The sequence below is a fragment of the Arthrobacter echini genome (assembly GCF_008107445.1).
Lineage (GTDB): Bacteria > Actinomycetota > Actinomycetes > Actinomycetales > Micrococcaceae > Arthrobacter_D > Arthrobacter_D echini_A.
Genome location: NZ_VSLD01000003.1, coordinates 1 through 230,686, shown reverse-complemented (window position 1 = coordinate 230,686; position 230,686 = coordinate 1). Strand labels below are relative to the sequence as shown.

Genomic DNA, 230,686 nt, shown 5'->3' with positions numbered 1-230,686 from the left:
GTCGCGGTCTTCGCCGCCCTCGCCGCCGCCGTCGACCCCGGGTCCGAGGCACACGGCTTCCTCGACTCCGTGGCAGCGCGGCTCGTCATGGGTGGGAAGGACGCCCTGCAATCGGCGTTCGCGCAGGCGCTGCACGCACCACGCGGCGTGGTGGACGCCGTCGTCGACGCCGTGGAGGGCATGGCGGCCAGCGGCCCGGACAGCACCCCACCGCCTGCGGGGGTGCTCCCCGGGGAGGGGGACGACGTCGCGCGTGATCTGGCGACCATCAGGGAGCTCGCGGCCCAATACCCGGGCGACCCGGGAGTGCTCGTGGCGCTGCTGCTGAACCGCGTCTCGCTGCGGGCGGGTGAGGCTCTCTACCTCCCCGCAGGGAACATCCATGCCTATCTCAGCGGTCTGGGGATCGAGGTCATGGCGTCGTCGGACAATGTACTGCGCGGGGGCCTGACCCCCAAGCACGTGGACCCCGATGCACTGCTCGCCACGGTGGTCTTCGAGGCCGTGCCGCCGCCGACGCTGGCACCCGAGTACACGCTCTTCGACCAGGAGCTCTACCGTCCGCCGTTCGACGAGTTCCAGCTCCAGCGGATCGTGCTCGAGGACACGTCGGGTGAATCCGCCGCAGGCCCTCGGGCGGACGGCGACTCCCACGTCCCCGTGATGCAGAACGGGCCGGTGGTGATCCTCGCCGTCAGCGGACCGATCCTGCTCGACACCCCGCGCTCAACGCTCCTCGTGCCGCGGGGCGGGAGTGCGTTCGTCGGAGCCTCGGAAGCGCCGTTGATCGTCCGCGCGGCGAAGGACCAGCACGCCGCGGAAGGGCCCGTTCTCGCCTTCGCGGTGACCGTCGGGGAGGAACCGCAGCGCGCAGGCGCATGACAGACGCTAGACGCCACGCCTCCGAAGTCCGCGGAGTGCCGGTACGGCCCGTGCCGCCTGCCGGCGGGCCTGCTGCATGCCGCGCCTGGCAAGGGGCAGCAGGCGGCTGAAGAGCGGGTAGATGGAACTCAAGGGCCTGTCCCACGTGCCTGCCAGCAGATCCTCGTGATCCGCCCAGCCCATCTTGAAGCGGGAGACGCCGTCGTTGAGCAGACCGTTGAAGTCGTAGCGGGTGACTCCGCGCGCCTTCATCTCGCCGATGGCCAGCCACTTCAGGGCGTAGTTGGCGCGTAGCCGCTCGCCCTGGTCGGTCATGCCGCCGTAGAGCTCGAAGCAGGTGGCACGGCTGGTCGAGAGCCACAGGAAGGCGACGACGTCGGCTCCCTGGAACGCCGCGTACACCGGCGAGGCGTCCCCGAGATTGTCGAAGATGTCCAGGTAGTAGGTGTCCTCGTGGATGCCGAAGCCCGCACGCTCCGCCGTCACACGGTAGACATCCAGGCAGGCGGGGAGTTCGCTGCGCTCCACGCGGCGGATGTCGAGCTCCTCCCGCCCCGATTTCCGGATGTACTGGCGGTGCTTCTTCGACATGCCGGCCAGCAGCTGGTCGTCGGAGCGGCGCAGATCCAGGATGAGCGTCCGCGGGATGAGGATGGTGCTGGTGCTCGCCCTCCACCCGCTGCCCGGCAGTGCGCGGGCCTCGTCGCTCGCGGCGTCCCAGTCCGGTTCGATGCTCAGCGCGACCGAATGATGCGTGGTCCGCACGTACTCCGCGACGGCATCGAGGACCTCGGTCGCCCGACCCTGGATCACCTGCGGTCCACGCGGGATGTAGGCCAGACTGCGCATGGGCCACGGCAGGGACTTGAGCACCACCTGTGCGGCCCCGACCACCTCGCCGTCCTCGGTGACGAGCACCCGGTCGGCGCTCCAGCCGTGGTCCGCCTTGGTCTCCCCCCAGCCCCACAGCTGCTGGGGGTGGCCCGCCAGTTCGTCGACGGTGGCATCCCAGAGGGCGCGGTCCAGGCAGGGGGAAACGGAAAGACTCATCACGCCAGCCTATAGGTGCCGGATAGCCCGGCCGGGCGGTCCCTACTGGTTCACGCGGGCGTAGCTCTCCCACTTGTGGGCCTGGTGCTCGCCGTCGACCACGCGGATGGTCCCGGACTTGGAGCGCATCACCATGGACTGCGTGAGCACCTTGTCCTTGCTGTAGCGCACGCCGCGCAGCAGATCGCCGTCGGTGATACCCGTCGCCGCGAAGTAGCAGTTGTCACTCGTGACCAGGTCGTCGGTGGACAGGACGCGATCGAGATCGTGGCCGGCGTCGATCGCCTTCTGCTTCTCCTCGTCGCTCGTGGGCCAGAGCCTGCCCTGGATGACTCCGCCGAGCGACTTGATCGCGCACGCCGCCACGATGCCCTCCGGTGTGCCGCCGATACCCATCAGGGCATCGACGTCGGTCCCCTCGCGGGACGCGGCGATGGCTCCGGCGACATCGCCGTCCATGATGAACTTCGTCCGGGCGCCGGCCTCGCGGATCTCCTCCACGAGGGGCCGGTGCCGGTCGCGGTCCAGGATCATGACATTGAGCTGACTGACCTTCTTGTTGTTCGCCTTGGCGATCAGGTGCAGATTCTGCTTGACCGGCAGGCGCAGATCCACCATGTCGGCGGCCTCCGGACCCGTGACGAGCTTCTCCATGTAGAACACGGCCGAGGGATCGAACATCGATCCGCGCTCGGCCACGGCGAGCACCGCGAGCGCGTTGTTGATACCCAGTGCCGTCAGTCGCGTGCCGTCGATCGGGTCGACGGCGACGTCGCACTCCGGACCGCTGCCGTCACCCACGCGCTCACCGTTGAAAAGCATGGGGGCCTCGTCCTTCTCGCCCTCCCCGATGACCACGATGCCGTTGAAGTGGACGGTCTGCAGCAGCGAGCGCATGGCGTCGACGGCGGCGCCGTCGGCCAGGTTCTTGTCGCCGAAACCCACCCAGTGCCCGCCCGCGATGGCTGCCGCCTCGGTGACCCGGACGAGTTCGAGGGCGAGATTCCGGTCCGGCTCGTCGTCACCCACCGCCAGTGCCGGCGAGAGCGTCGAGTACTGGGCATTCGCTGAGTTCTTGGCCACGTCTATCCTCATCGTCGAAGGTAAGCAGGCGGTACGCGCACGTACCGGTTCCCTGGTTGTCATCATAGGCGGGTGAGCGGCGCGGCGCTCCGGAGCGGCCCCCGCAGGGGCGGGCGCCCTCCCGCCTCCGGTTAGGTGACCCGGCGCGGATCAGCGAAAATGGAGCTGTGAATGATCAGGACGATGGACGGGGAACACCCGGGACCGGTGCGCGGCCCGCGGACGGGCAAGACGCCGCGCAGCGGGCCCCGCTACCGGACGCGCGGGGGCAGGAGGAGCGGGACGACGACGCTCCCCCGATCACCCTCACCTCCAGCCAGGCCAAGCGAGCCAGTTCGACGGCGCGCGGCATGCTCATCGCGACCGGGGCCACCATCGCCGTCGTCCTGCCGGTCTACTTCCTGAACCCCACCTACACGGCCGATACGTATCGGCGCGACATCGACGTCGGGACCGTGGCCCGCCAGGCCGCGGGCGACGCCGGGTATCTTCCCGCGGCTCCCGAGCTCCAGGACTGGTACTCCAACTACGCACGCTGGGTCACGGGGCGCAGCGACGGCGTCGACTACTGGGAGGTGGGCTTCCTGACCCCGGACTCCGGCTTCATCCAGCTCACGCAGACCGACGATGCGAATCCCACCTGGGTGGCCCAGCGGATCGGCGACGCCCAAATCTCGGGCACACGCACCATCGACGACCTCGAGTGGGAGCTGCTCGACGCCCCTGACGGCGACACGGTGCTGCGGACCGACGTCGACGGTTCCACCGTGATCCTCAACGGCGAGGCGGAGCTCTCGGAGTTCGACAGCCTCGGCGCGGCGACGGTCGAGGACATCCGGCAGAACGAGATCGAGGAAGCCGAACGTCTGTCATCTTCCAACCCGGCGGGGTAGGTACTGCCCGTCGGAGCTGATCGTCGCAGTACAGTTGCGATCGTGACCCATGAATTGACGCCCGCCGCAGCCTGGCTCAGGCTCCAGGAGGGCAACGCCAGATTCGTCGCCGCCGATGCCTCCCATCCCAATCAGGACGCCTCCCGCCGCACCTCCCTCGTCAACACCCAGCATCCGTTCGCGGTGATCTTCGGCTGCTCGGACTCGCGGCTCGCGGCGGAGATCATCTTCGATCTCGGGCTGGGCGACGTGTTCGTGGTGCGGACGGCGGGCCAGGTGATCGACGACGCCGTCCTCGGCTCGCTCGAGTACAGCGTGGCGGTCCTCGGCGTACCGCTGATCGTGGTGCTCGGCCACGACAGCTGCGGCGCCGTGACGGCCACCATCGACACTGTCGAGACCGGAACCATGCCCCCCGGCTTCATCCGCGATCTCGTGGAACGGATCACCCCGTCGGTCCTCACAGCGCGGCGGGCCGGTGTCACCGACGTGAATGCCACGGTGATCGAGCACACCCGGCAGACCACGCAGCGACTCGTGGACAGCTCACGGATCATCTCGAACGCGGTGGAGGACGGCTCGGCCGCCGTCGTCGGGGTCTCCTACCGCCTCGACGAGGGCAAGACGGTGCTGATCTCCGGATTTGGCGCAGTGGAGAACTGAGCGCCAGAATTGCCGCATGACTCCCACGCCTGCAGCCAGCCCCGACCCCACCTCCACCAGCGGCGCGACGCCCGGCCCTGAGGATGCGCAGTACCGCGTAGAACACGACACCATGGGCGAGGTCCGCGTGCCGGTCCACGCCCTCTACCGCGCGCAGACGCAGCGTGCCGTCGAGAACTTCCCGATCTCCGGCACCAGGCTCGAGCGCGCCCACATCGAGGCGCTGGCGCGGATCAAGAAGGCGGCCGCCACGGCGAACGCCGAACTCGGGGTGCTCGACGCCGAGCGTGCACGTGCCATCGAGGCAGCAGCGGACGACGTCGCGGCCGGGCAGTACGACGGCGATTTCCCGGTGGACATCTACCAGACCGGTTCGGGCACGTCGTCGAACATGAACGCCAACGAGGTCATCGCCACCCTGGCCTCCCGCTCCCTCGAGGCCGCCGGCAGTGCAACGACAGTCCATCCCAACGACCACGTCAACGCTTCGCAGTCCTCGAACGACGTCTTCCCCACCTCCGTGCACGTCGCCGCGACCTCGGCCCTCGTGAAGGATCTCGTCCCGGCCCTGACGCATCTCGCCGAGGCGCTCGAGCGCAAGGCCGTGGAGTTCAGCGAGGTGGTGAAGTCCGGCCGCACCCACCTCATGGACGCGACACCCGTCACGCTCGGCCAGGAGTTCGGCGGCTACGCGGCTCAGGTCCGCTACGGTATCGAGCGCATCCATGCCTCCCTCGCACGGGTTGCCGAGGTACCCCTCGGGGGAACCGCGGTCGGTACCGGGATCAACACCCCTGCCGGCTTCTCGGCCCGCGTGATCGAACTCCTCGCCGAGGACACGGGCCTGCCCCTCACCGAGGCGCGTGACCACTTCGAGGCACAGGCCAATCGCGACGGGCTCGTGGAGATTTCCGGCATGCTGCGCACCATCGCGGTCTCGCTCACCAAGATCCACAACGATCTGCGCTGGCTCGGCTCCGGGCCCAACACGGGCCTCGGGGAGATCTCCCTGCCCGATCTGCAGCCCGGTTCGTCCATCATGCCCGGCAAGGTGAACCCGGTGATCGCCGAGGCCGTCATCATGGTGTGCGCCCAGGTGGTCGGTAACGACGCCACCGTCGCCTGGTCCGGGACGAACGGCGCGTTCGAGCTGAACGTGGGCATCCCGGTGATCGCCCGCAACGTGCTCGAGTCCATCCGCCTCCTCAGCAATTCCACGCGGGTCTCCGCCGACCGCATGATCGACGGGATCACCGCGAACGTGGAGCGCGCCCGCTTCCTCGCGGAGGCGTCCCCCTCGATCGTGACGCCGCTGAACAAGTACATCGGGTACGAGAACGCGGCGAAGATCGCCAAGAAGGCCGTTGCCGAGGGGCTCACGGTCCGCGAGGCCGTCGTCGCCCTCGGGTTCGTGGAGCGCGGCGAACTCTCCGAGGAGCAGCTGGACACGGCCCTCGACGTGCTCTCGATGACGCGCCCGCCGCAGGGTTGAGCGCGCGCAGACGTCCCGTCCTCACAGCAGGGATCAGGAGACGAAACGCGTCACGCCGTCGAAGCCGCCGGCACCGAGGACGAGTGAGCGGTGCCGCTCATTGAGCTCCGGCAGCTGATCGAGGGCGAACCAGCGGACATCGAGTGACTCGTCGTCGTTCACCCGCGCCGTCCCGCTCACCCAGCGGCACCGGAAGTCGAGAGTCAGGAAGGTGCACACGTCCCCATTGGGGAAGGTGATGGGGCCCACGACGCCGGTTTTCAGCAGATACTCCACCTCGACGATCACACCGGTCTCCTCCTCGCACTCCCGCTGCAGGGCGACGGCGGGTTCCTCCCCGGGTTCGACCATGCCGGTGATAATGGTCCACCGGCCGTTGTCGGCCCGTCGACCGAGGAGCACCCGGCCCCCGTCGTCGAAGACCACTCCACCCACCCCCGGGAGCCACAGGGGATCGTTGCCGATCTTGCGCCGCAGCGCGGTGACGAAGTCCGGTGTGGGCATGCCCTTCACCGTAGTACAGCGAGCGCCAGGGCCGCTCCGGCGATGAGGAACGGCCCGAAGGCGATGGACGAGCGCAGACCAGCCCTCCGGGTGACGATGAGTGCCATGCTCCAGAGGCCGCCCAGGACCACGCCGAAGAAAGGCCCCCACCACAGGGCTCCCCAGCCGACGAACCCTAGGTACAGGCCGAGCAGACCGGCGAGTTTCACGTCCCCGAAGCCCAGACCGCGGCGGTTCAGCACGTGCAGAATCGCGAAGCCGGTCCAGAGGACGGCGCCTCCCGCGAGCACTCCGACCATCCGGTGCCACTCACCGGCGACGGCCGCTGCGCCGCCGAGCAGGAGGATCGCCGCCGGGTAACTCGGCAGCACGAGCCGGTCCGGGAGGCGGTGGGTGCGCCAGTCGATCACGCTGAGCCGTGTCCCCACCACGAGGAAGGCCAGCAGCGCGACGCCGAGGAGGACGAGGGCCACGGGTTCCGCCCGGTACACACCCAGTGCAGCGATCACGATTCCACGCTACGTGACACCGGGACCCCGGCACAGGGGCGCCCGGCCACTGTGGATCCCGGCACGGCAGTGGTGCAGGAGGGAAGGCGTGCCCTCAACCGGGACGGGGCACGGCAGCCGTCGGCATCTGTCCCAGCAGGACCGGCAGACGATGTGCCAGCTCGGAGGTCCCCGTCAGGGTGATGAGCTCCCCCCGCAGCGTCTGCTGCCAGGAGCGGTCCCCACGCCACAGTTCCACCATGGTGCGCAGACCGATGCGCACAGTCAGGTCGACGTCGAAGCCCGGATCGACGTCACACACATCGACCTGATTCCCACTGATGCACAACCACCAGCGTGCAGCCCCACGCGGTACGTCGTCGAATTCGAAGGCGACCACCGTGCGCCCGCGCGGCCACGCCTGAAGGGGCAGTGTGCGCCGCATGTCCCAGAGCAGCAGGTGCGGATCCAGATCCTCCTCCCCGAGTTCCCCTATCCACCGAATGCCCCATGCCGCCAGGGCCTCGACGGCAGGGCGCAGCTCCTCCCCGGAGGGTGTGAGGACGTAGCTGACATGTGTTCCCTCGACGCGTCGCTGCACGACGCCCGAGCGTTCCAGTCGTCTCAGCCGCTTGGAGAGCAAAGCCGGTGACATCTTCGGATTGCCGCGCCGAAGATCGTTGAAGTGTGTGGAACCGGCCAGTAGTTCTCGACACCAGGAAGGCGCCTTACCGGGGAGGACATCAGCATCATGCAGACCATCACACCCGACATCAAGGCCAGGCACCGGCAGATCTGGGCGTTGGGTGACTACCCCTCGGTTGCCGAGGACGTCATCCCCACCTTGGGCGCGGAGCTCGTCGACGCCACCGGCATCACGACCGGTGACCACGTCCTCGACGTGGCCGCGGGCTCCGGCAACGCCTCCTTCCCTGCAGCCCGGCGAGGCGCCCACGTGATCGGCTCCGATCTGACACCGGAGTTGCTCGAGAGCGGCCACCCGCGCTCGGAGGATCTGGGCGTCGACATCGAGTGGCGCGAAGCGGACTGCGAGGCGCTGCCCTTCGACGACGGCGCTTTCGACGCCGTGATCAGCTGCGTGGGTCTCATGTTCGCGCCGTCGCACCAGAAAAGTGCCGACGAACTGGTGCGCGTGTGCCGGCGGGGTGGCCGGATAGGCCTGCTCAACTGGACCCCGTCCGGCTTCGTCGGACAGAGGTTCGCCGCCATGAAGCCGTATTCCCCACCGCCCCCACCCGGAGCGGACCCACCGTCGCTGTCTATCAAGCACTGGCGACCGATGCGGGCAAGGTGAGCAGTCTCGACGACGCGCTCATCGACCTCGCACGGCGACAGGATCGTGGCGCGGGTGCAATGGACTGGGAGTACCTGCTGCTCACCGCTCGCCGACAGTGACGGCGATGTGAGGTCATGCGCCGGCTTCCTCAGGAGCCACGGACGGGAAGGGCCCCGGGACGAGACGTCCCGGAGCCCTTCTCCACTTCTACGACCAGCTGTCGGCCATCAGACGCGCGTGGCGGCCCGATCGTGTCGGCGGGGCAGCACGAGCGCCAGGGCGATCATGCCGACGCCGAGGCCCAGGTGGAGCCAGTTGTCAGCGTCGTTGAGCGGAACGAAGTTGCTGGCGGCCATCGGATCGACGACCAGGCCGTAGATCCACAGCACGAGGTAGATGATGCCCCCGACGAGGAGGAACGAACGGGAGCCGCCTGCCGAGCGTGCCGCGGCGATACCCGCGATGCCGAAGAGCAGGTGCACGATGTTGTGCAGGATGGAGACCTGGAAGACACCGAGCAGCAGTGCACCCGACTCGTGGCCCGCGAACTGCAGTTCGTCGTAGTTGGTGGTGATGCCCGGAACGAAGCCGAGTACCCCGACGAGCAGGAAGACGGCGCCGACGACGAGTGCCGCCAGCTGCACCAGTGTCCGAGCACCGGAACGGGATGTGTCCGCAGTAGTCATGTGAAGAGTTCCTCTCATAGAGAAGCCGCGCGGTCTCGTGGACCCGCGGCGTCGTGATCCTGATCAGCCTCTCACGCGGACACCGGTGCCGGAGTTCACGCCACGCACCGTCCGGAACGTGCCGGGTCAGGACCCGAAGCGGCGCTGCCTGCGACCGAAGTCCCGCAGTGCCCGCAGGAAGTCGACGCGACGGAAGTCCGGCCACAGGGCCTCGCAGAAGTAGAACTCGCTGTACGCGCTCTGCCACATGAGGAACCCCGAGAGCCGCTGCTCGCCCGAGGTACGGATCACCAGATCCGGGTCCTGCTGCCCGCGGGTGTAGAGGAAGGAGGAGATGTGCTGGTCGGTGAGCTCCTCCGCCAGGGCATCGAGCGACATCCCCTTCCCCGCGGCATCGTGCATCAGTTCCTTGACGGCGTCGACGATCTCACGCCGTCCGCCGTATCCCACGGCCACGTTCACATGGAGACCGTCGATCTTCTCCGTGGAGGCGGAGAGCGCCTCGAGCTTCCGGCTCAGGTCATCGGGGAGCAGATCCAGGGCCCCCACGGGCTGCACCCGCACCCGGTTGCTCTCCCCGAGCCGGTCCAGGGTGTCGGCGATGATGCCCATGAGCTGATCGATCTCGGTTTGATCCCGACCCATATTGTCGGTGGAGAGCATGTAGAGGGTGACGACGTCGACCCCCAGCTCCTCGCACCAGCCCAGGAACTCGTGGATCTTGTCGGCTCCGGCTCGGTGTCCGTGACTCGTCGGGGCACCCGCGAGTCTGGCCCACCGCCTGTTGCCGTCCACCATCACACCGATGTGGTGCGGGATCCGCCCCGGGGCGAGCTGGCGCTGGAGTCTGCGCTCGTAGAAGCTGTAACCGAGGGCGGGGAACTTCCACGTCACGCTCGTGAGCCCTCCCCTGGTCGATGGTCCGGTGGTACCTCGCTGAGCGACGCTGCTGCACCACGCCCGCGAAGCCGATAACGCCCCAGCTTTTCACACCGTACCGGCACTTGTCCGACAGGACACCGGACGCCACTCCCGGCGGGGTGTCCATCCCCCTCTCCCGACCGCTGCCGGGCATCACCGTGGGCTAGGATTTTCGCATGACCCCGCGCCGCTCGGCCCCTGCTCCGCGCCCTTCGGAACCCGCCGGATCCGGGGGGACGGGCCTCGACGGTGCGGTCAACGCCGTCGCCGGCCCCCTGGCCGACGCGATCGCCACCAAACCGCTGTGGCGCGGCTGGATCCATGCGGTCGCGACGCCGCTGGCCATCGCCGCCGGCGTGGTGCTCATCGTCCTCGCGCCCACCCCGGGGCTCAAGCTCGCGTCCGCGGTCTACGCCCTCACCGGCGTCCTGCTGTTCGGCGTCAGTGCCGTGTACCACCGGGGCAACTGGAGTCCGCGCCCGAAGGCGGTCCTCAAGCGACTCGACCACACGAACATCATGCTCGTCATCGCAGGGTCCTACACTCCCCTGGCCTGGGCGCTCCTGGAGCGCGACAAGGCCGAGACACTGCTCTGGGTGATCTGGGGCGGAGCACTGGCGGGAGTCCTGTTCCGCAACTTCTGGGTCGACGCCCCAAGGTGGCTGTACGTGCCCGTCTACGTGGCACTCGGCCTCGCCTCGCTGTTCTACCTGCCCGAGTTCTTCGGTGCGAACATCCCGGCAGCGGTGCTGATCTGCGTGGGCGGCGTCCTGTACATCACGGGAGCCGTGTTCTACGGCGTCAAGGCTCCGAACTTCTCGCTGCGGCTCTTCGGCTTCCACGAGCTCTTCCACGCCCTGACGGTCGCGGCCTTCGCGGCACATTTCATCGCCATCATGCTGGCGGTCCTGAATCCGCTGACCTAGACCGCGGTGGTCACCGACGCCCGGGACCGTGCTTGCCGCCGGGCCCCGAGCCGGTTTCGTCCGTCCGCGTGCCATTCGGCTCTGGCGCAGGTGCGTCCGACGTGCCGGACTGCTGCTGGGCGCGCGTCTGCTCCACCTCACCGGCGTACCGCACGCGCCGGATGCGCTTGACCATGTCCCGGATCAGGAAGATGACGAGCACGACGACGAAAAGTGTAGCCAGGAAGCCCTCAAGCCCGGGGGTCACCGACGAAGGATCGATCTCCGGGCGAAGCGTCGCCTCCCCGGACGGCGTCGTCGTCGTTGCGGACATCATCAGCTCAAGGACCACGCAGGCACCACTTTCCGGACTCGCAGCGATTCACCGTGGACCGCGTCCAAGAATTCTACGCCGGATAGAAATGTTGCGAGCACCGGGTGTCAGGCCGTCACGTCGGCGAAGAAGTCCACCTCGGGCAGCGTGGAGTCCACCCGGGTCCTGATGAGCGAGTAGTCCTCGTAGGGCCAGACCTGACGCTGCATGTCGACGGAGACGGCGAAGAAGAAGCCCTCGGGATCCACCTGGGTGCGGTGGGCGAGGAGCGCCCGCTCACGGCGGTCGAAGAAGTCACCGCACTCGATCTGCGTGGTGGTCGGGTGGGTGGGCGGCGGTGGCTGATGGCCTTCGGCGTCGTCCTCGAGCCATTGAGCGAGGCGTTCCGCGTAGGGCGACTCGAGCCCCGCAGCTTCCAAAGCGTCGTGGAGTGCCCGGAAACGCTCCGGGTTGAAGGCGCGGTCGTAGTACAGCTTCGAGACCGCCCACGGCTCCCCCGTCCCCGGATAGCGCGCGGGGTCGGACGCCGCCTCGAACGCCTCGACGGTGATGCGGTGCGCCATGATGTGGTCCGGGTGGGGGTATCCGCCGTTCTCGTCATACCCGACGATCACGTGCGGGCGGAACTCGCGGACGAGCTTCACGAGGGGTGCCGCAGCGCGCTCGAGGGGCTGCAGTGCGAAACATCCGAAGGGCAGGTCCGGCAGTGGGTCCCCCTCGGGCAGACCCGAGTCGGTGAAGCCCAGCCAGCGGTGCTGCACGCCGAGCTCCGCGACGGCGCGTGCCATCTCGAGCCGTCGCAGACCGGGAAGATCACGCCTGCCGTGCGGATCGGCTTCCATCGCCGCATTCAGGACGTCGCCGCGCTCGCCGCCGGTGCAGGTCGCCACCATGACCTCTGCTCCCGCTGCCGCGTAGCCGGCCATGGTGGCGGCACCCTTGCTCGACTCGTCGTCGGGATGCGCGTGGACCGCGAGGAGGCGGAAGCCTGCTCCGGACACCTGGGGTCGATCATGGGTAGGCACTGCGTGCTCCTGGGTCTGCTGGACTGGGCGGCATCCGGACCGTGCCGTCGCCGATGGGCGGTAAAATGCATGTGTGAGTTCTGCATCCACGCCACCACCAAGAATAGCCACTCGCTACGGGACGCCAAAGCCGCGGCGGCATCCGCGGCGTGCCAGGGTTCTGACGCTCGCGGCACTGTCCGGCGCGGTCCTCGCGGCCGGAGTCTTCGCGAGCACTACCGGCAGCCCCCCGGTGGATTCGAAGGACGTCGGTTTCTCCCTCGGCGCCGAGGGCCGGGCCAGCGTGGACTTCGAGGTGACGAAGGACCGCTCGGCATCGGCCCAGTGCGCGGTGCAGGCACTGAGCGAGAACTACGCGGTGGTGGGCTGGGATATCGTCACGATCGGCCCCACCGACCCCGGTGAGGGGGTCAACGACGGCAGGACCACGTCGCAGCGCACTGATCTGCGCATCGACTCACCGGCCGTCTCGGGCGGAGTCAACGCCTGCTGGATCGTCGAGGACTGAACTCCGCACAGGATGGCTGCTTGGGTTATGCACGTGCCCGCACTAGAATAGAGCCTGACGTATCACCCCGCTTCACCGGCAGACCTGCCCCCTGACGCGGGGTGTTTGCTTGCCGGTGACGACCCGTCGTCGCCCGGTGGAGTGATCAGGAGCCGCGCCGCACCCGGCGGAGGCCGTACCTAAGGAGTTAGTCCGTGTCCACCAACAGCGCCTCCGTCGCCTGGCTCACGCAGGAATCCTACGATCGGCTCAAGAGCGAGCTGGACCATCTCTCCGGCCCCGGCCGTACCGAGATCGTGGCGCGCATCGAGCAGGCCCGCTCGGAGGGTGATCTGAAGGAGAACGGCGGGTACCACGCCGCCAAGGAGGAGCAGGGCAAGGCCGAGGGCCGCATCCGGCAGCTCACCCAGTTGCTCAGGGATGCCCACGTGGGCGAGTCCCCGGCGGACGACGGCGTCGTCGAGCCGGGCATGATGGTCTCCGCGAAGATCGCGGGCGACGTCGAGAACTTCCTGCTCGGCAGCCGGGAGGTGGCCGGCGACACGGATATCGACGTCTACAGCGAGAGGTCGCCGCTCGGGGCTGCCATCCAGGGCACGAAGGCTGGCGACACCGTCAGCTACACCGCACCCAACGGCAAGCAGATCACGGTCGAGATCATCTCGGCCACGCCCTACAAGGGCTGAACCGCTAGGGAGTGGGAGCTCGGCGGTCCATCCCCGGCGGGGCGGGCCGCCTGCGTCTGAGGGCGGAGGCTGCAGCGACACCGCCGAGCGCACCGAAGAGGTGCGCCTGCCAGGAGACATTCGATCCCGCCGTCGGGAGGATGCCCCAGAGGATGGACCCGTAGGCCGCGAACAGGATTCCGGCCAGGAGGATCTGTCGGAGGTCCCGGTTGTAGAAGCCGCGCGCGACCAGATAGGCGAAGAGACCGAACACCACCCCGGATGCACCGATGGTGAGCCCGCCTCCGAAGATCCAGGTGCCGAGCCCCGAGGCGAGCCAGGTGATGGCGATCGTCAGGACGAAGCGCCTGGCGCCCTCCAGGAAGGACAGGAAGCCGAGGACGAGCAGGGGCAGCGTGTTGCTCACCAGGTGGTCGATGCCGCCGTGCAGCAGGGGCGCGAAGAGGATCCCGTCGAGACCGTCGATACGACGCGGTGCGATCCCGAGAGTCTGCACGAGCAGTCCGCCGAGCAGCAGGTTCACGAGGAACACCATCCACATGGCGCCGACCAGGCCTGCGACAGCCAGCAGGCCCGTCTGGGCCCTGCGCGCGAGTGGTCCCATCCCTCAGCCCCGGATGACCACCGGCTGGAAGCCCTCGGCGCGCAGGTTGCCGAGGACCTGCTCGCAGTGCTCCTCGCCCTTGGTCTCCATGTTGATGGTGATCGCCACGTCGCCCATGCTGATCGATCCGCCCACCCGCGTGTGGTCGACACCGGTCACGTTGGCGTCCGACTCGGCGATGATCCGCGAAATCGTGGCAAGGGATCCGGGCCGGTCGTCGAGCAGCATGCGCACCACCAGATACCGTCCGGCTGCCGCCAGTCCCCGCTGGATCACCTTGAGCATCAGCATCGGGTCGATATTGCCACCCGAGAGCACCACGACGGTGTTCCCGGGGTCCCTACCGCCCTCCGTCAGCTTTCCGTCCAGCAGTGCCGCGACGCCCACGGCACCGGCCGGCTCCACGACCATCTTCGAGCGTTCCAAGAGGAAGATGAGCGCCCGCGCGAGGGAGTCCTCGCTGACGGTCATGACGTCGTCGACGAGTTCACGGATGATCGAGAACGGCAACTGGCCCGGACTGCCGACAGCGATGCCGTCCGCGATCGTGGACACCTTGGTCAGCGGCACGAGTGCGTCTGCGGCCAGCGAGGGCGGATAGGCCGCTGCGTTCTCGGCCTGCACCCCGATGATACGGATCTCCCGCCCGAGTTCCCTGGCTCGAGCCTTGACCGCGACGGCGACCCCGGCGAGGAGTCCGCCACCCCCGACGCCCATCAGGATCGTGTCGACCTCGGGGACCTGCTCCAGGATCTCCAGCCCGATGGTGCCCTGCCCGGCGACGACGTCCACGTTGTCGAACGGGTGGACGAAGACGGCACCCTTGGCATCGGCGTATCTCTTCGCCTCGGCGAGCGCCTCGTCCACCGTGTGCCCGTGCAGCACCACCTCTGCGCCATGTCCGCGCGTTGCCGCCAGCTTGGGCAGCGCCACGCCGAGCGGCATGTAGATGCGGGCGGAGATACCGAGTTTCGCGGCGGCGACGGCCACACCCTGCGCGTGGTTGCCGGCGGATGCCGCGACGACGCCGAGGGAGCGCTCGGCCTCGGTCAGCTTCGCCATCCGGTTGTAGGCGCCGCGGACCTTGAAGGAACCGGCTCGCTGGAGATTCTCGCACTTGAGCGAGACGCTCGAGCCGGTCAGTCGGCCGAGGGCTCGCGACTGTTCGACGGGGGTCAGGGCGATCACGCCCTGCAGGGTCCGCTGCGCGGCCTCGACGTCGGCCAGGCGGACCGGGAGGCCGGTACGGCCGTCGCCGTCGGGCCGGGCTGCGGGCGGGTGTTCCGGGGTGTGTGATGTAGTGCGGGAGGTGAGGGCCTGCTCGGTCACGGGGGTGTCTCTTCCTGGAGTATCGGCGCCGACGGTGCGGCGTGAGGTCCGGGGGTGCTGGCCGGTGACGGGAGCGCTTCACGCTCCACCGCCGCCGGCCGACGAATACCCGGGACCGACCCCTCGACACCCGGGCGTCGCGCAGCGCGCGGCATTGCCCACTGTGGTGTCGCTCCGGCCAGGCGCATGGAGCGATTCTTCCACAGAAGGACCGCTCGGCCGCTATCCGAGACCGGGGACAATGCCCCATGCGGCGGAGAACGAGGAACCCGGTTCGAGCCAGCGCAGTCCCTCCCCCGAGTTGAACGCGTCGGCCGGAGCCGTCATGGGTTCGATCGCCACGGCCTTGCCGACGCCGGGGTAGATGGTGCTGACGTAGACGTGGGCGTAGGCGAACGAGGCGTCGGCCCACAGCGTGACGCGCCGACCGTCCGGCGCCGACAGCACGTGCTCGTACCGGCCGTCCACCGCGTGCAGCCCGGTGAAGGCGGTGTCGAACTCGATGTCACCGATGCGCCGGCCCTCCCGGAGATCGTGCTGCCCGGAGACCTTTCTCCTGCCGGTGGGAATCGCGCGGTCGTCGGTCTCGAACATCTCGTCCGCGAGCACCGTGAGCGTGAGGTCCTCGGTCGGGACGGCGGAGATCTTGAGATAGGGATGGGCGCCGAGCGCGAAGGGGGCAGGTGCCGCGGACAGATTGGAGAGCTGCTGCGTGACCGTGAGCCCCTCCACTGCCAGCTCGTAGGTTGCCCGGTGCAGCAGGTGGAAGGGATAACCGTGCTGCGGGAAGATCTCGGCCTCCAGCACCACGTGCGCCGACCCCACGTCCACCGGCCGGTAACCGGTGTTGCGGAGCAGTCCGTGGATGGCGTTGCCCTTCGAGGGCTCCGTGATGTCCAGGCGCTGCTCCGCGCCGTGGAGCGTCCAGCGTCCGGCGGCGACGCGATTGGGCCACGGAGCCAGGAGGATCCCGCCGCCACCTGCCGGGATGTCGTCGTCACCCCAGGTCTCGGTGAGCGCCACGCCGTCGTGCTCGTAGGATCTCAGGGCGGCTGCCAGGCTCGCGACGACGACGGTCGAGGACCCGGCTACGAGTTCGTAGTTGGTGCCGCTGGCCAGGGGGCGGATGTCCGGGATCATCCAGCGATGCTACAGCGGCCGGGGCGGCCGTGCAGAGCCCGTCCTGATCCCTCGACTGGTAGTTTCGGAAGCCCATGACGTTCATCACCCCCACCCTGCTGTCCGACGGCCGCGAGCTCATCTACTTCGATGCCGGCCGAGCGGCTTCCGGGCTGCATCGTGCGCCCGAGGAGGACCAGCGTGGTCTTCCCCCGCGCGGCCCGTCCGGGAGCGCGCGCTACGACGCCCTCACCGGCGAGTGGATCGCCGTCGCCGCTCACCGCCAGTCACGTACCCACCTGCCCCAGGCGGACCAGTGCCCGCTGTGCCCCTCGACCTCGGACAATCACTCCGAGGTCCCCGCCGCCGACTACGAGGTGGTGGTCTTCGAGAACCGGTTCCCGTCCTTCGGCCCCGACCTCGGCGACCTGCCGGCCCACCCGGGCTGGGGCACCACGGCAACGGCCTCCGGGCGGTGCGAGGTCATCGCCTTCGACCCGGCCCATGAGGGGTCGTTCGGCTCCCTCGCCCCGGAGCGCGCCAGGACGGTGATCGACGCGTGGGCGCACCGCACCGAAGCGCTCTCCGCCCTCCCCGGGATCAAGCAGGTCTTCTGCTTCGAGAACCGCGGCGCCGACATCGGCGTCACCCTGCTGCACCCGCACGGGCAGATCTATGCCTACCCGTTCGTCCCGCCCCGGGCTGCGGCACTCGCAGCGAAGGCCGCCCAGTTCTTGGAGGCGGCAGGAGGACGGCAGACCCTCATGGGGCAGGTGCTGGCCTCGGAGCGGGATGCGGGCGATCGCATGGTCGTCGAGGGCACCCACTTCAGCGCCTTCGTCCCCTTCGCCGCACGCTGGCCGCTCGAGGTGCACCTGGTGCCTCATCGCCAGGTCGCCGACATCGCCGGGCTGTCAGGGACTGAACGCGACGAACTCACCGAGGTCTACCTCGATCTCCTGGGCCGCGTCGACGCCCTCTACCCGACACCCACCCCGTACATCGCGGCCTGGCAGCAGGCCCCGGTCGACGACGCCCTGCGACGCTCCGGCTACCTGCACCTGCAGCTCACCTCCCCGCGGCGTGCGGTGGACAAGCTGAAGTTCCTGGCTGGTTCGGAAGCTGCCATGGGCGCCTTCATCAACGACACGATGCCGGAGCAGGTCGCGGCAGCACTGCGCGCTGCGACCCCGGCCGCTCCCGCCGCTGCCGGCAGCCCCCCGAAGGACCCCGCGTGAGACGGACACCGCTCGAGCTCTCCCACCTGTTCACCGAACGGACGGGCCGTGAACCCGACGGCCTCTGGTCGGCCCCCGGCCGCGTCAACCTCATCGGCGAGCACACCGACTACAACGGCGGTTTCGTCCTGCCCTTCGCGATCGAACAGTCCACGACCGTCGCGGCGGCGGTCCGGAAGGACCGGCTCGTCCGTGTGGCATCCACCCTCGCGCCCGACGACGCACTCGTCACGGTCGACCTGGACAGCCTCGAGGAGGGGGCTGTGCAGGGTTGGGCGGCGTATCCGATCGGGGTGCTGTGGGCCATGGGGCAGAGGGGATACCGCTGCCCCGGCCTGGACCTCCTCGTCGATTCCACCGTGCCGATCGGGGCCGGACTCTCCTCTTCGGCCGCTCTCGAGTGCGCGGTCGCGCTTGCGGCCAATGATCTCTCCGGCGCCGGGATCCCGCGCCGGGAGCTCGTCATCATCGGGCAGCTCGCCGAGAACCTGATGGTCGGCGCTCCCACGGGCATCATGGACCAGGCTGCCTCCCTCCTCGGTGACGCGGGACACGCCGTCTTCCTCGACTGCCGCTCGGGGGACGCACGCCTGGTGCCGCTCGAGCTCGACGCCGCGGGGCTCGTCCTGCTGGTCATCGACACGCGCGTCACCCATGAGCACGCCACGAGCGGCTATGCCGCGCGTCGTCGCTCCTGCGAACTCGGCGCCGAACTGATGTCCGTCCCGTCCCTGCGCGAGCTCGCCGTCGGCGATCTCGCGGAAGCGGCGGGCCTGCTCGACGAGGAGATCTTCCGCCGGGTCCGGCACGTGGTGACGGAGAACGCGCGGGTGCAGGATGCGGTGGACGTCCTCGACCGCGGGCGACCGGCGGACCTCGGGCCGCTCCTGGTCGCCAGCCACGCCTCCATGCGGGACGACTTCGGGATCTCCACCGCCGAACTGGACCTGGCGGTCGACACGGCACTCGAGGCCGGGGCGCTCGGCGCGCGGCTGACCGGCGGGGGCTTCGGCGGGGCTGCGATCGCCCTGGCACGCGTCGACGACGCCCCCACGATCCGCGCGGCCGTGGAGCAGGCCTTCGCCACCGCCGCTCTCGCTGCGCCGGTGGTCTTCGGCGTCCTGCCGGGAGCCGGTGCCGCCCGCGTCGCGTGAGCGACGGCGCCGACGCCATCGCCGGTCCGTGTCACACCGGGGACGACGGAGGGACCCGCACCCCGATGGGTGCGGGTCCCTCTCGATCCTGTGTCTTCCGTGCGGTCGACCGCACGGGCCGGATCAGTCGCTGCCGCGGATGATCGCGATCAGGCGCAGGATCTCCACGTAGAGCCAGATCAGGGTGACGGTCAGGCCGAAGGCCGCGGTCCAGGAATACCGCTGGGGAGCGCCGTGGCGCACGCCGTCGCTGATCGAGGTGAAGTCGATGATCAGGGAGAACGCAGCCAGACCGATGGCGAGCAGGCCGATCACGAGGCCGAACGGGATGCCGTTGTCGAACCCGAGCATCCCGTCGGTCCCCGGAATGCCCGCGCTACGCAGACCGAACATGCCCTCGGTGACGCCGAAGAGCATGAGGCCCAGATTGACCAGTGAGAACGCGGCGTAGCTGATGAGCGCGATCATGAAGAACTTCATGGCCTTCGGGGTGGCGCGGACCTTCCCGCTCTTGAACAGCGCGAGTGTCACACCGAACACCACGAGGGTGCCGAGGACGGCCTGCAGGGCGATCCCGGGGAACCGAGCCTCGAGGAACATCGTGATACCACCGACGAAGAGTCCCTCGAGACCCGCGTAGGCGAGGATCAGAGCCGGCGAGGGCTCGCGCTTGAACGCATTCACGAGTCCGAGCACGAAGCCGCCGAGCGCTCCGACTACCATGAGCGGCAGTGCCAGGCCCGGCAGCAGGAACGCGGGGACCGCCGCGCCGACCAGGACCACGCCGATGCACAGCAGGGTCTTCACGATGACGTCGTCGAAGGTCATGCGCCCGGTGTCGGCGGGGCCGGCCGACGGCTGGTTGTACAGGTGCTCGAGCTGCTGCTGGTCGGCGGCCCGACCCGCGTAGAGCGTGGTGCCCGGACCCGAGGACTGGGTGCCCCGGGTAGCTGAGCGGAAGGTCTTCCCGTTGAATACCGGATTGCCGCCAAGTGCCATGTGTACTGGTCCTCCAAATAGGGGGCTGAGTGTTCGTGCAACCCTACCAAGACCAACGGTTCCCCCCGATTTTTGTTCCCCTCCCCCGCGCACCGACAACGAGGACGACAGACGGAAGACAACACCGTGAGGGCGTGATTCCCTGATCGTTACCGAATCTCTACCCCTGCCCGCGGTATTTGCGCTCGGGCCCACGAGCCCCCGAGTAGCATGATCACGATGTCAGTGACACGCGTCACAGCTGCGAGCCCGTCGCTCATGCGCCGGGCCTGCCCCACTGCGGAGGTTCCCATCTTGCTCACCCCATCGACGCCTGCACGGATCAGGAGGTCGCTGCTGCTGGTCATCGGCTTCCTGGCGATCGTGCTGCTCGGCGCCCCTGCGGCCCAGGCATCGCCTGGACCGCCCGCTCCGGCCACCCACTACGGGAGCTTCGCGCTCCGGGGCACCACCGCTGTCCAGGCACAGGAGTTCGACAACAGCATCGGCGGGGTGCTCCGCGGCGCCGACGGCCCGATCGTCGACGTCACCGTGACAGCCAGCGGCAACGGCTTCGAGGGCGAGGCCACCTCCGGGGCGAACGGAGCCTGGAGGATCGGAGTGCCCGAGCAGGGTACCTATGAGGTGGCGATCGACGAGGAGACCCTCCCCGAGGGCATCGTGCTCGCCGAGGACCAGGAGAACCCCCGCGAGGTCACCTTCACGAACACCTCGAGCGCCACCACCCTGTTCCTGTTCGGTGAGGGCATCACCACCCAGCAGACGCCCTTCCTCGAGACCCTCGCGGAGCGCGCGCTCGCGGGCTTCAGTTTCGGCCTCCTCCTGGCCCTGAGCGCCGTCGGGCTCTCCCTGATCTTCGGGACCACCGGGCTCACGAACTTCGCCCACGGCGAGATGGTGACCTTCGGCGCCGTCGTCGCGTTCGCCTTCGCTGCCATCGGCCTCCCGATCGCCGTCGCCATCGTGCTCGCGGTCATCGCCGGAGGCCTCCTCGGCTACGTGCAGGACGCCGGGCTGTGGAAGCCGCTCCGGCGTCGCGGGACCGGCCTCGTCCCCATGATGATCGTCAGCATCGGCCTGGCGCTCGCCCTGCGGTACATCATCCAGCTGTTCTTCGGCGGCGCCACGCAGCAGCTGCCCGGATCGCAGAGCGAGATCATCGATCTCGGCTCGGTCTCCATCTCACGCAACAATCTCACCTCGCTCACCGTGAGCCTGGTGATCATCCTGATCGTCGCGTTCCTGCTCCTGCGCACCCGGATCGGCAAGGCGACCCGCGCCGTCGCCGACAACCCCGCCCTGGCCGCCGCGTCCGGGATCGACGTCGATCGCGTCATCCGGATCGTCTGGGTGGTCGGTGGCATGCTGGCAGCCCTCGGCGGGATCCTCTGGGCGTACTACCGTCCCGGCGTGTCCTACAACATGGGCCAGCAGATCCTCCTGCTCATCTTCGCCGGAGTGACCCTCGGCGGGCTCGGTACCGTCTTCGGGGCGCTCCTCGGATCCATCATCGTGGGCCTCTTCGTGGAGATCTCCACCATCTGGCTCGAAGCGGACCTCAAGTACGTGGGGGCCCTGCTGATTCTGATTCTCGTGCTCCTCTTCCGGCCGCAGGGCATCCTCGGCCGCCGCGAGCGTATAGGTTAGGGGCTCCTCATGGACATCGGAAACATCCTCATCAACGCCTTCGGCGAGCTGATCAGCCCCACGACGGCGGCCTACGCGCTGGCGGCCCTCGGCCTCGCCGTGCACTTCGGCTACTCCGGCCTGCTGAACTTCGGCCAGGCCGGCTTCATGGCCGTCGGGGCCTACGGCTACGCCATCTCGACGCTGACCTTCAACGCTCCCCTGCCGGTCGCGGTCCTCGTCGCGGTCCTCGCCTCGGTCGTCTTCGCGATCGTCCTCGGCATACCCACCCTCCGCCTCCGCGCGGACTACCTGGCGATCGTGACCATCGCCGCCGCGGAGATCATCCGCTACATCGTCACGACCAACGGCCTGACGGACGTCACCGGATCCGCCAACGGGCTCGCTGCCTTCGAGGGGGGCTTCTTCGGACTCAATCCGTTCCCGCCCGGCGCGTACCAGGTGGGCCCAATCTCCATGAACGAACGTGATCTGTGGATCAGGATCGTCGGCTGGAGCGTCGTCATCATCGCCTGCCTGCTCATCTGGCTCCTCATGCGCAGCCCCTGGGGCCGCGTCCTCAAGGGAATCCGCGAGGACGAGAATGCGGTGCGCTCGCTCGGCAAGAACGTCTATGCGTACAAGATGCAGGCCCTCATCATCGGCGGGATCCTCGGCTCGCTGGCGGGCATCATCTTCACCCTGCCCCGCGGAGCCGTCCAACCCGCCAACTACGCGACGGAGCTGACCTTCTTCCTCTATACCTGCCTCCTGCTCGGAGGCATGGCGACCGTCCTCGGACCGGTGATCGGCGCCATGATCTTCTGGGTGGTGCTGTCCCTGACACAGGGTCTCCTGTACGGCGCCATCGAGATCGGGGCGATCACGTTCCTGACCAATCCGCAGGCGGGCCAGCTGCGCTACATCCTGGTGGGTGTGGCTTTGATGCTGCTCATGGTCTTCAGGCCGCAGGGCGTCCTGGGCAACAAGAAGGAGTTGGCTTTCGCATGAGTGTGGACCACACCGGCAGCACCCCGGAACCGCACACAGGCAGCGCCGGCGCCCACGCCGCGGACGCTGCTGCGGCGGCCACTGGATCTCCCATCACCACCGGGGAGCCCGGGCCGGGGTGCCGGAAGACCGATCCCATCGTCGTGGCACGCAACGTGACGCGCAGCTTCGGGGGCGTCAACGCCGTCGACGTGGAGCACCTGGAGATCCCCCGCCACAGGATCACGGCGCTGATCGGTCCCAACGGAGCCGGCAAGACCACGCTCTTCAATCTGCTGACGGGCTTCGACACACCCAACAGCGGGGACTGGGAGTTCGACGGCAAGCCGCTGGCGAAGGTGGCCTCCCACAGGGTGGCACGCATGGGGATGGTCCGCACCTTCCAGCTCACCAAGGTCATGGGCAAGCTCACGGTCATGGAGAACATGCGGCTCGGGGCGGCGGACCAGCCCGGCGAGTCGCTCGCGCGCGCCCTGTTCAAGGGCCTGTGGGGCGGACGGGAACGGGAGATCACGGCGCAGGCCGAGGTGCTGCTCGCCAAGTTCAAGCTGGACACCAAGCGCGACGACTACGCGGCATCCCTCTCGGGCGGGCAGCGCAAGCTCCTGGAGATGGCGCGGGCGCTGATGGTCCGGCCCAGACTCGTGATGCTCGACGAGCCGATGGCCGGCGTGAACCCGGCCCTGACGCAGTCGTTGCTCGACCACATCAAGAATCTCAAGCAGGAGGGCATGACCGTCCTCTTCGTGGAGCACGACATGCACATGGTCCGCCATATCGCCGACTGGGTGATCGTCATGGCGGAGGGCAAGGTGGTGGCCGAGGGCCCCCCGGAGGTCGTCATGAAGGATCAGGCCGTCATCGACGCCTATCTGGGAGCCCACCACGACGTGGACCTCGGGGACTCCACGGGCATCGAACGCCTCGAGGATGAACTCGCCCACGACGCCGAATCAGCCGTGGGGACCCGGGACGAAGGCATCCTCGGGGCAGGAGTCATGGAGGTCGGAGGCGCTCACGCGGTGGACCCGACGCACACGGAGGAGGAGACGAAGTGATGGAGGAATTCGAGGGCGACTCGGTGGTCAAGGTGACCGATCTGGTGGCCGGCTATCTTCCCGGCGTCAACATCCTGAACGGCTGCAGCATCGAGGCACGCCGCGGTGAGCTCATCGGCATCATCGGACCGAACGGCGCCGGCAAGTCGACGCTCCTGAAGGCCATGTTCGGGCTCGTGAAGGTGCACTCCGGCACCGTGATCGTCCGCGGCCAGAATCTCACCGGACTCAAGGCCAACCGGCTCGTGAGCCAGGGGGTGGGATTCGTGCCGCAGAACAACAACGTCTTCAGCACGCTGACCATCGAGGAGAATCTCCAGATGGGCATGTACCAGCGGCCCAGGGACTTCAAGCAGCGCTTCGAGTTCGTCACGAGCCTGTTCCCCGAGCTCGGCAGGAGACGGGCACAGCGTGCGGGCTCGCTCTCCGGCGGTGAACGGCAGATGGTCGCCATGGGGCGGGCCCTCATGATGGACCCGGCCGTGCTGCTGCTCGACGAACCCTCCGCCGGGCTGTCCCCCGTCAAGCAGGACGAGACGTTCCTGCGGGTGCACGAGATCAACCGGGCCGGTGTCTCGGTCATCATGGTGGAGCAGAATGCGCGCCGCTGCCTCCAGATCTGCGATCGCGCCTACGTGCTGGACCAGGGCAAGGACGCCTATACGGGCACCGGACGGGAACTGATGAAGGACCCCAAAGTGATCCAGCTCTACCTCGGGACGCTCGCCGACACGGCCTGACCGGTCCGCACCCGACGCCTCGCGCACCCGCGGCCGCTCGACACCGCCACCAGGACGCGGACGACAGAGCCCCGGTACTCCTTCCCTCGAAGGAGTACCGGGGCTCTTCCGGTCGGATGACCCGGGCAGGACCAGCTGCGGTTTTAGAGCTGTCCCACCTCGGACCGGTAGGGCTGGGGTACGTTGTCGGCGTCGTAGCGGTAGATGCCGATGGCGGCTTCCGTGGGATCACCGTTCTCGTCGAACGCCACCGGGCCGGAGATGCCGTCGTAGTCGATGTCCTCGCCGTCGCGCAGGAGGGTCACGCATCCGGCGAAGTCGAAGCACTTGGTGCCGTCCTTCGAGACGGCCTCGAGTTCCGTGGCGATGTCCGTGCCCTCGACGCTGCCGGCCGCCTCGGCCGCGAGTGCGATGAGGTTCACGGCGTCATAGGCCTCACCGGCGTAGGCGAGGCTGTTCAGGTCGGGGTCGATCGTGGCCAGGCCGTCCTGGAAGCCCGACCCGGTGAATGGACCGGGGATGGTGCCCTGGGCGCCCTCGAGGGTGCCGGGATCGAGGTCCGCACTGTAGTCGGAGGTGTTGCCGTCCACCATGAACAGTGTGCTCGGATCGACTCCCTTGGCGACGAGCAGCGGGACGATGCTCTTGGCCTCGTCGAAGCTGATCAGCACGACGGCGTCCGGCTTCGCGGCCGCGATCGCGTCCACCTGGCTCGAGAACTGCGAGTCACCCGTGTTGAACATCTCGTTGGCGACGACCTGCCCGCCTGCTGACTCGATGCTCTCCTGGATGTTGGTCTGCAGCCCGGTCCCGTAGGAGTCGTTCAGCGTGATCATGCCGACCGTCTGGGCTCCACAGGTGGTGATGTAGGTGCCGAGTGTACGGCCCTGGAGCACGTCCGAGGGGGCGGTGCGCCAGTAGAGGCCCTTGTCGTCCCAGTCGGTGAATTCCGGTGAGGTGTTGGCTGGCGAGAACTGCACCACGCCGGCACCGGTGATCTGGTTGATGACGGTCTTGGAGACGCCCGAGGACGCTGCTCCGACGATCGCGTTGACATCCTGTGACAGGAGATCCGTCACGGACTGGGTGGCGATGTCCGTGGTCGTGTCTCCGGAGTCGCGCTGGGTGATCGAGACGTCCTGACCGAGGACACCGCCGGCCTCGTTGATCTCGTTGACTGCCAGGTTGGTGCCCGCGATCTCGGGAGGGCCGAGGAACGCCAGTGTTCCCGTGGTGGGCAGGAGGGATCCGAGCTTGAGCGGCTCGGGACTCGTGGTCTCGCTCGCGGGGACGGCGGCCGGGTCGCCCTTCTCGCCCTGCTCCTCCCCCTCGCCACCCTCTCCCTCGGGGCAGGCCAGCATCGAGGCGCCCGCCGCGCTGGTGGTTTCCGTGCCGCTGCTCTCGGTGCTGCCCCCGGCGTCGGATTCGCCGGAGTCGCCCCCGCACCCGGAGGCGAACAGTGCTATGCCCAGTCCGAGCGCGGCGATCTTCGCTGCGCGTGGCGCGTGCTCCCCGATGCCGAACAACGCGGAGTTGCGTGGTGCAGTCATGAATCAGTCTCCTCGACCAAAAGGCCCTGACGGCCCTCGATGCTTCATGCCAGGTCTTCCTGGCCTGTAGAAAAGCTAATCCATAAACCGTGGCGGCTGAAGGGAATCCGGTTACATCCTTGTAACGCTCGTCACACCGGCGGCATCACGGTCTTGACATGGGCTGGTCTACAGAGCATGTGCCCCAGCAGGGACTCGAACCCTGACTGAACAGATTTTAAGTCTGCTGCCTCTGCCATTGGGCTACTGGGGCCGGACCATCGGCCCAGCCTATCGTGGCCGGGACGTGCGCCGCGGGCGCGGAGCGGTGACCGGCGGGGCCACGACGACGAACGACGGCGACCCCGCCGGGCCGCCGTCGTCCAGATGCTTCAGCTACCGGAGCTGTCCGGTGTCACCAGCCCTCGTGTCAGGAGGGCGCCTTGCCTGCGCCGGCCGTGGCTCTCTTGGCAGGAGGCGTCGCAGCCTCGCGGAACTGGCGGGTGGGCTCCTGCAGATAGGTCAGCGGCACCAGATCGCGCCCGAACAGGAACCCCATGGTCCAGTCGGCGAGGACCCGCGCCTTGCGCTCGTACATCGGCATGGCGAGGCCGTGGTAGCCGCGGTGCGCGAGCCACGCGGGCAGGCCCTTCAGGCCGAAGCCCATGATGTTCGCAACGCCCTTGTACTGTCCCAGACCGGCGACGGCGCCCAGGTTGTTGTGCCGGTACTCCTTGACCTCACCCTCACCGAAGGCGGCGGCGAGGACGTTCGCGGCGAGCAGCTTCGCCTGGCGGACGGCGTGCTGGGCGTTGGGGACGCAGAACCCGCCCACTCCCCCGCCCGTGAGATCCGGGACGGCCGCGACGTCGCCGGCGGTCCAGGCGTGACCGACGGGTCCGTCGTCGCCCGCGATCTGCAGCTCGGCGGTGGCGCGGAGTCGGCCACGATCATCGATGGGGAAATCCGTGGAGCGGTTCACCGGGTTCGCCTGCACACCGGCGGTCCAGATGAGCGTGTCGGTCTCGAACTCGTCGGCCGGCGTCTTGTCCGGCATGTTGATCAGCTTCACCCTGCCGCCCGCGGCGCTGTCCAGGGAGGTGTTGAGCAGCAGTTCGATGTCGCGGTCCGCGAGGTGCTTCTCCACCCACTTGGCCTGGTCCTCCGTGAGCTCGGGCATGATCCGGCCCATGGCCTCGACGACGACGAACCGCAGCTCGGAGCGGGTCAGCCGCGGATTGGCGGCGACGGCGTCGCGCGCCGCATCCTCGAGCTCCGTGATGGTCTCGATGCCGGCGTAGCCGCCACCGACGAGGACGAAGGTGAGGGCACGATCCCGCTCGGGCCCCTTCTCCATGGCCGACGCGGTCTCGATGCGCTCGAGCATCCCGTCACGGACGGCAACCGCTTCCTCGATCGACTTCATGCCGATGCCCTCGTCCTTGAGGCCGTCGATCGGGAAGGTGCGCGTGATGGAACCGGCCGTCATGACGATCTCGGTGTACGCGAGATCGAAGGCAGCACCCCCGTCCACGGGCTCGATCGTGGCCGTCCGCCCGGCGTGGTCGACCTGCGTCACCCGTCCGCTGATCAGTTCCGTCTTCCGCAGGTGCCTGCGGTGCGAGACGATCGCGTGACGTGGCTCGATGCTGCCCGCCGCCACCTCGGGAAGGAAGGGCTGGTAGGTCATGTAGGGAACCGGATCGACGAGGGTGACGATCCCCCCGTGGTCCCTGATCTTCTTCTGCAGCCTGTGCGCCACGTACAGGCCGGCGTACCCGCCGCCGACGACAAGAACGCGCGGACGATCGGAGAAATGTTGTGTCGTTGCCATTCCTCGATGCTACCGGACTTTGTGAAAATCTTCACTAAGTCGGCGGGGAGGGTGGCGGCGTCCCTGCCCGGGCCATCCGGCGGCGGACGCGCAGCACGTGCAGTGTTCCGCCCAGCAACGCCGTGAGCAGGAGTCCCCCGGCACCGAGCACGATGACGCCGGGCAGCGGGTCCGGAGCGGGATCCGGGTCCACGGCGGCCGGCGCGGCCGGCGCGGGAAGAGCCGCCGTCGGGCCCGGCTGCTGCTCCGATCGCTCCGGAGCGGCTTCCGCGGACGGCTCGCCCCTCCTGTAGAGGTGGATCCATTCGGCCATGCTGCCCAGCCGATTCTCGGCGGGCACCGTGATGTCCTCGCCGACCGCAGCGGCAGCATCCAGCACACCGTAGCCGTAGAGCGTGTCGAAACCCGGCGGGCCGGCGTCCCTCGCAGTGTCCACGATCCGGTTGACCACCTCCGCGGCGGAGAGTTCCGGGTGTTCGGAGCGGATCAGGGCCGCGACACCGGCCACCAGGGGCGCGGAGCCGCTCGTCCCGGACCAGTCCGCGTAGAGGCCCCCCGGCATCCCGCCGATGAGATCCTCCGAGGGCGCTGCGACGCCGACGCTGATGCCCTCCGAGGACGCTTCGGAGCTCGCGCTCCCGGAACGGTCGAGGCCGGCGACGGCGAGGACGCCCGGGATCGTCGCAGGCGCACCCACCTGCATCAGGCCCCCGGCCCGGTTGCCGGCGGCGGCGACGATCACGACGTCGTTCTCCTCGGCGTGGAGGAATGCGTCGTCCCAGCTCGCCGGCCAGACGGGGTCGGTGCTGCCGAGTGACATGTTGATGACGTCGGCCCCATGGTCCACGGCCCACATCACGGCCTCGGGCACCTGGTCCTCCACCGGGACACCGGCCGGATTGGGACCGCCGGACGGGCCGTCGACCCAGATCGACACGGCGAGCAGATCGGCCTTCGGCGCCACCCCCACGATGCCGTCCGGCCCGTGCCCGAATCTGTCGGCAGCTCCGGGCCCGGTGGCGGCAGCATGTCCGCGGCCGGCCAGGAGAGTGCTCACGAGGGTGCCGTGGCTCGGTACCTCGCCGATACCGAGCTGACCCGTGGGACCTCCCGCGCCCGACACGTCGGTCCCGTCGATCACCGCGCCCAGCAGATCCGGGTGGCTGCCGTCAACGCCGCTGTCGATCACGGCCACCGTGACACCTTCGCCCTGCGAGGCGGCCCAGGCCTCGGTGACCCCGTACTCGTCGAGCCAGTACTGGTCGAAGCGGATGTCGTCCGCCGCCGCCGGGACGGCCCCGGGGAGCACGAGTGCCAGGCACCCCGCGAGCACGGCACCGCCCCGCAGGACCAGCGATCCAGATCGGCGCATCAGCTCACCCGTCCCGCTCCACGATGCTCAGCGCCAGACCGTCCAGGATGTCGTGCTCACTGGTGACGGCGGAGCGGACGCGGCCCTTGGTCGCGGTCCCGACGCGCTCCAGGATCGAGGACCAGATCAGCGCGCCCGCTCCGATCACATCGACGCGACCCGGGTGCATGTACGGCAGTGCGGCGCGATCGTCGCGCGGGAGGTGCAGCAGCTCGGTCGACGCCGTGGTGATCTCCTCGACGGTCAGCTCGGCACCGTGGATCAGCTCCGGCTGGTAGGCCGGCAGCCCCAGCGCGTGGGCGGTCACCGTCGTGACGCTTCCCGCCACGCCGATGATCCTCGTGACCCGGTCGAGGGGCACCCCGGCAGCTGCCTCGTCCATGAGCCTATCCACCTCTGACCGCATCTCCCCGATCTCGTCGTCGCCGGGTGGATCGCTCTTCAGGAACCGCTCCGTGAAGCGCACGCAGCCCATGTCGGTGCTCCGTGCAGCCAGCAGGCCCTCCTTCGTCCCGGCGACGAACTCCGTGCTCCCGCCGCCGAGGTCGATGACCAGGACCGTCTCGTCCCCGGTGGTCGCCAGGACGCTGGAGGCACCCTCGAAGGACAGGCGGGCCTCCTCGTCACCGCTGATGACCTCCGGTTCCACGCCCAGGCGCTCCCGGATCCCGTCGACGAAATCCTGCCGGTTCTCCGCGTCACGCGTCGCCGAGGTCGCCACGAATCGCAGGGTCGGGTCGCCGTGGTCCCTGAGCAGGCCCGCGTACTCCTCCGCAGCGGCGAACGTGCGCTGCAGCGCCGCCTCCGAGAGGCGTCCGGTCGCATCCACTCCCTCGCCGAGCCGGACCACGCGCATGAGGCGCACGACGTCGCTCAGGACGCCGTCCTCGATGTCGGCGATCAGCAGGCGGATGGAATTGGTCCCGCAGTCGATGGCAGCCGTGCGCATCAGTCCTCCTCCTCGTCGGATCCGCCGTCGGTCCCGGGTGCGCTGCGCCGCCGGGCCGCGCGCTTCGTCTCGAGCTCCTCGACGGTCAGTCCCTGCGTACGGGTGTGCCGGCTGAGATCCACTGCGGGCACCTGGCCCGCAGTGTCCCACGCGCCGGCGCAGGAGCACCGGTCGGCCGTCCACCAGGGCGCGATCCCGGCGATCGCCTCGTCCCCGAGCGGGTTCACCCCGGGTCCTGCGGAGAGCGCATGTGCCACGAGCACGTGCAGGCACTTCACCCGGGTGGGCATACCCCCGGCCGACACACCGTCGATCTCCGGCACCGGTCCTGTGCCGGCACGCTCTCCCACGGCGGCACGCGCCACGAGAAACGCCTCATGGGCCCGCCGGTGCTGCTCGGCGAGCTCGTCGTCCTCACCCAGGCGAGCACTCATCTCGGTCATGACGCCGTCGGCCTCGAGGCGGGAGACGGCGGCGCTGATCACCGGATGGCTGAGGTAGAAGGTGGTGGGGAAGGGGATCCCGTTCGACAGCCGGGGAGCCGTGACCGCGACGAGCGGGTTGCCGCAGACGCACCGGGCGCCGATCCCGACCACATCGCGCACGGGACGGCCCAGCTGACGGCTGAGCACGTCGAGGTCGTCCCCCCTGGCCCTCGTCCCGTCCGCGGGACGGAGATCCTGCGGGTCGTCGTGCAGATGTTCGGTGGTCATTCGGTGCCTTCCTGGCCGCTGCTCGGAGTGCTGGATCGGCGGTCCGGCCCACGGGGCGCCAGCCGGTCGATCGTGTCAGTCCGTCGCGGCACGCGTGATGGAGTCCCACAGGGAGTCGGCCCAGGGCAGATCGGCCGGTTCGTCCGCCGACCCCTCACCGGTGCCGTCCTCGATCCCCGCACCACCCTTGACGAGATAGCGTGTCTCACCCGGCATGACGAGGAAGATGCGCTCCCTCGCCTGCTGTTTGACGAACGCCGGATCGTCCCACCGGGCCAGCTCGGACCGGTGCTCCGCCTGTGCCTGCTCCTGGACGGCGATATCGGCCCGGAGGGCGTCCAGTTCCGCCTGCTGCTGGACGTAGCGGCTCACGGACGGTGCCAGGAGGACGATGACCGCGACCAGGACGACGGCGAGGGCGAGCAGCCGCCCGGAGAAGGCCTTCGCCGGGATGGGGGTCGCCTCCTCCGCCGGCTGGATGGGCGACTCCACCCGACGGGAACCCAGTCTGCCGCGGCGGATGCTTCCTGCCAGCTGCGCCCGTTCCGCCGCTCGTTCCTCCGGAGCGGAGACCTGGCGCGGGCTGCGCGGGGATGCGCCATCCGGCGTCCCGCCCGCCGCGTGCCCGGGATCAGGAGTCCACCCGCCGGTGCGGGGGTCCTTGGTGGCCGACGGGCCGGGCGAACGCGGCGTGGAGGGCTTGCGCGGGGACGGGGCGTGCTGGTTCTTCGCCGCCGAGGGTCCGGCTCCACGCCCCGGCGCGGAGGCGTGGGGTACCGGATCCGGTGACCGGGGTGCGGTCCGGTGCCCCCCGTCGGCTGCCTGGTCGGCGCCGGGGGGCTGGCCGGGCCCGTGTCCCGGCCGTCCGGCCCGCGGCACATTGGGGCGCCGTGCAGTCATGAAGCTCCTCGTCGATGATGCGTCGCGACGGGCTCCGTCCGAAGCCCGTCCACCGAGGGTATCCGGACGGCAGGGCGCCCGCCGAACCCTAGGCCGTGAAACGCGGGAAGGCGCCCCGACCTGCGTAGCGGGCGGCGTCGTCGAGCTCCTCCTCGATGCGCAGCAGCTGGTTGTACTTGGCGACGCGCTCGCTGCGGGCGGGTGCGCCGGTCTTGATCTGGCCCGCGTTGGTCGCCACGCAGATGTCAGCGATGGTGGTGTCCTCGGTCTCGCCGGAGCGGTGCGAGGTGATCGTCGTGTAGCCGGCGCGCTGCGCCAGCGAGATCGCGTCGAGCGTCTCCGTCAGGGTGCCGATCTGGTTCACCTTCACCAGCAGTGAGTTCGCGGTACCGCTCGAGATGCCCCTCGACAGGCGTGTCGGATTGGTGACGAAGAGATCGTCACCGACGATCTGCACCTTGTCGCCGATCGCGTCCGTGAGGAGCTTCCAACCCTCCCAGTCGTCCTCGTCGAGGGGGTCCTCGATGGAGACCAGGGGGTAGTCGCGGACGAGCTCCTCGTAGTAGGCGCTCATCTGCTCGGTGCTGAGGGACTTGCCCTCGAACTGGTAGGTGCCGTTCTCGAAGAACTCGGACGCCGCGACATCCAGGGCGAAGGCGATGTCCTTGCCGGGGGTGTAGCCGGCACGCTCGACGGCGGACGTGATGAGATCAAGGGCCTCCCGATTCGAGGACAGATTGGGAGCGAAGCCGCCCTCGTCCCCCAGCCCCGTGGCCAGGCCCTTCTCCTTCAGCACCGATTTGAGCTCGTGGTAGACCTCCACGCCCCAGCGCAGCCCCTCCGAGTAGGTCTGCGCGCCGAGGGGCACGATCATGAATTCCTGGATGTCGACGTCGGAGTCGGCGTGCGAGCCACCATTGAGGATGTTCATCAGGGGTACCGGCAGGACGTGGGCGTTCGGTCCGCCCAGATAGCGGTAGAGCGGCAGCGCCGAGGACTCGGCGGCGGCGCGGGCGATCGCGAGCGACACGCCCAGCATGGCATTGGCGCCGAGATTCGACTTGTTCTCGGACCCGTCGAGATCGATCATCGCCTGGTCGATGGCTCGCTGGTCAGCCGCGTCGAAGCCGAGGAGGGCCGGCTGGATCTGCTCGATGACGGCTTCGACGGCCTGCAGGACACCCTTGCCGAGATAGCGGCTCTTCTCCCCGTCGCGGCGCTCATTGGCCTCGAACCTGCCGGTGGACGCGCCGGAGGGAACGGCCGCGCGGCCGAAGGTGTCGTCGTCGAGCAGTACTTCGACCTCGACGGTCGGGTTACCTCGGGAGTCGAGGATTTCCCTCGCGTGGATGGCGTCGATGATGGCCATGGAAGTGCTCCTTGTCGGGGACGGGTGTGCACATCTGGTGGTGCCAGCTGTCACAGGGCGGCGGAGGTTGAGATTCCAGCCTAGTTCACACCGGTCGGCGACGCTGCGGAGTGCGCTGCCGCAGCCGGATCGGCCGAGTTCGCGGATCCGCCGGATCCAACGGTCCGCTCGTGCTCGCGCTGGTAATCCAGGACCGCCCTGCGCAGGGCACGCTCGGGGTCCACGCCCGCCGCCACCGCACCGCGGATCATCGCGAGCAGCTCCCTGCCGACTGCCTCCTCGGCGGCCCCGGACGTCCCGGGCCCTGCGGTCTCCCCGGCACGCCGGAGCGTCTTGGCGGCGAAGGCAAGGGCCGGCAGCTGGTGCGGGATGCCGTCGAAGGGCGAGGTGCGCTGAGGGCGCTCCTGCTGCTTGACGTCCTGCCACGTGGTGACGATCTGCTCCACCGACGCCGGAAACGAATCCCGCAGCCGCCCGTCGGAGGAGAACACGTGAGGGTTCCGGCGCACCAGTTTCGCCGTCAGCGTCTCCACCACCTCCGAGAGGCCGAAGGCGCCCTGCTCGGCCTGGAGCTGCGCATGCAGCACCACCTGGAACAGGACGTCGCCGAGCTCCCCGCGCAACTCGTCGAGGAGGTGCCCGCGGGGCCCGGTCCTGTCCCGGGAGCGCTCGACGTCGTCGACGGCCTCATAGAGCTCGTAGGTCTCCTCCACGAGGTACTCGAGCAGCGCCGCGTGGTCGAGGGCCGCCGTCCACGGGCAGTTCTCGCGCAGCAACCCGATCACCTCCATGAGACGCTCCACCGCCGCACCCGCGCCTGGTCGCTGCGTCCTGTCGGCCCGCGCGTCCCCGGAGCCCGTCATCGCTCCCCCGTCAGGATCCGGCGCCGGGCGCCCCGCCCGACGCGCCGGCTGCCGCCGCGTCGAAGCTGGACGCGATGTGCGCTGCCAGCGCCTCGCGGTCCTCGAGCGGGAGGAACGCGGCATCGACGGCATTGAGCGTGAGCTCGAGCAGATCACCGAGATCGTAGTCGAACGTGTCGACGAGCAGTTCGAACTCCCCGGTCAGCGTCACCCCGCTCATCAGGCGGTTGTCGGTGTTCACCGTCACCTTGAAGCCGAGCTGGTAGAGCAGGTCGAACGGATGCGCGTCGATGGTGGAACCGAAGGCCTCGATGGCCCCGGTCTGCAGATTCGACGACGGGCACAGCTCGAGCGGGATACCGCGGTCGCGGACCCAGGCCGCGAGACGCCCGAGATTGGCGATCCCCACCTCCTGCCCGTCGGTCTGCTCCTCGTCCGCGGACTCCTCGATCTCGATGTCCTCCGCGATCCGCACCCCGTGGCCGAGGCGCAGCGCGCGACCGGCGACGAGCGCGTCCTGGATGCTCTCGAGGCCGGCCGCCTCACCCGCATGGATGGTCACGGGGAACTGCTCGGAGGCGAGGAACGTGAAGGCCTCGGCGAAGCGGGACGGGAGGAAACCGTTCTCGGCTCCGGCGATGTCGAAGCCCACGGCGCCCCGGTCGCGATGCCGGACGGCGAGCTCGGCGATCTCCTGGCCACGGTCGGCGTGGCGCATGGCCGTGATGAGCTGGCCCACCTGGATGATGCGCCCGGCGGCGATCGCCGCCGCGGCGCCTGCGTCCAGGCCCTCCTGGACGGCCTCGACGGCCTCGTCGAGCGAGAGGCCCTGCGCGGTGTGCTGCTCGGGTGCCCAGCGCACCTCGCCGTAGACGACGCCGTCGAGTGCGAGGTCCTCGACGAACTCCCGGGCCACCCGGATGAGCCCCTCGCGGGTCTGCATGACGGCGATCGTGTGGTCGAAGGTCTCGAGGTAGCGCTCGAGCGAACCGGAGTCCGCGGATTCACGGAACCAGGCGCCGAGCGCCTCGGCATCGCCGGCCGGGAGATCGTGGCCGATCCCGGCAGCGAGGTCCAGGATGGTGGCCGGCCTCAGCCCGCCGTCGAGGTGGTCGTGGAGCGAGATCTTGGGCAGGGTGCGGATGTCGATGGCAACGCCGGAGGCGGCCTCGTGCTGGGTCTGGGTCACCCTGCCAACCCTACGCCTACGCGATGCGGTCGATGATGAGCTGCTGCGCCGGACCCATGGCCCCGGGCGCGATCACGACGGCGTCCGCGAGGGCCTCCCGCGCGCGGTCGAACTTCTCCGGGGTGTCGGTGAGAAGCGTCATGAGCGGCTCGCCGGCGCGGACCCGGGCTCCGGGCTTCGCGTGCATCCGCACACCGGCCCCGGCCTGCACCTGGTCCTCCTTGCGGGCGCGCCCGGCGCCCAGGCGCCAGGCGGCCACACCCACGGCGAGGGCGTCGAGCTCCACGAGGACGCCGTCCGCAGGTGCGAGGATCACCTCGGACTCCCGCGCCACCGGCAGGGCCGCCCGCGGATCGCCGCCCTGCGCCTCGATCATCGCGTTCCACACGTCCATGGCGCGGCCGTCCTGCAGGGCTGCCGCGGGATCGGCGTCCCGCACACCGGCGGCGGCCAGCATCTCCTCGGCGAGGCGCACGGTGAGCTCGACGACGTCGGCCGGGCCGCCACCGGCGAGGACCTCCACGGACTCCTCCACCTCGATGGCGTTCCCCGCGGTGAGACCGAGCGGGGTGCTCATGCCGGTCAGCAGCGCCACGGTGTTGACACCGGCGTCCTTCCCGAGGGCCACCATGGTCTCCGCGAGCTCGCGCGCCTGGCCCACGTCCTTCATGAACGCGCCGCTGCCCACCTTGACGTCGAGGACGAGCGAACCGGTCCCCTCGGCGATCTTCTTGCTCATGATCGAGGAGGCGATCAACGGGATGGCCTCCACCGTGCCCGTGACGTCACGCAGCGCGTAGAGCTTCTTGTCGGCCGGCGCCAGGCCGGTCCCGGCGGCGCAGATGACGGCGCCCACCTCTGAGAGCTGGCGCAGCATGTCCTCGTTGCTCAGGTGGGCCTGCCAGCCCGGGATCGACTCCAGCTTGTCCAGCGTGCCGCCCGTGTGGCCGAGGCCGCGCCCCGAGAGCTGTGGCACGGCCACGCCGAACACCGCCACGAGCGGCGCCAGCGGCAGGGTGATCTTGTCACCGACGCCACCGGTGGAGTGCTTGTCGCTCGTGGGGCGGTCCAGGGAGGAGAAGTCCATCCGCTCCCCGGAGGCGATCATGGCGGCCGTCCAGCGGGAGATCTCCGCGCGGTTCATCCCGTTGAGCAGGATCGCCATGTTCAGGGCTGCCATCTGCTCGTCGGCGATCTCGCCGCGCGTGTAGGCGTCGATGGTCCAGTCGATCTGCTCCGGCGAGAGCACGCCGTGGTCACGCTTGGTACGGATGATGTCGACGGCGTCGAAGGCTTCAGTCATGGGAGGTCCTTGGCTTGGTGGGTCTGTGGTGGGTCGGTTCCCCGAGGGGAGCCGGAGATGGGGAGGGTTACGGCTCAGCCGAGATGCTGCGGACCGAAGGCGTCGGGGAGCACCTCGTCCATGGTGCGGACACCGCTGACGGTCATGAGCACCATGTCCGGGGCCCTGAATTCGTACAGCAGCTGGCGGCAGCGCCCGCAGGGCATGAGGGTGTTGCCCTCGCCGTCCACGCAGCTGAAGGCGGTGATGCGTCCGCCGCCGCTCATCGCCAGCGCACTGACGAGGGCGCATTCGGCGCAGAGGGTGAGCCCGTAGGAGGCGTTCTCCACGTTGCAGCCGGAGATGATGCGGCCGTCCTCGAGCAGTGCTGCTGCTCCCACGGGGAACTTCGAATAGGGCACGTACGCGTTGGTCATCGCGTCCCGCGCAGTGGCGGCGAGGCGGTCCCAGGGAATGTCCTGCTCCGTCAAGACAGCTCCTAGCCCTTGATGTAGGGGATGCCGCTGGCCCCCGGTGCCCGCGAGCGTCCCACCAGCCCGGCGACGGCGAAGACGGTCACCACGTACGGCAGCATGCGCAGGAACTGGTCCGGCACAGGGGTCCCGAGCAGACTCAGCACGTTGGAAAGATTCGTCGCGAACCCGAAGAGCAGTGCCGCGAAGAACGCGCCGATCGGGTTCCAGCGGCCGAAGATGAGAGCTGCGAGGGCGATGTAGCCCTGGCCCGCGGTCATGTCCTTGCCGAAGCCGGAGACGGCCACCAGCGTGAAGAAGGAGCCGCCGACCCCCGCGACCACGCCGGCGAGGAGCACGTTCACGAAGCGCCTCCGGTTGACGTTGACACCGAGCGTGTCGGCAGCCTTGGGGTGTTCGCCCACCGCGCGGGTGCGCAGACCCCACCTCGAGTGGTACAGGGCCACGTACACCACCGCGACGGCGACGTACATGAGGTAGCCCACGATGGTCTGCTCGAAGAGGATGGGGCCGATGATCGGGATGTCCGCGAGGAAGGGGATCCTGATCACCGGCAGGCGCGGCGGCGAGTTCCATCGCTGGGAGTCCTCGCTGAGCACGGCCGAGAAGAGGAAGCCCGTGAGCCCCGAGACCAGGACGTTCAGCACGACGCCGACGATCACCTGGTTCACCACGTACCGGATGCTGAAGACGGCCAGGACGAGGGAGACGAGCACGCCCGCCGCGGCCGCGGCGACGAGTCCGACGAAGGCGCTGCCCGAGAGCGAGGCGGCGACCGCGGCCGCGAACGCACCGAACAACAGCTGCCCCTCGATCGCGATGTTGACGACGCCGGAGCGCTCGCAGAGCACGCCCGAGAGCGAGCCGAAGATCAGCGGGACCGCCAGGGTCACGGATCCTGCGAGAAGCCCGTAGAGGGCCACGTTCGGGGTGCGCGCGCTGCCCACCACCCAGGTCAGGAAGGCGATGAAGAAGAGGACCGCGAAGACCGCCGGCACCCAGGTGGGCGTCCTGACCCCAGCCCGGGTGCGCACGACGGCGAGAACGGCGAGCGCGAGCATGACGAGCGTGCAGACCCACCCGATGATCGGCGCGGAGACCACGAGCGACGGGAGGACGATCGCGTCGTCCGCCTCGGAGAGCCTGAAGGTCACGCTATTGCCCGGCGCTCCGAGCGCGAAGACGACGAGGCAGAACAGGGCGACCACGGAGAGGATGATCGGGTTCTTCCAGCTGCGCACGCCCGAGGTGCCGGTGCCGGTGCCGGTCGCTGTGGTGGTGGTTGCTGTGCTCATGCTGCTGCTCCGGTCGAGGCTGGCGTGCGGGGGGTGGTGCTGCCCTTGCCCACGGCACCGGGCACCGGGAGGCGGAAGAGGGCGCGGACGAGTGGCGGTGCCGCGATGAACAGGACGATCAGCGACTGCACCACGAGGACGATGTCGATGCTCGTCCCGGTGGAGGCCTGCATGGTGACACCACCGGCACGGAAGGCCCCGAACAGGATGCCTGCCGCGAAGGTGCCCCAGGGCGAGGAGCGCCCGAGGAGCGCGACGGTGATCGCGTCGAAGCCGAAGCTCGCGGCCACACCGGAGGTCAGGACCTTCTCCGTCCCGGACACCTGTGCCACTCCTGCCAGGCCTGCGAGGGCCCCGGCGATCGCCATCGCGAGGATGTAGCCCTTGCTCACGCTGATGCCGGCCGTGCGCGCTGCGCTGGCATTGGCGCCGACGGCCCGGAGTTCGAAGCCGATCGTGGAGCGGTTCAGCAGCCACCACACGAAGACGGTGGCCACCACGGCGACCACGAATCCCCAGTGCAGGCGGAAGGCCGGGCCGAGGAGCAGCGGGTAGACGGCCGTCCCGTCCAGCTGCGGACTGATCGGATTCGTGGAGCCGGGGCGCTGGAAGGCCGAGGTGCTCAGGAAATACAGCACGAGGTTCGTGGCGATGTAGTTGAACATGATGGTCAGGATGACCTCGTGGGCGCCGGTCCGGGCCTTGAGGAGACCCACGAGACCGGCCCAGATGGCCCCTCCGACCATGCCCGCGAGAACGACGAGCAGCAGGTGGAGCCCGGCGGGGAGGTGCAGGGTGAAGCCCACCCACGCCGCGAAGGTGGCCCCGATGAGGATCTGGCCCTGAGCACCGATGTTGAACAGGCCGGCCCGGAAGGCCAGGGCCACACCCAGGCCCGCGCAGATCAACGGTGTCGCCACGGTCAGGGTCTGGGTGAGCGGATAGATCACGCTCGTGAAGGAGGTGCCCCTGACATTGATGACGGAGCCCTGGAACAGCGCGATGTAGGCGTTGGACGCCGCTGACCACGCGGCTCCCAGGGTGTCCTGGGGGCGGGTGAAGAAGTAGGACGACGCGCGCCCCACCGCGGGGTCGGTCACCGCGATCAGCAGGCCGCCCAGGATCAGTGACAGCACCACGGACAGGAATGCGACGAGCGCGTTCCCGGTCATGATGCGCTGCAGGAGGGTTTGCGAAGCGGTCTCCGGTTCGGGTGCTGCAGCGGCGGGTGGTGGGAGCGCTCCGTCGGCCGTCTCGGCCGCCTTCTCGGTGCGGACCTCGTCCTTCCGGTCGCTCTGCCGCGCCTGGCGCCGGGTCGGCGGGGTCGTGGCTCCGGTACCCGGGGGCACCCGGTTATCCTCCTGCGGACTCACAGGTCTCCTCCTTGAACGTCGTGGGCCTGCGCGAGTGCCTCGTCGGCGGGCATGCCGGCCATCATGAGGCCGAGGACATCGCGCGAGACCGTGCCGGGCACGATCCCCATGAAGCGGCCGCGGTAGAGCACGGCGATGCGGTCGGCGAGCTCCAGGACCTCGTCGAGCTCCGTGGAGACGATGATGACGGGGGTTCCGCCGTCCCGCTCCGCGACGATGCGCCGGTGCAGGAACTCGATGGACCCCACGTCGACGCCGCGCGTGGGCTGCGAGGCGATGAAGAGCTTGAGGGGGCGCGAGAGTTCCCGCGCCATGACGACCTTCTGCTGGTTGCCGCCCGAGAGTGTGCCGGCGGCGGAGGACGCCGACTGGGTACGGATGTCGAACTCCTCGATCTTCTCCTCGGCGTTCTTCCTGATCGCGGCCGGGGACATGGACAGACCCCGGGCGAACGCGGCGTCGTCGTACCGGTTCAGCACGAGGTTCTCCGCGACCGTGAAGCTGCCCACGAGTCCCTCGACGCTGCGGTCCTCGGGAACGAAGCCCACACCGGCGCGGATGATGTCCTTGACGCTGCGTCCCACGAGCTCCACGCCGTCGAGGGTGATCGATCCGCTCACGTGATCCTGCAGACCGAGGATCGCCTCGGTGAGCTCCGTCTGGCCGTTGCCCTGGACACCGGCGACGGCGAGGATCTCACCCTGCGACACGTCGAAGCTGAGCCCGTCCACCACGCGCTGGCCGTTCGCTGCCTGGACCACCAGGTCGCGGACGCGGAAGCTCGCCTCTCCGGGGGTGGCCGGCGCCTTGTCGAGGGTCAGGCTCACGGAGCGCCCCACCATGAGGGAGGCGAGTTCCGTGGTGGAGGCGCTGGGCTCCGCAGTCCCCACCACCTTGCCGCGACGGATCACGGTGATGACGTCGGAGACGGCCTTGACCTCACGCAGCTTGTGGGAGATGAAGACGATCGACTTCCCGTCGGCCGTGAGCTGTCCCATGATGCCGAGGAGTTCGTCGGTCTCCCTGGGTGTCAGCACGGCAGTCGGTTCGTCGAGGATCAGCACCTCGGCGTCGCGAACCAGCGCCTTGATGATCTCGACGCGCTGCTGCACGCCCACGGGCAGGTCCTCCACGACCGCGTCGGGGTCGACGGCGAAGCCGTACTGGTCGGAGATCTCCCGGATGCGCTCCCGCGTCCGCGCAAGATTCAGTAGGCCCCCGGCCTTGGTGGTCTCGTTCCCCAGGGCCACGTTCTCCGCGACGGTGAACACCGGCACGAGCATGAAGTGCTGGTGCACCATGCCGATACCGGCTGCCATGGCGTCCGCCGGGCCCTTGAAGACCACGGGCTCGTCATCGACGCGGATCTCGCCCTCGCTCGGGTCGTAGAGACCGTAGAGCACATTCATGAGGGTGGACTTCCCCGCCCCGTTCTCCCCGAGGAGGCTGTGGACCTGCCCCGGCTCCACGACGAGATCGATGTGATCGTTGGCGACGAGCGAGCCGAAGCGCTTCGTGATGCCGATCAGTTCGAGTTTCACAACTCAACCAGCCTGTTCTGTTGTCTGCGATGGTTCTCCGCTGGCACGCGCACTGCAGTTCTCGCACGCGCGCAGGACGGACGCAGAACCGCCCTCGTCCCTGCGGGACCCCGCGGGGAGGAAGGCGGTTCTGCGTCGGGTACCGACTACTCCGGGCTGGCGTCCGAGCCGACCGTGATCTCGCCGGAGATGATCTTCTCCTGCAGATCGTCGAGCGTCGACTGCAGATCGTCCGGGACGTTGGCCTCCTGGTCGTGGAACGGGGCCAGAGCCACACCACCGTTCTCCAGGGTGCCCACGTAGGGCGTGTTGTCGAACTCGCCGTCGACGTCGGTGCTGATGACGTCCTCGACGGCGTCGCCCATGAGCTTCATGACGGAGGTGAGGATGAACTCCTCGCCCTTGCCGGCCGTCTCGTAGCCGTCCGAGTCGACCCAGACCGCCTTGACGTCCTTGCCGCCGGAATTGGCCTCGATGACCGCATCGAGCGTGCCGGAGCCCACCGGACCGGCGACCGGCATGATGATATCGGCACCCTCGTTGATGAAGTTCTGGGTGTTGGTCTTACCCGCGGCAGCGTCCGAGAAGTTACCCACGAAGGTGCCGTTCTGGCTTTCCTTGTTCCAGCCGAGGAGCTGCACGTCCTCGCCCGTCTCCTCGTTGTAGTAGGCCACACCCTCGGCGAAGCCGTCCATGAAGATGGTCACGGTGGGGATGTTGATACCGCCGTAGGTGGCCACCTTGCCCGTCTCACTCGTCGCGGCGGAGGCGTAGCCGGCCAGGAACGCGGCCTGGGCCGTGTCGTAGATGATCGGCTTGACGTTGGGCAGCTCGATCGAGTTGTCGTCGACGATAGCGAAGTTGGTCTCGGTGTTCGCCTCCGCGGTGGACTTCGTGGTGTCAGCAAGGTTGTACCCGACGGTAACAATCAGATCGCACCCGCCCTGCACCATGGAGTCGACGTTCGGAATGAAGTCGGTCGAAGCTTGGGACTCCGCCTCGTTGGTCTCGATACCGAGATCTGTCTTGGCCTTCTGCAGGCCCTCGTAGCTCGACTGGTTGAACGAACGGTCGTCGAATCCGCCCTCGTCCGACACGATGCAGCCGAGGTAGTCGGAGTTCGCCCCCGCGTTCGAGCCGCCGGAGGACTCCTCGGCGGGCGGCGCGCCGCACCCGGACAGGACGAGGGCCGATGCGCCGAGGACGGCGGCTGACAGGCCGGTTCCGCGCGAGAACCTGCGCAGTGAGTTCTTCAAAATGCCTCCAGGAAAAAGAAGTACGCCACGGGGACGAATACCAGTGAGTGTCCATCACGGGTCGCTATTGATCCGAGGCTCTGTTTTCACTGAGAGACCGTGGCGCCGCGACAGCGTCGATGCAGCACGTATGCGATCATCCTAAGGCTCTGGTGACGTGGAACACGACACGGGCACTGCCGGGCCCCCCGATCGTTCAGGATTCGTTATGCGTCCGCGCGCCTCAGCGGCCGTTGCCGAGGACAGCCTGCAGCGCCGCCGCCGCCATGACGCGGATCCCGCACCCGATGGAGCGCTCGTCGGGCGCGTAGTCGCCGCGGTGTAGATCGAACGTCTCCCCGCCGGGTGTGCGCGTGCCGAGCCGCATCATGGCGCCGGGTACCTCCTGGGTCATCCAGGCGAAGTCCTCCCCGCCCATCGACTGCGGGGTCAGCACCACGGCCCGCGCACCCAGCTCGGCACGCGCGGCGGCTTCCAGGAGACCGGTCTCGGCTTCCTGGTTCACCACCGGCGGCACACCGCGGATGTGCTCCAGTCTCACATCCACGCCGAACGGGGCCGCGACCTCCCGTACCGCCCGGTCCAGCAGCTCCCCGGCGGACTCCCACGCCTCGCCGTCGAGGCACCGCAGCGTGCCGGACATGAAACCGTGGGCGGGGATCGCGTTGGGGGCGGATCCGGCATGGATCTGCCCCCACACCACCGAGACGGCACTGCGCACGTCGATCCGGCGGGACAGGATCGCCGGCACGTTGACGGCGATCGATGCGAGCGCGAAGACCAGGTCCTCGGTCAGGTGCGGCCGCGAGGTGTGCCCGCCGCGCCCGCTGAGTTCCACGCGGATGGTGTCCGAGGCCGAGGTGATGGCACCGATGCGCGTGCCGACGAGTCCGACGTCGATCCGCGGGTCGCAGTGCAGGGCCAGGATCCGTGGCAGCCCGACCAGGACACCCTGGGAGATCACGTCGAGGGCACCGCCGGGCATCATCTCCTCGGCGGGCTGGAAGATGATCCGCACCGTACCGGGCAGCGGGTCGGCGGCGTCGAGCTCGGCGAGCACGGCGGCGACGCCGAGCATCACGGTCGTGTGGATGTCATGGCCGCAGGAATGGGCTATCCCCTGGTTCTCCGAGGAGTAGGCGAGGCCGGTCTCCTCGGAGATGGGCAGGGCGTCGATGTCCGCGCGCAACCCGAGGACCAGCGCCCCCCGACCGATGTCCACGAACACCCCGGTTCCCGTGAGTCGCTGCGGAGCCAGGCCCGCCCGCTCGAGCCGGGCGACGATGAGCTCCGTGGTCAGCTGCTCCCTGAAGGACAGTTCCGGGTGGCGGTGGAACTCTCGCCGGAGTTCCGTCAGGCCGCCGAGCAGGGGCTCGAGGGCTACGCCCACGCGCGAGGTCGAGGCACTCTGGGCGTTGTACGTTTCCACGTCCTCAGCCTACCGACCGGGGCGCGGCGCCGACGCACGCGGGCCGCGTCACGAGCACCCGGGCGGTCGTGACCGACCGTGTGCGGTCTAGAGCACGTCCGTGTCTCCGCTGGCACGCAGGCGTTCCACGGCCTTCTTGACCTCTTGCGCGTGCTCCTTGGTGGTCACGAGCAGGGCGTCCGGGGTATCCACGATGACGACGTCGTCGATCCCGATCAGCGCGATCACGCGCTTGGTGTCGGAGACCACGATGCCCGAGGCGTTCTCGGAGAACACCCTGGCTCCCTCGCCCATCACCGTCAATTCGCTGTTCTCCTCGGCCGGGTTGAGGCGGCCGATGGCGGCGAAGTCCCCGACGTCGTCCCACGTGAACTCACCGGGAATCATGGCGACGTCGCCGGCGGCTGCCGCCGGTTCCGCCACTGCGTAGTCGATCGCGATCTTCGGCAGGGTGGGCCAGACGCGGCGCGCCACCTCCACGCGCTGCGGGGTGTCCCAGGCTGCGGCGATCTCCAGCAGACCGGCGTGCAACTCGGGTTCGTTCGCAGCGAGGTGCCGGAGCATGAGGTCCACGGGTGCCACGAACATCCCGGCGTTCCAGGAGTAGTTGCCGCTGTCGATGTACCCGTCCGCGACGGCCTGCGAGGGTTTCTCCACGAACTCGATGACCGCACGCGCCGTGGGCGCCCCGGCGACGGACAGGGGCTCGCCCGCACGGATGTAGCCGAAGCCGGTGGACGGGTGGGTCGGCTTGATCCCGATCGTGACGATATAACCCTGGGCCGCCGTGTGGATTGCCTCCCGCACCGCGTCCTGGAAGACCTCGACGGGGGCGATCACCTGGTCCGCCGCGAAGGACCCCATGATGATGTCCGGGTCCCGGCGGTGCAGGATCGCAGCGGCGAGGCCGATGGCGGCCGCGGAGTCCTTCGGCTCGGCCTCGAGGACCAGGTCCGTGTCCTGAATCTCGGGAAGCTGCGCGAGCACCGCACGCCGGTGCACGATCCCGGTCACCACCATGATCCGGCCGCCGCTGAGCGGCAGGAGCCTGTCGTAGGTGGCACGGATCAGCGTGCTGCCGGAGCCGGTGAGATCGTGCAGGAACTTCGGCGCCGCCGCACGCGAGAGCGGCCACAGGCGTGTCCCGGTGCCTCCCGCGGGAATGACGCCGTGGAAGCGGTCCAGCACACTGTCGGGGTTCCGGGCAGCCGCCCTCTCTGTACTCATCAGTCCCACGGTAACCGACGCCCGCCCGAGCCGGACCCGACGCCGGCGGGCCGGGACGGCAGTACGGGCCGGTGTCTACAACGTCACAGGTCAGGCGCACCTACCTTGAACGGTAAATGTCGGCGGCCTAGATTATCGTTGTCCACAAGAGTGCTGTCGCACCGGCGTAATCATTGCGTACAACGCGCTAACGCCCTGGCGATGCAGGGAGGTCATTTCGATGTCGAAGACACTGGTACCAGCAGGCACCCTCTACCGTGGCCGGGAGGGCCAGTGGTCCTGGGTGGCCCACCGCATCACGGGAGTGGTGATCTTCTTCTTCCTCCTCGTGCACGTCCTCGACACGTCGCTCGTGCGCGTCTCACCCGAGGCGTACGACGCCGTGATCGCCTCCTACAAGAATCCGATCATGGGCCTGGGTGAACTCGGGCTCGTCGCAGCCATCGTGTTCCACGCCTTCAACGGGATCCGTGTCATCCTCGTGGACTTCTGGAAGAAGGGCCCGAGGTACCACCGGCAGATGCTCTGGAGCGTCGTCGGACTCTGGGCCGTCGTCATGATCGCCTTCTCGATCCGCCATCTCATGCACGTCTTCGGAGGTTAGGACCCATGGCCACGCCAACAATCGAAAGCCCGCGCTCCGGCCGCGTCTCGCCGGGATATTCCCGCTCATCGGCCTCCCGGGGCAACTTCGAGATGATCGCCTGGCTCTTCATGCGGTTGTCCGGAGCCCTGCTGGTGGTGCTCATCTTCGTCCACCTCTACGTCAATCTGGTGACCGGCGACGGCATCAGTGCCATCGACTTCGGCTTCGTCGCCGGCAAGTGGGCCGATCCACTGTGGCAGATCTGGGATCTGACCATGCTGTGGCTCGCCATGCTGCACGGCACCAACGGCATCCGCGTGATCATCAACGACTACGCCGAGAAGAACAGCACCCGGATGTGGCTCAAGGGAGTGCTGTACACCTCCACCGTCGTGATCGTGGTCCTCGGAACCCTCGTGATCTTCACCTTCGACCCCTGCCCCGTGATCGACGGCGTCGCCCACGTGGCCGACTACTGCTCCGCCACCTAGGCACCTGCTGCACCTCGGCAGATCCGCAGGACGGATGCGACGCAGCGCCCGTCCCGCACCACCACCGGTTCCAACAGAAAGAGCGACCAGCATGCAGGTCCACAAGTACGACGTCGTCATCGTCGGCGCGGGTGGCGCGGGAATGCGCGCTGCCATCGAGTCCGGGCAGCGCGCCCACACCGCCGTCCTGACGAAGCTCTACCCCACGCGATCCCACACGGGTGCCGCACAGGGCGGGATGTGCGCGGCCCTGGCCAATGTCGAGGAGGACAACTGGGAGTGGCACACGTTCGACACGGTCAAGGGGGGGGACTACCTCGTGGACCAGGACGCCGCCGAGGTCATGGCGAAGGAAGCCATCGAGGCCGTGCTCGATCTCGAGAAGATGGGCCTGCCCTTCAACCGGACGCCCGAGGGCCGCATCGACCAGCGGCGTTTCGGCGGCCACACGCGTGACCACGGGAAGGCGCCGGTGCGCCGTTCCTGCTACGCGGCCGACCGCACGGGGCACATGATCCTGCAGACCCTGTACCAGAACTGCGTCAAGCACAACGTGGAGTTCTACAACGAGTACTACGTGCTCGATCTGCTGATGGTGGACCAGGAGGTCACCGTGGACGGTGAGACCCGCCTCGAGAAGCGGGTGGCCGGCGTCGTGTCCTACGATCTGGCCTCGGGCGAGCTGCACATCTTCCAGGCCAAGTCGATCGTCATCGCCTCGGGGGGCGTCGGCAAGGTCTACAAGACGACCTCGAACGCGCATACCCTGACCGGAGACGGTATGGGCATCGCCTTCCGCCGTGGCATCCCGCTGGAGGATATGGAGTTCTTCCAGTTCCACCCGACCGGACTCGCGGGCCTCGGGATCCTGCTCTCGGAGGCCGCCCGCGGCGAAGGCGCCATCCTGCGCAACTCCGAGGGTGAGCGCTTCATGGAACGCTACGCGCCGACCATCAAGGATCTCGCCCCGCGCGACATCGTTGCCCGGTCCATGGCCAACGAGGTGCGGGAGGGGCGCGGAGCCGGGCCGAACAAGGACTACGTCCTGCTCGACCTGACGCACCTCGAGCCGGCGCACATCGATGCGAAGCTCCCGGACATCACCGAGTTCGCCCGCACGTATCTCGGTGTGGAGCCGTACACCGAGCCCGTCCCGGTCTTCCCCACCGCGCACTACGCCATGGGCGGGATTCCCACGAACATCTCGGCCGAGGTGCTGGCGGACAACGACACCGTGGTTCCCGGGCTCTACGCCGCCGGCGAGGTGGCCTGTGTCTCCGTGCATGGCTCCAACCGGCTCGGGACCAACTCGCTCCTGGACATCAACGTCTTCGGCAAGCGCGCCGGCATCGCGGCGGCAGCCTACGCGCTGACCGCGGATTTCGTCGAGATCCCGGAGAATCCCACGGTGGAGACCGAGGAGCTGCTCAACCGGGCCCGCAGCTCGGAGGGCGGCGAGCGGGTGGCCCTCATCCGCAAGGAACTGCAGGACATCATGGACGCCAATGTCCAGGTGTTCCGCACCGAGGAGACACTGCTCGAGGCCCTGAGTGTCATCGAGAGCCTCGAGGAGCGGTACACGCGCATCACCGTCCAGGACAAGGGCAAGCGGTTCAATCTCGATCTGCTGGAGGCTGTGGAACTCGGCTTCCTGCTCGACATGGCCAAGGTGATGACGGCGGCCGCGCTGCATCGGCAGGAATCCCGCGGGGGCCACTTCCGTGAGGACTTCCCCGAGCGCGACGACGAGAACTTCATGACGCACTCCATGGCCTACAGGGACCCCAGTGCCACGAGGACCAGCGGCGTCCGCCTCGAGACCAAGCCCGTGATCTTCACCCGTTACCAGCCGATGGAGCGTAAGTACTGATGAGCACCGAAACGATGGAAAAGGAGCCGGCCTCCAAGGTCGAGCTCGCACCCGGCGTCGGAGGCGGCGGGGAGATCCCGACCTTCGACATCACTCTCAAGGTGCGTCGCTACAATCCCGAGATCTCGGACGAGGCGCACTGGGACGAGTGGAAGCTGACCATGTATGGCACGGACCGCGTGCTCGACGCCCTCCACCGGGTCAAGTGGGAGCACGACGGCTCGGTGTCCTTCCGGCGGTCCTGCGCCCACGGTGTCTGCGGTTCGGACGCCATGCGCATCAACGGGCGCAACCGCCTGGCCTGCAAGACGCTGCTGAAGGATCTCGACACGTCCAAGCCGATCCTGGTGGAACCCATCAAGGGCCTGCCGGTGGAGAAGGACCTCATCGTGGACATGGAGCCGTTCTTCCAGTCGTACCGCGAGATCATGCCCTTCCTCGTCAGCAAGGGGCACTCCCCCACCAAGGAGCGCCTGCAGTCCTCCGAGGAGCGTGAGCGGTACGACGACACCACCAAGTGCATCCTGTGCGCGGCGTGCACCTCGTCCTGCCCCGTCTTCTGGACCGATGGCCAGTACTTCGGGCCGGCAGCCATCGTCAACGCGCACCGCTTCATCTTCGACTCGCGCGACGACGCCGGGGACATGCGGCTGGAGATCCTGAACGACAAGGAGGGTGTCTGGCGCTGCCGGACCACCTTCAACTGCACCGAGGCGTGCCCCCGTGGCATCCAGGTGACCAAGGCCATCTCGGAGGTCAAGCAGGCCATCCTGACCCGGAAGGTCTGATCAGTCCCTGAGGCGGCGGCGGCTCCGCTGCCTCAGGGACCCCGCCTTCGCATGATGCTCACGCTCGGCTGCGCCCTGGGCGTCGGCCGAGGCGATCGCGCACCACGCCGTCGCGAGCAGATACACCTGGCTGAGGAGAAAGAACCAGACGAAGAGCGCGAGGATCACGGCAAAGGAGAACAGGAGTGGGTTGTTTCCCACACTGCCGAGGATCTGCGCCGAGAAGGTCCTCAGCACCGTGCTGCCGAAGCCTGCGAGGATCGCCCCCCGGCGGAGGATCGGCTTGGGCATCTCGATCGCAGAGGCGGACCCGAGCAGGATCGCGGCCATGAGGGTATCCAGCAGGATCATCAGCAGGAAGCCTGCTCCCTGCGTGAGGATCTGGGTCACCGCACTGAGCCGGAGGACCAGGAGCAGTGCGTCGAGAGTATTGTTGGCGATGACCCCGAGGGCTGTGGTCACGAGCATCACGGCGCCGAGCAGGGCGAGGGTGCCCAGATCCCTGACCCTGAGCAGGAACGGGTTCATGGCCACGGGGCGCAGGGCGAAGAGGCCGCGCATGGCCTGACGCATCCCGGCGATCCAGCCGAGCGAGGTCACCAGCATCACGATGGTGAAGACCACAATTGCCCATCCCAGTCCGCTCGTCGCGTCGAACAGGGCCTGCGGCTTCAGCAGCCCGCCGTCACCCTGCCCGCGGTCTATCAGCCCCGGCACGGACTGGTCGAGGGCGTTGACGGAAATGGTCCGCAGTGCCTCGTTGCCTGCGATCACGATGCCGACCGTCGCGAAGCCCACCACGAGGAGTGCGGCGATGGCGAAGAAGAGCCGGTAGGCGAGCCCGGCGGCCATCAACGGGCCACGTCGCTCCACGTACAGGAGCAGGACGCGCACCGGCTGGGTCGTGGAGATGCGGAACAGGACCACGTTCATCCGGGCGAGGAGAAGTTCCGAACCACCGATGCCGGAACGGTTGAGCCGGCCGAGCCTGACCTGGGCGTCGATCACCCTGCGCCGGAGATCGGGCAGATTCGTGGGGTACGGCTGATCAACCGGGGGCGGTTTGGGAACGGTCAGTGTCCTCGCCAAGGATCAGCTCCTCCCTCAACGTCCACAAACCTGTGGGAACGTGCTCATAGAGTCCCATGGTCCGCACCTCGAAGGCAGACTCGAAGCCGGCCAGTTCCCGCATCGCGTGGTCCATGGCGGCATCCGAGACGTCGTGCGCCACGGTGACGTGCGGATGGAAGTCGAACGCGAGGTCACGCTCGAGCGGACCGGTCTGCAACCTGGAGTGCAGACCGACGCACTCCTCGAAGCCCGCTTCGAGCCGGAGGAACACCACCGGGGAGATCGGCCTGAAGGAGCCCGTACCGTGCAGGCGCACCAGGAAGGGCTCCTGCCGCCGGGCGACGCCGCGGACATGCCGGATCGTGGCGTCCCAGTCGGAGGCGGGCGTGGTGGTGATGAGGGTGATGTGGGGCGGCACGAGTGCGGCCATCGGGTCTCCGAAGGAGGCCCGCAACGCCTCGAGGGTTCCCGCGAGTGGCTCGGGGACGGGGATCGTGATGCCCACGCAGCTCTCGCCGGATGGTGTACGGGACACGGCTGACCCCTCTGCTCGGTTCCGCGGACTCACGTCACCCATCGATCAGGGGACGACCGTGGCGGGCAGGAAACCGACGCGGGCGTAGACCTCGGCGAGCGTCGGAGCGGCCATGCTCCGGGCCTTGGCCGCTCCCTTGGCGAGCAGGCGGTCGAGTTCGGCTGGATCCGCCAGGAGCTCCTCGGCACGACGGCGGACCGGCGTCAGCGCCTCGACCACCACCTCGGCGAGATCCACCTTCAGATGCCCGTACATCCGGCCCGCGTAGTCGGCCTCCAGCTCGGTGATGCTCCGACCCGAGAGCACCGAGTACACGGTGAGCAGATTCGAGACACCCGGCTTGCCCTCGCGGTCGAAGCGGATCTCGGTCCCCGTGTCGGTGACCGCGGACTTGATGCGCTTGGTGATGACGGCCGGGTCGTCGAGGAGATTCACGAGACCACCGCTCGACGACGCCGACTTCGACATCTTCGCTGTGGGGTTCTGCAGATCGTAGATCTTCGCCGACTCCTTCTGGATGAAGGGGCGGGGAAGCACGAAGGTCTCGCCGAACCGGGAGTTGAAGCGCTGGGCGAGATCGCGGCTCAGCTCCACGTGCTGGCGCTGGTCCTCCCCCACGGGCACGCCGTCCGGCTGGTAGAGCAGGATGTCCGCCGCCTGCAGGACCGGGTACGTGAACAGTCCCACGCTCGCGGAGTCGGCCCCCTGCTTCGAGGCCTTGTCCTTGAACTGCGTCATCCTCGATGCCTCTCCGAAGCCCGTCAGGCAATTCAGCACCCAGGCGAGCTGGGCGTGTTCGGGGACCTGGGACTGCACGAAGAGGGTGGCCCTGTCCGGGTCCACCCCACCGGCGATGTACTGCGCCGCGGTGGTCCGGGTGCGGTGGGCGAGCTCCGTCGGGTCCTGTGGGACGGTGATCGCATGCAGATCGGGGATGAAGAAGACGGCGTCGTACGCCTCCTGCAACTGCACCCACTGCACGAGGGCGCCGATGTAGTTGCCCAGGTGCAGGGAGCCTGCGGAGGGCTGCATCCCCGAGAGGACGCGCTGCCGGCGTCGGGGTGCGGTGGCCTGTTCGGTGTAGGTCATTGGTGTGGTCCTGGTGCTAGATCCGGTAGTCGACGACGAGGGGCGCGTGGTCCGAGAATCTCGTGTCCCAGCTCGGAGCCCTGTCGACGTCGGCACTGACGGCGCGCGCAGCGAGGTCCTGCGTGGCGAGCTGGTAGTCGATACGCCACCCGGTGTCGTTGTCGAACGCCTGGCCGCGCCACGACCACCAGGTGTAGGGGCCGTCGACGTCGCCCGCCAGCGAGCGGGCCACGTCCACGAACCCGGACCCGTCGGAGAGGAACCGGTCGAAGTAGGCGCGTTCCTCGGGGAGGAACCCGGCCTTCTTCACGTTGCCCTTCCAGTTCCTGATGTCGCGCTGGGTGTGGCCCACGTTGAGATCTCCGAGGACCACGGCGTGCCCGGCGCCGTCCCGGAGCGCGGCGAGGCGCTCCCCCAGGGCGTCGAGGAAGCGGTACTTGTCATCCTGCTTCTGGGTGCCCACCTCGCCGGAGTGGACGTACGCACTGACCACCGTCAGTGCAGAGCCCCTGATCTCGAGGTCCATCTCGACCCAGCGGCCCGCGGTGTCGAAGTAGCTGTCGCCGATGCCGGTCCGTACGGCCACCGGTTCCTGGCGCGAGGCGATCAGCACCCCGGCGCGACCCTTGGCCTCCGCCTCGGCGTGGTGGATGTGCCAGTTCTCCCCCAGCAGGCTCCGGACCACGGCGTCGGGGGCGCGCACCTCCTGGAGGCACAGGATGTCCACGCCACGCCCGTCCAGCCACTGCTGCATGCCCCGCTTGTAGGCCGCGCGGATCCCGTTGACGTTCACCGAGGCGATACGCACGGCTTCTTCTGGACTCGATGCCGCATTCACCCGCTCAACCCTACCCGCGACTGTGCGCCGTCGTCCCTGCGGCACTCCCGGTCAGTCGACAACCGTGCCCTCCACGGGTCCCTCACCGGAATCCTTCATCATGGAGCGTGCGTTGTGGGAGGTGATCTCGATCGTCTCGAGCGCCCGCTCCACCATCTCCTGGTCCTTGCCGAGGTACTCCCGCACCACACCCACCTGGACCTGCACGATCTTGAAGCTGTGCTCGAGCTTGAGGTCCCTGGACCTGTCCACCGCGACCGGGGAATCGCCGCCCTTCCCGCCCGGGCCCGCATGACCCTGCAGCCGCGCGGCCGCCTTGCGGGCTGCGGAGCGGAGACTGAACACCACGAAGCTGAAGACGAGGAGCCAGCCGAGGGAGATGATCACCACCAGCCAGCCGACGACGTCGTTCTGGTTGGCAGCGAAGACCACGGCGACGAGGAAGACGACCAGCATGACGGCCACCCCCGCACTGCCCATGCGCATGCTCGGACCCCGACCCGCAGGCCGCCCATTGCTCCCTAGTGACTGCATCCGCCCATTCTCCCGCATCCGATCACTGTGTCCCCGTGCTTCCACCGCGGGCGAACTGCCAGGTGATCCCAACTTTTTTTCCAGCTTCCCAATCCGTGACGGGACTCACCCCGAACTACTCCCGTGCGTGCCCCACGGTGCGCAGCATTCGCACTATGGAGGACATCATCATGAACAAGAAAATGCGTTTCCTCGCTGTACCGGCACTCGCCCTCGGCGCTGTCGCCATGGCCGGCTCGCCCGCCCTGGCGGCCGACGGCTCCTACTCCTCGACCCTGGGCCAGCTCAACGGCACCACCGGCACCGGCACCGTCACCGTCGATGTGACCGGCGACCAGGCGAAGGTCAACCTGCAGGTCTCCGGCCTGGCCGAGACCTTCATGGACGGACCGTACCCCCACGTGCAGCACGTCCACGGCAACGCCATGGGCACCTGCCCCACGCCGGCCGATGACGCCGACGGCAACGGGATCGTCAGCACCACCGAGGCTGCCAGCCGTTACGGCGACATCCTCACCACGCTGACCACCTCCGGCGACACCACCCCGGCCGCCGCCCTGAACCTCGAGCTGGGTGGACAGGGTGGTTCGTACAGCATCGAGCGCACCATCACCATCGACGAGGCCCAGCAGAAGTCACTGGAGGCCGGCAACTCGGTCGTCGTCGTGCACGGCCTGGATCCGGCAACCGCGGGCGTCTCCGAGGAGGTCTTCGGCTCGCCCAGCGACCTGGATCCCAAGCTTCCCCTCGGCGCCACCTCGCCCGCACTGTGTGGCACGCTCGTGAAGGGCCAGATGGCCGCCATGCCCGAGGGTGGCGCCGACACCGGTGTCGCTACCGAGAACTCCTCCTCCACGGGCATGATCGCCCTCGGTGGCGGTCTCGTGCTGGCTGCAGCAGCAGGCGGAACCTACATGGTTCGTCGTCGCGCGGCGCACAACGCATAATCCTGATCCCTATGATCAGTAGGAAAAACGGCCATCGCTGGGGCTTCACCGCCCCGGCGGTGGCCGCCCTCTTTCTCCTCGCCGGCTGCGGGTCCGCAGCCGAGCCGGGGACCGCCCCGCAGCCCACCTCCACTGCGGCGTCGGCCGCGTCTGCCAGCGCGTCCCCCTCGACGCCTGCGACGCCGGTACCCACCGCGTCCTCCACGGCGACACCGTCCCCGAAACCGTCCGCGGCCCCCTCCCTTCCGGCAGTGCTGCCCGCGTCGGCTCCGACCACGCTCGACATCCCGTCCATCGGCGCGCGCTCCGAGTTGCTGAGCCTCGGACTGCGCGAGAACAAGAGTCTCGACGTCCCAACAGGTGAGCCCGGATCGCCCGCGAGCTGGTACAACCAGTCGCCCACACCGGGGGAACGCGGCCCCGCCGTGATGCTGGGACACGTCAACGCGACGGACGGCGGCGCAGGAGTGTTCGCCCGGCTGCGCGAACTGAAGACCGGGGACGTCATCAACGTGGTCCGCGAGGACGGCACGACGGCGGTCTTCCAGTTCCAGCACGGTGAGCAGTACATGAAGGACGAGTTCCCCACGCTCACGGTCTACGGGAACACGGCGGGCTCCGAACTGCGCCTCATCACCTGCGACGGCTACAACCCGGATACCGGGGAGTTCGACGACAACTACGTGGTCTACGCGACCCTCAAGACCTGACGCGGGGGCGCTGCCCCGGGCTCCCTACTTCAGGAACAGCTTCCGCAGGCGCAGCGTGGTCAGCAGCATTCCGACGGCGATCATGATCACGAAGTAGCCGAGGTGGATCAGCGTGGCCGGGCCGAACGAGGCCACGCTGATCTGCCGGAGCAGCTCCACGCCGTGCCAGAGGGGTAGCGCCTGGATGAACCACTGGATGCCCTGCGGGTAGACGCTCAGCGGGTAGAACGTGGCCGAGAACAGGAACATCGGCAGCATCACGAAGTTCACCCACTCCATCTGCTGGAATGTCTTCATGAAGCTCGTGATGGCCATGCCGAAGGACGCGAACCCGAAGGCGATGACCACCGACACCGGGATCATCAGCAGTGCCACCGGCGTGGTGAGCAGACCCATCAGCGCCATCACGGTGGTGAACCCCGTGGCGTACAGGGCACCGCGGAGCAGCGCCAGGAAGATCTCCCCGATCGCTACGTCGAGGGGTCCGAGCGAGGTGTACAGCATGCCCTGGTAGAGCTTGGCGAAGTTCATCTTGAAGAAGACGTTCCACGTGCTGTCGTAGACCGCACCGTTCATCGCGGATACCGCGAGCAGTGCCGGTGCGATGTAGGCGGCGTAGCTGATGGGGCGGCCGTCGGGTCCGTCCAGCTCGCCCACCAGCGCGCCGAGTCCTATCCCCATGGACAGCAGATAGAGCACCGGCTCGAAGAAGCCCGACACCAGGACCAGCCCGTTGCTGCTCCTGGTGGCCAGCAATCCCCGGGCGATGACGGCCTTCGCGTTGCGGGAGTACAGAGCTGCCAACGGCCGCGTGGAGCCTTCCAGCCGCAGCTCCCGCCCCGGGAATCCCGTGGTCATCGACCCAGCCTCCGCGCGAAGACCGAGCGGGCCAGGTACAGGCCGACGACGGCGAGGACCACGAGGACGATGCCGTGGACGAGCGCCAGCCAGCCCGGAAGTTCGTACCCGTAGGTCAGTGCCCGGCCCAGTTCCGTCCCGTGCCAGAGGGGCGAGATCCAGCCGATCCAGCGCAGGAACAGGGGCAGGGTCTCCAGCGGGAAGAATGTGCCGGAGAACAGGAACAGCGGCGTGACGACGAAGCGCATGACGAGCGGGAACTGCCCCCGGTCATCCTCCACCCCTGCCGCGTAGGCCAGCAGCGGCAGACCGAAAGCGAGCCCCGTGAGGACCGCCACCGGGACGACCAGCACCCCGGCGGGCGAGGGTGAGGCACCGAAGGCCGCGATGATCAGGAAATAGATGACAGTGCTCGCCAGGAGCCGGAGCGTGATCGCCAGGACGTGGCCGTTCACGATCTGCTCCGTCCCCAGGGGTGAGGCGTGGGGTCCGTAGTAGACCCTGCGCCACTTGAAGCCGTCCATCACCGGGTAGGTGAACTCGGTGGCCGCCGTCATGATGGCCGCCGACGCCAGCAGCGCCGGGGCGATGAAGGCGAGATAGCTGACCCCGCCGAAGGCTTCGGCGGACTTCTGGTCCACGAGCGTCGCCAACCCCACGCCCAGGGCGAAGAGATACACCACGGGTGTCCCCACGCTGGAGGCGAGCAGCGTCCAGCGGTAGCTCCTCATGGACCGCAGCACGTGCTCGGCGTAGTACCAGGTGCCGAACCGGCGTGCTCGGGACGCCGACACCTCGGGTGCATGGGCATGGAGACGGTAGGGCCGGAGTGCCAGCTCGTCGCCCGGCACGGTGGTCCGTGGCTCAGTCAACGAGGCTCCTTCCGGTCAGGCGCAGGAAGACGTCCTCGAGCGAGGACCGGCGCACCAGTGACGTGAGGGGCTTCAGCCCCCGCGCGCTGACCTCCTCCAGTGCAGCCTCGCCGTCGCGCGCGTAGATCAGCACGCGGTCCGGTAGCGGCTCGAGGCGTTCGCCGATGCCCTGCAGTTCCGCGGCCACGGTGGTGTTCCGCTCCGAACCGAAGCGCAGTTCGAGGACCTCCCGCGTGGAGTGGTCGCGGATGAGCTGGGCAGGTGAACCCTCCGCCATGATCTGCCCCTTGTCGACGACGACGAGGCGGTCGCAGAGCTGCTCGGCCTCGTCCATGTAGTGGGTGGTCAGGATGAGGGTGACGCCGGCTTCCTTCAACCGGAACAGCCGGTCCCACAGGATGTGCCGGGCCTGCGGGTCCAGGCCGGTGGTGGGCTCGTCGAGCAGGAGGATCCTGGGCTCGTTGATGAGCGAGCGCGCGATGGTCAGGCGTCGCTTCATGCCGCCGGAGAGAGCGTCGACCTTCGCCGAGGCCTTGTCCGTGAGCTGGGCGAACTCGAGGAGTTCGTCGGCCTTGGGCCCGAGATAGCTCATGGGGAGGCCGAAGTAGCGGCCGTACACGATCAGATTGTCGCGGACCCGGAGTTCCTCGTCGAGATTGTCCTGCTGCGGGACCACGCCGAGGTGCGCCCGGACCTCGGGCCCGTGCTCCTCGGGATCGAGCCCCATGATCGTCAGCTGCCCGGACGTCCGCTGGGACACGCCGCCGATCATGCGCATGGTGGTCGACTTACCGGCACCGTTGGGTCCCAGTAGCCCGAAGGCCTCACCGGCCGGGACATCGAAGGAGATCCCGTCGACGGCCCTGAAATCGCCGTAGTGCTTGCTGAGCCGCTGGGCGGAGATCACCGGCGCGCCGGGAGGATGGGGGTGCACCTGCCCAGCGTAGGCGAGATCAGGCTCGGAACGGGGCAGGGCGCGGAGTCCGTCAGCTGCTGCGCGCGCGGCGTTCCGCGGCGTCGACGACGTTCGTCAGGAGCATGGCGCGGGTCATCGGACCCACTCCCCCGGGATTCGGCGAGAGCCAGCCGGCCACCTTCGCGGCAGCAGGCTCGACGTCGCCCGTCAGCACAGCCTTACCCGTGTCCGGGTCCTCGACGCGGCTCACGCCGACGTCGAGGACGATCGCGCCCGGCTTGAGCTGGTCGGCGCGGATCATGTGTGCATTCCCCGCGGCACCGACGACCACGTCGGCCCGGGCGAGGTGCGCCGCCAGATCGGAGGTTCCGGTGTGGGCCAGTGTCACGGTCGCGTTGATCTGCTTGCGTGTCAGCAGCAGGCCCAGCGACCGACCCACCGTCACGCCCCTGCCCACCACGAGCACGTCGAGGCCCCGGAGGGACACACCGTGGCGCTTGAGGAGCTCGACGATGCCGTGCGGCGTGCAGGGCAGCGGTGACACCATCTCCCGGTCCACATTCAGCACCAGCCTGCCCAGATTGGTGGGATGCAGTCCGTCGGCGTCCTTGGCCGGATCGATGCGCTCGAGGATCGCGTCGGTGTCGAGGTGCGCGGGCAACGGGAGCTGGACGATGTAGCCCGTGGTGACGTCGTCGGCATTCAGCTCGTCGAGGACGGACTCGAGGTCCTCCTGCGTGATGTCCGCGGGCAGATCGCGCCGCACCGAGGTGATACCCACCTCCGCACAGTCGCGGTGCTTGCCCGCCACGTAGGAGCGGCTACCCGGGTCGTCGCCCACCAGCACCGTGCCGAGCCCGGGGGTGATCCCCTGCTCACGCAACGCTGCCACGCGTTTGGTCAGCTCCGCCCTCAGCTGCGCGGCGGTTGCTTTCCCGTCAAGGATGCGGGCTGGGCTCATGCGGATCGACCTCGTTCGGTTGCTCGGATGATCGGTGCTGCGGTTCCGTCCCTCACCACCGGCGGCGGCTGCCCTGGGACGGGCCTACCACTCCTCCTGGCCCGGGTAGAGCGGGAAGTCGGCGGTGAGCGCGGAGACCCTCGCGCGGAGCGCCTCGACGTCGGGCGCCGGCTTCAGCGCTGCCGCGATGATCTCCCCGACCTCGGTGAACTCGGTGGCACCGAAACCGCGGGTGGCCAGGGCAGGTGTCCCGATCCGCAGCCCCGAGGTGACCATCGGTGGACGCGGGTCGAACGGCACGGCGTTGCGATTGACCGTGATGCCCACGGAGTGCAGAACATCCTCCGCCTGCTGACCGTCGAGGGTGGAGTTGCGCAGGTCGACGAGCACGAGGTGGACATCGGTGCCGCCCGTGAGCACCGAGACGCCGTGCTCCGCCACGTCGGAGCCGGTGAGCCGCTCCGCGATGAGGCGGGCGCCCTCGAGGACGCGCTCCTGGCGCTCCCTGAACTCAGGGGACCCCGCGATCTTGAAAGCGGTGGCCTTGCCGGCGATCACATGCATGAGCGGGCCGCCCTGCTGTCCGGGGAAGACGCTCGAGTTGAGCTTCTTGGCCCACTCCTGCTTCGCGAGGATGACGCCGGACCGCGGTCCGGCGAGCGTCTTGTGGACGGTCGAGGTGACGACGTCGGAGTGGGGCACCGGGTTCGGGTGCACTCCGGCGGCGACGAGGCCGGCGAAGTGCGCCATGTCGGTCCAGAGGATCGCCCCGACCTCGTCGGCGATGGAACGGAAGGCCGCGAAGTCGAGCCGGCGCGGGTAGGCGGACCAACCGGCGATCAGGACCTGGGGCTTCTCCGCGAGTGCCTGCTCACGAACCCTGTCCATGTCGAGGCGGTGGGTGTCCTCCTCGACGCCGTACGCGGCCACGGAGTACAGCTTGCCCGAGAAGTTGAGCTTCATACCGTGTGTCAGGTGTCCGCCGTGGGCGAGCGAGAGACCCATGATCTTCTCGCCGGGCTTGATCATGGCCGACAGTGCGGCTGCGTTGGCCTGCGCGCCGGAGTGGGGCTGGACGTTCGCGAACTCGGCTCCGAAGAGTGTCTTCACCCGCTCGATCGCCAGATTCTCCGCGACATCCACGTACTCGCACCCGCCGTAGTACCGGCGCCCGGGGTAGCCCTCGGCGTACTTGTTGGTGAGGACGCTGCCCTGGGCCTGGAGGACCGCGCGGGGGGCGAAGTTCTCGGAGGCGATCATCTCGAGGGTGTCCCGCTGCCGTGCGAGCTCGTCCCTGAGGACGGCCGCGATCTCCGGATCCACCTCCGACAGGGGCGCGTCGGTGACGGAATCCGCCGCGGTGGAGGAACCGGACGTAGGCGAAGTGGTCATCGATCGATCCTTCTCTGGGTCGCATCGGCGCAGGCCTCGTGGCCGCGCTTCGACGTCGCCCTCATGCTAACCGCACCGCCCCGCCCCCCGCGACAGGTGTCCACGCCGGCGACGTCGCCTAGGCTGACGCCATGGCCCACCTCATCACGTTCCGGGGCAAGACCCCCGTCATCGGCGACTCCGTGTTCACCGCACCCACCGCAGCACTGATCGGCGACGTCACCGTCGGCGATTTCGCGAGCGTCTTCTACGGCGCCAGTGTCCGCGCGGATGCTGCCCCGATCCACATCGGCGAGGGTACGAATCTGCAGGACAACGTGGTGGTCCACGCCGACCCCGGCTTCCCGGCGCGGATCGGTGACCGCGTCAGCGTGGGCCACAGTGCCGTGGTGCACGGATGCACCATCGAGGACGACTGCCTCATCGGCATGAGCGCCACCGTCATGAACGGGGCCGTGATCGGCTCCGGGTCCCTCGTGGCTGCGGGCGCCGTCGTGCTCGAGGGAACGATCGTCCCGCCCCGCTCCCTCGTGGCCGGAGTGCCGGCGAGGGTCCGGCGGGAGCTTGCGGACAATGAGGTGGAGGATGTTGAGGCCAATGCAGCCCACTACAGGGCTTTGGCGCAGGAGCATCGCGATGCGTTGACTTCTTGACGGCAAGGGGAAGCTGCGCAACCCTGAGGTCATGCCCGCACACTCCCCTTCCCCGACACCGGACACGGCGCCCGACATGTCCGACGTATTCGACGTATCCGATGTGTCCGGCAGGCCGGGATCACAGTCGGCGCTGCGTCGGCAGAACCAGCAGCGCCTGCTCTCGGCACTGAGGAGCGGCGGATCCCAGACGCAGGCCGAGCTCGCGCGCCAGACCGGCTTGTCCACGGCCACGGTGTCGAACATCGTCAAGGCCCTGGCCGCAGCCGGCGTCGTCAGCACGGAACCGACCACGAGTTCCGGTCGCCGCGCCCTCTCGGTCACGCTCGAGGACGACGGCCAGGTGGCCGCCGGGATCGATGTGGGCCGGAGACATCTGCGTGTCGTACTGGCCGGCACGAGCCACAGCATCATCCGGGAGGCCTCGGTGGCGCTGCCGCCCGGGCACACCGCCACCGACGGTCTCACCATCGCCGCGGACCTCCTGGACAGCCTGCTCGCCGAGGGTGGCATCGATCGGCGGGCCCTCCTCGGTGCAGGCGTGGGCATTCCCGGGCCGATCGACCGGAGGACGGGAACAGTGGTCCAGGGAGGCATCCTCCCGGAGTGGGTGGGGATCGACATCCGTGGCATGTTCCGGGATCGCCTGCAGATCCCCGTCTACATCGACAACGACGCGAATCTCGGCGCCCTGGCCCAGGTGAGCTGGGGCCCGCACCAGGCGGTCGCCAATCTCCTCTTCCTGAAGCTCGGTTCCGGTATCGGGGCCGGCCTCGTACTCGACGGAGCCCTCTTCTACGGTCACGTCGGCGTCACGGGGGAACTGGGACACACCACGATCAACGAGCAGGGCGTCATCTGCCGATGCGGCAATCGCGGGTGCCTCGAGACCGTGGCGTCGACGTCCACCATGATCGAGCTGCTGAGCCGTGGCACCCGGGAGCCGGTGGACACGCGGCAGATCGTGGAGCGCGCACTCGCCGGCGAGACCGCGGTGCTGCGCGTGATCGACGACGCGGGGGTCGCCGTCGGGAGGGCGCTCGCGCACATGGCCAATCTCGTCAACCCCGAGACGATCGTGATCGGCGGTCCCCTCACCGATCTCGGCGAGATCCTGCTCGAGCCCGTCCGACGCGGCCTCTCGCGCCATGCCGTACCGATCATCGGCGAGACGACGAACCTCTGCATGTCCTCCCTGGGCGATCGGGCCGAAGCACTCGGCGCCGCTGCCGTCGTCCTCGCGCGCGCCGGCCTGGCCCGACCGGACACCGCAATGGCCCAGGTCACACAGCTGTAGCATTGCCTTCAACCATTGACGCCAGGCCCACCCACCGTGTTCAATTCTTTCGGGCCAGGTTTGGTTCCACCTTCGACAGCGACGTCCTTGCGGGAGATTCGATGATCAACCACACCATCCTCGAGATGCGCTCCATCACCAAGGAATTCCCCGGCGTCAAGGCACTGGCCGATGTCTCCATCGAGGTGAGGGCGGGTGAGATCCATGCCATCTGCGGCGAGAACGGCGCCGGTAAATCCACCCTGATGAAGGTCCTCTCGGGGCTCTACCCCTACGGCGAGTACTCAGGCGACATCATCTTCCAGGGCAAGCCGGTCCAGTTCAGGGACATCCGCTCGAGCGAGGCCGCCGGCATCGTGATCATCCACCAGGAGCTCGCGCTCATCCCCGAGCTGTCCATCGCGGAGAACATCTTCCTCGGGAACGAACCCACGCGCTTCGGTGCGATCAACTGGGACCTCGTCAATCGCACGGCACTCGAACTCCTGGCTCGCGTGGGCCTGAGCGAGGACCCCACCACGAAGGTCAAGGACATCGGTGTGGGCAAGCAGCAGCTCGTCGAGATCGCCAAGGCCCTCAACAAGTCGGTCAAACTGCTCATCCTCGACGAACCGACGGCGGCGCTCAACGAATCGGACTCCCAGCACCTGCTCGATCTCATGGCGGGCCTGCGCTCCAAGGGGATCACGTGCATCATGATCTCGCACAAGCTCAACGAGATAGAGCAGATCGCCGATTCGATCACCATCATCCGGGACGGCCGGTCCATCGAGACGCTCCACGTCAAGGACGACGGCGTGGACGAGGACCGCATCATCCGGGGCATGGTGGGCCGCTCGCTCGAGTCCCGCTTCCCCGAGCACACCCCGACGATCGGGGAGACGTTCTTCGAGGTCCGCAACTGGACCGTGGGCCACCCCTCGGTCCCCGACCGCCTCGTGTGCAAGAACTCCAGCTTCCACGTCCGTCGCGGTGAGATCGTCGGCTTCGCCGGACTGATGGGCGCGGGCCGCACCGAGCTGGCCCGCTCGGTCTTCGGCCGCTCCTACGGCACCTATCGATCCGGCCAGATCGTCATGGACGGCAAGGAAGTCACCCTGAGAACGGTGCCACAGGCGATCGACGCCGGCCTCGCCTACGTGACGGAGGACCGGAAGTCGCTCGGCCTGAATCTGCTGGACGACATCAAGACCACCACGGTCTCGGCGAATCTGAAGAAGATCACGCGGGGCCTGGTGGTCGACCGGGACGAGGAGTTCCGCGTCGCCGAGGACTACCGCAAGTCCCTGCGGACCAAGACGCCGAGCGTCAACGAGGGCGTTGCCAAACTCTCGGGCGGCAACCAGCAGAAGGTCGTGCTGGCGAAATGGATGTTCACCGATCCCGAGCTCCTGATCCTCGACGAGCCCACACGCGGCATCGACGTCGGTGCGAAGTACGAGATCTACGGCATCATCCAGAAACTCGCGGACCAGGGCAAGGGCGTGATCGTCATCTCCTCGGAACTGCCCGAACTGCTCGGACTCTCGGACCGCATCTACACGATCTTCGAGGGTGCCATCACGGGCGAACTGGACCGCCGCAACGCGAACCAGGAATCCCTCATGAAACTCATGACCGCCAGCAGAAAATCCGCCTGACCGAAGCCCCTAGGAAAGACACCATGAAATCCCTCAAACACCTCTTCGGCGGCAACACCCGCCAGTTCGGGATGATCTTCGCCCTGGTCGCGCTCGTCGTGTTCTTCCAGTGGCGCACGGGCGGCAAGACGCTCACGTCCGTGAACATGATGAATCTGTTCAACGGCAACTCGTACATCCTGATCCTGGCGATCGGCATGGTGCTCGTCATCATCGCCGGGCACATCGACCTCTCCGTGGGCTCGATCGCCGCGTTCGTCGGCATCGTCGTCGCGATCGCCATGCGGGACTGGGGTATCCCCTGGTACCTCGGTGTCCTCCTCGGGCTGGTGCTCGGTATGCTGATCGGCGCATGGCAGGGCTTCTGGGTGGCGTATGTGGGCATACCGGCCTTCATCGTCACCCTCGCCGGCATGCTGTTGTTCCGGGGGGCCAATCAGCGGGTCGGCAACTCGCTCACCGTGCCCGTCCCCGAGGGCTTCCGGTATCTCGGCGCGGGCTACCTCCCCGAGATCGGTCCGACCACGGGCTACAACAACCTGACCCTGCTCATCGGCTTCGCCCTGGTGGCCTTCGTGGTCTACAACGAGTTCCGGGGGCGCCGCCGACTCGAGAAGATCAAGGCCCAGGTGCCTCCCAGCTGGGTCCCCGTGGTCAAGGTGGTCCTCCTCTCGGCCGTCATCCTCTACGCTACGTATCTCTTCGCGACGGGTCGCCCGGGTACGTCGTTCCCCGTCCCCGGCATCATCCTCGGGGTGCTCGTGATCATCTACGCGTTCGTCTCCAACAAGACGATCCTCGGTCGCCATGTCTACGCCGTCGGCGGCAACCGGCATGCAGCCGAGCTGTCGGGGGTCAAGAGCAAGCGGGTGAACTTCATGGTCATGATGAACATGTCCGTCCTCGCAGCCCTCGCCGGCATGATCTTCGTGGGCCGCTCCACCGCGTCCGGCCCCTCCGACGGCGTCGGCTGGGAACTCGACGCCATTGCCGCCGTCTTCATCGGCGGCGCCGCGGTCACCGGCGGCGTGGGCACCGTAGTGGGCTCCATCATCGGTGGACTCGTCATGGCCGTCCTCAACAACGGCCTCCAGCTGCTCGGCGCGGGGGCGGACGACACCCAGATCATCAAGGGTCTCGTCCTGCTCGTCGCCGTCGCCTTCGACGTCTTCAACAAGAGCCAGGGCAAGCCCTCCATCATCGGCCTGCTCACCAGGAATCTCGGCGGAGGCGGCGGTACGAGGAAGACCGACGCAGACGCTCCGAACCCGGCGCCCACCGAACAGGCCGTCGGGACCAAGGAAGTCATCTCCCACGACGTCTAGCTCCGGTTCCGGCCGGATGCGCAGACCCCCTACGCTTCACCCGTCCATCACAGAAAGAGAATGCAATGCGCAAATTCGCACAATCCCTCGCAGCTATCGCTGCGATCTCGGCACTGACGCTGACAGGCTGTGGCCGTGAGGAAGCGGCCCCCGCCACGGACGACAGCAGCGCGGCGACCAGCGGCTTCGACGCCGGCGCCGGCATCGGCGTCGCCCTCCCGCAGAAGACCTCGGAGAACTGGGTCCTCGCGGAACAGCTCTTCAACGACGGTCTCACCGAGGCCGGGTACGAGCCGGATGTCCAGTTCGCCAACAGCGGTGTCTCGGAGCAGCAGAACCAGATCAGCTCCATGATCACCAACGGCGTGAAGGTGCTCGTGGTCGGAGCGATCGACGGCGCACAGCTCGGAACGCAGCTCCAACAGGCCAAGGACGCCGGGATCACGGTCATCGCGTACGACCGCCTCCTGACCAACACGGAGAATGTGGACTACTACGTGGCCTACGACAACTTCCAGGTCGGTGAGCTCCAGGGCCAGGCCCTGCTCGACGGCATGGAGGCCGCCAAGCCCGAGGGCCCCTACAACATCGAGCTCTTCGCCGGCTCGCCCGACGACGCCAATGCGAAGGTCTTCTTCGACGGCGCCATGAGCATCCTGCAGCCGGAGATCGACAACGGCAACGTCGTCGTCGTATCGGGCCAGGAGACCTTCGACCAGGCCGTCACGCAGGGCTGGAAGGCCGAGAACGCGCAGAAGCGCATGGACACGCTCCTCTCCGGCAATTACGGCTCCACCGAGCTCGACGGCGTCCTCTCCCCCAACGACACCCTCGCCCGCGCCATCCTGACCTCGGTGGAAGGCGCCGGCAAGGAACTGCCCGTGGTCACGGGACAGGACTCCGAGGTGGAGTCCGTGAAGTCGATCATGGCCGGCAAGCAGTACTCCACCATCAACAAGGACACCAGTGCCCTCGTGGAGCACGCGATCGAGATGGTGAACAATCTGCAGGCCGGCGAGGAACTCGAGATCAATGACCCCGATTCCTACGACAACGGCGTGAAGACCGTTCCGGCCTATCTCCTCGAGCCGCAGATCGTCACGAAGGAGAACGCGGCGGAGGCCTACGCGAACAACCCGGCGCTCGCTGAGCTGACCAAGTAGCACGATCCACCGGCCCACGGGCCGGTTCAGGAGCGCCCCGGCCATCGGCCGGGGCGCTCCTGGCATTCTGGGGTCCCGCCCGTCCTCGGTGGAGGGTCCGCACCGGCGGCGAGGATGGACGCCGGACCGGGCAGCCGCAAGGATGGTGCCATGAAACCCCACCGCATAGTCCCTGCCCCCTGCGCCGGAGCAGGCGCGCCGAGCCCCCTGTCCGCCACCGGCCGTCCCCTGAAGTGGGGCGTCGTCTCCACCGGCCGCATCGCGCAGAAGGTGACGGGCGATCTGGCCCTGCTCGAGGACGCCGTCCTCCACGCCGTCAGCTCCCGCAGCTCCGACAGCGCTGCCGCCTTCGCCGCCCGCTTCGGCTTCTCCACGAGCTACGGGGACGACGGCGGGACGGCCGGCTACCAGCGGCTCATGGAAGACCCGGAGGTGGATGTCGTCTATATCGCCACGCCCCACGGCCAGCACTTCGAGGTGGCCCGGGCCGCGCTGCACGCCGGCAAGCACGTCCTGTGCGAGAAGTCCTTCACCATCAATGCGGCCGAGGCCCAGGAGCTCGCGGACCTCGCCGCGGAGCGCGGACTGTTCCTCATGGAGGCGGTCTGGACCCGCTTCCTGCCCAGTGTCACCCGCGCCTGGGATCTCATCGACGCCGGTGTACTGGGTGAGATCCGGTGGATCCAGGCCGATCTCGGTTTCACGGCGCCGCAGGATCCCACCAGCCGCCTGTGGGATCCCGCTGCAGGCGGAGGAGCGCTGCTCGATCTGACCGTCTATCCGCTGACCTGGGCCCTGGGGTCCCTGGGCTTCCCCGACTCGGTCTCGGCCGTCGGGACCCTGAACGACGACGGCGTGGACGTCCAGAATGTCCTCACCCTGGGCTACGACAGCGGCGCCTTCGCCCAACTCTCCTCGTCGTTCGTCTCGTCCTGTCCCGGCCAGGCGACCATCAGCGGGTCGAAGGGGTGGCTGCGGACCGGAGGCAAGCTCAACAATCCCAGCGAACTCGTCATCACCGTGGATCAGGAGGAACCCCGCACCGAGCGCTTCGAGCAGATCGGCGCCGGCTACGCCCATGAGCTCCGCGAGGTCACCCGCTGCGTGCAGGAGGGTCTGACCGAGAGTCCCACCATGCCCGTCGGAGACACCCTCCGGACCCTGCGCCTCTTCGACGACGCACGCTCGCAGCTCGGCGTACGGTATCCGAACGACGACGCCTGATCGTCCCGCCGCCCACGCGTGATGCCCCTCCGCGTCCGGACGGTCCGAGGGCCACCGGCCGGCCCAGCGCACTGGACCGGCCGGTGGTTCGTCCTAGGGTGTGAGGACCCTACGGCGTGAGGATCGCCAGCACCTCGGAGAGCTTCGCCGACGGACGCATCACCCGCGTGACCCGCTCGACGTCGGGGTGGAAGTACCCGCCGATCTCCGCGGGGGAACCCTGCACGGCGAGCAGTTCGGCCGTGATGGTGTCCTCGTTGCCGGTCAGGGCCTCGGCGACGAGCGAGAAGCTCTCCGCCAGGGCGGCATCCTGCTCCTGCCGCGCCAGCTCCTCGGCCCAGTAGCGGGCCAGGAAGTAGTGGCTGCCCCGGTTGTCGATCTCGCCGACCTTCCGGCTGGGCGACTTGTTCTCCAGCAGGAAGGTCCCCGTGGCGCGGTCCAGGGTGTCCGCAAGGATCTGGGCGCGCTCGTTCCCGGTGGTGGTGGCCAGGTGTTCGAAGCTGACGGCGAGGGCCAGGAACTCCCCCAGGCTGTCCCAGCGCAGATGGTTCTCCCTGATGAGCTGCTGCACGTGCTTCGGAGCCGATCCGCCCGCGCCGGTCTCGAACAGCCCGCCGCCGTTCATGAGCGGCACCACCGAGAGCATCTTGGCGCTGGTCCCGAGTTCGAGGATGGGGAAGAGGTCCGTCAGGTAGTCGCGGAGCACATTGCCCGTGACGGAGATGGTGTCCTCGCCCCGGCGGAGCCGCTCGAGCGTGAACGCCGTCGCGTCCTCGGGCGTCATGATCTCGAGCGTCACGTCGTCGGTGGTGTGCTCCGCCAGGTACTCGGTGACCTTGGTGATGAGATTCGCATCGTGCGCTCGGTGCTTGTCGAGCCAGAACACTGCCGGCGTCGCGGAGGCCCGGGCACGGGTGACGGCGAGCTTCACCCAGTCGAGGATCGCGGCGTCCTTGGTCTGGCAGGCACGCCAGATGTCACCCGGGGAGACATCGTGCTCGATCAGCACGGTGCCCTCGGCGTCGACCACCTGGACCTTGCCCTCCGACTGGATCTCGAAGGTCTTGTCGTGGCTGCCGTACTCCTCGGCGGCCTGGGCCATGAGGCCCACGTTCGGCACGGTCCCCATGGTGGTGGGATCGAAGGCCCCGTTGGCGCGGCAGTCGTCGACGACCACCTGGTACACCCCGGCGTAACTGCTGTCGGGGATGACGGCGAGGGTGTCGGCCTCCTCGCCGTCGGGGCCCCACATGTGGCCGGAGCTGCGGATCATGGCCGGCATGGACGCGTCGACGATCACGTCGCTGGGCACGTGAAGATTGGTGATGCCCCTGTCGGAGTCGACCATCGCGATGCTCGGGCCGTCCGCCATCCCCTGGTCGATAGCCTGCTGGACCCCCTCACGGACGTCGTCGGGCAGCGTGTCGAGGCCACCGAGGATCGAGGCCAGCCCGTTGTTCGGGCTGAGGCCCGCGGCCGCGAGCTGCTCGCCGTAGGTCTCGAAGAGCTCGGGCAGAAAGGCGCGGACCACGTGACCGAAGATGATCGGGTCCGAGACCTTCATCATGGTGGCCTTCAGGTGGGCCGAGAACAGCACGCCCTCCTCCTTGGCCCGGGCCACCTGTGCCTTCAGGAAGGTGTTGAGCGCACCCGCCCGCATGACCGTACCGTCGACCACTTCTCCCTCGAGCACCGGGAAGGAGCTCTTCAGCTCGGTGACGGCGCCGTCGGCCCCGAGGTGGCGGATGCTGATGCTGCCGTCCGCGGCGATGATGACGGACTGCTCGTTGGAGCGGAAGTCGTCGCTCGTCATGTGCGCCACGTCGGTCTTCGACTCCGGCGACCAGGCACCCATGCTGTGGGGGTTCTGGCGCGCGTAGTTCTTCACCGAGGCCGGCGCACGCCGATCCGAGTTGCCCTCGCGGAGCACGGGATTCACCGCGCTGCCCTTGACCTTGTCGTAGCGCGCGCGGATCTCCTTCTCGGCGTCCGTGGCCGGGTGGTCCGGGTAGTCCGGCAGCGCGTAGCCCTGGCTCTGGAGCTCGGCGACGGCGGCCTTGAGCTGAGGTACCGAGGCGCTGATGTTCGGGAGCTTGATGATGTTGGCCTCCGGCGTCTTCGCCAGGGCTCCGAGTTCGGCGAGTGCATCGGCTTGTCGCTGGTCCTCGGTGAGGTGGTCCCCGAAGAGGGCGATGATGCGGCCCGAGAGCGAGATGTCCCGCACTTCGACCTCCACACCTGCCGTGGACGCGAATGCCTCGATGATCGGCAGGAACGAGTAAGTGGCCAGCATCGGCGCTTCGTCGGTGTGGGTGTAGATGATCGTGGACATGGGTGGCATCTCCTGCAGTGCGTTGCGGTGTGCGGTCTGGTGGGGCGAACCCGTCGGCTCCAACCTATCGCGTCGCCCGCCGGCGGGCGGCCCGGGAACGCAGACGGGGTGAGGTGTGAGGGCAGGCGGGCGTCAGTGGTGGAAGTGGCGTGCCCCGGTGAGGTACAGCGTCACTCCCGCCGCGTTCGCGGCGTCGATCACTTCCTGGTCGCGGACCGAACCGCCGGGCTGCACGACGGCGCGGACACCGGCGTCGAGCAGGATCTGCAGTCCGTCGGCGAAGGGGAAGAAGGCGTCCGAGGCGGCCACGGAGCCGCGTGCCCGTTCGGAATCGGTGAGCGTGTTGGCCCGCTCGACGGCGAGGCGGCAGGAATCCACCCGGTTGACCTGTCCCATGCCGATGCCCACCGAGGCGCCGTCGTGGGCCAGGAGGATGGCATTGGACTTCACGGCGCGGCACGCTTTCCAGGCGAAGACGAGATCGGCGAGCGTGGCGTGGTCGGCGGCGTCGCCCGCGGCGAGGGTCCAGGCGTGTGGGTCGTCGCCGTCGGCCTGCAGTGTGTCCGCGACCTGCATGAGGACTCCCCCGGAAACCTGACGGAGCTCCATGGGGTTCCGGCCGTAGCCCTCGGGAAGGGTCAGCAGCCGGATGTTCTTCTTTCGGCTGAGGATCTCCACGGCCTCGCTGGAGAACGACGGCGCGATCACGACCTCCGTGAAGATGTCCTTCACCGTCTCGGCCATGCCGGCGGTGACCTCGCGATTGGCGGCGATCACCCCGCCGAAGGCCGAGACCGGGTCGCAGGCGTGCGCCTTCGCATGGGCGTCCGCGATCGGGTCCTGGGCGTCGGCCGAGCCGACGGCGACGCCGCACGGATTGGCGTGCTTGACGATCGCGACGGCGGGCTCGTCGAAGTCGAAAGCGGCGCGGAGGGCCGCATCGGCGTCCACCACGTTGTTGTAGCTCAGGGCCTTGCCGTGGAGCTGGTCCGCCTGGGCGATGCCCGGCGTGGCCCCCTTCTCGACGTAGAGGGCCGCCCGCTGGTGCGGGTTCTCGCCGTACCGCAGCACTTCTGAGCGCTCCAGCGCCAGGCCAGCGTAGCCCGGCCAGGTCACGCCCTCCCCGCTCGCGTCGTCCTCCACGTCGAGGTGCTCCGCCGTCCAGGAGGCCACCGCCGTGTCGTAGGCGGCGGTGTGCGCGAACGCGCGTGCCGCAAGCCGGCGTCGGGCACCCAGCTCGAAGCCGCCCTCGCCGGCCGCGGTGATCACGTCGCCGTACCGTGCCGGATCGACCACGACGGCGACGGACGGATGGTTCTTCGCTGCGGAGCGGACCATCGCCGGCCCGCCGATGTCAATCTGCTCGACGACGGCGTCGGGCTCCGCGCCCGAGCGCACCGTCTCCACGAAGGGATAGAGATTCACGACGACGAGGTCGAACGCCTCGATGCCCAGTTCGGTGAGCTGCTCCACGTGCTCGGGGCGCCGGCGATCGGCGAGGATCCCGGCGTGGACGCCCGGGTGGAGGGTCTTCACGCGCCCGTCGAGGGTCTCCTGGAACCCCGTCACCTCGGACACCTCCATCACGGGCACGCCGGCGGCGGCGATCCGCCGCGCCGTCGACCCGGTGGAGACGATGGACACGCCGGCGCGGTGCAGGCCCTGCGCGAGCTCCTCCAGACCGGTCTTGTCGAACACCGAGATCAGGGCTCGGCGGATGGGTACACGGTCGAGATGGTCAGGGCTCACGCGGGTCTCCGTCGATAGGGCGTCGTTAGGGCTCGGACGAGTCTATCGGTGCGGGTGCGCGTCGCCACGAGCACCGAGACCGCAGGTATGACCGACCGGAGGCCCCGACCGTGGTCATTTCTGCGGTCTCGACGCCGCTCAGGCAGGGCCACGTGACCCCAGCGCCCGCCGGATCCTGGCCACGGCCTCCTGGCGCCGCGACCCCAGGTGGATCTTCGTGAAGCGGAGGACGGCCCACCCCAGGGCCTGCAGGCGTTCGTCGCGCTCGATGTCGTGCGCCCACTGTCGGGCATCGGTCAGATGGTGCTCGCCCTCGTACTCGAGAGCGAGCCTGTGAGCCCTGTACTGCAGATCCGGGCGGGAGATCCTGCGCCCGTTGTCGTCGACGATCCACTCGTTCACCTCCGGTTCGGGCAGTCCCGCTCCGACGATGAGCAGGCGGAGTCGGCTCTCGGGCGCCGAGTCGACCCCCGGCCGCAGCAGCGGCAGGGCTTTCCTGGCCAGCGCGACACCACGGGCACCGGAGCGTGAAGCGAGCGTCGTCGTGAGTTCCTGCAACCCAGCCAGCGGATTCGGCAGTACTATCACCGCCGGCAGCAGCGGCGCATCAGGACGCCGAAGGAGCGCATCCCCTGCCGCGACGAGCTCCGTCAGGGACAGCTGCGCTGCGAGATCGCACCAGGTCCGTGCAGGAGACGTGAGCGGGACCCCGTAGGCGGTGACGACGTCAGCCGCCCGCAACCGGGACACGTGTCCGACGACCCCCTGCCGCCTGGGGTGGGCCGCTCCGGCCGGGCGCGTGAGATGGATCGGCGCCTTCAGCGGCTGCCGCGGCAACGGCAACCCCCAGAGCGTCGCGGCGGTCGTGTGGCTCGCGACGGTACCCGGGACCAGCCCACTCAGGCAGGCGACGACGTCGGACAGTTCGGGCGCAGACCCGGCGAACGAACGGACGCTCCTCGATGAGCGGTTGAATGCGGTGCGGCGCATCACGTGAGGGGGCAGCCCGAGCTCACGAGCCGTCTCGACGCTGAAGCACCGCAGGAGGTGGAGCCGCAGGAGGCCTTCGGCGTGGGGATCGACCGTCATGCACCCATGGTGGGCGTCACGGACCCGTGGGAGGAGTTGTCCACAGCGCTCCGGCCGCCCTCAGCGTCGACATCGCAGATATGCCCGGCCGGAGCCCGAAGCGCAGTCATTTCTGCGGTCTCGGCGGAGGGAAGAAGGAGCGGACCTGGCAGCGGTACAGTTCTCGCAGGAACCCGCCCCTTCACGAAGGCATCATGAGCATCAATACTCAGCTACCCACAGGCGACCAGGTGGTCCAGGAGCTCCCCTGGCGCTGGAAGGTCCAGGGCAAGATCTTTCTCATCGGCGGTCTCGGCTTCATGTTCGATGCCTGGGACGTCACACTCAACGCCTATCTGATCCCCCTGCTGATCGGCGACTGGGGCATCTCCCCCGGCCAGGCGGCGTGGATCGCGACGTCGAACCTGATCGGGATGGCCGTCGGAGCGTTCGTGTGGGGTTCCGTGGCGGATCTGATCGGAAGGAAGAAGGCGTTCACGCTCACACTCCTCGTCTTCTCCATCTTCACGGTCCTCGGCGCCTTCTCCCCGGACATCCTCTGGTTCTGCGCCTTCCGGTTCCTCGCCGGCTTCGGGCTCGGCGGCTGTATCCCCGTGGACTACGCGCTCGTGGGCGAGTTCACCCCGCGGCGCCAGCGCGGCCGCGTCCTCACCGCCATGGACGCGTGGTGGCCCATCGGCGCCTTCCTCTGCGGCATCGTCACGACGGCGGTCGTCGGTACCACCGGTGACTGGCGGTACGCGATGCTCGTGATGGTCCTCCCGGCGCTACTGGTGTTCTGGGTCCGCCGGGGAGTCCCGGAATCCCCCCTCTTCCTCGTGCAGCGCGGTCGCCCGGAGGAGGCCCGCGCCGTCATCGACGAGCTCGTGGAGCGCACCGGCGGCGAGCAGCGAGCGTGGCGCCTGCCCGATCCGGAACAGACCCCCAAGCTGTCCCTCGGCAACGTCTCGAGCCAGCTCACAGGACTGTGGCGGTACAACTGGCGCATCACCCTGACGGCCTGGAGCCTGTTCCTGACCATCCTCCTCGTGTACTACGGGGCACTGACCTGGATGCCGCGCATCCTCATCAGTTCCGGCTACGCGCAGTCGGTCGCCTTCATCACCACCACCTTCATGACGGGCGTGGGCTTCCTCGGCGTCGTCGCCGCGGCCCTCCTCGTGGAACGTGTGGGACGCAAGTGGCTCCTGGCCATCACCGGGCCGGGCTCCGCCCTCCTCCTGGTCGCCTTCGCCCTGACACTGGACCTGCCGATGGTCGCGACGGCGTGGCTGCTGGCCTTCGGCTTCGTGGTCCAGGTGGCCATCCCGGTGCTCTACACCTACGTCTCGGAGCTGTACCCCACCGAACTCCGGGCGAGCGGCTTCGGCTGGGCCTCGACCATCTCCCGCATCGGGGCAGGTCTGGTGCCGCTGATCTTCGGCACCCTGCTGTGGCCCTACCTGGGCCTGCCGCTCACGTTCGCGATCATCGGCGGCCTGGTTCTCCTCGCCGTGCTCTTCATGGCCTTCAACGCACCCGAGACGCGGCGCGCCAGACTGGACTGAACCGGCGGGTCTACAGCCAGCGGTTCCGCCGGAATGCCCAGTAGAGGCCGCCGCCGAGCGCAATCATGAGGACGATCGCGAACGGGTACCCGAGTTGCCAGTGCAGCTCGGGCATCAGGTCGAAGTTCATGCCGTAGATCGAGGCGATCAGGGTCGGCGCGAAGAGGATGGCGGCCCAGGAGGAGATGCGCTTGACCTGCTCGCCCTGCGTCAGCGAGGTCTCCGTCAGCCGCGTCATCTCCTCGTTCTGCCGCTGGGCCACGAGCGTGGAGTGCACGGTCAGGGCATTCTGCAGCAGTGTGCGGAACGTATTGATGCGCTCGACGACGCGGATCACGTGGTCCTGGACATCGCGCAGGTTCCGCGCGAGCTCATCATCCATCCGATATTTCCTGGCGCCGCTGAGCAGCCCGTCCAGCATGTCCTGCAGGGGCTGGGTGGCCCGCTGGAACTCGATGACCTCACGGTGGAGCTGGTAGATCCGCCGGGAGACGTCCGGGGCTCCACCGAAGAGGTCGTTCTCGATCTCGTCGACGTCGTTCTCGAGCCCCTGCACCACGGGCTTGTACTCGTCCACCACCTGGTCGAGCAGGGCGTAGAGGACGGCCTGCGGCCCGGCGGCGAGCAGTTCGGGGTCGGCCTCGAGCCTGCTCCGCACCACACCGAGATCGGGTGATTCGGCGTGGCGGATGGTGACGACGAAATCCTGCCCGATGAACAGGTGCAGCTCTCCGAACTCCACCTTCTCCTCCGCGTCGAGATAGCGTGCCGGCCGCAGGACCACGAACAACGTGTCACCGTAGCGCTCCAGCTTGGCACGCTGGTGACCGTTGGTGGCGTCCTCGACGGCAAGGGGATGCAGCCCGAACTCGGCCTCGACGGCGGCGATCTCCTCGCGATCGGGCCGGTAGAGGCCGATCCACGCCATCCCGCCGCTCTCGCGCATCAGCTCGAAGGTCCGGTCGAGATCCTGGGGCGCGATCCGCTTCTTCCCGTCCACGTAGACGGCATTGGTGATCAGTGGCATCTCAGGCTCCCGTATCCGTGCCGCGTCCGGCGAGGTCGGCGAGCGTCGCAATGAGCAGCCGGCGCTCCTCGATCTTGATGCGCTCGTGCAGCGTCTGCTCCGTGTCGTCGGGCCGGACGGCGACGGCGGCCTGGGCGAGGATGGGGCCGGTGTCCACGCCGGCGTCGGCGATCATGACCGTGCATCCCGTGATCCTGACGCCGTGCGCCAGGGCGTCACGCACCGCGTGGGCGCCGGGGAAGCTCGGCAGGAGGGCGGGGTGGGTATTGAGATAGCGGTCCGGGAACCGGTCCAGGAACTGCTGGTCCACGATCCGCATGAAACCCGAGGACACCACGTAGTCAGGCGCGTACCCGGCGACGGCGTCGGTGAGCGCCAGGTTCCACTGCGAGCGCTGCGGATACTCCCGGAAGTCCACCTCGAAGGTGGGGATACCGGCGTCGGCCGCCCGCCGGACGCCCCCGGTCCCGGTCCGGTCCGCTCCGACGGCGGCGACGGTGATGGGCAGGGAGCCGTCGGCGACCGCGTCGAGTACGGCCTGGAGGTTCGACCCGCTGCCGGAGACGAGGACTACGATGCGCATGGATCAACCTTAGGGTCTGCCCTCGCCTAGGGTTGAACCATGCCGACGGAGATCAGATGACGCAGCAGGGCACGGGACGAGGCGGACCGGAGCGCCCCGGGAACGGGCGGCAGGAGCCCGACGACGTCGTCGCCTCACGCCGGACGTCCGCTCGGCTGTGGCTGCGGCTGTTCGGCCTGGCGCTCCTCGGAGGCGTGCTGCTGGGATCCCTGGTGCTGCCGTGGAAGGTGCTCACGCTCCTGGTCTCGGTGTTCGCCGTTGCCGCCGGCGTCGTCGCCCTGATCAAGGTGATCGGCGCGAAGCTGCCCCGCCTCGTGGTGCTGGCCACCTCGATCGGCCTCGTGTCTGCCGTCGTCCTGACAGTCGGGACGGCCGTGTCGGTGCTGCTCTGGCCCGTCACGCAGCACTACGAGGACTGCATGTCGCGCGCCCTGACCCTGCAGGCCAGGAGCGACTGCGAGGACGCACTGCGCAAGTTCGAGACCGCGGGGTAGCGCCGGGTATCAGCGACGCCGCGGCTGCCGCTCCAGGAGGGACCCGACGGCGTGACCGAGGACAGCGCCCACCGCGACCTCGAGCGCGAGCCATGCTCCGAGCAGGAGCGGGTCGGGGCCGAGCTCCGTGAACCGTCCGAGTCCCAGCGAGGCACGCGAGACGAGTGCCACGAGAGCGCCGCCGAGGCCCGCCGTGATGCCGATGAACACGGCGAGCGCCAGGGTGGACGCCGTCGCCGTCAGCCACCGCTGCCGGCTCTTGAGAACGAGCCACTCGTCGAGGTGGTTCTCCCCCTCGCGGAAGAACCACCACCCGGCCAGAGCCCCGGCGAGGACGGGGACGGCCAGGGCGGCATACCCGTAGTGGAGCGTGCCCGCGGGCAGCGCTCCGAGGACGGGGATGGCCGGCAGCGGCCCCACGGTGCTCGCCAGCGGCGTGAGGGAGCTCCCGGTACCCAGGGCGAAGCCGGCGCCGGTGGTCCAGGACATGGTCCAGAGTGCCAGATTGGGCAGGAATCCCAGCTGGAGCAGAGTCAGGACGGAGGCCCCGGCGACCCCGCCGTCGAGCCTCTCGTAGATGGCCGCGATCCCCGCCCAGTTCAGCCCGATCGTCACCGCGAGCAGGGCGGCCGACAGGCCCGCCGCCACGAGGACGGCGAGGGCGCCCGAGCGGAGGACGGACCAGGCGTAGGAACCCGCCCAGCGGGAGTGCTGGCTCGCGCGGCCGACTGCTGTCGCGAGGTCCACCCCGACCACCCGGCTCCAGGTGCCGGCGCGATGGTGGGCTCCCGCGATCAGACCCACGCCTGCGGACACCGGGGGAATAAGCGCTCCGGCCAGCAGGGAGGCGGAGGCCTCGGGCGTGCTCGACAGGTAGGCCACGCCCATGCCTGCCGCGGCGTAGGTCAGGAGCGCCCCGAGCAGGCCCTGCCAGAGCTGGTCCGAGGAAGCCCGGGCCAGGCGTCGCCCGGCACGCCAGGCCAGCAGCAGCGGTACGAGGACCAGGCCGAGGGGAATCGCGTGGAGCAGTCCCGTCACTGCGTCCTCCCCCGCGACGACCGGCGGGAAGCGGAGGACCAGGGGCACCCCGTGCATCACGAGCCACCCCTGACCGGCCAGCCGGGCAACGGAATCGATGGTGCGGTCGGCAAGACCCCCGGAGAGCCAGACGGCAGCGACCGGGACGATCACGACCAGCGCCGAGATCAGGGCGGCCTGCCCGAGCTCCAGCACGCCCTGCAGCCACAGCGGCATCGGGAGGGTATGGGGTTTGGTGGGGAGTTTCATCCCCTCCATGGTGCCATCGGCGAGCCGCCCGGCCCGCACGTCCCCTCCGGCGGGCGTGCTCACGCCACGATGTCGATGGTTCCCTTGACGACGGCGAGTCCGGCCCCGACGAAGGCGATCACGATCACGAACAGGCGTGCATGGTCGTCGCGGACGAACCGACCCAGTTTCTCGCCCAGGTAGATCCCCGCCACGATGACCAGACCGATCGCCGCCCACATCCACGGAGCGAGGACCGGCGCCTGTGCTGGGTCGAGCAGGAACTTGGTGATGAGCGTGACCAGCCCGATGCAGACGAAGAACGGTTGCAGCGTTGCCGCGAAGGGGCGCTGGGGCCACCGGGAGAGCACGGCGTAGGCGCTCACCGCGGGTCCGCCGACCCCCGCCATGGAGTTGGTGAGCCCGGCCGCGAAGCCGGCGAACGCCTTCGGCGCGTTGCCCCGGACCACCACCTCGGTGCGCTGGAGCACGAGCGAGAGTGTCAGTGCCACCAGGACGATCACCCCGACGGTGACCGACAGGGGTGCGGAGGGCACGGCGACGGCGAGGAAGGAGCCGGGGATGGACCCCGCGAGGGACGGTACCACCAGCCAACGGAACATGCTCCAGTCGATGTCCTTCCACACCCGGCCCACGATGATGGACGAGGACACGACCGCGCAGGCGTTGACCAGGAGGATCCCCTCGTGGGGGCCGAGGATGATGACGAGGAACGGTGAGATCAGCAGCGCGAAGCCGAGACCGGCGATGCGCTGCGCCACCGCCCCCACCAGGATGGAGGCGAGCACGATGAAGAAGATGCCGAGAGCCACCCGCTCACACTACGCAACCACCCGCCCACTCCGCCGTCCACCGGATGACGGGCCCGGTGGACGGCCCGTCACCGGCGGTAGCCTGTCCGTATGACAGCAACCTCCGCCCTGGCCACGGCCGACTGGCGCCGGCGCGTCTTCGGTCTCTACGCCGACGTCCGCGCATGCGCTGTCACCGAATCGCCCGAGACCGCCCATGCCCTGTGGCGGCGGGGACGCGACGAGCTGTTCCGCGCCCACCCCGCCTCCGCCCTGGATGCCGGTGCCCGGTCCACCTTCACGGGCCTCGCCGTGGCGCCCTATGACCCCGCCTTCCGCTTCGAGGCACCTGTGGCCCCCGAGGGGGAGGGCGAGATCATGGAGGTGCCGACCGGCACGGACGGCGTCGTCCCGTTCCGCCGGCTCGGCTCCCTCACGCTGCAGGGGCTGGGCACTCTGGGCCTGTGGAAACTGGCCTCCTACGGCGGCGGACTGTTCCTGCCCCTGCACGATCAGAGCGCGGGGAAGCCCGGCGGTACATACGGCGGCGGGCGCTACGTCCTGGACACCATCAAGGGCGCGCATCTGGGTGAGGGGCGGGCCCCCAACAGCCTCGTGGTCGATCTGAACTTCGCCTACAACCCGTCCTGTGCCTATGACGAGGAGTGGGCGTGCCCGCTACCAGGGCCGGCCAATCGGCTCGCGAGCGAGGTCCCGGTCGGCGAGCTGTACCGGGACTACCGATAGCGAACCCCCGCACCACGCGGGCGGCGCGCCGTACGGACGACCTCGTCCTCGTACCTCCCCGATGTCGCCGAATCGTTGGCCCGGAATGCTGGACTGGTCCAGGCCGAAACGGTATGGTGCCCCTTCGCACGTCGACGACCGGGCCAGGCTCTATCATGGGAAGCACGCATCCATACTCCAGGAGGTTCCGATCACAGACACGGCTGCCCAACACGACATCTACTTCGGAGCACCCGAGCCGGAGAATGAAGCCGAGATCCTCGCCTCGGCGTCTCGCGCGGCGGTCGCCCGGTTCGAAGGCCGCTCGGACATCACGACGGTCAAGCGCCGCTTCACCCTGATCAACCAGGACCGCACGCCGCAGCAGGCCATGGTGGAGGATCTCCTGTTCATCCGCACCGCGCTGGACACCGCCGGCATCGACTTCCTGCTCGTCCGCGGGAACGACCAGCGTCCGGTGATCGCCGTCGACCTCGACAACCGCGAACGGCTCCGAGCCGCCCTGGTGGAGGCCTGCCGTGACGAACCCTTCTACTCCCGCACGGTCGACACGAAGCGCCGCACCACGCTCCTGGTCAGTGACGGGCGGCTCTCCAGCAGTGAGAAGGCGAGGATCTTCCGGCTCTTCCGTCCGCGCATCGAGCCGCTCGGCGGTCTCGCCTACGGGCCCTCGGCCGGCGTGCAGATCGAGCTGTGGACCCTCGGCGAGACGGCGATCGAACTCCCGGTGGAGAACTCGCTGACCCGGCGCACTCTCCCCGCGGCCGAATTCGTGCGCGGGGAGGTGGAACGGCACGGGCTCAGCTGGCCCACGATCGACAACATGTTCGCCGACCACGCCACCGACATCGACTTCGATATCGACCTGGTCTACTCCTGGGTGGACGGCAGCAGCCCCGAGTACCGGGCTGCCCGCGCGGCCCGCATGCAGGGCGTGACGGTCGGCGAGGGCGACGACCACGAGGCACGCTTCCGGCAGATCGACGAGCTCAAGTACACCCTGCGCTCCGTCTACATGTTCGCGCCCTGGGTGCGCCGCATCTTCATCGCGACCGATTCAGAGCGCCCCGCCTGGCTGGCCGAGCATCCGTCCGTCACCTTCGTGCCCTCGGAGGAGCACTTCCTGGACACCTCCGTGCTGCCGACCCACAACTCGCAGGCCGTCGAGGCGCAACTCCAGCACATCCCCGGGCTCTCCGAGCACTTCCTCTACTCCAATGACGACATGTTCTTCGGCCGACCTGTCGCACCGGACCTCTTTTTCTCCCCCGGGGGCATCACCAAGTTCATCGAGGCCGACACGCGCATCGGCCTCGGGGAGAACGACGCCGAGCGCAGCGGCTTCGAGAACGCCGCGCGCGTCAACCGGCGCCTGCTGCACGAGCGGTTCGGCCGCATCACCACGAGGCACCTCGAGCACGCGGTCACGCCCCTGCGCAAGAGTGTCCTGCTCGAGATGGAGGCGGAGTTCTCCGCCGAGTTCGCGGCGACAGCGGCGTCCCGCTTCCGCGCCAAGGACAACATCTCGGTGACCAACTCGCTGTACCACTACTACGCGCTCCTCACCGGCCGGGCCGTCACGCAGGAGTCGGCGCGGGTGAAGTACGTGGACACCACGGCACGTTCGGAGCTGAAGAGCCTGAACAAGATGCTCGACAAACGGAACCGGGATCTCTTCTGCCTCAATGACGGCAGCACCTCCGACATCCCGGCTGACGAGCGTGCCCAGCTGGTCACCGAGTTCCTCGAGAAGTACTTCCCCGTCAAGGCCCCCTGGGAAGTCTGAGCGGGCCCCCGCACGACCACAAGTGGCGGGGGCAGATGCACGCGCCGTAGGCTCTCACGCGGACCACTATCAGCAGCGAAAGGCATCACCATGGGTTTCCGCCCCAGTCACATCCCGCTCCGCCTCATCACGGGGGCCTTCATCCTCAACTCCGGTCTCGGGAAGACAGGCCTCGACGAGGGCACCGCCGGCTACCTGCAGTCGGTGGCCGCCACGGCGTTCCCCCAGGCCGCCCAACTCGAGGCCGGCCAGTTCGGCAAGCTCCTCGCCTCCTCCGAGATCATCGTCGGGTCCGCGCTGCTCGCCCCGTTCATCCCCAGCAGGCTCGCGGGCCTGGGCCTCCTCGCCTTCTCGGCCGGGATGATGACGATGTACTTCCGCACCCCGGAGCTGACGGAGAAGGACGGCATCCGACCCACACAGGACGGCATCGCCGTCGCGAAGGACAGCTGGATGGTCGCCATCGCGCTCGCGCTGGTGCTCGATCGCAAGAAGAAGTAACCCGGAGCCCGGCGTCCCGAGCGGGCGCCGGGCACCCCGGTCCACGAGCAGACAGGATCTCCCGCATGTGCGGACGCTTTGTGATCGCCGGTTCGAAGGCTGATCTCGTCGACGCCTTCGACGTCGACGAGACGGTCACCGCCGAGGTGGAACGTTCCTGGAACGTCGCTCCGACCGACGTCGTGCAGCTCGTGGTCGAGCGGCTCCACCCGGAGACCGGGGAACTGACGAGGCGGCTCGAACCGGCACGCTGGGGACTCATTCCCTCCTGGGCGAAGTCCGCGTCCGTGGGGGCCCGGATGATCAACGCGCGCAGCGAAACTGTCCTGGAGAAACCCTCCTTCCGCGCCGCTGCGCTCCGCCGCCGCGCGATCGTTCCCGCGGACGGTTACTACGAGTGGCGGAGGAACGACGACGGCTCGAAGACGCCTATCTACCTGCACGGCCCCGACACCACGCACTTGGGGTTCGCCGGACTGTACGAGTTCTGGCGCGACCCCTCGACGGTCTCGGCAGCGGAGCCGCAGGGCACCTGGGTGGTCAGCTGCACCATCATCACCCGCCCTGCCAGTGACGCGCTCGACCGGATCCACGACCGCACGCCGGTCATCGTGCCGGCGGCGCTGTACAGCGAGTGGCTGGATCCCCGCACCGACTCGCGGCCCGCGGTCCAGGAACTGCTCGACGCCATCCCCGACCCGCACCTCGTGCCGCGCGTCGTCGGGAGCCGGGTGGGATCCGTGCGGAACAATGGACCGGACCTCATCGAACCGCTGCCGGACGAGTCCGACGACCAACGATCACCTGAGGAGACCTCCCCATGACGAACGCATCAGACACCAAGGCCGAGACCGGATCCGATCAGGACCGGCGTCAGACGCTGGTGATCATGGGCGCCAGGGGCGACCTGACCTCCCGATTGCTCCTGCCGGGGCTGGGGGGCCTGATCGGCGGGTCATCCCTACGCGACCTCCTGCTGATCGGCACCGGACGAGGATCCTGGAGCCAGGACGAATGGCAGTCGGTGGTCGCGGAGTCATTGGCCGCAGGCAACGCAGACGGTCCGGCGATCGATGCCATAGCGCAGAACGCGAGATATCTCAGGACCGACATCACCGACGAGGGCGATCTGCAGAGGCTGCTGGCTGCCGGAGAGGGCCGCATCACCCTGTACTTCGCCCTTCCGCCTGCACCGACCATCGAGGCGTGCAAGGTCCTGGCGCGGATCGGGGTCCCCGAGGGCACGCAGCTGGTGCTCGAGAAGCCCTTCGGTTCGGATCAGGCAAGCGCGAGCGCCCTGAACGAGGTGCTCCACGGCATGGTTCCGGAGGACGACGTCTACCGTGTGGACCACTTCCTCGGCATGTCAACCGTGTTGAACATCCTGGGGATCCGTTTCGCCAACCGGGTGGTGGAGCCCCTCTTGACCTCGGAGCACGTCGCCGCCGTCGACATCCTGTTCGAGGAGACCCTCGGACTGGAGGGTCGGGCCGGGTTCTACGACGGCACCGGCGCGATGCGTGACATGATCCAGAACCATCTGCTGCAGGTCCTCACACTCGTGGCCATGCAACCACCGGCGACCCTCGATGTGGTGGACCTCCAGGACGCCCAGGCCCAGGTGCTGCGGGCCACCACCGTGTGGGAGGACGACCCCGGCCGCTACAGCCGTCGCGCCCGGTATACCGCAGGCGACGTGGGCGGGAAGTCCCTGCCCTCCTACGTCGACGAGGACGGGATCGACCCCGAACACCGGACCGAGACGCTGGCCGAGGTGGTGTTCGCCGTCAATACCTGGCGGTGGGCCGGCGTTCCCTTCCGCGTGCGGTCGGGCAAGGCGATCGGCTCTCCGCGGCAGGAGGTGGTGGTGACCTTCAAGGATCCGCAGCGGGTTCCCGGAGGACTCGGTGGAGCGATCGAACCCAACCGGCTGCGCATCGGTCTGGGCCCCCGCAGTGTCGGGCTCGAGCTGAACATCAATGGAGCCGGCGACCCGTTCACCACCTCATCGGCAGCCCTCGACGCCGGCTTCGGACCGGGGGATCTGCTGGAGTACGGGGAGGTTCTCAAGGGAGTCCTGAGCGACGGGAAGCCCCTGTCGGTGCGGGACGACAGTTCGGTCGAGGCCTGGCGGATCGTCGAACCGGTGGTCGACGTGTGGCAGGACGCCACTGTGCCGCTCGACGAGTACCGCGCCGGGACGTCGGGACCACAGAGCTGGGAGCAACTTCCCTGACCGTTCGGTAGGTCGGTCCGCTTCCGCGCAGGATCCGGTCCGGTGAGCCGGATCGGGGTGGAACCAGGAGAATCAGGAGCACCGCATGAAGATCAGCTGGACCCAGTCGATCGGTTCCGCGCTGGGAGCCGTCTCCTCCGCGGTACTGCTGTCGACGCTGGGCGTCGCCGGGACGTTGATCGGGGCTGCGCTCGGCAGCCTCGTCATCACGATCGGCGGGGCGCTGTACTCCAGGTCTCTGCAGGTGACCAAGGAACGGGTCCTGCAGACCGCGGATCGCGCCCGATCGAGCCGCAGCGGACCGGATGGTGTTCCGCCCGACTTCCAGGACGACGACGCGCCGTCACCGCCCGTTGGGGAGGACACCGCACCCGTCGCCGTCTCCTGGCAGCGAAGACTCCGCACGCTCCCGTGGAAGCGAGTCCTGGGGACGGGTGCGGCGGTCTTCGCCATCGCGATGGCGTTGATCCTGGCCTTCGAACTCACCACCGGCCGCCCGGTCTCCTCCTACACCGGCGGCAGCAGCAAGACCGAGAGCGGCACGTCGATCCCGGGCTTCGGCGGCTCTCCTGGTTCCGGGACGGACGAGGAGAGCCCCCGGCCAGAAGGTCCTCAGGAAGACACGACCCCGGACCCGCAGCAGGACGGGACCAACCAGGACGAGGCCACGCCGGACGAGACCAGCGAGGACCCGGTCACACCGGGGCCGGGTGTACCGACGTCCCCGCAGGAGGAGGCCCCGCAGGCTCCGCAACCGCAGGATGACGCTCCACAGCAGGATCCGCCGGCAGACGTTGCGCCGGGTCCGCAGCAGCAGGACGACCCCGGATAGCACGCACGATGGCGTCGGTCGACAGCGCTTCGGGCGTTGAGGCGTGGCGCGCCGGAGCATCAGCACGCCGAACCGAACCGTGACGAGGCTATACGCTGAAGCGCATGGGCTCGACGAAGCATCAAACGATCATGGGATTTGCCCGCACCACCGCCAGGCGCGCTGCCCTGGCGGTGGTCTCGGCGCAGGTCGTCGTGATCGGGGGGCTCGTGGCCGTGGATGCCTACCAGAAGCGGCAGCGCACCAAGCGCGAGGGCTTTCCCCAACCCGGGACCTTCAGCACGACCATCGGCGAGACCGCGACCACCGTCTACACCTACGGCGAGGATCTTTTCGACGCGATGATCGGGGCGATCGACGGGGCCGAGCACCAGGTTCTGCTCGAGACGTACATCTGGAAGGGTGACGCCGTCGGCGCCCGCTTCCGGGATGCCGTCAACAGGGCGGCGGAGCGCGGCGTGAAGGTCTTCGTCATCTACGACGGATTCGCGAATCTGGTGGTCAGGCCGTCCTTCTACTCGTGGCACCCGCTCGTCAACGCCTATCGCTTCCCCGTGCTCCGCCTCTCCATCCTCTTCACCAATATCCGCGGCACGGGGCTGGACCACCGGAAGCTGCTGGTGGTCGACGACGAGGTCGGATTCGTGGGCGGATACAATATCGGCTCCCTGTACGCGACCAAGTGGCGCGACACGCACCTCGAGGTCCGCGGCCCGAGCGTCTGGGATCTGCGGGAGGCGTTCGTCGGCTTCTGGAATCTGCGCGCGAGGGCCGGCCGGACCGAGTTGCCCGATCTCAGTGCCACCTTCTGGGAACCCCGGATCCGCGCGGTGAACAACATCCCGGCGAATCTCGTGTTCCCCATCCGCGGGATGTACCTCGACGCGATCAACCGCGCCCAGCGGCACATCTTCATGACCACGGCCTACTTCATCCCGGACCGCCAGATCCTCGATGCACTGCTCAGGGCGAGCCGGCGCGGGGTGGACGTGCGCGTCCTCCTGCCGGAGGACTCCAACCACGTGGTCTCGGACTGGCTGTCACGCGGCTTCTACTCGTCGCTGATCGGTGCCGGGGTGCAGATCCTGCTGTACCAGAACTCCATGATCCATGCGAAGACCGCGACGATCGACGGCCAGTGGAGCACGGTGGGAACCGCCAATATCGACCGGCTCAGCCTCACGGGGAACTACGAGATCAATCTCGAGATCTTCGACCAGGAGCTCGCGGCCATCATGGAGAACATCTTCGAGGTCGATTCCTCGAACAGCCGTGTGCTGACGGAGGAGGAATGGGACCGCCGCCACTTCGTGGCCCGCGCGAGCGAGATCATCCTCGCCCCCCTGCGCCCGTTCCTGTAGTCGGCCCGGCGGAACCCTACTCGGCGGCCTGCTCCGGCCCCGCGAAGCGCTGCAGGTAGCCGCGGCGGGAGGAGTCCACGTGCCCGGCCATGAGTCGCCCGGCATCGGGCTCGTTCCCGGCGTCGATCGCCGCCATGATGGCCCGGTGTTCCCCCCAGGACTGCTTGCCCCGATGGTCCACGTCGACGGCGTAGAGCCACTCGATCTTCCCGGAGATCTGGCGGAGCAGGGCCGCCAGGGAGGCGCTGCCGCTGAGCTCCGCGACCCCCAGGTGGAACCGGATGTTCAGTTCGGGCAGCTCCGCCAGGGCGTCGGCGGCGACGGCGCGATCGCCGGCGTCGAGGATGTCCGTCAGTGTCCGGCGTGCGGTCCACCAGCGACTGTTCGGGGCATCGCCGGCGAACTGCTCCGCCGCCCGGCGGGCAGCACGACGGGCGATGGTGGACTCGATCACGCCACGCACGGCGAACAGGTCCTCGGCGTCGTCGAGCGGGATCTCGGCGACGGTGGAGCCGGCATAGGGCCGGGACTCCACGAACCCCTCGGCCTCCAGCGCCCGCAGCGCCTCCCGTACCGGCACGCGCGACACACCGTACTTGGCGGCCAGCGCGGCCTCGGTGACGCGGGAACCGGCCACCAGGGCACCGAAGATGATGTCCCGGCGGATCGCGTCGAGCACGCGCTGCGGTGCCGCGGAGTCCTGGTCAGGCCGCAAAGGCCGCACCGGGGATGGCCCCGAGGAGCTCCCGCGTATAGTCCGCCGTCGGATGATTGAAGACCTCGTCCACGGTGCCATTCTCCTCGACGATGCCGGATCTCATCACAACGACACTGTGGGCGATCTGGCGCACCACCGACAGATCATGCGTGATGAAGAGATAGGTGAGCCCGAGCCTGTCCTGCAGATCCGCCAGCAGGGTCAGGATCTGGTCCTGGACGAGCACATCCAGCGCGGAGACGGCCTCGTCGCAGATGAGGAGTTCTGGTTCGAGGGCGAGCGCGCGGGCGATGGCGACACGCTGCCGCTGTCCGCCGGAGAGTTCGTTGGGCCGGCGCTGGGCCACGGTGCGTGGGAGCGCCACCTGATCGAGCAGCTCCGCTACGCGGTCCTGGCGGCTGCTGCGGCTGCCCACACCGAAAATCCGCAGCGGCTCGTCGATGAGGCGCTCGATGCTGTAGGTGGGGTCCAGCGAACCGTACGGATCCTGGAAGACGGGCTGCACCTTACGGCGGAGGGCCCGGCGCTGGGCACCGCGCGTGGTGGTCAGGGATTCGCCGTCGATCAGCGCCCGACCGGACGATGCCGTCTCCAGGCCCAGGATGATCCGGGCCACCGTGGTCTTCCCGGAGCCGGACTCCCCCACCACGGCCATGGTGGTACCCCGCTCCACCTCGAAGGAGACGTTGTCCACCGCGCGGATGCTGCTGCCCCGCTGGCCGCGCAGGGCGAACTCCTTGACCAGGTTCTCCACCACCAGAATGGATCGGGCGGCGGCCGGGGCGGGGACACCCGGTGTCGGATCGGCGAGGGTGCCGGCGCCGAGGGCCGCGGCGACCGACGGCGCGGCGGCGACGAGCTGCCGGGTGTACTCCTGCTGGGGATCGAGCAGGATCTCCCGGGGAGTGCCCACCTCCACGATGCGGCCCTCCGACATGACGATGATCCTGTCCGTCCGGTCCGCGGCCAGGCCGAGGTCGTGAGTGACGAATAGCAGGGAGGTCCCGCGCGCGTCCACGAGCGACTGCAGGTGGTTGAGGATCTGCCGCTGCACCGTGACGTCGAGCGCCGAGGTGGGCTCGTCCGCGATGAGCAGTTCGGGTTTCCCTGCGAGCGCAATCGCGATGAGGACACGCTGCCGCATGCCGCCCGAGAACTCGTGCGGGTACTGGCCGTAGCGGCGCTCGGCATCGGGGATACCCGCCTCGGCCAGGAGCGCCACGGCCTGGCTGCGGATCTGCGCGCGATCCGGCTTCCCCTCGGTCGTCCGATTGGCCACGAGGGCATCGGCGACCTGCGCGCCGATCCTCATGGCCGGGTTCAGATTGGACATCGGGTCCTGCGGGACCAGGCCGATCCGCTCCCCGCGGATGGCCCGCATGACGGGTTCGGAGGCGGTGGCGAGGTCCTCGACCTCGCCCCTCGTCGTTCCGCCGCCCAGCACGATCGACCCTTGCGTGATCCGTCCACTGCCGGGCAACAGCCGCAGGATCGCGCCGATGGCGGTCGACTTCCCGGAGCCCGACTGTCCCACGATGGCTACGCGCTCCCCGCGCCGCATCGAGAAGCTGATCCGGTGCAGGACAGGGGTCCCGCCGAAGCCGACCTCGAGATCGGTCACCTCGAGGATGTTCTCAGCGTCCTGCAGCATAGCCCTGTGCTCCTCGCGGATTGGCGGCGGCGGAGAGCACACCGGTCTGTGGGTTCCTGGCCACCGAGGAGAGGCGTCCGAGCGCCCAGTCCCCCGCCCGCGTGATCACGTGCCCCCGGGCCTCGAGCCCGGCGATGACGTCCTCGCCCAGCCGGTCCTCGACGACGGCGCCGCCGGGCTCCCAGGTGCGCGGCCAGAACGACCCCGGGACGGACGTGGTGTGGAGGGCGGGGGCGTCGATGGCCTCCTGCGGCGTGTACCCGCCGACGATGGTCCGCAGCAGGTAGAGCAGCTGCCACTGGTCCTGCTGGTCACCGCCGGGTGAGCCCAGCGCGACCACGGGCTCCCCGTCCTTCAGGACGAGCGTCGGGGTGAGTGTGGTGCGGGGCCGCTTTCCCGGCTGCAGGGTGGAGGGCGCCCCCTCTTCGAGCCACGTCATCTGCAGGCGTGAGCCGAGGCAGAAGCCCAGCTCCGGAATGGTCGGCGAGGACTGGAGCCAGCCACCGCTGGGGGTCGCGGAGACCATGTTGCCCGCGGAGTCCACGACGTCGATGTGGCAGGTGTCTCCGCGCGTCTCGCCGCTCCGGGAGACCGTCGGCTCACCCACGCCGGCGAAGCTGCTGCCGTCGGCGAGCGCCGGGGGCGTGTAGTCGGTGCGCAGGGGCGGGATGAACGCCGTGCGGCCGGGGACGCGTCCCGGGCGGAACTCCAGCGAGGCCGTGTCCGTGATGAGGGCGCGCCGCTCGGCGGCGTACTCGGGAGAGAGGAGGTGCTCGAGGGGGACGTCGCCGTCCCCGTAGTAGGCCTCCCGGTCCGCGTAGGCCAGCTTCTGGGCCTCGAGGATGGTGTGCGCTCCGAGCGCCGTGGACGGATCGAGGTGGTCGTCGTCGAAGCCGTCGAGGATGGCCAGGGTCTGCAGCAGCGCCGGCCCCTGGCCCCAGGCGCCGGTCTTGGCGATGGTGTGGCCGCGGAACTCCAGTGTGGTTGCGTCCTCGTAGCCCGCCTCGAAGTCGGCGAAGTCCTGCGCCGTCATGACGCCGGCGTGATCGAGCCCGGAGGAGTGCCGGTGGGGTGTGGTGACGAATTCGGCCGCCGCCCGAGCCACGAGTCCGGTCCGCCACTCGAGTCTGGCCGAGTCGATCCGCTCGCTGCGCGTGCCGCCGTCGGTCGCAGCATCCACGAGGGAGTCGAGGACGCCTGCGTACGCCTCGTTCCGGATGATGTCGCCCTCGCGCGGCGGGACGCCGTCGGGCATCCAGAGCGCCGCAGAGGTGGGCCAGTGCTCCGTGAACAGCTCGGCGACCGTGGCGATGGTCGCACCGACGCGCCCGAGGACGGGGTGGCCGTCGCGGGCGTAGCGACAAGCGAAGGCCAGGACGTCGCCGAGTTCCCAGGTACCGTGATCGCGCAGCAGGAGCAGCCACGCGTCGACGGCGGCCGGCACCGCTGCGGCGAGGGCGCCGGCGCCGGGGACGAGGTCGAGGCCCTCGGCCAGATAGTGCTCGCGTGTGGCGGCGGCCGGTGCCGGGCCCTGACCCATGAGGACGATCGGCCGGCCCGGCTCCTCGGCGGTGGCGAAGACACCGGTCATGTCGCCGCCGGGGCCGTTGAGGTGGGGTTCGACGACGTGCAGCACGAAGGCTCCGGCGACGGCGGCGTCGAACGCGTTGCCGCCGCGCTCCAGGACGGCCTGAGCGGAGGCGGTGGCGAGCCAGTGCGTGGAGGCACTCATGCCGAAAGTGCCCCGCAGTGTGGGTCTGGTGGTGAACGGCTCTGGGGGTGTGTAGGTCATCGGGTCACTTTCGGGTGGTGTCGGTCGGGTCGAAGGCGTCGCGGAGGGCGTCCCCGAAGAGGTTGAAGGCCAGGCAGATCGCGGCGATCGCCAGGCCCGGGAAGATCGCAGCGCTGGGCGCCCGGAAGATGTACTGCTGGGCGTCGGAGAGCATGATGCCCAGGCTGGGTGTGGGCGGCTGGATACCGAGTCCGAGGAAGGACAGCAGGGCCTCACCGATGACCGCCACGGGCATGATGACCGTCGCCTGCACGATGATGGCCGAGGTCGCGTTCGGCAGCACGTGCCGCAGCATGATCCAGGCGGGCGAGGCGTCCATGGTTCGGGCGCCGAGCACGAAGTCGCTCTCCTTGATCCGCAGCGTCTCTCCGCGGACCACGCGGATCATGGTGGGGATCTGCGCGATCCCCAGGGCGATCGCGGCATTGCCCAGGCTGGGACCGCTGATCGCGGCGAGTCCGACGGCGATGATGAGGAACGGGAAGGCCAGGGTGACATCGGTGAGCCGGGAGATCACGGCGTCGAAACCGCGGGAGTAGCCGGCCAGGAGACCGAGCGGGGTCCCGATGACCACGGCCAGGAGCACCGAGAGCACCCCCACCTGCAGTGAGGTCTGGATGCCGAACAGCAGGCGCGAGAGGACATCGCGCCCCAGGTCGTCCGTGCCGAGCGGGAAGCCCTCGGTCAGGGGCCGCTGGAACGGGGTGTCGAAGTGCACCTCGGTGGGCGGGTAGGGCGCGAGGATCGGGGCCAGGAGTGCGGCGAGCACGACGACGAGGAGCATGATGCCGCCCGCGATGCCCAGCGGATTGTGCCGGAGCGAGGACAGGATACGGCCGCGGCCGGAGCCGAGTCCGGCGCCACCCTCTGCAGGGGTCAGTGTTTCGACGGCCATCAGGCAGCTCCTCCGACACGGATCTTCGGGTTGATCACCGAGTACAGGATGTCCACGGCGAGATTGATCAGGATGTAGCTGACGGTGATGATCAGCACCACGGCCTGGATGACGGGATAGTCACGCGTGAAGACGGCGTCGAGCGTGAGCTTGCCGAACCCGGGCAGCGCGAAGATCCGCTCCGTGACCACGGCCCCGGAGATGAGGCCGCCGAGCTGCAGGCCGACGATCGTCACGACGACGATCAGCGAGTTCCGCAGACCGTAGCGCACGAGGACGCGTCCTCGCCCGAGGCCCTTCGCACGCGCGGTCCGGACGTAGTCGGTGGTCATGGTCTCGATCATGGACGCCCGCGTCTGCCGCATGATCACCGCAGCGAGGCCCGTCCCGAGGATCAGGGCCGGCAGGGTCAGATAGTAGAGACCGCGGAGCGGGTCCGAGAGCACGTCCACGTAGCCCGACGCCGGGAACCACCCCAGCGTCACGGCGAGATAGAGGATCGCGAGGATGCCGAGCCAGAAGTTCGGTACGGACAGTCCGATCAGGGCCATGGCGTTGGCCACCCACTCGGGCCAGCGTCCCCTGAAGCGTTCGGCGACGACGCCCAGGAGGATCCCGACGACGATCGCCACGACGATCGCGTAGGCCGAGAGCCAGAGCGTCACCGGCAGTGTGGTCGCGACGAGCTCGGTGACGGGCGTGCCGGTGCGCGTCGATTCGCCGAAGTCTCCCTGGAACATGTTGCGGACGAAGGAGAAGTACTGCGTGAGGAGCGGCTGGTCGAGCCCGAGATCGGCGCGGACGGCGGCCAGCTGCTCCGGGCTCGCCTCCTCTCCCGCCATCGCGAGCGCCGGATCGCCGGGGAGCTGACGTACCCCGATGAAGACCACGAGGGAGGCGAGGACCAGTGTGAGCACCGACTGCCAGAGCCGGGTGAAGACGTAGCGCCCCATGTCAGTTCTCCTTCCCGACGAAGGCCGCACTGCTGAGGTGCACCACGCCGTCCGTGAAGGTCTCCACACCGGTGACATCGGTGCTGTAGGCCGTCAGATTGCGTTGCCGGTAGAGGTAGATGATCGGATTGTCCTCCTGCAGGAGGGCGACGGCCTCGCCGTAGAGCTTTGCGCGCTCGTCGACGTCGTTGATCCGCGCGGCACTGGCGAGGAGCTCGTCCATGGCGGGGCTGCTGTAGCCCGAGTAGTTGTTGCCCCCGCCGGTCGAGAGGAAGTTGGACATGTTGCCGTGCGGGTCCACGCGGCCGGACCAGCCGAGCTGCAGCGCCTCGAAGTCGCCTCGGGACTGCACATCGAGCAGCGTGGAGTATTCCACGGGCACCACCTTCAGCTCGAAGCCGCCGTCCCTCACCGCCGCTTGCAGCGCCTGGGCGTAGCGCAGGGTGTCCGGGGTGTTCGTGACCTGCATCTCGATGGCATAGGGCACCTCCACACCGGCATCCTCGAGCAGCTGCTTCGCGCCCTCGGGGTCGTACGGTGGACACGCCGCGCTGACCTCGGTGGCGAAGGGGCTCGTCGGGGAGATGGGTGAGCACGCCGGTTCGAACCAGCTGTTGAAGACCGTGTTCACGAGGGCCCCGCGGTCCACGGACATGGACAGGGCCATCCTGACGGCCCTGTCCTGGGCGAGGGGTGTGTCGATGGTGCCGGGAGGTTCTCCCACACCCTCGGTGTTGCCGACATTCACCGTGAGGGCTTGATATCCCAGCGATCCGACCTGGAGCACACCGACGCCGTCCTCCTTCAGGAGCGCGTCCACGTCCTGCGGGGAGATGGTGTCCGCCACCTGCACATCCCCCGAGCGCAGATTGGCGGCCCTGATATTGGCATCGGTGATGATCCGGTACGTGATCGTGTCGAGGTGGACGTTGTCGGCGTCGTAGTAGAGCGGGTCCCGCTCCACCGAGATGGAGGTCTGTGGAACGCGGTCGACGAACTTGAACGGACCCACGCAGACCGGGCTCTCGCCGAAGTCCGCGCCCTTCTCCTCGATGGCCTGCGGCGAGAGCATCATGCCCGCCCGATCGGCCAGTGCCGCGGTGAGCGGGGCGAACGGCTTCTCGTAGGTGATCTCGACCGCGTCGGTACTGACGGCGCGGATGTCGCTGATCGGCCCGAGCTCGCCCTTCCGCGTGGAGCCCTCGAAGGTCAGGTGCCTCTCGAGGGTCGCACGGACGGCCTCGGCGTCGAACGGGACACCGTCGGCGAAGATGGCATCGGTGCGCAGTGGGATGGTGACGGTCAGGCCGTCCTCCGAGACCTCCGGCAGCGCCGTCGCCAGCTGCGGGACGATCTCGCCTGCGGCGTCGATGTCGTACAGCTTCTGGCACATGGTCTGCATGACGTAGCGCGTGTAGAGGGAGGACGACGTCGTCGGATCGAGCCGGTCCGGCTCGGCGGAGAGTGCCATGACGAGGTCCCCGCCCTCCAGGGTCGCCTGCGTGCCGGCCTGGGCGGAGGTCACGTCCTCACGGTCCTCCGTGGCGGGCAATGGCTGGATCGGCTGGCACGCGCTGACGGTGACGACGACGACGACCGCCGCGAGTAGTCCGGCAGCTCTGCCGGAGGTTCTGCGGTGGCCTGTGGTGCGAGTGGGATACTGCATGGGTTCCTCACGAACGGGCGGGTAGGAACTGCTTCGGTCACGCTCTCCTCGATTGAATACAATCGCAGAACCGACTGTAGGCTTCGTATACAAACAGATCAAGCTTTTTTGTGAAGGACATCACTGTGCGGAAGAATCGGGTGCCGACGGAGCGCCTACACCTGTGGCTCATGCTTGCCCTGACCTTCTCCACGGGCGTGATCGATGCGGTGGGTTACCTGGGACTGGATCGCGTCTTCACCGGCAACATGACGGGCAATGTGGTGCTCCTCGGCATGGCCTTCGTGGGTGGCGCGGACCTGCCGATCCTCCGGCCCGCCCTGGCGCTCGTGTTCTTCATGGTGGGCGCGGCACTCGCGGGGCGCGTCCTGCGCAAGGGCCCCGAGGGCTGGTCCGCCCACACCTCGCGCTCCCTCCTCACGGTGACGCTCGGGCTGGCAGCCGTCGCGGTGTACACCGCTCTCGTGGACGTCCACGCCGAGGACCTGCTCGGCAGCATCACGACGTCGGGCCTGGCGACGATGATGGGCGTCCAGGCCGCGACCGCGAAGCGCCTGAAGGTCGCCGAGATCACCACCGTGGTCGTCACGTCCACCATCACCGGGCTCGCCTCCGATTCCCGGCTGGCCGGGGGCAAGAGTCTATTCTGGGCGCGACGCTCCTCGGCGATCGCGCTCATCCTGGCGGGCGCCGTCGTGGGGGCGCTGACCCTGAGGGTGGACCTCTGGCTGGGTATTGCCGTCTCGGCGCTGCTCTCCGCCGTCGTCACCGTGCTCGGGCACGTCCGGTACCGGCAGGACCACGCGGCGGCAGCCTCAGAGAACGTGAAGAAATCCGCACTACGGTAGGAGTCATGGAACAGGTCGATCAGCAGTACGAGTACCACCGACTGGCGCTCTCATGGCCGCAGCACCGCTGGTGGAAGCCGCTCGTCACCGCCCTGCTGGGTACGGCGATCTACCTGGTCTTCACCATCGCACTGCTCGTCGTGGCCGCGATCGTCGTCTTCGCAACCTCGGCGGACCTCGATCGGTACCTGGATGCCGCCGCGGTCATCGATCTGAGTGATCCGGCGATCTTCGCCTTCACCCTCGCGTCGCTGATCCTCATGATCCCCTCCCTCATCCTGGCCGTGCTGATCATGGGACCGAAACCCATCGGTCTGCTCTCGTCCGTGGCAGGCCGGATCCGCTGGCGCTGGCTGCTGGTCTGCGGTCTGGCCGCCCTGGGCGTCTTCGTCGCCAGTCTCGTGGTGTCCTTGGTGATCGGCGTCTTCTTCCCGGACGAGTCCGCTGCCGTGCCCGTGCCGCAGGACGGCTCGCTGCTGGTGTTCATGCTCGCCCTGTCGATCCTCGCCGTCCCGTTCCAGGCCGCCGCGGAGGAGTACGTGTTCCGCGGGTTCCTGATGCAGGCGATCGGTAGCTGGCTGCGCCATCCTGCCTTCGCGATCCTGCTGCCCGTCCCGCTCTTCGTCCTCGGGCACGGCTACGACCCCTTGGGCCAGACCGATGTGGCGATCTTCGCCGTCTTCGCCGGCTGGATCACCTGGCGGACCGGCGGCCTGGAAGCCGCGATCGCGGTCCACACCGTCAACAACATGACCATCTTCGTCCTCGGCGCCCTCGGCCTCGTCGACGTGAACTCCTCGGAGGGCTCCATGGGCGGGCTCGTGGTCTCCGTGGTCACCACGATCGTGATCGCCGTGGTGATCCTCCGCCTCGCGGAGCGGCGCGGGATCTCGCGGACGCGGTCGGTTCCTCCGCCCGCTGCGATCCGCCCGATTCCCCAGCCCGCCTGGGCCGGGCCATCCTACGGCGGGAACGACCGCTCCGGCGGGCAGCCCCTGGCGCCTGCTGGGCTTCCGATGCCTGCCGGGCCGTCGATGCCTGGTGTCTCCTGGGACCCCGAGCAGTACGATCCGACGCAGTACGATTCCACGCACCACGACCCCGCACACCGTGAACAAGCGCACCGTGACCCCGCGCGGCAGCCGACCGCCGACCAGCGGCCCGCATCCGGTCAGCAGCCCTCATCCACGGCGCAGCCGACGTCGGTCACTCCTGCGGAAAACCGGCCGGCCCGCGCCGAGGACGTTGCGCATGGAGGGGCTACCGCTGCAGGGCGCCCTGCCCCGCAGCCCGTTACGGGCTCCCCGCCGAGCAGGCCTCGTACGGAGCCGGAACAGGAGTCGCAGGCCGGGGGGCATCCCTCCGGCCCGGCGCACCCACCCGGCCCGGGGTACCCTTCCGGCACTCCGTACCCCAGCGGGCCGGGATACCCGGGCGCAGGGAGGGACGGCTCGGAGGCAGGGCCTCCGGCACCATGACGCCGGCAACCCGACGGACCATTCACCCCTCGACCCGGAGACCCATGCTCTCGGCGAGATAGGGCGCCAGCAGCTGCAGCTGGTAGTCGTCCACGGTCGCACCACGCAGACCATCGAGCCCGTTGATGGTGCGGAAGCTGCTCGTACGCAGATCCACCTCCTTCAGCTGCGCACCGTCGAGAGTCAGCGTCCCGAGGGTGCAGTCCTGCAGGGCCATGCGCGTGGCTTTCACCCCGGAGAGATCCAGCTCCCCGATGATGCAGCCGCTGATGAGCACATCGGTCAGCTGGGAGCTGCGGAGATTGACGTAGTCGAGTTTGCCGCCGTCGAGGTGGACACCGTCGAACCGGCTGTCGTAGAGCTCGGCCGAACCCCAGCGCGTGCTGCGTAGGGAGGTCTCGCGCCAGCTGCTGCGCGCTGCGCGGAAGACCGGGGCGAACAGATCCTCGATGCGGCACTCGATGAAGCGAGCGCCGCGCAGCTCGGTGTCGTCGAGGGACACTCCGTCGAGGATGCACTCCTGCAGCGTGATTCCGGCCAGATCCCTGCCGTCGAGGGTGAGCCGCTCATAGTGCTCCCCTTCGCGGTGGTCGCCGTCAAGCAGGCGGGGCTCCGCGACCACGGTCATTCCCCGGGGCGGTCGCAGGGACAGCCGAGGCGCCTGGGTGGCGCCGCGTGGTCGCGGTGGCATCTTTTCGCTCCGATCATCAGGGTGCTGCATCCGGCGGGGCAGCGGCGTGTCCATCAAACCACCCGGCCGAGTCTCCGGGTCGTGCTGGCGTCGATCGTCGCGACCTTCCACCGCAGCCTCCGCGGACCTACAGTAGGTGCACCCGGCCCGGGAGCCGCTGCCGAACGTCGGCGGGGCCAACACGAGAACGGAACGGTCATGTCGAAACAGGAGACCACCGAGGAACACTCCCTCCTGAAGGTCCTGGGCAACTGGGACGCCCTCGCACTGGGCTTCGGCGCCATGATCGGCTTCGGGTGGGTGGTGCTCACGGGAGGGTGGATAGCCTCGGCCGGGACGGGCGGAGCTGTGCTGGCCATGATCACGGGCGGGGTGATCATGGGCGTCGTCGGCCTGACCTACGCGGAACTGACAGCAGCAATGCCCAAGGCCGGCGGGGAGCACAACTTCCTGCTCCGCGGTATGGGCCCGCGGTGGTCCTTCGTGGGCTCCTGGGCCATCACCGGCGGCTACGTCACCATCGTCGCTTTCGAGGCCGTGGCGCTGCCCCGGACCGCCGAGTACATCTTCCCCGATCTCAGCCGCATCCCGCTCTGGACCGTGGCCGGCGACGAGGTTCATCTCACCTGGGCCCTCGTCGGGGCACTCGCAGCGGTCGTCATCACCGTGATCAACATCCGCGGCGTGAAGATCGCCGGGACGGCGCAGACCTTCGTCGTCGTCTTCCTGCTCGTCATCGGACTGATCCTGATCCTCGGCAGCATCACCGGCGGGTCGCCGGCGAACATCCAGCCGTTCTTCACGGGAGGCACCTCCGGCTTCTTCTCCGTCCTGGTCGTGGTGCCCTTCCTGTTCATCGGCTTCGACGTCATTCCACAGTCCTCGGAGGAGGTGGACATCCCGGCCCGGCAGATCGGGCGCCTCGTCGTCGTCGCCGTGATCCTCGCAACCCTCTGGTACGTGATGACCATCCTGACGACGTCGTCGGCCATGCCTGCCGCCGACCTGGCGGGCGCCGACATCGCGACGGCCGACGCGATGGGAACCATGTTCGGCTCCGACCTCATGGCCAACGTGCTGATCGCCGGCGGGATCGCCGGCATCATCACGTCATGGAATTCGCTGCTGCTGGGAGCCTCCCGACTGATGTACTCGATGGCGCGCTCGGGGATGCTGCCGCGCTGGTTCGGCGTACTGCACCCGCGCTACCGGACGCCGGTCAACGCGCTCGTCTTCATCGGCGCACTCTCCTTCGCCGCCCCTTTCTTCGGCACCGAGATGCTCGGCTGGCTCGTCGACTCCGGTGCCCCCAGCATCGTGCTGGCCTACATCCTCGTCTCCCTCGTGTTCGTCATCCTGCGGCGGCGCGAGCCGGGGATGGACCGGCCGTTGCGGGTCGGCGGACGCGGCAGGGGCGGCGAGATGATCGGCTGGCTCGCCGCCGTCCTGTGCGTGGGCCTGCTCAGCCTGTACCTGCCGGGTATGCCCGCGGCGCTCACGCCTCCCCCGTGGATCCTGTTCGGTCTGTGGTGGGTGCTCGGGATCGTCTTCCTGCTGCGTATTCCCCGCGGGATCGCTGCCGGCCCCGACGCCGAGGATCGCCTCCTGCATCGGCTGGCCCAGCGGCGCTGACCTGCACCGCTGCAGGAGGACGGCCGGAGCGCACCGCGCGGCACCCTAGGCTGGACAGCATGGAATCTCCGATCGAGAACTATCTGAAACTCATCCACGCGGAGATCTCCGAACTGCGGGACGGGAAGCCCTACAGCACCATCCCGGCGATGGCGGCGGTCAACCCCGACAACTTCGGCATCTGCCTCACTACGGTGGACGGGTACATGTACGAGATCGGTGACACGCGTGAGGAGTTCACCATCCAGTCGATCTCCAAGCCCTTCACCTACGGCCTGGCGCTGTCCGATTTGGGGATGGACGCCGTCGATGCGAAGGTCGACGTGGAACCATCGGGTGACTCGTTCAACGAGATCTCGCTCGCTCCGGGCAGTGGCCGCCCGTCGAATGCGATGATCAACGCCGGCGCGCTGACGGCCACCTCGCTCATCCGATCCCGCGGAGGCAACACCCGTTTCAAGCGCATCGCCAACATCTACTCGCAGTTCGCCGGCCGGCAGCTCGGCGTGGACGAGAAGATCTTCCGCTCCGAGCTCGAGCACGGCCACCGGAATCGGGCACTGGCCTACCTGCTGCGCTCCTTCGACATCATCGAGGACGATCCGACCCCGGTGGTCGAGGACTACTTCCGCCAGTGCTCGGTCATGGTCAACTGCATGGACCTCTCGGTCATGGCCGCGACGCTCGCCAACTCGGGCCGCAACCCGCTGACGAACGTCCAGGTCATGGACCTCCTCCCGGTCGAGCGCGTGCTCTCCGTCATGACCACGTGCGGCATGTACGACGACGCCGGGGCCTGGCTCACGACCGTGGGCATGCCCGCCAAGAGCGGTGTGGCCGGCGGGACCATCGCCGTACTGCCCGGTCAGGTGGGCCTGGCCGTCTACTCCCCGCCCCTGGACGAGCACGGCAGCAGCGTCCGTGGCGTGGCCGCGAGCCAGCGGCTGTCCCGCGACATGGAGCTGCACTTCGTCAGGGCGGCGCGGGCCGGGCGTTCCGCGATCCGTGCCACCTACGACATCACGGCCGCACCGTCGGGCATCCGGCGCACGGACGAGGCCGTGGAGGTGCTGCGCGCGGAGGGGCACCGTGCCATGGTGATCGAGCTCAACGGCGACCTGCTGTTCGCCGGGACGGAATCGATGGTGCGCGAACTCAGCAGCCTGTCCGAGGACATCACCTACGTGGTCCTGGATCTGCGCCGCGTGGACGAGGTGGCCGACGTCTCCCTCCGCCTGCTCGGCGAGGCCCGCCAGAATCTGCTCGATGCGGGCTGCGAACTGGTGCTGATCGACCGCGAGAGTACGCTCACCGAGACGTTCAGCGACGCCGACCACCCGGTTCCCACGTTCGACACACGGACCGCTGCCATCGAGTGGTGCGAGAACGAGCTCATCGGGCGGTACGGCGAGGATCTGCTGATGCCGACCGAGGTGGAGGTGGGCCAATGCCCGGCGCTGAGTCCGCTGAGGCCGGCCCACATCGCCGCCCTGACCCATCGGATGGAAGAACGCGTCTACGAGAAGGGCCAGGTGGTCCGGCGCGTGGGGCAGTCGTTCGGCGGCGTGTACTTCATCGTGTCCGGGAAGATCCTCACCTCTGCGCCAGGACCCACCGGCGAGCGCCTGAAATTGAGCACACTCAGCGCCGGAATGACCTTCGGCGAGCTGGCCCTCGGCAGTGACGACCGCCAGGAGACCACGGTCAAGGCCCTGGAGCGTTCGCGGGTGGAAATCCTCACCGCGCAGACCATCCAGGAGATCGAGGAGGAGGATCCACGGCTCGCCGCGGAACTCTGGAAAGCGCTCACCCGCGACGCCTATGCCCGCGTGGACCTGTATCTGCGTGAGACGGCTGTGCGCATGCGCGACTGAGCGGAACGCCCGGTCAGGTGCGCGGCGCGGTCAGCGGACGACGTCGGCCTCCGCGACCTCCTTCAGCCTCCGGAGGGTGCGCCGGATGTTGCCGCGCTGGAATGCCGCGAAGGTCTTGCCCCCGGTGGCGAGGTGATCGAACACGCGGGCGACGGCGTCGGGCCACGGCCTGTCGTCCGTCCAGGTCTCGGTGACGAGGGTTCCGCCGTCGTGGTCCTCGAAGGTGTACTGCCAGGTGGCGATCCGGGCGGACACGCGGCGCTTCGGGCCGCCGATCTCATGGACGCGGAAGGCGAATTCCCTGCCCGGCTCGGCGCGCGTGACAGTGCAGAGCGTGCTCCAGCTGACCCGGCCACGCGTGTTCCACCCGACGAACTCGTCCCCCACCCGGGCTGCGCCGCCGCTCCGACGCCTGGCCCCCTTGTTCTCGGGGCTCCACTCGCCCATCCTCGTGACGTCACCGACCATCCCGTACAGCTCCAGCGGTGACCGGTCGATCACGATGCTGTCAGATACCGACGTGGTTCGTCCCGTACGTCCCATGCCTACCCCTGGTCTCCCGCGCATCCTGCTGCCGGACCACTTTGTCCCGGTCGCGGGTCAGTCTACGGGCGGAAGCACGTGACGCCGGGTCCATCCCCGGTCGGGCGTGGTGCCGCAGCACCTAGACTGGCCTCGGCGCGGCCAGGGCGGACCGCAGGGAGCCGAGGACGGGACACACGCAATGACGGTGCTGATAGCGGGCTGCGGAGATCTCGGGACCGAGGTGGGGCTGCGCCTGGCGGCTACGGGCGAGCGCGTGATCGGCTGGCGGCGCTCCCCGCAGCACCTGCCGTCCGACATCGAGGGCGTCGCAGTCGACCTCACCCAACACCTGCCGACCATCCCGCACGACACCGACGTCGTCGTCATCGCAAGCGCCGCCGGGGAGCGCACGGAGGCTGCCTACCGCAGCGCCTACGTGGACGCGACGGGCAACGTCCTCGACGCCCTCGAGCGCGACGGCGTCAGGCCGCGGCGCGTCCTCTTCGTCTCCTCGACGGCGGTGTACGGGGACTTCGACGGCGGCTGGGTCACAGAGGAGTCACCGGCCGACAGTGCCGGCCCGACGGCCCGTCAGGTCAGGGCCGCCGAGCAGGTCCTCCTCGAGCGCGTCCCCGGCAGCGGTGTGGTGCTGCGACTGTCGGGGATCTACGGGCCGGGGCGTACCCGGCTCATCGATCAGATCACCGGCGGTTCGGCGGTCCTGCCCGGCGAGATCCAGTGGACGAACCGGATCCACCGGGATGATGCGGCTGCGGCGATCGTGCACCTGGTGACCGCGGTCGATTCCCCGGCACCGATCTACCTGGGAAGCGACGAGGAGCCGGTGGATCTGGCCGAGGTGCTGCAGTTCCTCGCCCGGGAACTGGGAGTGGCCGAGCCCCCACGCGGGGATGCGCCGTCGAGCCGGGGTGGCGCGCGCCGCGTGGACAGCAGTCTCCTGCGCTCCACGGGCTTCTCCTTCACCTACCCCACGTATCGCCAGGGGTATCGGGCCGTCCTGGCCGAAGAGGGTGTCAGGCACCCCTAGGGCGCACGATGGCAGGCGCGTGGCGCCGCGCGGCCAACCGGCCCAGCCGCACCAGTGACCACACGAAGATGCTGACCACGAGCAGATTGCGCAGTGTCAGCAGCACGGCGACAGCAGGCTGCAGATCGTAGCGCAGGGCGTCGTAGAAGATCGGGTAGACCAGCGTTGTCAGCCCCGCGGTCACCAGCATCGCAATCGCCGGGTACCGCCACCGCGCAGCCTGGCCGAGCGCGAGTCCCACTCCGATCACCGCCGCGATCCACAGCATGAACTGCGGCGAGCCCACCTTGTTGAAGACCACGAGGGCGCTCACGAGGGCCAGCGACCCCGTGGCCAGAAGGGCGTCGCCGGGAACGCCACGATGCCTCGCGACCGCGAGGACAACGGCGATGAGGACCACCGAGAGGACCAGTAGCGGCGTCATCAGGGCCCCCACCACTTCGCTCAGCGCCCCGCGGACCTCCATGGTGTTGATGACCTCGTCCTCGAAGAAGTAGGCGCCCGAGGTTCCCGTGATCGCCTGCCACACCCCGGGAGTGCTCAGGGGCGCTTCGAGCTGCATGCCGCGGGCTCCCTGGGCGCTGAGGAACCCCGTGAGATGGCGGATGTCCCCGAAGACGCCCACGACGACGGCGATGACGGCCGTCAGTGCCGCGCCGGCAGCCAGGAGGGCCAGGCGTGACTTCCGCAGGACGACGAGCGCGGCCAGCAGGACGACGGCGGGCCAGACCTTCATCCAGGTCGCCGCGCTCAGCACGAGGGACGCAATGGAAGGGCGGGTGGCGATGACGAGGAGGGCGGTGATGACCATTGGCGCCGTCAGACCGTCGATCCGTCCCACCGCCACCGGCCCCAAGAGCGCGGTCACGCCGAGCCACCAGTAGGCGGCGGTGCACGACGACGGTGTACCCCGCCGGACGAGGACCGCCGTGGCCACGGCGTTCAGCGCGGCGAAGAGGACGAACCAGGCCAGCTGGTACAGGTGGGGGCCGAGGATCGTGGCGACGAGCATGGGCGCGAGGGCTCCCACCGGATAGACCCAGGCCGTGTCGATGCCTTCCCAGACGCCGTCGTTCAGTGCTTGATACGCCCACTCGCGGTAGAACCGGATGTCACTGAGCACCCCCCCGCCGATGATGAAGGGCAGCAGGCGTGCGAGGAACCCGACATGAATCAGTGCGAAGAACAACCAGACCGGGCGGGCGCGGTTCCGGATCTCCGGTCGGGGCGGGCGGATACGCACGGAGGACTCCTGATCGGCGGGTGGCGGCAGGCGCAAGTCTGTCATTCACTGCGGATCGCGCGCCACTTGCGGCAAGCTACGGGCCCAGTCCTGTTCCTGGGAAGGAGGCGGGCCCGTGCCCCTGAGCAGGAAGCGGTGGTGCAGTCGTGGGGCGCGCGCCGGGTCGATCTGGCGGGGCGGGGTGAACCACGGCAAGCCATTTCCGGGGTCGATCAGGATCTGCCACTGCACCTGGGCCGACCTGTTCGGATCCGGTTCCACGAGGCGGTGGTGGTACGGGCACAGCAGAACCCCGTTCGAGACACAGGTGGTCCCACCGCTCCACCACGGTCGAGTATGGTGCCCCTCGCACGCAGCAGGAGGAGCATCGCAACCGGGAAACACGCATCCCTGATCGCGTAACACCAGGGCGGCCCGGATGGGCCTGGTGAAGAACCTATGGGTCCGCCCCACGTCCAGCACTTCCGAGGCACCGCCCAGCACGGTGGGGGTGATGTGCGCGTCACACGACAGGCGCCGGGCCTCCCCCGCGGACAGCGGTTCCCCCGAAGCCAGCATGGTGCCCGCACCCATCCCATGGACCAACGCTTCCAGGCCCAGGGTCACCAGCACCTGCGGTCTGTCTCCGCCCGTGGCCGGAAGCTGCCCCGAGGCGGCGGCGATGCCGCACCACCGCACCAGGGCATCGGCCCTCCGCGCCGACCGGTCCGGAAGCTCACCCGTCAACCGGTAGGAGGCGGCCGACGGCGTCAGCGCCGTCAGCTGCGCCAGGAACAATTCCCCGTCGGCGATCGGCACCTGGCCGCGGATCAGCATCGAACCCTGATGATCCGGCACCACCACCAGAGCGCGCCGCGCGTGGGCGATCCGGGCGTCGCGCTCGATGCGGTCGGCCTCCAGCGCTTCGGCCCGCTCCGGGTCGATCACCTCGGCCATCCGCTCGGCGACGACGCGCAGCTCGTCGGGATCCAGTCGATCGGCGAAACCGACGAGCTCTGTCTGGCAGGCATCGAGCTGCAGTCGGGTCATCGCCACGGGCAAGTGCTTCAGCCCCGCGACGATCCCGCGGGCCTGCTGACCCGACACCACGCCGTCGCGCCACGCCTGCGCGATCAGGGAGAACCGGTCCGACAGGTCGCAAGCCAATCGCACGTCGCGACGCGAGGAGGACAGCGACACCCGATTGGTCGCATGGAGCCGCTCGGCCGCGCTCAGTCCTGGCTCACCACTCACCTGTGCCTCGTGCAGCAGGTCCATCCGGACGCCCTGGAGACGGTCGCACAGTGCGTCGATGCGGGATACGACGTCGAGTGCTTCGGAGGCGTTACCCCTCACCCTCACCGCCAGAGCAGCGACGAGGTCCAGAACAGCGTCCAACTGCTCCGAACCCGCCTCCGCGATGTGCTCCATAGCAACGATTTTCCCAGCTACCTCCGACAAAAATAGAATATATGGACTAATTTCGTGGAAGAATCAGCAAGCGTTATCTTCTCGTTGCCGAAGCACAGCAGCACCCCTGCGCAGTGAGCGGCGGGCGCTGGAGATCGTCGTGGTGCTGACGGCCGAGCGTGCGGAGCTGAACGGCACCCACTGGCGCAGGTGCCGGGTCAGGATTGAATATCGATGGATCCGTCGTCCGCTGTCCGGAACCACGTGAGCCCGTGCGGCTGCTGGAGCGCTGCGGTCAGCGGCGGATCGAGGGGACGTACCCGAGGACCTTGTCGACGACGCCGGGCAACGGCTCGCCGGCCAGCCACAACCGGAGGTTCCGCTCGAACTGCGCCGCCAGATCGTCCAGCCAGGAGTCGGCGTTGCTCGCCATGTGGGGCGTGATGAGGACCGACGGCAGGGACCACAGCGGATTGTCCGGCGGCAGGGGCTCGACGGCGAATGTGTCCAGCACAGCGCCGGCGAGCGTCCCGTCCCGCAGCCGGGCGACGAGTGCCTCCTCGTCGAGCAATCTGCCTCGGCCCACGTTGATGAGCACGGCGGACTCCGGCAACGCGCCCATGACGTCCGCGTCGATCAGATTCTCCGTGGCGGGCGTCAGCGGGGCGACCAGCACCAACCAGTCCACGTCGCCGACCACGCGGGCCAGGTCAGCTGCAGCATGGACCCGGCCGAAGTCGTCGTCGTGCTCCGAGGCAACCCGTCCCACACCCTCCACCCGGATTCCTACGGCCCTCAGGAGCCGGGCCGTGTGGCGCCCGATGCTGCCCGTGCCGACCACGAGGGCACGCGTGCCGGCGATGTTGCGGCCCTCCCGCCAGATCCAGTCCCGCTGCGACTGCTGGTCCCGCAGGGGCCCGAAGCCCTTGGCTGCGTGCAGCACGGCTCCGAGGACGTACTCCGCCATGGGCTGGTCGAACACGCCGTGGGCGTTGGTCACGACGACGTCGGAGGCCACCAGTTCGGGGAAGAGGAGCCTGTCCACCCCGGCCGCAGCGCAGTGCAGCCACTGCAGGGAATCGGCGGCGTGCCAGGCGGCCGGCAGCGCGCCGGAGAAGAAATCCCAGAGATAGAGGACATCAGCGCCGTCGAGGGCCCGCGCCAAGCCGTCCGACTGCACCACGCGGAACTCGGCGAGCTCCTGCACGCGCTCCAGCCCCCGCACAGGGTGGGCACCCTCGAGCACGGCTATCACCGGCCGCCGCGTCACCCGGCAGCTCCCGCCGGCCCGGGATCCTCCTCGGGCCCTGCGGCCGCCGGATGCTGCTCGATCGACTGGTCCCGGAGGTACTGCAGGACGACGATCGCCACCGCCGTCGTCGGGACCGCGAAGAAGGCCCCCACGATCCCGAACAGCGTGCCTCCCGCGGTCACCGAGGCGAGGACGACGACCGGGTGGATCTCGAGGGTCCTCCCGACGAGCAGTGGCTGGATGAAGTTGCTCTCGAGCTGCTGGACCAGCACCACCAGTCCCAGGACGAGCAGCGCGCTCACCCAGCCGTAGGCGAGGAACGCCACGAGCGTCGCGACGAGTCCTGAGACCACGGCACCGACCACCGGGATGAACGCCGAGAAGAAGACCAGCACGGCGAGCGGGATGGCCAGCGGAATGTCCAGCAGCACCAGGCCGAGACCGATGAACACGGCATCCACCAGGGCGACGGTCGCCTGGGCGAAGATGTAGTGGGACAGCGCCTTCCAGGTCCCGTTCGCGATCATCGCGGCGTGGCCGTACGCGGTGGAATTCGTCCAGCGCGACGCCCACGGCATGAAGCGGTCGCCGTCCTTGAGGAAGAAGAAAGTGAAGACGAGCGAGAGCAGCACCACGATGGTCCCGGAGGTGAGTTCGCTCAGGCCGGCAGTGATACCGCTGATGATGTTCCCCACGTTGGACTGCAACTCGGTCAGCGCGGTGTCCACGAGGCGGTCCAGATTGGCGGAATCGAGATCCAGGGGCAGCCCCGAGGCGAAGTCCACCATGTCGCGGACGTTCTCCTGGGCCAGGGCCGTGAGTTCGGTGATGCCGCTGGCGATCGTGGGGATGGTCAGCGCGCCGATCCCGGCGACGACGCCGATGAACCCGAGCAGTGTCACCAGCGACGCCAGTATCCTGGGAAGGATCTTCCGCAGCACCCGGTTGAGCGGCCACAGCACGGAGGCGAGGAGCAGCGCGAAGAGCGTGGGCAGGACGATCGACCAGAGCGCCCCCGTGACGTACCAGAGGATCACGAGCCCCGCGAGGACGATGATCCCGCGTGCGGTCCAGGCTGCGCTGGCCTTCAGCCCGTCCGCCATGGCATTCGGGCGGAAGCGCCTGGCCGTGGATGCCCCGTGCCGCTCATTGCCCTCCGACGGACCCGGTGAAGGCTCGGCGGACGAAGGGAGGATCGGCGGCTGGCGATCCGGGGGACCGGATTCTGCTGGTGTCACCTAGCCATCCTGCCCTAGTCACCGTCCCTCGGCGCGCCGGTTCGCGCACGACGCGCGGAATCCGAGGCTCGTGCTGCGGACGCCGGTGTGCGCGGTCTCAGGAGAACGTCAGCGGACCGGGCGCGAGCAGGGCCAGTGGAGCTGAACGACGCACCTGCTGCACGAACCAGTCGACCATGAGCCGCCCCGCGCCGAGGTGCACCGCACGCCCGTCGTGCTGCTGTGCATGCCAGCGTTCGACGTCGGCGGGAGCGTCGACGGCCGAGAGGAAATGGCTGAGCGGACAGACGTCCAGGGCCCGGGCATGCGGCGAACCCAGACGCGCGAACTGCCAGTGGTACGCGAGCGCTCCGAGGTGGGTCCGGAACCGGTCTGGGTCGAGCCGCTCGCTGAAGCGGGCCACGAAAGCCGGAACCTCGTGCGCGGGAAGCGGCCTGCTGAAGTAGAAGCCCTGGCCGAGCGCTGCTCCGAGGACGGTGACTGCCTCGGCCACACCCCGTTCCTCGATGCCCTCGATCACCACCGTCATCCCCACATCCCGTCCGAGCTGGATCATCGCCGCGATCATGCTCAGCGCGTCGGTGGGCCTGCTGTGGATATCGGCGAGCAGGTCCTGGTCCAGCTTGATGGTGCTGAACGGGAGCGAGGAGAGCCGCTTGAGGCTGCTGTACCCGGCGCCGAGATCGTCCATCGCCAGGCCGACGCCGAGTCCCACGATCCGCAGCAGCACATCACGCTGCGCGTCGGAGTCGAGATTCCCCGACTCGAGCAGTTCGAGCGTGAGCCGCCGCGGCTCCATCCGGTGGTGGGCGAGCCGATCACTCAGGAAGTCGATCAGGTCCGGACAATCCAACGCGGTGGGCGGCAGATTGACGGACAGCTCGGCCGGGACGCCCGCGCTGCTCCATCGGCCGAACTGGGCCAGCGCCTGGTCGAGCACCAGGCGGAACAGCCGGTCGATGTCGGCGACGGCCAGATGCGGCAGGAACTCGGCGGGGGCCAGCAGGGACCGGTCCGGCAGGGCGAGCCTCGCAAGGGCTTCGAAGAGATGCACCGTCCCCTCGCGCAGATTGATGATGGGCTGCAGATGTACCTGCAGCCCGGTGTCCAGGGCCCGTCGGCAGGCCTCGCCCCGGGTGTCCTCGGATCCTCTGGATCCCTCCGAGCGGGAGGGGCAGGCCTGCACACCGTCATCGGCGCCGAGCTCCCACCACTGGGTCCTGTCCGCCTTGCGCTGCTTCACCGAGTAGAGCGCCTCGTCGGCTGCCCGCAGGATGTCCGCGGCGTCGGTCACGCCGTCCGTCACGAGCGCTATGCCCATGCTCATGCCGATCAGCACGGCGTCGCCGTCGATCATGAACGGTGAATCGATGGCGTCGCTCAACGGTTCGAGGAGACGTTCGAACTCCCCACGCGTGCCGCTGCGCGGGACATCACGGAAGATGACCACGAACTCGTCCCCACCCATCCTGCCGAGGAAGTCCTCGTCCCGGAGCCGGCTCTGGAGCCGCAGGGCCCACGCGCGCAGCAGCAGATCGCCGGCGGCGTGGCCGAAGGTGTTGTTGATAATCCGGAAGTCGTCGAGGTCTATGACTCCCACGGCGTCCACCGTCTCGGCAGGGCGTGGCGCGGCCATGAGCTGCCCGATACGCGCTCCCATCTCCACCCTGTTCGGCAGCCCGGTGACCTGGTCGTGCAGGGCCTGGAACCTCAGCTGCTCCAGCAGGGCCATCCGCGTGTTGATGTCCCGCTGGACGCTGACGAAATGGGTGAGCTCGCCGTCCGGCGAATAGAGCGGGGTGATGCGCAGCGCGTTCCAGAAGGCCGAGCCGTCCTTGCGGTAGTTCAGGATCTCGCCGTCGAACGGTGTTCCGGAGACCAGCGCGTCGCGGATGGCCGCCGTCGTCCCGCGGTCCGTTCCCGGGCCCTGGAGCATGCGGCAGTTGTGGCCGAGAACCTCCTCCCGCGAGTACCCGGTGATGGTCACGAACATCTCCGACACGTACCGGATGTTCTGCTCGGCGTCGGTGATCATGGAGACCTCCGAGGTGGCCTCCAGGGCCCTCACGAAGAGGTCCTCGGGCACGCCGGTTCCGTCGACGTCCGGCCAGTCCGCCCGGTACATGCGGTCTCCCCTCCTCGTCGAGTCCACCGCAGCAGCCCACGGGGGTGGCGGTGACACTCTCCTAGCATGGATGGTAGCGGGTCGACGGGCGTGGCGGAGTGTCTCCTCTAGGGTGGGAACGACCCCGGACCCCTCGGAAGGAAGCGCCATGCAGTATGTGAAGCTCGGATCCACCGGACTCGACGTCTCCCCGCTCGCCCTCGGCTGCATGAGCTACGGGACGCCGGAGCGCGGCAACCACCCGTGGACACTTCCCGAGGAGCAGAGCCGCCCCCTGATGCGGGCAGCCGTCGAGGCCGGCATCAACTTCTTCGACACGGCCAATGTCTACTCGGACGGCTCCAGCGAGGAGATCGTGGGGCGCGCACTGGCCGACTTCACCCGCCGGGACGAGACCGTCATCGCGACGAAGGTCCACGGGCGGATGCACGCCGGACCGAACGGAGCGGGGCTGTCCCGCAAGGCGATCGTGACCGAACTGGACAACAGCCTCCGCCGGCTCGGGACGGACTATGTGGACCTCTACCAGATCCACCGCTTCGACCCGTCGACACCGCTCGAGGAGACCCTCGAGACCCTGCACGACGTCGTGAAGGCGGGCAAGGTGCGCTACCTCGGAGCCTCCTCCATGTTCGCGTGGCAGTTCTCGAAAGCGCTGTACCTCCAGCGGCTGAACGGTTGGACGCGCTTCGTGACCATGCAGGACCACTACAACCTGATCAACCGCGAGGAGGAGCGGGAGATGTACGGACTGTGTGCCGACCAGGGCATCGGCGTCCTGCCGTGGAGTCCGCTCGCGCGCGGCAAGCTCACCCGGCCCTGGGACGAGACGACGCAGCGCTCGGGCTCGGACGAGTTCGGCAAGACCCTTTACGGGACGGTCGACGCCGATCGCCGGGTCGCCGACGCCGTCGGGACGGTCGCGGCTGCTCGCGGTGTGAGCCGTGCGCAGGTGGCACTGGCCTGGGTGTCGCGGAACCCGGTGGTGTCGGCGCCGATCGTCGGCGTGGGCAAGCCGCTCCACCTCGAGGACGCCGTGGCCTCGCTGGAGCTCCACCTGACCCAGGACGAGGTCGGCCTGCTGGAGGAGCACTACGTGCCGCATCCGATCGTCGGCTTCTGATGCCCGGGACCCCACCCGTCCTCCTCCCTGCGCCACATGGCAGCTGACCTCGTCCTGACGGGCGGTCGGGTGTTCGACGGGCACGTCATCCGGCCCGGCGCCACGACCGTCGCCGTCACGGCAGGGCTCATCACCGGTGTCGGGACCGAGACGGAACTGGGTGACGTCGTCGGGCCGGCCACCGACGTCGTGCAGCTGGACGGACGCCTTGTCACCCCCGGATTCGTCGACGCCCACGCGCACACCTTCATGGGTGGGATCGAGGCCCTCGCGTGCGACGTCGGGCAGAGCCGCGGGGCCGCCGAAGTGCAGCGCGCCGTGGACGCCTACGCGAAGGCGTCCACGGGTCCGGCTCCCGGCTGGATCACGGGCGCCGGCTGGTACAAGGGTGACTACGAGGGTGGCTTCCCGGACGCCGCGGTGCTCGACGTCGTCGCGCCCTCCCGACCCGTCTATCTGATCAACCGGGACCACCACAGCGCGTGGGTGAACACCGCGGCGCTACGGCTGGCGGGCATCGCCGACCACACCCCGGATCCGCCGGACGGACGCATCGACCGCAGGAGTGACGGCTCCGCGAGCGGGATCCTGCACGAGGGCGCCATGGCACTCGTGGCGCAGCTGCTCCCGCCGATCACCCGCGGGACCGTCGAAGCCGGGATCCTCCACGGACAGCGGCACCTGCACTCCCTCGGCATCACGGGCTGGCAGGAGGCGATCATCGGCGAATACGCGGGCTACCCCGATGCTGCTCCCGCCTACGGCGCTCTCGCCGCGTCGGGTCGGTTGAGCGGCAGGGCGTCGGGTGCCCTCTGGGTGCCGCGCGGTATCACCCTGCCGGAGATCCCCGCACTCGTCGACGAGTTCCGCGAGCGCCGCCGGAGCAACGCGGCGGCGGGCTTCCCGACGTCGAGCGCCAAGATCATGATCGACGGTGTGCCCGAGAACCGCACGGCCGCGCTCATCGACCCCTACGAACCCGCAGGCTGCGGATGCATGCCGGTGGGCGCCGTCGACCGCGGGCCCAGCTACCTCCCGGAGGACGTGCTCCACGCCGTCGTCAGGGCACTGCATGCAGCCCGTTTCGATCTGCATCTGCACGCGATCGGCGACCGCGCCGTCCGGACCGGACTCGACGCCGTCGCCGGTGCGCTCGCGGCCGGTCCAGGCCCTGCCGGGTCCGCCCCTCCGTGCGCGGACGCGTGGCAGCCGCTGCACAACATGGCGCATGTGCAGCTGGTCCACCCCGACGACGTCGCCCGGTTCGGCCCCCTCGGGGTGACAGTCAACGCCCAGGGGCTGTGGGCGTGCAGCGACGACCAGATGCGGGCCCTGACCGTACCGCTGATCGGAGCGGAGCGGGCAACGTGGCAGTATCCGTTCGCGTCCCTGGTGGGTGGCGGCGCTCCGCTGGCGCTGGGCTCCGACTGGCCCGTGTCCGACGCCGATCCGTGGCAGGCCATCCACGTCGCCGTGAACCGCACGCACCCCGCCTACCCTGGGGAGCCCCCGCTCGTCCCCGCGGAGGCGCTGACCCTCACAACTGCCCTGGGTGCCTACACCTCCGGATCGGCACGCGTCACCCGCTCCCCCGCGGGCGTCATCAGGCCGGGTGCTCCGGCCGATCTGGCCGTGCTGTCCGTGGACCCCTTCGCGCTGCAGGACGCCGACCTGCACGCCGTCCGGGTGGACCTGACTCTTGCGGGCGGGCGCGTGGTGTTCGAGCGGTAGGGTCTCTGTGCGGCCCGTCCGTCCCACGGTTGGGGGCCGGGCACTGGGAGCGGCCGAGGTGCGGCGGCTCACTCCCGCTATTGGAGCCCGGGCGCTGGGAGCGACAGCCCGATCCCACTGCAGCAGCTCGGACACTGGGATCGACCGGAGGGGCCACCGTCCATCCCACTGCAGCAGCCCGGACGCTGGGAACGACCACCCAGCGGCTCGTCGGTGATCCGACCTTCTGGCAGTCCACCGTCAACACCGCGATCTTCACCCTCATCACGGTCCCACTGAGCCTCGCCATCGGGCTGGGACTGGCCGTGCTCACGAATTCGGTGCTGCGGGCCGCAAGCTGTTCCCTTGAGTGCCGATGCGTCCACCCGTCGGATCGTCACGGCGCCCGGCGGGGTCGGTGGGCCTCGCTAGTCTTTGACAGGTACCCGACCCCCGTTCACCCGAGGAGATCCATGCGCCGCCCCGCACCCCACATCGTGCTGGCCGGTGTCTGCACCCTGGTCCTGGCCGGCTGCACGGGTGGTTCCCTGATCGGCGTCCTGGACGAGGAACAGCAGGGCCAGGACGTTCTGACCATCCAGACGGATCTCGACGGCATCGACCTCGCAACTACACGACTCCTGGCCGAACGCGACGGTGTGGAGTACTTCGTGGCGCGGCCGGAAGCCGGGGCTGAAGCCGGCGGCGGAGCTGCGGACACCGTCTGCCTGCTGGTCGAGGAAGGGATCGGCGTCGGGCTCGAGTGTGGACCCCTCGAACGCGGCGCGGCCGGCCCGACCATCCGCGACAGCCGGGTGACGGTGGTCCTGCTGCCGGACGACATCGACAGGAACGATCTGGCCGATCAGGGCTTCGAACTGCTGCACCCCAATCTGGCGATCAGACCCGCCGGCGCGGAATGAGTCTGCAGCTGACCTGACGACCCCGTCGACGCTGCCGGGCCAGGTGCGCCCGCTCCGGCAGGAGGCCGGTCCGGGAACGACCGGCGCCGGTCCGACGCGAAGGTCACTGACACCGATGCCGTCGCTGCGTCCGACTGCCTATAATCGGGGGTGCTCACAGCAGGAGTGGACCTCGCCGCAGAACCGAGGGGGACCGCCCTCGCCGTCCTGGACTGGTCGGGCTCGACCGTCACGGTGGATGTCCGCGTCGGGGTGACCGATACCGATATCGCCGCGACGGCGCCCGGGGTGGAGAAGCTCGGCATCGACTGCGCCTTCGGGTGGCCCGATGACTTCGTCACGTTCATCACGCGGCACGCCCGGGGCGACCGCGTCGAGCTCGCCGACGACGAAGGCATGGCCTGGCGCCGACGCCTGGCGTACCGAGCGACCGACCGCGCCACGCGGGCCATCACCGGACGCTGGCCCCTGAGCGTCGCCACGGACCGGCTGGGGCTGACCGCCATGCACTGCGCCGTCCTGCTCGACGCCGTCACGGACGCAATCGGGGAACCCGTGGACCGGTCGGGTGCCGGCACCGCCGTCGAGGTGTACCCCGCGGCGACGCTGCGCGGCTGGCAGTTCGACACCCGCGGCTACAAGACCGACGTCGGGGCTCGCCGGATTCTCGTCTCCCGACTCCTCGACCGCGCGCCCTGGCTCGGGCTCGACGACGCAGCCGAGGAACTCGTGGTGGCCTCCGACGACGCGTTCGACGCCGTCGTCGCGGCCCTCGCCGCCCGCGCCCACGCCCTCGGACGGACACATCCCGTGCCCCCCGGGTATCAGGACCAGGCGCGCCGCGAAGGCTGGATCGCGCTGCCCGTGGGACGGTTGGAGGATCTGGCTCCCTAGCAGCGTGGCTGTGGACGGAGCCGGAGGGAAGGCCCGGACAGCGGAGGAAGGACGGCATCCATGGACCTGACGGAGTACGCAGCTGGCCTGTATGTCCTTCCGCTCGATCGCTTCATCAGCGCGCGGAACACCGCTGCGAAGGACGCCACGCAGGCCGGTGACAGGGAGCTGGCAGCCAGTCTTCGAGCGCTGCCCAAACCGTCGTCGGCCGCCTGGCTCGTGAACGTCCTCGTGGTGTACCGCAGTGACCAGGTGGAGGAAGTGTTGGAGCTCGGCGCCTCTCTCCGGAAGGCGCAGGCCGACGCCGACAGCGCGCGGCTGCACGCACTCGGGCAGCGACGTCAGCATCTCATCGCCGCCGTCGCGGGTCGGTCCCTCGAGGCAGCAGCGGACATCGGGTACGAGGTCGGCGCCGCCGCCCTGCCCGGCGTCGAGCGCACCTTGCGAGCGGCTCTCGCGGACCCGGCCGCCGCAGCCGCCGTGCTGACCGGGCGCCTCATTCGCCCCCTGGAGTCAGCGGGCTGGGACCCGGTGGATCTGGACGGCGCGGTCGCCGGACCGTTCAGCACTCCACCAAGCGATGACGACTCCGCTGACGCCCAGCACAGCGCGGAGCGGGAGCCGGCCAGGGCGCACGCATCGGGCACCAGCACGCTGACGGAACGACGACGCGCGAAAGCCGTTGCCGACCTCGCCCGGGCCCAGGCCGAGCTCACGACCGCCGAGGAAGGATCGGCTGAGTCGCGGCGGGAAGCTCGACAGCCGGCACAGCGGCGCACGCGGATCATGGCATCGATCAAGGATCTCGAGCAACAGTTGGGGTCGCTGCGCGCGGAGCTCACCAGTATCGACGCCGCCGACTGCACGCACGCTGCGGCCGAGAAGCGCGTCGTCGAGGCAGGGCACGCCGTCGAGACGGCCGAGGCGGCCCTTCGCGCGATGGACGCGGCCGAACCCCCGGCAGACGTCAAGGACACGACACGACGTCACTGAACGATGCCCGGGGACGCAGCAGACACACCCTGGCAGACTCGAGCCATGAGGTTCACGCAGAAGATCCAGCAGTATCTCGGACTCGATCGACCACCGGTTCTCGAGCAGTACCGGACGTCGCAACGAAGCGCGTATCTGATCTGCAGGACATGCCGAGCATTCATCGACGTCGAAGGTCAGAAATTGCACACGGACTGGCATCGGACGACAGGGACATGAACGGGCGCAGAATCCGGTGGCGTCAGGTGCCGCGGTTCAGCTCGAGTTCGGCTTCCTGTGCGAGGCACTGGAGCAGTGTGCGGTCCTCGAGGCCCAGGATGCGCGGTTCCGTATCGAGGATGCACATGCTGCCCACGAACCATCCTCCGGGTCCACGAAGCGGCAGGCCGGCGTAGAACCGGACGAACGGGGGTCCGACGACGAACGGATTGTCACGGAAGCGCGCGTCCGAGCCGAGATCGGGCACCACGAGGCCGCCTTCGGCCTGGAGAGTCGTGTCGCAGACGGAGAACTCTCTGGCGACATTGCGGGGAAGGGGTCCGACGAAGGACTTCAGGAACTGCCGATCGTCCCCGATGAGCGAGATGACCGCCGACAGAACGCCGAAGGATTGCTGGGCGAGGCGCGTCAGCCGATCGAATCGTTCTTCATCGCCGGAATCGAGCAGACGGGTCCTGTCCACCGCCCGAAGTCTTTGCCGCTCCTTCGCCCGAGCTGCGACGGAAGATCCTCGTGGAACGGAGGGGATCGGCGTGGCGTGCTGAAGAGGCAGTGGCAAGAAGGTCCGCTCGGAGGGTAAGCAGTGCAGATAAGTTCGCTACAGCAACCATAGGCTGCCTCCCCAGGATCGCCAAGAGGTCATCGCGCGATCCCGGAAGCCCCACCATGCTCGTGCACACGTCGGGAGGCCTGAGGAATAACAGGGGTTCCCAGCCGTTGTGCTGGGCATGACTGAGAACACGACAACCACGCCAGGGACCACGCGCAGCACCATCGGCTTCATCGGCAGCGGCAACATCGGTGCGCAGCTCGCGCGCCTCGCCGTCGGCCGGGACTACCGGGTGATCATGAGCAACTCGCGTGGTCCTCAGACACTGCAGGACCTCGTCGGGGAGCTCGGCGCCGGAGCCCGCGCCGGAACGACCGACGACGCCGCGAACGAGGGCGATATCGTGGTCGTCACCATCCCGCTGAAGAATCTCGACGCCGTCCCGGTCCAGCCGCTCGCCGGGAAGCTCGTCATCGACACCTGCAACTACTACCCTGAGCGCGACGGGCAGATCGCGGAGCTCGACGACGAGATGACCACGACGAGCGAGATGGTGCAGGATCACCTGCCCGGTTCCTCCGTGGTGAAGGTGTTCAACAACATCCAGTTCTCGCAGCTGACCACGGACGGTTCGCCCTCGGGCACCCCCGGACGCCGTGCATTGCCGATCGCCGGGGACGATTCGGATGCCAAGCAGGCCGTTGTCGAACTGCTCGACGAATTCGGCTTCGATGCCGTCGATGCGGGATCGCTCGCGGAGGGCTGGCGTTTCCAGCGGGACACCGCGGCCTACGGGCCAGTGCTCGACGCCGACGGCATGCGCGAAGCGCTCGAAGCGGCGAAGCGCTACGCCGACATGGACTGACGCGGCTCTGCCCCGGCACGGACTGACGCCGACATGGAGTGACGCCGTCCGTCCGGATCAGTCGGAGCAGCGGAGGATGCGCCTCCAGAACGGGATCCGCGCCGGTGTGGGTGGTGCAGCGGCCTCGGCCGCCCGCCGCACCACCTCCCGGCGCTCCCGCCAGCGCTCCAGCTCGGCGTCGACGTCGCGCAACCTGGTGATCACGGGAGGTCCGCCGAGGAGCTGACGGCGCGCGTCGATGACGCGGTAGTTGAAGTCCTCCAGGATCTCCCGCACCTGCGCCGGCGTGTACTGGCGGTCGAGGCGATCGTCGAGCTCGGCGTCCTCCGTTCGCAGCAAGATGGCCTGCGGTCCCAGCCCGGTGATGTTCTCCCGCTGGATCAGGCCCTTGACCCACCAGTCCGGATCATGTGCCGCCCCCAGACCGGGGATCGGCTTGCCGGCGAGCGCGAGGGTGTCGAAATCCCCCCGGGCCACCGCCCGGTCCACGATCAGGCGGGCCCGCTCCGCCTCGTCCTCTCCCGGGCGCAGCGGCGCCATATCTCCGCTGACGGGCTCGCCGTCGTCCCTCTGGCGCTCCAGTTCGGCCAGCGCATCAGCCGGATCTACTGCGCCGTCACGCGCTGCGCGGTACTGAGCCGCTTTCCGCAGCCTTTCCCCCTGCTCCCCTGACCTGCTGATGGTGTTGCCCTTCCGCGTCGCCCGTGCCGGTCCTCCAAGTATTCCGGGGTGCCCGAGACGCGTGCAACCGATTCTCCTGCCGACGAACGCACCCCGGGCGGGACACCCCGAGGTGGGACATCCCCGGGGCGCCGGCCCGCGGATCCTAGGTGAGCCAGACCGTCGTGTCGGCGGGCACCCGTCCGCCCTCGAGGGGCGAGCTGCTCAGCAGGACCGTACCCGAGGGAAGATCCACCGGCTCGGGGCCGAAGTTGGTCAGACTCCTCCATCCGCCGGGCCGGACGAAGTGGAGCACCCCGGATGAGCCCTCCACCCACTCGAGGCTCTCCGTGCCCTGCAGCGCGCCCCGCAACTCGAGCGCGCGGCGATAGAAACCCAGACCGGAGCCCGGGTCGTCCTCCTGCACGTCGACCGCGTATCCGCCGAACCAGGCGGGCTGCGGCAGGTGGGCTCCGTTGCCACCGAACCCGAAGGACGTGCCGGCGGTGGTCCAGGGCAGGGGGACACGGCAGCCGTCGCGGCCCACGTCCACCCCCGTGTTCCGGAAGAACGTGGGATCCTGGCGGGCGTCGTCGGCGATGTCGGCGACCTCGTGCAGGCCGAGCTCCTCCCCCTGGTACAGGTAGGCGGAGCCGGGCAGTGCGAGCATCAGCTGGGTGGCAGCCCGGGCCCGGCGTTCACCGAGCTCCCGGTCCAGCGCACTTTCGGGCCCGCCGTCCAGCAGCCACGCGCGACCGTCCTGGCTCGAACCGTCCTCCGCCGGCGGCAGTCCGTAGCGCGTCGCGTGGCGGACGACGTCGTGGTTGGAGAAGACCCAGGTAGACGACGCGCCCGACGCGGCGGCTTCGGCAAGATTGCCGGTGATGATGTCGCGGAACTGGCCGGCGTCCCAGTCGGCCCGGAGGAGATCGAAGTTGAAGGCCTGTCCGAGGCCCTCCGGGCTGGCGTAGCGTGCACGCCGGTCGGCATGCACCCAGGCCTCGGCGACGGCGGTGCGCGGCGGCGTGTACTCGTTGAACACGGCGCGCCACTCCTCGAAGACCGCATGGACGTCGTCGCGGTCCCAGAACGGGTGCTGCCCGTGTGCGTTCTCCCCCTCCGGGGCGAGTTCCGCCTTGGACGGCAGCGGCTCCGTCATGTCCTTGGTCAGGGCGTGCGCCACATCCACGCGGAAACCGTCGACACCGCGGTCCGACCAGAACCGCAGTGTCCGCAGGAAGTCGTCACGGACCTCACGGTTGTCCCAGTTCAGATCCGGCTGCTCCCGGGCGAAGATGTGCATGTACCACTGGCCGTCCGGGGTCCGCTCCCAGGCGGGCCCGCCGAAGACCGAGTCCCAGTCCGAGGGTGGCTCGGAGCCGTCGGCGCCCTTGCCGTCGCGGAAGATGTACCGCTCGCGCGCCGCGGAACCCCGCGGGGACGCCAGCGCCTCCTTGAACCAGACGTGCCGGTTCGAAGTGTGGTTCGGCACGATGTCCGCGATGCACTTGATGCCAGCCCCGTGCAGCGCCGCGATCATCTCGTCGAAGTCCTCGAGCGTACCGAGCCTGGGATCGACGTCGCGGTAGTCGTCGACGTCGTACCCGCCGTCCGCGAGCGCGGAGGGGTAGAACGGGCTGAGCCAGCCGGCGTCGACCCCGAGCTCCTGCAGATACGGGATCCGGGAGGTGATTCCCCGGAGATCGCCGATGCCGTCCGCGTCGGAATCGGCGAAACTCCGCGGGTAGATCTGGTAGACAGCCGCCTGGCGCCACCAGTCGGGATCCTGCATACGCTCGGCCTGCTGGGTGGCGCCGGACGCGGGCACCTCGGGCTCGGCGGCGTCGGACGGGGCGGTGGAAGGCACGGGCGGGGTTCCTCTCGAGGAGCTGTGTGGACGACGACGTTGCGGGATCCTGAGGGACCTCTGGCACCACGCCGACGATCCTCTCTACGGCAGGAGGGGCGGCGATGTCAAAGGGCGAGCGCGGAATGATCCCTCCCTCCCATCGCTTACACCTCGTATGACAACACTCGCAATCATCGGAGCAGGACGCGGCCTCGGCGCTGCTGTGGCACGCCGTTTCGGAGCCGAGGGCTTCTCCATCGCCCTCATCTCCAGGAACCAGGGCAAACTGGATGCCCTCGCGGACGACCTGGGCAAGGAGGGTATCCACGCACGGGGTTTCGTCGCCGACGTGCGAAGCCCCGAGTCGATCGCGACGGCGCTCGAGGCCGCCACCGAGACCCTCGGCCCCATCGAGGTGCTGCAGTACAGCCCGCTCCCGCAGAAGGACTTCATGCGGCCCGTCCTGGAGACCACCCCCGCCGATCTGAAGGGGCCCATCGAGTTCTCCATCTACGGCCCGGTCGCCGCTGTGCACCAGGTGGTGCCCGGCATGCGGTTCCTCGGTGAGAATCGTGGCACCATCCTCTTCGTGAACGGCGGGTCGGCGGTGAAACCCGGCCGCTCGGTCACGGGCACGTCCGTGGCCTTCGCCGGCCAGGCCGCCTACGTGCAACTGCTGAACGAGGTGCTCGGCGAGGAGGGCATCCAGGTGTCACAGCTCATCGTCGGGGGGCGCATCATCGAGGGCGATGCGGAGAAGGATCCCGCCGTGCTCGCCGAGATCCTGTGGAAGCTCCACACGGACCGCGACACCTTCCGCCATCAGGTCAGCGCCGACTGACCGTCGCACCCGACCACTACCCACCGCTTTCGACCAGCTGGAGGATTCATGAAGATCGCACTGCTCGGCGTCGGACGCATGGGGCACGAACTCGGCGTGCACCTGCTCACGGCGAACCACGAGGTCAGCGCCTGGAACCGGACCCCTGCCAGGGTCGACCGACTGGTGGAGGCCGGAGCCACCAGGGCGGAATCGCCTGAGGATGCCGTCCGCGACGCGGATGTAGTGCTCACGGTGCTCTTCGGTCCGGATACGGTGCGGGAGGTGGTGCTGTCGGGTCTGGACCTGCCAGCTGATGCGGTCTGGCTGGACGTCACCACGGTCTCCCCCGCTGACGCGCTCGAGTTCACGGACTATGCCACGGCTGCCGGGATCCGGTACGTCCACGGTCCGGTGATCGGCAGTCTCGCTCCGGCCAGAGCCGGTCGGCTCGGCGTGATGCTCGGCGGCGCGGATGCGGATCTCGACGTCGTCGAACCCCTCGCAGCGCTATGGGCCGACGACGAGCGTCTGCGACGCGTCCAGACTCCGGCCGCTGCGGCAACAGGGAAACTGCTCGCAAATCTCGCCCTGGGCGTCACGCTGCAGGGCCTGGTCGAGGCACTCCGTCTCGGGAAGGCCAACGGGCTCGACGCCGCAGCCGTGCTCGAACAGCTCGAGGGCACCGGGCTGGCGGTCATCGCCGGCATGAAGGGCGCTGTGATCACCGGAGGGACGTTTGAGGACACCCAGTTCTCCGCGGATCTGCTCGCGAAGGATCTCCGGCTCATGCTGCGCTCGTCCGAGGACCCGCTGCCCGCGGTGACGGCTGCCCTGCAGTCGCTGACGGACGCGCAGCGCAGCGGGTCGGGTGACGATGACATCGCGGTGATCGCGAAGCCCGAGCTGGGCTGACGCGGAGCCCGTTCAGGAGCGAACGACGTCGCCCGGGGGCTGCCATGCAGCAGCCCCCGGAATGCCGTTCGCTCAGTCGACCTGCGGGAAGCCGAGGTCGATCTTCGACGTCGACGGGTCGGGCCACCTGGTGGTCACGACCTTGCCACGCGTGTAGAACCTGATGCTCTCCGGCCCGTACATGTGCGTATCGCCGAAGAGCGAGTCCTTCCAGCCGCCGAACGAGTAGGTTCCGACGGGCACGGGGATGGGCACGTTGACTCCGATCATCCCGGCCTCGGCCTCGAACTCGAACTGGCGGGCGGCACCGCCGTCGCGCGTGAAGATCGCAGCACCGTTGCCGTACTGGTTCTCGTTCACCACGCGCACCGCGTCCGCATAGGTCGCCACCCGGACCACGGACAGCACGGGTCCGAAGATCTCGTCGTCGTACACCTTCATGCCCGGCGTCACGTGATCCACGAGGGAGACGCCGATGAAGAAGCCGTCGGAGTCGAACTGCTGCTCGGTACCGTCCACCACCACGGTGGCACCCTCCCCGGCAGCGTTCTTCACGTAGGACGCCACGCGGTCACGGTGCTCGGCGGAGATGAGCGGGCCCATCTCGGAGCTGTCGTCCGTCCCGGCGCCGATCCTGAGGGAGCCCATCCGTGACGTCACGGCGTCCACGAGATCGTCGGCGATGTCACCCACCGCGACGACCACGCTGACCGCCATGCACCGCTCCCCCGCTGACCCGTAGGCGGCGGAGATCGCGGCGTCGGCAGCCATGTCCAGATCGGCGTCGGGCAGCACCACCATGTGGTTCTTCGCACCGCCGAGGGCCTGCACGCGCTTGCCGTTGGCTGCGGCGCGGGAGTAGATGCTCCTAGCGATCGGGGTGGAACCGACGAAGCTGACGGCCTTGACCTCGGGGTGGTCGAGGATGTGCTCCACGGCCTCCCGGTCTCCCTGGACCACGTTCAGCACGCCGTCGGGCAGTCCCGCCTCGGAGAAGATCTCGGCGATGAACAGGGACGACGACGGATCCTTCTCGCTCGGCTTGAGCAGCACGGTGTTGCCGCAGGCGATCGCACTGCCGATCATCCACAACGGCACCATGGCCGGGAAGTTGAACGGAGTGATGCACGCGACCACGCCCACGGGCTGGCGGATCGAGTGGACGTCGACGCCGGTGGACGCCTGCTCCGTCCGCTCACCCTTGAGCATGTGCGACAGACCCGTGGCGAACTCGATGTTCTCGAGACCCCGGGCGATCTCACCCTCGGCGTCCGAGAGCACCTTGCCGTGCTCACTCGTCAGGATGGCCGCGAGCTCGGACTTCCGCTCCGTGAGGAGCTGGCGGACCCTGTAGAAGACGGCAGAGCGCTTGGCGAGACTGGCCGAGCGCCAGGCCGGCAGGGCCGCCGCAGCAGCGGCGACGGCCTCGTCCACCCGCTCCGGCGAGGCGAAGGCGACCTCTTTCTCCTGCTCCCCGGTTGCCGGGTTGTAGACCGGGCCGTAACGCTCGGCGTCGGAGATGCGCTTGCCGTCGATGTAGTGCGGAATCTGTTGCATGGTGATCCTTTCGAAGTGGAGCGGGTACTAGAGCGTGCCGTCGACGAGTTTGATGATCATGGAGCAGTCCTTGCCGCCCTGGCCGTCGTCGAGGAGTCGCTGGAAAAGCTGCTGGACATGCTCGCCGATCTCGAGCGGCGTCTCGGTGTCACGTGCCGCGGCGATCGCGAGGCCGATGTCCTTGTTCGCCAGCTCAGCGGTGAAGGTCGGAGCAAAATCATTGTTCGAGGCGGCCGTGTCCACGACGCCGGGAACCGGGTACCAGGTGCGAAGGGCCCAGCTGTCGCCCGAGGACACCGAGGCGATGTCCCAGAACACCTGCTTGTCCAGGCCGAGGCGATCGGCGAGCACGGCGCCCTCTGCCGTGGCCGCGAGATTGATGAACAGCATCAGGTTGTTGCAGATCTTCGCGGCCTGCCCCGTGGTGGCGCCACCCGTGGGAATGATGTTCTTCGCCATGGGCTCGATCATGGCGGTGGCGTCCTTCACGGCGCCCTCCTCGCCCCCGATCATGAAGGTCAGGGTGCCGGCCTTCGCGCCGCTGATCCCCCCCGAGACGGGCGCGTCGACGAAGCGGAAGCCCTTGTCGGCTGCCGCCTCGTGGAGGGCAGCAGCCGATTCGACGTCGATCGTGGAGGAATCGACGAGGAGCGTGGAGGTCTCCGCGTGCGCGAGGACGCCGTCGTCGCCGAGATAGACCGCGCGGGCGTGCTCACCCTTGGGCAGCATCGTGAAGAGAACGTCGACGCCGTCGACCGCTTCGGCGATCGAGGAGACCGCGGTGAGGCCACCTGCCTCGGCCGCCGCCAGCGCGTCGGCATTGAGGTCGAACCCACGCACCGTGTGACCTGCCGCGACGAGATTCGCGGTCATGGGACCGCCCATGTTCCCGAGTCCGATCCAACCGATCGTTGCCATCTTCAAGCTCCCTTGCTCGTGAGATTCCGTCGATCCCACCTTCTCCCGCTGCTAGGGTGCGATCAAGGGAAGAATTCGAAGACGCGATGCGCATTAATGCACAACACTCGGCGGGAGGGGCTCGATGGTCGACTTCCGCCGCCTGCCCAGTCCCGACGATCTCCTGATCCTCCTCACCGTCGCGAGGCTCGGTCGGTTCAACGCGGTCGCGGAGACCCTCGGCACCACGCACACCACCATCTCGCGTCGCATCCTCGCGCTGGACAAGCAGCTCGGCGGCCGGACCCTGGAGCGGACGCCGCAGGGCTGGGAGCTGACGGCACTCGGTGTGGATGCCGTGGCTGCGGCGGAGGCGATCGAGACCAGCCTCGGCGAGCTGGATGCCCGCCTGTCCGACTCCGACGTGCTGACCGGGCTCATGCGGGTCAGCGCGCCCGACGGTTTCGGCGCGCGCTTCGTCATGCCCGCCCTGGTGGAGATCCAGCGGGAGAACCCGCGGCTCGACGTCGAACTGCTCAGTGCCACCCGCAAGGCGAGCCAGAACCGCTCCGGGGTCGATCTCGAGATCGTGGTGGGTCGCACCGAATCCGTCAATGCGGAGCCGATCTTCCTGACCAACTACTTCCTGCGCCTCTACGCCAGCGCCGGGTACGCGGATCGCCGTGGCCTGCCCGGGCGCCTCGAGGACATCCGTCACCACAGCTTCGTCTCCTACGTGGAATCGGCGTTGCAGGTCTGGGAGCTCGGCCACCGCTCCTCGCAGCTGCCCCTTCCGGTCACGTCCTTCCAGGCCACGAGCATCTTCGCGCAGGTGGACGCCGTCCACGCCGGGGCGGGTATCGGGCTGCTGCCGAGCTTCATGGTCCCGGAGGGAAGCGGTCTGGTGCCGGTCCTCCGCGACGATTTTCACCGCCAGCTGCCCATCTGGGCCATCGCGCGCCCGGAGTCGCTGCGGTCCACCGCGGTCCAGGCCGTGGTGGCGGCCGTCCGGCACCAGATCACGGAGCGGGCGGGCGAGCTCGGCGCCTGACGGCCGGCCCTGATCGGCCCGCACCACAGGGTCGACGACGGCGCGGACCTGCCGCCGTCGTCGCCCCTACGTGACTCCCGTGTGGTGCCTGCCCTACTTCGTCCTGCCGGCCAGGAGCTCGGCGGTCGCGCGCGCATCCGCCTCATCGACGTCGAGCAGCGAGATGCCGCGGGTCTCGCGGAGTGCGAGGACGGCGACGATCGTCACACAGCAGGCGAGCAGCAGGTAGATGGCCACCGGGGTTGATGAACCGTAGTCCCGAAGGAGGGTCGCGGCGATGATCGGAGCCAGCGAGCCGGCCACGATCGAGGTGACCTGGTATCCGAGAGAGACTCCCGAGTAGCGCATGCGGGTGGGAAACATCTCGGCCATGATGGCCGGCTGCCCGGCGTACATCAGCGCGTGGAACATCAGTCCGATGGTGACGGCCGCCAGGATGATGAAGTCGTTGCCGGTGTCCATCATGGGGAAGGCGAAGAATCCCCAGGTGGCGCCGAGGACGGCCCCGGCGAGATAGACCGGCTTGCGGCCGAACCTGTCCGAGTAGCGCCCCACGATCGGTACGGCGCAGAAGTGCAGGGCGTGGGCGACGAGCAGCAGCAGCAGGATCTTCGTGCGGTCCTCCCCGACCTCGGTGCTGAGGTACGTGATGCTGAAGGTGACCACCAGGTAATACAGGATGTTCTCGGCGAAGCGCAGACCCATGGCAGTGAAGACGCCGCGGGGGTAGCGCTTGAAGACCTCGACGACGCCGTAGCCCTTGGCGCCCTCGACGACCTCCTTCTGCGCGTCGAGGAAGATCGGGGCGTCGCTGACCTTCGTGCGGATGTAGTAGCCGATGATGACGATCACGGCGGAGAGCCAGAAGGCCACGCGCCAGCCCCAGCCGAGGAAGGCCGCGTCGTCGAGGACGGCGGACAGGCCGAACAGGACACCCGTGGCGAGCAGATTGCCCATGGGGACGGCTGACTGTGGCCAACTGGCCCAGAAGCCGCGACTCTTGCTGGGGCTGTGCTCGGCGACCAGCAGCACGGCTCCGCCCCATTCACCGCCGACGGCGAAGCCCTGGATGAAGCGCAGCACCACGAGCATGCCGGGCGCCCAGTAACCCACCAGGTCGAAGGTGGGCAGGCAGCCCATGAGGAAGGTGGAGGCACCCACGAGGATGATGCTGACCTGCAGAAGTTGCTTGCGTCCGTACTTGTCGCCGAAGTGGCCGAACACGATCCCGCCGATGGGGCGGGCCACGAATCCGACGGCGTAGGTCAGGAAGCCCGCGATGATCGCGTCGAGCTCCGACTCGGCGTTCGGGAAGAAGACGCTGGCGAAGACGAGCGTGGCGGCTGCGGCGTAGAGGAAGAACTCGTACCACTCGACCACCGTGCCGGCCATCGACGCCGCAACGACCTTCTTCAGCCCCGATTCCTTGACGTCGGGCTCCTGCCGTTGCGGGGGTGTGTGCTGCGCTGAACTCATCCTGGCTGCTCCTTCGAAGTCTTCGTCGACTCGTATCATCGTGTGCCGCGTCGCTCGCCGCCATGCTCTCTGTTGTGACCGAGCACACACCGGGGCAGTTCGAGTATGACGTCGGGCCGGGGCGCGATCAACGCTCATTCACGCAGAGCAAGTGTGCGTTTACGCACGGCATGCTCGTCGTGGACGCGGTGGACGCGGTGGACGCGGTGGGGGCGCCTCACGCGCTGTGCACGCGCACGAGCCAGGAGGACGTGGTGCACCGGCCGTCGTCATCACAGCCCGCAGTCAGAACCGATCCGTCCGCACGGACTCCGAGCGTGTGGGCAGAACCTGCCGCGATCGCGACAACGTCGCGCCAGGACGACACCTCGCACTGGCCCCGGCTGTTGTCTCCTGCAGCCAGAACCCGACCAAGGGCTGTCACCGCGACCGTGTGGAAGCTGCCCGCTGAAACCGCGACGACGTCACGCCAGGATCCTGCGTGTGGAGCGATCGCAGCTTGGTTGCCGGCCACGAGGACGCAGCCCTCCGTGGTGAGCGCGACCGTGTGCAGGCAGCCCGCCGCGATCGCGGCAACGTCGCGCCAGGACGACACCTCGCACTGGCCCCGGCTGTTGTTTCCGACGGCTACAGCCGTACCGGCTGCACGGAGCCCCACCGAGTGCCAGTCCCCCGCGGCGACCGCGACCAGATCCTCCCACGTCTCGACCTCGCAGGCTCCCTCGCCGCGTCGACCGACCGCTCGGGCTGTCCCGTCCTCCAGAACCGCGAGGGTTCTTCGCCACCCGGCAGCGATGCCGGCAACGCCCGTCCAGTCGTCGACGTCGCACTGCCCCTCGTTGTTCCAGCCGCGCGCGACGACGGTGCCGTCCGCGCGGAGGCCGACGGTGTGCGAACGGCCCGTGTTCGACGCGGTGTGCACGTTCCCTGCGGCCACAGCGACGATGCCGCTCCAGTCCCCGACCTTGCACTCGTCCGCTTCCGACCGGCCCGCGGTCAGCACCGAACCATCGGGGGCCAGTCCGACGGAGTGGCGCCGACCGGCAGCGATGACAGCACCGCTTCGATTGATGGTCACCGACGAATTGTCCCAGGGTCGGTGCGAGCGGCCGATCCAAGTGGTGCGCCGAGCCGCCGAAAACCACCAGTAGACTTCGACCATGCTGGCCGTTGATGCCCCGACTTCGAGAAAGATGCGCCTGTGACGTTGCAGGGGGAGAAGCTCGACCAGGAGGAATTGCTGCAAGAACTGGCTGATCGGGCCGAAGCAGCACGGGGTTCCGTGCCGCACGCCCTCACCCTCGCGGCCCACCTCGGGGTCACTGCCCCACTGCCCGGCTCCGGGCGGACGGCTGACACCTGGCGCCTCCTGAGCACCCTCGCCGCAACGGATCTGTCCGTAGCGCGGGCTGTGGAGCCCCACCTCGATGCCCTCGCCATCCTCGACCAGGCCGGGCGGTATGAGGCCGACACCGCCGCGACCTGGGGAGTCTTCGCCGCGGAAGGGCCCGGGGTCGCCCTCACGGCGTCGACCGGCCCCGACGGCTGGACCCTGACCGGGACCAAACCCTGGTGCTCGCTCGCCGACCACCTCGATCACGCGATCGTCACTGCGCACGTGGGCGACGGCGAGCGCCGCGCCTTCGCCGTCGACCTCCGCGCCGACGGGATCCTCATCGACCCGCCCGATGCCTGGGTGAGTCGCGGCCTGATCACGGTGACCAGCTGCTCCGTACACTTCGACGGCGCTGCCGCGACACCGGTGGGCGGAACGGACTGGTACCTGCACCGCGACGGGTTCGCCTGGGGTGGGATCGGTGTTGCAGCATGCTGGCTGGGCGGCGCGCTCGGGATCGCCAGGACCATGCTCGCCGCGGCCGGGCGCCGTACCCCGGACCAGGTGGCACTCCTCCACCTGGGCCGGGTCGACGCCGCCCTCCACGAGGCCAGGACCGTGCTCGGGGAAGCCGCGGACGCCGTCGACACCGGCCGTGCGTCCGGTCAGGACGGCGCCCTGCTCGCCGCCCGCGTGCGGTCCTCGGTCTTCCGCTGCGCCGAGCTGGTGCTCGAGGCAGCCGCGCACGGCCTCGGGCCCGCTCCCCTCGCCTTCGACGAGGCCCATGCAGCACGCGTGGCCGACCTGACGCTGTACCTGCGCCAGCACCACGCCGAACGCGACGACGCCGCGCTCGGCAGCAGAGTGCTCGCCCGGGCCGCCGAGGGGAACGTAGCGTGGTGAGCTTCGCGCACGACGACGACAGCACGCCGGAGAGCCACTGGAGGACCTGGGAGCAGGATCGCTCCGGTGCGGATCTGCAGATCGAGGCTCTCTTCGACGGACGCCTCCCGTCCCGCTTCATCCTGCTCGCCGCCCACCCGGACGACGAGACCCTCGGTGCGGGCGGACTCCTCGCCCGGCTGGCCCGCGAGGGCGTCCGGTGCGACGTCGTCGTCCTCACCGACGGCGAGGCGTCCCATCCTGACTCCCCCACCTACTCGCGGACACAGCTGGCCGAACTGAGGCGCACGGAAGTGGCCAACGCGGTCCAGGTGCTCGCTCCAGCGGCCGCGCTGAGCTTCGAGGGTCTGCCCGACGGCGGCATCACACAGGAGGACGCCGCCGCGGCACTCACCCGCCTCCTAAGCGAGGGGGAGGCGCCGCGTACCCTGGTCGCGGCTCCGTGGCGACACGACGGCCACACCGATCACGACGCCGTCGGACGTGCAGCGGCAGAGGTGTGCGAAGCCCACCAGGCACCCCTGCTCGAGTACCCGATCTGGCTCTGGCACTGGGGCACGGCTGAGGAGCAGGCGGACCAGCTCGCGGACCTGTCACTCCGCCACCTCGACTCCGACGACCACACCCGGAAGACCTCCGCCCTGGCCACCCACGTCTCCCAGGTGGCCCCGTTGTCCGCAGCGCCCGGAGACGAAGTGCTTCTCTCAGCGGACTTCCTGGAGCACTTCGACCGCAACTACGAGGCCTTCTTCGTCTCGGAGGGGTCCTCCACCTTCGAACGGCTGCATCAGGACAAGGCCGATCCGTGGGAGGTGGCCGAGCGCTTCTACGAACGGAGGAAGCGCTCGCTCACCATCGCCAGCCTGCCCCGGGAGCGCTTCTGCCGCACGCTCGAGGTCGGCTGCTCCGTGGGAGCACTGACCCGGGAGCTCGCGACCGTCTCGGACAACGTCCTGGCCCTCGACACCAGCGAGACCGCTGTCCGCCGCACCGCCGAGGTGCTGAGCACGAACGACGCCGCCGAGGCCCGGCTCGCCACCGTGCCCCGCGACTGGCCCCGCGAGGACGGACCGTTCGACCTCGTGGTGCTCTCCGAGACCGGGTACTTCCTGTCCTCCGACCAGCTCGACGAGGTGATCGCGCTGATCCTCGCGTCCCTCGACGAGGACGGTGTGCTCGTCCTGTGCCACTGGCGCCACCCGATCGAGGGGTGGGAGCTCGACGGCGCCGATGTGCACGAGCGAGTCCGCCGGGTCCCGGGACTGACCACCCTCGCCCTGCACACGGAGGAGGACTTCCTCCTGGAGGTCTTCGTCCCGCCCCCCGCCGACTCCGTGGCACGACGCGAGGGCCTGCTGTGATCCCCGGCCAGCTCGCCGTCGTCCTGCCGGCCCGCGACGAGGAGGACTGGCTGCCGGCCTGCCTCGCGGACCTCGATGCCGCGCGTGAGCACCTCCAGAGCACCGTTCCGCGCACCCCGGTGAGCATCACCGTGGTGCTGGACCGGTGCACCGACGGCTCTGCGAGCGCTGCACGCAGCATCCCGGGCGTCTCGGTCCTCGCCGGCAACTTCGGATCCGTGGGCGCCGCGCGCGACGCCGGTGTGCGCTTCGCGCTGGCCCGCTCGCAGGCCCTGCCGGAGCGGACCTGGATCGCCAACACCGACGCCGACACGCTCGTGCCCCGGGACTGGCTCGTCCGGCACCACCGGCTCGCCGTCCACCACGATCTCGTCCTGGGTACCGTCCGCCCCACACTCACCCCCGACAACGCGGAACGGTGGCAGCGGTGGGCGGATGACTACGTTGCCGCCGACGGCCACCATCACGTCCACGGTGCGAATCTGGGGATCAGGGGCAGCACCTACCAGGAGGTGGGCGGCTTCGCACCCCTCACCGAGGACGAGGACGTCGATCTGGTCGGGCGCGCAAAGCTCGGTGGCGCCGCCTGGATCGCGTCGGGACAGCTGCAGGTGACGACGTCGTCGCGCACTGTCGGTCGTGTTTCCGCGGGCTTCTCGACCTACCTGCGGATGCTCGGCTGACGGCACACAGTGGCGTGTCCCGTTTTGTCCACAGCATCTGCTAGACAGTCAGTGTCACCTTTCGAACCTCGTGCCTGGAGCGGGTCGCAGTGACCACTCATGGGGGATGAGGACAAAATGCGATTCGGGGACATGCTGCGGCGGGCACGCAATGCCAGGGGACTGAGCCAGGAGGAGCTGGGGTCGGGAATCTACCCGCCCCATTTCGTCTCCCTCCTGGAGCGTGGTCAGCGTCAGCCCTCCGCCGAGATGGTGCGGCACTTCGCCGCGGTGCTCGGCATGGAGACGCAGACCCTCTCCTGGTGGGTCGAGCCGCCCACCGTGGAGGACGCGCCCGCCCTTGCCGCGGCGATGTTCGCCGCCAATCATGCGCGCGACCTGCAGGATGCCGCACTGGCTGCGTCGGAGGCCGAATACGCCGCCGGCCTGGCCCGCGACCAGCGCAACGCACCCGTCTGGTGGGACATGTCCATGCTCCAGGCGCAGTCGCTGATCACCGCCGGCAGGCTGGAGGAGGCCGAAGCCGTCCTGCTGCGGATGGACGGATCCTCGCTGCTCGTGGCCGACCCCGCACTCCACTCGGTGGTGCAGGGGCGCCTGTCCACGATCGCCCGCACCACCGGGCGGCTCCTCGAGGCGCTCGACCTCGCACACCGGTCGGTGGAGTCGGCCTCCCTGCTCTCCGAGCACTCCCCCACCCGGCTCCAGGCCGCCTTCATCCTCATCGCGGCGCTCTCGGTGAAGGGCGAGCTCGACGCCGCCTGGGAAGTGGCTATCGGGTTGGACATCGAGGATGTGCCCGCTGTGCCGTCCCTGCTCGTGGCCCGCGGGGCATGGGCCATCGGCAATGTCGCTTTCCGCCGCGGGGAGATCGAGATCGGCCGGGAACAGCACGCGCTGGCCGCACGCCTGCTCTCTCCGCGGGCGGATCTGGAGGCATGGGCCGAGTTCCATCGGGCGAGCGCCATGTTCGCGCTGCAGGCAGGAATCGCCGACGAGACCGTGCGGACCTCGCTCGACCATGCACGGGCAGGTGCGCAGGTCCTGCAGAATCCGCGCTACCGGTTCGAGGTCATGATCGTCGAAGCGTATTTCGCCCTGCTGCACGAGGATCTCGAGACCGCGGGCGAGCTGCTGACGGAGGTCGACGACGGCCGCGCGCTCCTCGACTTCGAATCGACCCTGGACCTCGAGATCTGCCTGGGTAACTACTTCGTGGCCCGGAGCTCCGTGGCGCGGGGCGTCCGGCATCTGCTCGAGGCCGCCCGCCTCTGTACGGAGGCCGGGGCCGACGAGAAGGCCCATGAACTGATGGACCAGGTGGGCCTTCTCACGGCCTGATCACGATCTCGCTGCCGCATGCTCTTGCCGCCTGATCATTGCCCGGTGGTGGCGGCAGCGGGACGCTGCTCGGCTTCCGGTGGCTCGACGACCACCGCATCGGCCGGCGCAGGATCCGACCCACGGAGGAAGAAGGCCCCGAGGGAGCCTGCCAAGGTGGCGAAGACCCCCACCGAGTACATGGCCAGCAGGACCTGGAGAATCCGCCCGAACGTGGTCGAGGACGTCAGCCCGGAACCCGTGATCGTTGCCATCGCGGATTCGAAGAGCGCATCGGCATACGACTCATGGGCCCCGGTGGCGTAGAGCAGCTGGCTCGAGGCGAGGATGACCACGGCGGTGACGGCGATCAGCCACCCGATGCGGCTCGAGAGCAGGCGGCCCGCGGACCGCGAGCCACGGACACCGGCGGAGATGATCCCGCCGAACCGCGCGAGCCTGGCCACCCTGACGAACCGGAGGGCCTGCAATGCGCGGAAGAAGCGCAGGAACGGCACGAGGAGGAACACCACCTGCCACCAGTTCTTCTTCCAGAAGCGACCGCTGAACTGGGCGATGTAGGCCCTGAGGAGGAATTCGGAGACGAAGACCGCCCAGAACACCCATCCGAGCACCGTGAAGGTGGTCACCATGCCGGCTTCGGTGGCCAGGAGCTGCCCGAGGACGACGAAGAGGAAGATCACCCCGAGGATGCCCATGGGTTTGTCGAGCCGGGCCGCTACGACCTCGGCGCGCCATTCGCCCTCCTCGACGGACGCCGTCGTTGCCTCGTCGTTCACGCGCGGGGGCTGGGGTATCCGACGACGCCGCTCAGCGCCGCCCCTGTGCCGAGCGAGCTGTGCGGGATGACGCTCAGGGTCCCGTTGGTCTCCAGCACGACGGCGCCGATGGTGGACAGGTCACCCGTCCCGGAGACCCGGACGGCCTGGAACACTTCGGACTCGGTGAGTCTGTTCCGCCTCAACTCCTCGTGCTGCAACCGGCCGCCCATCACCAGGGCCGTGGGCCGGGCGGTGATGGTGTTGCGCGCCGCGGGCCAGCGTGCGGAGACCCACGCCACGAGGAACTGGAGGCCGGCCAATAGCACGAGAGCCGCGAGGCCCTCGGCGTACGCGACATCGGAGCTGAGCAGGATGGTCGCCAGGGTGGATCCGAGGGCCACCGTGATGACGAAGTCGAAGGCGTTCAGCTGACCGAGGGTCCTCTTGCCCGATACCCTCAGGAGGCCGACGAGGGTGGCGTAGGAGACGGCTCCCACGATCAGCACGCGGAGGATGTCGGCCCAGGAGTCGAACCACACGGCGGGCGCTATCCCCTCGGGGAGAATGGTACGTTGCGGGCTCCGGTGTTCGTCATGATGGTCTCCTCCAGCTGAGCTGTATCCGTGCGGGCACAGAATCGACAGTACGCTGAGCAGTTCGGGGGTCGCCACCTGCCGTCTGGATCGACGATCGAATATCGTGGACGTGGTCGACGGCGATCCGCAGTTGCGACACATCAGCCCACACACCCCGCACAGGCGGGATCCCAGAAGGAGAATCCCCATGATCGGTTTCATCGTCGCCGGACTCATCATCGGCGCGCTCGCACGCCTCATCAAGCCCGGGAAGCAGAATCTCGGTCTCCTCGCCACGCTCCTGCTCGGCCTTGCGGGCTCCGTCATCGGCGGCCTCATCGCGAATCTGGTGGGTACCGGGGGCGTCTTCGAACTCAACATCTTCGGCTTCATCGTGGCCGTCATCGCGGCGGTCCTGCTGATCGGTGTGGCAGAGGGTATCGCGGGGCGGCGCAAGGTCACCCGCTAGAGATCGACGGTTCCATCGAAGGGGCAGCTCCGGTCGCCCCTTTGCTGTGCCCGTCGATCGTGCCCGACACCGGGCCTGCTCCATCATCGGCCACCGGGCGCGCCGCGGGGCCGAGCCTCGGATCGTTCCCAGTAGCCGCGCTCGGAGAGTGGGAAGGAACGCCCCTCCCCACCGCCCGGTCTCGAGCAGTGGGAGCGAGCGCCGCGCGGAGTAGAGCATGCCGTCGTTCCCAACTGAGGGGCTCGAATAGCGGGATCGAACGCTGCGCGGAGTGGAGCCTCTCGTCGCTCCCATTGATCGGGCCTGAGCAGTGGGATCGAAGGCCCCTCCCCACCGTGCGTCCTTGAGCAGTGGGATGGAACGCCGCGCGGCGTGGAGCATGGCGTCGCTCCCAGTGACCGGGCCCGAGCAATGGGAGGGGACGGCCGCATCCCGTCGTTCTCAGCGAACGAGCCTGAGCAGTGGGAGGGAGCACCCTCGCCGAGTGGAACATCCCGTCGATCCCAACGAACGAGCCTAGTAGTGGAAGGGAGCACCCTCGCCGAGTGGAAGATTCCGTCGATCCCAGTGAACTGGCTTGAACAATGGGATGGAACACCCCTCCCCACCGTGCGTCCTCGAGCAGCGGAAGCGAGCGCCGCGCGGAGCAGAGCATCCCCTCGATCCCAACGAACGAGCCTGAGCGGTGGGAGGGAGCACTCCGCGGGGTGGAGCCTAGCGTCGCTCCCAGTGCCCCGGCCCGAGCAGTGGGAAAGAACGACCCTCCCCACCGTGCGTCCTCCAGCAGTGGGAAGGAACGCCGCGCGGCGTGGAGCATCGCGTCGCTCCCACTGCCTGGGCTCGAGCGGTGGGAAGGGACGACCCTCCCCACCATGAGGGCTCGATCAGTGGGAGGAAGCACCCCGCATCGCGTCGCTCCCGGAGAACCGGCTCGAGCAGTGGGAAGGGAGCTGGCGCAACCGCCGTCGACGCCGTCACGCCGCCAGACGGCAGGACACGGCACGTCCGCGTCCGCCCGCTCGTTGGGCAAGTACCCGTGCCCATGGAACTGTCAGCGCGTCGAGGTAGCGTGACACCACATGGGGCACAGATTCGTTCGAAAGGCTCACTCATGAACAAGAACTGGCGCTGGCTTCCGGCCGGCATCGTCCCCGCAGTGATCGTCGCGGCCTCCGTGAGCGGTACTGCGGTAGCCGAGGCACAGCCGCAGCTTCCCGCGAAGACCGCCCAGGAGCTGCTCGAGTTCGTGGCCACCAGCACGGACGACGCCTACTCCGGCACCGTGGAGCAGTCCTCGAATCTCGGCCTCCCGGATGTGGGCATGGCCACGCCTCCCGGTGGGACCTCGAGCAATGACCCCACCTCCCTGGCACTCGAGCTGCTCACCGGTGAGCACACCGCCCGGGTCTTCGTCGACGGGCCGGACAGGGCACGCGTCCAGGTGCTCGATGAACTGGCCCAGCGCGACGTGATCGTCAATGCAACCGATGCCTGGTCCTACGACTCCGCGGCGAACGAGGTCAGGCATGCGGCCCTCCCCGACAAGGATGCCGCGAAGGCCGAGCTGGAGGCCAGAGTGCAGCAGGAAGTCACCGACCACCCCGAGCTGCAGGACCTCCCCCGCACGCCGGCCGAGCTCGCGGAGCTTTTCCTGACCGAGATCGACCCGAACACGGAAGTCACGGTGGACGGGACCAGTCGGGTCGCCGACCGGAGTGCCTACGAACTGCGGCTCACGCCGGAGGATCCCGCCACACTCATCGGCACCATCTCGGTGAGCATCGATTCCGAGACCGGGGTTCCGCTCGGCGTCGCCGTCCAGGCGAAGGGCCAGGAGGACGCGGCCTTCGCTGCCGAATTCAGCGACGTCGATTTCGGCACCCCCGATGCCACGATCTTCGAATTCACCCCTCCCCCCGGCGCCACCGTCATCGAGGCACCGACAGTGGACGAGGCCAAGGCGCTGGTGGACGGGAAGGCATCGGACATGCCTGCCGGACCCACCGCGAAGCCCACCGTCATAGGCGAGGGCTGGAGCACCATCGTGGAGCTGCCGGTCGGCAGCTCCGGCATGATGGGTCTCACCCCGGGCTCGAGCGATGGCGCCGGGATGGGCGAGATCATGGAGATCAAGCCCGGCATGGACCCGGAGCAGGTAGCCGGCGCCCAGGCACTCCTGGAGCAGGCACTCACCGACGTCGACGGCGGGCGCGCGCTGCAGACCTCGCTCGCCTCGGTCCTGATCACCGATGACGGCCGGATACTCATGGGCGCCGTCGGAATCGACCAGCTCGTCGCAGCCGCCCAGCAGTGACGACCGATTCGTCCGTGCGGCCCGCACCCGCTGTGCGGGTCCACGGATGAGCCCGAGCGACCTCGCGATCCGGACACGTGGGCTCACGAAGATGTTCGGCAGGCAGGCGGCCGTGGGCGGCATCGATCTCGCCGTGCCCCGCGGCACGGTGTTCGGCTTCCTCGGCCCCAACGGATCCGGGAAGACCACCACCATCAGGATGCTGCTCGGACTCGCCACCGCGACCAGCGGCGAGATCGATCTGCTCGACGGCGTGATGCCCCGTGACGCGCGTGCCGTGCTCCCGCGCGTCGGCGCCCTCGTCGAAGGCCCTGCGATCTATCCGTTCCTGTCGGGGAAGGCGAATCTGCAGCGCTTCGACGCTGCGGATCGGCACACCTCGCCCAGTACCCGCACCGCCAGGGTGGACGCCGCACTGGAACGGGTGGGTCTGGGCCACGCGGCGAACAAGCGCGCCCATGCCTACTCGTTGGGCATGAAGCAGCGGCTCGGAATCGCCAACGCGCTGCTCGCGCCGCGGGACCTGCTGATCCTCGACGAACCGACCAACGGACTCGACCCGCAGGGTACCCGTGAGGTCAGGCACCTCATCCGGTCCCTGTCCGACGACGGAACCACCATCTTCGTCTCCAGTCACCTGCTCGCCGAGGTGGAGCAGATGTGCTCCATGATCGCGGTCATGAGCGCGGGACGACTCGTGGCGCAGGGCACTCTCGATGAGCTCCGCGACGAGGGCACCGCCCGGGTCCGCATCACCACACCCGATCCCGCCGAGGCGCGGCGTGTGCTCCTGGACCTGGGGCTCGTCCCCGAGGTGCACGGGCGCGACGACGTCGTGACCGCCCAGCTCTCCGTACCCGGACTCCTCCAGGAGACCGTGAACACCGCCCTCGTCCGGGCCGATGTCCGTGTGCGGGGATTCGAAGCCAGCGGCGCGTCCCTCGAGGACCGCTTCGTCGCCCTGACCGGAGAGGGGTTCGACGTTGCCGGCTGAATCCGTCAGTACCCCACCATCGCGTTCCGGCGGGAGCCTCGGACTGACCCTCGTGCTCTCCGAGATCACCGTCCTCTTCCGGAGGCTGCGAACCTGGGCGATGATCGGGGCGCTCGCCCTGATCCCCATCCTGATCGCCGTCGTCGTGCGGGTCTCGTCCGATACCTCGGGCAGCGGCCGCGGACCGGCGTTCCTGAACAGCATCACCCAGAACGGTCTGTTCGTCTCGCTCACGGCCCTGACCGTGGCCATCCCGCTGTTCCTGCCGCTGACCATCGGCGTGGTGGCCGGGGACACCATTGCCGGCGAGGCGAATCTCGGCACCCTGCGCTATCTTCTGGTCGCGCCTGCGGGGCGTATCCGGCTCCTGCTCGTGAAGTACGCCGGAGCGGCCCTGTTCTGTCTCGTCGCCACCCTCACGGTCGTGGTCACGGGAGCGATCATCGGTGCGCTGCTCTTCCCCGTGGGACCGGTGACGCTGCTCTCCGGGGACACCGTCGGCGTCGGAGGCTACTTCGTCCGGCTGCTGCTCCTGGCCCTGTACGTGACGGTGTCCCTGCTGGGGCTGAGCGCCATCGGGCTGTTCATCTCCACGCTGACCACCATCCCGGTGGGTGCCATGGCGGCCACCGCGGCGCTGGCTGCCGTTGCGCAGATCCTCGGTGCTCTCCCCCAGCTGGAATGGCTGCACCCCTGGCTCTTCACCAATTACTGGCTGGGCTTCGCGGATCTGCTGCGGGAGCCGATCGTGTGGACCTCCTTCGCCGACAACTCCCTGCTGCAACTGGGCTACATCGCTGTCTTCGGCGCCCTGGCCTACGGACGCTTCAGCACGAGAGACGTGCTCAGCTGATACCGGTGGCGGGCCGGGCCACGGGCCGCCGGATTCAATAGGTTACGCCGCGCTGACCTTATTCGGTTAGGCTAGGCTTGCCTGCTTCGTCCGGCGCCTGCGCCGCACCACCACCTCGTCCGAGAAGAGATCCGAATGCGTTCCCGCCCGCTCCTGACCGCCGTCGCAGGCCTGACCGTCCTGGCCACGACCCTGACGGGCTGCGGCGCCTTCGGCGGAGGTTCCGCCGATCTCCAGATCTACTCGGCACGGCACTACGACCTCGAGGGCGCATTCGGCGAGTTCACCGACGAGACGGGTATCAGCGTCGAGTTCATCAGCGGCGACGACGCCGAACTCCTCGAGCGCCTCAAGGCGGAGGGTGATGACACCCCGGCGGACGTCTTCATGACCGTCGACGCCGGCAATCTCTGGAACGGTGCACGCCAGGGAGAGCTCGCCGCCACCGATTCCGCCGTGCTCCGGGACGCCGTCCCCGAGGATCTGCGCGAGAGCGACGGCCGCTGGTACGGTCTTGCACTGCGCGCCCGCACCGTCACCTACAACCCCGACGCCGTGGACCCGTCCGAGTTCGACGCGGTGGAGACCTACGCAGGGCTCGCCGACCCGAAGTGGAAGGGGCGCCTGTGCATGCGGGACGCCACCTCCGCGTACACGCAGTCCCTCGTCGCCAGCCTGATCGAGCTCCACGGACGGGAGCGCGCCCTCGAGATCGTGCAGGGCTGGGTGGCCAACGACGTCGCCATCATGAGCAACGACGTGCTCCTGCTCGAGGCGATCGACGCCGGCACCTGCGACGTCGGCATCAACAACCACTACTACCTGGCCCGCCTGCTCGAGGAGAATCCCGATCTGGATGTGGACCTCTTCTGGGCCAGCCAGGAGGGCGCGGGGACGCACGTGAACATCTCCGGTGCCGGCGTGGTGGAGGGCGCGGACAACCCGGAGGACGCGCTGCGACTCATCGAGTGGCTCGCCACGGACGGTCAGAACGCCTTCGTGGACGCCAACCACGAGTACCCCGTCAATCCCTCCGTGGAACCGGAACCACTCATCGCCGGGTTCGGGGACTTCAAGCGCATGCCCCTGAACGCGGAGGCTTACGGGACCTTCAACGCCGAGGCCGTCGATCTGCTCGCCGAGGCCGGATACCGGTGACCGAACCGGCGACCCTCGCCGACGGCCGGACGCCGCAGCGGCGCTACCGGACGACCGGCGTCGGTCGTCCGGCATGGTCCGCGCTCGTCGTCGCCGTGGCCGTCGTCGTCGCGACCCCCGTCCTGGCGGTGGTCCTCCAGGGCATCGGCAGCCTCGGCGAAACCGCTCCCCCGCGGGATCTGGGGAAGATGATCCTCACCACCCTCGCGCTGATGCTGGGCGTGGGCGCAGGCTCGCTCGTGGTGGGCGGAGGACTGGCGTGGCTCGTGACCGCCTACCGCTTCCCGCTGCGGAACATCCTCGTATGGCTGCTCGTCCTGCCCCTGGCCGTGCCCGCCTATGTCCTCGGTTTCGTGTTCCTCTCGGTCTTCGACGTTGCCGGACCCGTCCAGTCGCTGCTGCGCGGCGTCTTCGGGACCGATGTCTGGGTTCCCGAGGTGCGGTCCCTGCCGGCAGCGATCCTCGTGCTCTCGCTGTCCCTCTACCCCTACGTGTATCTGTTGGCACGCTCTGCGCTGATCGAGCAGTCCTCGGGCACGTACGACGCCGCCCGGACGCTGGGCTCCACCCGCGCGCGGGCGCTGCGACGCGTGGTCCTCCCCCTGGCCCGCCCGTCCCTGGCCGCAGGACTGGCGCTGGTGATGATGGAGACCCTGACCGATTTCGCCACCGTGCAGTACTTCAACGTCCAGACCGTCTCCGTGGGCGTCTACCTGGTGTGGAAGGGCACCTTCGACTTCCATGCGGCCACGCAGCTCGCGGTGCTGGTCCTGCTGTTCGCCGTGGCCGTGCTGGTCGGGGAACGCACCCTGCGCGGCCGGGCCCGCTATCACCAGCAGGGCGGGCGGAGGCAGGGCTTCCAGCCTGAACAGCTCTCCGGCGCCACAGCCTGGGGTGCCACTGCGCTGTGCGTGGCGGCACTCTCGGCCGGTTTCCTCATCCCCGTGGCGCAACTCCTGCTCTGGGCGGTGGGACAGGTACTCTCGGACGCCTCCGTCCTCGCCGACCCGCGGTTCGTGGAGTACCTGGGCAACAGCCTGCTGGTCGCACTGATCACCGCGGTCAGCTGCGTGGCCATCGCCCTCGCCGTCGGGCACGCCATCCGCCTCGGCGGTGGCCGCCTCGTTGCCTTCGCGGCCCAGCTGACCACCTTCGGCTACGCCGTTCCGGGAGCCGTCGTGGGGATCGGCGTATTGCTGTCCTTCTCGGCCGCGGACACCACGCTGGAAGGCCTGGGGATCCCCGGCGGCGCGGGACTGATCGTCACAGGATCGGTCGCCGGCATCCTCTACGCCTACGTCATCCGCTTCCTCGCTCCGGCCTACCAGTCGGTCGGGGCCAGCCTGGAGAAGATCTCACCGACCGTCACCTCCTCCGCCCTGAGCCTGGGCGCGACGCCGCGGCGGATCCTGCGCAGGATCCACCTGCCCCTGGCCCGGCCGGGGGTCGCGGTGGCGCTGATGCTGGTGGTCATCGACGCCATCAAGGAGCTGCCGATCGTGCTGCTCCTGCGGCCCTTCGGGTTCACCACGGCGTCCGTCTGGGTGTACGAGCTGGCGCGTGAGAACTTCTGGGAGAAGGCGGCGCTTCCAGCCCTCGTGATCGTCCTCGTGGCGATCATCCCCGTGATCGTCCTCGTCCGCCAGACCCACCGCAACGAGGCGCGTGGAACCACGACCAGGAAGGTGCGGCCATGACCGCCCAGATGGAGACCATCCCCGTGCCCATGGCCCCGGAGGACACACCTCCGGCCCTCGCCCTCGACGGCGTCACGAAGCACTACGGCTCCTCCAGAGGCGTCGACGCGCTGGACCTGTCCGTCCCCGCGGGGGAGCTGGTGACCCTGATCGGCCCCTCGGGCTGCGGCAAGTCGACCACGCTGCGGCTCGTGGCCGGGCTCGAACGGCCCGACGCCGGTCGGATCAGCGTGGCCGGGTCCGTCGTCGCCGGGTCGGGTGTCTTCGTCAATCCTGAGCTCCGGCGCGTGGGGCTCGTCTTCCAGGATCATGCGCTCTTCCCCCACCTGACGGTGGGCCTGAATGTGCAGTTCGGCCTCGACCGGCTCTCCCGCGCCGACCGCCGTCGACGTGCCGGCGAGCTGCTCGACCTCGTGCAGCTGGCGCATCTGGCAGACCGCTACCCGCACGAACTCTCCGGGGGCGAGCAGCAGCGCGTGGCCCTCGCACGGGCGCTCGCGCCGCGTCCCGCCGTCGTCCTGCTGGACGAGCCGTTCTCCGGCCTCGACGAGTCGCTACGCGCCCAGGTCCGCCGCGACACGGTGGCCACGCTGCGTGAGACGGGTACCACCGGGGTACTCGTCACGCACGACCAGACGGAAGCGCTCTCCGTCGGCTCCCGCGTGGTGGTCATGCACAACGGCGTGATCGAGCAGGCCGATGTTCCCGAGAAGGTCTTCGAGCGCCCCGCGACCCGCTTCGTCGCCTCCTTCATGGGCGACGCCGATTTCCTCCCCGCCCGCGTGCACCGGGCCCTGCTGACCTGCGAGATCGGGATCGTCTCGACGGTACCGGGGTGGGCCGACAGCGATGTGGAGGTCGACGTCGTCCTGCGCCCCCACGAGGTGGCCCTGCAGGCGGATCCGACCGCCTCGGCGCGGGTCTCGGCAGTCGAGTACCACGGCGCGTTCGTCCTCCACCACGTGCAACTCGCCTCCGGGCGGACCCTGCGCTCGTGGCAGCCGCACATCGTGCGCTTCCCCATCGGCACGGCGGTCACGGTGACCGTGACCGCGGGGACCTCTCCCACCCTGCTCATCGGGGACCGAGCCGTCACCACGCCGCCGCTCGACGCCCGCCGCGCCGCAACCCCTCATGAGAGGTAAGGGTAGGCTTTCCTAACCTCTGATTCTGGGCTACGGTGAACCGGTGACCCCACCACCCGATCTCTCCGAAGCCACCTTCACGGACCTGGCCCGCCACGGCAACCGGCCGGCGGTCCTGACCTCGGACGGCACGCTGAGCTACCGCCAGCTCGCCGGGATGGTGGACGAGCTGGCAGCCCGCCTCGGTACCGAACGCCGCCTCGTCATGCTGGCCGCACGCAACGATCTCGGGTCCCTCGTCGCCTACCTCGCGGCGATCACCGCCGGGCACCCCCTGCTCCTGGTCCCCGCGGACAAACCCGCAGCGCTCGAGCCGATGATCACGAGGTACCAGCCCGACGTCGTCCTGCGCACCGACGACGGCGCCGTCGAGCTCGACGAGCGGTGCCCGGGCACGCGCCACGAGCTGCATCCGGAGCTGGCCCTGCTCCTGAGCACCTCGGGCTCGACCGGCTCACCGAAGCTGGTGCGGCTCTCCCGCGAGAATCTGCTGGCGAACGCCCGCTCCATCGCGACCTATCTCGGCATCGAATCCACCGATCGGGCCGTCACCACCCTCCCCATGAGCTACTGCTACGGACTCTCCGTACTGAACAGCCATCTGCTCCGTGGCGCCGGGCTGGTGCTCACCGAGCTGTCGGTGGTGGATCCCTGCTTGTGGGACCTCGTCCGCGGCCACCGGGCCACCTCCTTCGCCGCCGTCCCCTACAGCTTCGATCTCCTGGAGCGCGTGGGCTTCGCCGACATGGACCTGCCGAGCCTGCGGTACGTCACCCAGGCCGGGGGCAAGCTCTCCCCGGAGAAGGTCAGGGCCTGGGCGAGGACGGGCCAGCGGCGCGGCTGGGATCTCTTCGTGATGTACGGGGCCACGGAGGCCACGGCGCGCATGGCGTATCTTCCCCCGGATCTGGCGGCGGAGCATCCGGGGGCCATCGGCGTGCCGGTGCCGGGCGGCTCCTTCCGGATCGACCCGATCGAGGGGCTCGCTGCGGGAGAGCTGGTGTACACGGGGCCGAACGTGATGCTCGGCTACGCCGGGAGCCCGGCGGATCTCGCGCTCGGCCGTGAGCTCCACGAGCTCCGGACGGGCGATCTCGCCGTGGAACATGCGGACGGACTCTACGAGGTGGTGGGCCGGCGCAGCCGCTTCGTGAAGATCGCCGGCCTCCGCGTGGACCTGGGGCAGGTGGAACGCATCCTCGCCGAGCTCGGCGTCACCGCCGCCGTCGCCGGCTCCGACGTCGATGCCGACGAGTCCATGGTGGTCGCCCTCGAGGGCGACCACGATCCGGGCATGCTCCTCACTGTCCTGGCCTCCGATCTGGGTGTGCCGCGTGGCGCGGTCCGGATGCACCCGGTGGAGCACCTGCCCCGGCTCGCCACGGGGAAGATCGACTACCCCGCCGTCCGGTCCCTGAACACCGGACGGGCGCCCTCTCCTACGCGTCACGCCCCGCTGCGCGAAGGTCCGGCCGACGTGCCGCGAATCTTCGCCGAGAGCCTCGACCGACCCCGCGTGGACCCCACGGACACCTTCGTCTCGCTCGACGGCGACTCGCTGTCCTACGTGGCGCTGTCGGTGCGGCTGGAAGCCGCCCTGGGGCAGCTCCCACCGGGCTGGCACCTCATGACCGTGGGCGAGCTCTCGGGGAGGAGGCCCCCGCGCCGCCGGCGGCTGGTCTCCCTGCTGGAACCCTCGATCGTGCTGCGCGCCGTCGCCATCGTCTGCATCGTGGCCGCGCACGTGGAGCTGTTCACCTTCCACACCGCGCATCTGCTGTTCGTCGTCGCGGGCTTCAACTTCGCGCGGTTCCAGCTCACCGGGACCCGGCCGGTGCGGCTACGGCGGCAGGTGAGGAGCCTGGCCCGGATCGTGGTCCCGTCGGTCGCGTTCATCTTCCTGGCCTATGTGCTCACGGACGACTACAGCGTGGCCAACATCTTCCTGCTCAACGCGATGGTGGGGCCCCAGGAGGTGACGACCCAGTGGCACTTCTGGTTCGTGGAGATGCTCGTCTACGTCCTGATCGCCGTGACGGCACTGATGCTCGTGCCCTGGCTCGACCGCCTCGAGCGCCGCACGCCGTTCCTCTTCGCCCTGGGCCTGCTCGCGCTGACACTGCTCAGCCGGTACGACATCGTCGATACCGGGCTGCCCAAGCCACTTCCGGTCTTCTGGCTCTTCGCTCTCGGGTGGGCCGTGGCGCGCGCCGACACCGTGCAGCGGCGCGTGCTGATCTCCGTCCTGGCCGTGCTCGTGGTGCCCGGCTTCTTCGATCATCCGCTGCGCGAAGCGACGATCGTGGCGGGGGTCCTGCTCCTGACCTGGGTCCCGGCCCTGCCCGTGCCGGCGATCCTGCGCCGCGTGACCGGATGGCTCGCGGCAGCGTCGCTGTACATCTACCTCACCCACTGGCTGGTCTATCCGGTGCTCCTGCCGCTCGGCCAGGTCACCGCCGTGACCGGGTCCCTCCCCGTCGGCGTGGCCTACTGGGCGCTGTGCCAGTGGATCCCCACAGCCCTGGCGCGCCACCGTCGGAAGCGGGCCGCGGTCACCGTTCCTGCCTGACCGGAGCGGACCGCTCCTCTCAGGACACCAGCCGCCTACAGCTCTGCCGCTAGAGGTCGGGAGCCCGCCTCGCCCAGCCGGTGGCCTGCTCGAACGCGTGGGCCACACGCAGCAGCTCCACATCCGATCCGTGCGGCATGGCCAGCTGCAGTCCTACCGGCAGTCCGTCCTCACTGAAGCCCGCCGGTACGGAGACTGCGGGCAGACCGGTCGCGGAGATCACACACGCCGACCGCATCCAGTCCAGGTACGTCTCGAACTCCACACCGTTGACGGACGTCGGATACCGCTGCGACGCATCGAACGGCAGCACCTGCGTGGCCGGCGACGCGAAGACGTCGTACGTGCCGAAGTAGCGACGGACGCCCGCATCCAGGCGGGTACGCGCCAGCGCGGCGTCGACCAGATCCTGGGCGGTGAGCTGCAAGCCCTGCTCCACGTTCCAGCGCACCTCGGGCTTGATCACCTCGCCGTACTTCCCGACCAGCTCGCGGAACGCCAGAACGAAGTCGAAGGCCCTCGTGGTGGTGAACACCTGGTCCGCATCACGGAGATCGGGGGCTGCCTCCTCCACCACCGCGCCGAGATCCGAGAGGACCTGCAGCTGTCCCTCGAGGACGCGCAGCACCTCGCGATCCACGGGCACACCGAGTCCGAAGTCCGCGGACCACCCGATCCGCAGCCCGGTCAGGTCCCGCTGCAGCGCCGATCCGAAGGAGCCCTCCACCGGATAGGCGTAGGGCACCTCCGCGTGGGACCCCGCGATTGCGCTCATGCCCAGCGCGATGTCCTCGACGTCGCGGGCCATCAGCCCATTGCGCGCGAGCCAGGACCACGCGTTCCGTGTCGGCACGGCGGGGACGACGCCGAGGGACGGCCGGTACCCCACGATATTGCAGAACGACGCCGGGATCCGCAGCGATCCGCCCATGTCGCTGCCGTCGCCCAGGGGCTGGATGCGTGCCGCGATGGCAGCCGCCACTCCCCCGCTGCTCCCGCCGGCGCTGCGCGAGGTGTCGAAAGGATTGACGGTCGTGCCGAAGACGTCGTTGAAGGTGTGCGAGCCCGCGGCGAACTCGGGCACATTGGTCTTGCCCGTGGTCACCACACCGGCGTCCTTGAGCCGGGCGATGATCAGATCGTCGACCGTCGGCACGAAGTCCTTGAACACCACCGAGCCCTGCGTTGTGCGCAGGCCCTTCGTATTGTGGGTGTCCTTGTGCGTCATCGGCAGTCCATGGAGCGGCGGCAGCGGTGCACTCGACGCCGTCAGGGCGTCGGCCGCCGCCGCGAGCGCCGTCGCACCCTCGCGATCCTCGGTGACGACGGCATTGATACGCCCGTTGACGGCGTCGATCCGCTCGAAGTGAGCATCGAGCGCCTCCCGCGCCGAGATCTCCCGACGCCGGATGGCACCGGTGATCCCGACGGCGGACAGCTCGTGGAGGGGACCTCTCACGCGCCCGTGCCCACCCGGGACAGCAGTGCCGTCATCGCCGCGCGGACTCCTGTGGTCAGGGTCGGCTCGATCACCGGGGCGAAGTACGGCGAGTGGTTGCCGGCCACGGGTGCGTCGCCGTCGAGCAGTTCCTTCGGGTGTCCGCCGAAGAACCAGTACACGCTGGGCACACCGATCGCCTCGGCGAGGAGACCGAAGTCCTCGCTGCCCATCACGGGCGGGGACTCGATGACGGCGTCGTCGCCGAGCACCTCGCCGAGCACCGTCATCAGCTCCGTGGTGGTGTCGGGATCGTTGTAGCACTGCGGGAAGCTCGTGATCTCCTCGATGTCAGGCTCCGGCGCCCCCGATGCTGCGGCCTCGGCGCTGATGATGCGGCGCAGCGAGCCCAGCACCAGTTCGCGCACCTCGGGGTCGAAGGTGCGCACATTGAGCGTGAACTCCGCGGACGCCGGGATGATGTTCTCCTTGAGCCCGCCGTGGAACGTGCCGATGGTGACCACCGCGGAGCTCATGGGGTGCACCTCGCGGGAGACCACCGTCTGCAGCCGCACCACCATGTGCGCTCCGAGGACGATCGGGTCGATGGAGAGCTCAGGCTGCGAGCCGTGCGACTGCTTGCCGTGGACGGTCACCTTCCAGGAATCGGCCATCGCCATGGCGGTACCCTTGCTGATGCTCACCGTGCCGCTGAGTCCGGGCCAGACGTGCTGCCCGTAGATGACCGAGGGCTTCGGAGCCCTGTCCCACAGACCGTCGGCCACCATCGCCTTGGCTCCGGCCCCGGTCTCCTCCCCGGGTTGGAAGATGAAGACCACGGTCCCGGACCACGCGCCGAGGTTCTCGCTGAGCAGCCGGGCGGCCGTGAGACCCACCGTCATGTGCGTGTCGTGGCCGCACCCGTGCATGACCGGCACGTCCGTCCCGTCGGCCAGCTTCCCCTTCGCCGTGCTCGCGAAGTCCAGGCCGGTGTCCTCCGCGATGGGAAGACCGTCGGTATCGGCGCGGTACCCCACCACGGGGCCGTCCCCGTTGCGGAGCACCCCCACCACGCCCGTCCCGCCGCTCATGAACGTCTCGAGTCCGAGGCCGTCGAGCTCGTCCTGGATGAACGCCGCCGTCTGCGTCTCCTGCATGGACAGCTCGGGGTGGGCGTGAAGGTGCCGATAGAGCTCGTGCATGGCGTCGGTGTGGGCGTCGGAGAGGTCGAGGACTGCGGTGTCGATGGTCATGATGTCCTTTCGGGGAACGTCGGGTGCGGTACGGGAGGAGTCAGTTGACGAGCGTAGTGGGCGCCGCGGTCTTGCCGCGCGAGCGGAGGAACCAGGCCAGCACGGCGGTGATCAGGACGACGACGCCGGTGGCCGGCTTGGCCAGCGCGGGCACGGCAGGGACCAGCACGAAGAGCACGAGCACGGCGACGACGACAGCGATCACCGTGACGCGGGGCTGCCTCATGGTGACGATCAGCTGCACCAGGACGGCACCGATGATCGACGGGAAGATGTAGAGGCGCGCGACGTCGACGATGTCGGTGGGAATGATGCTCACCAGCCACGTGCCGAGGATCCCGACGAAGAAGATCATCGACAGCACGTGGACCATGGCTGCGCCGCAGATGGCCATGAGCGCCGAGAACTCCCCCCGCTTGGTGCCGGCCTTGGCCCCGATGGTCGCCTGGGCCACGAGGGCGGAGGGCAGGAGCTTGTTCGCGATGTTGCCGATCATGAACGCCTGGTACATGGCGGCCGGCCCCAGGACGGGGTAGTAGGTGATGGGTTCGACGAACCAGAGGACGAAGAACGCGGCGGCGACCGCGAGGTAGGCGGTCCAGATCATGCCGGCGGTGATGCCGAGGTCCGTGGTGAGCACGAGGTAGATCGGGGCAGCGAGGGAGAGGAGAAGGGCCGCTCCCATGGTGGCCTGGCCCCATCGGGACGTTGTGCGGTCGAACTCCGCGAGCGAGCCCGAGGTCGTGGCGGCAGTATCTGCGGTAGCCATGATGATTCCTTGTCGTTGGTGAGGGACTGCCTACGCGGTCGGGGTCATGCCGTTGGTATGGGCCAGATAGGCGGCGAAGAGCCCCACGATGATCGAGATCCCCAGGCCCCACTCCCTCAGCCAGCCCGCCGAGGTCTTGCTGGCGAGGATCATGCACAGGCCCATGGTGGCGGCGGAGACGAGGACGGAGAGGATGTGCACGGGCGTTTTCCCGAGCTCCCCGATCCCGAGGCTGGCGAAGGCCCCGATCAGGGCTGCGGCGGGGACGATCGCCATGAGTGCGGGATTGACACTGCGCAGTTTCGTGTCGCCGCGCCGCAGCACCGGGGTGAGGATCAGGGTCGCCAGCATCCAGCCGGCGCCGGAGAGACTCATGGCCATGAAGGCGACCACGAACACGGCCTGCGTGTAGTCGGGCCCGCCGAGCTCGGCGCCCATGGTTCCGGCGGCGAGGGAGGCCGACGCCGACTCGGTGGCTGCCGATCCCACGAGGCCGATCCGGACCAGGACGGCCGGTGTCCCGAAGAGCGTCAGGAGGGCCACGCTGACCAGGACGACCGCCAGCGACGGGCCGATGGCGGCGATCGCACCGGCGCGGAAGGAGCGGGTCAGCTCCTCCTCCGTGATGTCCGCCGCGGGTCCGGCTTTCCTCGCCGCCCGCATGTAGACGAGGGACTGCACGATGATGGCGGCGAACACGCCGATGGCGAGGATCCAGAGGACGGGCAGGTTGGCGACGGCGAGGATGTCCGTGGACTGTCCCTCGGGAGTCAGTGCAGTTTCCATGGAAGCTCCAGGTAGGGGGTGGGCGGATTCAGTGCTGAGGGCGGGTGTCGCCGCCGTCGAGGCGCTGCAGGGTCGCGACGAGCGCCTGCGCCCCGACGGCGATGTCCTCGGTGCTGCTCCATTCCTCGGGGCAGTGGCTCTTGCCGTTCTTCGACGGGATGAAGATCATGCCCATCGGAGCGAGGGAGGCCATGTGCACGGCGTCGTGCGTGGCGCCGCTGGGAATGGGCATCCAGGGCAGCCCGAGAGTGTCCGCTGCGGCACCAGCAACATCCTGGACGCCCCGGGAGGCCTCGACGACGGCGTTGTCGCTGGACCACTCGAATCCCACGTCCACGCCGAGTTTCGCAGCACGCGCGGTGATTTCCGCTCCCAGGCGTCCCTGCACACCTGACAGCCAGCCGGGATCGACGCTGCGGACCTCGCCGTACATCCGGACGAGGGAGGGCACCACGTTCGGGGAACGCGACTCGGAGTCGACGCGCGTGGTGGTCGCCACACCGTGGGTGGGCGCACCGCAGCCCTCGGCACGAACGGCGAGGACCCCCTCGGCGGCAGCGATCATGGCGTCCCGGCGGTCCTCCATGGAGGTGGTGCCGGCGTGATCGGCCGAGCCTGCGAAGGACGCGATGAAGCGCTCGATACCCGTGATCGCCGTGACGATGCCGAGCGGAAGACCACGCTGCTCCAGCGTGGGGCCCTGTTCGATGTGCAACTCCACGAACGCCTGCAGCGGCCGCCGCGCCCAGGGAACGTCGGAGAGTTTCGCGGGATCCAGGCCGAAGTCCGTGTATGCCCGCCCGAGGCTCACCCCCCGGTAGTCGCACCGGTCCAGATCTGCCGGTGTCAGTTCCTGCGCAGCCGCCCGGCTCCCCAGGCAGCTGAGGCCGAAGACGTTGGACTCCTCCCCGAGAAAATCGACCACCAGCAGATCGCGCCTCAGCTGCCTGCCCCCGGCGGCCAGGAGCCGTGCCGCCTCGATCGCGCCGAGGACACCGACGACGCCGTCGAACCTGCCCCCGCCGTCCACTGTGTCGGTGTGGGATCCGGTGACCAGAGCCGGAGCGGAGGGGTCGAGCCCCGCCAGACGACCGACGATATTGCCCGCCGCGTCGAGGTGGACCTCGAGCCCGGCAGCGCGCATGCGGTTCGCCGTCCACTCCCGTGAGGCACGGTACGCCTCGCTGAAGACCTCGCGGCTCCAGCCGGGCCGCTCATGATCACGGAAGGTGGAGAGCTCCGTGACACCGGTGTCGAGGCGGTCGTGGAGCTCGGACTGATGAGACTGGAGCATAGTGACCCGTCGTCGGCGCAATCGATTGCACAGGGCAATCCACAGCAGGATGGTCGGAAGATATGGTGTACATCACACTACGGCCCGAGGTTTTCGTCAAGCTTCTGGCGAAAGCGTCTGGGGAACTTCCTTCGAAACGCAAACCTTTGCCCTGGGACTCTGGATGCCTCTCCGACCCCTGGTGGGCTCTAGACTCGAGTTGATGAAGGATGACCCCACCGCACCACCGGCCAGGACACGGCCGGTCACCCTGGCGACCGTGGCACGCCACGCCCAGGTCCATGTCTCCACCGCGTCCCGCGCTCTGAGCGAGACTCCCTCCGGCGTCGGTGCAGACACCATCCGGCGGGTGCGTGAACTGGCCGCGGTCCTCGGGTATCGCCGGGACGTCGGTGCAGCCGGGTTGAGGACGGGGAGCTCACGATTGATCGGCGTGCTCGTCCCCCGCCTGACGGATCTCGTCCTGGCCTCCATCTACGAGAGCGTCGATGCCGCGGCGAGCGCTGCCGGTTACGGGACGGTCGTCGCCAACACCCTGGACGACCCCGAGCACCGCCGGGTGCGGCTGGACGCGATGCTCTCCCGACGGATCGACGGTGTGATCATCGGAGATTCGCACAACGGCGACTCAGCAGCCCTGGAACTCCGGGAACGCGGCGTCCCCTACGTGCTCGTCATGCGCACGCTCGAGGGACACCTGTCGGTCTCGACCGACGACTATAAGGGCGGCCGGCTCGCGGCCGAGCACCTCCTTGAACTGGGGCACCGCCGTGTGGGTGTCATCTCCGGGGACCAGCTCGCGAGCACGGGCCGCGAGCGGACTCTCGGCTTCCGGCGGACCTTCGAGGCCGCCGGGTACCCCGTCCCGGATGCCTACACGGTGGAGTCTGCCTTCAGTACGCCCTCGGGAGCGATCGCCGGAGCTGCGCTGATGCGACTACCCGAGCCGCCCACGGCGATCTTCGCGGTCCATGATCTCCTGGCCCTCGGCGCCATGGGCGCCCTCCGCGACGCCGGCCGGCGCGTGGGCACGGACGTGGCGCTCATCGGGTACAACGATCTCGATCTGGCCGCGACCCTGCCGGTCCCACTGACCTCCATCCGCTCCGATCTGGCCCGCATGGGGTCCCTGAGCGTGGATGCGCTGCTGGCGCAGTTCTCTGGCGGCACCCCGCACAGCACCCTGCTGCCCCCGGAGCTCGTGGTCCGCGCGACCACCTCCCCGCCGGCGTCGTAGGGCGCCGCGTGACGCGCCCGGCGGACGCTGTGTCCGGCACCGGGTGGTGGCGCAACGCCGTCATCTACCAGGTCTATCCGCGCTCGTTCGCGGACGGCGACGGCGACGGCGTCGGGGATCTCGCCGGCCTGCTGGGCCGCCTACCGTACATCGCGTCGCTCGGCGTCGACGGGATCTGGCTGACGCCGTTCCAGCCGTCCCCGCAGGTGGACCAGGGCTACGACGTGAGCGACTACTGCGGCGTCGAACCCCTGTTCGGCACCCTGGCACAGTTCGACGACCTGCTGGAGGCCGCGCACACCCTGGGACTGAGGGTCATACTCGACGTGGTCCCGAACCACTGCTCGTCGGAGCATCCGCTCTTCCGGGCCGCAGTCACAGCCGCGCCCGGTTCGCCCGAGCGCGCCATGTTCCATGTCGAGGACGGGCTCGACGGCGGCCCGCCGAACAATTGGCGGAGCGTCTTCGGCGGCGCCGCCTGGAGCCGGATCGACCCCGCGTCCGAGGCGGACCGGCAGTGGTACCTTCACCTCTTCTCCGCCGAGCAATCGGACTGGAACTGGCGGAACCCCGCAGTGGGCGACTACTTCGAGGGCGTGCTCCGCTTCTGGTTCGACCGCGGCGTTGACGGGTTGCGCATCGACGTCGCACACGCACTCTTCAAGGCAGAGGGACTTCCCGACGCCGAGCGCCCGGAGGACGTGGTGGACGGTCTGCGCTCCAACCCGCAGGTCTCCGATCATGAGGAGGTCCATGACGTGTACCGGCGGTGGCGCCGGCTCGCCGACTCCTACTCCCCCGCACGGGTCCTCGTGGGAGAGGTGAATCTCGAGCCGCAGCGGGCCGCCCGGTACATCCGGCCCGACGAGATGCACCAGGCCTTCGCGTTCGCCTTCGCGACACTGGGGTGGGATGCAGCGGCGTGGGCCAGGATCGGCACCGAACTCGACGCCGCCCGCCGGGAGCACGGAGCACCACCGACCTGGGCCCTCGAGAACCACGACCTCGTCCGGACCGCCACCCGGTTCGCCTTCACCCCGTCAGACGACGGCGGGCGCGGCGTCCTGCGTGCCCGTGCCGGGCTTCTCGCCGTCCTGGGTCTGCCCGGCAGTGCCTATGTCTACCAGGGCCAGGAACTGAACCTGCCCGAGGTGGAGGTGCTGCCCGCCGCACGGATGGACCCGATGTGGACGCGCAGCGGCGTGTCCAGGGACGGGGCCCGGGTGCCGCTGCCGTGGACGGTCTCGCCCGATAACACCTTCGGATTCTCCCCGGCCTACGCAGGTGACCCCTGGCTGCCGACGCCACCGGGCTGGGGGGCGACGTCGGTCGAGGCCCAGGAGCGGAATGTGGACTCGACGCTGCACCTGGTCAGGGCGGCCCTGGATCTCCGCCGATCCCTGCACGAGGAGGGCGTCCTCTCCTCTTACGACGGCGGCACATGGCGGGCCGAGGACAATGGCCTGCTCGTCTGCGAGCGTGGAGAGCAGTTCCTGGTCGCCGTCGCGATGGGCGACACTCCGGCCAACCTCCCGGACGGCGACGTACTCATCGCGTCCTCGGCCCTCACGCCGGAGGGGCTCCTCCCGCCCGACGCGAGCGCCTGGGTGCGCCGGGTGTAGGTGCGCGCGGACGCAGGCACTGGCCGGACCACCGCGCAGCGCACCTGCCCTACCCCGTCACCGGGACCCGGTCAGCTCGCTCCGGCCAGATCCGAGGTCGTGAGCTGTGCGGGCGGGACGTCCGCTCCGGCGTACGGTGTTGCGGACACCACGGAGACGGACACGGTGGCACCCCGCGGCGTCTGGTACGACGCCTCCTCCCCGGGCTTGAGGCCGTGGATGGCGAGCCCGAGGGGGCTCCGCTCGCTGAACACATCCATGCTGCTCTCGCCGAAGATCTCCCGGCTGCCCATGAGGAACACCTCGGGGTGACCGTCGATGACGGCGTTCACCAGCATCCCGGGCTCCACCACCCCGTCGTCGGCCGGCTGATGGGTCCGCGCGTCCTTCAGGACCGACATGAGCTGGCGGATGCGTGCTTCCGCGGCGACCCGCTCCGCGGATCCCTGACTGCCGCGAGCAGCCATCAAGCCGTCGAGCTCCGCCTGCAGGCGCGCGTGGACCTGGGGCGTGAGCCAGGTGACGGGTGCGGATGGATGGGTCATCGGGACTCCTCTGAAGGTGACGGGACCGGGTCCGGGCAGGACCGATCACGGCAATTCGACGGACTGGTGAATACACGAGTTTAGCTGCTTTATTTTTCTTCGCAATTCCTCCTGCAACCCCGAGACTTCTGACGGAAGAAAAACGAGGACTGGCAAATAAAATATTACCGCGTATGGTTGGTGCCATAGCAGAAAGAAAAGGCGGTGATCGTGTGTCGGGAAAATCTCCTAGAAGTGTTGGCACGAAGAAGCAGGGGAAGTCGATCCTCGAGAAGCGGGCCGAGAAGAAGGCGAAGGCCGACTCGAGCGACCTGCTGTTCTCGAAGCCCCGCAAGAATCAGCGGTAGCACCGGCATACGGGCACGTCCGCGCGGTCATGACCTCCGAGTGACCGCCTGGAAGAGTGCGAATTCCGGTGAAAGGCACCATTCCTGAAGGAATGGTGCCTTTTTTGCTTTCCGTCAGCGCAGAATTCCTTTGCGGCGTGCAACGGAGACGGCGGCCGTCCGGGAAGCGACGTCGAGTTTCGAGAAGATATGCGCCAGATGCGATTTCACGGTGGTCTCGCTGATGAAGAGTCCCGCCGCTATCTCCTGGTTGGTGCGCCCCGCTCCCACCTGCTCCAGCACCTCGATCTCACGGGAGCTGAGATTGACCCGAGGCTCCCGCATACGGTCCATGAGCCGGGATGCGATCACCGGCGCCAGGGCGCTCTCCCCGGCCGCGGCAGCCCTGACAGCGTTGATCAGCTCGTGTGGGGGTGCGTCCTTGAGCAGGTAACCGCTCGCCCCTGCCTCGACGGCACCGAGGATGTCGGCGTCGGAGTCGTAGTTGGTCAGCACCAGCACGTAGGGAGCCGCATCGAGGGCCCGGATCGTCCGGGTGGCACCGGCGCCCGTCGTCGTCTCGCCACTGCCGAACTGCAGGTCCATGAGGACGACGTCGGGGTTCTCGCGTTCCGCTGCGTCGAGCGCTTCCTGCGGAGTGGCGGCCTCAGCGACCACCTCGATGTCGGGCTCGATGCTGAACAGGGCCTTGAGCCCCGCACGGACGATGGGGTGGTCGTCCGCGATGACCACCCGGATCATGCGGCCTCCCCCGGCGCGAGCGTCACGGCCAGGGTGGTCCCGTGGCCCGGGGACGCCTCGATGCTGAGCGTTCCGCCGAGCTGCTGCACGCGCTCCTGCGTGGCCTGGAGACCGAACGAGTCGGTTGTCCCGCCCCTCGCCGCGGTGACGACCTGCGGGTCGAACCCTTCGCCGTCATCGGCGATCGTGAAGTGCACATTGCTCCGGTCGACGTCGAGGGTGATGGTGACGGTGGTGGCGCGAGCATGCTGGATGACGTTCGCCACCGCACCCTGCGCTATGCGCAGCAGCGCCGTCTGCAGGTGCATCGGCAGCGTCACCGTATCGGAAACACGCACGCACACGTCGAGCCCCTGGGCCGACCACTGCGTCCGGGCGAGGCGGCGGAGTGCTCCCCCGAGCCCCTGGTCGTCGAGTTCTGGAGGGGTGAGTTCGCGGATGAAGCGCCGCGTATCGGCGAGATTGGCCGCTGCGGTCTCGCGCGCCAACCGGATGTGCTCGACGCCGGGCCTGTCGGCATCGGCGCGCTCGGCCGCGTGCAGCAGCAGCTGGATGCTCGAGAGCCCCTGCGCCACGGTGTCGTGGATCTCGCGTGCCAGCCGGGCGCGCTCGGAGAGGACCCCGGACTCGTGCTCCGTCGCGGCCAGCTGACCGCGCGTGGCGAGGAGTTCACGCATGAGTGTCTCGCGCTGCTCCGCCTCGCGGGCCAGGGCCTGGTAGCCCAGTCCGATGAGGAGGGCCACGCCCGCACCCACGGTGGGACCGACCACCCCGCCGACCGTCCACCCGGTGTGGAGCGCCAGTGCGGTGATCGCCACAGCGGTCGAGGCGACGATCGCGGCGGAGCCCCACCACTGGCCCAGCACGTGCAGGTAGAGGAAGAAGAGGGCGAAGACCAGGAAGGCTGCGTCCGGCGTCAATACCAGCAGACCCACCCAGCCGAGGGTCAGGACGCCCACCCAGGCCGACCGGACCACCGGCGCACCGGCGCGGGACCGCACCGGCAGGAGCACGCCCAGACCGTAGACCACCAGGAGGAGGGCGGAGAGGAGGATGACGACGGCGCTGTACTCGCCGGGGCGCAGGACGGCACGGACGATCACGACCAGGGCGAGGAGGGCGAACAGCACATGGAGCCCTGTGCGCAGGCCCACGAAGACCGGGGTCAGAGCGGTAGGGGCCATGGGCTGAATGCTACGCGACCACCACCCGGCCCTCCCATCCTTCGAAAGGACGACTCCCGGACCCTCCCTTCGGGGCCGCGAGGACGTTCTGGCGGCCGATGTATCCCGCGGCGCGAATCGGCAGAGTTGGGTGTGTCATCTCCTCCGGTGACATGAAAGGAAAACACCATGTTCGTCGCGTTACGCGATCTGCGCTTCGCCCGGGGCCGCTTCGTCCTCATCGGGGCCGTCGTCGGCCTCATCACCGTCCTCGTCGGCTTCCTCAGTGGTCTGACCGGCGGGCTCGCCAATCAGAACATCTCGGCCGTCCTCGACCTGCCCGGCGACCGCGTGGTCTTCTCCACGCCGTCCAATGATCAGGAGGAGAGTCCCACCTTCGCCGACTCCAGGATCACGGAGGACCAGGCTGCGGGGTGGGCGACGACGGACGGGGTGTCCTCGGCGCAGCCGATCGGCATCAGCCAGACCAGCGCCGAGTCCGGTGACAACCGGGCGGCCATCGCGGTCTTCGGCGTCCAGCCCGGATTCGAGCCGGCCTCCCCGTCAGGCGACGGCTTGCTCAGCCTGTCCGAGACCGCAGCCGATGACCTCGATGTCACCGTCGGTGCCGAGGTGGACATCGCCGGAACCACCTACACCGTGGAGAAGATCGACGGCGACCGCTGGTACAGCCACACCACGGTGGTGCAGATGACCCTCGGCGACTGGCAGTCCTACTCCGATGCGACGGGCAACCCGGACACGTTCGCCACCGTCCTCGCCGTCACCGGCTCCCCCGACTGGGAGGCTGCCGATACCGCCCAGGCCACCGTCTCGGAGGGCACCCTCGGATCGCTGATGGCCCTGAGCGCCTTCAAGTCGGAGATCGGTTCGCTGCTGCTCATGGTCGCCATGCTGTTCGGCATCTCGGGCCTGGTCATCGGCGCGTTCTTCACCGTCTGGACCATGCAGCGCAAGGGTGACGTCGCCGTCCTGAAAGCCCTCGGCGCGAGCACCAGATCACTGGTGCGCGATGCGCTCGGTCAGGCGCTCGTGGTGCTGGTCATCGGGATCGGGATCGGCCTGGGCATCGTGGTGCTCCTCGGCCTTCTCCTCGGGTCGGCACTGCCCTTCATCCTCAGTCCCCTCACCACGCTTCTGCCCGCCGCGATCATGATCGCGCTGGGCCTGGCCGGAGCCGCCTTCGCACTCCGGTCCGTCACCTCCGCAGACCCCCTCACAGCACTCGGGAGCAACCGATGATCCACCTCGATGACGTCACCCTCACCTTCCCCGACGGCGAGAGCCGCATCACCGCCGTCGACCACGTATCCCTCACCGCCCACCCCGGCACGGTCACCGGCATCACCGGTCCCAGCGGCTCCGGGAAGTCCAGCCTCCTCGCCGTCGCCGCTACGCTGATCCGCCCCGACGCGGGTCGTGTGATGATAGACGACGTCGACACGGCGACGATGGATTCCGGAGCGGCCACCGATCTCCGCCGCACGAAGATCGGTATCGTCTTCCAGCAGTCCAACCTCATCGCGTCGCTGACGTCGCAGGAACAGCTGGCGGTGATGAACGAGCTCGGGGCTCCGAACAGCAGGCGGCACCGGGCAGCGGCCTCGGCACGTGCCGCCACGCTGCTCGACGCCGTCGGGATGGGCGACCAGGCCGACAAGCGGCCCCACCAGCTCTCCGGAGGTCAGCGCCAGCGGGTCAATATCGCCCGAGCCCTCATGAACGACCCGAGCGTCCTCCTGGTCGACGAGCCCACCAGTGCGCTGGACCAGGAGCGCGGAGCGAGCATCATCGAGCTGATCCTGCAGCTCACGAGTGAGCTGAACACCTCGACCCTGCTCGTCACCCACGACCTCGTCCACCTCCCCCGGATGCACGGGGCAGTGAACATGGTGGATGGCAGACTCACCAGCGACCTTCCCGCCGCTGTCTGAGGTCTGGGAACTGTTCGGGGACGGCCACTCGGCTGCCCCCGCTTCCGTGTCATCGGATCGACGCGACGGCCGGCATCACCCCTGAGGCAGCAGCCGTCCCAGGGCTTCCTCCATGATCTCCAGGTCGATCCGGACGTGGCGCCGGGCCACGTCCTCCGCGATGGTTGCGTCCCCCGTGCAGATCGCGTGGATCAGCGTCTCGTGATCGGCCAGCGAGCGCGCCTCCATCGCCGCCATCCGGTCCACCGGGCCCCAGGGATGAGCGGGCGAGGCCACGCTCAGGCGGCGCTCCAGCTCGGCCAGGATGGTGGCGAGCGCCGCATTGTGGGCGGCAGCACTGATGGCGGCGTGCAGGGCGGCGTCCGCCTGCTGCGACGGATGTCCCGAGTCCGCGGCACGGAACGCGGCCAGTCGCTGCGTCAGGAGGTCGACGTCGTCCGCCGTGTGGTTCGCCGCCGCGGCCCGCGCCACCGCCCCGTGGAGGAGGGAGAGTGCCTCGCTCAGCTCCCTGATCGACTCCCACCTGGCCTGCAGGGTCCGGCTGACTGCGTCCCGGGAGGAGTCCTCCCACTGGCTGCTGACGAAGGACCCTCCCGTGCGGCCCCGCTGCGTCACCAGCAGCCCGGCCTCGACCAGTCGTGAGATCGCCTCCCGCACCGTGGTGCGGCCCACCTGCAGGGCGGCGGCGAGCTCCCGCTCGGAGGGGAGCCGGGAGCCGGGAAGATACTCACCCACCGCGATGGCCGTGATGAGGCGATCGGTGATCTCGTCCCCGCGGGACGGCCCGGGATCGGCCACACGCAGGGGGGAGGCCAGCGGCGCCACCGCAGATGCGGGGCTCACCAGATGATCCGGACGACGACGAGCGTCCTGGTCCGGCGGGGACTCCGATCGAGGCATCCTCCATGGTAGATGACGGAGCTCCGTAAAAGGTCTTGGCGTAAAACCATTTCTGCGCAATGATGTTGCCCACCTTCAACCGGAAAGATCACCATGGCCGCATCGCGCTCGGACCAGGAGTCCACAGCCCAGCAGGAACTCGAAGCCTATGGCTACAAGCAGGAGCTCAAACGCTCCGTCTCCACCGTGGATCTGCTGATCTACGGCCTCATCTTCATGGTGCCCATCGCGCCCTGGGCCATCTTCGGCACGGTCTACAACGCATCCGAGGGCATGGTGCCGCTGGTCTATCTGATCGGGCTCGTCGCGATGCTGTTCACGGCGCTGGCCTACGGCCAGATGGCGAAGGCGATCCCGCTCGCCGGGTCCGTGTTCTCCTACGTGGGACGCGGCATCCACCGGACGGCGGGCTTCTTCGCGGGCTGGGCCATCCTCCTGGACTATCTCCTCGTACCGACCCTCCTCTACGTCTTCGCGGCCGAGTCCATGATCGGGCTCTTCCCCGGCTCCGCGCGCTGGGTGTGGGCGCTGATCTTCGTCGCTATCAACACGGTGGTGAATCTGATGGGCATCAGTTCCATCAAGATCATGAATCGCGTCTTCCTGGCCGTCGAGGTGGTGTTCGTCGTGATCTTCGTGATCCTCGCCGTGACCGCCCTCAACGGAGGGACCATCCCGGGGGCAGAGTTCAGCAGCGCTCCTATCTGGGACTCCAGCAAGGTCACCGGGCCATTGCTCGCCTCCGCCCTGTCCATCGCGGTGCTCAGCTTCCTGGGCTTCGACGGCATCTCCACCATGGCCGAGGAGTCCACCGGCAAGCGCAACGCAGCGGGCAAGGCCATGCTGCTCGCCCTGGTGATCGTGGCCTTCTGCTTCATCGTCCAGACCTGGTTCGCGAGCCTGCTCGCCGGAGGCCGTGCCTCCTTCAGTGACGACGAGGTGGGCAACGCCTTCTTCCTGCTGGTCGAGGCGGCCTCCTCCAGTGGTTGGGCCACCGCGTTCTTCGTGGTCAATGTCCTGGCCCTCGGGATCGCCAACGCCATGGCAGCACAGGCGGCCACCTCGCGCCTGCTCTACTCGATGAGCCGGGATGGTCAGCTGCCGGCCTTCCTGAGCAGGATCAACACCCGCAAGGTACCCCAATACGCCATCCTGACCGTCTCGGCGATCTCCGCGGTGCTCGTACTCTTCTTCGTCGGGCAGATCGACGTCATCTCCGCCCTGGTCAACTTCGGTGCGCTCTTCGGCTTCATGCTGCTGCACCTGTCGGTGATCGTGCACTACGTGGTACGACAGAAGTCCACCAACTACCTGCTGCATCTGGTGGTGCCGGTTATCGGTTTCCTGATCATCGGCTACGTGCTGCTCAACGCGAGCATCGAGGCCAAGATCGGCGGCGTGGTCTGGCTGATCATCGGCGCTGCCGTCTTCGCCTACTACCGCAAGACCGGCCGCACCACCGGTGCGCTCGGGTCGGACGCCGCCGGCGGCGGGCCCGACGACGACCAACGACCGGTGCCCGCCACCGGAGAACGCGGAGGATTCTGACACCATGGACCACTTCCTCGACAAGTCCCACGGCCAGCCGAATTTCTCGTCCACCACCGAACCCGCCCTGCGGATCGAGCCCGGAACGGGTGAGCGCATCGGCTTCGAGACGAGTGACGAGGTGTACGCGCAGCTGCACGAGCACCGCGACATGGATAAGCTCACGGCGCAGCTGAATCCCGTCACCGGTCCCGTCTACGTGGAGGGCGCCCAGCCGGGCGACGCGCTGGCCGTGACCATCCATGAGATCAGGCTCAAGGACTGCGGCTGGTCCGTCAGCCTGCCGGGCACCGGAGCACTGCAGCGCCGGATGGGGTCGGAGATGTTCACGCGACGTATCCCCATCGATGCACAGGGCATCCATGTCACGGACCGGCATGTGTTCGAGCCACGGCCTATGATCGGCTGCATCGGCACTGCCCCGGCCGATGGCGTCAACTCCACCGTGATGCCCTCCTACTCCCAGGGCGGCAACATGGATCTGACGGAGTGCAGGCCGGGCTCCACCGTCTATCTGCCGGTGATGGTGGAGGGCGCGTATCTGTCCATCGGGGACATCCACGCCATCATGGCCGAGGGTGAGTCCTCCTTCGTCGCGATCGAGGCGGAGGGGATCGCCGTGGTGAGCGTCGACGTCGTCAAGGGCATGGAGCTGCGTGCCCCGCGGGTGGAGACCGACGACGAGTGGATCTTCGTGGGTCTCGGCGATCCCGTCCAGGAGAGCATCACGCGCGGGTACGAGGACATGTTCGACTTCCTCGTCACGGAGCGTGGCTGGGAGCAGGGTGACGCCTATGCCCTGATGAGCGCCGTCGGGCACAGCCGGCTCGGCGGGCCGACGGGCAGTGGTGATCCGGACCCGCTGCACCCCATGTCACCGGTTGGGGCGGTGACCACCCACCGCCTCCCGAAGAGCGTCCTGTAGCTCGTCGTGGACTTCAGGGGCTCATACACGGGGACCTACCATGGAGAGGAGACCGGACACGTAGAGACCCTGGGGCATGAGTGGATTTTCACAGGATCGCGTCGTTGCGCGAGAACCACGCGGGATGGTCGCTGCTGCGTGCCCAGCACGCGCCCCTGGCCCTCGCACTGTTCATGGCGGCCTTCACCGAGCCGAACCAGCGGAACCTGGGGCGACAGCACATCGTCGACGTGCTCGACGACGTGCTGTTCGGTGTGCGGGAGAGCCTCGGCGAGGACGCCTTCCCGCGCTCTGCCGCCGACTACCTCGACGACTGGGCGGCGCCGGAGAAGGCGTGGCTGCGCAAGTACTACGTGCCCGGCCAGGACGAACCGCGGTACGACCTCACCGCGACCTCCGAGGACGCGGTCCGCTGGGTGGAGTCCCTCAAGGGTCGCTCCTTCGTGGCCACGCAGTCCCGGCTCACCAGCATCTTCGCCGTCCTCAAGGCGCTGGTGCAGGGCTCGGAGACGGACCCGGAGGTGCGCCTGACCGAGCTCCGGCGGCAGCGGGACGCGATCGACGCCGAGATGCAGCGCCTGGAGACCGGTCAGGTCAGCGTCATGGGAGCACCGGAGGCTTTGGATCATCTGCAGCAGCTCACCGGTCTCGCCAGGGATCTGCTCGCCGATTTCCGCGAGGTCGAGCAGAACTTCCGCACCCTCGACCGCGAGGTACGAGAGCACATCACCACGTGGGAGGGGACGCAGGGCGAGCTGCTCGCCTCGATCTTCGCGAACCAGCAGGGCATCACGAGCTCCCTGCAGGGACGCACCTTCCAGGGGTTCTGGGACTATCTCATGTCCCCGCAGCTCCGCACGGAGTTACGGGATCTGCTGCAGCGGGCCACGCAGATCGACGCGCTGGCCGGACGGGAGGAACTCCGCGGGCTCGGGACCCTGCACCAGGACTGGCTGCCCGCCGTCGAGCAGACCCAGGCGACCGTCCGGCAGCTCTCCCAGCAGATGCGCCGGCTGCTGGACGACAAGGTGTTCCTCGAGAACAAGCGCATCATGCAGCTTATTCGGCAGGTCGAGGGCCGCGCGCTCGCCACCCGCACCCGGCCGCCGTCGGGCCCCTTCCTGAGCATCGATGCACCCACCGTGGAGGTCGCGCTGCCGTTCGAGCGCCCGCTCTACGAGCCCAGCAGCCGGGTGAGCGTGGACGACGTCGTCCACCTCGCCGACGACGCCGACGTCGATGCCGGTGCGCTCTTCGACCAGTTCCACGTGGACACCGAGCGCCTGAGCTCACGCATCGAGGCACTGCTCGACGACGCCGACCAGGTCACGCTCGCGGAGATCACCACGGCCTTCCCGCTCTCCCAGGGACTGGCCGAGATCGTGGCGTACTATCAGCTGGCCACCGAGTCGCCGTGGGCGTCCGTGACCGCGGACAGCACCGAACAGCTCGCCTGGACACTGCCCGATGGCAGCATCCGCGAGGCGACCATCGACCGGATCATCTTCGTGAGGCCCTCGTGACCCTGTCCACGCCCGACCACGACTCCGCCACACCTCCCGAGCTCCCGGGTGTGGTGACCCGCCTCTTCAAGGGCGTCGTCTACGCCGAGGCGGACGAGAAGACCTGGCAGGCCCTGCTGGCCCTGACCTCCCAGGTACGGGACTACGTGGCCGTACTCGGTCTCGAGCTGATCCTCGACGAGCCCGAGGGTTACGCCTTCCTCCGCTCCCGCCAGGACGCCGACGGCACCCTGCCCCGCCTGATCCCGCGCCGGCAGCTCACCTTCACCGTGAGTCTGCTGCTGGCCCTGCTGCGCGGACGGATGCTCGAGTTCGACACGAACAGCAGCGAGCTGCGCCTGGTCATGACGGAGGAGGACATCGCCGACATGGTCTCGGTGTTCCTGCCGGAGAGCAGCAACGAGGCCCGCGTGCTCGACCGGCTCGGCACCGACATCAAAAAGATCGTGGAGCTGGGGTTCCTCCGGAAGCTGCGCGGGCAGCAGGGCACATACGAGGTGATGCGGATCCTCAAGGCCTTCGTCGACGCGCAGTGGCTCGAGGAGTTCGACGCACGGCTCGCCGACTACCGCGCACTGCTCACCGGCGGGGCACGAGCGGACGACGCACCACAGGCACCAGCAGAGGGAGCAGCAGATGAGCACTGAGCTCCAGGACAGCCTCTTCACCCTGCCCGATCCCGCGGAGGACGGCGGCGCACTGCCGGGCTTCCGCCTGCAGCGCCTCGAACTGCTGAACTGGGGCACCTTCCACGGTGGTGTCAGGACCTTCACGCTCGACGGCGTCAACAGTCTGCTCACCGGCGACATCGGGTCGGGCAAGTCGACGGTGGTGGACGCCATCACCACGCTGCTGCTGCCGGCGAACCGGATCGACTACAACAAGGCAGCGGGTGCGCAGAAGAAGGAGCGCAGCCTGATGTCCTACGTGCGCGGCTTCCACAAGAGCACGCGCAGCAGCAGCGGCGAGTACTCGAAGCCCGTGGCCCTGCGCTCCACCGGCGCGTTCTCCGTGGTGCTCGGGGTGTTCCACAACGCGCAGCTGGACACCACCGTGACCCTCGCGATCACACTGTGGGCCACGCAGGAGGCGGGTCAGCCCGCCCGCTTCTACTCCCTCGCCGAGACCGACCAGAGTATTGCCGCCGATTTCTCCGACTTCGGTCAGGACCCCGCGAGGCTCAAGCGGAAGCTACGCAGCGCGGGTGTGTCTGTCCACGACGCCTTCGACCCGTATGCCGCAGCATTCAAGCGCCACTTCGGGATCAGCGGCAACCAGGCCATGGACCTGTTCCACCGCACCATCTCCATGAAGCAGGTCGAGAACATCACGTCCTTCGTGCGGATCAACATGCTGGAGGAGGACGACGTCGCCGCCCGGATCGCGAATCTGATCCACCACTTCGACGACTTGAAACGCGCCCACGACGCCGTCCTGCGGGCCAAGGACCAGATAACCCTGCTGACGCCGATCCGCGAGCACTCCGCCCTGCACGCACGCCTGAGCTCGGAGGACGGACTCGCCCGCGTCCAGCGGGACCAGCTGCATCCGTGGTTCACGCAGCAGCAGCTGGACCTCAGCCTGGAGCACCAGGACGAGCTCGCCCGCACGGCCACCCGGTACCGGGAGGACAGCGCTCTGCTGGGCGCGGAGCTCGCGGCAGCACGGCACGAGCTCTCGGGGATCCAGGAGGACATCCGCACCAACGGGGGCGGACGGCTGGCGGCGATCGACGCCGAGCTCGCCCGGTTGGAGGAGGAGGCACGGGCACAGCGGGCCCGCTTCGAGAACTACCGCACCGCCGCCGAGGATCTCGGACTCCGGATCCCCGAGGACCGCGTGCTGTTCGACGCCAACCGGGCGCAACTGGACAAGGTGGAGACCGGGCTCCGGGAGCGAACCACGGAGCTGCAGGACCAGCAGACCGCCGTGAGCGTGGAACGCTCCGGCACCGCCGACGAGCTGAAGACCATCGACATCGAGCTCGGCTCCCTGCAGTCCCGACCCGATCTGCTCCCCCTCGCCCAGCTCGAGATGCGGCGCAGACTCTGCGAAGGCACGGGCATCGCCGCGACCGAGCTGCCCTACGCGGGCGAGCTGCTGCGCGTGCGCGACGGCGAAGCCGCGTGGGAGGGCGCGGCCGAGCGGACGTTGCGCGGCTTCGCCCTGTCCCTGCTGGTGCCGGAGGAGCACTACCGCGCTGTCAGCGCGTGGGTGGAGGGCAACGATCTGCGCGGGCGCCTCGTGTATCGGCGCATCAACGGCACCTACGCGCCGCAGCCCGCCGTCCCGGGCACCCTCGCCGGGAAGATCGCCATCAAGGCGGGCATGCCGCTGCGGGACTTCCTGCTCGACGAGCTGACCAGCCGGTTCGACTACGTGTGCTGCGAGACCATGGAGGACTTCCGGCGTCACCCCAAGGCCCTCACGCTGGGAGGTCAGCTCAAGGGTGGCCGGGGACGCCACGAGAAGGATGATCGCCAGGGACTCGGCGATCGCCGTCACTACGTGCTCGGCTGGGACAACCACGACAAGATGGCCCGGCTGCACGCCGAGCGTGAGGGGCTGCAGGGTCGGCTCGCCGGGATCGACGCCCGGCTGGCACGGCTCAACGCATCGCTCGGTGAGCTGGGCCGGAAGAACCAGCACCTGGGAACCGTCCGCGCCGTCACGGGATTCGCCGAGATCGGCTGGCAGTCCACCTCCCGCAGGATCGCGGATCTGACCACCGAACGCGCCGAGCTGGAGGGGGCGAGCGACGTCCTGCAGCAGCTCACCCGGTCCGAGACCGATCTGCAGGTACGCCTGGCGAAGCTGGACACGCGCAACACCACGCTCCAGCAGCGCATCGGCGCCAACGAGAAGGACGCACGCGACATCGCGGAGACCATCGCGGAGTGCCGCGGGATCCTGGACACGACTCCCTTGACGGACGACGACGCCGTGCTCACCGCCGTCGCCCGCCTCGCGTCGGAGACCCTGGACGGGAAGTCGCTCACGTACCGGAACACCGCCGCGACGGAGACCGCGGTGCGCTCCGTCCTCACGGCGTCCATCGACGCCCTGACCAAGCGGATCGCGACGGCCGCGGCGTCCACCGTGCGGCAGATGGCGGACTTCCGCAACACCTATCCCACGGAGACCGCGGACCTGGACGCGTCGCTCGAGGCCTCAGCGGACTACGACCGCATGCTCGATCAGCTGACCAGCAACGACCTGCCGCGGTTCGAGGCCCACTTCAAGGAGTCGCTGAACCAGAACACCATCCACGAGGTGGTGGCGTTCAACGCCTTCCTGGACAGCCGCCGGCAGGACATCGTCGGCCGGATCGACGAGATCAACGCGTCCCTGGCGGACATCGACTACAACCCGGGCCGCCACATCCAGCTCGAGCACCAGAGCACGTCCGATCTCGACGTGCGCCAGTTCGGGACGGATCTGCGGGCGTGTTCGGAGGGCAGTCTCGGGGACACCGAACAGTACTCCGAGCAGAAGTACCTGCAGGTGGCGCGCCTGATCGAGCGCTTCCGCGGTCGCGAGGGATACACGGCCCTGGACGAGCGGTGGACGGCGCGGGTCACCGACGTGCGGAACTGGTTCACGTTCTCGGCGTCGGAGAAATGGACGGAGACCGGCGAGGAGTTCGAGCACTTCACCGATTCGGGCGGGAAGTCCGGCGGGCAGAAGGAGAAGCTCGCCTACACCATCCTGGCCGCAGCGCTCGCCTTCCAGTTCGGCCTCGGCGCTGCGAGGAACGGTGCGCGGAGCTCCAGGTCCGTGGGCCGCAGCTTCCGGTTCGTGGTGATCGACGAGGCCTTCGGGCGCGGCTCGGACGAGTCGGCGCGCTACGGTCTGGAGCTGTTCAAGCGCATGGAGCTGCAGCTGCTGATCGTCACCCCGCTGCAGAAGATCCACGTGATCGAGCCGTACGTGTCCCATGTGGGCTTCGTGGCCAATACCGCCGGTGACGATTCGCAGCTGCGCAACATGACCATCGAGGAGTACCGCGAGGAGAAGGAGCGCCGTGCCCGCTGAGGCACCGGGTCGGTGGACCACGCTGGCCGATCTGCGGGCCGCGTCCGAAAAGGCGTGGGACCGGGGCGTCCTCCTGCGCGACGTGCTGGAGCCCACCGGTGCCTACCCCCGACGTCGTGCGCTGAAGAAACCCACGGCCGCCGAGCTGCGCGACCACTACCCCGCCGCCCGGCGCTGGGCGGGCGAGCTCACCGCCGCCGCGGGAGCCTACGACGTCGAATTCGTGGAGCTCGGCAGCACCACCATCGGCGCCAATCAGGTGCCCGCCGCGGTCGTCTTCGCGGCGGTCGACGACGAGATCTCGTTCGTGGGCAAGACCCGCGACGCGCGGAGCGCCGTCGAGCTGGCGCGGCGCCTCGCGGAGCTCGACCCCGGTCTCCGCGTGTGGGCCGTCGCCCGGCCGCTCCGGCTCGTGGAGTCCGGCGAGGACGCGCTGACGGCCGCGCGGGTGGCCGTGTGGCTGCGCGATCATCCGGACCCGGGCATCCATGTGCGCCAGCTCGGACTCCCCGGCGTGCACACGAAGTTCGTCGAGGGCCACCGCAAGACCATCGACGAGATGGTGACCGCATTGCAGACAGGGCCTGCCGACCCGGATCCCGCGACAACGCCGTCCGGTGAGCTGCAGACCGGGCTGCAGGCAGATCCCGCCGGATCAGATCCCTCGACCACCCTCCCTGACGAGCTGCCCGCCCTCGCCCGCCGCACAGCGGGACGCACGCCTACTGCCCGCTTCGCGGCCCGCCACGGTTTCCTGCGGGCACCCGAGCGCGTCCGTTTCCGGCTGCTCGATCCCCGCCTCGAGGTGCTCGGCGGCGCCCGGGACATCACGGTCACCGCCGAGGCCTTCGCCGGACTCGGTCTGCCGGTGGAGCGCTTGGTCGTGACCGAGAATCTGGTCAACTTCCTCGCGCTCCCGGACAGTCCCGGAGCCCTGGCCCTCTTCGGTGAGGGATACGGTTTCTCAGCCCTCCGGGATGCCGCGTGGCTGCGGTCCTGCAGGGTGGACTACTGGGGGGATCTGGACACGCACGGCTTCCGCATCCTGGATCAGCTGAGATCCCTCCATCCGCACGTGGCCAGCGTGCTCATGGACGAGGAGACGCTGCTGGAGCACCGGGACCGCTGGGGTATGGAGCCGTCGCCGTCGCGCGCGGTCCTCACCCGGCTGACGGCGGAGGAGTGGGTGGCGTACGACGCCCTACGGGAGGACCGCCATGGTCCGTCGGTGCGGCTGGAGCAGGAGCTCGTCCGGTGGCAGTGGGCCCTGGATCGGCTGCTGCTCTAGGCGCTCCACCACCGTTGTACCGGGCGCGGCGGTGCTTCCGACGGTTCGACGGCGCTGCCGCGTGGGCGCTTCATCGTCGCCCTGCGTCGGGCCGAGGTGATGCTGCGGACGTATTGTATTTGCCCTCAGGGGGGCGGACCGGCGTGTCGAACGGGGTAGTCAACGGGGGACCCGGTTGCCGGGAGGAAAATGGCTGCTGACGTGGGGCAGAATTCGCCGGGGCGGACGCTGGCCCGAAGTTGTGCTCCAGGGTTCTTGCCCAGTATGCAAGCGGAATGGCTACCCCCAGGAGAGGCAGGCTGACCAGCACGGAGGCCACGACGCCGATGACCGGACTGCCATCAGTGCCTGGACCCGAGGCGATCATTCCCGTCAATAACATGAGGTCGATGACGACCACGAACCAGCACACCCAACGCACGGCTCGTGCCGCAGGTCTCTTGAGGGGTATCAGGGTCGCTCTCCGCCAAGCTCTCGATAATGCAGAAGGGCCGTCGGCCCGAGGTTTGCTGAGCTCGATGGCATTGAGTCTCTTGCGTGATTCTGTCAGCTGACGACGAACCTCTGCTCGTTCTAGCACGACGTCAGTGCTTCCAGAATCTCCTACGAGATTGTCGGCCTCCAACTACAACTTCAAGTACACGACGCGGTCCTTCTCATCAGCCAGGGCCGCTTTCTTGTGGTGCGACGCGTTCCGATCCTTGCGCCGCTCCGACTGCCAGAGACCCAGTGCAGCTAGTCCGGCCGCAATCACGGGCGGCAGCACAGCTTTGACGATTTCCAGCCATACGTCCATGGCACTCGGCTTCCAACTGATGAGGACGAGGATTATTCGAACAGTTTGCGCTCGCAGAAACTAGTCGTCAATGACGCAGAATCGGAACCCACCGGCATGGTGCTTCCAACTCGGTACTTCGATGAGTGGGAGGTGGATGCAACGGGCTCAGCATGCCCGGTACAGGTACGCGGGGTCGCCGGGCATGGTCAGGTCCCTGTCCCGCAGGACCATGGACTCCGGTCGGCCCGGGGCCGAGCACGGGTCCTCGACGCCGGACTCCCGCGGGTACTCGATGGCCAGAACCGCTTCACCGTAGGTGTCCGTGTAGTCCGTACACTCGTCGAACTCGACGCACTGCTCCGCCACCGCGAAGTCGAAGCCGAGGTCCTCGAACGCCCCGGACTCCTCGGCCGCGTTCTTCTGCCCCACGAGCAGCCCGAGGTCGTGGCCGCGCTGCACGAGCATCGCGGCGAGCGCGACGTTGTCCGCGAGAGTGAGGAGTCCTTCGGACCGGGTGTAGGAGTCGAGATTGTCCAGCTCCACGGCGTCGTAGCCCTTGTCGGCACACTGCTGCAGGCCCTCACCGATCCGCTCGGCGATCGAGGCGCGGTGATCAGCCGTCGAGGTGTCGAGCAGGAACTCGTCCGGCCAGTCGGGATCGGCCAGCGGTACGCCGTCGATCAGCAGGACGAGCCCGTCCGCGAGCCACGGCGCCGACTCCGCCGGTTGCGTCTGGAACCCGTTCAGATAGCAGACGGAGTACACGCCGTCGGCGGGTTCGTCCGTGACGTCCCGCACGACCACGTCGACGCCGTCGACCGGCTCGTACGCGCCTCCCAGCTGGTAGTCCAGCTTGGCCCCTGCAGGAAAGCCCTCGGGTACGGCAATACCGTCGGTCGAAGACTCCTCACCGGTCTCCGACGACGCCTTCTGCGCTCCCGAGCACGCTGCCAACGCAGTCACGAGGGCCGCAACCATGCAGAGCGTCGGCGGGATTCTCATGAGCTGACAGTAATCCGTCGTCCGAGGCAGAGCCTGCTGGATCTCATTGATTCGGCGCTCGTCCCGTCGAGGCCGTCATGTCCGCCACTGGCCGGATCGCGACCGCTACTCGCAGCCCACGCCGTCACCGTCGCGGTCGAACTTGGGCTGGAACCCGGGTGAGGCTGCTGTGATGGGAGCTGCACCGGCCGCACGGACCGCGTCGCAGTTCTGGTAATAGGGAGCTGCGGGGACAGGAGCCGCCGGCGCGGCAGGTGCTGGAGCGGGTGCCGGTGCCGGAGCCGGAGCCGGAGCCGGAGCCGGAGCTGGTGCCGGAGCCGGAGCTGGTGCCGGAGCTGGAGCAGGAACAGGTGCCGGCGCTGGAGCAGGAGCAGGTGCCGGCGCTGGAGCAGGAGCAGGAGCAGGAGGCGCAGCCTCCGAGGGCTGCTGGACGGACGGCGCGATCTGATTGGTCGGGGCAAGGATGCCGTTGCAGTCGGAGAGGATCCTCTCCATGGCGTCGTGCTCCGCCTGGGTCACCCAGAGCGTGTAGGTCGCCTTGACCGAGACCTGCCGCGCCACGTACTCGCAGCGGTAGCCGGTGTTCGGCGGCAACCAGGTGGCGGCGTCGCCCGCGCCCTTCTGCTGGTTCGCCGGGCCGTCCGCGGCCTGCAGATTCAGCGGATCATTGGCGAAGGCCACCCGCTGGTCGAAGGTCAACTGCTGCGCGCCCTTCTGCCAGGCGTCAGCCAGGGCCACCACGTGGTCGATCTGCACCTCGCTGCTCGTGGACTGTCCGCGCTGGAAATCGATGATGGTTCCGGTGTAGGGATCGTCCAGCACACCGGATTCGACCTTGCAGGGCACGGAGTTCGTGTGGACGATGTCGCTGAGATCACGGTTGAGGATGTCGTTGCGGGTATCGCAGCCATTGCGGTCGACGTCGAGCCAGGCCCGGCCGAACTCCTCGCGGTCGTAGCCCGTCTTCGGAGCACGGCCCTTGACGGCCAGGGTCTCCAGCAGCGCGAGCGCCTCGGTATTGGCCGCGGGCTGCTTGGCCGGCGCGGACGGATCCCCCGACGCCTCGGCAACAGCGTCCGGATCGAGTGGTGCAACGTCCGGCGTCGTGCCGGCGGTGGCGGAGGGCGTCGGCGTCGGTGTCGGCTTCGGAGTCGGTGTTTCGGACCGTGTGGGCGACGGCGAGCTGGTCGGTCCGCTGCTCGCCTCGTCCGACGGCTCCGCAGCCTCCTCGGAGGCCTGTTCCGCAAAGGCGGTGGGGACAGTCTCGTCCGCCGGCGCGATCTCCCCACCCACCAGGAGAGCGACGACGGCCACCCCCGCGGTGATGCCGCCGGCCCGGCGACCGCCGAGACGAGCCCAGGACGGTCTATTGGTCAGCAGCGTGTAGAGGCCGGTGAAGAACGCGAAGGTCGCGGCCATGATCAAGGCACCGCTGATGCCGCTGGTGATGAGACCGATGACGATCAGGAACAACCCCACACCGGCGACGACGGCGGTCAGCGGCCTGATCGGCCGGCGATTCGACGACGTCGAGCGGGCAGGCGGACGTGATGGCGAAGAAATGGAAAGCCCCCAGGATCGATGCTGCTGTTTCCCGCGAACACTACTGCCGTCGATGTAGAACTCGGAAATCGGTCACTGCTCGCAATGGCCGACCTTGGAACGCAGCCAACGGACCTGATCAGTGGAATCGTGAACGCTTCCGCCCAAGCTGAGGAGGGCGCCCTTCTTTATGGGCTCGCCGGCGATACCGCGTGCGTCCGGTAATTCGCGAGCGAGACGTCCGCGAGAGCCTCGCAGAATCCTGGCTGACCCGTGTTGCGCCAGCCGACCCGCATCGGGTGACATCACTTGCGAAGTTCGACTGCTGGCCCAGCATCCCTGGTCAAAATGGCCCTGGCTGGATAAGGCGGCAGAACCTCATATTCTATTTTTGTCGCGTCAGTAGCATCGATTTCGATCTGCGCCTTAGTGACACATGAACCTTTACCGTAGGTTATTACTTCGGTGAACGAATGCACGTTCCCAGAAGCGCTGTCCGTTGCCCAAAGACCTCCACATCCAAGTTCCGGATACTCAACTACTGCCTTGGTCTCGTCCGCGTTCCCTGAAAACGAAATGCGGACGCTATACACGCCAACGCCGCCCTGAAGGACGTCCCCGCTCCACGTTCCTTCAAGAGGAAGTGCCTGTGACCCCGGCAGTTCTACCGTCGACTTGCTGCTGCTCTCCAATGGACGCGGCGGTAGTGTGTGTTCTGCGGTGGTGGCGTCACCGTTAGCACTGCAACCGTTCAGGGCAACGCCCACCATGGCGATTATCAATGAGAGCTGAAATGACTTCGTAGTAGCCCCTTCCACGATGGCCCAGCGTACTGCAGGGAGTTGAGGAACAACCGTCGGACAGAGACACGGTGACAGCGCAAAACGGGAAAAATCCTCATACACGACGCTGAGTACGGAGCAAGCCGAGCTTAGGTTGTAATCCAGTAACGGACCTTGTTTGCCATGCAACCGTCGACTGTTTGCGGCGCCTCGACTCCTCCACACCTTTCGATAACTGTCTTTGACCCGAGATTGCCCCTGTCGCAGGTCACCAGCACGTTATCGATCCCAAGCCGCTTCGCTTCCACAATGGCGCATTTCAGCATCTCTTGGGCATACCCACGCCGTCTGGACCGAGGACGGACAGCGAATCCAATGTGTCCGCCGACGGTCCGCAGGACGGGATTGAGCTTATGGCGGATCGGCACTCGCCCTACCAGGTCCCCGCCCACCTCCGCCAGAAAGAAGGTTGCAGGAACATACCCCTCGGGAAGATTGCGACCCTGTCGGGTGTCCTCGACCTTCTCGAGATACTCCGTCCAGTCGACATCAGCATCGTAACTCAAGAGGAAATTGAACTGTTCAGCGACCAGTTCCTTTTGGGCGAGCAGTGCCTGGTCCTTATCGGACTCGGAAAGGAGACGCAGTTCCATGGGTTCAAATGATACGGGTCAGCTCGGTAGTACATGATCTCCTTTTGAGATCATCGGGTGAGGAACTCGATTCACGAGGCCACTAGCGATGGTGTGCTCGTCTCCTACACCGTCTTCGACGGTGTAGGACCCTGCTGTGGTGATCCCCCACGTGCTCGCAGGAAGCAGCAGAGGATTTGTCCACGCGGCACGCGCCGTTATCGGACGCAACGTCGTTCTCATCGCCCAACGAGGCCATGGCCGAAGCACCCATGGTCCTGCTGATACATCACGTCAAGCGTTCGTCGATGACGTCGTTCGATCCGGAGGTGATGGCCCAGACCTCGGACGGCAACGATAAGCGGCTCTTCACGACACTCGGAGTCTCAGAAGCTGCAATAACTGGTCCGCCGCTCCCGGTTTGGGCCCTGTCGGTCCGTAATCGCGGGTCCTACTCGATGAGCTGCGCGCCAGGCAATGCTGCTAGTAGGAGGCGGCGTGATCTTTTGCTGGGGTGAACGATGACGGTGCGTGCAGCGACGAGGGCGAGTGGGAGATCGCTTGCCGAGTCGGTGTAGAACGTGGCGTTCTCGATCAGGACTCCCGCCATACGGAGGCTACGGATCTTTTGGGATCCCACATTGTGGAGCTTGACACGGGGAACTCGTGTCGAAAAATCGAGGTGTGATGCGATCAATTCGATGTTGGAGAGTCCGCAAGCGGTGAGGAATGCCTCGACAAGGTGCACTTCGGATGCGGTGACGATGACAACGCGTGACGATTTCTGCCTTTCGCGGCAGAGCTCTATAAGGCCTTCCCTGATGAACCCGGATCGGGTCGCCATCCGTTGTCCCTCCGTAGCGGCGAGGGCGCGGTACTCCTGCTCAGCCAAACCGGCGAACGTCAATCGTACGGCGAGTCGATTAGCCTTCGCCGCTACCCCACGGCGGGCTCCCGCGATGGCCGCAATTACGAAGAGCGGCAGGACCCCAAGGATCCGAAGAGGCTTCTGCTTCAGTCGCTGAACAATTAGTGCAGCCATGGTGTCGTGGCGCGTCAGGACGCCGTCGAGGTCGAACAGGGTCACACCTGCTTGTTGTTGCACCATAGAAATCTAGTGCAGCTTGAGGGCAGAGGTCGTGCTGGTCGAAGCAACCAGCTCCCGGTTCCTCGGAGGATATTGCCGCAGCCTGTCAGTGTCCCGCCCCGGACAAGCGCACGTGATTCACAATTTCCCCTCCAGCAGCAACGAGACATGCTTCGAATTCCAGTGGTAGCCGTAGAGTGTGGTCCGCGTACACCGTCATCCCCCTGGTATCTGCAGAAAAGACCGATCCATTTGCTTCAGTTCCGCCGCATTGCACCAGCTGTCCTCCTGACCGCGACGATCCTCGCCTCGACCCTGACAGCCTGCACGGGCCCGACGTCGTCCGGTGAGACGGCAACCGAGTTCGAGCCCGGCACCGTGGTGCGAGTGATCGACGGAGACACCCTCGTCATCGCCTTCGACGGCTCCGACCAGACGGTCCGGCTGCTCAATGTCGACACGCCCGAGACCAAGCACCCCGACAAGCCGGTCGAGTGCCTCGGCCAGGAAGCCACCGAGAAGCTCGAGTCACTCACGCCGCCCGGCACCCAGGTGGCGCTGGACTTCGACGTCGAGCGCACCGACCGGTACGACCGCGTCCTCGCCGCCGTCTTCGTCGAGGACCAGACCCTCGTCAACGCCGAACTCGCGCGGGTGGGCCTAGGCGTCCCCCTCCTCGTCGAACCGAACAGCAAGTACTACGACGACGTCCAGGCTGCGTACAACGAGGCGACCGAGGCAGGTGTCGGCCTGCTGGATCCCATGGCGGAGTGCACGCTCCCTGCCGAAGCGACGCAGGCCGGAGAGGCCCTGACTGCCGCAACCGAGGCTCCCATGGGCGAGACGGGGACTGCCCTCGCCTCGACCGCAGCGGGGATCGCCGCTGCCCTGGTCACCGCCAAAGCCGTGCGGGAGGCGCTCGATGCCGGCAAGGACACCGTGCGCGCCCTCGCTCTCGGTGGCACACGAGCGGCGGCGATGGCGAGCGACCTCGATATCCGGATCGCTGACGGCGAGCGGCGACTCGCTACCGTGAACACGGAGATCACGGCTCTCGAGGAAGCGGAAGCCCAGGCCCGCGCAGAGGCAGAGGCCGCGCGTGCCGCCGAAGCCGCCGAAGCGGAGGCCGCCAGACTCGCGGAAGCAGAACGGATCGAGGCCGAGCGTGTCAGGGCCGACGCCGTGGAGATCGCCCGCATCGAGGCCGAGCGGGTCACGGCTGAGGCAGAGGCTCGCGCCGAGGCCGACCGCCTCGCAGCCGAAGCCGCGGCGGCCGCCGAGCAGGAGCGGATCCGCAATCTCCCGCCGGCACCCGAGCCCTACGTCCCTCCCGTCGAACCGTACGTCGCCCCGCCTCCCCCGGCAGCCCAGGACCCGTACCCGGGGTACACCGGTCCACGCTGCTACGCGCCGGGCGGGAAGACCTACCGCCCGTGCTGATGGTGGTATTGCTACCGGTGCCCTGAAGGGGTCACGCTTGATCCGACCCAGTAATGCCGTTGCGGATGCGCTGGAGAGCAGATGCCACAGTCGTCGGGAGCACAGGCGCGATCGCACTATGCCCTCGTGGGCCTTGCGGCAACCTGCCTCGTCGCCGCCGTCGTCACGACTCTCGCCTCGGGCCCGCTCGCGAGTCGCCTCGGACCGGTGGGGACGTATGTAGCTCTCGCCTCGATGTGGGTGATCGCGATCCTCGCCGCGATTGCCTGGTGTCGCCTCGCCCCGGCCGAAACGCTCGGCCTGAAACGCCTGAGCTTTCGGGACACGATGCTCGCACTTGCAGCGGGGGTAGGACTCGCGATCGCGGTTCCCCTGCTGAGCGTCGGTGCCGCTGGGATCGGCGGCTACGAGACAGGCACCGTCGAGACGGCCGCGCAGTTCGACGTCGGTATCGCCGTCGTCGGGGTGCTCACCGCCGCGGTGACCGAAGAGGTCGTCTACCGGGCTGTGGCGATGGGCGCGCTCACTGCCCTGCGTGCGCCGACCGTGCTGGTACTGCTCGTGCCCGCACTCCTGTTCACGCTCACACATTGGGCATGGGGCCTGCCCCACACCGTCTTCGTCGTCTTCCCGCTGAGCGTCGCATTGGGGGCACTGTACCTCTGGCGCCGGAGCCTGGCCGTGAATATCGTGGCTCACCTCGTCGCCGATCTCCCCGTCGTCGTACTGGCAGCAGTCGCGAGCACCTGAGCTGCAGGGACCACCGTGAGTTCTCGGACAAAGCGGCCACCACGGGAACCGATAGGTGCCGCCGTCGATTGATCCTTCAGTGCCTGTCCCTGGTCTGCGGAGATCCGGGGCACGTCGAGAAGGAGTTGTCATCGTCCCTAACTGCCGGTCGGTCTGGCTGGTTCTCCCCTGCGCGAGGGTGGGCAGTCGGCTCGAGGTCCTCGTCCGATGGAACGGATGCATGCCGTGACGAGGTCGACGAACCGACGCCACATCCGCCCGCACCGCTCCCTGCGACTGGTGGTCGTCCTCCTCGTGCTCGCCGTGCTCGCAACAGCCCTCGTGCTGCTTCGCCCGAGCGCGATCGACACCCTGGGAACCGCGACCGGATCCCTTCTGTCGCAGCCGGACTGCGTGGTCCGGACCATGGACGGTAAGACCGGCCTCGACCGGGCCGAGGCGGAACGTGCGACGACGGCGGCCGCGCTGCAGGCCCGCGGAGTAGAGACCCCGGACACCGCCGATCTCGATGAAGCAGTGATGCAGGCGCTGGCTGTCGGTCCGTCGGAGGGCCCCGGACCGGTGCTGACCTGCCGAGGTGGGACCGCCGATGACCTGCCGGAGCAGGCGCTGACCGACAGCGGGCTCACTCCCCGCGCCGAGCAGGTACGCACGGCGATGGTGGAGGTATTCGGTGAGCAGAGCCTGGGCGGATTCGCACCTGGTGGCGTCGGCCAGGGACACGGGGAGGAATCCACCCACTACGACGGCCGGGCGATCGACGTCTTCTTCCGGCCGATCACCGAGGAGAATCAGCGTGGGGGATGGCTCCTGGCGCAGTGGCTCGTGGCCCATGCCGGGAGTCTGGACATCCAGTACGTGATCTTCGACGACCAGTTCTGGAGCGCCCGCATCACCCGGGGGCAGTGGCACCCCTATAAGGCGCCGGCACCGGCGAACGAGATCCTCCGCCATCTGGACCATGTGCATGTGGACGTCCTCGGCAAGATCCCTGAAGCCTAGGAATATCTTCGGCAGCTTCTAGACGAACTCCTCGTCCTACAAGTGGTTGAATAAGGGCGTGGAGAAACCGAACCAAGAGCTCGGGCTGTTCATTTCGGGAGACGAAGTTGCAGTTGTCGGGTCAACAAATACAGTGCAGCGATTCATTCGAGACCTCGCGGTCCGTACCGACCTGACGCAGAAGGCGAAAACTGCCACGATTGAAGCGGTTGCCGCTGCGACCGGGCTCAACGTGCTGGCGGATTCGTCCACCACAGGAGCGACGTTCACCATGACCGCCGAGTCGGCGGCACTGCTGAAGAAGTACAGAGAGTACAACCCCGATGGTCCCGTAGCAGGAATTATTCGAGGGGTGAAAGGGCAGATCGCGTCAACCGCGAAATTCGAGCCGGCGCAGGTGAATCCGATGATGGTCTCCAATGTCGCCGCCCTGAGCGCGGCTGCCGCACTTAAGGCAGCCCTGGCGGACCTTGAGAAGCTTGTCGAAGCGATGGACGTGAAGCTGGACCGGCTCCTTTCGGATAATAGGGCGAAAGCGCTCGGTGATGTACAGGGCATCACGATGGTGCTGGAAAAGGCTTATACGCTTTATCAGGAGACAAACCGGATCAGTGAGACTACCTGGGCTCAGATCGCGAACCATGGAACGTCCCTCGGGCAGGCCAGCTCCCACGCGCTCAATCAACTGGACTTCATAGCCGATTCGTTGATCAGCGGCAGCGCAACTGATCGATCCAACGCGATCACAGCGGCCAGCAAGACCGATATCCGTTCGTGGTTGGTTCTACTCGCTGCTTGCAGCGCGAACCAAGACAGGTTTGATGCGCTCGAAGTTGCTCACGTGGCGAAGGCAGAGCCCAATGACGTCGATCCCCACCTTCGAGCCATCAAGGAAGCCGAGCTGCGTCGACGGGCATTGATTGCGGTGCACTTGCAGAAGCTGAACGACGCAGTAAGTCTCATTTCGGAGGTCAACGATTTCTCCCGAGTGGTTAGTCCGCTGAGAAGCAGAGCTACCCTCAACGCAGCCGAGAAGATTCAGACCGATGTTGCGTGCTATGCAAATGTGTACAAGCTCGACGGGCTCGTCTACGGCAAGGTCGAACGGGAAAGTTGGCGCAAGTCGCTCAGCGATCTCACCACTCACACGAAAGACATGGTCGGCACTGCGGGTGGATCTCTTCCAGGAGCCGTCAGCAAAATAGGACCGCATGTTCAGAAGCTGCGAGAGATCGAGCGTCCCCGCCTGACTCGGTCAGGGCGAGCCAGGAGCGAACTCGTCGAAAGACCCGGTGTAATTCAAGGTCAACACTCGGTCAGCCCGCCGCCAGATAAGTCCTGACACTGGAGCGAAGCGCGTCAGCATGCTCGTAGATTTCATCCAGTGACGAGATCGGAATGCGCTGTTCGACCTTCTGCGCATCGAAGACACCCAGGTATTTCTGTACTCGGTTGAAATGCAGGCGCGCGATCGGCTTCCGGTTATTGTCGTCGAGCAACACTGCGAAGTAGGACTTCGCATCTCGCTGAACCACGCGCGCAGGCTTTACTTCGTTGCAGACAATGGCACGAATAATCTGGTAGCCCTCAAGCTCCTCGACTGTTGTCTCGACACCCGTTTCATTGAGGTCCTCCTCCACGATTTGTTCACTGGTGACTGTCGCAGCTACTGCCGACTCATTTGCCAGCGGAAAATTTGGAGCTCCTAACGCGGTCTTGAGCCGGTCATTCACCTGCTCGTTGAGGAACTGCTTGGTTGCCTTGGTTACGAGGACTGTGAACTGCTCGCGAACCTTCTGCGTATAGGCGCCGCCGTCGTACACTCGAATCGTCAAGAACTTAATCCACTCGGCGTCAGGCTCTTTGAACTGCGAAGCGAGCGTCCTCTTGATCTGACCGATGTACTTCAACTCTCCTGCTGCATTGATGATCGAATCGAGGTCGAAAATCTCCTTGGTCAACTTCATCAACTCGGGTATGAGCGTTTCGTCGATGTCATTGAGATCCAGCACGAGGAATGGCTTGGCATCCATACGATTGGGCGCGTCGAGGTCAGTAAAAAATTCGTAAGTTTCACCGTTGGTGAGAATTGCGATGCGAGCATTGGTAACGGCGAAATACCGGTAGAGCTGAGAAGCATGCTCGATCTTCAACGGTTCTTTTGATTTTTTGCACTCGATAAGTATCTGGACAGTTCCGCCGTGCATGATCGCATAGTCGATCTTCTCGCCCTTCTTCACACCGACATCGGCAGTGAACTCGGGGACCACCTCCAGTGGGTTGAAGACGTCGTACCCGAGGATGGTCGAGATGAAGGGCATCACGAAGGCGTTCTTCGTCGCTTCCTCCGTATCGATCTGAGACTTTTGCTGCCGCACCTTCGCAGCCAACGCTGTCAGTCGTTCCGCAAATTCCACGATTCCCCCTGCTTTGAGTGCTTTCCCTCACCCTAATCGGTTAGAGGAACATCTGGTGGACCCGGAACGGAAGCTGATGTGTCACCCCTTATGAAGACGCAGAAACTACGCTCGTAGGACGGTCGCAGCGCGACCGCTGTAGCGCTGACGTCGAGGTTTATTCAAGCAGCCTCGAAATCGTGGTTGAGGGCTTCGTGTCAGGGCTTCTTCCTGCGCTACATCCTTCATCGACGCCGCGGACCGCACGCATTGGCCATTCCGCCGCAGAACACCTTGCAGCGATATCACTGACCGGCTCACCATCTCCAGCACAACCCTGCCATCTGTTTCCACCACGAAGTTGATCGTACTTCCGGGAGGGTCGGATCACGACGAGTTGAAAATGCTCTCCCAAGCTGCGTACTCGTCTATCCCTCCCGCATCAACCCTGAGCTCTGACCACCCTGGATAGCGCCGCGTCGACGAGAGAATTGATGGGCCTCGGTCAATGCCTTGGCTAAGGCCAAGTGCCCAATCTCATCCTGAATCCACCGAGTCCGGCTTCCACGGCCCGTGCGAACCCCTCGCTCCCAGGTAGCTCCGAAGACCCCTCCGGATGCGGGGTCGGCGCGGGTAGAAACCTGGATTCGGCGCTAGTGCCTTCGGAGAATCCGGCACCCGCTCTCGAGGTTGGATTAGGGTACCCGTGATGTAACTTGACTGACCTGATAACCACACAGCGGCGGCCTGTTCCTCAGCCGAGGCCGTCCGCTTAATCGGGACCGCAGCGTCAACGGCGCCATAGGCATCAGGTGGAAATGCCTCAGGTCCTGTTCAGTGAATGGAATGCTGGCGGTGCCGATTCCCCGCATCGTTACGTGCGGAGTCCAGGGAACCCCACCGCTCCACCACTCGGGTTACGGCGTCCTGCGCGAGAGATTCAAACGGACTGTCGTCAACGAGGAGCTCACGCTCACCACCCACCTCCGCCCTGAGACGGAAGGTCTCACACGGTCATCAGTACAACTTGTGCGTGCCCCCATCAGCCATGAGTGTCTGGCCGGTCATGTACTGGGAATCCTCAGAGAGGAGGAACGCGACGATCGGGGCGACGTCGGTTTGCGGGTCACCGAAACGACCCAAAGGGGTGGACTTGAGGACCTGCTCATACTGCTCCGGTGCGGCCTTCGACCACGCCTCCACCCCGCTGGTGTGGGCCAACGGAGAGATGACATTCACACGGATCCCCGACGGCGCCCACTCGCTGGCGGCTACCCGTGACATACCCCGGATCGCCTCCTTGGCGGCAGCGTACGCGGCTTGCGTCTCCTGCCCACTGATGGCGGCACCCGAGCCGAAGTTGACGACCGAGCCGCCGACCTTCGAGAGCTCCGGATGGGCTGCCTTCATGAACTGGACCGTGGCCCAGAATCCCGTTCCGAAGGAGAGCTCCCAGTCGGCTGCCTCAAGTTCGAGCAAGGGCTTCTGCCGTGAGGCGTGAGCGTTGTTCACCAGTCCCGTGAGTTTGCCGAATCGTTCGACAGCGAGTGCGACGGCTTGGGCGGCTACATCCGGAGCGGACACGTCACCGTTGAGGAAGGCGGCGTGCTCTCCGAGGTCCGAGATAAGTTCCAGGCCGGCTTCTTCATTGATGTCCACAGCGACGGCCTTCGCGCCGCGGGCGACCAACACCCGGGTGGTGGCTCCGCCGATGCCGGAGGCGCCGCCGGTGACGATGACCACGTGCCCCGCCAATTGTGATGATGACATGATGAAACCTCTCTGAGAGATGTGAGTTCAGGCAAAGCTCGACAAATTATTACGGTACGACCATCCGGCTGCCAGCCGCAGTCCCCTTCTCGACCATACTTCTTCCAGCGGGACGGTCATCTGGTTCCTCCGTGAGAACCTTGCCTGCACCGTCACCTGCTTCTACGCCGCCGTCGAACCCTCTGGTGAAGGTGTACGTGGACTTTCAGCGCCCACCCGTCCATCGGCCGGCTCTGGCAGCCATCGCGATGTTCCCGGCAAGCTCCTCCACTCCCGAGGTCACGGTCACGGTCGCGACCGTGACCCGGATGTGGCCGCTCTTCTCCGGCAGCACCTGGAACGGCGTCCCCGGGGTGGCGCCGATCCCCTGGCTCGCGAGTCTGACCAGCGCTGCCGACTCGTCGAGGACGGGCACCCAGAGGTTGATGCCGTCGCTGCCCGCCACCACGACGTCGTGCTCGGCGAGCGCCGCGACGACGGCGTCACGCCGTCGCTGATACTCGTGCCGCGCCGTCGCCACCTGGGTCACGGCAGTATCGTCGGTGAGCAGCACTAGCAGAATGCGCTGCAGCAGGCGGCTACTCCAGCCCTGACCGAGCTGCCGCCGGGCGTTCATCGCGCCGATCATGCTGCGCGATCCACTGACGGCGGCGAGCCGCAGATCGGGTCCGTGGGACTTGGAGAAGCTGCGGATGTGGAGTGTCTGCTCCGGCACCACCTCGCCGAGGCTCAGCGGTGCCGTCGAGGCCACCGATCCTGCGGCGTCGTCCTCGATCACCAGGGTGCCGGTGCCCCTGAGCGCCTCGCCCAGCGCACGGGCTCGTGGGCGCGTGAGCGAGACCCCGGTGGGGTTCTGGGCCCTGGGCTGCAGGATGACGGCGACGGCCGGAGTGCCCAGCGCCTTCTCGAGCGACTCCACCAGCATGCCTTCCTCGTCCAGCTGCACACCCACCACCTCCACCCCGGCTGCCTCGAGCCGGTCCAGCAGCAGCGGGAAGGTGGGATGCTCCACGATCACCCGGTCGCCGAACCGGAAGAAGCACTGGATGGCCAGATCCACCGCGTCCATGGCCCCATCGGTAATACCGAACTCCTCCGCCGCATAGGGCCAGTCCGCACGGAGCGCAGCCACCAGCTCCGGTACCACGGGCGGGTCGAGATAGCTGCTCGGCGTCGTGGCACCCGTGACGGAGGTCAGCGCCTTGTCCAACTGCGGCAGGAGCTGCGGGTCCGGCACACCGGTGGACAGATCCAGGCTGAACAGGGTGGGATGCTCCAGCGCCTGCCGGTACCGGTCGGATGCCGTGTGCGGTTCGGCCACCGTGGTGCCACGACGGCCGTCGGTGACGATCGCGCCCGATCGTGCCAGCAGCGACCAGCTGGCGCTGACCGTCGTGGGCGAGAGCTGGAGGTCCCGCGCGACGGCACGGATCGCCGGCAGCTTCGTGCCGGGATCCAGCACTCCGTCACGGACGGCCCTGCTGACGGCCTGCGCGAGACCGCGAGCCGTGCGGCTCTCGAGACGCTCACCTAGGACAGTTGTCACATCGCTCATTTATGTAACATAACAAAACTCCTATTGTAGTGGTAGGTTTTCGCCCCTATCCTCGGAGGCAGGAAGAGGCCGCCATTCGAGAGCCGCTCGTGGTGCCCATGCGCAGGAGGACCCCATGACGTCGACAACTGACATCTCAGCCGATCCGGAGGCCGGTGCCGAGGTTCGCCGCCTCGATCGGACCCACGTATTCCACTCCTGGTCCGCCCAGGGTCATATCGACCCGCTGCCCGTCGCCGGTGGCCGCGGCTCCTACTTCTGGGACTACGACGGCACCCGGTATCTCGATTTCTCCTCCCAGCTCGTCAACCTCAATCTGGGCCACCAGCACCCGGCCGTCGTGGCGGCGATCCAGGAGCAGGCCGGGAAGCTCGCAACCATCGCGCCCGCCTTCGCCAACGACGCCCGTTCCGAGGCGGCCCGCCTGATCGCCGAGGTGGCGCCGGGAGATCTGAATACCGTGTTCTTCACCAACGGCGGGGCCGAGGCCACGGAGAACGCCGTCCGCATGGCACGGCTCTCCACCGGACGGCACAAGGTCATGGCCGCGTACCGCAGCTACCACGGCTCGACGGCGGGAGCCATCTCGATGACCGGGGATCCGCGCCGCTGGGCCTCGGAACCGGCGATGGCCGGCGTCGTGCACTACTGGGGCCCGTACCTGTACCGCTCGGCGTTCTTCGCCACGACCGAGGAGGAGGAGTGCGACCGCGCGCTCTCCCACCTGCGCGACACCATCACGGTGGAGGGGGCGCACACCATCGCGGCCATCATCCTCGAGCCCGTGGTCGGGACCAACGGCATCCTGGTGCCGCCGGAGGACTACCTGTCCGGGGTCCGGGCGCTGTGCGACGAGTTCGGCATCATGATGATCGCCGACGAGGTCATGGCCGGATTCGGCCGGTGCGGTGAGTGGTTCGCGGTGAACCGGTGGAACGTCACACCCGATCTGATCACCTTCGCCAAGGGCGTCAACTCCGGCTATGTGCCCCTGGGCGGCGTGATCATCTCCGACAGCATCGCGGAGTACTTCCGCGACCGGCCCTTCCCCGGCGGGCTGACGTACTCCGGGCACCCGCTGGCCTGTGCCTCCGCCGTCGCCTCCATCACCGCCTTCCACGACGAGCGGATCGTCGAGAACGCCCGCTCCCTGGGCGAGGACACCATCGGCCCGGCCCTGCGCGCGCTCGCCCAGCGCCACCCCAGCGTGGGTGAGGTCCGCGGGCTCGGCGTCTTCTGGGCCCTGGAACTGGTAAGGGACCGCGAGACCCGCGAACCGCTCGTGCCGTTCAACGCAACGGGCGACGACGCGCGGCCCATGACCGAGTTCGCCGCCGAGTGCAAGAAGCACGGCCTCTGGCCCTTCACGCACTTCAACCGCACCCACGTGGTCCCGCCGTGCAACACCTCCGCGGAGGAGATCGCGGAGGGCGTCGAGGCCCTCGACGCCGCACTCGAGGTGGCCGACCGGTACTACACGGGCTCGTAGGGTGGACGGCGCCGGGCATCCCGTGCGGATCTTCACCGCCGAGCGGATCATCGCCCTCGACGGCACGGAGCCGGAGGCCTTCGCGGTCCGTGACGGCTGGATCGCTGCGACCGGCACCCTCGCGCTGCTGGAGGAGCAGTACCCGGACGCCGAGCAGATCCGCCTGCACGGCGCCCTCGTGGTCCCGGGCTTCAACGACGCCCACTGCCACGTCTCCCAGGCCGCCCTGGCCCGCGCCAGGCTCGATCTCACCGAGGTGGACCACCCGGACGACCTACGCCGGGCCGTCACCGCCCGCGCCGCGACAGTCCCCAATGGCGCCTGGGTGATCGGGCACGCCCTCGACGACCGCCGGCTCACGGCCGACGTCGTCAACCGGGCCTTCCTCGATTCCATCTCCGGCGACCGGCCGATCCTGCTCATCCAGTACAGCTTCCACCGCGCGGTCGCCAACAGTGCCGCGCTCGAGCTGATGGGCTACAGGACCGCCGCGGATGCACCTGCGGGCGGGCAGCTCCTGACCGATGAGGATGGCTCGCTCAACGGCTGGATGTTCGAGTGCGCCTGGCTGGACCAGTGGCTGCCCGGCACGGGCAAGGGCAAAATCGTGGACCCGACCGAGCTGTCCGCCCGGACCGCCGCACTGGCCGAGGTCAACGCCGAACTGCACGCGGTGGGCATCACGTCCTACTGCGACGCCATCGTCACCCCCGTGGAGGAGCAGCTGTACCGCGCGGCGCTCGACGCCGGGACGCTCACGCCGCGTGTGAACATGCTGCTCTGGCACAGCTACTTCGATCCGGCCTCACCTCCGGTCTCCCCCGCCGACACACGCCTCCAGTTCGCCGGTGTGAAGATGATGCTCGACGGCGCCCTCGGCGGCGGTACCTGCCTCTGCAGCCGGCCCTACCCCGGCGAGAGCGACTCCGGGAACGGCCTGCAGGTCCTCGACGACGAGCAGTTCACCCAGCAGCTCCGGCAGGTGCACGACGCCGGTCTGCGCGCCGCCGTCCACGCCAACGGTGATCTGGCGATCAGCAAGGTCCTCGACGCCATCGAAGCCCTGCCCCCGGAACCGGCGCAAGCACGCATGAACCACCGGATAGAGCACTGCAGCATCGTGGACGCCGGCATCATCGACCGCATCAAGCGGGCCGGCGTCACCCCGGTCCCGTTCGGGGCCTTCGTCCACTTCTACGGCCGGCAGATCACCACCTACTACGGCGAGGACCGCGCGCAGTTCACCTGCGCCCACCGGTCCATGCTCGACGCCGGGATCGCGGTGGCGGGGTCCTCCGACTACCCGATCGTGCCCATCGATCCGCTCGTGGCCCTGCAGAGCATGGTGACCCGCGAATCCGCCGACGGGCTCGTCGTCGGGCCGCAGCAGCGGCTGGACGTCCTCGATGCCCTCGGGGTCTACACCCACGGCTCCGCCGCAGCCACGGGCGAGGCGCACATCAAGGGCCGCCTCACCCCCGGACAGCTCGCGGACTTCGTGGTGCTGGATCAGGACATCACCGCCGTCGCGGGTTCCGAGATCCACCGGACCGCCGTCCGCTCCACCTGGGTGGGCGGCGAGTGCGTGTGGTCCGCCCCATGATCCTGTTGCCACCAGACCGCCGACATCCCTGAGCCGAAGGAGCCCCACCGTGTCCGCTGAAGCCTTCCTGACGGACTTCCACGAGGTCGCGACCATCGGCGCCACGAGCGGGAACGGCGTGGAACGCCAGGCCGCGACGCCGGAGGACGGCCGGACCCGGACCTGGTTCGCCGAATGGGCAGCGCGGCAGGGCTGGCCCGTCCGCGTGGACGGCATCGGCAACATGTTCGCGCTGCTGGAGTGGACACCCGGAGCGCCCTTCGTGCTCATCGGATCCCATCTGGACAGCCAGCCGCTGGCCGGGCGCTTCGACGGCGCCTTCGGCGTCATCGCAGCCCTGCACGCCGCACGGACCATCAGCGAACAGATCGCGGCCTCGGATCCCCCCACGCACAATCTCGCCGTCGTCAACTGGTTCAACGAGGAGGGTGCCCGGTTCCCGCCGTCGCTCATGGGCAGCTCCGTCTACGCCGGGCTGATGGACCAGGAGGACATGCTGGCGGTCCAGGATCTCGACGGCGTCTCCGTCCGGGACGCCCTGGGCGGGATCGGTTTCCTCGGCACGGATGAGCGCCCGGAGGCCGTCGCCTACGCCGAGGTGCACATCGAGCAGGGCCGCCGGCTCGAGCGCGAGTCCCTGGCACTCGGGGCGGTCGATTCGAGCTGGTACACGCAGAAGCTCGACATCGAGGTACTCGGCGAGCAGTCCCACACCGGCGCCACCGCCATGGCGGACCGCCATGATGCCCTGCTCGGGGCGGCGAGAGTGGTCCAGCTCGTCCACGAGCTGACGAAGGAGTTCGAGGAGGAGGCCATGGTCTCCTCCGTCGGCCGGTTCAACGTGGAGCCGAACTCACCCATCGTCGTCGCCCGCCGGGTGCACCTGGTGGCGGACCTGCGCTCGGGGGACCCGGACATCGTGGCGGCTGCCCGGGCGAGTCTCATGCGTGACATCGAGGCGTTCGCCGAGGAACAGCACCTGCAGATCACGGTCAGGGACTTCGACGTCCGCCCTGTCCAACACTTCCCGGAGAACGGCGTGGAGCTCACCGAGAAGGTGGCGGCCAGGCTCGGACTCGGGATCCGCCGCATCCAGACCATGGCGGGACATGACTCCGTGGCCATGAACAGCATGGTTCCCTCCGTGATGCTGTTCATCCCGTCGGTGGACGGCGTCTCCCACTGCGAACGCGAGTTCACCACCGACGACGACATGGTCTCCGGTCTCCGCGCCCTCACCGACGTGGCCACCGAACTGATCCATGGGGCACTGACCACCAGCACAACAGAGAAAGCAGGTGAAGGATGAAAAAGCGAACGTTCACCACGATCTTCACGATCGTGTCCGTGGCGGCGTTCCTGCCGCTGATCTTCCCGCTCTACGGTTTCGCGAATCGCGAGATGCCGATCGTTCTCGGTTTCCCGTTCAGCTTCTTCTGGGTGATCCTCTGGGTGCTCATCGTGTTCGTCGCGGTGATCGTCCTCTACTTCCTGGACCCGGAGAACAAGCAGCAGGAGGGTGAGGACTGATGCAGGACTGGCAATGGGCACTCATGATCATGCTGGCCTATCTGGCCGTCGCACTTCTCATCGGCCTCTGGGCGGGCAAGGGCCGCGGCGGATCCGTCAGTGAATTCGCCGTCGCCGGCCGTACCCTCGGCATCCTCGTCACGGCCTGCCTCATGGGCGGTGCGGTCTTCAGCGCGTTCTCGTTCCTCGGCGCACCGGGCTGGGCCTTCGACCGCGGAGCACCGGCGTACTACATCATCGTCTACACGGCGTTCGGCATCCTGCCCTGGTACATCATCGGTCCGAAGATCCGGAAGATCGGCCAGCGCCTCGATCTCTACACCGTCTCCGGTTTCCTCTTCGCACGCTTCCGCAACCGGGCCATCCCCGTGCTGATCGCCGTCATCGCGCTCTTCGCCTTCGTGCAGTACCTCGCGACGCAGATGAAGGGCATGGCGTACATCTTCAACATCATGACCGACGGGAAGGTCCCGTTCTGGCTCGGCGCCCTGGCCGCCTACGGCATCGTGGTGGTCTACGTGGCCACCGGCGGATTGCGCGCCGCCGCCTGGTCCGACGTCTTCCAGGCCATCCTGATGGTGGTGATCTCCTGGGTGATCGGGATCGTCGTCGTCGTCCAGCTCCACGGCAGCACCGGCGCCATGTTCTCGAGCATCGCCCGCGATCGGCCAGGGTTCCTGGAGATCGGCTCCGAGGGCTCCACGATGTCGGCCACGGCCTACACCACCACCATCCTGGTGTCCCTCGTCGGCATCCTGATGTGGCCGCACCTGTTCTCGAAGTCGTACTCGTCGCGGCCCGTCACCATCAAGCGCACCGTGCTGATCTACCCCATCTTCGCCCTGTTCCTGATCCCGCTGCTGCTTGCCGGCTTCGCAGCCATCGGCACCGTGCAGTCGGGTGACGTCCTTCCCGACGAGATCCTCCCCCACCTGATCACGAATGTGCTCCAGATGCCGGGCTGGCTCTACGGTCTGGTGGGCGCGGGTGCGCTGGCAGCCGCCATGTCCTCTGCGGACGCGATCACGCACAGCGCCTCCATCGAGTTCACGAACGGCGTCGTGCACCAGATCAGGCCCAACATGCCGGAGCAGCGGACGCTGGTGACCATGCGGACCGCCGTCGTCGTGATCGGCGGGGCCGCCTACCTCATCGCGGTGTTCGGCGGGCAGGGGCTCATCGCGCTGCTGCTCGGCGCGTACGGATCGATCGTTCAGTTCGCCCCGGCCGTCTACAGCGCCCTCTACTGGCGCCGGGCCACGGCTCCCGGCGTGATCGCCGGGCTGCTCGTGGGCGCCCTGGTGAACTACTACTACCAGTTCGCGGCCGAGCCACTGTTCGACATCAACCCTGGCATCCTCGGGCTGATCGCGAACGTCGTCGTCATGGTCGGTCTGAGCTTCGCCACGAAGCCACCGGCAGTCGAGGCGATCGATGGTTTCGTGGATATCGACGGCGTCGTCGCCCGGGAGAAAGGGCTGAGGACTTCCGTGCGGTAGCGAGCACCCTTACAGACTGGAAGGCCGGCTCCCCGCGGGAGCCGGCCTTTCTGCGCACTACTCCCTCTGGGGAGTCGGGAGGATCAGCTGATGGCGTCGCGCAGTGCGCGGGCAGCCTCAGCGGGATCATCAGTGCTGTAGATGCCGCTGCCAATGACGGCGACGTCGGCACCCGAGGCCTGCACGTCCTTGATGGTGTCGAGCTCCACACCACCGGCGACGGAGAACGGGACGCCGGCCTTCTTGCCCGCGGTCAGCAGGGTGCCCAGGTCGTAGCCGTCCTGGGCCTGCTCGTCGAGGCCCGCGTGGAACTCGACGAACTCGGCGCCAAGGTCGGTGACCTCCTTGGCCCGGGCGGCCTTGTCGTCGACGCCGATGAGGTCCACCACGACGCCGCGGCCGTAGTCCTTCCCGGCCTTGATGGCTCCGGCGATGGTTGAGTCGTCCGCCACGCCGAGCACGGTCATGAGGTCGGCGCCCGCCTCGAAGGCCGCACCGGCCTCGAGCTCGCCGGTGTCCATGGTCTTCAGGTCGGCGAAGACGATCTTGTCGGGGTGGGCCGCCTTGATCGCGGTGACGGCCGCAAGACCGGCGTTCTTCACCAGCGGGGTGCCGAGTTCGATGATGTCGACGTACTCGGCCACCTTCCCGGACAGTTCGAGGGCGTCCTTGAGTGTCAGTACGTCCATGGCGAGTTGCAGTTTCATTGGTGTCCTTTGCTTGCTGGAAATGGAGAGTGGGGCGCTACTCGAGGTTCGCGTGCTCTACTCGAGATTCGCGTGCCGGGGCCAGAGTTCCTCGGCGGGAGTGCCGTCGGACTGCCAGAGCGTGTGGAAGACGGCGTCGAGCACCAGCAGCAGCGCCTGCTCGAAGAGGCTGCCGGAGTACTGGTGGGAAGCAGCGCCGCTGTGGTCCGTCTTCTGCGCGGCGGGGATGACGACGACGGCGTGGGCAATACTCGCGAGCGTCGACTCGCCGTCAGTGGTCAGGGCCGTGACGCGGGCACCCTCGGAGACCGAGGTCTCGGCTGCTGCGACCGCAGCGGCCGTGGTACCGGAGCCGGACGCGACGATCAGGAGATCGCCCGAGTCGATGGCCGGCGTCGTCGTCTCGCCCACCACGTGGACCGTCAGACCGAGGTGCATGAGGCGCATGGCGTGCATGCGCAAGGCGAGTCCGCTGCGTCCGCCGCCGGTGACGAACACCCGTCGAGCCTGCTGGATCTCGGTGACGAGCGCACCGAGCTGGTCCCCCTGGAGGCCGTCCGCTGCTCCGGCGAGTTCGTCCCGGATGAGGCGGAGACTCGCGGTGACCGAGGGAAGGTCCGATGATTCAGTCATCAGTAGTGCTCCTCTCTGCAGGCTTCTGCGTGACGTTCCAGTAGATCACCGTTGCCGAACGGAAGAATCTTTTGGAGCCGGAATCGGCTAACAGCTGACTCCGGCTCAGGAGACCACGTTGATCCATACCCCTAGGGGGTATAGATTTAGACCTGTCCGGCATGACCGGTAGACGGTAGGGCGAGGGGAGGTGGTGGTGATGGGAATCAGTTCAGGACGACGTCGTCCCGCGATGCCGCACACACCCTCCTCCATACTTCCTGCCCTGTTCTCGCTCATCGGCCTGACCGCGGTGATCATCGGCATCCTCGCCATGCATGTCTGGATGGGCGGCCACGGCGCAACGCCGCATCAGGCCACGGGTTCGGCGTCCACCTCCACGGCCGCGCATGCGGTCGCCGGAAACACAGCCGCCGGGACGGACGCGATCGACGGCGGGCCTGCATCATCTGCGGCCGGATCATTTGCGCACTCCGCGAACTCGGCGCTTGCTGCGCTGACGGCGCCAGACAGTCACGGCGACCAGACCGTGCTTGTGGGATGCGATACGGACTGCTCTGGCGAGATGGCGCTGGGCATGTGCATCCTGGCTCTTGTCCTCGTTGGGATCGCCTGGCTCCTCACCCCGACCGGCCGCGCCCTGGCATTCTCCCTGCTCCGGCGGGGACCACCCCTGGCGGACCAGACCTCCCGAACAGTCCCTACTCCTTCCCTGGCTCAGCTCTGCATCAGCCGCACGTAGAATCCGCGGCCCGCTCCCGTCACTACTGGTGGCAGGGCCGGATTCCCCGTGTGCCCGCAGGCGCCTGACAGCGTGCGCAGCTGGCATACACCGCCCCTTCGAGCGGGCGAGAGCGACTGACAGCACACCCTTTTTCGAGTTCTGAAGGATCTGACCATAATGAAGCGTTCCCTTTCCCTTGCCGCCCTGAGCCTTGCGACGGCACTCACCCTTTCCGCCTGCGGGACCGACGACGGCTCGACCGCCGGCGCCGATACCGGCAGCACGGACACCTCCAGCTCGGCAGCCGCGGCCCCCGCCACGAGCGCCCCGGACGGGGCGACGCCGTCCAGTGATGCAACGGCGAATACAAGCTCCGACGCCGCGGCGGAAGAGCACAATATCGCGGACGTCATGTTCGCGCAGATGATGCTCCCGCACCACGAGCAGGCCGTCGAAATGAGCGAGCTGATGCTCGCGAAGGACGGCGTCACCCCCGAGATCGCGGACCTCGCCTCTCGGATCAAGGCCGCTCAAGGCCCCGAGATCGAGACCATGAAGAGCTGGCTCGAGACGTGGGACAGCCCCATGGGCGGCGAGGGCATGGGCTCCATGGGATCCGATTCCGGGTCGATGGGAAATATGGGAGAGATGGGCGGGATGGGCATGGGCGGGATGATGAGCGAGGACGAGATGGCCGACCTCGAATCCGCCGATGGTCCAGAAGCGTCCCGCATATTCCTCGAGTCCATGACGGCCCACCACGAGGGCGCGATCGACATGGCGCGCACCGAGATCGACAACGGCGAGTACCCGGACACCCTTGCCATGGCCGAGACGATCGTGGAGACCCAGCAGGCCGAGATCGAGGAGATGAAGGGCCTCCGCGCGGACCTGTGATTCGCACAGGGCTCTGATGCAATCCTGTCCGCGATCACCGCCAACGAGAGCTTGATCCGCGGACCGGATTGCCCCTGAACAGGTGCCGGCGTGGAGGTCCCGTCCCCTTCGCGCCGGCACCGCTACGCGCCCATCGATCCCTATCGGTCGGCAGCTAGATTTGCTACATTTGCTACGGAGGCTCCTATGACAATAATCCCGCATCGCGAGCTACGAAACCAGAGCAGCAAAATCCTCGAACGTGTCAAGAACGGCGAGACGATCAGCGTCACCAACAACGGCGAGGTTGCCGCAATACTCGTCCCGCCGTCCCGCACTCCCTACGAGCAACTGCTCCGCTCAGGCGGTATACGCCCCGCGCCCGCAGGAAGAGTCGACTTCCGATTGTTACAGCGCGTAGAGATCGAGGACGCGTCTGCCGACATTCTTTCTGATCTTCGCGCTGATCGATGATCGCCTATTTGGATACGTCCGCTGCCCTGAAGCTTCTTGTCGAGGAGCGCGAGTCCGAACAAGTGGCCGAGTACCTATCAGGTACGCCGAATCTCGACATCGTGTCCTCCATGCTCCTTCACACCGAACTGCACTGCGCATCACAAAGACGAGCGGCTATATCGCCAGCCTTGGTGAACGCGGTTCTGAGAGGGGTGGATCTAGCCGATGCCACGCGATCAGACTTCCTGGTTGCTGCAGCACTTCCAGGACGGCTCAGGAGCGCCGATGCACTTCACCTCGCGACGGCGATCCGCCTCGAAGCCGACATCCTGGTGACCTACGACGCAGAAATGGGCGTAGCCGCTATCCAAGCCGGTCTCACTGTCGAATCGCCGGGGGCCATATAGGAGCCATTGGCCACAGCCTCAAGCGTGCCAGGACACTGCGCTGATCACCTGGTTCGCGGTGCGATGTACGGCGGCATCGGTGCTGATATCTCCGCAGGAGAAGGCGGCCAGCTGCGTACTCACCGATGCGAGCAGGTCCTCCCAGGACATCCAGCAGACGACGTCGTCGAGCCGGTCCATCAGCTCTTCCTCGGTCGGCCCCGTGTTTCCCGCTCGCTCGAGGACGGCGGGCAGATGCAGCCTGACGGCGTCCTGCAGCGACATCTTGCCGAGTCCCCTCACGGAGACGGGAGGCTCGACGCCGAGGAGGAACAACAGTGGAGTGCGGTCCCCCGCGTTGTTCATGACGGTCACGTACTCACGGGCAAGCTGCTCCGGCTGGAAGGCGCTGGTCCTGATGCGCTTCGCCTCGACGAAGGCGAAGACCCTCGGGCTAAGGATCAGCGCGTCCGGCTGCACGATGAACTTCTGGCCTACCACAGCGGGATTCACCGACATGTCCCCGGGAAGCAGCGACAGCCGCGCGGACTCGGCCTGGTCCGCCAGGATCGCCCGTACCTCGTCGGCACCTGAGCAGGAATCCACGACCGCCGCGAGGAAATGCGTCCTCGGCAGCAGGTCCAGACCGATGAGCACCTCTGCTGTGAGGACGTTCTCCATTCCTCGGCCGCCACGGCGGTAGTTCACCGCTTTCTCCCACGAAATCTCCTCGAGGAGTCGGGTGATCATCGACGGCGGAGTGGGGTCGTGGTCCATGGACGAAGTCTCACCGATCCCTCCGAGCATTCCGGTAAGCGCGCCGCCCGACCGACACGGAGGACCCATTCTCATCCCGCGATAAACCTGCTTTCCTTCCTGCGTGACCCGCCTCACACTCAGAGGTATCACCGCCTATGCAGGGAGTTCCATGAAGGCCGTCCGGGTGCACCAGTACCACCAGGATCCACGGATCGACGACGTCGACGAGCCCGTCGTCACCGGGCCGTGGGATGTGATCGTGGAGATCGGCGCCGCAGGCCTGTGCCGGACGGATCTGCACGTGATCGAGGGCCAGTGGGATCCCATCCAGCACCCCAGCCTGCCGTATATCCTCGGCCACGAGAATGCGGGCTGGGTCCGGGAGGTCGGCTCCGCCGTCTCGAATGTGGCTCCGGGCGACACCGTGATCATGCATCCGCTCGTCACCTGTGGCCTGTGCCTGCCGTGCCGGGCTGGCCAGGACTCCCACTGCGAAAACTCCACCTTCCCCGGGCTCAACGTGGACGGTGGCATGAGCGAGTTCATGCGCACCAACGCCCGCTCGGTGGTGAAGCTGGATGCGAGTCTGCACCCCGCGGACATCGCCGCCCTGGCCGACGCCGGCCTCACCGCCTACCACGCCGTGCGCAAGGCGGTCCCGCTGCTGCCCCCGGGCAGCCACGCCGTCGTCATCGGCAGTGGTGGCCTCGGGCACATCGGCGTGCAGTCCCTCAAGGCCCTCACCGCCGCGGAGATCACGGTGGTGGACCACTCCGACGCCGCCTTGGAGCTGGCCACCTCGCTCGGCGCGGACCACACGGTGAACTCCTCCGACGCCGGGAAGCTCCTGGACATCACCGGCGGCGGGGCGCAGGTGGTCTTCGACTTCGTCGGCGAGCACGGCACCGAGTCCCTCGGCATCACGGCGCTGCGGAACCGTGGAAGCTACTTCAGCATCGGCTACGGCGGTGCCGTGAACGTGGACACCATCGAGATCATCTCGCGCGAGATCTCCGTCGTCGGGAATCTCGTGGGCACCTACACCGACCTGGTGGAGCTGATGACGCTGACGTCCCAGGGCAAGGTCACGCTCCACACCCAGGTCTACGACCTCGAGGACGCGGTCCAGGCCATGCACGATCTCGACAACGGCACGCTCCTGGGCCGCGGCATCCTGGTGCCGCACCGCACCACCTGACCCCCGACCGATAGAACCGACCGAACACCACCACAGGGAGAACATCATGGCGGACCCCGCACACACACCCGCTCCTGACGCGCTGCAGCTCACCGATGAAGCCCGGCGCACCCTCATCAGGGTCATCCGGGTGGCCTTCCCGCACCCGCAGGTGCCGGACGGCCCCTACGAACGGATGGCGGACAGGATCATCGCAGAATCGGCGGAACCCACCTGGTCGCGGATGGCGCTGACTCAGGGGTTGCTCACCCTCGACGCACCGGACGGGACGCCCTTCGTGGATCTGCCCGACGATCAGGCGCTCGGCGCCCTTCAGGCCCTCGGCGACCTGGAGTTCTTCAGCTCCATCCGCCGGGCCACGGTATTGAGCCTCTACGACGACCCCGAGGTCTGGAACATCTTTGGCTACGAGGGCGAGTCCTTCTCCAAGGGCGGCTATCTGCATCGAGGCTTCGACGATCTGGACTGGCTCCCCGACCCCCGTATCGAGGAGTCCGAGGAGACCCTGACCGAGATCGGCCCCCTGGACTACGAGATCGTCACCGCCGCAGCACCCGCACAGGATGTCGCGACCAGCGCCGACCGCGACACCATCGAAAGCACCGACCACCCGTTCGATGACCTCTTCAAGGGGTCCGACATCGTCGAAGGAGCCACCTCAGCATGACCCACGAATCAGCAGTAGAAGGATCCGCCAGCTTCGCCCACGACGACGATTCCGTCGTCGTCATCATCGGCTCCGGAGCGGGCGGTGGCACCCTCGCGCACGAGCTGACCGAGAAGGGCGTGAAGGTCGTGGTCCTGGAGGCCGGCGGCTACCTGCGCAACGAGGACTACGAGAACAACGAGTGGCAGGCGTTCCACCAGATGGCCTGGCTGGACCCGCGCACCACGTCGGGCTCCTGGCGGATCGCCAGGGACTTCCCGAACCTGCCGGCGTGGATCGTCAAGGCCGTGGGCGGCACCACCACGCACTGGTCGGGCGCCACCCCACGGTTCAAGGCGCACGAGTTCAAGGCCCTGAGCACCTACGGGGAGATCGACGGCGCCAATCTGCTGGACTGGCCCATCACGCTGGCGGACCTGGAACCGTATTACGAGAAGGCCGAGAAGAAGATCGGCAGCACCCACCGCCACGGCCGTCCGGCTCTGCCCGCGAACAACAACTACAAGGTCCTGGCTGCCGGCGCGGACAAGCTCGGCTACCGGCATTACGCCACGGGCCCCTACGGCACCAACGCCGAACCCTACGACGGCCGGCCCGCGTCCATCCAGGACGGCTTCAACTTCCAGGGCGACAAGAACAAGTCCAAGTGGTCCACCATGGTCTCGGAGATCCCGAAGGCGCTCCGCACGGGCAAGCTGGATCTGCGACCCAACAGCCAGGCCGTCCAGATCACGCACACCTCCGCGGGCAAGGCCGACGGCGTGATGTACATCGACGCCGACGGCCGGGTGCAGGAGCAGAAGGCCCGGGTTGTCGCCGTGGCCGGGAATTCGATCGAGACACCGCGGCTCCTGCTGCTCTCCAGCTCGTCGCTGTTCCCGGACGGGCTCGCGAACTCCTCCGGCCAGCTGGGTCGCAACTACATGCGCCACACCACCGGTTCTGTGTATGCCACGTTCGACCAGCCCGTGCACATGTACCGCGGGGAGACGATGGCAGGACTGATCGCCGATGAGTCCCGGCACGATCCCACACGCGGCTTCGCCGGCGGCTACTACCTGGAGACCATCGCCCTGGGCCCGGCGTTCCTGGCGAGCTTCGCCGACCCCGGGGCCTGGGGGCCTGGCTTCGCCTCGCTGCTGGACGACTACCAGAACACGGCGGGCATGTGGATCGTCGGCGAGGACATGCCGCAGGAGTCCAACAGGATCACGCTGAACACCTCCGTCAAGGACGCCCTCGGCCTGCCGGTGCCGAACGTGCACTTCGATGATCACGCGAACGACGTGGCGATGCGCAACCACGGCTACCAGCAGGGCTCGCTCCTCTACGACGCCGTGGGCGCGCGCTCCTCGCACCGCACGCCCCCGTACCCGTCCACGCACAACATGGGCACCGTACGGATGAGCGAACGGCCCGAGGACGGCGTGGTCAACGAATTCGGCCAGACGCACGACGTGCCGAACCTGTACGTCTCGGACGGCTCCCAGTTCACCACGGGCGCGGCGGCGAATCCCACCCTGACCATCGTGGCGCTGGCCATCCGGCAGGCCGATCACATCGCGCAGCAGATGGCGGCCTCGGCAATCTAGGAAGGACCGGATCCACCGGGCGGGGAGCGGGCCGCGGGCTCCGCTTCCCGTCCGGTGCGAGTCAGGACGTGCCCGGGCAGGACGGTGCCCGTCCAGTGCCGGTCGACGTCGGCAGATCGTGTCGGGAGCGGTCGGGACGTGCCCGCGCCGCAAGCGGTGCGGGTCACCGGCGCGGCAGCACCGACGTCGCGCGCAATGCCCGGCTGACGCGGTCGGCGGTGTCGCGCAGCACTGTAGCCACCGCTCCGGATCGGCGGTCGAAGTCGGCGGCGTCCATCGACACCGCGACGGACCCGAGGATCTGCCCGGCCGCGTTCATGACGGGCGCGCCCAGGCAGGAGGCACCGAGGATGAACTCCTCGCGCTCCTTGGCGATCCCGTCCTCCCGGACCCGCTCGAGTTCCTCGTCCAGCGCCTCGACGCTCCCGAGGGTGTAATCGGTCATCGACGGCATGCCGTGGCGGGCCAGATAGGTGCGGCGCCGGGCGGGGTCCATGCCGGCGAGCAGGATCTTCCCGAAGGCCGTGGCGTGCGCGGCGTCGTTGAAACCGAAGCCCATCGGGGTGATGCGCCGGTGGGCCGGGGAGTCCACCACATGGGCGACGACGATGTGGTCGCCGCGGTGCACGGCGTAATAGGCGGCGGCTTCGCTGCGGGAATGCAACTCCATGATCAGCCGTACCACTGCCGAGGGCGTGTTGACCTGGCGGCGCAGCGAAGTGTCGAGGGCATGGACCTTGTAGCCGAGCGCGTAACGGCTGTCGTCCTTGAGATGAATCAGATGGTCGGACTCCACCAGGGTCTTCAGCAGCCGGTAGACGGTGGGCACCGGGATGTCGAGTGTTGCGGCGATCTCCTTCGCGGTCAGCCCACGCTGGTCCGCAGCCACCACATCGAGCAGGGCGAAGGCCTTCTGCACCGAGGCCATGCCGGTGAATGCGTCATTGCGTCCCATGGACCCATCTTGGCACTCATCATGGCGTGAGGAGGGGACGAACCGACGTCCGTCCCCTCCTGCGCCGGAGGCTCGTCAGCTGACGGTGAGCTCGCCCATCCGGCCCCAGCCCTCGGCGTCGATCTTCTCGCTGATGATCTCCGGGGTCTCCCGGAGGGCCTGCGGCATGTCCTGCATGGCCTGCGCGAAGTGGGCGCTGTTCACGTGATCCGCAGCGGCATCGTCCTGGAACGCCTCGACGAGGACGAACTCGTCGGGATCCTCGACGCTGCGGGACCAGTCGAACCAGAGATTGCCCGGCTCCTTCCGCGTGGCCTCGGTGAAATCACGGGTCAGGTCCAGCCAGCGGTCCGCCCAGTCGGGCTTGACCTTGAATTTGACGACGATGAAGATCATGCGGTGGTGCCTTCCGGCTCGGGTGCACTCCCGCGGATGCGTAGTGCTTGTTCTGCAGTCTGCCGCGCCCGCTACGCCGATCCAAGCCGGGTTATCGCGGGGTGAGAACTCCCGGCGCGCAACAGCGGGCGGCGCCCTACTCTGGGGTGACATGCACCGAGCGAAGGAGACTCTGATGTCCGAGGCGAACCAGGTTCCTGCTGCACCGATCCGCACCATGATCAGTCCCGGCCGCTACGTCCAGGGCAAGGGCGCCATCCGGCGGCTCGGGGAGTTCCTCACCCCACTCGGCAGCAAACCGCTTCTCGTGGCCGATGACATGGTCTGGGGCTTCGTGGCCCATGACGTCGAGACCTCCCTGACCTCGGCAGGACTACCCACTCACCGGGTCCTGTTCAACGGGGTGCCCAGCGCCCGGGAAGTGGACCGGCTGAGCGGACTCGTCCGGGAGCACGGCTCCGATGTGATCGTGGCGCTCGGTGGCGGGTCCACCATAGACGCCGTGAAGGCCGCCGGACATGCCTCGGGGATCCGCTGGGTCACCGTTCCGACGGTCGCGTCCACGGATGCGCCGACCTCCGCCCTCTCGGTGATCTACACCGAGGACGGCGTGTTCGAGGAGTACCGCTTCTTCCCCAGGAACCCGGACCTGGTCCTGGTGGACACCCAGCTCGTGGCCAACGCCCCTGCGTCGTTCCTCGCCGCCGGCGTCGGTGATGCCCTGGCCACGTGGCTCGAGGCCCGTGCCACGCAACGGGCCTTCGCCTCCACCATGGCCGGTGGTCTGCCCACCCTCACCGGTACGGCACTGGCCAGACTGTCCTGGGACATCCTGTGGGAGAACGCGCTGCCGGCCCTGGACGCAGTGCGGGACAATCTCGTCACGCCCGCCGTCGAGCGCGTCGTGGAGGCGAACACCCTGCTCTCGGGTCTCGGCTTCGAATCCGGTGGCCTCGCTGCTGCGCACGCCATCCACAACGGCCTGACCGCCGCGCCGCAGACCCACGGGCTGGCGCACGGGGAGAAAGTCAACATCGGCTCGCTCACCCAGCTGGTCCTGGAGGGCGCGCCGAGTGACGAGATCCGCGACTTCGTGGAGTTCACCACCCGGGTGGGACTGCCGAACACGCTCACCGAGATCGGGCTGACGGTCGACGACGACGAGGACCTCCTCCGGGTGGCCGAAGCCGCGACCGTACCCGGCGAGACCATACACAACATGCCCTTCGAGGTGCCGGTCCGTGAGCTGACCAGCGCACTGAAATCGCTCGAGCGGCTCTCCCGGGGCATCCGTCAGCGGGCCGGCCTCGCTGATCCGCAGCCCTACCACGCCCGGCACTGACAGCACAGCCCAAGGAGTCCCGTCCCATGCTCTCCGCGCTCCGCGATGCCGTCGCCGATCCGGCGCAGGTCCTGACCCGCGCCATCGACCTGCACGCCAACGCCCACGACGCCTCGCACTTCCTGCTCATCCCGCAGGCGGTGGTGGTGCCGACCTCCCCCGCCGAGGTGGGCCGGCTGCTGCAGGCGAGCGCGGCGCAGGGAGTGCCGCTGACGTTCCGGTCCGGCGGCACGAGCCTCAGCGGACAGGCGGTCACCGACGGCGTCCTGGTGGACGTGCGGAAGAACTTCCGCGAGATCCAGGTGCTCGACGGCGGCGCGCGGGTCCGCGTGCAGCCCGGCGTCACCGTGCGGGCCGTCAACAACCGGCTGGCCCGGTTCGACCGGAAGTTCGGGCCTGATCCGGCGAGCGAGGTGGCGTGCACCGTCGGCGGGGTGATCGCGAACAACTCGTCCGGGATGAACTGCGGCACCACGGACAACGCGTACCGCACGCTCGAGTCCGTCACCGTGGTGCTGCCCAGCGGCACCGTGATCAACACGGGCGCCGCCGACGCCGATGAGCGCCTGCACTCCCTCGAACCGGACCTGCACGCGGGCCTGGCGGACCTGGGGCACCGGGTCCGTTCCGATCCGGCGTCCGCGGCGGAGATCCGCCGGCAGTTCTCGATGAAGAACACCATGGGCTACGGACTGAACTCGCTGCTGGACTTCGAGCGCCCGGTGGACATGCTCGCGCACCTGATCGTGGGCAGCGAGGGAACCCTCGGCTTCATCGCCGACGCCGTTTTCCGGACCGTCCCGGCCCTGAAGCATGCGAGCACCGGGCTGCTGATCTTCCCCGACCTGTACGCGGCGAACGCTGCGCTGCCGGCGCTCGTGGCGGCCGGCGCGGCCACCCTGGAACTCATGGACGCCCTGTCCCTAAAGGTGGGCCGCTCGCTGGCCGATTCGCCCGCCGTCGTGCGGGATCTGCAGGTGCAGGATCACGCGGCCCTGCTCGTGGAGTACTCGGCCGAGACCCCGGAGCGGCTCGCGGAGCTCCGGGGCGACGGCGATCGCCTCCTGCCGACGCTGGGGCTCAGCTCACCGGCCACGTTCAGTACCGACCCCGCACGCCGCGCCCAGCTGTGGCACCTGCGCAAGGGCCTCTACGCCACGGTGGCCGGGGCCCGCCCGCAGGGCACCACGGCCCTGCTCGAGGACATCGTGGTCCCGGTCCCCCGGCTGGGCGCCACATGCGAGGCGCTGACCGGCCTGTTCGCAAAGTACCGCTACGAGGACAGCGTGATCTTCGGTCACGCCAAGGACGGCAACATCCACTTCATGCTCACGGACGGCTTTGCGAGCACCGAGCAGCTGGACCGCTACAGCGCGTTCACCGAGGACATGGTGGAGCTGGTGCTCGGCGAGGGCGGCTCGCTCAAGGCCGAGCACGGCACCGGCCGGGTCATGGCGCCGTTCGTGCGCCGGCAGTACGGGGACGAGCTCCACGCGGTGATGCGGCAGATCAAGCGGCTCTTCGATCCGCAGGGCCTGCTCAATCCGGGCGTGATCCTGGACGAGGACCCGCAGGCGCACCTGCGGCACATCAAGACCGCGCCCCCGGTAGCGGAGGAAGTGGATCGCTGCGTCTCCTGCGGCTACTGCGAACCGGTCTGCCCCAGCAAGGACCTCACCCTCACGCCGCGGCAGCGGATCGTGACGCTCCGGGCCATCGAACAGGCCCGGCTCGACGGCGACACCGCCCTGGTCGCGAGTCTGGAGCGGGACTACGGCTACGAGTCCGTGCAGACCTGCGCGGTTGACGGGATGTGCCAGACCGCCTGCCCGGTGGGCATCAACACGGGGTCGCTGGTCAAGCGGCTGCGCCGGGACGAGGCGGGGAAGGTGGAGAGCGCCGTCTGGCGGACCGCTGCCGATCACTGGGGGCACGTGACGAAGGGCGCCGGTCTGGCCCTGACCGTGGTGGCGAAGGCCCGCTCCTCGGCTCCCGCGGTGGCCGCGCCGGTAATCGGAGGACCGAACCGGCTGGCACGGTCCGTGCTCGGGGCGGACACCGTCCCGCTGCACTCGCCCGAGCTGCCCGGCGGCGGCCCGGCCCGTGCACGCCCAGCGCCGGTCGACGCACCGGACGCGGTGTACTTCCCGGCCTGCGTGCAGACGATGTTCGGGCCTGCGGACTCGACGGCCGGAGCCGACGGCGTCGGGCGTGGACGCGGCGTCCAGTACAGCCTCGAGCAGCTCTGCGAGCGCGCCGGGGTCACCCTGCTGGTCCCCGAGGGGATCGACGCCCTGTGCTGCGGAACGCCGTGGTCCTCGAAGGGCATGGTTGCCGGCCAGGACAGCATGGGCGCCAGGACCCTCGCCGCCCTCCGCGCCGCGACGCGCGACGGTGAGCTGCCGATCATCTGCGACGCCTCCTCGTGCACCGAGGGCCTGCTGTCCACCATCGAGCGCGAGCCGGAGCTCCCCGGCCGACGTCCGCTGCGGGTGCTCGACGCCGTGGCCTTCGCGGCCGAGCGGATCCTCCCCCAATTACCCGAGCACCCGAAGCTGGAGTCACTGGCGCTGCACCCCACGTGCTCGTCCACCCGGCTCGGTCTGGATACTGCGCTGACCGCCGTCGCCGGGGCGGTCGCCGCGCAGGTGGACGTCCCGGAGAACTGGGGCTGCTGCGCCTTCGCCGGGGACCGCGGCATGCTGCACCCGGAACTGACCGCATCGGCCACCCGCAAACAGGCCGCGGAGGTGGTTGCCCTCGGCGCCGCCGCCCACGCGTCCTGCAATCGCACGTGCGAGCTCGGCATGACCCGGGCCACAGGCAGCCAGTACCAGCATGTGCTGGAGCTGCTGGAGGAACAGACCCGCTAGTAGCCCGTTCTCACACCCAGGGGTGTGACGCCGCTGGTTCGCCTCCCGTCATCCCCGCGAGCATGGTGCGATTGCGCGCCCCGGTCTTGCGCAGGATCGAACCCACGTGTTTCTCCACGGTTTTCACGGAGATGCCGAGCTGACGGGCGATCTGCTTGTCCGCCATGCCCCGGATCACCATGTGGCGGACCTCCTTCTCCCGCGTGGTGAACGCCTCGGCCGCCGGCCCGGCGTCGTCGGACGAGACGCCGAGGAGGTGATCGAAGATGTTCCCCTCCACCAGGGCCTGGCCCTGCCCGGCGGCCACGAGAATCCGGGCGATCGTCTCTCCTGTGGCCCGGCGGTTGATGAACCCGCGCACGCCGGCCTGCCGGGCCGAGCGCACCTGCTCCACCGTGGGATTGTCCGTGAGAACCACGATCGCGACGCCGGGGTCCAGGTCGCGGACCCGGGCGAGGACGCCGCTGGTGTCCTGGTGGAGGAGATCCAGCTCCAGCACGATCACGTCGGGCCGCAGCAGCTCCACCGCGTCGCACAGCTGCTCGGCGGAGCCGACCTCGGCCGTCACCTGGATCGCCGGCTCCGCGATACCGAGTAGACGCACAAGGCCCGCGCTGATGACGGGATTGTCATTGGCGATCAGGACCTTCCACCGCGGCCCGGCGACTGCCTCCGGTTCGGGGGCGCGATCCGGCAGTGTGGCCCGCACTCTCGTGCCCCAGCCCGGCGTCGTGTCGAGGTGCAGATCACCACCGAGGTGCACCGCCCGGGAGGTCATGCCGTGGAGGCCCATGCAGCCGGAGGGCAGCGTGGCATGGTCGCCGTGCGCGGCGGCGAGGTCGAAGCCACGTCCGTTGTCCTCGACGACGACGGCGAAGGCCCCCCGCTCATAGATCAGCCCGGCACGCACCGTCGTCGCGCGCGCATGGGTGGCCACATTGTTCAGCGCCTCCTGGACGATCTTGAAGGCCTGGTGCTCGATCTCGGGTGCGAGTGGACGGGCCTCTCCGATCACGGTCAGCTGGGTCGTGGTGGCGGACATCGACTCCACCCAGGCCAGTTCACCCGAGACCGCCTCGGCGAGGGTTCGTCCGGCGAGCGCGGCCGGACTCATGCCCAGCACCGTGCGGCGGGTCTCCGTGAGCGCATCGTAAGCAATGGTCCGGGCGTTACTGATATAGGGCATGACGTCCTGCACTCCGCCGCCCTGCCGGCCGGCCTTCTCGGCCTCGTCGAGGCTGAGCAGCAGCCCGGCGAGCGATCTGCCCACAGTTTCGTGGATATCGCGGACGGCGCGTTCGCGTTCGGCAGCGATCGCGGCCTCCCGTTCCCGGGCGGAGGCCTTGGCGTACAGCTCGGAGTTGACCAGGGCGATCGCGGCGTGGCTGGCGAAGACCTCGGCAAGCCGCGCTTCACCTGGGCTGAAGATCCGGCCCGGGTCGGGGCTGAAGACGATGAAGGCGCCCACGATCTGCCCGCTCCACTGGATCGGCACGCCCATCACGGCGCAGTCCCAGCGCGGATCGGTGGGCGGGATGTGCCCGCGTTCGATGCTGCTGTACGCGTCGAGGATGACGGTGGAGCGGCTGCGCACGATCTGCCCGGTGAACCCTTCCCGGAGGGAGAAGGTCTGGCCCTCCTGGCAGCCGACGCCGATGTCCACCTTCTTCGTGTAGGTGTCGGAGGCCTCGTTGACCAGGGCGATCGATCCCGACTCGCACCCCAGCAGCGACGCTGCGTTGGCCAGGATCCGGCCGAGCAGCGGCTGGAGCTCGAAGCGGCCGGCCAGATCGCGGGCCAGGGCCGCCACGGTGTCCAGTTCGTGCTGCACTGGATCGCGGACCAGGGCATCGAATCCGGGCTCGACTGCTGTCATCCTCGTCCTCCTCGACGAACCGCGCGCCGCTGGTTCTCCGGCGGTCACCATGGCGTATGCCGTCACCATGATCGCACCCCCAGCCCTTTCTGCGTGCGGGTTTTCCCGCACCGTGCGGGCGGGGAACTCCTCCTACCGCTGCCACCGCGGCGGTGGTGGGCTGGAAGGACACCCGGGAGGCGCGTTCCGCGCCCGGATTCTCTGCAGCACGGCGGAAGAGGTACTTCATGGCTCGCATCGGGATCCTGACAAGCGGCGGCGACTGTCCCGGGCTCAACGCGGTGATCCGCTCCTGCGTGCTGCGGGGCATCCGCGTCCACGGCGACGAGTTCGTCGGGTTCACGGACGGCTGGCGGGGTCTGGTGGAAGGCAGCACCATAAGCCTCGACGGCATCAGTGTGCGGGGTATCGCCGGTCTCGGCGGGACCATCCTCGGAACCTCGCGGGTCAGCCCGCTCAGGGAGGGCGGAGGCGTGGAGCGGGTCCGCGCGAATCTGCGCACGGAAGGGGTCGACGCGCTGATCGTGATCGGCGGCGAGGGCACCATGGCGGCGGCGAAGATCCTCAGCGACGCGGGCATCCCCATCGTCGGCGTGCCCAAGACCGTGGACAACGATCTCTCCGCCACCGACTTCTCCTTCGGGTTCCACACCGCCGTCGAGATCGCCACGGAGGCGATCGACCGGCTCAAGACCACGGGGCAGTCCCATCACCGCTGCATGATCGCGGAGGTGATGGGCCGTCACGCCGGGTGGATCGCGCTCTACGCGGGCATGGCGAGCAGCGCCCACGCCATCCTGATCCCGGAGCAGACGGCCACCCTCGACCAGATCTGCGACTGGGTGGAGGGCCCGTTCCGGCGTGGCCGCACCCCGCTCGTGGTGGTGGCGGAGGGCTTCGTCTCCGCGGACATGACCGCGCCGCACGCCGATCGGGGCCTGGACGGCTTCAACCGGCCGCGGCTGGGCGGCATCGGCGACCTGCTGGCGCCCGTCGTCGAGGAACGCACCGGCATCGAGACCCGCTCGACGACGCTCGGCCACATCCAGCGCGGCGGCGCCCCGAGCGCCACGGACCGGGTCCTGGCCACCCGGCTGGGACTAGCTGCGGTCGACGCCATCCACGAACAGGCCTGGGGCAGGATGGTCGCAACGCGCGGGGACGAGATCGTCCACGTGGATCTGGCCGACGCCGTCGGGCAGCTCAAGACCGTGCCGCAGCACCGGTACGACGAGGCCACCTACCTGTTCGGGTAGGTGGAACGCCGAACGCACGACGGCGAGCCGGGTGCGGTTCCGAGAACGACGGTGTCGGATCACCGCCACCACGCAACGGCGGGCCGACCACCCGAGGTGACCGGCCCGCCGTCGTGCGCTGACAGTTCTAGAACGTGCGGATGGGGATCTCCGCCGGGTCCTCGAGCAGCGACTCGATCTCGTCGTCGAGCTTGACCAGGGTGATCGAGGCGCCGGCCATGTCCAGGGAGGTGCAGTACTCCCCCACATAGCTGCGGCCCACGGTGATGCCCTGCTCCGCGAGGCGCTTGTGGGCCTGCCCGTACAGCAGGTACAGCTCGCTGATGGGGGTGCCGCCGAGGCCGTTGATCATGAGGGCCACGCGGTCGCCGTCCGCAAACGGGAGGTCCTTCACCACGGGGGCCAGGAGCTCCTCGACGATCTCGTTGGCGGGCATCATCTTGGCCCGACGGCGTCCCGGCTCGCCGTGAATGCCCACGCCCATCTCGATCTCGTCCTCGCCGAGCTCGAACAGCGGGCTGCCCTTCGCGGGCGGCGTGCACGCGGTCAGCGCGACACCCATGGAGCGGGTCACGGAGTTGACCTTCTCGCCGATCCGGATCACCTCGTCCAGGTCAGCACCCCGCTCGGCAGCGGCGGCCACGGCCTTGATGACGAAGAAGTTCCCCGCGACACCACGGCGGCCGATCGTGTAGGTGGAGTCCTCCACGGAGACGTCGTCATTGATGAACAGCGTCTTCACCTCGATGCCCTCGGCGGAGGACATCTCCTGCGCCATCTCGAAGACCATCTTGTCGCCGGTGTAGTTGTTGACCAGCAGCAGCACGCCCTTCGGGGAGGCCATGAGCTTGGTGGTCTCGTACACGTAGTCGAAGGGCGGGGCCGCGAAGACGTCGCCCGGGCACGCGGCGTCGAGCATACCCTTGCCCACGATCATCACGTGCGCGGGTTCGTGCCCGGAGCCCGAACCCTGGACGATCGAGACCTTGTTCTGGTCGGGGCCGTCGGCGCGCATGATCAGGTTGTACTCGGGCACGTACTTCAGGGTGTCCGGGTTCGCGAGCGCAAGGCCCTCGAGCATCTCCGGGACGAACTGCTGGGGATCATTGACGAACTTCTTCATGGGTTCTCCACGTCGTTGTGATGGGGATGGATGGCTGTCGGTACGTGTCAGGGCCAGTCGGCGACGATCCGTTCGATGATGATCGCTACGGCCACCGCCCCGGCGTCCGGGGAGCCGATGCTGCGCTCCCCGCTGTAGCTCGCGCGGCCGCGCCGGGCCTCCATGGTCGAGGTGGCGTCGGCGCATTCACGGGTTTTCGCCGCGAACGACTTTCTGCAGTCCTCGGGTGAGGCGCCGGCAGCGAGCTGGCGTTCGAGTTCGTCGGTGGCCGGGATCAGGGCATCCAGGAGGGTCTTGTCACCGAGATCCGCGTTGCCTCGGGCCTTGATGCCGTCGGTGGCTCCGCGCAGCATGGCGACGACGGCGGTGCCGTCGATCGTGTCCACCGTCTTCGCGGCGGCGGAGGCCCGCAGGAAGGCCGTCCCCCAGAGCGGGCCGGAGGTGCCGCCGATCCTGCTGGAGATGGCCAGGGCTATCTGCTGCAGGAAGGTGGCGACGTCGTCGCGCTTGAAGGAGTCCCAGTCCGCCAGGACCTTTTCGAAACCACGGGCCAGGGAGTAGCCCAGATCGCCGTCGCCGACGACGGCGTCCAGGTCACCGAACTCCTTCTCCTTCTCGACGGCGGTCTGCGCCAGGGAGTGGACGGCGAATTCGACGTCGGCGAGATCGGTGGCGCTCATGGGGTCTCCGTTTCGTGGGTCTCGGTCTGGGAAGCAGGGCCGGCTGCGGACAGCAGTGCCTGCAGGGTGTCGAGGGTGACGACGCCGGACGGCCCGGCACCGTGCGGATCGGCGAGGATCTCTGCCTGCTCGCCGTCGGGGTCACCGAGGGAGCTCACCACCAGGGCGGCGCCCGTGAAGTTCTCCTCCCGCGTAAAGCCGCTGACCGTCACCACGGTGGTCAAGCCGGCCCCGAGGGCGGCCCGCATCCCGTTGGCGCTGTCCTCGATCACGATCGCGTCCGCCGCGGACACTCCCAGCTCGCGCAGGGCCAGCAAGTAGATGTCCGGTGCGGGCTTCTTGGCGGGCACCACGTCCCCGGCGAAGACCGAGAAGTGCGCGGCGAGCTCGTCACCGACGGCGTGGGTCAGGACGGCGCGCACGGCGGGTTCGGCGGAGGTGGAGGCGACGGCGAGCGTCCAGTCGGCGTCGTGCGCCTGCCCCACGATCCGCGCGATGCCCGGCCGGGCGGGCATGACCCCGCTCTCCACGAGCCCCCTGTACACGTTGGTCTTGCGCTTGTGCCAGGCGAGGATCGCGGCGTCCACGGCGGCGTCGTCCGTCAGCCCGAGCGACGCGGCGAGCTCGGGGGTGAGGATGCTCCGCATCCGCTCCTTGCCGCCGCCGATCTTCACCTTCTCGGCGTAGTCCTCGACGCTCCACTGAACGGGCACGTCGAAGTCGGTGAAGGTCTGGTTGAACGCGGGCAGGTGCCCGTACTGTTCGGTGTCGGCGAGCACGCCGTCGCAGTCGAAGATGAGGGCGGGCATGCTCAACGGCCGCCCTTGCCGGCGCTGCCGAACTGGGTGCAGAGCTCGGTGACCATCGCGACGATGTCGGCCCGCGTGTGCTTGAACAGCGACGGTGGGTCCCATTTGTTGTTCTGCTCGGCCTGCTTCAGGAATGCCAGGCTCGACTGCATGTACGTCTCCTTGAGGGCGGTGGAGATGTTGACCTTCGCGCAGCCGCGGGCGATGAGGTCGGTGAACTGCTCGTTGCTCAGGCCGCTGCCGCCGTGGAGGGCGATGGGCACGTTCCGCGCCTCGACAATCTGGGTGACACGCTCGACGTCGAGCACAGGGGCTGCCTTGTAGCTGCCGTGCGCGTTGCCGATGGAGGGGGCGAACACGTCGATCCCGGTGGCGTCGATGAACGCGAGCGCCACCTCGAGGCTCTGCTGCTGGGAGACCTCGTCGGAGCCGTGATCGTCCTCGACACCGGTGATGGCCTCGATCTCGCCCTCCACCTGCGCGCCGTGGCTGCGGGCCTCGGCGACGACGTCGATGGTCTGGCGCTGGTTCTCCTCGACCGGCAGCTCGGAGGCGTCGAAGAGCACCGAGTTCCAACCGGCCTTGAGGCATTCGGTGACCACCGCGCGGTCGGGGCAGTGGTCCAGATGCAGTGTGACGGGCACCTCGATGCCGCGGGTCATGGACTGCCACATGTCGAAAAGCACGCGGGAGCCGACACTGCGCACGGTTTTCACGGAGGTCTGCAGGATCACCGGGGAGTTGGCCTCCACCGCGCCGGCGAGGACGGCCTCCATGGTCAGGTCGTTGAAGATGTTGATGGCCGGCACGCCGTAGCGTGCCTGGAACGCCGGATCGACGATGTCTTTCAGGGGTGCAACGCCCACGGTGAGTCCTCCTGGTTAGGCTGCTCCCCACCGTAGGCGCGCCTCACCCGCAGGGGTATGGGTGGTACCCCTCCCTCCCGCTGGGGGTAATCACCACCTCGCCAGCGGACGACGCCGGTGGTTGAGTAGGCCGCGGCTGCCCCGGCCACTTCTTCCCCTCCGTGCTCCACCACTTCACCTCCGTGCTCCACCACTTCAACGACGAAGGACACTCCCATGCCCCAAGGATCAGTGCTCGAGACCATCACCTCCGAGGAAGCCCGCCGCGTCATCGACGCCGCTGCAGCGAAGGCCACCGAGATCGGCCAGCCGATGGACATCGCCGTGGTGGACGCCGGCGGCAATCTGAAGGCGCACGTGCGGATGGACGGCGCGAACATCGGCAGTATCACCATCTCGATCAACAAGGCCTACACGTCCATCGCCTTCCAGTGCGAGACCGGGGACCTCCAGGGCGTCACGCGGCAGGACGGCCCTATCTACGGGCTGAGCGACGCGCACGGCGGCCGGCTCGCGGTGTTTCCCGGCGGTATCCCGCTGGTGCGGAACGGCAGCATCATGGGCGCCATCGGCGTCTCCACCGGCACCATCGAGCAGGACCAGGAGGTCGCTGAAGCGGGGGTGGCGGCTTACTGAGTCCGCCTGCTGAGGCTGCTCCCGCCGCGGTGGCTAGGCCGGGTTATCCTCACCTGAGGTGCCGGACTCGGCGATCCGCTTGATGGCGGCGAGCGTCGTCGGGATGCCGTCGAGCGCCTGCCGGGTCCGGTCGGCGATCTCGGCGGGCGCCTTGTCCCCGAACTTCTCCTCGAAGAAGGCGATACCGCCCGGCAGGAAGTCCCAGGACTCGGTCAGAGTGGTCCCGGTGTCGGACGGCGTCAGCGTGTAGCCCCAGCGCACCCGGTCGCCGCCAACCGCCCAGGCGAACTCGCGCCCGGGTTCTGCGGCAAGGACCTTCGACCGGGTCTCCCAGGTGCGGTGCGGAAGCTCGTTCTGTCCGGTGAACCAGGCACCGACCTGGCCGGCGTCGGCGGTGTCGTCCCACCAGCACCGCGTGCACACTGGGCTCCACTCGCCCGTGCGGGTGATGTCGGAGACAAGGTCGTAGATGGCGTCCGGCGACGCCTGAACGGTGACGGACTCCTCGTGGTGGCGGATCTCTGTCTGAGTCATGCGCCCATTCTCACAGAGCCCTCACCGCTTTTCCTGCCCGATCCCTCACCAGCGCCAGGATCGGCTTCAGCGCTCTGCGCCCGCATACACTGGGGACTCGCGTCCGCTACGGAAGGCTCCCACATGCTGCACACCGAACGAACCGGCACCGGAAAGCCACTCGTGCTCGTGCATGGGCTCGGCTCGAGCCTCCGCACCTGGGACCCCATCGTCCCCCTGCTGCAGGACCAGCGCGAGGTCATCGCCATCGACCTCCCCGGGTTCGGCGGCAGCGACCCGCTCGCGGGCGAGGTGACCATCGCAGCCCTCACGGACGCCGTCGGGCAGTTCCTCGAACAGGAGAGCCTGGGCAACGCGGATCTGGTCGGAAGCTCGATGGGCGCGCGGATCGTGGTCGAGCTGGCGCGGCGGGGTCACGCCGGCAACGTGGTCGCCCTCGATCCCGGAGGATTCTGGAACGACACCCAGGTCCGCATCTTCAACGGCAGCATCACCGCGTCCATTGCGCTGGTGCGTCGCATCCAGTCCGTCCTGCCGACCCTCGTCCAGCAGGCCGCGGGCCGGACGGCGCTGCTCGCCCAGTTCTCCGCGGCCCCCTGGAAGCTCGACCCGGATCTCGTCCTGACGGAGCTCCGCGGATTCGCCACCTCCCCCAGTCTTGACGAAGCACGTAAGTCACTCGCGCACGGACCGCGCCAGGAAGGTGCGCCGCAGGGGACGATCAAGGGGACGCTGGCGTTCGGCTGGGGCCGGTCGGACAGGGTCACACCGCTCAGTGAGGCCGCCGTCGCCATGTCCCACTATCCGGACGCCACCCTTCACGTCTTCGAGGACTGCGGGCACTTTCCGCACTGGGACCAGCCGCAGGACACAGCCCGGTTCATCCTCGACGCCACCGCCGCTGGGTCAACGTAATTATCCTCCGAGTCGTACACCTGGCGGGCGTGCTGGCGGCGCCTCAGTACGTAGGCTGAGGACGGGCGCCGCACCCCCACCAGCATGGTGCGGTTCCGGGCGCCGGTCTCCCGAAGCATCGCACCCACGTGCTTCTCCGCCGTCTCCACCGAAATTGCGAACCGCGTAGCGATCCGCTTGTCCGCCAGACCCTCGGCGAGGAGCTCGCGTACCTCAACTTCGTGGGCGGTCAGCCGGTCGGCGTTGACGGCGTCATGCCCGCGGGTCTCTGTGAGTCGGGAGAACATAGCTCCGTCTAGCAAGGCGTTGCCGCGGGCGGTCGCGACGCCGACGCACGCCACCTCTGCGGGCGTCGGCGGCCTACCGCCTAATCAAACGTTGGCAGATTCTACTTCCACTGTCCGCGACCGCTCATAGGCCCAAAGCGCGTGATCGAGATGTGTTGGGCTCTCATTCAAAGCCTCTGCCACCGCGATGACAATCTCTCGTGCCTCTTGGGGACTGGCCTTGCGTTTCACAGCCCGACTGACTGCAGCAACTATCCAAGTGTCGGCTTTCACTCCGGGCGTGCCGAGAAGCATACAAAAGTACTCCCACGTCACAGAACCAAGACCGTGCACCTTTGTATAGGCCTTCTTATGCTCCGGGTTTATCCCCTCGAGGTCATCCGCCTGCTCAACTCCGACACCGACCAAGTTCCGCGCTGCTTCCTGAATGGCGGACGCCTTCGTGCGCCCACTGATCATCTGGTCATTGAGTAGGCCCTGAAGCTCAGCGGCGTCGAGAGCAACCAGACGTCGTAGATCGTTGGCAGGCGAGCCAGGTGAAACTGCGGCTACGTATCTATTTACGGAGCCACGGACCCCATTATGCTCTGATCCGTACTTCGCCTGAATCGACAGAACCGCATCGATGAGCGCGGCCTCGATAGCTCCGGCGCGCCCGCCAGGCCAAACAACCCACTTTTCTCTGGGGAGCTCTTTCTCAATCATTGCTTGCAGTAGGTCTACGTCAGTCATCGTCAGCCTCTTCCTTCTACTGGTCACCGTTGTACTCAAAACTTGCAGGATCGTCTGCCCATCACTCCGACTCGAGGTGAAACTCAACCCGGTACTTCATGAACCTGATGCCTCTGGTCATCGTAAGTGCCCGTTTGATCCGAAGGTCGTCCGTTCGTGCGATGATCACGCCCTCGACCGTCTGTCCCGGTTCGAGCAACTCGTCCTGCACATACCCCATGTAGCGCTGAATCTGACCAACGACGGCGTCGCTCGCTCGATCGCGCTTCAACTCAACCACAAGCAGACGAGTCCGATCCTTACTTATCGCAAGAATGTCCATCGGCCCGGTATCCGAGGGGTACTGCTGGCCGACGGGAAGTCCGGCCTCTGTGTAGATGTCATATTCCTGGCCCAGTTGGGTGTTACTCCAGTTATGCACAAGGAAGTCCTCGAGTTGCTTCTCCATCTGAAAAGCAACTTCATCAATGATGTCTACCGGGGCGAGGACATGGTCGACGCTGGCAGTCGTCTCCAGGGTGGTCAGCTGTGCCAACTCTGATACATAAGGAGCAAGTGAAAAAACTGTCATCAACGAACTAGCTGATCGCGCCAACTCAGGTGACATGGAATCTCGGTCGAACGTACCTTGCCACTCCACGCGGCGGCGGTGCGGAAGCTCCGTGCCAGGGTGATACTCATATCCCCCCGCCACCGTGCCGAATGCGTAAGTACGATCCGGTTTCGGGGCAAGCACCACGTCGCCAATGTTCAGTCCCTCGCATGCCACCCACAGATTGCCCGTTGCGAGGCCAGCTGCAATTTTGGTCTTTTCAGGATTACGCTCTAGGAACACCTGTTTCAAGGCCGCGTGAAACTCTTTCGGGTCTGACTCTAAATATGGTCTGATGTCGTGGTCCCCGATGAAATCAACGCCAAGATACCCGGCCTGCGTCATCTGCTCGGTGTAGAGGCCGCGTTGTCCTTGACGGACTACCCAATATTCGATTAGAACCACTGCCTTTCTCTGAGAGTTTCATTTCCATGGGCAAAGCTACGCGACATGACTCACGAAGTAGGTCACCGGCGCGCACTTAAGCCATCGGGTACCGAGCGGTCCTAGACCGACGAGACCTACTGCGCCACGGCGGCCGCCTCCGCGAACACGTCCGCGGGCATAGGGCGGTGCAGCTTCCAAGTAATGGCGATCGGTTTCTCCCCCGAGTGCTGCACGTAGTCCACCGCTCCGAGGCAGGTGTACGGAACGGCGAGTCCAGTCTCGTCCTCTGATGTCGGCCTCGTGAAGATCAGCACGTGGGAGCCGTGCCCTTTCCGGTCCAGGTAGCGCCGTCCCGTCGAGCTCGACGGCGAAGTCGCGTTCTGGGACTCCCAGTGGAACAGCTCGGGGCTAATTGCATAATCCTTGTACATCGTTGACGCCGAGTGGTTCTTCTCATCCTTACTGAGCGTGACGAAGAAGGCGTCCGTCGAAATATGGGAACACCAAGCAACTCCCTCACGGTGCTGCACGTTCTTCCCCGCTTCGAGGGAGCCGTAACTCAGCGCCGCGAGAACCTCCTCCCGGCGGTATGTTGCGTGCGACAGCAGAGGAATGTGCTGCAATCCCAATCCAAGACCCTTACCCGCGCGACGCGAGGCAGCGACACCTAGGGCGATCAGCTGCTGAATCTCGCTGCACACAAAGGGATGCTGGCGGAGGTAACTCAGGCCGGCGTCGTACGTGCTAAATGCGCCGCCGTCGCTCCAAAGCGTATAGAACAGCATGCGCGCGAAAATCTGCTCGCGAGAGCCGAGGTCCGCGTAGGGCGGGCATGAGGGTGCAAGGAGCTTCGCGTACGCTTCACCGCGCTCGGGATCATCGACGTGAAGGAAGCGGACCATGCGGCCAAGGAGCTTTTGCTCCTCAGAGCTAGATAAGTCAAGAATCTGCTCGCCCACACCCGCTTCGGCAAGCGATCCGATCAGGCCCGCCTGACGGAGGTAACCAGTCCACGAGTCTTTTGTGGTTCTATACAGCTGTTTGAGGTCATTGCCGGACTTCTCGAGGTACGCAGCCAAGCTAGTCTCGCCGTAGAACGCAATATCTCGCACGAGCTGCGCACGATTGAATCGGAGTTGATTCCTGATGTTGTCGAGCACCACCTTCTGCGCGACACGATCGAGGATGATCTGCGACCCAGACGGAAGGTAGGGGAACTCGTCCTCCACAGCCTTCTCTAGCTGCTTGCGCCCGTACCCTGTCAGTGCCCGATACCGGAGGTCGAACCGAAACTCGCGGCGCTGTTGCCCGATGAAGTCCAGCACGGTGAGCACAGACTTCCCCTCAGCCCTGCGGAGGCCGCGGCCGAGCTGCTGCAAGAATACCGTCGAGCTCTGAGTAGGCCGAAGCATCAGCACGGTATCCACCTGGGGTAAGTCAAGACCTTCGTTGAACAGGTCGACGGTGAAGAGACAATTGATGGTCGCGTCTCGCAGCTTTGACAGGGCGAGTGCGCGCTCAACATCGTCGGTGCCGCCATCAATAGCGAGCGATCGAATGCCAGCGCGGTTGAAGACCTCTGCCATGTAGTGCGCGTGCTGCACCGAGACGCAGAAGCCAAGCGCGCGCATGTCGTCGACGCTGGTGACCTTGTCGCGCAGCTCTCGGACGACCTTCGCTGCCCGAGCATCGTTGCCCGTGTACAGGCGGTCGAGTTGCCCGACGTCGTAGTTGCCCCGCTTCCACTCCAGCTGGCTAAGGTCGACGTCGTCTGACACTCCGAAGTAGTGAAACGGCACTAGGAGGTCAGCATCAAGAGCATCCCAAAGGCGAAGTTCGCTCGCAGTCCGGCCGTCGAAGAACTGCTGAGCTACGTCGACACCGTCGCCACGTTCGGGAGTGGCGGTCAACCCGAGCAACTGCTGGGGTTGGAGGTGGTCGATGATGCAGCGATAGCTTGGCGCCATGGCGTGATGGAATTCGTCAATTACGACGACGTCGAAGGAGTCCGGTTCCAGCGTTTCGATCCCGCGCGAGGCGAGCGATTGTACCGACGCGAAGACCTGGTTCCACTGCGCCGGCTTGTTGTCTCCCACGTATAGCTCGCCAAACGCACCGTCCTGCATCACAGTGCGATACGTACTCAGCGCTTGCTTCAGAATTTCCTGCCGATGCGCCACGAAAAGCAGCTTGAGACGCCGGCCCGCTGCTTCGCAAAGGCGCAGATAGTCGAGAGCGGCGATGACGGTCTTACCGGTGCCGGTTGCCGCAACCATGAGGTTTCGCGTGTGACCCTTGAGTCGTTCAGACTCGAGATCTTCGAGCATCTCGCTCTGGTGCAGGTACGGCTCTAGCTCAAGTCCAGTTTCGGTCTTTGGTACACCGGTGCGTCGACCACCGTTGCGTTCGAGCGCCGCATCAAGTTTGTCGCCGTCCCGCTCAGGGTCATAGGGCTGAAAGGCGCGCTGCGCCCAGTAGCTATCGAAGGTCACCTCAAACTTCTTGAGGAGGTCTGGCGTGGCGACGGAGCTAAGGCGCACGTTCCATTCGAGCCCGTCGACCAAAGCTGCCTTGCTCAAATTCGAGCTGCCCACGTAGGCGGTATCGAAGCCGGTGTTGCGGCGAAACAGCCAGGCCTTTGCATGCAACCGCGTTGCTTGCGATTCGTAGCTGATCTTGACCTCAGCGCCGTATCGATTCACTAACTCGTCAATGGCTCGGCGTTCAGTGGCACCCATGTACGTGGTGGTGATGACGCGTAGCTTCACTCCCCGCTCAGCCAACCGCTCGAGGGCCGGGTGGAGAAGCCTGAGCCCGGTCCATCGAACAAATGCACAGAGAAGGTCGACGGTGTTGGCGGACTCCATCTCAGCGCGCAGCTCCGCCGCCAAGTTCGGCTCATCCCTGCCGTTTGTAAGGAGAGCAGAGTTGGAGAGCGCCGTCGCTGGCCGCCGCAAGTCGCGCCGCTTGACCGACTCGCGCTTGTGTAGCGATAGTAACTGCGACGGCTCCTGATCGATTGCGTCGTTCGCTGACAGTGCGCCTAGAAGTTGATTGACCAGGGCAAGTCGGCTTTCGGGCTCGGCTTTGAGCAGCGCCTCCTTCATCACTTTGGCCAGGTGCCGTGACACCGCTGCAAGAGCGTCATTTTCGCCTAGCGGCTCAACTCTTGCTTCGAGTTGAGGGGCGTCAGCTAGGCGCCGTAAGAGCGAGTCAGTAACAAGCGTTTCGTAGAGGCCCTCGGCTAGCCCCTGCCGCGCCACTCCTCCAGCTATTTCTTCCACCGTCATAGAGTATGTCCGTGCTGTGGCAATCACTGGCAGTTGTTGTGCCGAAGCGCGCGGCGCCGCCATCCGACTTACCTTCCAGAGGGGTTCCTGCGGCAACTGAACCTGCGGTGGGAATTGATGCAAGAGGCCTTGCATCTGCTTCGACAGGTGTCGGTGAGCACGCTCAGGACGGCGACAGCCGCCGAGCCGTAGATGCCGTGACGCAACGTGTTCCTCCGCCGCGCTGACCCTCGCCTACTCGACACTCCTCACTTCGGTCCTCTCATTCCCGTCAAAGGCGGTGTATCGCCTTGTTGAGAAAATCTGAGGTGAGGCACATTGTTGAGACCATGCTCCGAGGCAGCATCGCGCACAGATGGGGGCCTATGGCGGCCCTCGCCGAGGCTGCCAACCTGCCCTGTCAAGGGATCCTTTAATGAGATCTACTGTGGACGTCCATACTCCTGGCTCGCGTCCACATCTCGGGCCTTCAGTGGGTATCAGGTCGGATGAATCTTCCGGGGATCGAAGAGGTGAGCATCTATATGGATTTCCTCTCCTCGCCGAAGCCGGTGGATGGTATCGCGGCAAAGGACCGCTTTACGAGACCCCTCCCTCCTCAACGGACTTGATCTTCACCCAGTCCGCCACACGCTCAACTGGCCACATCCTCGTTCGCGAAGATCCCCTAAGACAACGCAATCCGAGCTGATCTGCATAGTTGCCTTGGGTGTACTCGACGCAACAGATGTACCACCCCTTAGGCACGCGGTTTAGAGCTCCGAAGCTCAAGAATGTAGACAACTCCGATACAAAATGCCTGTTATACACCTGAACTCGATCACTGACCCGCTACACTGTCAGTGCTCTGTCCCAAACTCTCGCATGGGAAAGTGGGTCAGCATTATAAGACAATTTAAGGGGGGTCCACGAGGGTGCAGGATGTCAGGCCGGGCAGCACAGTGGAGATTCTCGAGCACTTGCACAGAAGGCTCGACGTTCACTTCTGCCAGCTACGTGACGTCCGTCGCAAGGTGGGGGACGGAACAACGCCAGTCTTCGCACTTGAACATGACCTAAGCGAGGCTGATCTCAAACTCCTAAATTCCGTTGTTCGGGCCGCAGTTGTTCAAGGATTCGGCGCCAAATTCCGTGTTTGGTGGTTACCCTTTGTAGTGTACGCAGCCGAGTCGGGCTATGGGTACACCGGAGAAGAATATTGGCCTACTTATGAGGCATCAACTCCCTTTTGGCGGGAGCACGGCGATCGTGATCGACTCAGAGGTTGGTTCGTAAAATTTGCAACTGACTACGACGGTGCCGTTCCAAAGGGTGCGTTCGCCGCACAATTTCCTATCATTGCGTGGCCCATTACCCACGCTGTCCTACCTAGATACCTGCAGCGAAACCTTGCCCAACTCCTCTTCGAATTCAGCAACGGACTCACCAGCGACCTTTTGCATAACCCCTCTGAGCTCGGAACCCGCTTGGCATCGCGAGTAGGAACATACACGGAGCGCTTTCGGGTGTTCTGCGAAAACACAACGCTTTTAGGACAGGTAGCAGCCGCACTGCTATCCGGGGAAGAGGAAAATTTTCCCTATTTGACTCACGCGACACTTATGCGATTGGTAGACGGGCTGTCCCGAGAACAGCAATCCAGGCTTTGGCTTGCATCCGCCCGTCAATCAGCGAACAGCATACGTTTACGCGGCTTCCAGACTGGGACGAAAAGCATATCGTCACCGCAACGGCACGAACGCGTTCCTTCAACTACGGATCCCAAGTTGCTGCTTCGCGTCCAAGGCGGCGGATGGAGCATTTACGCAAAACTCCCGGACCTAAGCGTTCTACGCGGACGGCTACCCCACCTGTACGACGAGCTACGTACTTCTCGTGTACGCGTTGGTGGGAGCAGCGGAACGATGTTGGCGACCGGACGGCTAATCTACTCCGGACAGGAGGTACAGCTAAAATCATTACCTGATTCAGGGACACCATTCCTACAGTTGGAGAAAGCCTCCGCGACGGTGAATCAGTTCCTCGCTGATACGTGCACCATTGCTGGTGGCCCCCATTGGTTATTTCGGAGAAATGACGCGGGTCTGGCAGTGGAAGTTTTAGGAAAGACTCTCCGTCCAGGGGGATCATACGTACTCGTATTCCGCGAAACTACAGCTCCCCCGAACCTTTCTTGGGCGTCGGAGACGGTAATTTCCGCTTCGGGTTTGAGAGCTTTCAATTTAGTCGTCCCTCAAACACTCAGCGAGACAGATGCTTCCGACATAATTGCAGCAGGAATCTCTGTGGCCTCTGATGTTTTAGTGCGTCCGGTGGGAATCGTTGCAAGCGCATGGGATGGCGACGGCTCGGTGGAGTGGCTAACCGGCGAACCTGGACTTATAGCAATTCAAGCCGAACGCACCCCAGACACGTGTGTTGTGGCAATAGAGGGTCATCGATTTATCATGCCATGGCCCGAAGGAGAGCTTGAACTTTTCCTCGCTCTCACGGATTTGACCATTGGGACTCACAATCTAACGGTGATGCTTATGGGAAAATCTAAGGAAGAATTGGGTAAAGGCGCTTTGGTCGTCACTATCCGGGACCCTCAAACTGCACCCGAAGGCACCAGCTCGGGTGAGGGAATAAGGCTGCTGGCAGCGCCGGCATGGCCAACACTAAGCGACCTGTGGGATGGCCGTGCAACGGTATCGATTGACGGCCCACCGAACACGCAAGCCGACCTTTCCGTGATCCTGAGTGCGGTCGACGGTTCCGTGCTTGCTGACATTCGGCGAACGCTGAGCCTGCCCCTCTCGTCCGAAGCGTGGACGAACATCGCGAAGGAAGTGCGGGATAATCGCGTCTTCCAACATGCATACGACGATGCCGAGTCGGGTGAACTTCTCGTCTCTCGATCAGGGATCGGTTTTGCGCGTTTGACGTGTGACCGTGGCTTCCAGCCGTTGCGCTGGCGGACGACTAGAAGGCAGAACGGCAGTCGCACCGCTCGTCTTCTCGACCGCACTGACGGCAGGAACACATTGGTAGAACTTTTCACAGTGGATGAACCAACCGTCGCTGTACCGTGCCCGTCGGATTCTGACATAGAGGCACCACCCCGAGGTGGTTTGCTCCGTGCGACCGCTGCGGAGGTGCAAAACTCCATCATCCTGCCTACGGACCCCAGTAGGCTCCTGCACATGGGCCAGGTGCGGCCGTTAGTTCAAACGTCTGGCAAGTTATCGCACGAAGTTCTTCGGCTAGCAAAGGCGCATCTCGCTTGGTCGGAAGCAGAGCTTCCCGCAGATGTCTTTGCCCTGCACGGACGGGATGCTGCAAGGGAGGCGATCACGAGAGAAATTGTCTCGCTGATCGCTGGAACGCACTGGGCAAGGCTGGAGCGCAAGCTTGTACACGTCGATGATGTTTCTGACTACTTGGACGACATGAGGGACTGCGTAGGAGATTCCGACAACCATAAAGCTGTTGCTGCAAAGATCGGGAGTAACCTTTGGAACTGGTTAACACCCGGCGCGTTGTTGTCGGGTTTTGCACAAATCATGGAAGGGGCAATCCAAAGTAGCGGCATCTCTTGTCGGCCGGCGGCAACCAGGTTCCTGCTGACCCTAGCGGGACGTCCCGGTTACATCGCGAACTGGAATGCTGTCGATCGAGACGAACTGCTCGAGCGGATTATGGGATCACCGGTGCTACTGCGTGCAGCTCGTTTCGCCGTCTTGGGGACCCGAGCGCTTCAAGAGAATAATGAAGGGGGGACGGGTTTCTAGTGAGGATACTTACTGCGTCGGCAAGAGAATCTGCTGCGCTTGCTGTGAGATCTCTAGAACTCGATGAGGAATCTATCGACCTCATCTCCCCCGAGGGTTTGTCGGCCTCGCTGCGTCGCGCTGCCTCGTTCCTATGTCCGGCAGCACCACGCGAACTTGTTGATGCAGTGCTTGCGGTGCTACGACCACTCCACGGGGACGCCACTCCTTCACGAGATGACCTGATGGACCAACTTGACCTCTTGATTTCAGGAGGCGACCTGCTGGAACTCCGACAAGTCGAGTCCCTAACTACACGGCTCCTCTTTCTTGGACCTCCCTCATATGTAGAGCGGGAGCCAGGACAGTATCTGGTGTTCGGAGTGCGCCCTTTTGGTACCTCGCTGGTCGGCACTTCGCTTCGTAGCGAGGTGCTTTATGAGAGCCAAACTCGCATCATCCAGTTAGACCCAGCGACTGCGGCTGCCCAGTTCGCAGCACTCGGCCTACACGAGATCAATCGGGATCGGTGGGTGGCTAAACCTGCCCCTATCGTTGCTCGAGACCTTGTGCGGCGGCTAACGCAGCAAGTATCAATTGCGGGTCGCGCAGGTGACGTGGAGGGACTGATGATCTTGGATCCAGTGGCTCCTGTCCGCTTCTACAGGGGTCGGTGGCGCACCTTAGATGGTACGGAGACCGGGGACTTTGTCGCTCGGCGACCCCAAGCTTATGGTGCTGACCTGTGGTGTTTCGTCCGTGTAATCGAAGGTTTGCCTCAGCAATTGATCGATTTTCCCGTAGACCACCCGGCGCTGCCTGGCCGCGACGAAGCATGGCGGCTGCAAGCCGCGATTGATGCTGTCAGACAGGAACCGCAGATCTTCCGCTTCCGCTCCATTCAAAACAACACTTCTCACATAATCGCCGACTTTTTCGGGCCAATTCCAGGCTGGGCGGAACGATATCTCGAGCTGGTCGGTTTAGCTGTGCAGCGTGCGGACAGATCGTTGTTCTCGTACCGCGTGCCCCTAAAGGCAAAACCAGACCTCCAGAAATTTCTTACTGACATGCTGTGGATGCGGGTAACGCACGAAGGAGGAACAGAGTGAGAACAGAAGCACCAACAATTGCAGAAACAGTCACCAATATTCAGGCTGCACTACGTGACTACATCGAGGCAACCTACCATATTGGGCACCCCGCACTGATCCAGCAACGACGGGCATTGCTTGAAGAAGAAGGCGTCCTCGGTCGGTCACCTTTCATTGAGAGCACGCCGCGCTACAAAACAGACCGAAAGTTCTCGCACCTGGAACTCGACAATGCGGTCCAGACGCTGTTCGCAAGCCTCACCAACGGCACCGGAGAACTCAAACCGTTGCTCTACGACCCTCCCTACACGCATCAAGCCGAGGCCCTGGAATTGACCGCGCGTGACGGCCTCAGCTTGGCGATCACAACCGGAACGGGCTCCGGAAAGACCGAGTCCTTCCTCTTGCCTATGCTCGCCAAGCTTGCGAGCGAAGCCGCACACAACCCGAAGTCTTTTGAAACACCGGCAGTACGTGCGTTAATCCTCTATCCGATGAACGCATTGGTTAACGACCAACTTGGTCGCCTCCGCCTATTGCTCGGCGACCCTCGCGTCACTACCCAGTTCGACGAGTGGGCTGGCCGTCCGGCTCGATTCGCGCGTTATACAAGCCGGACTCTCTACCCCGGTGTCCGAAAAGTCGAGAAGGATCAACAGCGCCTGAGCCCAATTGAGGACTTTTATATTCTTCTAATTGACCAAGCCAATGATCCCACTTCACCTTGGCGCGAGGACGCCCGAGCTCTCATGAAGGAGTTGAAATCACGCGGCAAATGGCCTGCCAAGCCAGATCTGAAGGCTTGGTACGGCCTGAAGGGCACGCATTGGAAAAACGGGTATGGCGAGTTCTTGCGCGCTGTCCTGCAGCCCAATGACCCCGAGTTGTTGACGCGACACGAAGTCCTCGCGAACCCGCCAGACGTCCTGATCACCAACTACTCGATGCTCGAATATATGTTGATGCGTCCGCTGGAGCGCCCGGTGTTCGATGCGACCAAAACATGGCTGCAAGAAAACCCGGACGAAAAATTCCTCCTGGTCATCGATGAAGCCCATCTCTACCGTGGCGCGGCTGGAGCTGAGGTTGCCCTGCTCCTCCGACGATTCAGGTCACGGCTCGGCATCCCACCCGAGCGCGTCCAGGTGATCTGCACCAGCGCAAGTTTCGCCAGTCCAGAATATGCCCGGCAGTTCGCGGCGCAATTAACCGGGAAATCCGTCACGGAGTTCCGAACCATCGGGGGGCAACTCTCTCTGCGCAATCCTGCGGCCGTCGGGACAGTCGAAGACGCGCAAGTACTGGCCTCGGTGCGATTACAGGAGTTTTACGACAGCGAAACCGATGACCAGCGCGCGGCAGCGATACAGCCGCTCCTTGATCACCGCGGCATCATCGCTACACCGGAAACACCCGTGGGAGGTGCCCTGAGCGAGGCTCTAAGTACTTTTGGGCCAATGAACTTACTGGTTAACGAGACGATGCAGCAAGCGCAGCCGGTGGGCGAACTTGGTCCGAAAATTTTTCCCAACGTCTCCATCGAACTGGCGGATAGGGCAGCTTCCACTTTGGTAGCGCTCGGCAGCGCTGCGCGGCGCACTACGGACGAAGCTAGCTTGCTTCCGTGCCGCGTGCATGCTTTCTTTCGGGGTTTACCCGGCCTTTGGGCATGTCTCGATTCAACATGCTCCGAGATCGACCGTACGGTCTTCGCCGATTTCGGCCCAATCGGCCAAATGTATGCCCAGCCCCGGGCCACTTGTGGTTGCGGAGCGCGAGTTTTCGAACTATTTACCTGCCGGCATTGCGGCTCGGCGTACGCCCGCACTTACACGAACGATGTCACTGACCCGTCGTTTCTGTGGCACGAACAGGGCGGCGAGTTCCAATCAATATCAGGGCCAATCCCCGAACTCCACGCTTTGGACCTTCTACTTGAAGCGCCGTCTGAGGGCGCTAGGATCGAGCCCGCTGACCTCGACCTTGTTACCGGGCGACTCAATCCTCAGTACCCAAGCGACCGGATGCGTCAGGTCTTCATTCCCGGTCTGCGTTCCGGTGAAGTGGTCAAAGGTGGGGACGAGGACGACGACGACGAAGCTGAAGCCAACGGTGAGTTCAAGCCCTGCGGCGTTTGTGGCCAGATCGCGGGGTTCGGACGCTCATCGGTACAGGATCACCAAACTAAAGGCGACCAGCCGTTCCAGGCACTCGTCACCCGGCAGATTGAGGTGCAACCCCCTGGCCCCCAGCCTTATACAGATTTCGCCCCGCTAAGAGGCAGGAAGGTCTTGGCGTTTTCCGACTCGCGGCAAGTTGCCGCTCGATTGGCGCCAAACCTTCAGAACTACGCGATGCGCGATGTCATCCGTCCTCTCATCCTCCGCGGGTGGCAAGAACTCGCTGACCAGCCACTCCTCGGACCCTCGATGAGCTTAGAGCGCCTCTACCTCGCCTCGATGGTGGGCTCTAAGCAACTGTCAGTCCGCCTGCGCCCGGAACTCCGACCAACAGAGTCCCTCCACGCGCTTGGGGACGTGGGGAAGGCAATCAACAAGGGTGCGCTGAACGGCGACGTGGGCCAATTGATGGAACTCTCGCTCATCAGTGACGATCCTCCTCAATCTCTTCTCCGGGCCATGTATGCGACCTTGACCGACAAGTACTACGGCCTTTCCTCGCTTGGCCTCGCCTCAATCAGGGAGAAAGCGAGTTTGACCGATGAGATGCTGGACAAATTGCCGAGCATCGACGGGATAGCGGAGACAGACGACGCCAAGTTGGCGCTTGTACGGCTCTGGCTGGCCCAGTGGAGTACTCCAACTAAGGGCATCTGGTTTTCGTCGATGACCGAAGGCGACTGGTGGATGACCAAAGGTGGCGTAAAGCCGCATAAGGGCAAATTTTTGCCGCTGAAGCGATGGATGAACTCCAAAACCGCTGACAAGAAGTTTAATCAGGATTGGCTACCTTTGCTGCTGCCACTGGTTTGTGAGGGAATTGCCGGTAAATTCCGGCTCTCCGCCTCTAAGATAGCCCTCGATCCTGGAGGCCTTTGGGGGTACTGTGAGCGGTGCCGGTTTACACAGAGGCCGTTCCCGGGGACCAAGCGCTGCATCAATTGCCTCGCTGATGAGGTTCGAACGCTTGACCCGGAAACCGATCCAGTCTTCCAAGCACGCAAGGGGTATTACCGGGCCAGCGCTGTGCGGGCATTGGCAACCCCACCCGAATCACCCATGAGCATCATCGCTGCGGAACACACAGCGCAGCTAAATGCCTCTCAGTCCGACGCCGTGTTCTCTAAAGCTGAGGAACATGAATTGTTGTTTCAGGATGTCGATCTAGGCCTCCCAAAGCCCGGAGAACAGCCAAGGGCAGCTATCGACGTGCTGTCATGCACGACGACCATGGAGGTCGGTATCGACATTGGCAATCTGTCGGGCGTCGCTCTTCGCAATATGCCGCCATCCCGGGCGAACTACCAGCAGCGGGCGGGCCGGGCGGGGCGTCGCGGTAACGCTGTAGCCACCGTGCTGGCTTTCGGGAGTGCAGACACACACGATGACCATTACTTCCGTCATCCAGAACTTATGATCCGCGGGAGCGTCCTCGATCCGGTGCTTACGATGGACAATGACGAGATTGTTCGCCGTCATGTCATCGCATACTTGCTGCAGCGCTATCACCAAGACCGCCTTCCCACGATCGATCCGGCTGAACAGCCTCAACTGTTTGAAGTGCTGGGGACCGTCGGGGCGTTCGTAGGCACCAGCTCGCCGCTCAATCGCAGTGATCTCGAAGAATGGCTGAAGGAGCAGGAGACTGAGCTGAAAGAAGACGTCGATTCGTGGCTTCCGCATGAGTTGAAGGAATCGGACCGCGCCTCCGTCCTCGCTGACATCGTCACACGGACGCTGCGTGATATCGACAGTGCCCTAGATCTCGACCTTGAAGGCAATCTTCCCGAGGTCTCTGTGAGCGATTCTGAGCCCGCTTCTGGAGAGGTTGAGGCCGAAGGGCCGGCAGAGGACGGAGCTGAAGCACCAAGGTCTCCGCGTTCGCAGACCAATCTACTAGATCGGTTGCTCTACAAAGGTGTTCTTCCACGCTACGCATTTCCGACGGACGTGGTTGCATTCCATGTGTTCGACTTGGACAAGTCAAAGCCGTACAGAGCGGAATTCCGCTACGCTCCGAGCCAGGGTCTTGATGTCGCACTTAGTCAATATGCTCCGGGTAAGGTGGTCTGGATCGACAATAAAGAATGGACGTCGGGCGCCATTTACGCACCAGTGCAGAAGGAACGGTTCAACGCCTGGCGCGACAAGTTGCTGTACTTCGAATGCAGGGTGTGTCACTACGCGAAGCACTTTCCGTATGATCAGGCTGAACGCGGCGAGGAGCGCGACTGCCCGGCGTGTGGTGCAGCAGGCACGTTCGGTAAGGCTATGAACTGGATGCGACCTCCCGGCTTCGCGCACCTGGCGTCGAAAGATCCCGGGACGAGTCCTGATGATGCCCCATCAAAAAGTTATGCAACTCGGGCCAAGCTTATGCACCCTGGACCAATGGATGAGTCAGCGTGGCTGCGCGTCACCGATCACATCCAGCAGTCATACCGCAGGGATCCTCTACTCGTCACGAACACGGGCCCGCGCAACGAAGGGTATACCTACTGCACCCGGTGCGGAATGATTGAGCCGACCGCCACCGCATCGGACGTGGTGACTGGAACTCATAGGAAGCCCTACCCTGACGAAAAAGAGCCGAACTGTCTGGGATCGGCGGCTACGAAGGGATTGGTTTTGGGGACCGACTTCATCTCGGACGTTTTACTAGTTCGAGTGAAAGTCGCTTCTCCAATGACGCTGCGACCGGAATTTCTATCTACGCACATTGCCCTGCGCACCATAGCGGAGGCACTTACAATCGCGGCGACTAGAAGGCTCGATATCGAGGCGACCGAGATTCAAGCGGAATTTCGACCGGCGCTTACTGCGCTTGGTAGTGAAGGGCTTGAGGCTGAAATTTACCTATACGACACACTCTCGGGAGGCGCCGGGTTCACCCGGCGGGTTTATGACCTTGGCCTGGGGATCTTCGAAGATACGTTGAACCTCCTCGAGGGTTGCCCGGTCAACTGTGACGAGTCTTGTTACCGGTGTCTTCGGAGCTTCCGCAATCGGTTCGAGCACAACCTACTGGACCGTCACGCCGGCGCGAGCTTGCTTCGTTATCTGGTCAACGGAACGCCTCCTACATTGGATACAGCGCGACTAGATGGCTCGGCAGACAAGTTGTATGAGGATCTCATCAGTCGAGGTATCGAGGGGGTTTCGTTCGAACGCGGTGTTTTACTCGAGATCGAGGGAATTGGTTCCGTTGCAGTTCCCATTCTTGCAACACGAGGTGACGCGCATTGGATCTTTGGGGTGCATGGACCACTGACACCCGACCTCGCCCCGACTGATGCCCTGCGTGACGCAAAGGAGTTTGGTAGCATCCCCGTACGGCTCATCGATGACATGTTGATTGCCCGGAATCTGCCTTTCGCCACTCAACTTGTTCAGAAGTCCCTGACATGAGCGTGACTGCCAAGCAATATCACACCAGTGTCGAAAAGTCTTCTGCCGTCCTACCAACCCGACCCAGTTTCTGGAACTACTCCGCGCTCAAGGAGATTGAGACCTGCCCCCGGCGTTATTCGCTCTCGCGGGCCTCCTATCCAGATCTTTGGGGAGGGCAGGGATACCCTCAAATCCCGACGTTAGCTGCTCTATTCGGCGACGTGATCCACGGTGCTCTCGACGTGATTGTGACGGCGTTTGTCGACGCGGGCTGTGATTCGCCCCAAGGCACCAGCGCTGTTGCCGTGCTGCGCAAGCTGGGAGGCTACACCGCGGTTACGGAGCGAGTGATTGACGACCGTTTGGCACGGCTACCTACGAGCCCCCGACTGCATGCTGACCAAAGGCAGCGCATGGAACGAAATCTCCGAGGACGGGTCGCAGAAGCTCGCGCTCAAATCCAGGCCTATGTCTGTCGTACAACCCTTATCCCCTCCCCATCAGGCAGTGCATCTGATGCTACGACCAGCGGGGGCTCCGGCTCTGGGTTTGCCCTTCCGCGCAGACCCGCCAAGCCGGGCGCGCACGCTGAGGTACTGCTTGCAGCCGAAGAGTTGCGTCTCATGGGGCGCATCGACTTGCTTAAAATTGCTGACGATCGCGTAGACATCACCGACTATAAGACGGGCACCGAAGACCCGGGCCACTTGGATCAATTGCGCCTTTATGCTCTCCTTTGGAATCTTGATCAGATTGTCAACCCAAGTCGGCGTCTTGTTTCCGAACTCACGGCCGCTTATCCCAACCGTAACGTGACCATCCCGGCTCCTAGCGAGTCAGCGCTGCGAGAGCTGGAGTCCTCCCTCAAGCAACGCACGACCAGTGCCGATGAAGAGATCCAAGCTCCGGTGCCACGAGCAATCCCCAATGATCAGAACTGCTCCACGTGCCAAGTGCGACAGCTTTGTGATGTCTACTGGTCGCAAATGGCGCCTGATCCCCTGAGCCTTGCAGATGGCACCTGGTTCGATTACCAGGGCATGGTGGGACCGCAGAATGGCTCACGAAGTTGGTGGCTGCTGCACGAAAAAAGCGGTCAGAAGCAACTGCTACTGCGCACCACCGCAACTACGCCGCCCCTTTCTGGAGGCAGCCGGATCCGACTTTTGGGGATTCGACTCGATGATGACCCCGAGAACAATGCCACAGCAGCGATCATGACTGTCTCGTCTGAGATGTTCGTTCTCACTGCACCCGGCAACTCATGATCCTAAGATGCTTCGGTCCGGTTATTCGTGGATAGCAAAAGCTCGTCATCTGGGGGCAGGGTTACGCGAGCACCGTGATGAACAGGTCGAACCAACTGATGTGATCGCACGGACTCAAGTACAGCGGGTTGGGCTGCACGACGTTGGCACCACCGCTCAAGCCACCAGTCCGAAACCTGAGAATCTGCCTCTTCGAGCATGGGGTCTAGAAGGTAGTCCGGCTCTGAGTCAATCCCCAAGGAATAGTCGCGAAGGTTGTGAACGAGCGGCACCCCGTAGACGATGCGCTCACGGCCATGCTTCAGCAGTTCGTCCGCGGGCCAGCCGAGGGCTGTGAGGCCGATCCGAACCTTCCTGAGCCGTGGACTAACGCCTTCACCGAACAAGCTGTTGACCCGCACCAGTGAACCGCTGTGAACGGACAAACGCACAAGCGCCTCCACCGTTTCGTGCGAAAAATGCGATGTGCCGAACGAGCGTGACTTCCCCAACTCGTGGAAACCCATCCGGACACTTTCCGTACCGCCCATTGCCTCGGCCGGCCAATAAAGTCGGTTGTACTGGCTCGACCCGGTGCCGTACAGCGATGTGGTTCCAACGAACGACAATCGTGCTTCACGCACGATCGGGCGACCGGCCATGGCTGAGGCGATCTCGCTCGCTCGCATGTATTTATTTCGGTACGCCGTCAAAACCTTTGGGGAGACAGCGAGAGCGCCCACTAGCTTGCCGCCGACAAGAGCGTTGTATGGCGCGATGGCCCCGCACACTGTTAGGTCGGCGATCACTGTGCCCACCCGTTCTCCACGAGCTCGCCGTACAAGACGGCGCATCTGAGTGCGTGCTTTCGGGTCAGCTAAAGCCTCTTTTAGCCCCTCCACAGTGGGGGTGGGAGAAAGATACGACCCGAGCAAGCTCGAAATCTCGAGTGCCTCTGCTAGCGCAGCCGAGCGTTTGCTCCGGAATAAATGAGTTTCCGCGCGCTCTTCCCAGGAGTCACGCTCTATCGCGCGAACACCGCGGATTGTGCTTGCTCGATGATGCTTGTTCCGATGGCGCTCCGCATCTGCACGCAAAAGCGCAATGGCTTCTGGGCTCGGATGCATGAGATCAGTAGGCTGGAGGACGTCGTCGCGCAGCAGGTCATCGACATAAATCTCACTACGATGCGTCTCGAGGCGTTCCTTGAACCAGAGAGCGATCTCGGTAGAGGGCTGAGAGCGGACCTCTTCGAGAAATTGATCTGTATCCCAGCCTATCCAGCGGTCGCGCTCGGCAATTTGGACGACAGGACTGGATATAGCAGCGAGACCAATTACGGTATGAAACTTTGTAGCTGCGTCACGAATTAAAATGGGCATTGATCGCCCGGGAATAGTGGAGTAGGCGTTTGACCACGTATGCCGGAAATACCGCCAGATGTCGTGGAGCTTGAACCCAGTCAGCTCACAAGTAGATACATCTACAACCTGAACGTAAGGCCGGATTACTGTTTTCGAGTTCGGATCACGCTCAAGCTCGTCGGCCAGTTCCCGTCCATCGCGCATGAGGTCGAAAATTGATACTAATTGGGCTCCCCGCTGGTGTACCTGTTCCATGCTCTGGATGAAACGGCGGACGCTAGGTTTTCTCAGCTGCTCGTCGCGGCGCAAATGCTCTTGCCGCCTAATTCGTGATTTTTCCGCAGATCGATCGCCGTCGGGCGACGGAGGAGCAAGTAGTGGCCCGTGTTTGACTAATCGAACGGTCCAACCCTGATCAACCAGATCAATGAGGGTGTGTGCGGCAGCAGCTAACACGGGTCGATGGTAGAGCGATTTCAGACCGGCGGCGTTAATCCAGTAGTCATGATCGGCTACTGCTTTATCGAGTACAACGTCGGCGTTAGCGAGGGCCTCACACAGACGATTGAACCCCTGCCGATCTATCCGGGTTGTTCCCACGGGAAGATTGATTGGTAAGTACTTTGTTTCGCTTGTCACAGCTTTTGCAGCATCCGTCCGTAGGTCGTGCTCCATAGCTGGAGCATTTCATCGCAGAGTTTCCCATCGTGATCTAAAAGTGTCGCTGTGCGCGCGAACGCGAGGACAAAAAGCTCCAAGGCAGCCCGCAGATCACTAGCGTCACCACCGAGTAGTTGAAGGGGTTGGTACAACGCAGCGTAAGACGGGTGGTCTACATTCAAAGTAACTTCTAAAGTCCGTTGATTCAACGAAGATGTGAACATGGTGTCTACAGGGAGCTGATCGGATTTGATTCGGTAGCCTAGAGCACCATGATGCTTCCCGCTTGAACGAATTACCGGCAGGTCGGCATCTGCTGCGGCGGCAATTCGACATGATGCTTCAGTTGCGGCTTGGAACTTGACTTCTTCGAAAGCTTGACGCACCCGTCCATTGAGCAGTCGTGCGATCGATTCTAGCTCGGACTCGACTGCTTCACGAAGCACCTGTGAGGGCCGAATACCCTGCTTGTTGATCGTGATACCGAAATGCTCGTCCAGGATAGGATCGAAATCAATCTCACAGCGCCACCAATCGTCATAATTTTCCTTACGCTTGGAACCCATAAGATACCAGCCACTGGCAATCTCACGGCCGGCGCGCATGATTGAAACACCAGCATTACCAACGATCCCAATTCGTCGTTTGGTTACATTGTCGAGGTGGTGCCAGTGATGGACGGGGAGGCTAACAAATCGGACGGTTACGAAAGAGGTCACACCCGAGGTGGTCTCTATTTCATACCGCATTGGTTCAAACGCAAGCCGTCCCGAATATCCTTCAGCCTCTGTTGCAAGAAGCATTGGATCGATCGCTTGCACAGCCTTTCCGTTCAGGGTCAAAGTCAGGTTCTGCTGAAGAAACCTTCGATACGTCCGCCCAAGATCGCGATGCAAGGCTCGTTCGAGCCAGGCGAGTCGCCGGTACTCGATGCGATCACAGTCCTGCCAAATAACTAAGCATCCAGACTGACCCCGTGCAGCATTTCTCTTGAGACGAGGGCTGAGGTCGACTTGCTCCCCTGCCACGATTGCGTCGACATCCAAGTTTACAGCGTGGGCTGTCCGGCCCTTCTGCCACGAAATGACCTCGACCCTGCGTGCTTGGCTGAGAGATGCTGCAGGGAGACCCATACCAAAGCGGCCGAATGAGTTTCGATCATCAAAGCGGGACGAGCCACCGAAGCGGAGGCACGCCTGAAGCTGGGATCGCGACATCCCGGTGCCATTGTCCCCAACGCGGATCTCTGGATGCCCATTGGTTGTGAGCCGTGCGATGTCGATGGTGATTTCGTCCGCGCCGGCTTGCAGGGAGTTGTCGATGAGTTCGGCAAGAGCGGTCGAGAGGCTCACGTAGCCAGAGTCGCGGACCGCGCGGATGAAGTTGGAAGAGACCAGCAGGTCAGCCGATCGAACCATCGCCACTCCTCTTTCGTTGCCTGAAACCATAGATCGAGAGTAGCTGCACCAAGATCGAGTCGGAAGCACATCACTTCGTGGACGTAAATCATTTATCTGCTGCAACTAGGGCATGTTGGTTAGATCGGTGTTGATCCAAATCAGTGTTGCGGCGGGGGTCACGCCGGCGTGGTATCAAACTCCCGTGGTCACCCACCGGTGGATCCATTGTTGATGCGGTTCTGCCGCTGGTCTGCCTTGTCAGGGATGGTCGCCTTAATCCCACGATCGGAGAGGTGAAGCCGGTTCGCCTTCGAGGAGTATCCCTTGTCAGCGAAGACTCTCCCCTAACGTGTTCGCGGTCTGTCTCGACCGGCTGTAGGAACGCGGATCGAGTCGACCGTCGCGGTCATCATCGTGGCTTCGTTGATGTTCCCCGAGGTGAGGATCATGCTCAGTAGGCGTCCCCGATCGTCGGCGATGAGATGGATTTTGGTGGTCAGGCCCCGTAGTGCGCGCCAGGGTCGCACCATGCTGATACACGCAAGTGATCCTGGAATTGATCAAGACGATTCAATCAAGCCTGCCCAGTCCATCGCTACGGGCCTGGACCGCACTCAGTACGCTTTGCCAGGTCCCATCCTTCGCCCACCGATCAAAGCGGTTGAAAACCGTCTTCCGGTAGGTCTCTTCAAGGAGAACCCGCCCGGAATCTCCACGCGATACCCTCGACGCCATCCGATGCGGTAACCACGGGCGGCTTCGACCCCGCACTTGCGGCAGCGGCTCGATCACGACCCACGCCTCATCCGACATCCCATCCCACTTATGCATGATCCAACCGTCGCCGACAACGCACAGCAACTTGATCAACAGACCCTAGTGGAACATGCCCGTACTGTGAATCCGACCTACGCGCCTAGGTAAGCGGCGGACACACAATCTAACAAGCACGTCATACCGCTAGAAGTTGACATATGCGCTGTTATCGGGCCCTTCGCAGTTGAGCGTGGGTAGGGCGGTCGGGGACTAACGCGGCAGGGGTTCGCTGGTGCTGGTGCGGCGTGGTGTGGTGGGAATGAGGTCAGGGCCTCTTTGAATGGGTAGCGACCAAGCAA

The 230,686-nt window shown here is 67.3% G+C and carries 201 protein-coding genes, 1 tRNA gene and 1 pseudogene (1 of these 203 cut by a window edge); 98 read left to right on the top strand and 105 right to left on the bottom strand.

Annotated features, from left to right (window positions below; all coding sequences use genetic code 11):
- Positions 1 to 882: the 3' portion of a mannose-6-phosphate isomerase, class I gene (gene manA / locus FQ377_RS08115; protein WP_148600742.1), read on the top strand. It extends 462 nt beyond the left edge of the window; the window shows 882 of its 1,344 coding nt (coding positions 463–1,344); the start codon falls outside the window, past its left edge; its stop codon occupies positions 880 to 882.
- A 6-nt stretch (positions 883 to 888) separates the two neighbouring features.
- Here manA and FQ377_RS08110 read toward each other — a convergent pair whose 3' ends face one another.
- Together FQ377_RS08110 and glpX are read right to left on the bottom strand one after the other, a co-directional pair.
- Complete coding sequence (locus FQ377_RS08110) at positions 889 to 1,932, bottom strand: lipid II:glycine glycyltransferase FemX (RefSeq protein ID WP_148600741.1); 1,044 nt, start codon at positions 1,930 to 1,932, stop codon at positions 889 to 891.
- A gap of 42 nt (positions 1,933 to 1,974) precedes the next feature.
- Positions 1,975 to 3,027, bottom strand: coding sequence for a class II fructose-bisphosphatase (glpX, locus tag FQ377_RS08105; protein ID WP_148600740.1), 1,053 nt, complete (start codon positions 3,025 to 3,027; stop codon positions 1,975 to 1,977).
- A 155-nt stretch (positions 3,028 to 3,182) separates the two neighbouring features.
- Here glpX and FQ377_RS08100 point away from each other — a divergent pair, with 155 nt between their 5' ends.
- Genes FQ377_RS08100 through FQ377_RS08090 form a run of 3 tightly spaced genes read left to right on the top strand, consistent with a single transcriptional unit; the run spans position 3,183 to position 6,063 of the window.
- Positions 3,183 to 3,908: a DUF4245 domain-containing protein gene (locus tag FQ377_RS08100; RefSeq protein ID WP_262364345.1), complete on the top strand. Its 726-nt coding sequence runs from the start codon at positions 3,183 to 3,185 to the stop codon at positions 3,906 to 3,908.
- A gap of 42 nt (positions 3,909 to 3,950) precedes the next feature.
- Entirely contained in the window at positions 3,951 to 4,571 is a 621-nt protein-coding gene (locus tag FQ377_RS08095) for a carbonic anhydrase (RefSeq protein WP_148600739.1), read from the top strand.
- Between the two features lie 16 nt (positions 4,572 to 4,587).
- Entirely contained in the window at positions 4,588 to 6,063 is a 1,476-nt protein-coding gene (locus FQ377_RS08090; RefSeq protein ID WP_148600738.1) for a class II fumarate hydratase, read from the top strand.
- 33 nt (positions 6,064 to 6,096) lie between these two features.
- Here FQ377_RS08090 and FQ377_RS08085 read toward each other — a convergent pair whose 3' ends face one another.
- The 3 genes from FQ377_RS08085 to FQ377_RS08075 all read right to left on the bottom strand — a co-directional run bounded on the left by FQ377_RS08085 (position 6,097) and on the right by FQ377_RS08075 (position 7,842).
- The gene (locus tag FQ377_RS08085) at positions 6,097 to 6,567 is read right to left on the bottom strand and encodes an NUDIX hydrolase (protein WP_148600737.1); all 471 of its coding nucleotides are present in this window, start codon (positions 6,565 to 6,567) and stop codon (positions 6,097 to 6,099) included.
- Positions 6,568 to 6,572: 5 nt separating this feature from the next.
- Positions 6,573 to 7,076: a prepilin peptidase gene (locus tag FQ377_RS08080; RefSeq protein ID WP_148600736.1), complete on the bottom strand. Its 504-nt coding sequence runs from the start codon at positions 7,074 to 7,076 to the stop codon at positions 6,573 to 6,575.
- A gap of 94 nt (positions 7,077 to 7,170) precedes the next feature.
- Positions 7,171 to 7,842, bottom strand: a complete 672-nt coding sequence (locus tag FQ377_RS08075) for a winged helix-turn-helix transcriptional regulator (RefSeq protein ID WP_187393296.1) — start codon at positions 7,840 to 7,842, stop codon at positions 7,171 to 7,173.
- Between FQ377_RS08075 and FQ377_RS08070 the strand changes: the two genes are divergently transcribed.
- Positions 7,807 to 8,370: a class I SAM-dependent methyltransferase gene (locus FQ377_RS08070; protein ID WP_262364344.1), complete on the top strand. Its 564-nt coding sequence runs from the start codon at positions 7,807 to 7,809 to the stop codon at positions 8,368 to 8,370. The two genes, FQ377_RS08075 and FQ377_RS08070, sit on opposite strands and share 36 nt — an antisense overlap.
- Before the next feature lie 209 nt (positions 8,371 to 8,579).
- Here FQ377_RS08070 and FQ377_RS08065 read toward each other — a convergent pair whose 3' ends face one another.
- Complete coding sequence (locus FQ377_RS08065) at positions 8,580 to 9,038, bottom strand: DUF4383 domain-containing protein (RefSeq protein WP_148600735.1); 459 nt, start codon at positions 9,036 to 9,038, stop codon at positions 8,580 to 8,582.
- Between the two features lie 126 nt (positions 9,039 to 9,164).
- A complete protein-coding gene (locus tag FQ377_RS08060) occupies positions 9,165 to 9,932 on the bottom strand; it encodes an isoprenyl transferase (protein ID WP_148600734.1) in 768 nt (255 codons plus the stop codon).
- A 203-nt stretch (positions 9,933 to 10,135) separates the two neighbouring features.
- Between FQ377_RS08060 and trhA the strand changes: the two genes are divergently transcribed.
- Positions 10,136 to 10,885 (top strand): PAQR family membrane homeostasis protein TrhA, encoded by a 750-nt coding sequence (trhA, locus tag FQ377_RS08055; protein ID WP_187393295.1) that lies wholly within the window; start codon positions 10,136 to 10,138, stop codon positions 10,883 to 10,885.
- A 10-nt stretch (positions 10,886 to 10,895) separates the two neighbouring features.
- Here the strand turns inward: trhA and FQ377_RS08050 are convergent, their stop codons facing one another.
- Together FQ377_RS08050 and mca are read right to left on the bottom strand one after the other, a co-directional pair.
- The gene (locus FQ377_RS08050; RefSeq protein ID WP_148600733.1) at positions 10,896 to 11,216 is read right to left on the bottom strand and encodes a hypothetical protein; all 321 of its coding nucleotides are present in this window, start codon (positions 11,214 to 11,216) and stop codon (positions 10,896 to 10,898) included.
- An 89-nt stretch (positions 11,217 to 11,305) separates the two neighbouring features.
- Positions 11,306 to 12,223, bottom strand: a complete 918-nt coding sequence (mca, locus tag FQ377_RS08045) for a mycothiol conjugate amidase Mca (RefSeq protein WP_262364343.1) — start codon at positions 12,221 to 12,223, stop codon at positions 11,306 to 11,308.
- 73 nt (positions 12,224 to 12,296) lie between these two features.
- On the opposite strand from mca, the gene FQ377_RS08040 reads away from it, so the two are divergent.
- Positions 12,297 to 12,731 carry a DUF4307 domain-containing protein gene (locus FQ377_RS08040; protein ID WP_262364342.1) on the top strand — a complete coding sequence of 145 codons (435 nt, stop codon included), beginning with the start codon at positions 12,297 to 12,299 and terminating at the stop codon, positions 12,729 to 12,731.
- 194 nt (positions 12,732 to 12,925) lie between these two features.
- Positions 12,926 to 13,417, top strand: coding sequence for a transcription elongation factor GreA (gene greA, locus FQ377_RS08035; RefSeq protein WP_148600732.1), 492 nt, complete (start codon positions 12,926 to 12,928; stop codon positions 13,415 to 13,417).
- A gap of 4 nt (positions 13,418 to 13,421) precedes the next feature.
- On the opposite strand, the gene FQ377_RS08030 is transcribed toward greA, so the two are convergent.
- The 3 genes from FQ377_RS08030 to FQ377_RS08020 all read right to left on the bottom strand — a co-directional run bounded on the left by FQ377_RS08030 (position 13,422) and on the right by FQ377_RS08020 (position 16,490).
- A complete protein-coding gene (locus FQ377_RS08030; RefSeq protein WP_148600731.1) occupies positions 13,422 to 14,021 on the bottom strand; it encodes a rhomboid family intramembrane serine protease in 600 nt (199 codons plus the stop codon).
- A gap of 3 nt (positions 14,022 to 14,024) precedes the next feature.
- Positions 14,025 to 15,248 carry a threonine ammonia-lyase gene (ilvA, locus tag FQ377_RS08025; RefSeq protein WP_262364363.1) on the bottom strand — a complete coding sequence of 408 codons (1,224 nt, stop codon included), beginning with the start codon at positions 15,246 to 15,248 and terminating at the stop codon, positions 14,025 to 14,027.
- Positions 15,249 to 15,572: 324 nt separating this feature from the next.
- Positions 15,573 to 16,490: an aldose 1-epimerase family protein gene (locus tag FQ377_RS08020; protein ID WP_148600729.1), complete on the bottom strand. Its 918-nt coding sequence runs from the start codon at positions 16,488 to 16,490 to the stop codon at positions 15,573 to 15,575.
- Positions 16,491 to 16,564: 74 nt separating this feature from the next.
- Between FQ377_RS08020 and galT the strand changes: the two genes are divergently transcribed.
- Positions 16,565 to 17,707 carry a galactose-1-phosphate uridylyltransferase gene (gene galT / locus FQ377_RS08015; protein ID WP_148600728.1) on the top strand — a complete coding sequence of 381 codons (1,143 nt, stop codon included), beginning with the start codon at positions 16,565 to 16,567 and terminating at the stop codon, positions 17,705 to 17,707.
- On the top strand, positions 17,704 to 18,861 hold the full coding sequence (gene galK / locus FQ377_RS08010; protein WP_148600727.1) for a galactokinase: 1,158 nt from the start codon (positions 17,704 to 17,706) through the stop codon (positions 18,859 to 18,861). Before galT ends, galK begins: the two co-directional genes overlap by 4 nt.
- A 123-nt stretch (positions 18,862 to 18,984) precedes the next feature.
- Here galK and FQ377_RS08005 read toward each other — a convergent pair whose 3' ends face one another.
- Positions 18,985 to 19,860, bottom strand: coding sequence for a Bax inhibitor-1/YccA family protein (locus tag FQ377_RS08005; protein ID WP_148600726.1), 876 nt, complete (start codon positions 19,858 to 19,860; stop codon positions 18,985 to 18,987).
- 219 nt (positions 19,861 to 20,079) lie between these two features.
- On the opposite strand from FQ377_RS08005, the gene FQ377_RS08000 reads away from it, so the two are divergent.
- Genes FQ377_RS08000 through FQ377_RS07985 form a run of 4 tightly spaced genes read left to right on the top strand, consistent with a single transcriptional unit; the run spans position 20,080 to position 24,295 of the window.
- Positions 20,080 to 21,507 carry a branched-chain amino acid ABC transporter permease gene (locus FQ377_RS08000; protein ID WP_262364341.1) on the top strand — a complete coding sequence of 476 codons (1,428 nt, stop codon included), beginning with the start codon at positions 20,080 to 20,082 and terminating at the stop codon, positions 21,505 to 21,507.
- A gap of 9 nt (positions 21,508 to 21,516) precedes the next feature.
- Complete coding sequence (locus FQ377_RS07995; RefSeq protein WP_148600725.1) at positions 21,517 to 22,497, top strand: branched-chain amino acid ABC transporter permease; 981 nt, start codon at positions 21,517 to 21,519, stop codon at positions 22,495 to 22,497.
- A complete protein-coding gene (locus tag FQ377_RS07990; RefSeq protein WP_148600724.1) occupies positions 22,494 to 23,555 on the top strand; it encodes an ABC transporter ATP-binding protein in 1,062 nt (353 codons plus the stop codon). The genes FQ377_RS07995 and FQ377_RS07990 overlap by 4 nt, the downstream gene beginning before the upstream one ends.
- Entirely contained in the window at positions 23,555 to 24,295 is a 741-nt protein-coding gene (locus FQ377_RS07985; RefSeq protein WP_148600723.1) for an ABC transporter ATP-binding protein, read from the top strand. The genes FQ377_RS07990 and FQ377_RS07985 overlap by 1 nt, the downstream gene beginning before the upstream one ends.
- A gap of 143 nt (positions 24,296 to 24,438) precedes the next feature.
- Here FQ377_RS07985 and FQ377_RS07980 read toward each other — a convergent pair whose 3' ends face one another.
- The 18 genes from FQ377_RS07980 to FQ377_RS07895 form a co-directional block, all read right to left on the bottom strand.
- On the bottom strand, positions 24,439 to 25,845 hold the full coding sequence (locus tag FQ377_RS07980) for an ABC transporter substrate-binding protein (protein ID WP_148600722.1): 1,407 nt from the start codon (positions 25,843 to 25,845) through the stop codon (positions 24,439 to 24,441).
- Between the two features lie 180 nt (positions 25,846 to 26,025).
- Positions 26,026 to 26,098: transfer RNA gene (locus FQ377_RS07975), tRNA-Leu, on the bottom strand.
- Between the two features lie 156 nt (positions 26,099 to 26,254).
- Positions 26,255 to 27,658 carry an NAD(P)/FAD-dependent oxidoreductase gene (locus tag FQ377_RS07970; protein WP_148600721.1) on the bottom strand — a complete coding sequence of 468 codons (1,404 nt, stop codon included), beginning with the start codon at positions 27,656 to 27,658 and terminating at the stop codon, positions 26,255 to 26,257.
- A gap of 34 nt (positions 27,659 to 27,692) precedes the next feature.
- A complete protein-coding gene (locus tag FQ377_RS07965) occupies positions 27,693 to 29,030 on the bottom strand; it encodes a S8 family serine peptidase (RefSeq protein ID WP_148600720.1) in 1,338 nt (445 codons plus the stop codon).
- Positions 29,031 to 29,034: 4 nt separating this feature from the next.
- Positions 29,035 to 29,982, bottom strand: a complete 948-nt coding sequence (locus tag FQ377_RS07960; protein ID WP_148600959.1) for a Ppx/GppA phosphatase family protein — start codon at positions 29,980 to 29,982, stop codon at positions 29,035 to 29,037.
- Complete coding sequence (locus FQ377_RS07955) at positions 29,979 to 30,692, bottom strand: DUF501 domain-containing protein (protein WP_148600719.1); 714 nt, start codon at positions 30,690 to 30,692, stop codon at positions 29,979 to 29,981. Before FQ377_RS07955 ends, FQ377_RS07960 begins: the two co-directional genes overlap by 4 nt.
- A 75-nt stretch (positions 30,693 to 30,767) precedes the next feature.
- Entirely contained in the window at positions 30,768 to 31,592 is an 825-nt protein-coding gene (locus FQ377_RS07950) for a septum formation initiator family protein (protein ID WP_148600718.1), read from the bottom strand.
- 88 nt (positions 31,593 to 31,680) lie between these two features.
- Positions 31,681 to 32,961, bottom strand: a complete 1,281-nt coding sequence (gene eno, locus FQ377_RS07945; RefSeq protein WP_148600717.1) for a phosphopyruvate hydratase — start codon at positions 32,959 to 32,961, stop codon at positions 31,681 to 31,683.
- A gap of 80 nt (positions 32,962 to 33,041) precedes the next feature.
- A complete protein-coding gene (locus FQ377_RS07940) occupies positions 33,042 to 33,824 on the bottom strand; it encodes a MazG nucleotide pyrophosphohydrolase domain-containing protein (RefSeq protein WP_148600716.1) in 783 nt (260 codons plus the stop codon).
- A 10-nt stretch (positions 33,825 to 33,834) separates the two neighbouring features.
- Positions 33,835 to 35,013: an adenosine deaminase gene (locus FQ377_RS07935; protein WP_148600715.1), complete on the bottom strand. Its 1,179-nt coding sequence runs from the start codon at positions 35,011 to 35,013 to the stop codon at positions 33,835 to 33,837.
- 16 nt (positions 35,014 to 35,029) lie between these two features.
- Positions 35,030 to 36,316, bottom strand: coding sequence for a thymidine phosphorylase (locus tag FQ377_RS07930; RefSeq protein WP_148600714.1), 1,287 nt, complete (start codon positions 36,314 to 36,316; stop codon positions 35,030 to 35,032).
- Between the two features lie 74 nt (positions 36,317 to 36,390).
- A complete protein-coding gene (locus tag FQ377_RS07925) occupies positions 36,391 to 36,786 on the bottom strand; it encodes a cytidine deaminase (protein ID WP_262364340.1) in 396 nt (131 codons plus the stop codon).
- An 8-nt stretch (positions 36,787 to 36,794) separates the two neighbouring features.
- Positions 36,795 to 38,084 (bottom strand): ABC transporter permease, encoded by a 1,290-nt coding sequence (locus tag FQ377_RS07920; protein WP_148600713.1) that lies wholly within the window; start codon positions 38,082 to 38,084, stop codon positions 36,795 to 36,797.
- The gene (locus tag FQ377_RS07915; RefSeq protein WP_395858474.1) at positions 38,081 to 39,457 is read right to left on the bottom strand and encodes an ABC transporter permease; all 1,377 of its coding nucleotides are present in this window, start codon (positions 39,455 to 39,457) and stop codon (positions 38,081 to 38,083) included. Before FQ377_RS07915 ends, FQ377_RS07920 begins: the two co-directional genes overlap by 4 nt.
- Positions 39,454 to 40,998, bottom strand: a complete 1,545-nt coding sequence (locus FQ377_RS07910) for an ABC transporter ATP-binding protein (RefSeq protein ID WP_148600712.1) — start codon at positions 40,996 to 40,998, stop codon at positions 39,454 to 39,456. The genes FQ377_RS07915 and FQ377_RS07910 overlap by 4 nt, the downstream gene beginning before the upstream one ends.
- Positions 40,999 to 41,144: 146 nt before the next feature.
- Positions 41,145 to 42,254 (bottom strand): BMP family lipoprotein, encoded by a 1,110-nt coding sequence (locus FQ377_RS07905; RefSeq protein WP_148600711.1) that lies wholly within the window; start codon positions 42,252 to 42,254, stop codon positions 41,145 to 41,147.
- A 223-nt stretch (positions 42,255 to 42,477) separates the two neighbouring features.
- Positions 42,478 to 43,683 carry an amidohydrolase gene (locus FQ377_RS07900; protein WP_148600710.1) on the bottom strand — a complete coding sequence of 402 codons (1,206 nt, stop codon included), beginning with the start codon at positions 43,681 to 43,683 and terminating at the stop codon, positions 42,478 to 42,480.
- An 87-nt stretch (positions 43,684 to 43,770) separates the two neighbouring features.
- On the bottom strand, positions 43,771 to 44,910 hold the full coding sequence (locus FQ377_RS07895) for a mannose-1-phosphate guanylyltransferase (protein WP_148600709.1): 1,140 nt from the start codon (positions 44,908 to 44,910) through the stop codon (positions 43,771 to 43,773).
- Between the two features lie 220 nt (positions 44,911 to 45,130).
- On the opposite strand from FQ377_RS07895, the gene sdhC reads away from it, so the two are divergent.
- The 4 genes from sdhC to FQ377_RS07875 all read left to right on the top strand — a co-directional run bounded on the left by sdhC (position 45,131) and on the right by FQ377_RS07875 (position 48,645).
- The gene (sdhC, locus tag FQ377_RS07890; RefSeq protein WP_136453117.1) at positions 45,131 to 45,514 is read left to right on the top strand and encodes a succinate dehydrogenase, cytochrome b556 subunit; all 384 of its coding nucleotides are present in this window, start codon (positions 45,131 to 45,133) and stop codon (positions 45,512 to 45,514) included.
- A 5-nt stretch (positions 45,515 to 45,519) separates the two neighbouring features.
- Positions 45,520 to 45,987: a succinate dehydrogenase hydrophobic membrane anchor subunit gene (locus tag FQ377_RS07885; RefSeq protein WP_148600708.1), complete on the top strand. Its 468-nt coding sequence runs from the start codon at positions 45,520 to 45,522 to the stop codon at positions 45,985 to 45,987.
- 91 nt (positions 45,988 to 46,078) lie between these two features.
- Positions 46,079 to 47,857, top strand: a complete 1,779-nt coding sequence (gene sdhA / locus FQ377_RS07880) for a succinate dehydrogenase flavoprotein subunit (RefSeq protein WP_148600707.1) — start codon at positions 46,079 to 46,081, stop codon at positions 47,855 to 47,857.
- Complete coding sequence (locus FQ377_RS07875) at positions 47,857 to 48,645, top strand: succinate dehydrogenase iron-sulfur subunit (protein WP_148600706.1); 789 nt, start codon at positions 47,857 to 47,859, stop codon at positions 48,643 to 48,645. Before sdhA ends, FQ377_RS07875 begins: the two co-directional genes overlap by 1 nt.
- Here the strand turns inward: FQ377_RS07875 and FQ377_RS07870 are convergent, their stop codons facing one another.
- The 5 genes from FQ377_RS07870 to FQ377_RS07850 form a co-directional block, all read right to left on the bottom strand.
- Complete coding sequence (locus FQ377_RS07870; RefSeq protein ID WP_148600705.1) at positions 48,646 to 49,734, bottom strand: YihY/virulence factor BrkB family protein; 1,089 nt, start codon at positions 49,732 to 49,734, stop codon at positions 48,646 to 48,648. It abuts the gene before it with no gap.
- Entirely contained in the window at positions 49,694 to 50,251 is a 558-nt protein-coding gene (locus tag FQ377_RS07865; RefSeq protein ID WP_262364339.1) for a 2'-5' RNA ligase family protein, read from the bottom strand. Before FQ377_RS07865 ends, FQ377_RS07870 begins: the two co-directional genes overlap by 41 nt.
- Before the next feature lie 45 nt (positions 50,252 to 50,296).
- The gene (gene trpS, locus FQ377_RS07860; protein WP_148600703.1) at positions 50,297 to 51,340 is read right to left on the bottom strand and encodes a tryptophan--tRNA ligase; all 1,044 of its coding nucleotides are present in this window, start codon (positions 51,338 to 51,340) and stop codon (positions 50,297 to 50,299) included.
- 16 nt (positions 51,341 to 51,356) lie between these two features.
- Positions 51,357 to 52,148, bottom strand: a complete 792-nt coding sequence (locus FQ377_RS07855) for an exodeoxyribonuclease III (RefSeq protein WP_262364338.1) — start codon at positions 52,146 to 52,148, stop codon at positions 51,357 to 51,359.
- An 81-nt stretch (positions 52,149 to 52,229) separates the two neighbouring features.
- Positions 52,230 to 52,712 (bottom strand): hypothetical protein, encoded by a 483-nt coding sequence (locus FQ377_RS07850; protein WP_148600701.1) that lies wholly within the window; start codon positions 52,710 to 52,712, stop codon positions 52,230 to 52,232.
- A 170-nt stretch (positions 52,713 to 52,882) separates the two neighbouring features.
- On the opposite strand from FQ377_RS07850, the gene FQ377_RS07845 reads away from it, so the two are divergent.
- On the top strand, positions 52,883 to 53,659 hold the full coding sequence (locus tag FQ377_RS07845; RefSeq protein WP_148600700.1) for a CHRD domain-containing protein: 777 nt from the start codon (positions 52,883 to 52,885) through the stop codon (positions 53,657 to 53,659).
- An 11-nt stretch (positions 53,660 to 53,670) separates the two neighbouring features.
- Positions 53,671 to 54,369, top strand: coding sequence for a class F sortase (locus FQ377_RS07840; protein WP_148600699.1), 699 nt, complete (start codon positions 53,671 to 53,673; stop codon positions 54,367 to 54,369).
- 24 nt (positions 54,370 to 54,393) lie between these two features.
- Here FQ377_RS07840 and FQ377_RS07835 read toward each other — a convergent pair whose 3' ends face one another.
- The 5 genes from FQ377_RS07835 to glyA all read right to left on the bottom strand — a co-directional run bounded on the left by FQ377_RS07835 (position 54,394) and on the right by glyA (position 59,368).
- Positions 54,394 to 55,227: an ABC transporter permease gene (locus FQ377_RS07835; RefSeq protein ID WP_148600698.1), complete on the bottom strand. Its 834-nt coding sequence runs from the start codon at positions 55,225 to 55,227 to the stop codon at positions 54,394 to 54,396.
- Entirely contained in the window at positions 55,224 to 56,099 is an 876-nt protein-coding gene (locus tag FQ377_RS07830; protein WP_262364337.1) for an ABC transporter permease, read from the bottom strand. Before FQ377_RS07830 ends, FQ377_RS07835 begins: the two co-directional genes overlap by 4 nt.
- Positions 56,092 to 57,033, bottom strand: coding sequence for an ABC transporter ATP-binding protein (locus FQ377_RS07825; protein WP_148600697.1), 942 nt, complete (start codon positions 57,031 to 57,033; stop codon positions 56,092 to 56,094). Before FQ377_RS07825 ends, FQ377_RS07830 begins: the two co-directional genes overlap by 8 nt.
- A gap of 52 nt (positions 57,034 to 57,085) precedes the next feature.
- Positions 57,086 to 57,976 (bottom strand): bifunctional methylenetetrahydrofolate dehydrogenase/methenyltetrahydrofolate cyclohydrolase, encoded by an 891-nt coding sequence (locus FQ377_RS07820; RefSeq protein WP_148600696.1) that lies wholly within the window; start codon positions 57,974 to 57,976, stop codon positions 57,086 to 57,088.
- 84 nt (positions 57,977 to 58,060) lie between these two features.
- Positions 58,061 to 59,368 (bottom strand): serine hydroxymethyltransferase, encoded by a 1,308-nt coding sequence (glyA, locus tag FQ377_RS07815; RefSeq protein WP_148600695.1) that lies wholly within the window; start codon positions 59,366 to 59,368, stop codon positions 58,061 to 58,063.
- A 131-nt stretch (positions 59,369 to 59,499) separates the two neighbouring features.
- Here glyA and FQ377_RS07810 point away from each other — a divergent pair, with 131 nt between their 5' ends.
- The 6 genes from FQ377_RS07810 (at position 59,500) to FQ377_RS07785 (ending at position 66,670) form a co-directional block, all read left to right on the top strand.
- Positions 59,500 to 60,021: a gamma carbonic anhydrase family protein gene (locus tag FQ377_RS07810; RefSeq protein ID WP_148600694.1), complete on the top strand. Its 522-nt coding sequence runs from the start codon at positions 59,500 to 59,502 to the stop codon at positions 60,019 to 60,021.
- Between the two features lie 76 nt (positions 60,022 to 60,097).
- Positions 60,098 to 61,318, top strand: a complete 1,221-nt coding sequence (locus tag FQ377_RS07805; RefSeq protein ID WP_148600955.1) for an ROK family transcriptional regulator — start codon at positions 60,098 to 60,100, stop codon at positions 61,316 to 61,318.
- A 101-nt stretch (positions 61,319 to 61,419) separates the two neighbouring features.
- Positions 61,420 to 62,958 carry a multiple monosaccharide ABC transporter ATP-binding protein gene (gene mmsA / locus FQ377_RS07800; RefSeq protein ID WP_148600693.1) on the top strand — a complete coding sequence of 513 codons (1,539 nt, stop codon included), beginning with the start codon at positions 61,420 to 61,422 and terminating at the stop codon, positions 62,956 to 62,958.
- A 23-nt stretch (positions 62,959 to 62,981) separates the two neighbouring features.
- A complete protein-coding gene (gene mmsB / locus FQ377_RS07795; protein ID WP_148600692.1) occupies positions 62,982 to 64,283 on the top strand; it encodes a multiple monosaccharide ABC transporter permease in 1,302 nt (433 codons plus the stop codon).
- A gap of 65 nt (positions 64,284 to 64,348) precedes the next feature.
- Complete coding sequence (locus FQ377_RS07790) at positions 64,349 to 65,446, top strand: substrate-binding domain-containing protein (protein ID WP_148600691.1); 1,098 nt, start codon at positions 64,349 to 64,351, stop codon at positions 65,444 to 65,446.
- Between the two features lie 150 nt (positions 65,447 to 65,596).
- Entirely contained in the window at positions 65,597 to 66,670 is a 1,074-nt protein-coding gene (locus FQ377_RS07785) for a Gfo/Idh/MocA family protein (protein WP_148600690.1), read from the top strand.
- Positions 66,671 to 66,779: 109 nt separating this feature from the next.
- On the opposite strand, the gene FQ377_RS07780 is transcribed toward FQ377_RS07785, so the two are convergent.
- The 3 genes from FQ377_RS07780 to FQ377_RS07770 all read right to left on the bottom strand — a co-directional run bounded on the left by FQ377_RS07780 (position 66,780) and on the right by FQ377_RS07770 (position 71,840).
- Positions 66,780 to 69,002: an NADP-dependent isocitrate dehydrogenase gene (locus tag FQ377_RS07780; RefSeq protein WP_148600689.1), complete on the bottom strand. Its 2,223-nt coding sequence runs from the start codon at positions 69,000 to 69,002 to the stop codon at positions 66,780 to 66,782.
- Positions 69,003 to 69,134: 132 nt separating this feature from the next.
- Positions 69,135 to 70,751 (bottom strand): bifunctional phosphoribosylaminoimidazolecarboxamide formyltransferase/IMP cyclohydrolase, encoded by a 1,617-nt coding sequence (gene purH / locus FQ377_RS07775; protein WP_148600688.1) that lies wholly within the window; start codon positions 70,749 to 70,751, stop codon positions 69,135 to 69,137.
- 138 nt (positions 70,752 to 70,889) lie between these two features.
- Positions 70,890 to 71,840 carry an endonuclease domain-containing protein gene (locus FQ377_RS07770; RefSeq protein WP_148600687.1) on the bottom strand — a complete coding sequence of 317 codons (951 nt, stop codon included), beginning with the start codon at positions 71,838 to 71,840 and terminating at the stop codon, positions 70,890 to 70,892.
- Between the two features lie 194 nt (positions 71,841 to 72,034).
- On the opposite strand from FQ377_RS07770, the gene FQ377_RS07765 reads away from it, so the two are divergent.
- On the top strand, positions 72,035 to 73,387 hold the full coding sequence (locus tag FQ377_RS07765) for an MFS transporter (RefSeq protein WP_148600686.1): 1,353 nt from the start codon (positions 72,035 to 72,037) through the stop codon (positions 73,385 to 73,387).
- 10 nt (positions 73,388 to 73,397) lie between these two features.
- On the opposite strand, the gene corA is transcribed toward FQ377_RS07765, so the two are convergent.
- Both corA and purN read right to left on the bottom strand, forming a co-directional pair.
- Positions 73,398 to 74,414, bottom strand: coding sequence for a magnesium/cobalt transporter CorA (gene corA / locus FQ377_RS07760; RefSeq protein WP_148600685.1), 1,017 nt, complete (start codon positions 74,412 to 74,414; stop codon positions 73,398 to 73,400).
- Between the two features lies 1 nt (position 74,415).
- Entirely contained in the window at positions 74,416 to 74,997 is a 582-nt protein-coding gene (gene purN / locus FQ377_RS07755; RefSeq protein WP_148600684.1) for a phosphoribosylglycinamide formyltransferase, read from the bottom strand.
- A 56-nt stretch (positions 74,998 to 75,053) separates the two neighbouring features.
- Between purN and FQ377_RS07750 the strand changes: the two genes are divergently transcribed.
- Positions 75,054 to 75,491 carry a hypothetical protein gene (locus FQ377_RS07750; RefSeq protein ID WP_148600683.1) on the top strand — a complete coding sequence of 146 codons (438 nt, stop codon included), beginning with the start codon at positions 75,054 to 75,056 and terminating at the stop codon, positions 75,489 to 75,491.
- 9 nt (positions 75,492 to 75,500) lie between these two features.
- Here FQ377_RS07750 and FQ377_RS07745 read toward each other — a convergent pair whose 3' ends face one another.
- Together FQ377_RS07745 and FQ377_RS07740 are read right to left on the bottom strand one after the other, a co-directional pair.
- A complete protein-coding gene (locus FQ377_RS07745; protein WP_148600954.1) occupies positions 75,501 to 76,778 on the bottom strand; it encodes a cell division protein PerM in 1,278 nt (425 codons plus the stop codon).
- Between the two features lie 59 nt (positions 76,779 to 76,837).
- Entirely contained in the window at positions 76,838 to 77,590 is a 753-nt protein-coding gene (locus FQ377_RS07740) for a sulfite exporter TauE/SafE family protein (protein WP_148600682.1), read from the bottom strand.
- Between the two features lie 90 nt (positions 77,591 to 77,680).
- Here FQ377_RS07740 and FQ377_RS07735 point away from each other — a divergent pair, with 90 nt between their 5' ends.
- The 7 genes from FQ377_RS07735 (at position 77,681) to FQ377_RS07705 (ending at position 85,032) form a co-directional block, all read left to right on the top strand.
- Positions 77,681 to 78,316 (top strand): DUF1684 domain-containing protein, encoded by a 636-nt coding sequence (locus FQ377_RS07735; protein WP_148600681.1) that lies wholly within the window; start codon positions 77,681 to 77,683, stop codon positions 78,314 to 78,316.
- 85 nt (positions 78,317 to 78,401) lie between these two features.
- The gene (locus FQ377_RS07730) at positions 78,402 to 80,102 is read left to right on the top strand and encodes a stealth family protein (protein ID WP_148600680.1); all 1,701 of its coding nucleotides are present in this window, start codon (positions 78,402 to 78,404) and stop codon (positions 80,100 to 80,102) included.
- Positions 80,103 to 80,192: 90 nt separating this feature from the next.
- Positions 80,193 to 80,603 (top strand): hypothetical protein, encoded by a 411-nt coding sequence (locus tag FQ377_RS07725; protein ID WP_148600679.1) that lies wholly within the window; start codon positions 80,193 to 80,195, stop codon positions 80,601 to 80,603.
- 65 nt (positions 80,604 to 80,668) lie between these two features.
- A complete protein-coding gene (locus tag FQ377_RS07720) occupies positions 80,669 to 81,427 on the top strand; it encodes an SOS response-associated peptidase (protein ID WP_148600678.1) in 759 nt (252 codons plus the stop codon).
- Complete coding sequence (locus tag FQ377_RS07715) at positions 81,424 to 82,839, top strand: glucose-6-phosphate dehydrogenase (RefSeq protein ID WP_148600677.1); 1,416 nt, start codon at positions 81,424 to 81,426, stop codon at positions 82,837 to 82,839. Before FQ377_RS07720 ends, FQ377_RS07715 begins: the two co-directional genes overlap by 4 nt.
- Before the next feature lie 85 nt (positions 82,840 to 82,924).
- Positions 82,925 to 83,671 carry a hypothetical protein gene (locus tag FQ377_RS07710; protein ID WP_148600676.1) on the top strand — a complete coding sequence of 249 codons (747 nt, stop codon included), beginning with the start codon at positions 82,925 to 82,927 and terminating at the stop codon, positions 83,669 to 83,671.
- A 131-nt stretch (positions 83,672 to 83,802) separates the two neighbouring features.
- Positions 83,803 to 85,032 carry a phospholipase D-like domain-containing protein gene (locus FQ377_RS07705; RefSeq protein ID WP_262364336.1) on the top strand — a complete coding sequence of 410 codons (1,230 nt, stop codon included), beginning with the start codon at positions 83,803 to 83,805 and terminating at the stop codon, positions 85,030 to 85,032.
- Between the two features lie 16 nt (positions 85,033 to 85,048).
- On the opposite strand, the gene FQ377_RS07700 is transcribed toward FQ377_RS07705, so the two are convergent.
- Genes FQ377_RS07700 through FQ377_RS07675 form a run of 6 tightly spaced genes read right to left on the bottom strand, consistent with a single transcriptional unit; the run spans position 85,049 to position 92,707 of the window.
- The gene (locus FQ377_RS07700; RefSeq protein ID WP_262364335.1) at positions 85,049 to 85,747 is read right to left on the bottom strand and encodes a GntR family transcriptional regulator; all 699 of its coding nucleotides are present in this window, start codon (positions 85,745 to 85,747) and stop codon (positions 85,049 to 85,051) included.
- Positions 85,737 to 87,401: a dipeptide ABC transporter ATP-binding protein gene (locus FQ377_RS07695; RefSeq protein ID WP_148600674.1), complete on the bottom strand. Its 1,665-nt coding sequence runs from the start codon at positions 87,399 to 87,401 to the stop codon at positions 85,737 to 85,739. The genes FQ377_RS07700 and FQ377_RS07695 overlap by 11 nt, the downstream gene beginning before the upstream one ends.
- On the bottom strand, positions 87,385 to 89,193 hold the full coding sequence (locus FQ377_RS07690; protein WP_148600673.1) for a gamma-glutamyltransferase family protein: 1,809 nt from the start codon (positions 89,191 to 89,193) through the stop codon (positions 87,385 to 87,387). Before FQ377_RS07690 ends, FQ377_RS07695 begins: the two co-directional genes overlap by 17 nt.
- Positions 89,194 to 89,197: 4 nt before the next feature.
- Positions 89,198 to 90,088: an ABC transporter permease gene (locus FQ377_RS07685; RefSeq protein WP_148600672.1), complete on the bottom strand. Its 891-nt coding sequence runs from the start codon at positions 90,086 to 90,088 to the stop codon at positions 89,198 to 89,200.
- Complete coding sequence (locus FQ377_RS07680) at positions 90,088 to 91,041, bottom strand: ABC transporter permease (RefSeq protein ID WP_148600671.1); 954 nt, start codon at positions 91,039 to 91,041, stop codon at positions 90,088 to 90,090. Before FQ377_RS07680 ends, FQ377_RS07685 begins: the two co-directional genes overlap by 1 nt.
- Position 91,042: 1 nt before the next feature.
- The gene (locus FQ377_RS07675; RefSeq protein WP_148600670.1) at positions 91,043 to 92,707 is read right to left on the bottom strand and encodes an ABC transporter substrate-binding protein; all 1,665 of its coding nucleotides are present in this window, start codon (positions 92,705 to 92,707) and stop codon (positions 91,043 to 91,045) included.
- Between the two features lie 125 nt (positions 92,708 to 92,832).
- Between FQ377_RS07675 and FQ377_RS07670 the strand changes: the two genes are divergently transcribed.
- Complete coding sequence (locus tag FQ377_RS07670; protein WP_148600952.1) at positions 92,833 to 93,555, top strand: YoaK family protein; 723 nt, start codon at positions 92,833 to 92,835, stop codon at positions 93,553 to 93,555.
- A 5-nt stretch (positions 93,556 to 93,560) separates the two neighbouring features.
- Complete coding sequence (locus FQ377_RS07665) at positions 93,561 to 95,033, top strand: CPBP family intramembrane glutamic endopeptidase (protein WP_148600669.1); 1,473 nt, start codon at positions 93,561 to 93,563, stop codon at positions 95,031 to 95,033.
- 22 nt (positions 95,034 to 95,055) lie between these two features.
- Here FQ377_RS07665 and FQ377_RS07660 read toward each other — a convergent pair whose 3' ends face one another.
- Positions 95,056 to 95,724, bottom strand: a complete 669-nt coding sequence (locus tag FQ377_RS07660; protein ID WP_187393294.1) for a pentapeptide repeat-containing protein — start codon at positions 95,722 to 95,724, stop codon at positions 95,056 to 95,058.
- A 198-nt stretch (positions 95,725 to 95,922) separates the two neighbouring features.
- Here FQ377_RS07660 and FQ377_RS07655 point away from each other — a divergent pair, with 198 nt between their 5' ends.
- Positions 95,923 to 97,356 (top strand): APC family permease, encoded by a 1,434-nt coding sequence (locus FQ377_RS07655; protein ID WP_148600667.1) that lies wholly within the window; start codon positions 95,923 to 95,925, stop codon positions 97,354 to 97,356.
- A gap of 59 nt (positions 97,357 to 97,415) precedes the next feature.
- The gene (gene glsA, locus FQ377_RS07650; RefSeq protein ID WP_148600666.1) at positions 97,416 to 99,230 is read left to right on the top strand and encodes a glutaminase A; all 1,815 of its coding nucleotides are present in this window, start codon (positions 97,416 to 97,418) and stop codon (positions 99,228 to 99,230) included.
- Between the two features lie 30 nt (positions 99,231 to 99,260).
- Here glsA and FQ377_RS07645 read toward each other — a convergent pair whose 3' ends face one another.
- The gene (locus FQ377_RS07645; RefSeq protein WP_148600665.1) at positions 99,261 to 99,773 is read right to left on the bottom strand and encodes an SRPBCC family protein; all 513 of its coding nucleotides are present in this window, start codon (positions 99,771 to 99,773) and stop codon (positions 99,261 to 99,263) included.
- A 172-nt stretch (positions 99,774 to 99,945) separates the two neighbouring features.
- Between FQ377_RS07645 and FQ377_RS07640 the strand changes: the two are divergent.
- Positions 99,946 to 100,803: pseudogene (locus FQ377_RS07640) on the top strand (NAD-dependent epimerase/dehydratase family protein); the annotation flags it as partial.
- Here the strand turns inward: FQ377_RS07640 and FQ377_RS07635 are convergent.
- The 5 genes from FQ377_RS07635 to FQ377_RS07615 form a co-directional block, all read right to left on the bottom strand.
- Entirely contained in the window at positions 100,790 to 102,091 is a 1,302-nt protein-coding gene (locus FQ377_RS07635) for a glycosyltransferase 87 family protein (protein ID WP_148600663.1), read from the bottom strand. The pseudogene FQ377_RS07640 and the gene FQ377_RS07635 sit on opposite strands and share 14 nt — an antisense overlap.
- The gene (locus FQ377_RS07630; protein ID WP_148600662.1) at positions 102,092 to 103,456 is read right to left on the bottom strand and encodes an HNH endonuclease signature motif containing protein; all 1,365 of its coding nucleotides are present in this window, start codon (positions 103,454 to 103,456) and stop codon (positions 102,092 to 102,094) included.
- 274 nt (positions 103,457 to 103,730) lie between these two features.
- Positions 103,731 to 104,705 carry a D-2-hydroxyacid dehydrogenase gene (locus FQ377_RS07625; RefSeq protein ID WP_148600661.1) on the bottom strand — a complete coding sequence of 325 codons (975 nt, stop codon included), beginning with the start codon at positions 104,703 to 104,705 and terminating at the stop codon, positions 103,731 to 103,733.
- Positions 104,702 to 105,925 carry an AI-2E family transporter gene (locus FQ377_RS07620; RefSeq protein ID WP_148600660.1) on the bottom strand — a complete coding sequence of 408 codons (1,224 nt, stop codon included), beginning with the start codon at positions 105,923 to 105,925 and terminating at the stop codon, positions 104,702 to 104,704. The genes FQ377_RS07625 and FQ377_RS07620 overlap by 4 nt, the downstream gene beginning before the upstream one ends.
- A 97-nt stretch (positions 105,926 to 106,022) precedes the next feature.
- Positions 106,023 to 108,107, bottom strand: a complete 2,085-nt coding sequence (locus tag FQ377_RS07615; RefSeq protein WP_187393293.1) for a putative bifunctional diguanylate cyclase/phosphodiesterase — start codon at positions 108,105 to 108,107, stop codon at positions 106,023 to 106,025.
- Between the two features lie 91 nt (positions 108,108 to 108,198).
- On the opposite strand from FQ377_RS07615, the gene FQ377_RS07610 reads away from it, so the two are divergent.
- From FQ377_RS07610 to FQ377_RS07590, 5 genes are all read left to right on the top strand, one after another.
- Entirely contained in the window at positions 108,199 to 109,173 is a 975-nt protein-coding gene (locus FQ377_RS07610; RefSeq protein ID WP_148600658.1) for an aldo/keto reductase, read from the top strand.
- Positions 109,174 to 109,209: 36 nt separating this feature from the next.
- Entirely contained in the window at positions 109,210 to 110,904 is a 1,695-nt protein-coding gene (locus FQ377_RS07605) for an amidohydrolase (protein ID WP_148600657.1), read from the top strand.
- A 452-nt stretch (positions 110,905 to 111,356) separates the two neighbouring features.
- Entirely contained in the window at positions 111,357 to 111,806 is a 450-nt protein-coding gene (locus tag FQ377_RS07600) for a hypothetical protein (RefSeq protein WP_148600656.1), read from the top strand.
- A gap of 150 nt (positions 111,807 to 111,956) precedes the next feature.
- On the top strand, positions 111,957 to 112,700 hold the full coding sequence (locus FQ377_RS07595; RefSeq protein WP_148600655.1) for a DUF429 domain-containing protein: 744 nt from the start codon (positions 111,957 to 111,959) through the stop codon (positions 112,698 to 112,700).
- A 60-nt stretch (positions 112,701 to 112,760) separates the two neighbouring features.
- Positions 112,761 to 113,693 carry a hypothetical protein gene (locus FQ377_RS07590; RefSeq protein ID WP_148600654.1) on the top strand — a complete coding sequence of 311 codons (933 nt, stop codon included), beginning with the start codon at positions 112,761 to 112,763 and terminating at the stop codon, positions 113,691 to 113,693.
- Positions 113,694 to 113,934: 241 nt separating this feature from the next.
- On the opposite strand, the gene FQ377_RS07585 is transcribed toward FQ377_RS07590, so the two are convergent.
- Positions 113,935 to 114,375 carry a GAF domain-containing protein gene (locus FQ377_RS07585; RefSeq protein ID WP_187393292.1) on the bottom strand — a complete coding sequence of 147 codons (441 nt, stop codon included), beginning with the start codon at positions 114,373 to 114,375 and terminating at the stop codon, positions 113,935 to 113,937.
- Between the two features lie 265 nt (positions 114,376 to 114,640).
- Here FQ377_RS07585 and FQ377_RS07580 point away from each other — a divergent pair, with 265 nt between their 5' ends.
- Positions 114,641 to 115,327 carry an NADPH-dependent F420 reductase gene (locus tag FQ377_RS07580; protein ID WP_148600652.1) on the top strand — a complete coding sequence of 229 codons (687 nt, stop codon included), beginning with the start codon at positions 114,641 to 114,643 and terminating at the stop codon, positions 115,325 to 115,327.
- Positions 115,328 to 115,384: 57 nt separating this feature from the next.
- Here the strand turns inward: FQ377_RS07580 and FQ377_RS07575 are convergent, their stop codons facing one another.
- Complete coding sequence (locus tag FQ377_RS07575; protein WP_148600651.1) at positions 115,385 to 115,867, bottom strand: DnaJ family domain-containing protein; 483 nt, start codon at positions 115,865 to 115,867, stop codon at positions 115,385 to 115,387.
- A 286-nt stretch (positions 115,868 to 116,153) separates the two neighbouring features.
- Complete coding sequence (locus FQ377_RS07570) at positions 116,154 to 117,779, bottom strand: glycoside hydrolase family 13 protein (protein ID WP_148600951.1); 1,626 nt, start codon at positions 117,777 to 117,779, stop codon at positions 116,154 to 116,156.
- Positions 117,780 to 118,011: 232 nt separating this feature from the next.
- Here FQ377_RS07570 and FQ377_RS07565 point away from each other — a divergent pair, with 232 nt between their 5' ends.
- Complete coding sequence (locus FQ377_RS07565; RefSeq protein WP_148600650.1) at positions 118,012 to 118,677, top strand: SDR family NAD(P)-dependent oxidoreductase; 666 nt, start codon at positions 118,012 to 118,014, stop codon at positions 118,675 to 118,677.
- Positions 118,678 to 118,725: 48 nt separating this feature from the next.
- The gene (locus FQ377_RS07560; RefSeq protein WP_148600649.1) at positions 118,726 to 119,571 is read left to right on the top strand and encodes an NAD(P)-dependent oxidoreductase; all 846 of its coding nucleotides are present in this window, start codon (positions 118,726 to 118,728) and stop codon (positions 119,569 to 119,571) included.
- A gap of 72 nt (positions 119,572 to 119,643) precedes the next feature.
- Here the strand turns inward: FQ377_RS07560 and FQ377_RS07555 are convergent, their stop codons facing one another.
- Entirely contained in the window at positions 119,644 to 121,128 is a 1,485-nt protein-coding gene (locus FQ377_RS07555) for a CoA-acylating methylmalonate-semialdehyde dehydrogenase (protein ID WP_148600648.1), read from the bottom strand.
- A gap of 27 nt (positions 121,129 to 121,155) precedes the next feature.
- Entirely contained in the window at positions 121,156 to 122,046 is an 891-nt protein-coding gene (gene mmsB / locus FQ377_RS07550) for a 3-hydroxyisobutyrate dehydrogenase (RefSeq protein ID WP_148600647.1), read from the bottom strand.
- 124 nt (positions 122,047 to 122,170) lie between these two features.
- On the opposite strand from mmsB (FQ377_RS07550), the gene FQ377_RS07545 reads away from it, so the two are divergent.
- Positions 122,171 to 123,076, top strand: coding sequence for a LysR family transcriptional regulator (locus FQ377_RS07545; RefSeq protein WP_148600646.1), 906 nt, complete (start codon positions 122,171 to 122,173; stop codon positions 123,074 to 123,076).
- Positions 123,077 to 123,169: 93 nt separating this feature from the next.
- On the opposite strand, the gene FQ377_RS07540 is transcribed toward FQ377_RS07545, so the two are convergent.
- Together FQ377_RS07540 and FQ377_RS07535 are read right to left on the bottom strand one after the other, a co-directional pair.
- Positions 123,170 to 124,552: an MFS transporter gene (locus tag FQ377_RS07540; protein ID WP_148600645.1), complete on the bottom strand. Its 1,383-nt coding sequence runs from the start codon at positions 124,550 to 124,552 to the stop codon at positions 123,170 to 123,172.
- 217 nt (positions 124,553 to 124,769) lie between these two features.
- Complete coding sequence (locus FQ377_RS07535; protein ID WP_262364334.1) at positions 124,770 to 125,630, bottom strand: RCC1 domain-containing protein; 861 nt, start codon at positions 125,628 to 125,630, stop codon at positions 124,770 to 124,772.
- Positions 125,631 to 125,753: 123 nt separating this feature from the next.
- Between FQ377_RS07535 and FQ377_RS07530 the strand changes: the two genes are divergently transcribed.
- The 4 genes from FQ377_RS07530 to FQ377_RS07515 all read left to right on the top strand — a co-directional run bounded on the left by FQ377_RS07530 (position 125,754) and on the right by FQ377_RS07515 (position 130,176).
- Positions 125,754 to 126,791: an acyl-CoA dehydrogenase family protein gene (locus tag FQ377_RS07530; protein ID WP_148600643.1), complete on the top strand. Its 1,038-nt coding sequence runs from the start codon at positions 125,754 to 125,756 to the stop codon at positions 126,789 to 126,791.
- Complete coding sequence (locus FQ377_RS07525) at positions 126,788 to 128,152, top strand: PIG-L family deacetylase (protein WP_222861854.1); 1,365 nt, start codon at positions 126,788 to 126,790, stop codon at positions 128,150 to 128,152. The genes FQ377_RS07530 and FQ377_RS07525 overlap by 4 nt, the downstream gene beginning before the upstream one ends.
- Positions 128,149 to 128,835 carry a glycosyltransferase family 2 protein gene (locus FQ377_RS07520; RefSeq protein ID WP_148600641.1) on the top strand — a complete coding sequence of 229 codons (687 nt, stop codon included), beginning with the start codon at positions 128,149 to 128,151 and terminating at the stop codon, positions 128,833 to 128,835. The genes FQ377_RS07525 and FQ377_RS07520 overlap by 4 nt, the downstream gene beginning before the upstream one ends.
- Positions 128,836 to 128,952: 117 nt before the next feature.
- Positions 128,953 to 130,176, top strand: a complete 1,224-nt coding sequence (locus FQ377_RS07515; RefSeq protein ID WP_187393291.1) for a helix-turn-helix domain-containing protein — start codon at positions 128,953 to 128,955, stop codon at positions 130,174 to 130,176.
- Positions 130,177 to 130,211: 35 nt separating this feature from the next.
- Here the strand turns inward: FQ377_RS07515 and FQ377_RS07510 are convergent, their stop codons facing one another.
- Both FQ377_RS07510 and FQ377_RS07505 read right to left on the bottom strand, forming a co-directional pair.
- Positions 130,212 to 130,955, bottom strand: coding sequence for a hypothetical protein (locus FQ377_RS07510; protein ID WP_262364333.1), 744 nt, complete (start codon positions 130,953 to 130,955; stop codon positions 130,212 to 130,214).
- Positions 130,952 to 131,476 (bottom strand): DUF421 domain-containing protein, encoded by a 525-nt coding sequence (locus FQ377_RS07505; RefSeq protein WP_148600639.1) that lies wholly within the window; start codon positions 131,474 to 131,476, stop codon positions 130,952 to 130,954. The genes FQ377_RS07510 and FQ377_RS07505 overlap by 4 nt, the downstream gene beginning before the upstream one ends.
- Before the next feature lie 244 nt (positions 131,477 to 131,720).
- Here FQ377_RS07505 and FQ377_RS07500 point away from each other — a divergent pair, with 244 nt between their 5' ends.
- From FQ377_RS07500 to FQ377_RS07465, 8 genes are all read left to right on the top strand, one after another.
- Positions 131,721 to 131,981 (top strand): GlsB/YeaQ/YmgE family stress response membrane protein, encoded by a 261-nt coding sequence (locus FQ377_RS07500; RefSeq protein WP_148600638.1) that lies wholly within the window; start codon positions 131,721 to 131,723, stop codon positions 131,979 to 131,981.
- Between the two features lie 1,111 nt (positions 131,982 to 133,092).
- On the top strand, positions 133,093 to 134,295 hold the full coding sequence (locus FQ377_RS07495) for a LolA family protein (protein ID WP_148600637.1): 1,203 nt from the start codon (positions 133,093 to 133,095) through the stop codon (positions 134,293 to 134,295).
- Positions 134,296 to 134,341: 46 nt separating this feature from the next.
- Positions 134,342 to 135,289: an ABC transporter ATP-binding protein gene (locus FQ377_RS07490; RefSeq protein WP_148600636.1), complete on the top strand. Its 948-nt coding sequence runs from the start codon at positions 134,342 to 134,344 to the stop codon at positions 135,287 to 135,289.
- The gene (locus tag FQ377_RS07485; protein ID WP_262364332.1) at positions 135,279 to 136,142 is read left to right on the top strand and encodes an ABC transporter permease; all 864 of its coding nucleotides are present in this window, start codon (positions 135,279 to 135,281) and stop codon (positions 136,140 to 136,142) included. The genes FQ377_RS07490 and FQ377_RS07485 overlap by 11 nt, the downstream gene beginning before the upstream one ends.
- A 135-nt stretch (positions 136,143 to 136,277) precedes the next feature.
- Positions 136,278 to 137,300: an extracellular solute-binding protein gene (locus FQ377_RS07480; RefSeq protein ID WP_148600635.1), complete on the top strand. Its 1,023-nt coding sequence runs from the start codon at positions 136,278 to 136,280 to the stop codon at positions 137,298 to 137,300.
- Positions 137,297 to 138,997: an ABC transporter permease gene (locus FQ377_RS07475; RefSeq protein WP_148600634.1), complete on the top strand. Its 1,701-nt coding sequence runs from the start codon at positions 137,297 to 137,299 to the stop codon at positions 138,995 to 138,997. The genes FQ377_RS07480 and FQ377_RS07475 overlap by 4 nt, the downstream gene beginning before the upstream one ends.
- Positions 138,994 to 140,142: an ABC transporter ATP-binding protein gene (locus tag FQ377_RS07470; RefSeq protein WP_148600633.1), complete on the top strand. Its 1,149-nt coding sequence runs from the start codon at positions 138,994 to 138,996 to the stop codon at positions 140,140 to 140,142. The genes FQ377_RS07475 and FQ377_RS07470 overlap by 4 nt, the downstream gene beginning before the upstream one ends.
- Positions 140,143 to 140,185: 43 nt before the next feature.
- Entirely contained in the window at positions 140,186 to 142,711 is a 2,526-nt protein-coding gene (locus FQ377_RS07465) for an AMP-binding protein (RefSeq protein WP_262364331.1), read from the top strand.
- 49 nt (positions 142,712 to 142,760) lie between these two features.
- On the opposite strand, the gene FQ377_RS07460 is transcribed toward FQ377_RS07465, so the two are convergent.
- Genes FQ377_RS07460 through FQ377_RS07440 form a run of 5 tightly spaced genes read right to left on the bottom strand, consistent with a single transcriptional unit; the run spans position 142,761 to position 148,251 of the window.
- Positions 142,761 to 144,170 carry an amidase gene (locus FQ377_RS07460; RefSeq protein WP_148600631.1) on the bottom strand — a complete coding sequence of 470 codons (1,410 nt, stop codon included), beginning with the start codon at positions 144,168 to 144,170 and terminating at the stop codon, positions 142,761 to 142,763.
- Positions 144,167 to 145,402 carry an amidohydrolase gene (locus tag FQ377_RS07455; RefSeq protein WP_148600630.1) on the bottom strand — a complete coding sequence of 412 codons (1,236 nt, stop codon included), beginning with the start codon at positions 145,400 to 145,402 and terminating at the stop codon, positions 144,167 to 144,169. Before FQ377_RS07455 ends, FQ377_RS07460 begins: the two co-directional genes overlap by 4 nt.
- Positions 145,403 to 145,442: 40 nt before the next feature.
- A complete protein-coding gene (locus FQ377_RS07450) occupies positions 145,443 to 146,171 on the bottom strand; it encodes a hypothetical protein (RefSeq protein ID WP_148600629.1) in 729 nt (242 codons plus the stop codon).
- A gap of 30 nt (positions 146,172 to 146,201) precedes the next feature.
- Positions 146,202 to 146,957: a DUF5058 family protein gene (locus FQ377_RS07445; protein WP_148600628.1), complete on the bottom strand. Its 756-nt coding sequence runs from the start codon at positions 146,955 to 146,957 to the stop codon at positions 146,202 to 146,204.
- 28 nt (positions 146,958 to 146,985) lie between these two features.
- Positions 146,986 to 148,251: a M20 family metallo-hydrolase gene (locus FQ377_RS07440; protein WP_148600627.1), complete on the bottom strand. Its 1,266-nt coding sequence runs from the start codon at positions 148,249 to 148,251 to the stop codon at positions 146,986 to 146,988.
- Between the two features lie 202 nt (positions 148,252 to 148,453).
- Here FQ377_RS07440 and FQ377_RS07435 point away from each other — a divergent pair, with 202 nt between their 5' ends.
- Positions 148,454 to 149,488 (top strand): LacI family DNA-binding transcriptional regulator, encoded by a 1,035-nt coding sequence (locus tag FQ377_RS07435; protein ID WP_148600626.1) that lies wholly within the window; start codon positions 148,454 to 148,456, stop codon positions 149,486 to 149,488.
- Between the two features lie 8 nt (positions 149,489 to 149,496).
- Positions 149,497 to 151,110, top strand: coding sequence for an alpha-amylase family glycosyl hydrolase (locus tag FQ377_RS07430; RefSeq protein WP_222861853.1), 1,614 nt, complete (start codon positions 149,497 to 149,499; stop codon positions 151,108 to 151,110).
- Positions 151,111 to 151,181: 71 nt separating this feature from the next.
- Here FQ377_RS07430 and FQ377_RS07425 read toward each other — a convergent pair whose 3' ends face one another.
- Positions 151,182 to 151,655 carry a GreA/GreB family elongation factor gene (locus FQ377_RS07425; protein ID WP_148600625.1) on the bottom strand — a complete coding sequence of 158 codons (474 nt, stop codon included), beginning with the start codon at positions 151,653 to 151,655 and terminating at the stop codon, positions 151,182 to 151,184.
- A gap of 212 nt (positions 151,656 to 151,867) precedes the next feature.
- Between FQ377_RS07425 and FQ377_RS15125 the strand changes: the two genes are divergently transcribed.
- Positions 151,868 to 152,002, top strand: coding sequence for a hypothetical protein (locus FQ377_RS15125; protein ID WP_262364330.1), 135 nt, complete (start codon positions 151,868 to 151,870; stop codon positions 152,000 to 152,002).
- A 114-nt stretch (positions 152,003 to 152,116) separates the two neighbouring features.
- On the opposite strand, the gene FQ377_RS07420 is transcribed toward FQ377_RS15125, so the two are convergent.
- Positions 152,117 to 152,743 (bottom strand): response regulator transcription factor, encoded by a 627-nt coding sequence (locus FQ377_RS07420; protein WP_148600624.1) that lies wholly within the window; start codon positions 152,741 to 152,743, stop codon positions 152,117 to 152,119.
- Positions 152,740 to 153,927 carry a sensor histidine kinase gene (locus tag FQ377_RS07415; protein WP_148600623.1) on the bottom strand — a complete coding sequence of 396 codons (1,188 nt, stop codon included), beginning with the start codon at positions 153,925 to 153,927 and terminating at the stop codon, positions 152,740 to 152,742. Before FQ377_RS07415 ends, FQ377_RS07420 begins: the two co-directional genes overlap by 4 nt.
- Before the next feature lie 168 nt (positions 153,928 to 154,095).
- On the opposite strand from FQ377_RS07415, the gene FQ377_RS07410 reads away from it, so the two are divergent.
- Both FQ377_RS07410 and FQ377_RS07405 read left to right on the top strand, forming a co-directional pair.
- Positions 154,096 to 155,169: an FtsX-like permease family protein gene (locus tag FQ377_RS07410; RefSeq protein WP_148600622.1), complete on the top strand. Its 1,074-nt coding sequence runs from the start codon at positions 154,096 to 154,098 to the stop codon at positions 155,167 to 155,169.
- Complete coding sequence (locus tag FQ377_RS07405; protein WP_148600621.1) at positions 155,166 to 155,861, top strand: ABC transporter ATP-binding protein; 696 nt, start codon at positions 155,166 to 155,168, stop codon at positions 155,859 to 155,861. Before FQ377_RS07410 ends, FQ377_RS07405 begins: the two co-directional genes overlap by 4 nt.
- A 75-nt stretch (positions 155,862 to 155,936) precedes the next feature.
- Here FQ377_RS07405 and FQ377_RS07400 read toward each other — a convergent pair whose 3' ends face one another.
- Positions 155,937 to 156,704 (bottom strand): FadR/GntR family transcriptional regulator, encoded by a 768-nt coding sequence (locus tag FQ377_RS07400; protein WP_262364329.1) that lies wholly within the window; start codon positions 156,702 to 156,704, stop codon positions 155,937 to 155,939.
- 150 nt (positions 156,705 to 156,854) lie between these two features.
- Between FQ377_RS07400 and FQ377_RS07395 the strand changes: the two genes are divergently transcribed.
- The 6 genes from FQ377_RS07395 (at position 156,855) to FQ377_RS07370 (ending at position 166,080) form a co-directional block, all read left to right on the top strand.
- Complete coding sequence (locus tag FQ377_RS07395) at positions 156,855 to 158,309, top strand: APC family permease (protein WP_148600619.1); 1,455 nt, start codon at positions 156,855 to 156,857, stop codon at positions 158,307 to 158,309.
- Positions 158,310 to 158,313: 4 nt separating this feature from the next.
- Positions 158,314 to 159,234, top strand: a complete 921-nt coding sequence (locus FQ377_RS07390) for an acetamidase/formamidase family protein (RefSeq protein ID WP_148600618.1) — start codon at positions 158,314 to 158,316, stop codon at positions 159,232 to 159,234.
- Between the two features lie 80 nt (positions 159,235 to 159,314).
- A complete protein-coding gene (locus FQ377_RS07385; RefSeq protein WP_148600617.1) occupies positions 159,315 to 160,757 on the top strand; it encodes a DUF3375 domain-containing protein in 1,443 nt (480 codons plus the stop codon).
- Positions 160,754 to 161,404: a DUF4194 domain-containing protein gene (locus tag FQ377_RS07380; RefSeq protein WP_148600616.1), complete on the top strand. Its 651-nt coding sequence runs from the start codon at positions 160,754 to 160,756 to the stop codon at positions 161,402 to 161,404. Before FQ377_RS07385 ends, FQ377_RS07380 begins: the two co-directional genes overlap by 4 nt.
- Entirely contained in the window at positions 161,394 to 164,792 is a 3,399-nt protein-coding gene (locus FQ377_RS07375; protein WP_148600615.1) for an ATP-binding protein, read from the top strand. The genes FQ377_RS07380 and FQ377_RS07375 overlap by 11 nt, the downstream gene beginning before the upstream one ends.
- Positions 164,782 to 166,080 carry a Wadjet anti-phage system protein JetD domain-containing protein gene (locus FQ377_RS07370; RefSeq protein WP_148600614.1) on the top strand — a complete coding sequence of 433 codons (1,299 nt, stop codon included), beginning with the start codon at positions 164,782 to 164,784 and terminating at the stop codon, positions 166,078 to 166,080. The genes FQ377_RS07375 and FQ377_RS07370 overlap by 11 nt, the downstream gene beginning before the upstream one ends.
- A gap of 625 nt (positions 166,081 to 166,705) precedes the next feature.
- Here FQ377_RS07370 and FQ377_RS14830 read toward each other — a convergent pair.
- The 3 genes from FQ377_RS14830 to FQ377_RS07360 all read right to left on the bottom strand — a co-directional run bounded on the left by FQ377_RS14830 (position 166,706) and on the right by FQ377_RS07360 (position 169,279).
- Positions 166,706 to 166,876, bottom strand: a complete 171-nt coding sequence (locus FQ377_RS14830; RefSeq protein WP_187393290.1) for a hypothetical protein — start codon at positions 166,874 to 166,876, stop codon at positions 166,706 to 166,708.
- Positions 166,877 to 167,023: 147 nt separating this feature from the next.
- Entirely contained in the window at positions 167,024 to 167,860 is an 837-nt protein-coding gene (locus FQ377_RS07365) for an endo alpha-1,4 polygalactosaminidase (RefSeq protein WP_148600613.1), read from the bottom strand.
- 105 nt (positions 167,861 to 167,965) lie between these two features.
- On the bottom strand, positions 167,966 to 169,279 hold the full coding sequence (locus tag FQ377_RS07360; RefSeq protein WP_148600612.1) for a GmrSD restriction endonuclease domain-containing protein: 1,314 nt from the start codon (positions 169,277 to 169,279) through the stop codon (positions 167,966 to 167,968).
- Between FQ377_RS07360 and FQ377_RS07355 the strand changes: the two genes are divergently transcribed.
- Positions 169,278 to 169,481 (top strand): hypothetical protein, encoded by a 204-nt coding sequence (locus FQ377_RS07355; protein WP_148600611.1) that lies wholly within the window; start codon positions 169,278 to 169,280, stop codon positions 169,479 to 169,481. The genes FQ377_RS07360 and FQ377_RS07355 overlap by 2 nt on opposite strands.
- A gap of 226 nt (positions 169,482 to 169,707) precedes the next feature.
- Here FQ377_RS07355 and FQ377_RS14995 read toward each other — a convergent pair whose 3' ends face one another.
- From FQ377_RS14995 to FQ377_RS07340, 3 genes are all read right to left on the bottom strand, one after another.
- Complete coding sequence (locus FQ377_RS14995; protein ID WP_148600610.1) at positions 169,708 to 170,220, bottom strand: hypothetical protein; 513 nt, start codon at positions 170,218 to 170,220, stop codon at positions 169,708 to 169,710.
- Positions 170,221 to 170,333: 113 nt separating this feature from the next.
- The gene (locus tag FQ377_RS07345) at positions 170,334 to 170,837 is read right to left on the bottom strand and encodes a GNAT family N-acetyltransferase (protein ID WP_148600609.1); all 504 of its coding nucleotides are present in this window, start codon (positions 170,835 to 170,837) and stop codon (positions 170,334 to 170,336) included.
- Between the two features lie 430 nt (positions 170,838 to 171,267).
- Positions 171,268 to 171,903, bottom strand: a complete 636-nt coding sequence (locus tag FQ377_RS07340; protein WP_187393289.1) for a haloacid dehalogenase-like hydrolase — start codon at positions 171,901 to 171,903, stop codon at positions 171,268 to 171,270.
- Between the two features lie 252 nt (positions 171,904 to 172,155).
- Between FQ377_RS07340 and FQ377_RS07335 the strand changes: the two genes are divergently transcribed.
- The 4 genes from FQ377_RS07335 (at position 172,156) to FQ377_RS07320 (ending at position 176,437) form a co-directional block, all read left to right on the top strand.
- Entirely contained in the window at positions 172,156 to 173,343 is a 1,188-nt protein-coding gene (locus FQ377_RS07335; protein ID WP_187393288.1) for a thermonuclease family protein, read from the top strand.
- 81 nt (positions 173,344 to 173,424) lie between these two features.
- Entirely contained in the window at positions 173,425 to 174,093 is a 669-nt protein-coding gene (locus FQ377_RS07330; protein ID WP_148600606.1) for a CPBP family intramembrane glutamic endopeptidase, read from the top strand.
- Positions 174,094 to 174,300: 207 nt separating this feature from the next.
- Positions 174,301 to 175,095: a VldE C-terminal domain-containing protein gene (locus tag FQ377_RS07325; protein ID WP_262364328.1), complete on the top strand. Its 795-nt coding sequence runs from the start codon at positions 174,301 to 174,303 to the stop codon at positions 175,093 to 175,095.
- A 58-nt stretch (positions 175,096 to 175,153) separates the two neighbouring features.
- On the top strand, positions 175,154 to 176,437 hold the full coding sequence (locus tag FQ377_RS07320) for a hypothetical protein (protein WP_148600605.1): 1,284 nt from the start codon (positions 175,154 to 175,156) through the stop codon (positions 176,435 to 176,437).
- Here FQ377_RS07320 and FQ377_RS07315 read toward each other — a convergent pair.
- From FQ377_RS07315 to FQ377_RS07305, 3 genes are all read right to left on the bottom strand, one after another.
- Positions 176,412 to 177,512: a type I restriction endonuclease gene (locus tag FQ377_RS07315; RefSeq protein WP_148600604.1), complete on the bottom strand. Its 1,101-nt coding sequence runs from the start codon at positions 177,510 to 177,512 to the stop codon at positions 176,412 to 176,414. The two genes, FQ377_RS07320 and FQ377_RS07315, sit on opposite strands and share 26 nt — an antisense overlap.
- A gap of 996 nt (positions 177,513 to 178,508) precedes the next feature.
- The gene (locus FQ377_RS07310) at positions 178,509 to 179,261 is read right to left on the bottom strand and encodes an SDR family NAD(P)-dependent oxidoreductase (RefSeq protein ID WP_148600603.1); all 753 of its coding nucleotides are present in this window, start codon (positions 179,259 to 179,261) and stop codon (positions 178,509 to 178,511) included.
- A gap of 205 nt (positions 179,262 to 179,466) precedes the next feature.
- Complete coding sequence (locus tag FQ377_RS07305) at positions 179,467 to 180,816, bottom strand: aminotransferase-like domain-containing protein (RefSeq protein ID WP_148600602.1); 1,350 nt, start codon at positions 180,814 to 180,816, stop codon at positions 179,467 to 179,469.
- 115 nt (positions 180,817 to 180,931) lie between these two features.
- Here FQ377_RS07305 and FQ377_RS07300 point away from each other — a divergent pair, with 115 nt between their 5' ends.
- The 5 genes from FQ377_RS07300 to FQ377_RS07280 are packed head-to-tail and all read left to right on the top strand — an operon-like array spanning position 180,932 to position 186,937.
- Positions 180,932 to 182,305 (top strand): aspartate aminotransferase family protein, encoded by a 1,374-nt coding sequence (locus FQ377_RS07300; RefSeq protein WP_148600601.1) that lies wholly within the window; start codon positions 180,932 to 180,934, stop codon positions 182,303 to 182,305.
- Positions 182,306 to 182,327: 22 nt separating this feature from the next.
- On the top strand, positions 182,328 to 183,908 hold the full coding sequence (locus FQ377_RS07295; protein ID WP_222861852.1) for an amidohydrolase: 1,581 nt from the start codon (positions 182,328 to 182,330) through the stop codon (positions 183,906 to 183,908).
- 49 nt (positions 183,909 to 183,957) lie between these two features.
- Positions 183,958 to 185,217, top strand: a complete 1,260-nt coding sequence (locus FQ377_RS07290) for a M20 family metallo-hydrolase (protein ID WP_148600599.1) — start codon at positions 183,958 to 183,960, stop codon at positions 185,215 to 185,217.
- Complete coding sequence (locus tag FQ377_RS07285) at positions 185,214 to 185,438, top strand: DUF3311 domain-containing protein (RefSeq protein WP_148600598.1); 225 nt, start codon at positions 185,214 to 185,216, stop codon at positions 185,436 to 185,438. The genes FQ377_RS07290 and FQ377_RS07285 overlap by 4 nt, the downstream gene beginning before the upstream one ends.
- Complete coding sequence (locus FQ377_RS07280) at positions 185,438 to 186,937, top strand: sodium:solute symporter family protein (RefSeq protein ID WP_148600597.1); 1,500 nt, start codon at positions 185,438 to 185,440, stop codon at positions 186,935 to 186,937. Before FQ377_RS07285 ends, FQ377_RS07280 begins: the two co-directional genes overlap by 1 nt.
- An 83-nt stretch (positions 186,938 to 187,020) precedes the next feature.
- Here the strand turns inward: FQ377_RS07280 and hxlA are convergent, their stop codons facing one another.
- Both hxlA and hxlB read right to left on the bottom strand, forming a co-directional pair.
- Positions 187,021 to 187,644 (bottom strand): 3-hexulose-6-phosphate synthase, encoded by a 624-nt coding sequence (gene hxlA, locus FQ377_RS07275; RefSeq protein WP_148600596.1) that lies wholly within the window; start codon positions 187,642 to 187,644, stop codon positions 187,021 to 187,023.
- 57 nt (positions 187,645 to 187,701) lie between these two features.
- Complete coding sequence (gene hxlB, locus FQ377_RS07270; RefSeq protein ID WP_148600595.1) at positions 187,702 to 188,277, bottom strand: 6-phospho-3-hexuloisomerase; 576 nt, start codon at positions 188,275 to 188,277, stop codon at positions 187,702 to 187,704.
- Between the two features lie 199 nt (positions 188,278 to 188,476).
- Between hxlB and FQ377_RS07265 the strand changes: the two genes are divergently transcribed.
- The 4 genes from FQ377_RS07265 (at position 188,477) to FQ377_RS07250 (ending at position 190,740) form a co-directional block, all read left to right on the top strand.
- Positions 188,477 to 189,019 (top strand): hypothetical protein, encoded by a 543-nt coding sequence (locus FQ377_RS07265; protein ID WP_148600594.1) that lies wholly within the window; start codon positions 188,477 to 188,479, stop codon positions 189,017 to 189,019.
- A 159-nt stretch (positions 189,020 to 189,178) separates the two neighbouring features.
- The gene (locus FQ377_RS07260) at positions 189,179 to 189,898 is read left to right on the top strand and encodes a DUF305 domain-containing protein (RefSeq protein ID WP_148600593.1); all 720 of its coding nucleotides are present in this window, start codon (positions 189,179 to 189,181) and stop codon (positions 189,896 to 189,898) included.
- 186 nt (positions 189,899 to 190,084) lie between these two features.
- Entirely contained in the window at positions 190,085 to 190,351 is a 267-nt protein-coding gene (locus tag FQ377_RS07255) for a type II toxin-antitoxin system Phd/YefM family antitoxin (RefSeq protein WP_148600592.1), read from the top strand.
- Positions 190,348 to 190,740 (top strand): type II toxin-antitoxin system VapC family toxin, encoded by a 393-nt coding sequence (locus tag FQ377_RS07250; protein WP_148600591.1) that lies wholly within the window; start codon positions 190,348 to 190,350, stop codon positions 190,738 to 190,740. The genes FQ377_RS07255 and FQ377_RS07250 overlap by 4 nt, the downstream gene beginning before the upstream one ends.
- 18 nt (positions 190,741 to 190,758) lie before the next feature.
- Here the strand turns inward: FQ377_RS07250 and FQ377_RS07245 are convergent, their stop codons facing one another.
- Positions 190,759 to 191,496, bottom strand: a complete 738-nt coding sequence (locus FQ377_RS07245) for a hypothetical protein (RefSeq protein ID WP_148600590.1) — start codon at positions 191,494 to 191,496, stop codon at positions 190,759 to 190,761.
- A 103-nt stretch (positions 191,497 to 191,599) separates the two neighbouring features.
- Between FQ377_RS07245 and FQ377_RS07240 the strand changes: the two genes are divergently transcribed.
- From FQ377_RS07240 to FQ377_RS07230, 3 genes are read left to right on the top strand one after another with little or no spacing between them, the layout of a single operon-like run.
- Complete coding sequence (locus FQ377_RS07240) at positions 191,600 to 192,676, top strand: NAD(P)-dependent alcohol dehydrogenase (RefSeq protein ID WP_262364327.1); 1,077 nt, start codon at positions 191,600 to 191,602, stop codon at positions 192,674 to 192,676.
- Between the two features lie 46 nt (positions 192,677 to 192,722).
- Positions 192,723 to 193,343, top strand: coding sequence for a hypothetical protein (locus FQ377_RS07235; protein ID WP_148600589.1), 621 nt, complete (start codon positions 192,723 to 192,725; stop codon positions 193,341 to 193,343).
- The gene (locus FQ377_RS07230; RefSeq protein ID WP_148600588.1) at positions 193,340 to 194,935 is read left to right on the top strand and encodes a GMC family oxidoreductase; all 1,596 of its coding nucleotides are present in this window, start codon (positions 193,340 to 193,342) and stop codon (positions 194,933 to 194,935) included. Before FQ377_RS07235 ends, FQ377_RS07230 begins: the two co-directional genes overlap by 4 nt.
- Positions 194,936 to 195,098: 163 nt before the next feature.
- On the opposite strand, the gene FQ377_RS07225 is transcribed toward FQ377_RS07230, so the two are convergent.
- Positions 195,099 to 195,890 (bottom strand): IclR family transcriptional regulator, encoded by a 792-nt coding sequence (locus FQ377_RS07225; protein WP_148600587.1) that lies wholly within the window; start codon positions 195,888 to 195,890, stop codon positions 195,099 to 195,101.
- 75 nt (positions 195,891 to 195,965) lie between these two features.
- A complete protein-coding gene (locus tag FQ377_RS07220; RefSeq protein WP_148600586.1) occupies positions 195,966 to 196,286 on the bottom strand; it encodes a putative quinol monooxygenase in 321 nt (106 codons plus the stop codon).
- A gap of 175 nt (positions 196,287 to 196,461) precedes the next feature.
- On the opposite strand from FQ377_RS07220, the gene FQ377_RS07215 reads away from it, so the two are divergent.
- Together FQ377_RS07215 and FQ377_RS07210 are read left to right on the top strand one after the other, a co-directional pair.
- Positions 196,462 to 197,628 (top strand): glycerol dehydrogenase, encoded by a 1,167-nt coding sequence (locus FQ377_RS07215; protein WP_148600585.1) that lies wholly within the window; start codon positions 196,462 to 196,464, stop codon positions 197,626 to 197,628.
- Between the two features lie 26 nt (positions 197,629 to 197,654).
- Positions 197,655 to 200,501: an FAD-binding and (Fe-S)-binding domain-containing protein gene (locus FQ377_RS07210; protein ID WP_148600584.1), complete on the top strand. Its 2,847-nt coding sequence runs from the start codon at positions 197,655 to 197,657 to the stop codon at positions 200,499 to 200,501.
- A 10-nt stretch (positions 200,502 to 200,511) separates the two neighbouring features.
- Here the strand turns inward: FQ377_RS07210 and FQ377_RS07205 are convergent, their stop codons facing one another.
- Positions 200,512 to 202,377: a hybrid sensor histidine kinase/response regulator gene (locus FQ377_RS07205; RefSeq protein WP_187393287.1), complete on the bottom strand. Its 1,866-nt coding sequence runs from the start codon at positions 202,375 to 202,377 to the stop codon at positions 200,512 to 200,514.
- A gap of 227 nt (positions 202,378 to 202,604) precedes the next feature.
- Here FQ377_RS07205 and FQ377_RS07200 point away from each other — a divergent pair, with 227 nt between their 5' ends.
- Positions 202,605 to 203,633 carry an ATP-dependent 6-phosphofructokinase gene (locus FQ377_RS07200; protein ID WP_148600582.1) on the top strand — a complete coding sequence of 343 codons (1,029 nt, stop codon included), beginning with the start codon at positions 202,605 to 202,607 and terminating at the stop codon, positions 203,631 to 203,633.
- Between the two features lie 127 nt (positions 203,634 to 203,760).
- On the opposite strand, the gene dhaK is transcribed toward FQ377_RS07200, so the two are convergent.
- From dhaK to FQ377_RS07180, 4 genes are read right to left on the bottom strand one after another with little or no spacing between them, the layout of a single operon-like run.
- Positions 203,761 to 204,756, bottom strand: a complete 996-nt coding sequence (dhaK, locus tag FQ377_RS07195) for a dihydroxyacetone kinase subunit DhaK (protein WP_148600581.1) — start codon at positions 204,754 to 204,756, stop codon at positions 203,761 to 203,763.
- Positions 204,757 to 204,803: 47 nt separating this feature from the next.
- Positions 204,804 to 205,436, bottom strand: a complete 633-nt coding sequence (dhaL, locus tag FQ377_RS07190; protein WP_148600580.1) for a dihydroxyacetone kinase subunit DhaL — start codon at positions 205,434 to 205,436, stop codon at positions 204,804 to 204,806.
- Positions 205,433 to 206,245, bottom strand: coding sequence for an HAD-IA family hydrolase (locus tag FQ377_RS07185; RefSeq protein WP_148600579.1), 813 nt, complete (start codon positions 206,243 to 206,245; stop codon positions 205,433 to 205,435). Before FQ377_RS07185 ends, dhaL begins: the two co-directional genes overlap by 4 nt.
- 2 nt (positions 206,246 to 206,247) lie before the next feature.
- Positions 206,248 to 207,111, bottom strand: coding sequence for a class II fructose-bisphosphate aldolase (locus tag FQ377_RS07180; protein ID WP_148600578.1), 864 nt, complete (start codon positions 207,109 to 207,111; stop codon positions 206,248 to 206,250).
- A gap of 216 nt (positions 207,112 to 207,327) precedes the next feature.
- Between FQ377_RS07180 and FQ377_RS07175 the strand changes: the two genes are divergently transcribed.
- The gene (locus FQ377_RS07175) at positions 207,328 to 207,747 is read left to right on the top strand and encodes a GlcG/HbpS family heme-binding protein (protein WP_148600577.1); all 420 of its coding nucleotides are present in this window, start codon (positions 207,328 to 207,330) and stop codon (positions 207,745 to 207,747) included.
- A 33-nt stretch (positions 207,748 to 207,780) separates the two neighbouring features.
- On the opposite strand, the gene FQ377_RS07170 is transcribed toward FQ377_RS07175, so the two are convergent.
- Positions 207,781 to 208,281, bottom strand: a complete 501-nt coding sequence (locus FQ377_RS07170) for an SRPBCC family protein (protein WP_148600576.1) — start codon at positions 208,279 to 208,281, stop codon at positions 207,781 to 207,783.
- Between the two features lie 123 nt (positions 208,282 to 208,404).
- Here FQ377_RS07170 and FQ377_RS07165 point away from each other — a divergent pair, with 123 nt between their 5' ends.
- The gene (locus FQ377_RS07165) at positions 208,405 to 209,196 is read left to right on the top strand and encodes an alpha/beta fold hydrolase (protein WP_148600575.1); all 792 of its coding nucleotides are present in this window, start codon (positions 208,405 to 208,407) and stop codon (positions 209,194 to 209,196) included.
- Here FQ377_RS07165 and FQ377_RS15290 read toward each other — a convergent pair.
- From FQ377_RS15290 to FQ377_RS07145, 4 genes are all read right to left on the bottom strand, one after another.
- Complete coding sequence (locus FQ377_RS15290; protein ID WP_148600574.1) at positions 209,100 to 209,483, bottom strand: response regulator transcription factor; 384 nt, start codon at positions 209,481 to 209,483, stop codon at positions 209,100 to 209,102. The two genes, FQ377_RS07165 and FQ377_RS15290, sit on opposite strands and share 97 nt — an antisense overlap.
- Positions 209,484 to 209,567: 84 nt before the next feature.
- Positions 209,568 to 210,215: an HhH-GDP family DNA glycosylase gene (locus FQ377_RS07155; protein WP_148600573.1), complete on the bottom strand. Its 648-nt coding sequence runs from the start codon at positions 210,213 to 210,215 to the stop codon at positions 209,568 to 209,570.
- Positions 210,216 to 210,276: 61 nt separating this feature from the next.
- Positions 210,277 to 211,212 carry an endonuclease NucS domain-containing protein gene (locus FQ377_RS07150; RefSeq protein ID WP_222861851.1) on the bottom strand — a complete coding sequence of 312 codons (936 nt, stop codon included), beginning with the start codon at positions 211,210 to 211,212 and terminating at the stop codon, positions 210,277 to 210,279.
- A gap of 116 nt (positions 211,213 to 211,328) precedes the next feature.
- Entirely contained in the window at positions 211,329 to 214,484 is a 3,156-nt protein-coding gene (locus FQ377_RS07145) for a DEAD/DEAH box helicase (protein ID WP_148600945.1), read from the bottom strand.
- 2,207 nt (positions 214,485 to 216,691) lie between these two features.
- On the opposite strand from FQ377_RS07145, the gene FQ377_RS07140 reads away from it, so the two are divergent.
- From FQ377_RS07140 to FQ377_RS07125, 4 genes are all read left to right on the top strand, one after another.
- The gene (locus FQ377_RS07140) at positions 216,692 to 218,257 is read left to right on the top strand and encodes a hypothetical protein (RefSeq protein WP_148600572.1); all 1,566 of its coding nucleotides are present in this window, start codon (positions 216,692 to 216,694) and stop codon (positions 218,255 to 218,257) included.
- 608 nt (positions 218,258 to 218,865) lie between these two features.
- A complete protein-coding gene (locus tag FQ377_RS07135; RefSeq protein WP_148600571.1) occupies positions 218,866 to 219,348 on the top strand; it encodes a hypothetical protein in 483 nt (160 codons plus the stop codon).
- The gene (locus FQ377_RS07130; RefSeq protein ID WP_148600570.1) at positions 219,345 to 224,918 is read left to right on the top strand and encodes a DEAD/DEAH box helicase; all 5,574 of its coding nucleotides are present in this window, start codon (positions 219,345 to 219,347) and stop codon (positions 224,916 to 224,918) included. Before FQ377_RS07135 ends, FQ377_RS07130 begins: the two co-directional genes overlap by 4 nt.
- Entirely contained in the window at positions 224,915 to 226,168 is a 1,254-nt protein-coding gene (locus tag FQ377_RS07125; RefSeq protein WP_148600569.1) for a PD-(D/E)XK nuclease family protein, read from the top strand. Before FQ377_RS07130 ends, FQ377_RS07125 begins: the two co-directional genes overlap by 4 nt.
- Positions 226,169 to 226,170: 2 nt before the next feature.
- Here the strand turns inward: FQ377_RS07125 and FQ377_RS07120 are convergent, their stop codons facing one another.
- Complete coding sequence (locus FQ377_RS07120) at positions 226,171 to 228,186, bottom strand: Druantia anti-phage system protein DruA (RefSeq protein ID WP_222861850.1); 2,016 nt, start codon at positions 228,184 to 228,186, stop codon at positions 226,171 to 226,173.
- The gene (locus tag FQ377_RS07115) at positions 228,147 to 229,619 is read right to left on the bottom strand and encodes an ATP-binding protein (RefSeq protein ID WP_222861849.1); all 1,473 of its coding nucleotides are present in this window, start codon (positions 229,617 to 229,619) and stop codon (positions 228,147 to 228,149) included. The genes FQ377_RS07120 and FQ377_RS07115 overlap by 40 nt, the downstream gene beginning before the upstream one ends.
- Between the last annotated feature and the right edge of the window lie 1,067 nt (positions 229,620 to 230,686).

Excerpts from the sequence above, each read along its gene's own strand:
- FQ377_RS08110 (WP_148600741.1), bottom strand. The coding sequence starts at position 1,932 with ATGAGTCTTTCCGTTTCCCCCTGCCTGGACCGCGCCCTCTGGGATGCC.
- glpX (WP_148600740.1), bottom strand. The coding sequence starts at position 3,027 with ATGAGGATAGACGTGGCCAAGAACTCAGCGAATGCCCAGTACTCGACG.
- FQ377_RS08090 (WP_148600738.1), top strand. The coding sequence starts at position 4,588 with ATGACTCCCACGCCTGCAGCCAGCCCCGACCCCACCTCCACCAGCGGC.
- FQ377_RS08085 (WP_148600737.1), bottom strand. The coding sequence starts at position 6,567 with ATGCCCACACCGGACTTCGTCACCGCGCTGCGGCGCAAGATCGGCAAC.
- FQ377_RS08070 (WP_262364344.1), top strand. The coding sequence starts at position 7,807 with ATGCAGACCATCACACCCGACATCAAGGCCAGGCACCGGCAGATCTGG.
- FQ377_RS08065 (WP_148600735.1), bottom strand. The coding sequence starts at position 9,038 with ATGACTACTGCGGACACATCCCGTTCCGGTGCTCGGACACTGGTGCAG.
- trhA (WP_187393295.1), top strand. The coding sequence starts at position 10,136 with ATGACCCCGCGCCGCTCGGCCCCTGCTCCGCGCCCTTCGGAACCCGCC.
- FQ377_RS08030 (WP_148600731.1), bottom strand. The coding sequence starts at position 14,021 with ATGGGACCACTCGCGCGCAGGGCCCAGACGGGCCTGCTGGCTGTCGCA.
- FQ377_RS08020 (WP_148600729.1), bottom strand. The coding sequence starts at position 16,490 with ATGATCCCGGACATCCGCCCCCTGGCCAGCGGCACCAACTACGAACTC.
- galT (WP_148600728.1), top strand. The coding sequence starts at position 16,565 with ATGACGTTCATCACCCCCACCCTGCTGTCCGACGGCCGCGAGCTCATC.
- FQ377_RS08005 (WP_148600726.1), bottom strand. The coding sequence starts at position 19,860 with ATGGCACTTGGCGGCAATCCGGTATTCAACGGGAAGACCTTCCGCTCA.
- FQ377_RS08000 (WP_262364341.1), top strand. The coding sequence starts at position 20,080 with ATGTCAGTGACACGCGTCACAGCTGCGAGCCCGTCGCTCATGCGCCGG.
- FQ377_RS07995 (WP_148600725.1), top strand. The coding sequence starts at position 21,517 with ATGGACATCGGAAACATCCTCATCAACGCCTTCGGCGAGCTGATCAGC.
- FQ377_RS07990 (WP_148600724.1), top strand. The coding sequence starts at position 22,494 with ATGAGTGTGGACCACACCGGCAGCACCCCGGAACCGCACACAGGCAGC.
- FQ377_RS07985 (WP_148600723.1), top strand. The coding sequence starts at position 23,555 with ATGGAGGAATTCGAGGGCGACTCGGTGGTCAAGGTGACCGATCTGGTG.
- FQ377_RS07980 (WP_148600722.1), bottom strand. The coding sequence starts at position 25,845 with ATGACTGCACCACGCAACTCCGCGTTGTTCGGCATCGGGGAGCACGCG.
- FQ377_RS07970 (WP_148600721.1), bottom strand. The coding sequence starts at position 27,658 with ATGGCAACGACACAACATTTCTCCGATCGTCCGCGCGTTCTTGTCGTC.
- FQ377_RS07965 (WP_148600720.1), bottom strand. The coding sequence starts at position 29,030 with ATGCGCCGATCTGGATCGCTGGTCCTGCGGGGCGGTGCCGTGCTCGCG.
- FQ377_RS07955 (WP_148600719.1), bottom strand. The coding sequence starts at position 30,692 with ATGACCACCGAACATCTGCACGACGACCCGCAGGATCTCCGTCCCGCG.
- FQ377_RS07950 (WP_148600718.1), bottom strand. The coding sequence starts at position 31,592 with ATGACTGCACGGCGCCCCAATGTGCCGCGGGCCGGACGGCCGGGACAC.
- eno (WP_148600717.1), bottom strand. The coding sequence starts at position 32,961 with ATGGCCATCATCGACGCCATCCACGCGAGGGAAATCCTCGACTCCCGA.
- FQ377_RS07940 (WP_148600716.1), bottom strand. The coding sequence starts at position 33,824 with ATGACGGGCTCCGGGGACGCGCGGGCCGACAGGACGCAGCGACCAGGC.
- FQ377_RS07930 (WP_148600714.1), bottom strand. The coding sequence starts at position 36,316 with ATGACTGAAGCCTTCGACGCCGTCGACATCATCCGTACCAAGCGTGAC.
- FQ377_RS07920 (WP_148600713.1), bottom strand. The coding sequence starts at position 38,084 with ATGAGCACAGCAACCACCACCACAGCGACCGGCACCGGCACCGGCACC.
- FQ377_RS07895 (WP_148600709.1), bottom strand. The coding sequence starts at position 44,910 with ATGAGTACAGAGAGGGCGGCTGCCCGGAACCCCGACAGTGTGCTGGAC.
- sdhC (WP_136453117.1), top strand. The coding sequence starts at position 45,131 with ATGTCGAAGACACTGGTACCAGCAGGCACCCTCTACCGTGGCCGGGAG.
- FQ377_RS07885 (WP_148600708.1), top strand. The coding sequence starts at position 45,520 with ATGGCCACGCCAACAATCGAAAGCCCGCGCTCCGGCCGCGTCTCGCCG.
- sdhA (WP_148600707.1), top strand. The coding sequence starts at position 46,079 with ATGCAGGTCCACAAGTACGACGTCGTCATCGTCGGCGCGGGTGGCGCG.
- FQ377_RS07875 (WP_148600706.1), top strand. The coding sequence starts at position 47,857 with ATGAGCACCGAAACGATGGAAAAGGAGCCGGCCTCCAAGGTCGAGCTC.
- trpS (WP_148600703.1), bottom strand. The coding sequence starts at position 51,340 with ATGACCTACACCGAACAGGCCACCGCACCCCGACGCCGGCAGCGCGTC.
- FQ377_RS07850 (WP_148600701.1), bottom strand. The coding sequence starts at position 52,712 with ATGCAGTCACTAGGGAGCAATGGGCGGCCTGCGGGTCGGGGTCCGAGC.
- FQ377_RS07845 (WP_148600700.1), top strand. The coding sequence starts at position 52,883 with ATGAACAAGAAAATGCGTTTCCTCGCTGTACCGGCACTCGCCCTCGGC.
- FQ377_RS07840 (WP_148600699.1), top strand. The coding sequence starts at position 53,671 with ATGATCAGTAGGAAAAACGGCCATCGCTGGGGCTTCACCGCCCCGGCG.
- FQ377_RS07835 (WP_148600698.1), bottom strand. The coding sequence starts at position 55,227 with ATGACCACGGGATTCCCGGGGCGGGAGCTGCGGCTGGAAGGCTCCACG.
- FQ377_RS07820 (WP_148600696.1), bottom strand. The coding sequence starts at position 57,976 with ATGAGCCCAGCCCGCATCCTTGACGGGAAAGCAACCGCCGCGCAGCTG.
- glyA (WP_148600695.1), bottom strand. The coding sequence starts at position 59,368 with ATGACCACTTCGCCTACGTCCGGTTCCTCCACCGCGGCGGATTCCGTC.
- FQ377_RS07810 (WP_148600694.1), top strand. The coding sequence starts at position 59,500 with ATGGCCCACCTCATCACGTTCCGGGGCAAGACCCCCGTCATCGGCGAC.
- FQ377_RS07805 (WP_148600955.1), top strand. The coding sequence starts at position 60,098 with ATGTCCGACGTATTCGACGTATCCGATGTGTCCGGCAGGCCGGGATCA.
- mmsA (WP_148600693.1), top strand. The coding sequence starts at position 61,420 with ATGATCAACCACACCATCCTCGAGATGCGCTCCATCACCAAGGAATTC.
- mmsB (WP_148600692.1), top strand. The coding sequence starts at position 62,982 with ATGAAATCCCTCAAACACCTCTTCGGCGGCAACACCCGCCAGTTCGGG.
- FQ377_RS07790 (WP_148600691.1), top strand. The coding sequence starts at position 64,349 with ATGCGCAAATTCGCACAATCCCTCGCAGCTATCGCTGCGATCTCGGCA.
- FQ377_RS07785 (WP_148600690.1), top strand. The coding sequence starts at position 65,597 with ATGAAACCCCACCGCATAGTCCCTGCCCCCTGCGCCGGAGCAGGCGCG.
- FQ377_RS07780 (WP_148600689.1), bottom strand. The coding sequence starts at position 69,002 with ATGTCCACGATCATCTACACCCACACCGACGAAGCGCCGATGCTGGCC.
- FQ377_RS07770 (WP_148600687.1), bottom strand. The coding sequence starts at position 71,840 with ATGACGGTCGATCCCCACGCCGAAGGCCTCCTGCGGCTCCACCTCCTG.
- FQ377_RS07765 (WP_148600686.1), top strand. The coding sequence starts at position 72,035 with ATGAGCATCAATACTCAGCTACCCACAGGCGACCAGGTGGTCCAGGAG.
- corA (WP_148600685.1), bottom strand. The coding sequence starts at position 74,414 with ATGCCACTGATCACCAATGCCGTCTACGTGGACGGGAAGAAGCGGATC.
- purN (WP_148600684.1), bottom strand. The coding sequence starts at position 74,997 with ATGCGCATCGTAGTCCTCGTCTCCGGCAGCGGGTCGAACCTCCAGGCC.
- FQ377_RS07750 (WP_148600683.1), top strand. The coding sequence starts at position 75,054 with ATGACGCAGCAGGGCACGGGACGAGGCGGACCGGAGCGCCCCGGGAAC.
- FQ377_RS07745 (WP_148600954.1), bottom strand. The coding sequence starts at position 76,778 with ATGAAACTCCCCACCAAACCCCATACCCTCCCGATGCCGCTGTGGCTG.
- FQ377_RS07735 (WP_148600681.1), top strand. The coding sequence starts at position 77,681 with ATGACAGCAACCTCCGCCCTGGCCACGGCCGACTGGCGCCGGCGCGTC.
- FQ377_RS07730 (WP_148600680.1), top strand. The coding sequence starts at position 78,402 with ATGCTGGACTGGTCCAGGCCGAAACGGTATGGTGCCCCTTCGCACGTC.
- FQ377_RS07725 (WP_148600679.1), top strand. The coding sequence starts at position 80,193 with ATGGGTTTCCGCCCCAGTCACATCCCGCTCCGCCTCATCACGGGGGCC.
- FQ377_RS07720 (WP_148600678.1), top strand. The coding sequence starts at position 80,669 with ATGTGCGGACGCTTTGTGATCGCCGGTTCGAAGGCTGATCTCGTCGAC.
- FQ377_RS07715 (WP_148600677.1), top strand. The coding sequence starts at position 81,424 with ATGACGAACGCATCAGACACCAAGGCCGAGACCGGATCCGATCAGGAC.
- FQ377_RS07710 (WP_148600676.1), top strand. The coding sequence starts at position 82,925 with ATGAAGATCAGCTGGACCCAGTCGATCGGTTCCGCGCTGGGAGCCGTC.
- FQ377_RS07705 (WP_262364336.1), top strand. The coding sequence starts at position 83,803 with ATGGGATTTGCCCGCACCACCGCCAGGCGCGCTGCCCTGGCGGTGGTC.
- FQ377_RS07695 (WP_148600674.1), bottom strand. The coding sequence starts at position 87,401 with ATGCTGCAGGACGCTGAGAACATCCTCGAGGTGACCGATCTCGAGGTC.
- FQ377_RS07690 (WP_148600673.1), bottom strand. The coding sequence starts at position 89,193 with ATGACCTACACACCCCCAGAGCCGTTCACCACCAGACCCACACTGCGG.
- FQ377_RS07685 (WP_148600672.1), bottom strand. The coding sequence starts at position 90,088 with ATGGCCGTCGAAACACTGACCCCTGCAGAGGGTGGCGCCGGACTCGGC.
- FQ377_RS07680 (WP_148600671.1), bottom strand. The coding sequence starts at position 91,041 with ATGGGGCGCTACGTCTTCACCCGGCTCTGGCAGTCGGTGCTCACACTG.
- FQ377_RS07675 (WP_148600670.1), bottom strand. The coding sequence starts at position 92,707 with ATGCAGTATCCCACTCGCACCACAGGCCACCGCAGAACCTCCGGCAGA.
- FQ377_RS07665 (WP_148600669.1), top strand. The coding sequence starts at position 93,561 with ATGGAACAGGTCGATCAGCAGTACGAGTACCACCGACTGGCGCTCTCA.
- FQ377_RS07660 (WP_187393294.1), bottom strand. The coding sequence starts at position 95,724 with ATGCCACCGCGACCACGCGGCGCCACCCAGGCGCCTCGGCTGTCCCTG.
- FQ377_RS07655 (WP_148600667.1), top strand. The coding sequence starts at position 95,923 with ATGTCGAAACAGGAGACCACCGAGGAACACTCCCTCCTGAAGGTCCTG.
- glsA (WP_148600666.1), top strand. The coding sequence starts at position 97,416 with ATGGAATCTCCGATCGAGAACTATCTGAAACTCATCCACGCGGAGATC.
- FQ377_RS07645 (WP_148600665.1), bottom strand. The coding sequence starts at position 99,773 with ATGGGACGTACGGGACGAACCACGTCGGTATCTGACAGCATCGTGATC.
- FQ377_RS07635 (WP_148600663.1), bottom strand. The coding sequence starts at position 102,091 with ATGACAGACTTGCGCCTGCCGCCACCCGCCGATCAGGAGTCCTCCGTG.
- FQ377_RS07630 (WP_148600662.1), bottom strand. The coding sequence starts at position 103,456 with ATGGAGCACATCGCGGAGGCGGGTTCGGAGCAGTTGGACGCTGTTCTG.
- FQ377_RS07610 (WP_148600658.1), top strand. The coding sequence starts at position 108,199 with ATGCAGTATGTGAAGCTCGGATCCACCGGACTCGACGTCTCCCCGCTC.
- FQ377_RS07605 (WP_148600657.1), top strand. The coding sequence starts at position 109,210 with ATGGCAGCTGACCTCGTCCTGACGGGCGGTCGGGTGTTCGACGGGCAC.
- FQ377_RS07600 (WP_148600656.1), top strand. The coding sequence starts at position 111,357 with ATGCGCCGCCCCGCACCCCACATCGTGCTGGCCGGTGTCTGCACCCTG.
- FQ377_RS07590 (WP_148600654.1), top strand. The coding sequence starts at position 112,761 with ATGGACCTGACGGAGTACGCAGCTGGCCTGTATGTCCTTCCGCTCGAT.
- FQ377_RS07580 (WP_148600652.1), top strand. The coding sequence starts at position 114,641 with ATGACTGAGAACACGACAACCACGCCAGGGACCACGCGCAGCACCATC.
- FQ377_RS07575 (WP_148600651.1), bottom strand. The coding sequence starts at position 115,867 with ATGGCGCCGCTGCGCCCGGGAGAGGACGAGGCGGAGCGGGCCCGCCTG.
- FQ377_RS07570 (WP_148600951.1), bottom strand. The coding sequence starts at position 117,779 with ATGCAGGATCCCGACTGGTGGCGCCAGGCGGCTGTCTACCAGATCTAC.
- FQ377_RS07565 (WP_148600650.1), top strand. The coding sequence starts at position 118,012 with ATGACAACACTCGCAATCATCGGAGCAGGACGCGGCCTCGGCGCTGCT.
- FQ377_RS07560 (WP_148600649.1), top strand. The coding sequence starts at position 118,726 with ATGAAGATCGCACTGCTCGGCGTCGGACGCATGGGGCACGAACTCGGC.
- FQ377_RS07555 (WP_148600648.1), bottom strand. The coding sequence starts at position 121,128 with ATGCAACAGATTCCGCACTACATCGACGGCAAGCGCATCTCCGACGCC.
- mmsB (WP_148600647.1), bottom strand. The coding sequence starts at position 122,046 with ATGGCAACGATCGGTTGGATCGGACTCGGGAACATGGGCGGTCCCATG.
- FQ377_RS07545 (WP_148600646.1), top strand. The coding sequence starts at position 122,171 with ATGGTCGACTTCCGCCGCCTGCCCAGTCCCGACGATCTCCTGATCCTC.
- FQ377_RS07540 (WP_148600645.1), bottom strand. The coding sequence starts at position 124,552 with ATGAGTTCAGCGCAGCACACACCCCCGCAACGGCAGGAGCCCGACGTC.
- FQ377_RS07515 (WP_187393291.1), top strand. The coding sequence starts at position 128,953 with ATGCGATTCGGGGACATGCTGCGGCGGGCACGCAATGCCAGGGGACTG.
- FQ377_RS07500 (WP_148600638.1), top strand. The coding sequence starts at position 131,721 with ATGATCGGTTTCATCGTCGCCGGACTCATCATCGGCGCGCTCGCACGC.
- FQ377_RS07495 (WP_148600637.1), top strand. The coding sequence starts at position 133,093 with ATGAACAAGAACTGGCGCTGGCTTCCGGCCGGCATCGTCCCCGCAGTG.
- FQ377_RS07490 (WP_148600636.1), top strand. The coding sequence starts at position 134,342 with ATGAGCCCGAGCGACCTCGCGATCCGGACACGTGGGCTCACGAAGATG.
- FQ377_RS07480 (WP_148600635.1), top strand. The coding sequence starts at position 136,278 with ATGCGTTCCCGCCCGCTCCTGACCGCCGTCGCAGGCCTGACCGTCCTG.
- FQ377_RS07470 (WP_148600633.1), top strand. The coding sequence starts at position 138,994 with ATGACCGCCCAGATGGAGACCATCCCCGTGCCCATGGCCCCGGAGGAC.
- FQ377_RS07455 (WP_148600630.1), bottom strand. The coding sequence starts at position 145,402 with ATGACCATCGACACCGCAGTCCTCGACCTCTCCGACGCCCACACCGAC.
- FQ377_RS07450 (WP_148600629.1), bottom strand. The coding sequence starts at position 146,171 with ATGGCTACCGCAGATACTGCCGCCACGACCTCGGGCTCGCTCGCGGAG.
- FQ377_RS07445 (WP_148600628.1), bottom strand. The coding sequence starts at position 146,957 with ATGGAAACTGCACTGACTCCCGAGGGACAGTCCACGGACATCCTCGCC.
- FQ377_RS07440 (WP_148600627.1), bottom strand. The coding sequence starts at position 148,251 with ATGCTCCAGTCTCATCAGTCCGAGCTCCACGACCGCCTCGACACCGGT.
- FQ377_RS07435 (WP_148600626.1), top strand. The coding sequence starts at position 148,454 with ATGAAGGATGACCCCACCGCACCACCGGCCAGGACACGGCCGGTCACC.
- FQ377_RS07425 (WP_148600625.1), bottom strand. The coding sequence starts at position 151,655 with ATGACCCATCCATCCGCACCCGTCACCTGGCTCACGCCCCAGGTCCAC.
- FQ377_RS07420 (WP_148600624.1), bottom strand. The coding sequence starts at position 152,743 with ATGATCCGGGTGGTCATCGCGGACGACCACCCCATCGTCCGTGCGGGG.
- FQ377_RS07415 (WP_148600623.1), bottom strand. The coding sequence starts at position 153,927 with ATGGCCCCTACCGCTCTGACCCCGGTCTTCGTGGGCCTGCGCACAGGG.
- FQ377_RS07410 (WP_148600622.1), top strand. The coding sequence starts at position 154,096 with ATGTTCGTCGCGTTACGCGATCTGCGCTTCGCCCGGGGCCGCTTCGTC.
- FQ377_RS07405 (WP_148600621.1), top strand. The coding sequence starts at position 155,166 with ATGATCCACCTCGATGACGTCACCCTCACCTTCCCCGACGGCGAGAGC.
- FQ377_RS07395 (WP_148600619.1), top strand. The coding sequence starts at position 156,855 with ATGGCCGCATCGCGCTCGGACCAGGAGTCCACAGCCCAGCAGGAACTC.
- FQ377_RS07390 (WP_148600618.1), top strand. The coding sequence starts at position 158,314 with ATGGACCACTTCCTCGACAAGTCCCACGGCCAGCCGAATTTCTCGTCC.
- FQ377_RS07375 (WP_148600615.1), top strand. The coding sequence starts at position 161,394 with ATGAGCACTGAGCTCCAGGACAGCCTCTTCACCCTGCCCGATCCCGCG.
- FQ377_RS14830 (WP_187393290.1), bottom strand. The coding sequence starts at position 166,876 with ATGGACGTATGGCTGGAAATCGTCAAAGCTGTGCTGCCGCCCGTGATT.
- FQ377_RS07365 (WP_148600613.1), bottom strand. The coding sequence starts at position 167,860 with ATGAGAATCCCGCCGACGCTCTGCATGGTTGCGGCCCTCGTGACTGCG.
- FQ377_RS07355 (WP_148600611.1), top strand. The coding sequence starts at position 169,278 with ATGATCAAGGCACCGCTGATGCCGCTGGTGATGAGACCGATGACGATC.
- FQ377_RS07360 (WP_148600612.1), bottom strand. The coding sequence starts at position 169,279 with ATGGCCGCGACCTTCGCGTTCTTCACCGGCCTCTACACGCTGCTGACC.
- FQ377_RS07345 (WP_148600609.1), bottom strand. The coding sequence starts at position 170,837 with ATGGAACTGCGTCTCCTTTCCGAGTCCGATAAGGACCAGGCACTGCTC.
- FQ377_RS07330 (WP_148600606.1), top strand. The coding sequence starts at position 173,425 with ATGCCACAGTCGTCGGGAGCACAGGCGCGATCGCACTATGCCCTCGTG.
- FQ377_RS07325 (WP_262364328.1), top strand. The coding sequence starts at position 174,301 with ATGGAACGGATGCATGCCGTGACGAGGTCGACGAACCGACGCCACATC.
- FQ377_RS07310 (WP_148600603.1), bottom strand. The coding sequence starts at position 179,261 with ATGTCATCATCACAATTGGCGGGGCACGTGGTCATCGTCACCGGCGGC.
- FQ377_RS07305 (WP_148600602.1), bottom strand. The coding sequence starts at position 180,816 with ATGAGCGATGTGACAACTGTCCTAGGTGAGCGTCTCGAGAGCCGCACG.
- FQ377_RS07300 (WP_148600601.1), top strand. The coding sequence starts at position 180,932 with ATGACGTCGACAACTGACATCTCAGCCGATCCGGAGGCCGGTGCCGAG.
- FQ377_RS07285 (WP_148600598.1), top strand. The coding sequence starts at position 185,214 with ATGAAAAAGCGAACGTTCACCACGATCTTCACGATCGTGTCCGTGGCG.
- FQ377_RS07280 (WP_148600597.1), top strand. The coding sequence starts at position 185,438 with ATGCAGGACTGGCAATGGGCACTCATGATCATGCTGGCCTATCTGGCC.
- hxlA (WP_148600596.1), bottom strand. The coding sequence starts at position 187,644 with ATGAAACTGCAACTCGCCATGGACGTACTGACACTCAAGGACGCCCTC.
- hxlB (WP_148600595.1), bottom strand. The coding sequence starts at position 188,277 with ATGACTGAATCATCGGACCTTCCCTCGGTCACCGCGAGTCTCCGCCTC.
- FQ377_RS07265 (WP_148600594.1), top strand. The coding sequence starts at position 188,477 with ATGGGAATCAGTTCAGGACGACGTCGTCCCGCGATGCCGCACACACCC.
- FQ377_RS07260 (WP_148600593.1), top strand. The coding sequence starts at position 189,179 with ATGAAGCGTTCCCTTTCCCTTGCCGCCCTGAGCCTTGCGACGGCACTC.
- FQ377_RS07255 (WP_148600592.1), top strand. The coding sequence starts at position 190,085 with ATGACAATAATCCCGCATCGCGAGCTACGAAACCAGAGCAGCAAAATC.
- FQ377_RS07250 (WP_148600591.1), top strand. The coding sequence starts at position 190,348 with ATGATCGCCTATTTGGATACGTCCGCTGCCCTGAAGCTTCTTGTCGAG.
- FQ377_RS07245 (WP_148600590.1), bottom strand. The coding sequence starts at position 191,496 with ATGGACCACGACCCCACTCCGCCGTCGATGATCACCCGACTCCTCGAG.
- FQ377_RS07235 (WP_148600589.1), top strand. The coding sequence starts at position 192,723 with ATGGCGGACCCCGCACACACACCCGCTCCTGACGCGCTGCAGCTCACC.
- FQ377_RS07230 (WP_148600588.1), top strand. The coding sequence starts at position 193,340 with ATGACCCACGAATCAGCAGTAGAAGGATCCGCCAGCTTCGCCCACGAC.
- FQ377_RS07225 (WP_148600587.1), bottom strand. The coding sequence starts at position 195,890 with ATGGGACGCAATGACGCATTCACCGGCATGGCCTCGGTGCAGAAGGCC.
- FQ377_RS07220 (WP_148600586.1), bottom strand. The coding sequence starts at position 196,286 with ATGATCTTCATCGTCGTCAAATTCAAGGTCAAGCCCGACTGGGCGGAC.
- FQ377_RS07215 (WP_148600585.1), top strand. The coding sequence starts at position 196,462 with ATGTCCGAGGCGAACCAGGTTCCTGCTGCACCGATCCGCACCATGATC.
- FQ377_RS07210 (WP_148600584.1), top strand. The coding sequence starts at position 197,655 with ATGCTCTCCGCGCTCCGCGATGCCGTCGCCGATCCGGCGCAGGTCCTG.
- FQ377_RS07205 (WP_187393287.1), bottom strand. The coding sequence starts at position 202,377 with ATGACAGCAGTCGAGCCCGGATTCGATGCCCTGGTCCGCGATCCAGTG.
- FQ377_RS07200 (WP_148600582.1), top strand. The coding sequence starts at position 202,605 with ATGGCTCGCATCGGGATCCTGACAAGCGGCGGCGACTGTCCCGGGCTC.
- dhaK (WP_148600581.1), bottom strand. The coding sequence starts at position 204,756 with ATGAAGAAGTTCGTCAATGATCCCCAGCAGTTCGTCCCGGAGATGCTC.
- dhaL (WP_148600580.1), bottom strand. The coding sequence starts at position 205,436 with ATGAGCGCCACCGATCTCGCCGACGTCGAATTCGCCGTCCACTCCCTG.
- FQ377_RS07185 (WP_148600579.1), bottom strand. The coding sequence starts at position 206,245 with ATGCCCGCCCTCATCTTCGACTGCGACGGCGTGCTCGCCGACACCGAA.
- FQ377_RS07175 (WP_148600577.1), top strand. The coding sequence starts at position 207,328 with ATGCCCCAAGGATCAGTGCTCGAGACCATCACCTCCGAGGAAGCCCGC.
- FQ377_RS07170 (WP_148600576.1), bottom strand. The coding sequence starts at position 208,281 with ATGACTCAGACAGAGATCCGCCACCACGAGGAGTCCGTCACCGTTCAG.
- FQ377_RS07165 (WP_148600575.1), top strand. The coding sequence starts at position 208,405 with ATGCTGCACACCGAACGAACCGGCACCGGAAAGCCACTCGTGCTCGTG.
- FQ377_RS15290 (WP_148600574.1), bottom strand. The coding sequence starts at position 209,483 with ATGTTCTCCCGACTCACAGAGACCCGCGGGCATGACGCCGTCAACGCC.
- FQ377_RS07155 (WP_148600573.1), bottom strand. The coding sequence starts at position 210,215 with ATGACTGACGTAGACCTACTGCAAGCAATGATTGAGAAAGAGCTCCCC.
- FQ377_RS07145 (WP_148600945.1), bottom strand. The coding sequence starts at position 214,484 with ATGACGGTGGAAGAAATAGCTGGAGGAGTGGCGCGGCAGGGGCTAGCC.
- FQ377_RS07135 (WP_148600571.1), top strand. The coding sequence starts at position 218,866 with ATGATCTTGGATCCAGTGGCTCCTGTCCGCTTCTACAGGGGTCGGTGG.
- FQ377_RS07125 (WP_148600569.1), top strand. The coding sequence starts at position 224,915 with ATGAGCGTGACTGCCAAGCAATATCACACCAGTGTCGAAAAGTCTTCT.
- FQ377_RS07120 (WP_222861850.1), bottom strand. The coding sequence starts at position 228,186 with ATGGAGCACGACCTACGGACGGATGCTGCAAAAGCTGTGACAAGCGAA.
- FQ377_RS07115 (WP_222861849.1), bottom strand. The coding sequence starts at position 229,619 with ATGGTTTCAGGCAACGAAAGAGGAGTGGCGATGGTTCGATCGGCTGAC.